The 230,686-nt window shown below is 42.7% G+C and carries 201 protein-coding genes and 2 tRNA genes (2 of these 203 only partly in view); 124 read left to right on the forward strand and 79 right to left on the reverse strand.

Translation table 11 applies throughout. The features are described from left to right. The 4 genes from F0249_RS03765 to F0249_RS03780 all read left to right on the forward strand — a co-directional run. On the forward strand, nucleotides 1-190 hold the final stretch of the coding sequence (locus F0249_RS03765; RefSeq protein ID WP_171755926.1) for an ammonium transporter. Its footprint begins 1,040 nt before the window's first position; 190 of the gene's 1,230 nt are visible here — the last part of the coding sequence; the start codon falls outside the window, past its left edge; its stop codon occupies nucleotides 188-190. Nucleotides 191-342: 152 nt separating this feature from the next. After that, nucleotides 343-1,356, forward strand: coding sequence for a Fe(3+) ABC transporter substrate-binding protein (locus tag F0249_RS03770; RefSeq protein ID WP_136995561.1), 1,014 nt, complete (start codon nucleotides 343-345; stop codon nucleotides 1,354-1,356). Between the two features lie 96 nt (nucleotides 1,357-1,452). Then, entirely contained in the window at nucleotides 1,453-3,078 is a 1,626-nt protein-coding gene (locus F0249_RS03775; RefSeq protein WP_017054139.1) for an iron ABC transporter permease, read from the forward strand. Beyond that, on the forward strand, nucleotides 3,078-4,106 hold the full coding sequence (locus F0249_RS03780) for an ABC transporter ATP-binding protein (RefSeq protein ID WP_113799227.1): 1,029 nt from the start codon (nucleotides 3,078-3,080) through the stop codon (nucleotides 4,104-4,106). The genes F0249_RS03775 and F0249_RS03780 overlap by 1 nt, the downstream gene beginning before the upstream one ends. A 207-nt stretch (nucleotides 4,107-4,313) precedes the next feature. Here the strand turns inward: F0249_RS03780 and F0249_RS03785 are convergent, their stop codons facing one another. From F0249_RS03785 to hemL, 14 genes are all read right to left on the reverse strand, one after another. Further along, a complete protein-coding gene (locus F0249_RS03785) occupies nucleotides 4,314-5,726 on the reverse strand; it encodes a phosphoglucomutase/phosphomannomutase family protein (RefSeq protein ID WP_171756015.1) in 1,413 nt (470 codons plus the stop codon). A 73-nt stretch (nucleotides 5,727-5,799) separates the two neighbouring features. After that, nucleotides 5,800-8,205 carry a N,N'-diacetylchitobiose phosphorylase gene (locus F0249_RS03790; protein WP_171755927.1) on the reverse strand — a complete coding sequence of 802 codons (2,406 nt, stop codon included), beginning with the start codon at nucleotides 8,203-8,205 and terminating at the stop codon, nucleotides 5,800-5,802. Between the two features lie 89 nt (nucleotides 8,206-8,294). Continuing rightward, on the reverse strand, nucleotides 8,295-10,232 hold the full coding sequence (locus F0249_RS03795; protein ID WP_171755928.1) for a beta-N-acetylhexosaminidase: 1,938 nt from the start codon (nucleotides 10,230-10,232) through the stop codon (nucleotides 8,295-8,297). Between the two features lie 26 nt (nucleotides 10,233-10,258). Continuing rightward, entirely contained in the window at nucleotides 10,259-11,134 is an 876-nt protein-coding gene (locus F0249_RS03800; RefSeq protein WP_017054134.1) for an N-acetylglucosamine kinase, read from the reverse strand. Next, on the reverse strand, nucleotides 11,134-12,864 hold the full coding sequence (locus tag F0249_RS03805) for a glycoside hydrolase family 9 protein (RefSeq protein ID WP_171755929.1): 1,731 nt from the start codon (nucleotides 12,862-12,864) through the stop codon (nucleotides 11,134-11,136). The genes F0249_RS03800 and F0249_RS03805 overlap by 1 nt, the downstream gene beginning before the upstream one ends. A 128-nt stretch (nucleotides 12,865-12,992) precedes the next feature. Then, a complete protein-coding gene (locus tag F0249_RS03810) occupies nucleotides 12,993-13,988 on the reverse strand; it encodes an ABC transporter ATP-binding protein (RefSeq protein WP_113799216.1) in 996 nt (331 codons plus the stop codon). A 64-nt stretch (nucleotides 13,989-14,052) separates the two neighbouring features. Then, complete coding sequence (locus F0249_RS03815; RefSeq protein WP_113799214.1) at nucleotides 14,053-15,036, reverse strand: ABC transporter ATP-binding protein; 984 nt, start codon at nucleotides 15,034-15,036, stop codon at nucleotides 14,053-14,055. Between the two features lie 2 nt (nucleotides 15,037-15,038). Continuing rightward, nucleotides 15,039-16,064 carry an ABC transporter permease gene (locus F0249_RS03820; RefSeq protein WP_113799212.1) on the reverse strand — a complete coding sequence of 342 codons (1,026 nt, stop codon included), beginning with the start codon at nucleotides 16,062-16,064 and terminating at the stop codon, nucleotides 15,039-15,041. A gap of 2 nt (nucleotides 16,065-16,066) precedes the next feature. Continuing rightward, complete coding sequence (locus tag F0249_RS03825; RefSeq protein WP_113799210.1) at nucleotides 16,067-17,053, reverse strand: ABC transporter permease; 987 nt, start codon at nucleotides 17,051-17,053, stop codon at nucleotides 16,067-16,069. A gap of 169 nt (nucleotides 17,054-17,222) precedes the next feature. Beyond that, nucleotides 17,223-18,905 (reverse strand): ABC transporter substrate-binding protein, encoded by a 1,683-nt coding sequence (locus F0249_RS03830; RefSeq protein WP_113799208.1) that lies wholly within the window; start codon nucleotides 18,903-18,905, stop codon nucleotides 17,223-17,225. Between the two features lie 661 nt (nucleotides 18,906-19,566). Beyond that, complete coding sequence (locus F0249_RS03835) at nucleotides 19,567-22,956, reverse strand: response regulator (protein ID WP_171755930.1); 3,390 nt, start codon at nucleotides 22,954-22,956, stop codon at nucleotides 19,567-19,569. Between the two features lie 219 nt (nucleotides 22,957-23,175). Next, nucleotides 23,176-24,198 carry a 16S rRNA (guanine(1207)-N(2))-methyltransferase RsmC gene (gene rsmC / locus F0249_RS03840; RefSeq protein ID WP_171755931.1) on the reverse strand — a complete coding sequence of 341 codons (1,023 nt, stop codon included), beginning with the start codon at nucleotides 24,196-24,198 and terminating at the stop codon, nucleotides 23,176-23,178. Nucleotides 24,199-24,317: 119 nt separating this feature from the next. Continuing rightward, complete coding sequence (locus F0249_RS03845) at nucleotides 24,318-25,403, reverse strand: AI-2E family transporter (protein ID WP_017054125.1); 1,086 nt, start codon at nucleotides 25,401-25,403, stop codon at nucleotides 24,318-24,320. Between the two features lie 252 nt (nucleotides 25,404-25,655). Then, nucleotides 25,656-26,969, reverse strand: coding sequence for a glutamate-1-semialdehyde 2,1-aminomutase (gene hemL / locus F0249_RS03850; protein ID WP_017054123.1), 1,314 nt, complete (start codon nucleotides 26,967-26,969; stop codon nucleotides 25,656-25,658). Between the two features lie 284 nt (nucleotides 26,970-27,253). On the opposite strand from hemL, the gene erpA reads away from it, so the two are divergent. The 3 genes from erpA (at nucleotide 27,254) to F0249_RS03865 (ending at nucleotide 32,043) form a co-directional block, all read left to right on the forward strand. Beyond that, nucleotides 27,254-27,595 carry an iron-sulfur cluster insertion protein ErpA gene (gene erpA, locus F0249_RS03855; RefSeq protein WP_017054122.1) on the forward strand — a complete coding sequence of 114 codons (342 nt, stop codon included), beginning with the start codon at nucleotides 27,254-27,256 and terminating at the stop codon, nucleotides 27,593-27,595. A 213-nt stretch (nucleotides 27,596-27,808) separates the two neighbouring features. Next, complete coding sequence (locus F0249_RS03860; protein WP_171755932.1) at nucleotides 27,809-28,900, forward strand: efflux RND transporter periplasmic adaptor subunit; 1,092 nt, start codon at nucleotides 27,809-27,811, stop codon at nucleotides 28,898-28,900. An 8-nt stretch (nucleotides 28,901-28,908) separates the two neighbouring features. Further along, nucleotides 28,909-32,043 carry an efflux RND transporter permease subunit gene (locus tag F0249_RS03865; RefSeq protein WP_171755933.1) on the forward strand — a complete coding sequence of 1,045 codons (3,135 nt, stop codon included), beginning with the start codon at nucleotides 28,909-28,911 and terminating at the stop codon, nucleotides 32,041-32,043. Nucleotides 32,044-32,212: 169 nt separating this feature from the next. On the opposite strand, the gene F0249_RS03870 is transcribed toward F0249_RS03865, so the two are convergent. After that, the gene (locus F0249_RS03870; RefSeq protein ID WP_171755934.1) at nucleotides 32,213-33,502 is read right to left on the reverse strand and encodes a peptidoglycan DD-metalloendopeptidase family protein; all 1,290 of its coding nucleotides are present in this window, start codon (nucleotides 33,500-33,502) and stop codon (nucleotides 32,213-32,215) included. Between the two features lie 127 nt (nucleotides 33,503-33,629). Between F0249_RS03870 and tyrS the strand changes: the two genes are divergently transcribed. Beyond that, the gene (tyrS, locus tag F0249_RS03875; protein ID WP_017054118.1) at nucleotides 33,630-34,817 is read left to right on the forward strand and encodes a tyrosine--tRNA ligase; all 1,188 of its coding nucleotides are present in this window, start codon (nucleotides 33,630-33,632) and stop codon (nucleotides 34,815-34,817) included. Nucleotides 34,818-34,943: 126 nt separating this feature from the next. On the opposite strand, the gene F0249_RS03880 is transcribed toward tyrS, so the two are convergent. Beyond that, nucleotides 34,944-35,108 (reverse strand): hypothetical protein, encoded by a 165-nt coding sequence (locus F0249_RS03880; RefSeq protein ID WP_216599518.1) that lies wholly within the window; start codon nucleotides 35,106-35,108, stop codon nucleotides 34,944-34,946. A 152-nt stretch (nucleotides 35,109-35,260) separates the two neighbouring features. Between F0249_RS03880 and F0249_RS03885 the strand changes: the two genes are divergently transcribed. Further along, nucleotides 35,261-36,106: a magnesium transporter gene (locus F0249_RS03885; protein ID WP_017054116.1), complete on the forward strand. Its 846-nt coding sequence runs from the start codon at nucleotides 35,261-35,263 to the stop codon at nucleotides 36,104-36,106. Here the strand turns inward: F0249_RS03885 and dacB are convergent. Both dacB and F0249_RS03895 read right to left on the reverse strand, forming a co-directional pair. Then, entirely contained in the window at nucleotides 36,085-37,500 is a 1,416-nt protein-coding gene (gene dacB, locus F0249_RS03890) for a serine-type D-Ala-D-Ala carboxypeptidase (protein WP_113799196.1), read from the reverse strand. The two genes, F0249_RS03885 and dacB, sit on opposite strands and share 22 nt — an antisense overlap. A 117-nt stretch (nucleotides 37,501-37,617) precedes the next feature. Continuing rightward, entirely contained in the window at nucleotides 37,618-38,643 is a 1,026-nt protein-coding gene (locus tag F0249_RS03895; protein WP_136995550.1) for a porin, read from the reverse strand. A gap of 508 nt (nucleotides 38,644-39,151) precedes the next feature. Here F0249_RS03895 and greA point away from each other — a divergent pair. Next, nucleotides 39,152-39,625, forward strand: coding sequence for a transcription elongation factor GreA (gene greA / locus F0249_RS03900; protein WP_113799192.1), 474 nt, complete (start codon nucleotides 39,152-39,154; stop codon nucleotides 39,623-39,625). 85 nt (nucleotides 39,626-39,710) lie between these two features. Here the strand turns inward: greA and yhbY are convergent, their stop codons facing one another. Continuing rightward, nucleotides 39,711-40,007, reverse strand: a complete 297-nt coding sequence (gene yhbY / locus F0249_RS03905) for a ribosome assembly RNA-binding protein YhbY (protein WP_017054112.1) — start codon at nucleotides 40,005-40,007, stop codon at nucleotides 39,711-39,713. Nucleotides 40,008-40,120: 113 nt separating this feature from the next. On the opposite strand from yhbY, the gene rlmE reads away from it, so the two are divergent. The 17 genes from rlmE (at nucleotide 40,121) to F0249_RS03990 (ending at nucleotide 58,326) form a co-directional block, all read left to right on the forward strand. Continuing rightward, entirely contained in the window at nucleotides 40,121-40,750 is a 630-nt protein-coding gene (gene rlmE, locus F0249_RS03910) for a 23S rRNA (uridine(2552)-2'-O)-methyltransferase RlmE (RefSeq protein ID WP_171755935.1), read from the forward strand. 107 nt (nucleotides 40,751-40,857) lie between these two features. Continuing rightward, on the forward strand, nucleotides 40,858-42,804 hold the full coding sequence (gene ftsH, locus F0249_RS03915) for an ATP-dependent zinc metalloprotease FtsH (RefSeq protein ID WP_171755936.1): 1,947 nt from the start codon (nucleotides 40,858-40,860) through the stop codon (nucleotides 42,802-42,804). 117 nt (nucleotides 42,805-42,921) lie between these two features. Beyond that, entirely contained in the window at nucleotides 42,922-43,752 is an 831-nt protein-coding gene (folP, locus tag F0249_RS03920; protein ID WP_171755937.1) for a dihydropteroate synthase, read from the forward strand. Between the two features lie 30 nt (nucleotides 43,753-43,782). Then, nucleotides 43,783-45,120, forward strand: a complete 1,338-nt coding sequence (gene glmM, locus F0249_RS03925) for a phosphoglucosamine mutase (protein ID WP_171755938.1) — start codon at nucleotides 43,783-43,785, stop codon at nucleotides 45,118-45,120. A gap of 236 nt (nucleotides 45,121-45,356) precedes the next feature. Next, nucleotides 45,357-45,692: a preprotein translocase subunit SecG gene (gene secG, locus F0249_RS03930; RefSeq protein WP_171755939.1), complete on the forward strand. Its 336-nt coding sequence runs from the start codon at nucleotides 45,357-45,359 to the stop codon at nucleotides 45,690-45,692. A gap of 25 nt (nucleotides 45,693-45,717) precedes the next feature. Next, nucleotides 45,718-45,802, forward strand: a tRNA-Leu gene (locus F0249_RS03935). Between the two features lie 55 nt (nucleotides 45,803-45,857). After that, a tRNA-Met gene (locus F0249_RS03940) sits at nucleotides 45,858-45,934 on the forward strand. A 239-nt stretch (nucleotides 45,935-46,173) separates the two neighbouring features. After that, nucleotides 46,174-46,629 (forward strand): ribosome maturation factor RimP, encoded by a 456-nt coding sequence (gene rimP / locus F0249_RS03945; RefSeq protein WP_017054106.1) that lies wholly within the window; start codon nucleotides 46,174-46,176, stop codon nucleotides 46,627-46,629. Nucleotides 46,630-46,664: 35 nt separating this feature from the next. Beyond that, entirely contained in the window at nucleotides 46,665-48,152 is a 1,488-nt protein-coding gene (gene nusA, locus F0249_RS03950) for a transcription termination factor NusA (protein WP_113799188.1), read from the forward strand. A 20-nt stretch (nucleotides 48,153-48,172) separates the two neighbouring features. Further along, entirely contained in the window at nucleotides 48,173-50,863 is a 2,691-nt protein-coding gene (gene infB / locus F0249_RS03955; protein ID WP_136995548.1) for a translation initiation factor IF-2, read from the forward strand. A gap of 100 nt (nucleotides 50,864-50,963) precedes the next feature. After that, entirely contained in the window at nucleotides 50,964-51,395 is a 432-nt protein-coding gene (gene rbfA, locus F0249_RS03960) for a 30S ribosome-binding factor RbfA (RefSeq protein ID WP_017054103.1), read from the forward strand. Next, complete coding sequence (gene truB / locus F0249_RS03965; protein WP_171755940.1) at nucleotides 51,395-52,348, forward strand: tRNA pseudouridine(55) synthase TruB; 954 nt, start codon at nucleotides 51,395-51,397, stop codon at nucleotides 52,346-52,348. The genes rbfA and truB overlap by 1 nt, the downstream gene beginning before the upstream one ends. 230 nt (nucleotides 52,349-52,578) lie before the next feature. After that, nucleotides 52,579-52,848: a 30S ribosomal protein S15 gene (gene rpsO / locus F0249_RS03970; RefSeq protein WP_017054101.1), complete on the forward strand. Its 270-nt coding sequence runs from the start codon at nucleotides 52,579-52,581 to the stop codon at nucleotides 52,846-52,848. A 320-nt stretch (nucleotides 52,849-53,168) separates the two neighbouring features. Beyond that, complete coding sequence (gene pnp, locus F0249_RS03975; RefSeq protein ID WP_113799182.1) at nucleotides 53,169-55,292, forward strand: polyribonucleotide nucleotidyltransferase; 2,124 nt, start codon at nucleotides 53,169-53,171, stop codon at nucleotides 55,290-55,292. A gap of 112 nt (nucleotides 55,293-55,404) precedes the next feature. Beyond that, on the forward strand, nucleotides 55,405-56,343 hold the full coding sequence (gene nlpI / locus F0249_RS03980) for a lipoprotein NlpI (protein ID WP_171755941.1): 939 nt from the start codon (nucleotides 55,405-55,407) through the stop codon (nucleotides 56,341-56,343). 104 nt (nucleotides 56,344-56,447) lie between these two features. Further along, nucleotides 56,448-56,858 carry a MarR family winged helix-turn-helix transcriptional regulator gene (locus tag F0249_RS03985; protein ID WP_017054098.1) on the forward strand — a complete coding sequence of 137 codons (411 nt, stop codon included), beginning with the start codon at nucleotides 56,448-56,450 and terminating at the stop codon, nucleotides 56,856-56,858. A gap of 115 nt (nucleotides 56,859-56,973) precedes the next feature. Further along, nucleotides 56,974-58,326 (forward strand): MATE family efflux transporter, encoded by a 1,353-nt coding sequence (locus F0249_RS03990; protein WP_171755942.1) that lies wholly within the window; start codon nucleotides 56,974-56,976, stop codon nucleotides 58,324-58,326. 72 nt (nucleotides 58,327-58,398) lie between these two features. Here the strand turns inward: F0249_RS03990 and F0249_RS03995 are convergent, their stop codons facing one another. The 3 genes from F0249_RS03995 to F0249_RS04005 form a co-directional block, all read right to left on the reverse strand. Further along, nucleotides 58,399-59,280, reverse strand: a complete 882-nt coding sequence (locus F0249_RS03995; protein ID WP_029203528.1) for a U32 family peptidase — start codon at nucleotides 59,278-59,280, stop codon at nucleotides 58,399-58,401. 22 nt (nucleotides 59,281-59,302) lie between these two features. Beyond that, the gene (locus tag F0249_RS04000) at nucleotides 59,303-60,316 is read right to left on the reverse strand and encodes a peptidase U32 family protein (protein ID WP_113799176.1); all 1,014 of its coding nucleotides are present in this window, start codon (nucleotides 60,314-60,316) and stop codon (nucleotides 59,303-59,305) included. 126 nt (nucleotides 60,317-60,442) lie between these two features. Then, nucleotides 60,443-62,482 (reverse strand): bifunctional diguanylate cyclase/phosphodiesterase, encoded by a 2,040-nt coding sequence (locus F0249_RS04005; protein WP_017054094.1) that lies wholly within the window; start codon nucleotides 62,480-62,482, stop codon nucleotides 60,443-60,445. A 192-nt stretch (nucleotides 62,483-62,674) separates the two neighbouring features. On the opposite strand from F0249_RS04005, the gene F0249_RS04010 reads away from it, so the two are divergent. The 4 genes from F0249_RS04010 (at nucleotide 62,675) to rimI (ending at nucleotide 64,789) form a co-directional block, all read left to right on the forward strand. Next, on the forward strand, nucleotides 62,675-63,202 hold the full coding sequence (locus tag F0249_RS04010) for an SCP2 domain-containing protein (protein ID WP_017054093.1): 528 nt from the start codon (nucleotides 62,675-62,677) through the stop codon (nucleotides 63,200-63,202). Beyond that, the gene (locus F0249_RS04015; protein WP_113799174.1) at nucleotides 63,186-63,689 is read left to right on the forward strand and encodes a GNAT family N-acetyltransferase; all 504 of its coding nucleotides are present in this window, start codon (nucleotides 63,186-63,188) and stop codon (nucleotides 63,687-63,689) included. The genes F0249_RS04010 and F0249_RS04015 overlap by 17 nt, the downstream gene beginning before the upstream one ends. Nucleotides 63,690-63,924: 235 nt before the next feature. After that, a complete protein-coding gene (locus tag F0249_RS04020; protein ID WP_136995595.1) occupies nucleotides 63,925-64,344 on the forward strand; it encodes a DNA polymerase III subunit psi in 420 nt (139 codons plus the stop codon). After that, nucleotides 64,337-64,789, forward strand: a complete 453-nt coding sequence (gene rimI / locus F0249_RS04025; protein WP_017054090.1) for a ribosomal protein S18-alanine N-acetyltransferase — start codon at nucleotides 64,337-64,339, stop codon at nucleotides 64,787-64,789. Before F0249_RS04020 ends, rimI begins: the two co-directional genes overlap by 8 nt. Before the next feature lie 126 nt (nucleotides 64,790-64,915). On the opposite strand, the gene F0249_RS04030 is transcribed toward rimI, so the two are convergent. Continuing rightward, nucleotides 64,916-66,970, reverse strand: a complete 2,055-nt coding sequence (locus F0249_RS04030; RefSeq protein ID WP_017054089.1) for a bifunctional diguanylate cyclase/phosphodiesterase — start codon at nucleotides 66,968-66,970, stop codon at nucleotides 64,916-64,918. Nucleotides 66,971-67,227: 257 nt separating this feature from the next. Between F0249_RS04030 and prfC the strand changes: the two genes are divergently transcribed. The 8 genes from prfC (at nucleotide 67,228) to deoD (ending at nucleotide 76,267) form a co-directional block, all read left to right on the forward strand. Further along, on the forward strand, nucleotides 67,228-68,817 hold the full coding sequence (prfC, locus tag F0249_RS04035) for a peptide chain release factor 3 (protein WP_017054088.1): 1,590 nt from the start codon (nucleotides 67,228-67,230) through the stop codon (nucleotides 68,815-68,817). Nucleotides 68,818-69,048: 231 nt separating this feature from the next. Then, complete coding sequence (locus tag F0249_RS04040) at nucleotides 69,049-69,207, forward strand: hypothetical protein (RefSeq protein WP_171755943.1); 159 nt, start codon at nucleotides 69,049-69,051, stop codon at nucleotides 69,205-69,207. Beyond that, the gene (locus F0249_RS04045; RefSeq protein ID WP_171755944.1) at nucleotides 69,200-69,985 is read left to right on the forward strand and encodes a TatD family hydrolase; all 786 of its coding nucleotides are present in this window, start codon (nucleotides 69,200-69,202) and stop codon (nucleotides 69,983-69,985) included. The genes F0249_RS04040 and F0249_RS04045 overlap by 8 nt, the downstream gene beginning before the upstream one ends. Before the next feature lie 204 nt (nucleotides 69,986-70,189). Next, a complete protein-coding gene (locus tag F0249_RS04050) occupies nucleotides 70,190-71,461 on the forward strand; it encodes a NupC/NupG family nucleoside CNT transporter (protein WP_113799168.1) in 1,272 nt (423 codons plus the stop codon). A gap of 531 nt (nucleotides 71,462-71,992) precedes the next feature. After that, complete coding sequence (gene deoC, locus F0249_RS04055) at nucleotides 71,993-72,769, forward strand: deoxyribose-phosphate aldolase (protein ID WP_017054084.1); 777 nt, start codon at nucleotides 71,993-71,995, stop codon at nucleotides 72,767-72,769. Nucleotides 72,770-72,873: 104 nt separating this feature from the next. After that, a complete protein-coding gene (deoA, locus tag F0249_RS04060) occupies nucleotides 72,874-74,202 on the forward strand; it encodes a thymidine phosphorylase (protein ID WP_113799166.1) in 1,329 nt (442 codons plus the stop codon). A gap of 18 nt (nucleotides 74,203-74,220) precedes the next feature. Further along, on the forward strand, nucleotides 74,221-75,441 hold the full coding sequence (locus F0249_RS04065) for a phosphopentomutase (protein ID WP_113799164.1): 1,221 nt from the start codon (nucleotides 74,221-74,223) through the stop codon (nucleotides 75,439-75,441). Nucleotides 75,442-75,547: 106 nt separating this feature from the next. Beyond that, the gene (gene deoD, locus F0249_RS04070) at nucleotides 75,548-76,267 is read left to right on the forward strand and encodes a purine-nucleoside phosphorylase (protein WP_017054081.1); all 720 of its coding nucleotides are present in this window, start codon (nucleotides 75,548-75,550) and stop codon (nucleotides 76,265-76,267) included. Between the two features lie 91 nt (nucleotides 76,268-76,358). Here the strand turns inward: deoD and F0249_RS04075 are convergent, their stop codons facing one another. After that, entirely contained in the window at nucleotides 76,359-76,964 is a 606-nt protein-coding gene (locus tag F0249_RS04075) for an AhpA/YtjB family protein (RefSeq protein ID WP_171756016.1), read from the reverse strand. A gap of 117 nt (nucleotides 76,965-77,081) precedes the next feature. Between F0249_RS04075 and serB the strand changes: the two genes are divergently transcribed. Further along, on the forward strand, nucleotides 77,082-78,062 hold the full coding sequence (gene serB / locus F0249_RS04080) for a phosphoserine phosphatase (RefSeq protein WP_171755945.1): 981 nt from the start codon (nucleotides 77,082-77,084) through the stop codon (nucleotides 78,060-78,062). 98 nt (nucleotides 78,063-78,160) lie between these two features. Here serB and F0249_RS04085 read toward each other — a convergent pair whose 3' ends face one another. Further along, complete coding sequence (locus tag F0249_RS04085; protein ID WP_136995539.1) at nucleotides 78,161-80,506, reverse strand: PilZ domain-containing protein; 2,346 nt, start codon at nucleotides 80,504-80,506, stop codon at nucleotides 78,161-78,163. A gap of 143 nt (nucleotides 80,507-80,649) precedes the next feature. On the opposite strand from F0249_RS04085, the gene radA reads away from it, so the two are divergent. Beyond that, nucleotides 80,650-82,029, forward strand: coding sequence for a DNA repair protein RadA (gene radA, locus F0249_RS04090; RefSeq protein WP_113799160.1), 1,380 nt, complete (start codon nucleotides 80,650-80,652; stop codon nucleotides 82,027-82,029). A 219-nt stretch (nucleotides 82,030-82,248) separates the two neighbouring features. Then, nucleotides 82,249-84,333 carry an elongation factor G gene (gene fusA, locus F0249_RS04095; RefSeq protein WP_113799158.1) on the forward strand — a complete coding sequence of 695 codons (2,085 nt, stop codon included), beginning with the start codon at nucleotides 82,249-82,251 and terminating at the stop codon, nucleotides 84,331-84,333. A 177-nt stretch (nucleotides 84,334-84,510) separates the two neighbouring features. Here the strand turns inward: fusA and F0249_RS04100 are convergent, their stop codons facing one another. The 3 genes from F0249_RS04100 to F0249_RS04110 all read right to left on the reverse strand — a co-directional run bounded on the left by F0249_RS04100 (nucleotide 84,511) and on the right by F0249_RS04110 (nucleotide 87,367). After that, complete coding sequence (locus F0249_RS04100) at nucleotides 84,511-84,723, reverse strand: VF530 family DNA-binding protein (RefSeq protein WP_017054075.1); 213 nt, start codon at nucleotides 84,721-84,723, stop codon at nucleotides 84,511-84,513. Nucleotides 84,724-84,781: 58 nt separating this feature from the next. Continuing rightward, nucleotides 84,782-86,467 carry an AMP-binding protein gene (locus F0249_RS04105; protein ID WP_171755946.1) on the reverse strand — a complete coding sequence of 562 codons (1,686 nt, stop codon included), beginning with the start codon at nucleotides 86,465-86,467 and terminating at the stop codon, nucleotides 84,782-84,784. A 153-nt stretch (nucleotides 86,468-86,620) separates the two neighbouring features. Beyond that, nucleotides 86,621-87,367: an AraC family transcriptional regulator gene (locus F0249_RS04110; RefSeq protein ID WP_171755947.1), complete on the reverse strand. Its 747-nt coding sequence runs from the start codon at nucleotides 87,365-87,367 to the stop codon at nucleotides 86,621-86,623. 173 nt (nucleotides 87,368-87,540) lie between these two features. Here F0249_RS04110 and F0249_RS04115 point away from each other — a divergent pair, with 173 nt between their 5' ends. The 15 genes from F0249_RS04115 (at nucleotide 87,541) to F0249_RS04185 (ending at nucleotide 100,249) form a co-directional block, all read left to right on the forward strand. Continuing rightward, the gene (locus tag F0249_RS04115) at nucleotides 87,541-87,705 is read left to right on the forward strand and encodes a Flp family type IVb pilin (protein WP_017054072.1); all 165 of its coding nucleotides are present in this window, start codon (nucleotides 87,541-87,543) and stop codon (nucleotides 87,703-87,705) included. Nucleotides 87,706-87,817: 112 nt separating this feature from the next. Beyond that, nucleotides 87,818-87,976 carry a hypothetical protein gene (locus tag F0249_RS04120; RefSeq protein WP_017054071.1) on the forward strand — a complete coding sequence of 53 codons (159 nt, stop codon included), beginning with the start codon at nucleotides 87,818-87,820 and terminating at the stop codon, nucleotides 87,974-87,976. Between the two features lie 24 nt (nucleotides 87,977-88,000). Continuing rightward, entirely contained in the window at nucleotides 88,001-88,510 is a 510-nt protein-coding gene (locus F0249_RS04125; protein WP_171755948.1) for a prepilin peptidase, read from the forward strand. A gap of 17 nt (nucleotides 88,511-88,527) precedes the next feature. Beyond that, the gene (locus tag F0249_RS04130) at nucleotides 88,528-89,877 is read left to right on the forward strand and encodes an AAA family ATPase (protein WP_171755949.1); all 1,350 of its coding nucleotides are present in this window, start codon (nucleotides 88,528-88,530) and stop codon (nucleotides 89,875-89,877) included. Beyond that, complete coding sequence (cpaB, locus tag F0249_RS04135; RefSeq protein ID WP_113799148.1) at nucleotides 89,874-90,620, forward strand: Flp pilus assembly protein CpaB; 747 nt, start codon at nucleotides 89,874-89,876, stop codon at nucleotides 90,618-90,620. The genes F0249_RS04130 and cpaB overlap by 4 nt, the downstream gene beginning before the upstream one ends. 8 nt (nucleotides 90,621-90,628) lie before the next feature. Next, nucleotides 90,629-92,095 (forward strand): type II and III secretion system protein family protein, encoded by a 1,467-nt coding sequence (locus F0249_RS04140; protein WP_171755950.1) that lies wholly within the window; start codon nucleotides 90,629-90,631, stop codon nucleotides 92,093-92,095. 9 nt (nucleotides 92,096-92,104) lie between these two features. Continuing rightward, on the forward strand, nucleotides 92,105-92,368 hold the full coding sequence (locus tag F0249_RS04145; protein WP_171755951.1) for a hypothetical protein: 264 nt from the start codon (nucleotides 92,105-92,107) through the stop codon (nucleotides 92,366-92,368). A gap of 32 nt (nucleotides 92,369-92,400) precedes the next feature. Next, nucleotides 92,401-93,633, forward strand: a complete 1,233-nt coding sequence (locus F0249_RS04150; RefSeq protein WP_171755952.1) for a TadE/TadG family type IV pilus assembly protein — start codon at nucleotides 92,401-92,403, stop codon at nucleotides 93,631-93,633. A 1-nt stretch (nucleotide 93,634) separates the two neighbouring features. Continuing rightward, complete coding sequence (locus F0249_RS04155) at nucleotides 93,635-94,069, forward strand: TadE/TadG family type IV pilus assembly protein (RefSeq protein ID WP_113799140.1); 435 nt, start codon at nucleotides 93,635-93,637, stop codon at nucleotides 94,067-94,069. After that, a complete protein-coding gene (locus F0249_RS04160) occupies nucleotides 94,066-94,566 on the forward strand; it encodes a TadE/TadG family type IV pilus assembly protein (protein WP_113799138.1) in 501 nt (166 codons plus the stop codon). Before F0249_RS04155 ends, F0249_RS04160 begins: the two co-directional genes overlap by 4 nt. 15 nt (nucleotides 94,567-94,581) lie before the next feature. Then, complete coding sequence (locus F0249_RS04165) at nucleotides 94,582-95,796, forward strand: AAA family ATPase (RefSeq protein ID WP_113799136.1); 1,215 nt, start codon at nucleotides 94,582-94,584, stop codon at nucleotides 95,794-95,796. A 31-nt stretch (nucleotides 95,797-95,827) separates the two neighbouring features. Further along, complete coding sequence (locus tag F0249_RS04170) at nucleotides 95,828-97,279, forward strand: CpaF family protein (protein WP_171755953.1); 1,452 nt, start codon at nucleotides 95,828-95,830, stop codon at nucleotides 97,277-97,279. Between the two features lie 14 nt (nucleotides 97,280-97,293). Next, nucleotides 97,294-98,262 carry a type II secretion system F family protein gene (locus F0249_RS04175; protein WP_017054060.1) on the forward strand — a complete coding sequence of 323 codons (969 nt, stop codon included), beginning with the start codon at nucleotides 97,294-97,296 and terminating at the stop codon, nucleotides 98,260-98,262. A 1-nt stretch (nucleotide 98,263) separates the two neighbouring features. Then, nucleotides 98,264-99,208 carry a type II secretion system F family protein gene (locus F0249_RS04180; RefSeq protein ID WP_171755954.1) on the forward strand — a complete coding sequence of 315 codons (945 nt, stop codon included), beginning with the start codon at nucleotides 98,264-98,266 and terminating at the stop codon, nucleotides 99,206-99,208. Nucleotides 99,209-99,217: 9 nt separating this feature from the next. Next, nucleotides 99,218-100,249 carry a lipopolysaccharide assembly protein LapB gene (locus tag F0249_RS04185; protein ID WP_171755955.1) on the forward strand — a complete coding sequence of 344 codons (1,032 nt, stop codon included), beginning with the start codon at nucleotides 99,218-99,220 and terminating at the stop codon, nucleotides 100,247-100,249. Between the two features lie 162 nt (nucleotides 100,250-100,411). Here F0249_RS04185 and chrA read toward each other — a convergent pair whose 3' ends face one another. Continuing rightward, a complete protein-coding gene (gene chrA, locus F0249_RS04190) occupies nucleotides 100,412-101,554 on the reverse strand; it encodes a chromate efflux transporter (RefSeq protein WP_171755956.1) in 1,143 nt (380 codons plus the stop codon). Between the two features lie 92 nt (nucleotides 101,555-101,646). Between chrA and F0249_RS04195 the strand changes: the two genes are divergently transcribed. Next, nucleotides 101,647-102,576, forward strand: a complete 930-nt coding sequence (locus F0249_RS04195) for a LysR family transcriptional regulator (protein ID WP_171756017.1) — start codon at nucleotides 101,647-101,649, stop codon at nucleotides 102,574-102,576. On the opposite strand, the gene F0249_RS04200 is transcribed toward F0249_RS04195, so the two are convergent. Then, nucleotides 102,565-103,959, reverse strand: a complete 1,395-nt coding sequence (locus F0249_RS04200; protein WP_171755957.1) for an O-antigen ligase — start codon at nucleotides 103,957-103,959, stop codon at nucleotides 102,565-102,567. The genes F0249_RS04195 and F0249_RS04200 overlap by 12 nt on opposite strands. A 506-nt stretch (nucleotides 103,960-104,465) precedes the next feature. On the opposite strand from F0249_RS04200, the gene F0249_RS04205 reads away from it, so the two are divergent. Next, the gene (locus tag F0249_RS04205) at nucleotides 104,466-105,650 is read left to right on the forward strand and encodes an NnrS family protein (RefSeq protein ID WP_171755958.1); all 1,185 of its coding nucleotides are present in this window, start codon (nucleotides 104,466-104,468) and stop codon (nucleotides 105,648-105,650) included. A gap of 111 nt (nucleotides 105,651-105,761) precedes the next feature. Here the strand turns inward: F0249_RS04205 and dapD are convergent, their stop codons facing one another. The 4 genes from dapD to F0249_RS04225 all read right to left on the reverse strand — a co-directional run bounded on the left by dapD (nucleotide 105,762) and on the right by F0249_RS04225 (nucleotide 109,124). Then, nucleotides 105,762-106,793: a 2,3,4,5-tetrahydropyridine-2,6-dicarboxylate N-succinyltransferase gene (gene dapD / locus F0249_RS04210; protein WP_171755959.1), complete on the reverse strand. Its 1,032-nt coding sequence runs from the start codon at nucleotides 106,791-106,793 to the stop codon at nucleotides 105,762-105,764. Between the two features lie 226 nt (nucleotides 106,794-107,019). Next, a complete protein-coding gene (locus tag F0249_RS04215; RefSeq protein ID WP_017054051.1) occupies nucleotides 107,020-107,661 on the reverse strand; it encodes a MarC family protein in 642 nt (213 codons plus the stop codon). A gap of 125 nt (nucleotides 107,662-107,786) precedes the next feature. Continuing rightward, nucleotides 107,787-108,083 (reverse strand): YebG family protein, encoded by a 297-nt coding sequence (locus F0249_RS04220; RefSeq protein ID WP_017054050.1) that lies wholly within the window; start codon nucleotides 108,081-108,083, stop codon nucleotides 107,787-107,789. A gap of 132 nt (nucleotides 108,084-108,215) precedes the next feature. Continuing rightward, nucleotides 108,216-109,124 carry a LysR substrate-binding domain-containing protein gene (locus F0249_RS04225; RefSeq protein ID WP_171755960.1) on the reverse strand — a complete coding sequence of 303 codons (909 nt, stop codon included), beginning with the start codon at nucleotides 109,122-109,124 and terminating at the stop codon, nucleotides 108,216-108,218. A gap of 245 nt (nucleotides 109,125-109,369) precedes the next feature. Here F0249_RS04225 and F0249_RS04230 point away from each other — a divergent pair, with 245 nt between their 5' ends. After that, the gene (locus F0249_RS04230; RefSeq protein WP_171755961.1) at nucleotides 109,370-110,341 is read left to right on the forward strand and encodes a TDT family transporter; all 972 of its coding nucleotides are present in this window, start codon (nucleotides 109,370-109,372) and stop codon (nucleotides 110,339-110,341) included. Between the two features lie 184 nt (nucleotides 110,342-110,525). On the opposite strand, the gene F0249_RS04235 is transcribed toward F0249_RS04230, so the two are convergent. Then, on the reverse strand, nucleotides 110,526-112,343 hold the full coding sequence (locus F0249_RS04235) for a DUF3413 domain-containing protein (protein ID WP_171755962.1): 1,818 nt from the start codon (nucleotides 112,341-112,343) through the stop codon (nucleotides 110,526-110,528). Between the two features lie 282 nt (nucleotides 112,344-112,625). On the opposite strand from F0249_RS04235, the gene recC reads away from it, so the two are divergent. From recC to recD, 3 genes are all read left to right on the forward strand, one after another. Beyond that, nucleotides 112,626-116,159: an exodeoxyribonuclease V subunit gamma gene (recC, locus tag F0249_RS04240; RefSeq protein ID WP_171755963.1), complete on the forward strand. Its 3,534-nt coding sequence runs from the start codon at nucleotides 112,626-112,628 to the stop codon at nucleotides 116,157-116,159. A 377-nt stretch (nucleotides 116,160-116,536) separates the two neighbouring features. Beyond that, nucleotides 116,537-120,202 carry an exodeoxyribonuclease V subunit beta gene (gene recB / locus F0249_RS04245; RefSeq protein ID WP_171755964.1) on the forward strand — a complete coding sequence of 1,222 codons (3,666 nt, stop codon included), beginning with the start codon at nucleotides 116,537-116,539 and terminating at the stop codon, nucleotides 120,200-120,202. After that, complete coding sequence (gene recD / locus F0249_RS04250; protein WP_171755965.1) at nucleotides 120,202-122,400, forward strand: exodeoxyribonuclease V subunit alpha; 2,199 nt, start codon at nucleotides 120,202-120,204, stop codon at nucleotides 122,398-122,400. The genes recB and recD overlap by 1 nt, the downstream gene beginning before the upstream one ends. Nucleotides 122,401-122,484: 84 nt before the next feature. On the opposite strand, the gene F0249_RS04255 is transcribed toward recD, so the two are convergent. Together F0249_RS04255 and argA are read right to left on the reverse strand one after the other, a co-directional pair. Further along, a complete protein-coding gene (locus F0249_RS04255) occupies nucleotides 122,485-122,676 on the reverse strand; it encodes a hypothetical protein (RefSeq protein WP_084654878.1) in 192 nt (63 codons plus the stop codon). Nucleotides 122,677-122,933: 257 nt separating this feature from the next. Further along, nucleotides 122,934-124,271 (reverse strand): amino-acid N-acetyltransferase, encoded by a 1,338-nt coding sequence (argA, locus tag F0249_RS04260; RefSeq protein ID WP_171755966.1) that lies wholly within the window; start codon nucleotides 124,269-124,271, stop codon nucleotides 122,934-122,936. A 162-nt stretch (nucleotides 124,272-124,433) separates the two neighbouring features. Here argA and F0249_RS04265 point away from each other — a divergent pair, with 162 nt between their 5' ends. The 5 genes from F0249_RS04265 (at nucleotide 124,434) to F0249_RS04285 (ending at nucleotide 127,948) form a co-directional block, all read left to right on the forward strand. After that, nucleotides 124,434-124,925: a DUF2850 domain-containing protein gene (locus tag F0249_RS04265; RefSeq protein ID WP_113799104.1), complete on the forward strand. Its 492-nt coding sequence runs from the start codon at nucleotides 124,434-124,436 to the stop codon at nucleotides 124,923-124,925. Between the two features lie 61 nt (nucleotides 124,926-124,986). Then, on the forward strand, nucleotides 124,987-126,099 hold the full coding sequence (gene mltA / locus F0249_RS04270) for a murein transglycosylase A (protein WP_171755967.1): 1,113 nt from the start codon (nucleotides 124,987-124,989) through the stop codon (nucleotides 126,097-126,099). Between the two features lie 126 nt (nucleotides 126,100-126,225). After that, nucleotides 126,226-127,035, forward strand: a complete 810-nt coding sequence (tcdA, locus tag F0249_RS04275; protein WP_136995512.1) for a tRNA cyclic N6-threonylcarbamoyladenosine(37) synthase TcdA — start codon at nucleotides 126,226-126,228, stop codon at nucleotides 127,033-127,035. Between the two features lie 13 nt (nucleotides 127,036-127,048). After that, entirely contained in the window at nucleotides 127,049-127,477 is a 429-nt protein-coding gene (gene csdE / locus F0249_RS04280; RefSeq protein WP_171755968.1) for a cysteine desulfurase sulfur acceptor subunit CsdE, read from the forward strand. Nucleotides 127,478-127,657: 180 nt separating this feature from the next. Next, a complete protein-coding gene (locus tag F0249_RS04285) occupies nucleotides 127,658-127,948 on the forward strand; it encodes a DUF3622 domain-containing protein (protein WP_171755969.1) in 291 nt (96 codons plus the stop codon). Between the two features lie 274 nt (nucleotides 127,949-128,222). Here the strand turns inward: F0249_RS04285 and F0249_RS04290 are convergent, their stop codons facing one another. Continuing rightward, on the reverse strand, nucleotides 128,223-129,287 hold the full coding sequence (locus F0249_RS04290) for a succinylglutamate desuccinylase/aspartoacylase family protein (RefSeq protein ID WP_113799098.1): 1,065 nt from the start codon (nucleotides 129,285-129,287) through the stop codon (nucleotides 128,223-128,225). 129 nt (nucleotides 129,288-129,416) lie between these two features. Then, nucleotides 129,417-129,848: a type IV pilin protein gene (locus F0249_RS04295; RefSeq protein ID WP_171755970.1), complete on the reverse strand. Its 432-nt coding sequence runs from the start codon at nucleotides 129,846-129,848 to the stop codon at nucleotides 129,417-129,419. Between the two features lie 102 nt (nucleotides 129,849-129,950). Between F0249_RS04295 and F0249_RS04300 the strand changes: the two genes are divergently transcribed. The 5 genes from F0249_RS04300 (at nucleotide 129,951) to F0249_RS04320 (ending at nucleotide 134,566) form a co-directional block, all read left to right on the forward strand. Then, nucleotides 129,951-130,451 carry a GspH/FimT family pseudopilin gene (locus tag F0249_RS04300; RefSeq protein ID WP_171755971.1) on the forward strand — a complete coding sequence of 167 codons (501 nt, stop codon included), beginning with the start codon at nucleotides 129,951-129,953 and terminating at the stop codon, nucleotides 130,449-130,451. Continuing rightward, nucleotides 130,429-131,031: a hypothetical protein gene (locus F0249_RS04305; RefSeq protein WP_017054034.1), complete on the forward strand. Its 603-nt coding sequence runs from the start codon at nucleotides 130,429-130,431 to the stop codon at nucleotides 131,029-131,031. Before F0249_RS04300 ends, F0249_RS04305 begins: the two co-directional genes overlap by 23 nt. Further along, nucleotides 131,028-132,308 carry a hypothetical protein gene (locus F0249_RS04310; protein ID WP_171755972.1) on the forward strand — a complete coding sequence of 427 codons (1,281 nt, stop codon included), beginning with the start codon at nucleotides 131,028-131,030 and terminating at the stop codon, nucleotides 132,306-132,308. Before F0249_RS04305 ends, F0249_RS04310 begins: the two co-directional genes overlap by 4 nt. Beyond that, nucleotides 132,298-132,711: a prepilin-type N-terminal cleavage/methylation domain-containing protein gene (locus tag F0249_RS04315; RefSeq protein WP_113799090.1), complete on the forward strand. Its 414-nt coding sequence runs from the start codon at nucleotides 132,298-132,300 to the stop codon at nucleotides 132,709-132,711. The genes F0249_RS04310 and F0249_RS04315 overlap by 11 nt, the downstream gene beginning before the upstream one ends. Nucleotides 132,712-132,991: 280 nt before the next feature. Continuing rightward, nucleotides 132,992-134,566: an AbgT family transporter gene (locus F0249_RS04320; RefSeq protein WP_113799088.1), complete on the forward strand. Its 1,575-nt coding sequence runs from the start codon at nucleotides 132,992-132,994 to the stop codon at nucleotides 134,564-134,566. 88 nt (nucleotides 134,567-134,654) lie between these two features. Here F0249_RS04320 and fghA read toward each other — a convergent pair whose 3' ends face one another. Both fghA and F0249_RS04330 read right to left on the reverse strand, forming a co-directional pair. Then, nucleotides 134,655-135,500: an S-formylglutathione hydrolase gene (fghA, locus tag F0249_RS04325; RefSeq protein WP_171755973.1), complete on the reverse strand. Its 846-nt coding sequence runs from the start codon at nucleotides 135,498-135,500 to the stop codon at nucleotides 134,655-134,657. Nucleotides 135,501-135,652: 152 nt separating this feature from the next. After that, entirely contained in the window at nucleotides 135,653-136,801 is a 1,149-nt protein-coding gene (locus F0249_RS04330) for an S-(hydroxymethyl)glutathione dehydrogenase/class III alcohol dehydrogenase (RefSeq protein ID WP_171755974.1), read from the reverse strand. Between the two features lie 171 nt (nucleotides 136,802-136,972). On the opposite strand from F0249_RS04330, the gene F0249_RS04335 reads away from it, so the two are divergent. Continuing rightward, the gene (locus F0249_RS04335; RefSeq protein ID WP_017054028.1) at nucleotides 136,973-137,839 is read left to right on the forward strand and encodes a LysR family transcriptional regulator; all 867 of its coding nucleotides are present in this window, start codon (nucleotides 136,973-136,975) and stop codon (nucleotides 137,837-137,839) included. 29 nt (nucleotides 137,840-137,868) lie between these two features. After that, nucleotides 137,869-138,420 carry a tRNA adenosine(34) deaminase TadA gene (tadA, locus tag F0249_RS04340; protein WP_136995503.1) on the forward strand — a complete coding sequence of 184 codons (552 nt, stop codon included), beginning with the start codon at nucleotides 137,869-137,871 and terminating at the stop codon, nucleotides 138,418-138,420. 115 nt (nucleotides 138,421-138,535) lie between these two features. Here tadA and F0249_RS20345 read toward each other — a convergent pair whose 3' ends face one another. Next, nucleotides 138,536-138,670: a hypothetical protein gene (locus tag F0249_RS20345; RefSeq protein ID WP_017054026.1), complete on the reverse strand. Its 135-nt coding sequence runs from the start codon at nucleotides 138,668-138,670 to the stop codon at nucleotides 138,536-138,538. A 253-nt stretch (nucleotides 138,671-138,923) separates the two neighbouring features. Beyond that, entirely contained in the window at nucleotides 138,924-140,513 is a 1,590-nt protein-coding gene (mltF, locus tag F0249_RS04345; protein WP_171755975.1) for a membrane-bound lytic murein transglycosylase MltF, read from the reverse strand. 341 nt (nucleotides 140,514-140,854) lie between these two features. Between mltF and purL the strand changes: the two genes are divergently transcribed. Beyond that, nucleotides 140,855-144,829, forward strand: a complete 3,975-nt coding sequence (gene purL / locus F0249_RS04350; RefSeq protein WP_171755976.1) for a phosphoribosylformylglycinamidine synthase — start codon at nucleotides 140,855-140,857, stop codon at nucleotides 144,827-144,829. Nucleotides 144,830-144,916: 87 nt separating this feature from the next. On the opposite strand, the gene csdA is transcribed toward purL, so the two are convergent. From csdA to F0249_RS04385, 7 genes are all read right to left on the reverse strand, one after another. Beyond that, nucleotides 144,917-146,128 (reverse strand): cysteine desulfurase CsdA, encoded by a 1,212-nt coding sequence (gene csdA, locus F0249_RS04355; protein ID WP_171756018.1) that lies wholly within the window; start codon nucleotides 146,126-146,128, stop codon nucleotides 144,917-144,919. A 122-nt stretch (nucleotides 146,129-146,250) separates the two neighbouring features. Then, nucleotides 146,251-147,132 (reverse strand): 2-dehydropantoate 2-reductase, encoded by an 882-nt coding sequence (gene panE, locus F0249_RS04360; protein WP_171755977.1) that lies wholly within the window; start codon nucleotides 147,130-147,132, stop codon nucleotides 146,251-146,253. A gap of 108 nt (nucleotides 147,133-147,240) precedes the next feature. Next, nucleotides 147,241-148,035, reverse strand: a complete 795-nt coding sequence (locus tag F0249_RS04365) for an outer membrane protein OmpK (RefSeq protein ID WP_171755978.1) — start codon at nucleotides 148,033-148,035, stop codon at nucleotides 147,241-147,243. Nucleotides 148,036-148,424: 389 nt separating this feature from the next. Continuing rightward, on the reverse strand, nucleotides 148,425-149,798 hold the full coding sequence (locus F0249_RS04370) for an MFS transporter (RefSeq protein WP_171755979.1): 1,374 nt from the start codon (nucleotides 149,796-149,798) through the stop codon (nucleotides 148,425-148,427). Between the two features lie 95 nt (nucleotides 149,799-149,893). After that, nucleotides 149,894-150,442 (reverse strand): peptidylprolyl isomerase, encoded by a 549-nt coding sequence (locus F0249_RS04375; RefSeq protein WP_017054019.1) that lies wholly within the window; start codon nucleotides 150,440-150,442, stop codon nucleotides 149,894-149,896. After that, entirely contained in the window at nucleotides 150,442-151,011 is a 570-nt protein-coding gene (locus F0249_RS04380) for a YajG family lipoprotein (RefSeq protein ID WP_017054018.1), read from the reverse strand. The genes F0249_RS04375 and F0249_RS04380 overlap by 1 nt, the downstream gene beginning before the upstream one ends. 65 nt (nucleotides 151,012-151,076) lie before the next feature. Then, nucleotides 151,077-152,228 carry a methyltransferase gene (locus F0249_RS04385; protein ID WP_171755980.1) on the reverse strand — a complete coding sequence of 384 codons (1,152 nt, stop codon included), beginning with the start codon at nucleotides 152,226-152,228 and terminating at the stop codon, nucleotides 151,077-151,079. A gap of 198 nt (nucleotides 152,229-152,426) precedes the next feature. Between F0249_RS04385 and bolA the strand changes: the two genes are divergently transcribed. From bolA to nqrM, 9 genes are all read left to right on the forward strand, one after another. Continuing rightward, nucleotides 152,427-152,735, forward strand: a complete 309-nt coding sequence (gene bolA, locus F0249_RS04390) for a transcriptional regulator BolA (RefSeq protein ID WP_017054016.1) — start codon at nucleotides 152,427-152,429, stop codon at nucleotides 152,733-152,735. Nucleotides 152,736-153,165: 430 nt separating this feature from the next. After that, on the forward strand, nucleotides 153,166-154,506 hold the full coding sequence (locus F0249_RS04395) for a Na(+)-translocating NADH-quinone reductase subunit A (RefSeq protein WP_113799068.1): 1,341 nt from the start codon (nucleotides 153,166-153,168) through the stop codon (nucleotides 154,504-154,506). A gap of 4 nt (nucleotides 154,507-154,510) precedes the next feature. Further along, nucleotides 154,511-155,752 carry an NADH:ubiquinone reductase (Na(+)-transporting) subunit B gene (locus F0249_RS04400; RefSeq protein WP_017054014.1) on the forward strand — a complete coding sequence of 414 codons (1,242 nt, stop codon included), beginning with the start codon at nucleotides 154,511-154,513 and terminating at the stop codon, nucleotides 155,750-155,752. Further along, complete coding sequence (locus F0249_RS04405; RefSeq protein ID WP_171755981.1) at nucleotides 155,742-156,512, forward strand: Na(+)-translocating NADH-quinone reductase subunit C; 771 nt, start codon at nucleotides 155,742-155,744, stop codon at nucleotides 156,510-156,512. Before F0249_RS04400 ends, F0249_RS04405 begins: the two co-directional genes overlap by 11 nt. Next, nucleotides 156,512-157,144 (forward strand): NADH:ubiquinone reductase (Na(+)-transporting) subunit D, encoded by a 633-nt coding sequence (locus tag F0249_RS04410; protein ID WP_017054012.1) that lies wholly within the window; start codon nucleotides 156,512-156,514, stop codon nucleotides 157,142-157,144. The genes F0249_RS04405 and F0249_RS04410 overlap by 1 nt, the downstream gene beginning before the upstream one ends. A 7-nt stretch (nucleotides 157,145-157,151) precedes the next feature. Then, the gene (nqrE, locus tag F0249_RS04415) at nucleotides 157,152-157,748 is read left to right on the forward strand and encodes an NADH:ubiquinone reductase (Na(+)-transporting) subunit E (protein ID WP_017054011.1); all 597 of its coding nucleotides are present in this window, start codon (nucleotides 157,152-157,154) and stop codon (nucleotides 157,746-157,748) included. 35 nt (nucleotides 157,749-157,783) lie between these two features. Beyond that, the gene (gene nqrF / locus F0249_RS04420) at nucleotides 157,784-159,007 is read left to right on the forward strand and encodes an NADH:ubiquinone reductase (Na(+)-transporting) subunit F (protein WP_017054010.1); all 1,224 of its coding nucleotides are present in this window, start codon (nucleotides 157,784-157,786) and stop codon (nucleotides 159,005-159,007) included. A gap of 178 nt (nucleotides 159,008-159,185) precedes the next feature. Continuing rightward, a complete protein-coding gene (locus tag F0249_RS04425) occupies nucleotides 159,186-160,196 on the forward strand; it encodes an FAD:protein FMN transferase (protein WP_113799291.1) in 1,011 nt (336 codons plus the stop codon). A gap of 14 nt (nucleotides 160,197-160,210) precedes the next feature. After that, the gene (gene nqrM / locus F0249_RS04430; protein WP_017054008.1) at nucleotides 160,211-160,465 is read left to right on the forward strand and encodes a (Na+)-NQR maturation NqrM; all 255 of its coding nucleotides are present in this window, start codon (nucleotides 160,211-160,213) and stop codon (nucleotides 160,463-160,465) included. An 83-nt stretch (nucleotides 160,466-160,548) separates the two neighbouring features. Here nqrM and F0249_RS04435 read toward each other — a convergent pair whose 3' ends face one another. Continuing rightward, nucleotides 160,549-161,763 carry a diguanylate cyclase gene (locus F0249_RS04435; RefSeq protein WP_171755982.1) on the reverse strand — a complete coding sequence of 405 codons (1,215 nt, stop codon included), beginning with the start codon at nucleotides 161,761-161,763 and terminating at the stop codon, nucleotides 160,549-160,551. 205 nt (nucleotides 161,764-161,968) lie between these two features. Here F0249_RS04435 and dinB point away from each other — a divergent pair, with 205 nt between their 5' ends. After that, a complete protein-coding gene (dinB, locus tag F0249_RS04440) occupies nucleotides 161,969-163,039 on the forward strand; it encodes a DNA polymerase IV (RefSeq protein WP_171755983.1) in 1,071 nt (356 codons plus the stop codon). 103 nt (nucleotides 163,040-163,142) lie between these two features. On the opposite strand, the gene F0249_RS04445 is transcribed toward dinB, so the two are convergent. After that, nucleotides 163,143-165,062: an ATP-dependent DNA helicase RecQ gene (locus F0249_RS04445; protein ID WP_171755984.1), complete on the reverse strand. Its 1,920-nt coding sequence runs from the start codon at nucleotides 165,060-165,062 to the stop codon at nucleotides 163,143-163,145. A gap of 80 nt (nucleotides 165,063-165,142) precedes the next feature. On the opposite strand from F0249_RS04445, the gene F0249_RS04450 reads away from it, so the two are divergent. The 3 genes from F0249_RS04450 (at nucleotide 165,143) to F0249_RS04460 (ending at nucleotide 168,050) form a co-directional block, all read left to right on the forward strand. Continuing rightward, nucleotides 165,143-165,625, forward strand: coding sequence for a GreA/GreB family elongation factor (locus F0249_RS04450; RefSeq protein ID WP_136995493.1), 483 nt, complete (start codon nucleotides 165,143-165,145; stop codon nucleotides 165,623-165,625). Nucleotides 165,626-165,696: 71 nt separating this feature from the next. Continuing rightward, nucleotides 165,697-166,440: a YggN family protein gene (locus tag F0249_RS04455; protein WP_171755985.1), complete on the forward strand. Its 744-nt coding sequence runs from the start codon at nucleotides 165,697-165,699 to the stop codon at nucleotides 166,438-166,440. A gap of 248 nt (nucleotides 166,441-166,688) precedes the next feature. Continuing rightward, on the forward strand, nucleotides 166,689-168,050 hold the full coding sequence (locus F0249_RS04460) for a sodium-dependent transporter (protein WP_171756019.1): 1,362 nt from the start codon (nucleotides 166,689-166,691) through the stop codon (nucleotides 168,048-168,050). Between the two features lie 7 nt (nucleotides 168,051-168,057). Here the strand turns inward: F0249_RS04460 and F0249_RS04465 are convergent, their stop codons facing one another. The 8 genes from F0249_RS04465 to F0249_RS04500 form a co-directional block, all read right to left on the reverse strand. After that, nucleotides 168,058-169,845 (reverse strand): diguanylate cyclase, encoded by a 1,788-nt coding sequence (locus F0249_RS04465; RefSeq protein ID WP_171755986.1) that lies wholly within the window; start codon nucleotides 169,843-169,845, stop codon nucleotides 168,058-168,060. A gap of 245 nt (nucleotides 169,846-170,090) precedes the next feature. Continuing rightward, entirely contained in the window at nucleotides 170,091-170,282 is a 192-nt protein-coding gene (locus F0249_RS04470) for a DUF4250 domain-containing protein (RefSeq protein WP_113799055.1), read from the reverse strand. Nucleotide 170,283: 1 nt separating this feature from the next. Continuing rightward, entirely contained in the window at nucleotides 170,284-170,487 is a 204-nt protein-coding gene (locus tag F0249_RS04475) for a YaeP family protein (RefSeq protein WP_017053999.1), read from the reverse strand. Between the two features lie 234 nt (nucleotides 170,488-170,721). Beyond that, a complete protein-coding gene (locus F0249_RS04480) occupies nucleotides 170,722-171,450 on the reverse strand; it encodes a tellurite resistance TerB family protein (protein WP_171755987.1) in 729 nt (242 codons plus the stop codon). 192 nt (nucleotides 171,451-171,642) lie between these two features. After that, nucleotides 171,643-173,358, reverse strand: coding sequence for a proline--tRNA ligase (locus tag F0249_RS04485; protein WP_171755988.1), 1,716 nt, complete (start codon nucleotides 173,356-173,358; stop codon nucleotides 171,643-171,645). Between the two features lie 99 nt (nucleotides 173,359-173,457). After that, nucleotides 173,458-174,153, reverse strand: coding sequence for a tRNA (N6-threonylcarbamoyladenosine(37)-N6)-methyltransferase TrmO (gene tsaA / locus F0249_RS04490; RefSeq protein WP_171755989.1), 696 nt, complete (start codon nucleotides 174,151-174,153; stop codon nucleotides 173,458-173,460). 38 nt (nucleotides 174,154-174,191) lie between these two features. Further along, complete coding sequence (locus tag F0249_RS04495) at nucleotides 174,192-174,635, reverse strand: YaiI/YqxD family protein (protein WP_113799051.1); 444 nt, start codon at nucleotides 174,633-174,635, stop codon at nucleotides 174,192-174,194. A 12-nt stretch (nucleotides 174,636-174,647) separates the two neighbouring features. After that, on the reverse strand, nucleotides 174,648-174,932 hold the full coding sequence (locus F0249_RS04500) for a hypothetical protein (RefSeq protein WP_171755990.1): 285 nt from the start codon (nucleotides 174,930-174,932) through the stop codon (nucleotides 174,648-174,650). 788 nt (nucleotides 174,933-175,720) lie between these two features. Between F0249_RS04500 and F0249_RS04505 the strand changes: the two genes are divergently transcribed. Beyond that, the gene (locus tag F0249_RS04505; RefSeq protein WP_017053993.1) at nucleotides 175,721-176,224 is read left to right on the forward strand and encodes a GNAT family N-acetyltransferase; all 504 of its coding nucleotides are present in this window, start codon (nucleotides 175,721-175,723) and stop codon (nucleotides 176,222-176,224) included. On the opposite strand, the gene F0249_RS04510 is transcribed toward F0249_RS04505, so the two are convergent. Together F0249_RS04510 and F0249_RS04515 are read right to left on the reverse strand one after the other, a co-directional pair. Continuing rightward, complete coding sequence (locus tag F0249_RS04510; protein WP_113799049.1) at nucleotides 176,190-176,489, reverse strand: DUF3301 domain-containing protein; 300 nt, start codon at nucleotides 176,487-176,489, stop codon at nucleotides 176,190-176,192. The two genes, F0249_RS04505 and F0249_RS04510, sit on opposite strands and share 35 nt — an antisense overlap. A 10-nt stretch (nucleotides 176,490-176,499) precedes the next feature. Continuing rightward, the gene (locus tag F0249_RS04515) at nucleotides 176,500-177,537 is read right to left on the reverse strand and encodes a DUF3549 family protein (RefSeq protein WP_171755991.1); all 1,038 of its coding nucleotides are present in this window, start codon (nucleotides 177,535-177,537) and stop codon (nucleotides 176,500-176,502) included. An 88-nt stretch (nucleotides 177,538-177,625) separates the two neighbouring features. On the opposite strand from F0249_RS04515, the gene F0249_RS04520 reads away from it, so the two are divergent. Next, on the forward strand, nucleotides 177,626-177,940 hold the full coding sequence (locus F0249_RS04520; protein ID WP_017053990.1) for a YqcC family protein: 315 nt from the start codon (nucleotides 177,626-177,628) through the stop codon (nucleotides 177,938-177,940). Next, nucleotides 177,940-178,683, forward strand: a complete 744-nt coding sequence (gene truC / locus F0249_RS04525) for a tRNA pseudouridine(65) synthase TruC (protein WP_171755992.1) — start codon at nucleotides 177,940-177,942, stop codon at nucleotides 178,681-178,683. The genes F0249_RS04520 and truC overlap by 1 nt, the downstream gene beginning before the upstream one ends. A gap of 85 nt (nucleotides 178,684-178,768) precedes the next feature. Here the strand turns inward: truC and F0249_RS04530 are convergent, their stop codons facing one another. From F0249_RS04530 to map, 3 genes are all read right to left on the reverse strand, one after another. Then, a complete protein-coding gene (locus F0249_RS04530; protein ID WP_171755993.1) occupies nucleotides 178,769-179,152 on the reverse strand; it encodes a DUF3461 family protein in 384 nt (127 codons plus the stop codon). 161 nt (nucleotides 179,153-179,313) lie between these two features. Continuing rightward, nucleotides 179,314-181,935, reverse strand: coding sequence for a bifunctional uridylyltransferase/uridylyl-removing protein GlnD (glnD, locus tag F0249_RS04535; protein WP_171755994.1), 2,622 nt, complete (start codon nucleotides 181,933-181,935; stop codon nucleotides 179,314-179,316). A gap of 125 nt (nucleotides 181,936-182,060) precedes the next feature. Beyond that, the gene (map, locus tag F0249_RS04540) at nucleotides 182,061-182,933 is read right to left on the reverse strand and encodes a type I methionyl aminopeptidase (protein WP_017053986.1); all 873 of its coding nucleotides are present in this window, start codon (nucleotides 182,931-182,933) and stop codon (nucleotides 182,061-182,063) included. A gap of 358 nt (nucleotides 182,934-183,291) precedes the next feature. Here map and rpsB point away from each other — a divergent pair, with 358 nt between their 5' ends. From rpsB to F0249_RS04645, 21 genes are all read left to right on the forward strand, one after another. After that, nucleotides 183,292-184,026 carry a 30S ribosomal protein S2 gene (gene rpsB / locus F0249_RS04545; RefSeq protein WP_017053985.1) on the forward strand — a complete coding sequence of 245 codons (735 nt, stop codon included), beginning with the start codon at nucleotides 183,292-183,294 and terminating at the stop codon, nucleotides 184,024-184,026. Nucleotides 184,027-184,172: 146 nt separating this feature from the next. Beyond that, nucleotides 184,173-185,018, forward strand: coding sequence for a translation elongation factor Ts (gene tsf / locus F0249_RS04550; protein WP_113799041.1), 846 nt, complete (start codon nucleotides 184,173-184,175; stop codon nucleotides 185,016-185,018). 179 nt (nucleotides 185,019-185,197) lie between these two features. After that, nucleotides 185,198-185,929, forward strand: a complete 732-nt coding sequence (gene pyrH / locus F0249_RS04555; protein ID WP_017053983.1) for a UMP kinase — start codon at nucleotides 185,198-185,200, stop codon at nucleotides 185,927-185,929. Nucleotides 185,930-186,039: 110 nt separating this feature from the next. After that, nucleotides 186,040-186,597 carry a ribosome recycling factor gene (gene frr / locus F0249_RS04560; protein ID WP_017053982.1) on the forward strand — a complete coding sequence of 186 codons (558 nt, stop codon included), beginning with the start codon at nucleotides 186,040-186,042 and terminating at the stop codon, nucleotides 186,595-186,597. Nucleotides 186,598-186,703: 106 nt separating this feature from the next. After that, nucleotides 186,704-187,459: an isoprenyl transferase gene (locus F0249_RS04565; protein WP_017053981.1), complete on the forward strand. Its 756-nt coding sequence runs from the start codon at nucleotides 186,704-186,706 to the stop codon at nucleotides 187,457-187,459. Between the two features lie 12 nt (nucleotides 187,460-187,471). Continuing rightward, nucleotides 187,472-188,314: a phosphatidate cytidylyltransferase gene (locus tag F0249_RS04570; RefSeq protein WP_171755995.1), complete on the forward strand. Its 843-nt coding sequence runs from the start codon at nucleotides 187,472-187,474 to the stop codon at nucleotides 188,312-188,314. A 70-nt stretch (nucleotides 188,315-188,384) separates the two neighbouring features. Then, entirely contained in the window at nucleotides 188,385-189,593 is a 1,209-nt protein-coding gene (gene ispC, locus F0249_RS04575) for a 1-deoxy-D-xylulose-5-phosphate reductoisomerase (RefSeq protein WP_113799039.1), read from the forward strand. Continuing rightward, a complete protein-coding gene (gene rseP, locus F0249_RS04580; protein ID WP_171755996.1) occupies nucleotides 189,590-190,948 on the forward strand; it encodes a sigma E protease regulator RseP in 1,359 nt (452 codons plus the stop codon). The genes ispC and rseP overlap by 4 nt, the downstream gene beginning before the upstream one ends. A gap of 48 nt (nucleotides 190,949-190,996) precedes the next feature. Further along, the gene (gene bamA / locus F0249_RS04585; RefSeq protein ID WP_136995478.1) at nucleotides 190,997-193,411 is read left to right on the forward strand and encodes an outer membrane protein assembly factor BamA; all 2,415 of its coding nucleotides are present in this window, start codon (nucleotides 190,997-190,999) and stop codon (nucleotides 193,409-193,411) included. Between the two features lie 26 nt (nucleotides 193,412-193,437). Continuing rightward, nucleotides 193,438-193,938 carry an OmpH family outer membrane protein gene (locus F0249_RS04590; RefSeq protein ID WP_171756020.1) on the forward strand — a complete coding sequence of 167 codons (501 nt, stop codon included), beginning with the start codon at nucleotides 193,438-193,440 and terminating at the stop codon, nucleotides 193,936-193,938. A 7-nt stretch (nucleotides 193,939-193,945) separates the two neighbouring features. After that, nucleotides 193,946-194,977 (forward strand): UDP-3-O-(3-hydroxymyristoyl)glucosamine N-acyltransferase, encoded by a 1,032-nt coding sequence (lpxD, locus tag F0249_RS04595; protein ID WP_113799037.1) that lies wholly within the window; start codon nucleotides 193,946-193,948, stop codon nucleotides 194,975-194,977. Nucleotides 194,978-195,069: 92 nt separating this feature from the next. Then, complete coding sequence (fabZ, locus tag F0249_RS04600) at nucleotides 195,070-195,522, forward strand: 3-hydroxyacyl-ACP dehydratase FabZ (RefSeq protein ID WP_029203513.1); 453 nt, start codon at nucleotides 195,070-195,072, stop codon at nucleotides 195,520-195,522. Between the two features lies 1 nt (nucleotide 195,523). Beyond that, nucleotides 195,524-196,312 carry an acyl-ACP--UDP-N-acetylglucosamine O-acyltransferase gene (gene lpxA / locus F0249_RS04605; RefSeq protein ID WP_253825277.1) on the forward strand — a complete coding sequence of 263 codons (789 nt, stop codon included), beginning with the start codon at nucleotides 195,524-195,526 and terminating at the stop codon, nucleotides 196,310-196,312. A 154-nt stretch (nucleotides 196,313-196,466) separates the two neighbouring features. Next, nucleotides 196,467-197,624, forward strand: a complete 1,158-nt coding sequence (gene lpxB / locus F0249_RS04610) for a lipid-A-disaccharide synthase (protein WP_171755998.1) — start codon at nucleotides 196,467-196,469, stop codon at nucleotides 197,622-197,624. A 1-nt stretch (nucleotide 197,625) separates the two neighbouring features. Beyond that, nucleotides 197,626-198,270, forward strand: coding sequence for a ribonuclease HII (gene rnhB / locus F0249_RS04615; protein ID WP_171755999.1), 645 nt, complete (start codon nucleotides 197,626-197,628; stop codon nucleotides 198,268-198,270). A 131-nt stretch (nucleotides 198,271-198,401) separates the two neighbouring features. Then, nucleotides 198,402-201,881: a DNA polymerase III subunit alpha gene (dnaE, locus tag F0249_RS04620; protein ID WP_171756000.1), complete on the forward strand. Its 3,480-nt coding sequence runs from the start codon at nucleotides 198,402-198,404 to the stop codon at nucleotides 201,879-201,881. 46 nt (nucleotides 201,882-201,927) lie between these two features. Beyond that, on the forward strand, nucleotides 201,928-202,887 hold the full coding sequence (gene accA, locus F0249_RS04625) for an acetyl-CoA carboxylase carboxyl transferase subunit alpha (RefSeq protein WP_113799033.1): 960 nt from the start codon (nucleotides 201,928-201,930) through the stop codon (nucleotides 202,885-202,887). Nucleotides 202,888-203,096: 209 nt separating this feature from the next. After that, complete coding sequence (tilS, locus tag F0249_RS04630; protein ID WP_253825278.1) at nucleotides 203,097-204,485, forward strand: tRNA lysidine(34) synthetase TilS; 1,389 nt, start codon at nucleotides 203,097-203,099, stop codon at nucleotides 204,483-204,485. Between the two features lie 62 nt (nucleotides 204,486-204,547). Beyond that, nucleotides 204,548-204,859 carry a c-type cytochrome gene (locus tag F0249_RS04635; protein ID WP_017053967.1) on the forward strand — a complete coding sequence of 104 codons (312 nt, stop codon included), beginning with the start codon at nucleotides 204,548-204,550 and terminating at the stop codon, nucleotides 204,857-204,859. 125 nt (nucleotides 204,860-204,984) lie between these two features. Then, a complete protein-coding gene (glnB, locus tag F0249_RS04640) occupies nucleotides 204,985-205,323 on the forward strand; it encodes a nitrogen regulatory protein P-II (protein WP_171756001.1) in 339 nt (112 codons plus the stop codon). Nucleotides 205,324-205,487: 164 nt separating this feature from the next. Beyond that, complete coding sequence (locus tag F0249_RS04645; RefSeq protein ID WP_171756002.1) at nucleotides 205,488-206,336, forward strand: endonuclease/exonuclease/phosphatase family protein; 849 nt, start codon at nucleotides 205,488-205,490, stop codon at nucleotides 206,334-206,336. On the opposite strand, the gene F0249_RS04650 is transcribed toward F0249_RS04645, so the two are convergent. From F0249_RS04650 to gloB, 3 genes are all read right to left on the reverse strand, one after another. After that, nucleotides 206,333-207,031 carry a YIP1 family protein gene (locus tag F0249_RS04650; protein ID WP_017053964.1) on the reverse strand — a complete coding sequence of 233 codons (699 nt, stop codon included), beginning with the start codon at nucleotides 207,029-207,031 and terminating at the stop codon, nucleotides 206,333-206,335. The two genes, F0249_RS04645 and F0249_RS04650, sit on opposite strands and share 4 nt — an antisense overlap. Continuing rightward, nucleotides 207,028-208,626, reverse strand: a complete 1,599-nt coding sequence (locus F0249_RS04655; protein ID WP_171756003.1) for a LysM peptidoglycan-binding domain-containing protein — start codon at nucleotides 208,624-208,626, stop codon at nucleotides 207,028-207,030. The genes F0249_RS04650 and F0249_RS04655 overlap by 4 nt, the downstream gene beginning before the upstream one ends. Nucleotides 208,627-208,697: 71 nt before the next feature. Then, nucleotides 208,698-209,456 (reverse strand): hydroxyacylglutathione hydrolase, encoded by a 759-nt coding sequence (gloB, locus tag F0249_RS04660; protein WP_171756004.1) that lies wholly within the window; start codon nucleotides 209,454-209,456, stop codon nucleotides 208,698-208,700. Between the two features lie 39 nt (nucleotides 209,457-209,495). Between gloB and F0249_RS04665 the strand changes: the two genes are divergently transcribed. Further along, nucleotides 209,496-210,230, forward strand: coding sequence for a class I SAM-dependent methyltransferase (locus tag F0249_RS04665; protein WP_017053961.1), 735 nt, complete (start codon nucleotides 209,496-209,498; stop codon nucleotides 210,228-210,230). Nucleotides 210,231-210,232: 2 nt separating this feature from the next. Here F0249_RS04665 and rnhA read toward each other — a convergent pair whose 3' ends face one another. Next, on the reverse strand, nucleotides 210,233-210,700 hold the full coding sequence (gene rnhA, locus F0249_RS04670) for a ribonuclease HI (RefSeq protein ID WP_113799027.1): 468 nt from the start codon (nucleotides 210,698-210,700) through the stop codon (nucleotides 210,233-210,235). A 56-nt stretch (nucleotides 210,701-210,756) separates the two neighbouring features. Between rnhA and dnaQ the strand changes: the two genes are divergently transcribed. Both dnaQ and F0249_RS04680 read left to right on the forward strand, forming a co-directional pair. Next, nucleotides 210,757-211,488, forward strand: a complete 732-nt coding sequence (dnaQ, locus tag F0249_RS04675; RefSeq protein WP_017054254.1) for a DNA polymerase III subunit epsilon — start codon at nucleotides 210,757-210,759, stop codon at nucleotides 211,486-211,488. 8 nt (nucleotides 211,489-211,496) lie between these two features. Beyond that, the gene (locus F0249_RS04680; RefSeq protein ID WP_017054253.1) at nucleotides 211,497-212,747 is read left to right on the forward strand and encodes a TIGR03503 family protein; all 1,251 of its coding nucleotides are present in this window, start codon (nucleotides 211,497-211,499) and stop codon (nucleotides 212,745-212,747) included. A 114-nt stretch (nucleotides 212,748-212,861) separates the two neighbouring features. Here F0249_RS04680 and fadE read toward each other — a convergent pair whose 3' ends face one another. Next, nucleotides 212,862-215,306 carry an acyl-CoA dehydrogenase FadE gene (gene fadE / locus F0249_RS04685; protein WP_113799025.1) on the reverse strand — a complete coding sequence of 815 codons (2,445 nt, stop codon included), beginning with the start codon at nucleotides 215,304-215,306 and terminating at the stop codon, nucleotides 212,862-212,864. A 398-nt stretch (nucleotides 215,307-215,704) separates the two neighbouring features. On the opposite strand from fadE, the gene lpcA reads away from it, so the two are divergent. Both lpcA and F0249_RS04695 read left to right on the forward strand, forming a co-directional pair. Further along, nucleotides 215,705-216,280, forward strand: coding sequence for a D-sedoheptulose 7-phosphate isomerase (lpcA, locus tag F0249_RS04690; RefSeq protein WP_113799024.1), 576 nt, complete (start codon nucleotides 215,705-215,707; stop codon nucleotides 216,278-216,280). Between the two features lie 77 nt (nucleotides 216,281-216,357). Further along, nucleotides 216,358-217,203, forward strand: coding sequence for a class II glutamine amidotransferase (locus F0249_RS04695; protein ID WP_136995468.1), 846 nt, complete (start codon nucleotides 216,358-216,360; stop codon nucleotides 217,201-217,203). A gap of 110 nt (nucleotides 217,204-217,313) precedes the next feature. Here the strand turns inward: F0249_RS04695 and purN are convergent, their stop codons facing one another. Beyond that, nucleotides 217,314-217,952 carry a phosphoribosylglycinamide formyltransferase gene (purN, locus tag F0249_RS04700; protein WP_171756005.1) on the reverse strand — a complete coding sequence of 213 codons (639 nt, stop codon included), beginning with the start codon at nucleotides 217,950-217,952 and terminating at the stop codon, nucleotides 217,314-217,316. Between the two features lie 130 nt (nucleotides 217,953-218,082). After that, nucleotides 218,083-219,123 (reverse strand): phosphoribosylformylglycinamidine cyclo-ligase, encoded by a 1,041-nt coding sequence (gene purM, locus F0249_RS04705; RefSeq protein ID WP_171756006.1) that lies wholly within the window; start codon nucleotides 219,121-219,123, stop codon nucleotides 218,083-218,085. A 312-nt stretch (nucleotides 219,124-219,435) separates the two neighbouring features. On the opposite strand from purM, the gene upp reads away from it, so the two are divergent. Continuing rightward, nucleotides 219,436-220,062, forward strand: coding sequence for a uracil phosphoribosyltransferase (gene upp / locus F0249_RS04710; RefSeq protein ID WP_017054245.1), 627 nt, complete (start codon nucleotides 219,436-219,438; stop codon nucleotides 220,060-220,062). A gap of 106 nt (nucleotides 220,063-220,168) precedes the next feature. Here the strand turns inward: upp and F0249_RS04715 are convergent, their stop codons facing one another. Next, nucleotides 220,169-221,419 carry a uracil-xanthine permease family protein gene (locus F0249_RS04715; RefSeq protein ID WP_113799021.1) on the reverse strand — a complete coding sequence of 417 codons (1,251 nt, stop codon included), beginning with the start codon at nucleotides 221,417-221,419 and terminating at the stop codon, nucleotides 220,169-220,171. A 232-nt stretch (nucleotides 221,420-221,651) separates the two neighbouring features. Here F0249_RS04715 and F0249_RS04720 point away from each other — a divergent pair, with 232 nt between their 5' ends. Further along, a complete protein-coding gene (locus F0249_RS04720) occupies nucleotides 221,652-222,860 on the forward strand; it encodes a DUF2066 domain-containing protein (protein ID WP_171756007.1) in 1,209 nt (402 codons plus the stop codon). 147 nt (nucleotides 222,861-223,007) lie between these two features. Here the strand turns inward: F0249_RS04720 and F0249_RS04725 are convergent, their stop codons facing one another. The 4 genes from F0249_RS04725 to F0249_RS04740 all read right to left on the reverse strand — a co-directional run bounded on the left by F0249_RS04725 (nucleotide 223,008) and on the right by F0249_RS04740 (nucleotide 225,937). After that, nucleotides 223,008-223,433 carry a DUF2069 domain-containing protein gene (locus F0249_RS04725; RefSeq protein ID WP_017054242.1) on the reverse strand — a complete coding sequence of 142 codons (426 nt, stop codon included), beginning with the start codon at nucleotides 223,431-223,433 and terminating at the stop codon, nucleotides 223,008-223,010. Continuing rightward, nucleotides 223,433-224,005, reverse strand: a complete 573-nt coding sequence (gene wrbA, locus F0249_RS04730) for an NAD(P)H:quinone oxidoreductase (protein ID WP_171756008.1) — start codon at nucleotides 224,003-224,005, stop codon at nucleotides 223,433-223,435. Before wrbA ends, F0249_RS04725 begins: the two co-directional genes overlap by 1 nt. A gap of 12 nt (nucleotides 224,006-224,017) precedes the next feature. After that, entirely contained in the window at nucleotides 224,018-224,368 is a 351-nt protein-coding gene (arsC, locus tag F0249_RS04735; RefSeq protein WP_017054240.1) for an arsenate reductase (glutaredoxin), read from the reverse strand. A gap of 102 nt (nucleotides 224,369-224,470) precedes the next feature. Then, a complete protein-coding gene (locus F0249_RS04740; protein ID WP_171756022.1) occupies nucleotides 224,471-225,937 on the reverse strand; it encodes a M48 family metallopeptidase in 1,467 nt (488 codons plus the stop codon). Nucleotides 225,938-226,134: 197 nt separating this feature from the next. On the opposite strand from F0249_RS04740, the gene F0249_RS04745 reads away from it, so the two are divergent. Beyond that, nucleotides 226,135-226,359: a sulfurtransferase TusA family protein gene (locus F0249_RS04745; RefSeq protein ID WP_017054238.1), complete on the forward strand. Its 225-nt coding sequence runs from the start codon at nucleotides 226,135-226,137 to the stop codon at nucleotides 226,357-226,359. A gap of 7 nt (nucleotides 226,360-226,366) precedes the next feature. Then, complete coding sequence (locus tag F0249_RS04750; RefSeq protein WP_017054237.1) at nucleotides 226,367-227,440, forward strand: AI-2E family transporter; 1,074 nt, start codon at nucleotides 226,367-226,369, stop codon at nucleotides 227,438-227,440. A gap of 122 nt (nucleotides 227,441-227,562) precedes the next feature. Here F0249_RS04750 and bcp read toward each other — a convergent pair whose 3' ends face one another. Both bcp and F0249_RS04760 read right to left on the reverse strand, forming a co-directional pair. Next, nucleotides 227,563-228,030, reverse strand: a complete 468-nt coding sequence (gene bcp / locus F0249_RS04755; RefSeq protein ID WP_017054236.1) for a thioredoxin-dependent thiol peroxidase — start codon at nucleotides 228,028-228,030, stop codon at nucleotides 227,563-227,565. 12 nt (nucleotides 228,031-228,042) lie between these two features. Beyond that, nucleotides 228,043-228,585, reverse strand: coding sequence for a glycine cleavage system protein R (locus F0249_RS04760; RefSeq protein ID WP_017054235.1), 543 nt, complete (start codon nucleotides 228,583-228,585; stop codon nucleotides 228,043-228,045). A 304-nt stretch (nucleotides 228,586-228,889) separates the two neighbouring features. Between F0249_RS04760 and dapA the strand changes: the two genes are divergently transcribed. Together dapA and bamC are read left to right on the forward strand one after the other, a co-directional pair. Then, nucleotides 228,890-229,768 carry a 4-hydroxy-tetrahydrodipicolinate synthase gene (gene dapA, locus F0249_RS04765; RefSeq protein WP_017054234.1) on the forward strand — a complete coding sequence of 293 codons (879 nt, stop codon included), beginning with the start codon at nucleotides 228,890-228,892 and terminating at the stop codon, nucleotides 229,766-229,768. A gap of 49 nt (nucleotides 229,769-229,817) precedes the next feature. Next, nucleotides 229,818-230,686: the 5' portion of an outer membrane protein assembly factor BamC gene (gene bamC / locus F0249_RS04770; protein ID WP_017054233.1), read on the forward strand. 151 nt of this gene lie beyond the right edge of the window; 869 of the gene's 1,020 nt are visible here — the first part of the coding sequence; its start codon is at nucleotides 229,818-229,820; its stop codon lies beyond the right edge, outside the window.

A 230,686-nucleotide genomic window follows, 5' to 3' on the forward strand; every position in this document is an offset into this window, starting at 1 on the left:
TGCGTCATTCGGTACTCAGTTGTTAGGTGCTGCAGTTATCTTTGCATGGGTATTTGGTGCGAGTTTAGCAGTATGGGCCGTGTTGAAAGCCACAATGGGAATTCGTGTGACAGAAGACGAAGAGCAAGAAGGAATGGATATGCACGATTGTGGAGTAGGGGCTTATCCTGAGTTTGTGACTGTGAAATAGAGATCACAATTTCAGCTATTGTTTCGTAGTTAATAACAAACCTGTCATTAGTTGGCAGGTTTTTTTGTCACAGATCATTGTATTCTAAATAAAGATGAATATAATAACGCGACTGATAAACGTTATCATTACGAAACTCAAGGAACTCGATGATGAAAAAACTGCTAACTCTTTCAGCGCTCGCTTGTAGCGTATTAACATCAACTGCAATGGCTGCTGAAGAAGTAAACGTCTACTCTTACCGTCAACCTTTCTTAGTTGAGCCTATGTTTAAAGAATTCACTAAAGAAACGGGCATCAAGGTAAATGTGAAGTTTGCTAAAAAGGGCCTAGCAGAAAAGTTAGCTCAAGAAGGTGAATACAGCCCAGCGGACGTTGTATTAACTACGGATATCAGCCGTCTTGCTGAATTGACGAACAAGAACCTTGTTCAAGCAGTAGAAAGCAAAATTATCGAAGCGAACGTTCCTGCGCAATATCAAGATAAAGAAAATGAATGGTTTGCTCTGACACTGCGTACACGTAATGTTTACTCATCACGTGACCGTGTTGGTAAATTAGGTCAAGAATTTAACTACTCAGATCTAGTTAATCCTGAATTCAAAGGCAAGATTTGTACACGTAGTGGTAAGCACCCATACAATGTCTCTTTAGTTTCATCAATGATTGCTCATAAAGGTGAAGCTGAAACAAAAGCATGGCTTGAGGGTGTGAAAGCAAACTTAGCTCGTAAGCCTCAAGGAAACGACCGCGCACAAGTAAAAGCGATTAAAGAAGGTCTATGTGACGTTTCTTTAGGTAATAGCTACTACCTAGGTAAGATGGTTAACGATAAAGATCAAAAAGCATGGGCAGACTCAGTTTATATTAACTTCCCAGGTCAAGCTGCTCAAGGCACACACGTTAATATCAGCGGTATGGCTCTTGCTAAATTTGCACCAAACAAAGACAACGCAGTTAAGCTAATGGAATTCCTAACGGGTGATGTAGCTCAGCAGATGTATGCAGAAGTGAACTATGAGTACCCTGTAAAAGTGGGCGTTAAGCGTTCTGAACTTGTAGCTTCATGGGGTGATTTCAATGCCGATAAGCTATCTTTAGATGATATCGCATCACACCATGCAGACGCGATTAAACTTCTAGATGAAGTGAAATTTGACCTTTAATTGAAACTAAGGGTATAACAGTACCCTTATTTTTAAAGGAGTATGAGATGTATTTGCCATGGTAAATATGTCTCATAGCCTTGATGTAATTAGGCAATGAAAGAAAAAAACTCTTTATGGAAAACCAGTAGTGGGAGCCTTGCTCTATTACTGGTTTTGCCGATCTTAGCGATCTTCTATACCGCTGTTGGTGAAACTGACGATGTGTTTTCTCATCTGATGTCCACAGTGATGCCCACCTATACTTATAATACCGTCATGCTCGTTGTGGGGGTGATGTTCCTTTCTCTCATTTTTGGTATTCCAAGTGCTTGGATCATGGCGATGTGCCGTATCCCAAGCGAAAAATGGTTGCAGTGGGCACTTGTACTGCCGCTGGCGATGCCGGGTTATATTATTGGCTATATCTTTACGGATTGGTTTGATTTTGCCGGTCCAATACAAGTCTGGTTGCGGGACATTACAGGTTGGGGTCCCGGAGAGTACTGGTTCCCTGATATTCGAACATTGGCTGGGGCAACAGTTGTCCTTTCGTTAGTGTTATATCCTTACGTCTACCTACTATGCCGTGCCGCTTTTATGGAGCAAAGCATCTCTTTGTTGCAGTCAGCAAGGTTGCTTAAATGCTCTCCTTGGGAAAGCTTTCGTCGAATTTCATTACCTCTCGTTCGCCCATCTATAGCTGTTGCCCTTTCGTTAGTCGCAATGGAAACCTTAGGGGATTTTGGTACGGTGAGTTATTTTGCGGTCAGCACGCTCACGACAGCGGTATATGATACTTGGCTTGGGTATTCAAATTTAACTGCTGCGGCTAAAATTTCTGCCTTAATGCTAGTGATCGTCATCATTCTATTAAGTGCTGAGCGGTATAGCCGTCGTAAGCAAAAACTGTTTCAGAATCAATTTAGCAGCCATGATGACTTTCGTTATGAATTACAAGGTTGGAAGAAGTGGCTAGCCCTAGTATGGTGCTGGGGATTAGTTGGCGTTGCTTTCATTTTTCCACTGATGCAACTGATCATTTATGCGTACAAATATTTTGCTCAAAGCTGGACGCCGGAGTTTCGTGAATACGCGATAAACAGTTTGCAAGTTTCTCTTTCAGCTGCGTTTTTTGGTGTGTTAGTCGCATTGGTTGTGAATTTTTACCATCGCCTAAGTCCAAACCGTATTAGTCTCGGATTTATGCGTTTCTCTTCTCTGGGCTATGCTGTCCCTGGAACAGTGCTGGCGATAGGGGTTATGGTAACCGTGTTGGTGATGGATCACTCAATCAATGATTTCGCTAAATACATGGAGTGGGGACGACCTGGGCTTATTTTTTCTGGTTCAATGTTCGCTTTGATTTTTGCTCTTGTTGTGCGCTTTTCAGCGGTGGCAATCGGCAGTATTGAAAGTAGCCTAAATAAAGTATCCCCCTCACTTGATATGGCATCAAGAACAATGGGATGTAACGCCAACCAAATGTTACGTCGGGTGCATTTCCCACTGATCAAGCGTGGAGCATTGATTGCGGGTTTATTAGTGTTTATTGAATCAATGAAAGAGCTTAATGCTGCTCTGTTATTGCGTCCTTTTAACTTTGAAACGTTGGCCACCTATGTGTACAACTACGCATCAGACGAGCACTTAGAGCTTGCTGCTTTGCCTGCGGTATTATTGGTCTTAGTGGGGTTAATTCCTCTTGTTATTGTTAACCGTTCTTTGGAGAAAACTCACTAATGAGCTGTGCATTATCGATTCAAAACTTAACCTGTAAATATGACTCTCAAACAATATTAGAGTCGTTATCTTTGGATGTTGAGCATGGTGAAATTGTTTGTCTTTTAGGGGCGAGTGGCTGTGGCAAAACGACCTTACTAAAAGCGATTGCAGGCTTGCTTCCACTAAGTAGTGGCGTGATGAGTTTAAACTGTTTGACGATTGATGACGGTGAAAACTGGCTGCCTCCGGAGCAGCGTAATATCGGTATGATCTTTCAAGACTATGCGCTTTTCCCTCATTTGACGGTGGCTGATAATATTGCGTTTGGCTTGCGAGATCTCTCATCTGAGTCTCGACGCGAAAAGATCGAAGAGATGTTGAGTTTAGTTCACCTCGACGGTTACGGTGATCGATACCCACATCAGTTGTCTGGTGGACAGCAACAGCGTGTGGCGATTGCTCGTTCGTTAGCTTACAAACCCGATCTATTGTTGCTTGATGAACCGTTTTCCAATATTGATACTCAAGTCCGTCATGAGCTAATTAGTCAGATCCGTAAGATTTTTAAAAAGCAGGGTGTCACCGCAATTTTTGTGACTCACTCTAGAGAGGAAGCGTTCGCTTTTGCTGATAAAATGGCGGTGATGAATCATGGTGTCATTGAACAGTACGGCACGGCTTCGGAGTTGTACTATCAACCTTCAAGTAAGTTTGTGGCAGATTTTCTTGGTGGCGGAAGCTATGTGTCTGCAACACGAATCTCTTTGACCGAGTTTCAAACGGCACTGGGTGTCGTCGAAGCTCAAATCAAAACAGAGGTCGCAATTAATGCTGAATGTGAGTTGTTACTTCGCCCGCAACATATCCAAATTACAGCGACGGAAGAGAGTTCTGTCTTTGTGTTAGAACAGCACTTCATGGGGGATCATTGCCGTTATGTTATTGAAGCAAATGGTAATCGGTTACTCGCAAGTTCAACTGAGGCATTAGTGATAGGGCAAGCGGTCTCTGTGCATGTGGATATGAATGGCGTGTTAGCTTTTTAGCTAAAAGGCTAGTTCTTCAAATGCGATTGCTTTAAATATAATGAGTTTGAATATAATGGCTCCAACATGATTAGTTCAAACGTGATTAGCCAAATACTATTAGCCGAAATGTTATTGCCTAGATAGAAAAAGGCCCAGCGCATTCACGCTGGGCAAGTGCTCTTCACCTATAGGGAGCTCATTGAGCAGGTGTACAAGTGAGAACTCCTACAAAGCGAGGAAGTCTTTTACTTGTTGAAGAACACGTTCTGCAGTGTCTTTATCTGCCATTTCAGAAAAAATTCTTAGCAGTGGTTCTGTTCCAGAGAAGCGAGCAATGACCCAACCTCCGTTTTTAAAGTAAACTTTTGCGCCATCTTCATAGCTCACTTTTTCTATTTCGAACTCAAAATCTGGCAGCTTTTTCTCAATATAAATCTTGTCATACAGCACCTCTTTTTGAGCGGGTTTGAACGTACAGTCGCCCTCGGCGGTGTAGGCGTAACCGTACTTGCTGTAGATCTCATCAAGCAGTTCCGATAATTTTTTCCCGGTAGAGCTGATCATTTCGACAAGCAAGCTTGATGCAAAGACGCCATCTTTGCCTTTAATGTGACCTCGAATCGTTAAACCACCAGAACTCTCGCCACCAAGAAGTGAGTCATCGGCTTCCATTTGTGAACTGATGTGCTTAAAGCCCACTGGAACCTCAAAGCATTTTTCATCATGATCTGCGGCAATTTTATCAAGTAAGTGAGTTGTGGCGATATTTCTGACCACAGACCCTTTCCATCCTTTGTACTCAAGCAAGTAGTAATACAGCAGCATCAGGACTTCATTAGGATGAATAAAGTTACCTTTTTCATCAATGATACCTAAACGGTCTGCATCACCATCGGTACCGATTCCAATGTCGTAACCTTCCGCTGCCACTAGGTGCTTTAAACGATAAAGGGTTGAGGCATTAGGAGAAGGCATCAAGCCTCCAAAGTCAGGGTTTTTGCCATCGTTAATCACATCGACATCACAGCGGCCATTGATCAGAACGGTTTGTAATGCATTTTTCGCAACTCCAAACATTGGGTCAATCAATACTCTAAGGTTCGCTTTTTTGATTGATTCGATATCGATAAAGTCGATGATTGAGTCAACAAATTCATTCATCGGGTTGATGATTTCAATGGATTTATCGTTGATAGCTTGTTCAAAATCGACGGATTTTACATCACTCAATTCTAAATTAGCTATCTGGTCTTCAATTTTTTGAGTAATAATTTCGTCAGCATCGCGCCCACCTTCAATGAAGATTTTTATACCGTTGTAATCGGCAGGATTATGTGAAGCCGTAATACAAGCTGAGTAGGCACAGCCCATCTCTTTCGCTTTAAACATTACGATTGGCGTTGGGACAAATCGATTAATGAAGCTGACTTTAATGCCATTTGCGGCGAGTACCTCAGCAAACCAACTTGCGGCTTTATCCGATAAAAATCGACGGTCATAGCCGATAATAAACCCTTTATCTGCCACTTGTTCATTTAACATGATATTGGCAACAGATTGAGCAACAAGACGAACATTGTCTTTCGTAAACTCTTCACCAATAAAGGCGCGCCAGCCACCTGTACCAAACTTGATCATAGTAGACATCCTATCTCTCTCACGCTCTAACGAGCAAAAATTAAAAGTAGGGGGATGATTCTCCCCCTAAAAATTAGCCTAGTATTACGACAACGTGGTTAACGCTCCCTTGTGGCTGTGCTGGAATTGCACCTTCGACCACCTCGCCATTTAGCGTGATGGTTTTTACGCCTTTGCTCACTGAGTCTGGATTTTGTACTTCGATGTTATAAACCGCATCGCGCCATTCACGGCGAACTTCAAAACCAGGCCATGCATTTGGCACACACGGGTCAATCACAAGGCCATCAAAACCAAGGCGAACACCAAGCATAAAGTTGGTCACGGCGAAGTAAGCCCAACCTGAAGTTCCGGTTAGCCATGGGTGGTTTGCTCGCCCATGGTCTTGGTGATCACGTCCCATGATGAACTGTACGTATGAGTATGGTTCAGCGTAGCGAGTTTCAATCATGTCGTTTTGATTGTATGGGTTTAGAGCGTCATAGAACTTCATCGCTTGATCTCCGCGACCAAGCTTGGCTTCAGCAACCCATGCCCACGGGTTAGGGTGGGAGAAAATCGCGCCGTTCTCTTTTACACCTTGATAAACACGGGTAACAAAACCAATATCATCGTTGGGGGTGGAGAATGAAGGTGAGTTAAGGTGCAGGCCATATTCTGAGTAGAGGTGTTCATCGACAGAGTTCATTGCGATTTCACCGCGCTCTTGTGATACGGCACCAGACAGTACTGCCAGAGTGTTCGACTCTAGATGGATACGGCCTTCGGTCTGCTGTGCGGTACCAATTTTGTCGCCATCTTTGGTTAGACCGCGTATATACCAACCCCCTTCATCATCCCATAAGTGGGTTTCACAAGCTTGGCGTACGCCCTCTGCCATTGTGGTGTATGCATCTACATCGTCATTACGGCCAAGATATTTTGCTAGGTCGATAAATTCTTGTAGTGCCCAGTAGTGAAGGAAAGAGACCATCGATGACTCACCGCCACCTAGGTTCAGACAGTCATTCCAGTCGGCACGCAAACCTTTACAGATACCTGTATTACCGACGTATTGTGCCGAGAAGTCTAGCGCCGCTTTCATATGATCATAGACTGTTGCGATGCCACTATCAGCGTATGGGATCTCTTCATCAAAGAAATTCTCTTCGCCTGTTTCCATCACGTATTTACAGATAGTTGGAACGATCCATAGGTGATCATCAGAACAGGTATCGTCAATACCATGGATCTTATCTTCATCACTTGGCGTTGGGACAACTGTTGGTGATTTCGATGGCTCCACGTCAGCTTTCTCAGGATCAAACCAATCAGGATCAAATAGGTGTAAACCGTAACCCGCTTTTACTTGGCCTCTTAATAGATCAACTAAACGCTTACGTGTCATGCTTGGGTTTGAGTGGGGAACAGAGATTGCGTCTTGAGCCGTGTCACGATAACCAAGGCCAGTACGTCCTCCAACCTCGATAAAAGAGGCAAAGCGCGACCAAACAACACAGGTTTCCGCTTGATAAAGCGTCCATGTGTTGATCATGGTATCCAAGCCTTCATTTGGTGATTTCACTTGGAATTTATTACAACGTTGCTCCCAGTGATCTTTAATGCCAGCAAATGCCGCATCGATATTGGTTGGATCTTGATACTTTTTACGAAGTTTTGCGCCATTCCCTTTGCCTAAACCTAGAATGTAAGCAAAGCGAACCTCTTCTCCGGGTTGAATTACGAACTGTTTATGCAGTGAACCACAGTGGTTGTAACAAGTTTGTGCGCTGTTTGAGCACTTACCTTGTTCAACTGCAATGGGGTTCGCTTCATCACGGTAAGCTCCTAAGAAGTTATCACGCTGGCCATCGTAGCTATCTGGAGAGAATGTAGAGGCTAAATAGTAGAAGCCTTCAAAATCATTGGTGTTGTAGTAAAGATCGTATTCAATCACTCCATCTTTATATTCAGTACCAGCCGAGTAAAGTGACATCTGGTGATTTTGATTGTCTGATTGAATGTGGCTAAATGAGAACTCCACAAATGAAAATGCACTGATGGTACGCGGCTTATCGCTGGTATTTTTTAAGACCACATCCCAAACTTCCGCATCTTCACCTTTTGGTACAAATAGTGTTTTAGTTGCTTGAATACCGTTGTAATCACATTTGAACTTTGAATATGACAAACCATGACGAACTTCATAACTTGCTTCATCTAAGCTTTTTGCAACGGGTTGCCATGAAATTGACCAGTAATCGCCAGTTTCATCATCGCGGAGGTAAACATAGTGTCCTGGACGATCAAATGATGCGTTTGGACGAAACTTAGTGACGCGATTGTGTTCAGGGGAGTTATAGAACGAATACCCCCCAGCATTGTGTGAAATAACGGTACAAAATTTCTCGGTCCCTAAATAATTTGTCCAAGGTGCAGGTACGTCAGGTCGTGTAATGACGTATTCACGATTTTCATTATCGAAATAGCCGTATTTCATGGTCTTTTCCTTTTTAACAAGCTGCAATGGATAATGGGCAGCTAAAAATTCACAATTAGTATCGTTCTAGAATCTTTTTCTAGACGTCGTTAGTTTTTCCAAGGGGAGCGGAAGTTCACACCTTGCTTTGAGAGCAAAGGCAAATGTCCTTTTAATCGAGAGAGATAACAGTGCCAATCTCGGTTTGGTTTTTCTGTCCAGCACGCTTCTGCCATTGCCGTTAAACGGGGGAAAACCATGTAGTCCATGCGAGACTGATTATTGATGATTTCAGACCATAAAGCGCATTGGATACCTAAAATCCGTTTCCTTATCGGGTCCGACTCTGGAATCTCAGCGAGAGGCTCATAGTGGTAAGCTTGAAGGAGTGGGATCACGCAGGCCCAATCCACACCTGGTTCTTCTGGCGCATAGTCTTGTGTCATGTCGAGATAGGTGTATTGCGCGGGTTGCAATACGACATCAAAGCCTTGTCTCGCGCAATTTACTGCCGCTTCTTCACTCAACCATGAGTAGATAACCGTGTCTTTACTGACTTTGTTGCCATGCTGAGCTTCTTCCCATCCGACCATGCGTTTGCCTAAAGCTTTGAGTTTTTTCTCGGCATAGCGGAAGAGATGCCCTTGTAACTCTTTGGTATCTTGATAGCCATGCTCTTGCATTAAGTCTTGGCATTTTTGACTCTGAGTCCAAACGCCATTAGGTACTTCATCGGCTCCCATATGAATGAAAGTCGCTGGGAATAATTGCGCTACTTCTTCAATAACGGCATCTAAAAATTGATATGTACCTTCAAGTGCAGGGTTAAGCACATTGTCTGAATAGTGCTGAATGCTGCGATAAGCGGTGGTGTCGTCTGTATCGACTAATAATTCAGGTAATGATTTAATCGCCGCGCGACAGTGACCGGGAATATCAATTTCTGGAATGACAGTGATTCCGCGCATCTCAGCATAGGCGATGACATCTTTGATCTCTTGTTGCGTGTAGAACCCACCATACCGAGTTGCTAGGTTTGTATATTGCGGTTCGATTCTTTCATTTACTCCGCGCCATGCTCCAATCTCAGTTAATTGTGGGAATGCTTTAATTTCGATTCGCCATCCTTCGTCATCCGTTAGGTGCCAATGGAAGGTGTTGAATTTGTAATGAGCAAGGTGGTTGATTAAGCGTTTTACTTGATCAACTGGATGAAAATGTCGCGCGCAGTCGAGCATCATGCCACGGTAACGAAAGCGTGGTGAGTCAGATATTTTGCAGTAAGGTACAGAGAGCCCTTGGCCGTCGCTATCACGAGTTATGAGTTGTAATAGTGTTGCGCAAGCATGTGTGAATCCAAGCGGAGTGCCTGACTCTAATCGAATGCCTTGACGATCAACATTCAGTACGTACTGACCTTCGTCTAAAGTCGGATTACTTCTAAATAAAACATCGCCTTTACCAATCGCTTTGAAGTGATACTCGAACAAGTGCTCTAGCTCTTCTTGTAACCAAGTTGCAGCATGATCGGCATGCGATGCTTTTAGGGTTATCTGGCTATCACTTGAGAGTCGGTAATATCCATCAAAAAAGTTGGATTTATTGGGCTGTGGGATCAGCGCGACTTTGTTGGCTTCTACTTCAGGAATATCTTCCCGTTCCCGATAAGGTGAAGCGAGAACGATAGGGGTGATCACTACAGGAAGCAGCTCTTTATTCTCAGTGTTGTGGCTATTTGAACGATTGATTTGAATAAAAGCGTCATTGAACCCATCAGTCAGAAAGCGGAATGGGGCGGTTTGTACACTAAATTCACAATAGAAATGATGGTTAGCTTTGAGAGTCGCGACATCGGGCGTGACTGAACAGTAACAACCGATTTGCTCTAGTACACCTTGCGACAAACTATCAACTTGAATAAATCGGTCAAAAGCAAAATGCAGAGACCAATCTGTTAGATCTTGATCGCTTAAATTGTGTAGTGTTAATCCAAATCGGCAGTTCTGTTTCTGTTCTGAAAGAACCGCTAAATCAATACGATAATCCATACTTACTCCTAAGATCTCATCGCTTATCAATACAAGTTATGTTCGGGTTTTCCCGCGAACATAATTGCACCTTCAATCGCATCGAATTGAGGCTCAACGATCCATTGCTGAACCGGAGGAGAAAGCCATTTCACAATCCGTTCAGCAATACTTCCCATTAAACAGATACGCGTAGCACCGCGTCTATTTAATGCCATTAAAAACATCTCTATGTCTGTTGCCGTTTGTTGCAACATCTCTAGTGCGAGTGGATCTGCTTGAAGGGCAAATTCAAAAATCGCAGGAGAAAACTGTCCATAATCTCGAGGAATCGCTTGTTTTGACCAAGCTACAATGTCATCAATACTATTATTGAAGTGCGCCATCACATGTTCTGATAGTGGTGTCTTTTCACGAATGCCATCTTCAGCGAGTAACACCTGTTGGATAAGGTGGAGGCCCATGACCGCGCCACCTCCTTGATCTGAAATTGGGAATTCGCGCCCGCCAACAACATGCTGCTGTCCATCTTGTAGATAGATGCCACATGAACCAGTCCCTGCAATCATGATGGCGCCGTTGTCACCGTTATGCGCACCAATACAAGCACCATAAGCGTCAGTATTGAGTGTGACGCTGGCAAAAGGGTGGTGCTGTTCCATGAACGCTTTCCATGCTGATTTTTGTTCGGCACCCGCAAGGGCAAGCCCAACATGCATTTGTGAAAAGTTGGATTCGGATAACCCACCTTGCAGGGCTGCTTCTTTGATTGCTTGAAGAATCGAAGCCATGGCCACATCAACGCCGAGTAAAATATTGGCACTGCCACTTTTAGCTTCGCCAATTAAACTCCCCACAGAGTTACGGATTCGCGCGCGACATGAAGTACCACCGCCATCAATACCAACATAGTAAAAGCTCATTATGAGAGTTCCTCTGATTGTGAATATGAGGTGTGATTAAATTGCGTCATAATTGCCAGCAGGTACCAAGCGCCATGAGGGATCCATTGTTCGCCCCAGCGCCAGTTCTGTAGCATGTCGTCTTTTTGACCGAGAGGATTAAAAGCAATGTCTTCTTCGTTATCAAAACCAGCAGTTATGCCGTTACAAATACCACCCTTAGCATTAAAGAAGCCCAATTGAGGGAGGTAGTCAGGGTTATTTTTTCCATGACCATCCAGCATCGACATATCGTAAGGGTTAAGGCCGACAATCCAGTTCAATGCGTTTTGAGCAAATTGCGTTAATTGTGTTTTTAGATCATGGCAATCCAAATGCTCTTGAGCGAGGTAAGCCATAGATGCAAGTGAACCTAAGCGAGCATTCTCACCTTGCCACCAGTAACCAGACTCATTGTCGTGAGCCACAAAAAAAGCATCTCGTTTGGCACTGTTTACTGATTTAACATATTGGCGAGGGTAACCAAAAGGATTGGTCACTTTGTTCGTGATGTTTATTTCAAAATGACAAGCGTTTTGAATCACTTTTTTGATTGGTTGGCTGAACATCACTTGAGTTTCGATTGTTAAGTATTCGCATAGGGCGATAACCGGTAAACCAGCCTCTGCGGCATGAAAATAAGGTCGAGAACCATCATTGTTGGCAGACCAGAAGTGTTGATTATTTTCATCTGACTGTTGACGTTGGCTTAACCGCTGAGCCCAATCTCTGGATTCGACAAGGTATTTACTATCATTAGTTGCTCGGAAAAGCTCGACACTAGCGAGCAGGGCACAGTACTCATCAATAATGTTTTCGACGCCATCGTCTATGTAGCGAGTGTTGAACTCTTTTAGGTGCCAGTAGCCTTTTTCGGCGGTTTCTTGGTAAGTTTGTTGAGTATATTCACCATGAATATCTAAAGAAGACGCAGCGGCGAGAGCTGCAATGGAGACTCCGCCACCTTGTCTAAAACCTGCTTGGTAGGCACTGTTTTTATGACCGGCTTGAGTGGTGTATGAACAGATTTCTCGTTGGGAAATGTCTTTGCTCCACTTATCAAAAACAGTAGTGAAAAAGAAACCATCAGAGTGCTGCATACGAACAAGAAAATCAGCACCAAACAGAGCCTCTTCCTTAAGGCGGGTGCGCGAAAATGCAGCAAACTCTGAGTGTTTCGATAAAAGTGTATTTCCCTTTAGCATGTTCCAAACCACCATTGGAATTTGCTGCGGGTTTAAGTAGTTCGCGTATGACAGATGGCTTAAATACTTACTCACATCGCCGGAAGCGTCGTACCAACCACCGTGCACATCAACGGTTTCATTCGAGTTATAAAGTGGGGCATTATGATCTTGTTGATCAAAGGTGCCACCACAGCGTTGAGACTTAAAGTAGTGTAATAAATCAGAAAAAGTACGCTGCATAAGAACGCTAGTCCCAATTTCAAATACTTCAGAACGGATGTGATCAAATTTTAAATAGTAACGACCAGGGCGAGTATGAATTGAGAAATCTAAGTGATAGAACTGACCTTGGTGCCATTCTGCGACTTGGCCATGTTGAATTAAATGGTAACTCGCTACCGTTGTATGATTATCAGCACAAACCAATAAAGCGATATCATTAGATAAGCGCTCCTTTTTAGTAAGCAAAATAGCCTGTTTAGGGCCATTTGCTTCATAGCCAATATGGTTAGTCAGTAGCAGCATGAAAAACTCCGTACATTATTATTTTTGTTATTGTTTGTGTATGACATTCATTTTATTTTTGGTGGAGCAACTCCTGAGGCAGTTCAAGAGCCGCTCCTGATTGATCATCTGTGAATCAACGTTTGCGATTAACTTTCGTGTAAGTAACAGCGAGTAAAGTGATTCGGACCTAATTGAGTAACACTCGGTAACTGCTCTCTACACTTATCCATTGCATGAGCACAGCGCCCAGCAAAAGGACAACCGATGGAGTTTGGTGTCCATAGTGGGATTTCGCCTTTGTTTCCTTTTAACTTGGTATGGATCGATTTTTTAGGATCCGGTACCGCAGAAACAAGCAGTTGGGTATAGGGATGTTGAGGGTTAGCAATGACTTCATCAGTATCACCCCATTCAACCATATGGCCGACATACATGACCGAAAGGTCTTCCGCTATATAACGAGCCGTGGCGATATCGTGAGTGATATAAAGTAGAGACATCTGTTTCTCGAACTTCATCTCTTCCATTAAGTTCAACACACCCGCACGAATCGAAACATCAAGCATTGAGGTTGGTTCATCAGCGAGTACCACTTCCGCCCCGACGGCAATATTTCGGGCTAAATTGACACGCTGACGTTGGCCTCCTGAAAGTTGGTGCGGGTATTTTTCCGCCGTCTCTTTCGGTGGGATCAAGCCAACTTGCTCTAGAAGGTCATATACACGCTCTTCTAGCTCTTTTTTGTTACCTGGGTTGATCTTTTTATGGATCAACAGTGGTCGCGCAATGTGGTGAAAAATATTGTGCGTAGGGTTCAATGAGCCAAATGGGTCTTGCCATACCATTTGAACCCCTTCGCGGTAGTGCATTAAATCTTTTCGGCTAGTGATCTCTTGAATGTCACGGCCTTTATATTCTATGTTGCCGCCAGATGGTGCGTACATTTTCGCAATCATTTTTGCTGTGGTCGATTTACCTGAACCAGATTCTCCCACAACGGCCAAACCACGGCTTTTATACATCTTGAACGATACGTCGTTGATCGCTCGCATCATTGGTTGTTGAAGGGCATTACTACTAATTGGGAAGTCTTTAATGACGTTTTTGCCTTCCACGAGCAGTTGACCAAAATCGTTACTCATAATTGTCTCCAGAAATTCTTTTATTACTGCCAATCGCTATTTTGCTACTGCAAGAGGATTGGATTTAAACTTTTGTCTGAGCAATTGAGTCACCGTAAAGGTGGCAGTTGGATAAACGGCCATGCTCAATTTGACGTAATGTTGTCGGCACTTTTGTGCACGCTTCATGAACGCGATTACAGCGAGATTGAAAACGACAACCCTGTGGGATCTCTAGTAAGTTAAGTGGATTACCAGGAATGCCGGCTAGTTTAGTTTTAGGTCCAGTAAGTGGAGGGAAAGAACTCCCCAGCCCTTTGGTGTAAGGGTGGTAAGGGCTTTCTAGAATCTCTTTTGAAGGGGCAACTTCAATGAGTTCTCCTGAGTACATAATGCCAATTCGATCTGAGAACTCGACCATCAAAGAGAGGTCATGAGTAATAAATAGAATTGAGAATCCGAACTCTTCTTTTAGCGCATAAATTTTTTGTAGAATTTCACGTTGAACAACCACATCAAGAGCGGTTGTTGGCTCATCCATGATGATCATTTTTGGGTTAAGTGCGAGAGCGATAGCAATCACTAAGCGCTGACGCATACCACCTGAGAATTGGTGAGGATAATCCGTGAGACGGCTAGGGTGAATATCAACAATTTCAAGTAGTCCTTGAGCGCGTTTAACCGCTTGTTCACGAGTCATATTGGTATGACGCATGATCACATCGCAAAATTGCTCTTCCATTGGTAGTACAGGGTTCAAAGCATTCATTGCGCTTTGGAACACCATTGACATCTCACTCCAACGGAATGATTGCATGCGTTCGTCACTGTACTCTAGGATGTTTTCGCCATTGAATATCACTTCCCCACCAGTAATGAATGCAGGCGGCTTATGTAAGCGCATTAGCGAAAACGCGACAGTGGATTTACCACAGCCAGACTCACCAGCAAGACCAAATACTTCACCTGGAGCAAGGTCAAAACTCACGTTGTTACATGCGCGGACATCGCCCGCGTCTGTGATGTAATCGACGCATAAATTGCGGATTGAAATTAGTGGTTCAGACATGATTATTTATCTCCGCTCCAAAGTGCATTTTGTGGTGGTAAAACAGGTGCTCGTTCAGATTTGTCTTGTTTAGCAAGCTTTTTCCAACGCTTCATACCTTTGTGTGAACGCAGTTGTGGGTTTGCGATTTCATCAACAGCAAAGTTAAGTAGAGCTAAGCCTGTGACCAGTAAAGTAATCGCAACACATGGAGCAATGAGTTCCCACCAAGCGCCGATAAGCATTGATGATGAAGTTTGTACGTTGTAAAGCATGATGCCCCAGCTAATAGTGTTTGGATCACCCAGACCAAGGAATGATATGGTCGCTTCCATCATGATGGCGTACATCACGGAGCCGATGAAGCTCGCACCAACAATTGAAATTAGGTTTGGCAAAATCTCAACAAAGATGATGCGGAAAGAGGATTCACCTAATACTTCGGCCGCTTTAACAAACTCTTTTTCACGTAAAGCTAAAGTTTGCGAGCGAACCACACGTGCGCCCCATGCCCAGGAGGTACAACCGATAATCAATGCTATGGTTAATGGCCCTGCCTCCCCAATGAATGCTGCAACCACAAAGAGAAGTGGATATTGAGGGATAACCAGCATGATGTTCATTGCCGCGGTTAATACATCATCGACTTTGCCTCCGAAGTAACCCGCTGATACACCGATAATGGTTGCTAGGAAACACACGGTTAAACCAGCACCAAAACCAACAGCAAGAGAGACGCGTGCTCCGTATACCACTTGAGACCAAATATCACGACCCATTCGAGAGGTTCCCATGACATGATCCGCTTTCTTAGACATGATCAGTGTGCGGCGATCGTCGGCTAAGTTTTCAGCAACCCATCCATCAGGGTTAGATTGAGCAGACTTTACGACAAAGCTTGGGTACTCATGAGGGTTACCTGTTCGCTTGTCTGGTGCGTGTTTAGTGATCAACGGTGCTGCCAGTGCGATGAATAGGAATACACTTAAAATGGATACTCCAATGAGGGCCATAGGGTTGCCCCCAATTAATTTAATAATGCCTTTCATGATTATTTACCTCCCTTACGTAGACGAGGGTCTAAGACAACGTAAAGCATGTCTGCGAGTAGGTTAAAGAACAGCATAAACAACGTCATAATAAGTAATTGACCTTGTAGTACTTGGTAATCACGAGCGGTGATGGCATTGAAAAGTACGCTGCCTAATCCTGGGTAGTTAAAGATGATTTCAATGATTAACTGCCCACCGATGGCCATACCTAGAGACATAGAGAGAGCGGTAACACTTGGAAGCATTGCGTTACGAGCTGCGTAGTTAAATACCACGCGGTTCTCACTAAGACCTTTACCTTTTGCCATGGTGATATAGTCTTCAGCAAGTAGGTTAATCATGTTGTTACGCATGTTGACGAGAAAGCCACCCACTTGAACGATAGAGGCACAAACTAGAGGTAGAAATGCATGGTAAGCAACGTCTTTAATGAATGCCCAGCTTGTCCAATCAGGAATGGTTCCTGCTGTGTAGGCGTAGCCTGTAGGGAACCACTTTAAACCGATGGCAAAAGTGAACATGGCTAGCATGGCTATAACTACTTGTGGAACGGCTTGAACAATGAGCGTACCTGGCGTGATAAATGTGTCGTACCGGCTACCACGACGCCATGCAGCAAAAATACCCAGTACAGAACCTAAAGAGAACGATAAGATTACAGCTGTACCCGCTAGGAATAGAGACCAGCCAAATGCACCACCTAATAAGGTATTTACTGACAGCGGATAGAATTGGATTGAAGTACCAAGCTCCCAGCTGAGAATGTTTTTCATATAGGCAAAGTATTGCATCCAAATAGGACCATCAACGAAGCCTAATAGTTGTTTCATTGCTTCAATACGTTCAGGTGTTACTTGAACAGAAGCGTTCGCAAACATCATGGTAACTGGGTCACCAGGCATTGCTCGTGGAATAATAAAATTCAAAGTAGCTGCGACTAACAGCGCGATAAAATAAAATGACAAACGTCTTAAAAAATAACCCATAACTTACACCTTACTCACCCAAGTATTTTATCCCTGCTCTTGGTTTCAGGTCGTCCCTAGCGAAATTTGGAACGAAAAATCCCCTGACGACGAGCGTCATACTTTCAATTGAGAGTGTGGGGATTTATAAGCGGTGTACGGAAGCACACCGCAAGGATTGAACGATTACTTATTTCACTGGTTTTAGGTCCAGTACGTGAAGTAGACGCTCTGGGATACCAGCCCAAATGTTTGGACGGCCCTTAGGATTTTCTTCATTCCACCAACCAGTAAAGCGAGTTGTGTTGTATTGGTACATGTAAGCACCAGACATCACAGGAATCGTTACTTGGTCAGAAGCGATGATTTTCTGAATGCCATGAGCAATATCTAGCTGCTCATTTTTATCCGCTGTTTTGTAGAAGCTGTTTAACAGGCCATCTAGCTTGCTGTTTGTGTAGTAGTGCATCGCGAAACGAGGCATACCATCACCAGACTGAAGTGCTGAGTTGTATGCACTGTTCCAGTAAGTGTAAGGATCCGCACCGTGGAAGTAGTTTGTGTATGCTACGTCGTACGTACCTTCAAGCATCGCTTGGTTGTATACTGAGAAATCAGGCGTACGAGCTTTCGCTTTGATGCCGATTTCATTCAGTTGCTCTACTGCTAGTTGAACGGTGTTGTTAAAATCAGTCCAGCCATTTGGCGACTGAATCATCAGCTCGAAAGATTTACCTGTTGGAGTATCAACAAAACCATCTTTGTTTACATCTTTGAAGCCAGCTTTAGCAAGAAGTTGCTTAGCGCCTTCAGCGTTGTATGTGTTAAAGCCTTTGTATTTGTTGTGAGTCTTTTCATCAGACCATGCTTCGAATGCGTAGCCTAGGCCAGATGCGAAGTCATTTACGGTACCGCCACCGTAGAATGCGATGTCGATGATAGTTTGACGATCAAGTGCCATAGAGAATGCACGACGGAAATCAACGTTGTTCAGTGCTTCATTTTTCGCTGCATCTGGGTTTTTGAAGTTAACCACAAATGCTTGAGTGCCTGAAGGCGGGTACCAGTAGTGGTGCTTAGGACTTGCTGCTGCGTAAGTACGGTCAATGTCTGGAACGAACGATGAAGTCCAGTCCATTTCAGAGTTGACTACTTTTCCTAAGAATTGGTCGTTATTGGCAATTTGTGGAACACGTAGACAATCAACATCTAGGTTGTCTGCATCCCAGTAGTTCGGGTTAGCACACTGGATGTATAGTTGAGCTGTGAAAGTGTCAATTTCTGTAAATGGACCTGAACCAACAGGGTTTTCATTGGTGAAACTTGCTGGATCTTTGATGTCTTTCCATACGTGTTTAGGAACTACTGGTACTTTAGCAATTTCGTAAGGAACGTTTGAGTTCGCTTCTTTTAGGCGGAAACGAACTTGGTAGTCATTGAGTTTTTCTACACTAGAAACCCAAGAGTTGATGCCGCTTTGGTCTAGCTCTGGTTTCTCTTTTACTAAGTTGAAAGAGAAGATAACATCGTTTGCAGTAAATGCTTCACCGTCAGACCATTTTACGCCTTTACGGATATCAAAAACGACGCTCATTAGGTCGTCAGACATTTTGAAGTTTTCTGCCAAACGGAATACCGGAGTATTACCGTGCATTTCGTTAAACACAACAAGAGGCTCATATAAGAAGTCTGTTGTTGTATGAAGGTTAGTTGCACCTAGGTACGGGTTAAAGTTACGTACGAAAGTCGTAAATTCCTTCGGGTGGATAGTCAGTTCACTGCGTTCAGCGGCTGTCGCTACTGAGGCGAAACCTGTAGTAGCTGTCGCAATAATGGCTGTTGCAAGTGCTGTTTTTTTAATATTGGCAAGCATAGCTGTTCCTTACTATTTGCTTTCATTTCACTAATGGATTGGAATGTCATCAATTGATTAACACTCTCCAAGACCTACCTCTTTTTTACCTCCTGTTATAAAGGAGCATGTTTGAAAAAGATTGGCCTGTAGGTCTAAGACGTAACTAGAAGACACTTTATCGAGTGAATAATCAAATACCATTCCCGTTAAAAACGTCAAATCAGCAATCAACTCCGTCATAAACGTTAAAAATTCATTGTTTGTTTAATAATGAAGCGATTTTTCGCGGTTGATCTGACTCGCAAATCCATTTTTGAACACTTATAAAGTTAGTGGTTACTTACCTTTTAGGGTTTTAAATGTAATGTTTTAACCTTTGGGTTAATTAACGTAGATCTCGGTCACGCAGTGGTTCTACGTTAATTTATCGCGTGAATTTAAATCTGCCGTTCTGTTGTGATTAAGTTCGCAAAGTGAGATAACTGATGATGTTCTATGGAAACTATCGGTGATTTTTGTATCAATTTGGTCGGAATTATTGTGGCTTATGGTTCTTTTTTTATGAAGAGAAACAACCAACTTTCATAAGAGTAAAAATGGGAGGGTAGGTCATTGTCGAGTGTTAAAGATAAAAAAAACCTGCATGTTTAATGCAGGCTTTATTCCTAAATAGAGCGAGTTAACTCGTTAACAGCTTTTGTAGTTTATCGCGTAGCACTTCAATATGAGCTCGTTCTGGGCTCTGCTCTTTGCAATGTTCTAATATAAACTCAATTGAGCTTAATACCGTTCGCCAGCGAGGCGTTTTCGGCAGGGTTTCGACTCGTAGGTATTTGTCCAAGGTGCGGGTTTGTAGAGTGCTTCTGTCTAAATAGACGCGCCATAGACCACTCTGTTCGGCGAATGCAAATTTAGACTGATCGGTGACTCTCTCCCAGTAGTCGAGTGCGTTGGTCATTGCATCCACTAAGATTTCACGCATTAAATCTTGCTTGTTCATTCCTTCACCCACAGCTTTATCCGCAAGGCGAGTAAATTCACCGCCAAGCTCTTTAAGTTGCTGAAGTTTATTTTTATCGCCTTCAAAAGCGTAACTTGATAGTGCTTCTACTGCTGTCTCTAGGTTATTGATACGTGCCGCATTAACACCGCCCCCAATGTTAAATATATACATGGCATGCAAACCGGAGCCTTTTGCTAATTTAAGAATATCAGTAGAGATATGCTGTCGAATGTCTTCAACGTAGATATCGACGTCTCCACAATAATGCTCTTGCGTCACATTAAGGTATTTTGGAGCAATGATTTCATCGGCCATTGAGCGTTTAAGTTGTTCTTGAGAGCGTCTAAATAGCTTCGATGCCGCGTCATTGGCAAAGCGAATACGCATGTCATCTCGAATGCAGATAATAGCTTCTGGAGCTGATTCTAGTTGTTCAAGCAAGCGGCCTTGAGTTTCTAGTAAGTTCGCTTCGACCATTGCGCGGTGTTTTAACTCTAACTGTAATTGATCATTTTCAATTCGGCGGAGCTCGGCTTTGCTGGCCGTTAAATGGGCAATAATTCGAGCAGCAAGCTCCTGTTTGTTGAAAGGTTTAGACAAATAATCATTAGCACCAGCTTGGAAGCCTCGAATGCGGTCCTCCGTTTGGTTTAGGGCGGTTAACATTAAAATAGGAAGCTCGGCATGATCGTACTCTTCTCTTAATTTTTCGCACACCTGGTAGCCACTCATTCCTGGCATCATGACATCTAATAGTAATAACTCAGGCTTCTCCTGTTTAATCAGTTCAATAGTTTCTGGCCCATTATTAGCGGTGCGAACACGATAGCCTTCAAGGCGTAAGAAACTATCGAGGACATGTAAGTTAACAGGCTCATCGTCGGCGACAATAAGCAGAGGTCCATCGCTATTTTCAGGCAGTGCGGTACTTTCACCCTCTATGACATCAAAGGCATCGGGAGCCTTAAAGTGGTTGAGCGATGTTATGTTATAAGATGAGGCAATCTCTTCTTCATTCGCGATGGGCAGAGTGAAACTAAATGTGGTTCCTACCATAGGTTGGCTACTCACATACAGAGCACCACCCATTAACTCAATGAGTTGACGAGTGATGGATAGCCCTAAACCGGCACCTTGACGATAGCGTCCTGCATCTTGCCCTGCTTGAATTAAGGGTTCAAAAATATGCTCTAAATATTCTGCAGGAATGCCTTGGCCAGTATCGACCACTTGCACTCGAACTGAGTCATCGACAATGTTGGCAGAGATAACAATCTTGCCTTCAGAGGTATATTTAATGGCATTACCAATTAAGTTATATAGGATTTGTTCCAATCGCTGAGGGTCCGCAGAAACGAAAGCAACGTTGGTGGTGATTTGGTTAATGATGCGAATGGGTTTATTGCCGAGTAAGTGATTGGACAGTTCCAACACCAAACGGGTCGCACTAGAAATATCAACGGCTGACTTTTGAATGTCCAAGCTGCCGTAGCGCATTTTATGGTAGTCCAGTAGGTCGTCGACTAATGTCGCAAGTCGCTGACCACTGTTAATGATAATGTCGAGCTGATATTTCTGATGGGCAGGGATCGGTCCATTCGCACCTGAAATGAGAGCTTCGGCAATGCCCACCATTCCGTGCAGTGGTGTTCGTAATTCATGTGAAGTGGTTGCTAAGAATTCATCTTTGAGTTTATTCGCCAGTTGTAGATCGTCATTTTGTTTTTGGATCAACTTCAGGTTTTGCTCAAGTTCCTTGTTTTGACTTTCAATGAGTTGAATTTTTTCTCGAATGGAACGTTGCATACGGGAGAAGCTGATGGCTAAACGTCCAATTTCATCTTTACGGTCGGTATTGATGACATTCTCATCGAGATCTCCCGCGGACACTTTTTCTGCTGCCCAAGTGAGCTTTAAAAGTGGGGAAGTGATGAAGTTGGATAAATAGTGAGAGGCGATAAAAACTAAAATAATCGCGGTCAGCATGACAAGCACGAAGAGTTTTTCGAGCTGCTGAATTCGGGCGTAAGCTTCATTTTCAGGCAGTTCAACCACCAGTGCCCAAGTACTACTTTTCAGTGCGATAGGAGCATAAGCGGCAATGGTGCTTTCGCCCTTAGCATTGATATAGCTACCGACCCCCGTGATTCCGCTTAACGCCTTATCAACAACTTTTAAACTGGTGTTGATGTCGTCTTGGCTATGCGCGAGGGTTCTGGGTAGGTGATCACTGCCAACCAATAGGGTTTGCATTGAGGAGGTTTTATTAATATCCGTGATTAACTTTGTAATGCCATTGCTTGGTAGGCGCAACATTGCGTAGCTGTGTAGGTACCCTTGCTGAACAATTGGCGCACCTAACCACGCTACCTGTTTTCCGTTCTCAATTAAAAAGTCCGACATAATCACAGGGGTGTAATCTTCATTGCTCTTGCGTTTAGATTGCACTTCATCAGCCAGTTTTTTAAAGGTAATGCCAAGGTTTGAGTCTTTATAGTGACCTGTCAGTAAATTGGTGCCGTAGTTATCATGTTTATAGGTGGAATAGGCGACATTACCTTCAAGATCTACTAATAGAATGTCATCAAAATCCGCACGTTTAAGCAATTCTAGATAAGCAGAGTGATAGCGTTTATGAAGTAGGCGATAACGTTCGCTTCCAACATAACTGCTGGATTCTGGAAGGATTGACGTTTTTATTTGGTTGCCTGAACCTTTGATATATCGTTGCTGAGCATGGGCTCTCGCTTGATCGATATCCATCCCTAAGCGTTGAAAAGCGTTCACTAAGCCATAAAAACGCCCACCACTGGCATAAGCGAGTTCTGAACGAACAAAGCCCATCACTTCTGATTCTTGAGCTTGTAGATAATCAATGACTTGCTGTTGTTTTGTATCTCGAACCGATAAGAGGTGTGAGGTGTTTTGCTCTTGAAGATCGGTGCTGTGAGATTGGAGAAAAAAGACCGCAATCACAGTTAAAGGTGTGATACTTAAAACAAGAAAAGCCATCATTAAAGTATTCTGAAGGCGCTTGAATTTTTGCTTTCGATAGAACCTAAACATAAATAAGGCGTTAATTTCCGTGGCGGTTTTGACAACATTGACGAGGTAATCAAAACAGAGTGAAGGATTAAAGGGTTTCTAATCTAACGAAATTAACGAGTTTTTTTACTTTGACAAGTAAGTGTGATGCAAAGCGTGTTCAAAGACGCATTTTTTGCTTAATGAAACGGAAAATAGAGAAAATAGAGCACAGATTTTATTCTGTACTCTATCAATTAGCTATTTGGACGCGTGGTAAATCGCAAATTTGGTGGTCTTATTTATCGTCGCGCAATTACTAAAAGCTTGCTCGATAATCGGGATGTATTTGAGGAAACTATTCGCCACAATAAACAGCTGACCTTTACGTGTCATGCGGGTTGGAGCTTTCGCTAGCAGTGTTTCCGTTGCGCTGTAGCTGGTATCTAAACCTGAATGAAAAGGGGGATTACTGATGATAAATTGGTAGTCATCGCTACAATCTGAATAGACATCAGAAGCAAAAACACGACCTTGTAATCCGTTAGCTTCCAGAGTCGCTTGGCTTGAGGCAACGGCTAATGCGCTAATGTCACAGAGTTCTAATTCAATATCTGGATTTTGGCTTGCCATCACTGCACTGAGAACCCCTGCGCCGCAACCAAAATCTAGAACTTTACCAGAAAGTGTTGGTAGGCTATCAAGCAGTAATTTACTGCCAATATCAAATTCACCATGACTAAATACACCAGGTAAACTTTTTACGGTTAACGTCTGTTCTGCGTATTGGACGGTGTAGGTTTTGAACCAATCTTGTAGTGCAAAAGTGGCTACTTGTTCGGTGCATTGTCCCCAATAGAACGAACAACGGCGAGCTGAATCGTATTTTTTCACAGGCCCATAAGCTTGGAACATTTTTTCGATACTTTTTACGCCAGAGCGGTTTTCGCCAACAACGACGATCTCGGTATCTGTACCTAGCTTCGCCAATAACATGGCAAGAAGGTATTCCGCTTCCGCTTTGGCTTTTGGCCAATACAATAAAATCATATCGGCTGGAGTTTCTGCCGTAAATTCAGCACCAAAATATCGAGAGATAGATGAGTGAGCTTCTAACTGGCGGTAATAGCCATAATGAGTTGTGAATACACTCACCGATGCACAGTGCTTTTCTAACTCGATAGGAAACAGATCTTCGACTTCGCCAGCAACAAGTACATGCTTTCCTTCAAAGTAGGCAAGCTGACGTTGGGCGATTTGACTCGGTGTTGTATAAACAGACATGATGAACTCAATTAATGGCAAGCGAAAATACGAAAGGGCAGATTCTCGCATAATCTGCCCTTTGCTTGAAGATATTTTAATGCTCTTCAGCACTCTCTCGTGGATAGAGAGAGTGTGAATTAATTATTGTCTTGTTTATCTAAGAAGTCTTTAAATTCTTCTTCATAGATATTAAACAGCACCATAGTGATAGCGAAAATAATAGGGCCATAGATAAGACCAATTAAGCCAAATAGTTGGATCCCGCCCAGTAATGAGAAGAAAATCATCAGGGTATTCATCCCCGCGCTGCCTTGCATTAAGAATGGTCTCAATAGATTGTCAATAGAACCGACAATCGCAACGCTCCATACCGTTAAGAAGATCGCCCAAGTGGTATCTCCGGTTAAAAATAGGTAAATTGCCGCAGGGATCCAAATTAAGGCCGTTCCTACGACAGGAATGAAAGAGGCAAATCCCATCATGGTTCCCCAGAAAAGTCCTGGGAACCCTGCAATCCACATACCTATCCCGCCAGCAAAGCCTTGTGCAATGGCAGTAAGAAAAGATCCCATCACTGCGGATTTTGAGACTTGTTCGATTTCCGAGAGTAGTTTGTCCTCTTGGCTGCGAGATAAAGGCAATATATGGCGGATCGCACTGATGATCTTGTCGTGATCGCGAAGCAAAAAGAACAGCACAAATAGCATCAAGAAGAAATCCATTAGGAAGTTGGTGGCATCCCCAAGAATTCTCGCACTAATGGCAACCAAATTTGAACCAAATGATGTGGCGAATTCCCCAACTTTTTGGGCAATAGATTGTGGTTCAATAGTGTCAAAAGGAAGATACTCATTGATAAAAGCAAGAGCCTTGACCACTAATGGGTGAGCAAAGAGCTCTTGAATACCACCATGAGATACCCACTGATAAGTATTGTGTGAGAAGGATGAGCCCTGCTGAACAATAGCTGCAAAAACCGCCAGTAATGGAATAACGATTATAAAGGTGAGGATGACACAGGATAATAGGGAAACAATATTGGCTTTATTAGGCAGTTTTTTCTCTAGCCAATTATGAATAGGGAACATCAACAGTGAAATGATAAAGGCCATGACAATCGAATTGACATAAGGCTCTATCAATAAATAACAGGCATAAGCCGCTGCGAGGAGCGCCACAACAATAACCCAATGGCTAGATGTAATTTTGATTTTATCCTGCAAAATTAAGTCTCTAAAGTAGTCTTGATTAAGTTTATAATGACGTTAAAGCAGAAAGTGATCAATCAGGAGTTTTATTTATGGGCTGTTGTGGGAAAGATAGTGGTTGTAGCAAGAAAGCGCCTAAACGTAAAGTTCCATGGTTTTCGTTGCTTCTTGTGGGGTTATTGATACTTGTTGCTGTAAATTGGCAATAAAGAAAGTTGGTAATAAGTAGAAAGGCTGAGTTCAGCCTTTCTACTGCTCAATATTAAGTTATTCTGCTTCTTTTGCGATATTTGCTTCTTTTGCGATAATAGCAAAACAGCGGTCTGCCGCTTCTAGTGTGGCTTCAATTTCTTTAGAGCCATGAGCTAGCGAAGTAAAGCTTGCTTCAAAAGCTGATGGTGCAAGGTAAACACCGTGCTCTAACATCAGGTGGAAGAAGCGTTTAAAGCGTTCAACATCGCATTTTGTCACGTCATCAAAACAAGTCACACTCTGTTGATCCGTGAAGAAGAAACCAAACATACCGCCTACATAGTTTACGAGTAGAGGGATACCATGCTCGTCTGCTCGTTGTTTTAACCCCAAAGCGATTTGCTCTGTTTTAGAAGCAAGGCGTTGTGCATGACCGTCTTCTTTTAGAATAGTTAAACATGCGAAACCAGCGGCCATTGCAACAGGGTTGCCTGACAATGTACCCGCTTGGTATACAGGACCTGTCGGTGCGATATATTGCATTACTTCTTTACGACCACCGAAAGCACCCACTGGCATGCCGCCACCAATGACTTTACCAAGAGTCGTTAAATCAGGTTTGATGTTGTAATGCGCTTGAGCACAGCCTTGAGCCACGCGGAAGCCTGTCATTACTTCATCAAAAATCAGTAACGCACCTTCTTGATCACAAATTTCACGCAGACCTTCATGGAAGCCTTCAACTGGCGGGATGCAGTTCATGTTACCGGCAACAGGTTCAACAATGATGCACGAGATTTCACCTTTATTCGCAGCAAACAGTTCGCGAACCGATTCAAGGTCATTAAACGTAGCGGTTAATGTGTATTTTGCAAAATCAGCAGGTACGCCTGGTGAGCTTGGTTGGCCAAGTGTTAATGCGCCAGAGCCCGCTTTTACTAGTAGGCTGTCTGCATGGCCGTGGTAACAACCTTCAAACTTAAGAATTTTATCTCGGCCTGTAAAGCCACGAGCCAAACGGATAGCACTCATTGTTGCTTCAGTACCTGAGCTCACCATGCGCACTTGTTCCATTGACGGAACCATTTCAGAAACCAATTCAGCCATGTTGATTTCCATTTCGGTTGGAGCTCCGAAACTTAAACCACGTTGAGCCGCACTAATCACAGCTTCACGAATAACAGCATGGTTGTGGCCAAGAATCATTGGACCCCAAGACCCAACATAGTCAATATATGCTTTACCATCAGCATCAAAAATTAACGGACCGTCAGCACGTTCTACGAAAATTGGCGAGCCACCAACACCGTTAAATGCACGAACTGGTGAATTTACACCACCTGGAATGGTGTGTTGTGCTTTTTGATACAGCTCTGATGATTTGGTCATGATATATCCTCTTTTGATTGTTCGGACCAATTGTCACGCATTGTACCTATCACACTCCGAACTAGAAATGTTTTGGCCAAATTTCTGACATTTTTCACGCTTAATCAAAATATTTGAGGGGTAGATAGGAAATGAAAGGGCTAGAAATGCGGAATAGTATCGGTGAATACTTGAACGAAACAGTCAGGTATTAGATAATCGCGGTATTATTAAAAAAGATACACCTGTTAACATGAGTTTTTACGATACTCAATTTAACGGGTCATTACACGAGAGAGGTTGTCGTGAGCGAAGTAAATGTACCACTGTCTTTTTCAGACGCAGCAGCAACACGCGTAAACACTTTAATTGCGGAAGAAGAGAACCCAGCATTAAAATTACGCGTTTATATTACTGGTGGTGGTTGTAGCGGCTTCCAATACGGTTTCACTTTTGATGAAAACGTAAATGAAGGTGACACGACCATTGTAAATAGCGGCGTTACTTTAGTTGTCGATCCTATGAGCCTTCAATATTTAATTGGTGGCGTTGTGGATTACACTGAAGGCCTTGAAGGGGCTCGCTTTTTTGTGAATAACCCTAATGCAACAACCACTTGTGGCTGTGGTGCATCATTTAGTGTCTAGTGAGTTTTGTTATACCCGTATTGACGATATCTATCGTGGGTAAAGTGAAACGCTTCACAGCAAATGAAGCCTTCAGCAGTTACTTTATAGAATAACTGTATAAATTTTACGTTAAGGATGTTGCGTGAAATTTTGAGCGGTAATACTGATACCAGAAATGTAGATAGCTGGTGTTGGTATTGACGCTTTAGACCTTATTAAAAAGGACTTCATATGCTGAATTTCCGTGCTGGTGGCTTTTTTACCCAGCGACCTTGGCTCATCTCATTTCTACTCCTTCTTTTTCTCTCCATTTGGCTTGGCCTTGGTGCATTGCGTGCTCAAGAAGCGCCGAGCAATAATAAATCTCAAACCATCCCATTGGCGAAAGTGGTCTATCAAACTTTCAACGCGCAAGCTACCGATAAAAAGATCGATCTGTACGGTCGTACGGCTCCAGATCGACAAGCGACTTTAGGTGCTGAAATTGCAGGGAAGGTGACGCAGGTTAAAATCAAAAAAGGTGACGCCGTTAAAAAAGGCCAAGCCATTGTTCAAATCGATAAAGGCGATCTAGCCATTCAGCTTGAACGAGCGAATGCGGTGTTACGCTTAAAGCAGAAAGAATTTAAAGCAGCAGATTCACTTAAAAGTCGTGGTTTACAAGGTGAAGTCGCCTATACCTCTGCACAAGCTTCTTTAACGGAAGCTAAAGCGGCAGTGAGTAATGCGAAACTCGCCTTAAGTAACACATTAATTCGAGCCCCTTTTAGTGGTGTGGTTGAAGCATTGAATATCGAAGTCGGAGATTTTGTTGGTGTAGGCGATCCTGTTGCAACATTGATCGATTTAGATCCACTGGTGATAAAAGCCGATGTCAGTGAACGACATATCCAAAGTCTTCAAGCTCAGCAAGACGCAAGGATAAAGCTACTCGATGGTTCGACTGTCGCTGGCAAGCTTCGCTATATTTCTCGTATGTCTTCAGAATCAACGAATACTTTTCCTATCGAAATAGCCATCGCCAATACGGATAAGAAAATCCCAGCAGGGATAAGTGCAGAGGTGACCTTGAGCCTAGAATCTCAACTTGCCATTAAAATTACGCCTGCAATGCTCGCCTTGGATGATGTAGGCAACTTAGGCGTTAAAACTCTGCAACAAGATATGGTTCACTTTGTGCCAATCCAATTGGTTAAAGCTGAACAAGATGGCGTGTGGTTGACGGGGCTTGGAGAGAAGGTTGATATCATTACGATAGGACAAGGCTTTGTGCGTGATGGTGATTCTGTGATTGCGATTGAATTCTCAGAACAACAACATTAGGAGGCACTATGTATTCCATTATTGATGCCGCCTTATCTCGCGCAAGAACCATGCTAACGCTGTTGGTGCTGATTTTGATTGCTGGAATTGGTACTTATATTGCCATTCCTAAAGAGTCTAGTCCTGATATAACCATACCTATTATTTACGTGTCGGTAGGACACCAAGGCATTTCGCCAGATGATGCCGAACGTCTTTTAGTTCGCCCCATTGAACAAGAGTTACGCTCTATTGAAGGTGTTAAAGAGATGACCGCCACCGCTTCAGAAGGGCATGCTTCGGTCGTTCTTGAATTTAACGTTGGTGTCGACCTAAGTAAAGCGATGGCCGATGTTCGAGATGCGGTCGATCTTGCGAAACCTAAACTTCCCGCAGACAGTGATGAACCTACTGTAAATGAAGTGACATTAGCGTCAGAGCAGCCCATCTTATCGGTTGTCCTTTATGGAACGGTACCAGAAAGAACCATTGTCCAGTTAGCAAGGCAGTTAAGCGATAAACTGGAGAGTTACCGCCAAATACTAGAAGTCGATATAGCTGGGGATCGTGACGATATCGTTGAGATTATTGTTGATCCTCTATTGATGGAGAGCTACGGGCTTGACCAAGGAGACATTTACAACCTTATCGCGTTGAATAACCGAGTCGTTGCGGCTGGATTTGTTGATACGGGTTATGGTCGTTTCTCGGTAAAAGTCCCTTCAGTTTTCGATTCTTTAAAAGATGTACTAGAGCTGCCAATCAAGGTTGACGGTAAACAAGTGATCACTTTTAGTGATGTGGCGACCGTGAGGCGTGCTTTTCGCGATCCAGAAAGTTTTGCTCGACTGGATGGTAAATCAGCGGTGGTGCTTGATATTAAAAAGCGCGCTGGCGAAAATATCATAGAGACGGTCGAGTTAGTCAAAGCGGTGATGGTTGAAGCGCAGAAGCTTGACCAATGGCCTAGTAACCTTCTGGTTAAATACACCTGGGATGAATCTAAAGATGTCGAGATCATGCTCAATGATCTGCAAAATAATATTCTATCTGCCATCATCTTAGTGGTTATCGTCATCATTGCGATTTTAGGTGTTCGAACCGCGCTGCTTGTTGGTATCTCTATCCCTGGCTCATTCCTAACTGGCTTGCTAGTGCTGTCTGTTTTTGGGTTAACCGTTAATATCGTGGTGCTTTTCTCTTTGATCATGGCCGTTGGAATGCTGGTGGATGGCGCCATTGTGGTGACCGAATTTGCAGACAGAAGAATGCAAGAAGGCACGCCAAAGAGGGAAGCATACCAAGATGCGGCGAAACGAATGGCTTGGCCAATTACTGCATCAACGGCAACAACACTTGCTGCATTTGCACCACTGCTTTTTTGGCCTGATATTACGGGTGAGTTCATGAAGTTCTTGCCATTGACATTAATTGCCACCTTATCGGCATCTCTTGTGATGGCGCTGCTATTTATTCCGGTGTTAGGCAGTTTGATTGGGAAGCCACAGCATGTCTCGACAAAAAATAAAGAGAAAATGTTAGCTTTACATAATGGTGATTTTTCGAAAGCTACGGGTCTGACCAAGCTCTATTACCACACGTTATCAATTGCTATTAAGCACCCTCTGAAAATCTTACTGTGTTCAATATTGCTTGCGGTGAGTGTCGGGTTTACCTATTCAAAAGCAGGTTTAGGCGCGGAGTTTTTCCCTGAAGTGGATCCTCCTTTCTTTACGGTGAAAGTGCGATCTTATGGTGATCTCTCTATTGATGAGAAAGATGTGATCATGAGTCGAATTGAACAGGTGATGTTAGATCATGAGGAGTTTGAGAGCGTTTATACCCGAACGGGAGGTGATGATGAAATTGGACAAATTCAGATCACCCCTGTGGACTGGCAATATCGACGCCGTGTGAAGGACATTATTGATGAGTTAAAACAGACAACTAATCAATTCGCGGGCGTTGAAATAGAGTATAAATTCCCTGATGCTGGCCCTCCGGTAGAAAATGACTTAGTGATAGAGATGTTTGCTCGAATTCCTGATTCATTAGATGGTGCGGCTAAGTTAGTTCGTCATTGGGCTGATAATAACCCGGCCCTTACAAACATTAGTGATACCTCAAGTAAAGAGGGAATAGATTGGAAAATTGATATTCGTAGAGGGGATGCCGCTCGTTTCTCTGCTGATGCGACATTAGTGGGAAATACCGTTCAGTTCGTCACTAATGGGCTCAAGATTGGAGATTATCTTCCTGATGATGCAACAGAAGAAGTCGATATCTTAGTGCGCTTCCCTGAAGATAAGCGGGATATAGGACGCTTTGACCAATTAAGAATAAAGACGCCTGCCGGTCTTGTTCCTATTACCAATTTCGCTCAAATCGTGCCAGATCATAAGCAGGACACCATCAATAGAACCGATGGCCAGCGAGTGATCAGTATTATGGCGGATATGGAAGAAGGTTATAACCTTGCCCTTGAACTACCCAAAATTCAGCAAGCGCTCACCGAGTTGAATTTGCCTAGCGGTGTTGAATTTAAAATTCGTGGCCAGAATGAAGAACAAGAACATTCATCTGAATTTTTACAGAGCGCCTTCATGGTTGCATTGGCGGTGATGGGGTTGATTCTAATTACCCAGTTCAACAGTTTCTATCAGGCGTTACTGATCTTGAGTGCGGTGTTGTTCTCTACTGTCGGTGTGTTTATAGGGTTGCTGATCTTCCAACGTCCGTTTGGCATTGTGATGTCAGGTATTGGCGTGATTGCGCTTGCTGGGATTGTGGTTAACAACAATATTGTATTGATTGATACCTTTAACCAATTGATCAAGCGTGGGCTAAGCAAACAAGATGCCATTTTACGTACTGGTGTTCAGCGTTTAAGGCCCGTGATGCTGACGACCGTTACGACCATATTGGGATTAATGCCAATGGTACTGGAGATGAATATTGATCTGATTAATCAAAAGATCGAATTTGGTGCTCCGAGTACGCAGTGGTGGTCACAGTTGGCGACGTCTATTGCCGGTGGATTAGCGTTTGCTACCGTTTTGACTCTCGTGTTAACCCCATGCTTATTGATGCTAGGGCGAGATAAATCCAAGGCGGCAGTAACTGAGCCTAAACAACTGGCAGAACTGAAGCCTGACGATGCTTAAAGAGTTAGAGCTTAAAGAGAGAAAGTTGAATCTGAGAGCACCAAGAAAGAGCATTAATGAGCTCTCTTAAAGAGGTAGAGGGAAAGAGGTAAAGAGATAGAGAGTGGCGAGGTGTTTATTCACCACTCTCTATTGATTTCGACTTCATAACAATTATTGTTTATGCCTATTACTGTTTAGCGAGTAATTGGCCGTATCGTTCAAGTTTATTCAATCGAATATCCGCGTTGGCAATAAAGGTTGCTTTTGCTTTGCCTGTTAGCGATTTTGATTGCGGTAGTTTAACCGTGCGTGCGTTCTTATGTACGCCATTTACTAGGAATTCATAATGTAGGTGCGGGCCTGTCACTCGTCCGGTTCCACCTAGTGTCCCTACCGTTTGTCCCTGTTTCACTCGTTGGCCTGTTTTCACCATGCGACGTTTCATGTGCAGGTATTTGGTGATGTAGGTATTGCTATGGCGAATGAAAACGTAATTACCGTTATATTTGTTGTAGCTAGATTTTTGCACGATACCATCACCAGCAGCCCAAATAGGCGTTCCTACTGGAGCTGCATAATCCGTACCTCTGTGAGCACGAACTTTTCCTGTCACTGGGTGTTTACGACGAGGGTTAAAGTTTGAGGTAACACGACGGAAATCAATAGGAGAGCGTAGAAATGCTTTTTTCATAGCACGCCCTTTCTCGTCGTAATAGTTGCCCGTTTTATCATCAAGGATGGCGGTAAAGGTATCCCCTTGGTTGGTAAATACCGCGGCCATTATTTTACCTCTGCCAATCACTTCACCTTCCACCACTTTCTCTTGATAGAGCATTTTAAAGCTATCGTTCTCTCGGATGTCTAAGGCGAAGTCAATATCCCAGCCAAATATGCCAGCCAATTCCATGATTTGGTTCGCGGTTAATCCTGATGAAATGCCAGCATTCCAGAAGTTGGATGTGATTTCTGCTTCCGCATAATTGTACTGGTAATTGATCTCTTTCTTATAGAATTCAGATTGAAACCCAAAGTCAGTCCGAGTGACTTTGAATGTTTCAAATGCGCTGATATTGCGTTTGAGCTGTACCATCTCATTGTTTTCATCAAAACCGAAAATGAGCTTGTCGCCTGGTTTCAATTTGGTGAGTTGAGTTTTGATATCTTTATTGGTTGATACGAGGTTATAGAGTAAACGTGCGGATAAACCAATGCGTTTGAAAAGAACAGAAGCACTCTCACCGGATTGAACTTTGTGCGTTTCCCATTTTAGTACTGTCGTAGGCAATATGTCCTGACCAGGGGAAAGCGCCTCTGCATTAATCGCCAAAGGATAATGTCGCCCTAGTTCTAGGCGGCTTTCATCTGTTCTTAGATCGCTAGCATCGGGTAATAAAAACAGCGCAACAAAAATAATGGCGCTAAAAAAGACAATTAATGTCTTATGAATCCAAGGTAGGCGGGTAAAAATCGACAACATGTTCAGGTTCGTTCTGTATTTTTTGTGAAAATAGACAACGGAATAGTTTAACTGGTTTCAAAAAACATCTCTATTCAGTAATATGTCTGGATAACATATTTTGCCAAATCTGTGGGAGCAACCAACAATGGCGAGTTTTGAAGCAGCACTTGCTGAAATTAAACGCGGTGTAGAAGAGCTAATACCGGAAGAAGAACTAATTGCAAAGCTGAAAGAGGATCGTCCTCTTCGTATTAAGCTAGGTGCCGATCCAACTGCACCCGATATCCACCTTGGTCACACAGTTATTTTTAATAAACTGCGTCACTTTCAAGATCTCGGCCATGAAGTTACTTTCCTTATTGGTGATTTCACAGCAATGGTTGGAGACCCGTCAGGTAAAAATACGACGCGTCCACCACTTAGCCGTGAAGATGTATTGAGAAATGCTGAAACGTATAAAGAGCAAGTATTTAAAATTCTCGATCCGGCACGTACTAAAATTCAGTTCAACTCTGAATGGTTATCTGAATTAGGTGCTGAAGGTATGATCCGTTTAGCATCGAACCAAACCGTTGCTCGTATGCTTGAACGTGATGACTTTAAAAAGCGTTATGCTGGTGGTCAGCCAATCGCTATTCATGAATTTATGTATCCTTTACTGCAAGGTTACGATTCTGTTGCGATGGAAACGGACGTCGAGCTTGGTGGTACCGATCAGAAATTCAATCTACTGATGGGTCGTGAACTACAAAAAGCACACGGACAAAAGCCTCAAGCTGTATTGATGATGCCGCTATTGGTAGGTTTAGATGGCGTTAAGAAGATGTCTAAATCGGCACATAACTACATCGGCATTAGCGAAGCGCCAAGCGAAATGTTTGGTAAAATCATGTCTATTTCAGATGACTTGATGTGGAGCTACTACGAACTCCTTTCTTTCCGCCCACTTGAAGAAGTTGCGGAATTGAAAGCAGGCGTTGATGCAGGTAAGAACCCACGTGATGTGAAAGTTCTATTGGCTAAAGAGATCATCGCTCGTTTCCACTCAGAAGCCGATGCTGATGCAGCAGAGCAAGAGTTTGTGAACCGTTTCGCGAAGAATCAAATACCTGAAGATATGCCTGAGTTTGAATTTGAAGCAGGTATGCCAATTGCTAACGTATTAAAAGAGTCGGCTTTAGTGAACTCGACTTCAGATGCGATGCGTATGATCAAGCAAGGCGCAGCTAAGATTGATGGCGCTAAAATTGAAGATAATAAACTAGTTCCTGAAGTTGGAACGGCGGTTTACCAAGTTGGTAAGCGTAAATTTGCTCGTATTACGATCAAATAATAGTGGTTATCAATAGTAGAACGTAATTCAAAAAGGCATCGTGATGATGCCTTTTTTTATACTTAAAAAACGAAGTAAATGTGATGCTTTACTCATCTAATTCATGGGCTTGGTTTGTTTTTTTTGTTAGAATACCGCCGCTGCCAGTAAGGCAGTATCTTTGGAGATTTTTATGAACCATACCGACCATCCTCCCAGTTGCTGGGTAAAAAGCGCTAAGGGAGCAAAATAACCCGTTTCGGTATCGGTGATCTTCACTCCTACCCAACGGTAGGGGACTATTCCTGTCAAACTGAATGAGCATGACTCTATTGCTTATTTTTAATGATGCTGTATCCAGTTTTCCCAATCTATTTTCTCTTATATGTACTTTTGTATAGGTATCTTGCCGTGCGCTTGAGCTATACAGATGGTCGTTACCAATGCCAATCGGGAGATTCGCCATGACGGTAATGAACAACATTTTTCAACACCACAATACTCATTTTTCGAATGCGGAGATCAGCGCTGCGACGAATGCGTTTTTACAATATGAACAGTCACACCAGATCCACTTATTGACGGTGATGTCGATTGAAGAAGCCGTGGGGGTTTTGAATCACTGCACGGTTGGGTATGTGCAGGAGTTACTCTCACTGTTAGAGCTGGAAGGTTATGACAAACGAGCGCGTCATTATGCTCACCAATTGGGTTTCATTCGTTCAGAAGCGGAGACCACTCAGGGGTATTTGGCGACGAGTGTGCTGGAGCACGTTAAACAGCGAGTCGGTTGGATCGTTATTCTGGCTTTGTTCGGTATCATCTCTGGGCTGATTATCGCTCAGTATGAAAATACATTAAGCCAATTGATGTTGCTCGCGATTTATATGCCAGTTATCGCTGCCGCCGGTGGTAATACTGGCACGCAAGCGGCGACATTGGTGATACGGGCGTTAGCGACTGGAGATCTTAAGAAAAGGCAGTGGATATCTGTTCTTTGGAAAGAGAGCCGGGTGGCGATATGCCTAGCGATTGCGATTTCAGCTGTAATGATGGGGCGCATACTATTATTTGGCGATGCTCAATCAACAGGGGGATTTGATATCCATTTGATTGCTTTTGCTATTGCAGTCGCTCTGTTTATCCAAGTGACGATATCAACGACCTTAGGAGGGCTATTGCCAATATTAGCCAGAGTCATCAAGCTTGATCCTGCGGTTCTAGTTAGTCCTGTACTTGCCTCGATCGTTGATATTTCAGGTATGTGGATCTACTTTACCGTGGTGAATTACTTTTTAGGTTTAGCCTGACTTGCTTTTAAAACATCACGATAAAATTCTTGTTCGAATAATGTGATAGGAGCGGTGACTGGTTTGCCATCGCCGCTCTTACTTGGGAAGTAGTCACTCACAAATTGAATAAACATCGTTTCAGGTTGACCATTTTTATTTAAACCGTATCCCGCCATATTGTAAGTACCGTATAAAGAACCACTTTTAGCGATAAGTTGATCTGAAATTGGGTTTTTTCTCATGCTAGAGCGATATTTCAAGGTTCCATTCTTTCCAGCGACAGGCATCAGTTTTATCAAGTCAAGTTGCTGATCATTTTCCCAGATATAGTGCAGAACATGAGACATGTCCGATGCGGTTATGCGGTTATTTCTTGATAACCCAGAACCATCAACCAGTTGTGCATCTGTTAAGTCTATACCCGCTTTTGCAAACAGTATTTGCTTGATCGCTTGTGTGCCATTACCAAAACTGCCCGGTTGGACAAAAAAGTGCGCACCTAGCGTTTTTGTTAAATTGTCTGCGATTAAGTTATTCGATTTTTTTAGCATGATATCGAGTAACTGTGGGAGCTTTTCTGAACGGTGCTCAGCGATGAATTCACTCGAACCTTTGTTCGCAGGAGCGCCAATGAAAATATCTCCGCTGATTGTCATGTTTAATTCATGCAAAATCTGAGTGATTAAAGCTTGTGTATAGAGTTCGGGTTGCTGAAGAGCAAATTTCAAAGGCAGAGGCTTTGTACGCGATACTAAGCAGCCGGAAAGTGCATAGCGATTATTGTCGAAGGTTTGCAGTTCCAAATCACACTGCGTCGCATTTTGTCCTGCTTTAGATACCGTAGTGGCATTTGAAGAAACGGTGATCGGTTGATGTTGTGGGACGTGAACGCGCGTTGAGCCATTAGTTTGAGTATAGATTGATGCCTGAATACAGTTGCCATCGAGAGTAATTGCGGTAGATGGTGCACTGTAGCAGACCCCTAAAATATCCCAAGGCCAGCCTACCGCACGCGGGTATCCAGTAAATGCTGAATTATCTAACCAGAGGTTACCGTCTATCGAATGAGTCCCCATCTGCTTTAGCCGGATGAACAACTGCTTTAGATGAGCTCTTGTGAGTGTTGGATCACCAGAGAAGCGAATAATCAGATCTCGGCCGCTTCTTTCAAGAGTGGTCGGAAAGTAGAAATCATCACCTAGCTCTAACTTGGTCGCGAGAGCCGTTAATAGTTTTAAAGTGCTGGCTGGAGGATAGAGTGAAGATGAGTCTTGCTTTATGACAGCGTTATCTGAAGACAATGATTGAATGATTAAACTGCTACGGCTGCCATTTGGCAAATGAGAAGTAGGTGAATATGCGAGAGAGAATTGAGAAAACAGTAAACAACAAACAAGCAATAGCGAACGCATAATAAAAACTTCTAGAAAAGGAGTAGTTATGAGTATACATACATAAAAAAACGCCTGCTAGAGAGCAGGCGTTTAAATTCATTTTGTATCTGAGACTAATTTAGAATCAGGTTAGACTTAGAAGTCGTAACGTAGACCTAAAGCTAGTTCATCTTCAGCATCCATAGATGTTGCAGAACCGTTACCAGCACCAACTTCACCTAGCTTGTCGCCTTTAGAGATTAGGTTGAAGTTGTAAGATACGTAGCCACGGAAGTTAGGCTTGAAGAAGTAAGTTGCATCTACAGCAATGTTATCTGCTGATGTTTCGCCATCAGTTTCTGCATTGTTGTAAGTAGAAGAGAATACAGTTTGACCCATAGTGTAAGCTGCTGCTAGCTCGTAACCTGTGTAGTCTGCATCTTTCTTGTCTTTTTCACCGTCAGTGAATACACCAGCGAAGTATAGATCACCCATTGTGTAAGATGCTGCTAGCATGTATTCGTTTTGGTCTGCTTGGTCCGCGTAACCACCACCAAGTGCTAGGCCAGTTTCGCCGATAGTGTAGATACCAGATAGAGAGTAACCATCTTCACCGTTGTCGCCGTATTCGCCAGGGTTAGTTGTTGTGCCTTCAACACGGTCAGCAAAACGGTAGCTTGCTTTAACATCTAGAGCGTTGAAAGAACCTTTGTACGAGATCATGTTGTCTGTACGGTCAGCAGCCGCAAGTTTGTCTGCTGCAGAGTTACCGTGGTAAGCCATGATATCAGTGAAATCTGTGATTACACCAAGAGCACCGTCGTTTTTACCGTAAGTTACTTCACCAAATTCACCACCGATACCAGCGTAAGCGTAACGGTTATCTAGGCTATCAACAGAAACGTCATTACCATTAGTGTCTGTTACTGTTGCTGGGTCAGTTACGAATTCACCTTCGTAGAAACCAACGCCGTATAGGCCATCTTGGATTTCAACTTTACCTAGGAAGTTAAGACGAACACGTGATTTGTCTTCAACTTTGCCATCTTTCATAGATAGACGAGCTTCAGCACGGCCACCCATTTCTAGAGAAGTACCATCTTGATTGTAGAGTTCAGATGCGTTTGCGCCAGTAGCGATTGCAGCAGCAGCTACAGAAAGTGCAATTAATGTCTTTTTCATTGTTATAAGTCCTAAATTTACTGTCCATAAATTATGCGAGAGGAAGTTCCCGCTCGAGTACTCTCTATTTGCTTAAATCTGATTCGCTATATCTGCGATGTACGAAGCAAGCTCAAGTAATCTGTGGTTACTTTTTACCCCTAAAGTTCATCAGCTCGTTAGTAAAATGATATAAATGAAAGTTATGAACACTGTTTTATTGCTTTTCTATATTCGTAAGCTGTTGTTTTATATTGTTTATGTCGAATGTTATTTTGGCGGGGATTTGCGTTTTTTTTAGCTTTTTTTATATTGGTATGCCCAATTTCTATCGATTTAGCTATTTTTGATAGCCACGAAAAATTAATTCCTGTGAGTCGAATGGTAGTTTCATGCTTGGAAAAATTAATTAAGATGATTTAGCTCTTGAGTTTGTTTAAACTAATAGCATGTTAGTTAATCCCTACTTTAGCTGTTGTGCTAAGAGGGTTTTTTTGTCCAAAGAAAACTTTGGCATAGAGGTTACGTAATGGAAAAGGTTCCAATGACCCTTCGTGGTGAAAGTAAACTGCGAGAAGAATTAGAAAGATTGTTGAAGCTGCGTCCTATTATTTCAGCTGCAATTGGCGAAGCTCGTGAGCTTGGCGATTTAAAGGAGAATGCTGAATATCATGCTGCTCGTGAAGAGCAAGGTATCTGTGAAGCTCAAATTCGTGATATTGAATATAAGCTATCTGTTGCTCAGATCATTGATGTGACTAAAATGGAAAATACCGGAAAAATTATTTTTGGTACTACCGTTACTTTGATCGATGTTGATACCGACGCAGAAGTGAAATATCAAATTGTTTCTGAAGATGAAGCGGATATTAAATCTGGCAGAATTTCTGTTAAATCACCAATTGCACGCGGATTAGTGGGCAAAATGGAGGGGGATGAAGTGATTATCTCGACTCCTGGTGGCGATAAAGACTTTGAAATTGATAAAGTAGAATATATTTAATTTTCAATTTTAGCGTTGAAAACTAAAAAGGCCGCAATGCGGCCTTTTTCTATTTCGTAACAAAGTTTGCAATTAATGCGAACTGTTATTTACGAGGGATCTCGATTTTACGCTCAGGTGTCTGGCGGAATAGTACTAATGTTTTACCAATAGTTTGTACTTTTTCTGCGCTTGTTTCACGAACAATAGCGTCAATAATCAATTGCTTAGTTTCGCGATCTTCTGATGCGACTTTGATTTTGATCAGTTCATGGTGATTCAGAGCAAGATCGATTTCCGCTAGAACAGCCTCAGTTAGTCCATTTGCGCCCATTAGCACAACAGGTTTTAAACTGTGAGCTAGGCCTTTTAGGTGCTGCTTTTGTTTGGTGCTTAGGTTCATTATGCGGCCAATTTTCTTTATTATAAGGGTTGAAAAAACCTATTTTAGCGCCATCTAATCCCGAAGACTATAATTTATTAGGCATTGATGTCGACCAACGAGTTAGGAATCTAATGAGTAAACAGAAACACTCGGCCAGTTCAGGCCGCTGGTTGAAAGAACATTTTGATGATAAGTATGTGAATGAAGCCAAAAAAAGAGGCTATCGTTCACGTGCAATTTTCAAAATTGAAGAGATTCAGAATAAAGATAAATTGCTGAAACCAGGTATGACAGTGGTGGATTTAGGTGCTGCACCTGGAGGTTGGTCACAATATGCAACAGAAATTGTTGGCGAGGAAGGACAAGTCATTGCTTGTGATATTCTCCCAATGGATTCTATTGCGGGAGTGGCTTTTCTGCAAGGTGATTTCCGTGAAGATGCGGTATTAGAGGCCTTGCTAGAAAGAATTCAGCCTGACATGGTAGATGTTGTGATGTCTGATATGGCTCCGAACATGGCTGGAAATCTTTCGGTAGATCAGCCAAGAGGTATGTATTTGGTTGAATTAGCGTTGGATATGTGTCGACAAGTTCTAGCCCCAAATGGTAGCTTTGTAGTTAAAGTATTCCAAGGTGAAGGATTTGATCTGTACACCAAGGAAATACGCAATATGTTCAAAGCAGTTAAAATAAGAAAACCAGATTCTTCGAGAGCTCGCTCCCGTGAAGTCTATATCGTAGCCACTGGTTACAAAGGTTAACGATTTGCTTGCAAAAGCAAAACTTAACACTATAGCTACAGGTTACAAACTGTAGTACCCTACCTTTAATTACAATTAGTTATCGCGAGGCTTACACCTTGAGTGACATGGCAAAAAATTTAATCCTGTGGCTAGTAATCGCAGTCGTCTTAATGTCGGTATTTCAGAGCTTTGGCCCTGGTGAAAGTAACGGTAGAGCGGTTGATTACACCACATTTGTACAAGAAGTTGGCCAAGGCCAAGTACAAGAAGCACAATTTAATGACAGTCAAATAACCTATGTTCGTCGTAGTGGTGGTGCTAAGTTTGTTACTTACATGCCCGTTTATGACAGCAAGCTTCTTGACGACTTAATTAATCAGAAAGTGAAAGTACAAGGTACTCCGCCAGAAGAGCAGAGCTTACTAAGTACTATCTTTATCTCTTGGTTCCCAATGATCTTGCTTATCGGTGTATGGATATTCTTCATGCGTCAAATGCAAGGCGGCGGTGGCGGCAAAGGCGCGATGTCTTTCGGTAAGAGTAAAGCTCGCATGATGAGCGAAGAGCAGATCAAAACATTGTTCTCTGACGTTGCTGGCTGTGATGAAGCAAAAGAAGATGTAAAAGAGCTAGTTGATTACCTTCGTGACCCAAGCCGTTTCCAAAAGCTAGGTGGTAAGATCCCTACCGGTATCTTGTTAGTTGGTCCTCCTGGTACGGGTAAAACGCTACTTGCTAAAGCGATTGCTGGTGAAGCAAAAGTACCGTTCTTTACTATTTCAGGTTCTGACTTTGTTGAAATGTTTGTTGGTGTTGGTGCATCTCGTGTGCGTGACATGTTTGAACAAGCGAAGAAAGCAGCACCTTGTATTATCTTTATTGATGAGATCGATGCTGTAGGTCGTCAACGTGGCGCAGGTGTTGGTGGTGGACACGATGAACGTGAACAAACACTAAACCAAATGCTTGTTGAAATGGATGGATTTGAAGGTAACGAAGGTATTATCGTTATCGCTGCAACCAACCGTCCTGATGTACTAGACCCTGCATTGCTTCGTCCTGGTCGTTTTGACCGTCAAGTGGTTGTTGGACTTCCTGATGTTCGAGGTCGTGAGCAAATCTTGAAAGTACACATGCGTAAAGTTCCACTAGCGGGCGATGTTGAGCCATCACTAATTGCACGTGGTACTCCAGGTTTCTCTGGTGCCGACCTTGCAAACTTAGTCAATGAAGCTGCTCTATTTGCTGCTCGTGGTAATAAACGTAACGTTTCTATGGTTGAGTTCGAACTTGCCAAAGATAAAATCATGATGGGTGCTGAGCGCCGTTCAATGGTGTTGTCTGAAGAAACGAAAGAATCGACGGCTTACCATGAAGCTGGGCACGCAATTGTTGGTCGTTTAGTTCCTGAACACGATCCAGTGTATAAGGTATCTATTATTCCTCGTGGTCGAGCGTTAGGTGTGACGATGTACCTACCTGAGCAAGATCGTGTGAGTATGAATCGCCAACATCTAGAATCAATGATTTCTAGTTTGTACGGTGGTCGTCTAGCTGAAGAGTTGATTTACGGTAAAGACAAAGTCTCTACTGGCGCATCAAATGATATCGAACGTGCAACTGATATTGCTCGTAAGATGGTGACTCAGTGGGGCTTCTCTGAAAAACTTGGTCCTCTGCTTTATGCAGAAGATGAAGGTGAGGTGTTCTTAGGCCGTAGCGTAACTCAAACGAAACATGTTTCGAATGACACGGCTAAACTGATTGATGACGAAGTTCGAATTATCATTGATCGTAACTACGACCGAGCTAGAAAAATTCTTGAGAAAAATATGGATATCATGCATTCAATGAAAGATGCATTGGTGAAATATGAGACGATTGATGCTGGCCAAATTGATGACTTAATGGAACGCAAAGACGATATTCGCGAACCAGCAGGTTGGGCTGATCAAGTTAACGGTAGTGAATCTGCTAAGAGCGAAGCAAAAGCTGAAGTAAAATCAGCGGCTGAAACTCAAGACACAGAACCGAAACCGGACGTTGAAACGAAAGATAAAGATTCAGAATAATTGAATTATGATATTAAGCCCTGAGGAAACTCAGGGCTTTTCTGTTTCTATCGTTTAGCGATAATGAGCATGAGTATATCGAAGAGCGATATGTGTTTTCTTGGGGTATAACCAACGATGATTTTAAAAGCAAATAATAAACAGCTTCACCTCGATCGCCCACATGTGATGGGGATTCTCAATGTTACCCCTGACTCTTTCTCTGATGGTGGAAAGTATCATTTGTTAGATAAAGCGCTGATTCAAGCTCAGCGCATGATTGATGCTGGCGTAAGCATCATTGATATCGGTGGGGAATCAACAAGGCCTGGAGCCCCGGATGTTACGTTGGAAGATGAGTTGAACCGAGTCATTCCTGCCATTAAAGCGATCCGAGAAATATCCGATGTTTGGATCTCTATCGATACCAGTAAAGCTGAGGTGATGCAGCAAGCGATTGCCGCTGGGGCAGATCTAATTAATGACGTTCGGGCACTTCAAGAGCCGGGAGCGTTAGAAGTGGCAGCAAAGGCGCAAGTTCCTGTTTGTCTTATGCATATGCAAGGGCAGCCGCGCACCATGCAAATCACACCGTCGTACCAAGACTTGTTGGTTGATGTAACGTCATTCTTACAAGAGAGAATCGCGGCGTGTGAAGCGGTAGGAATTCAGAAAGAACAGCTGATTTTAGATCCTGGATTTGGCTTTGGGAAAACAATCGATCATAATTACCAACTTCTTGCGCATTTAGATCAATTTCATGCTCTTGGTTTGCCGATTCTTGCGGGGATGTCACGTAAATCAATGGTATTTAAGTTACTCGATAAAGCGCCTGCGGAATGCATGGTCGCAAGCGTAACATGTGCAACGATTGCTGCTTTAAAAGGAGCTCAAATTATTCGAGTCCACGATGTTGAAGAGACAATAGAAGCGATGAAAATTGTCAACGCAACTACTCGAAATTTATAATTGAGCCAAATAATAATTTAAGGAATAAACATGTCAAACAGACGTTACTTCGGCACTGATGGTGTTCGTGGGAAAGTTGGTCAATATCCAATAACCCCTGATTTTGTATTAAAGCTTGGTTGGGCGGCAGGGCGAGTGTTAGCAAAACAGGGCACTAAAAAAGTCATCATTGGTAAAGATACGCGTATTTCTGGTTACATGCTTGAATCTGCATTGGAAGCCGGTTTAGCAGCCGCCGGTTTGCAAGCGACGTTTACTGGACCAATGCCAACACCGGCTGTTGCGTATTTAACTCAAACTTTCCGAGCAGAGGCGGGAATTGTTATTTCTGCATCACATAACCCTTTTTACGATAACGGTATTAAATTCTTCTCTTCAGAAGGAACAAAGTTATCGGATGAGATAGAGTTAGCGATCGAAGCTGAGTTAGATAAAGATATTGAGTGTGTAGAATCTGCAGAGCTAGGTAAAGCAGTACGCCTTAATGATGCCGCAGGTCGTTACATCGAATTTTGTAAAAGTACATTCCCAAGTCACTTAAGCCTTGCGGGTATGAAAATCGTAATCGACTGTGCACATGGGGCGACATACTACATTGCGCCAAGCGTATTCAAAGAGCTTGGTGCTGATGTAATCGCTATGGGTGTTGAGCCTACAGGTACTAACATTAACCATGAAGTCGGAGCCACCGATGTTCGTGCACTGCAAAAACGTGTAGTCGAAGAGAAAGCGGCTCTTGGGCTTGCATTTGATGGTGATGGTGACCGTATCATCATGGTGGATGAATTAGGTAATAAAGTCGATGGCGACCAAATTGCTTATATCATTGCTCGTGATGCACTACGTCGCGGTGAACTAAAAGGTGGTGTTGTCGGTACGCTGATGACAAATCTTGGCATGGAGAATGGACTTAAACAGCTTGGTATTCCATTTGTACGAGCGGCGGTAGGCGACCGTTACGTCATGGAACAATTGCTGCTTAAAGGCTGGAAAATCGGTGCTGAGAACTCAGGTCACGTTATCTTGCTCGATAAAGTGACAACAGGCGATGCTATTGTTGCTGCTCTACAAGTGTTAGCTTCTGTTATCGACAGTGAAATGACATTAAATGAGTTGGCTCAAGGCATGACACTGTATCCACAAGTTCTAATCAATGTTCGCTTTAGTGGTGATTCTAATCCGTTAGATGCGGAAGCAGTAAAACAGTCTGTTTTAGATGTTGAAGCCGAACTTGGTGAAAAAGGACGCGTACTGTTACGTAAATCTGGAACAGAGCCATTATTGCGTGTAATGGTTGAAGGTGAAGATGCTGATTTAGTGCAGAGATCTGCAGATAACATTGCAGAGGCAGTCAAAGCAAGCTGTTAGGCTCAAATGACGAAAGTGCAGGTTCCTTGTCGTGGTTGGATAGGGAACTTGGCATTGTTTGTCCTTTTTTTGACCGTTTAAACTTGAAGTTGACGCTTTTTAGCAATTTCTTCTTGTCAGTTAAGCATCCTTTCGCTAGTATTGCTCGGCCTTCAGTTAGGAGGTCGTTAGCTTTGTTTTAAAATTTAATGATTTAAAGCAGTGCTGGCTCAACTATTCGGAACATAGGTGGAAAAATGTTTTCAGTTCTACTTGTGATTTACCTGTTGGCAGCGGTTGGTGTAATTGGCCTCGTGTTGATTCAACAAGGTAAAGGCGCAGATATGGGAGCCTCATTCGGTGCTGGCGCTTCAAACACAGTGTTTGGTGCTGGTGGCTCAGGTAATTTTTTAACCCGAATGACAGCAATTTTTGCAACAGTATTTTTTGTTCTTAGCTTAGTGCTTGGTAATATGTCTACACATAAAACTGAGTCTCAGTGGGTTGATCCTGCTCAAGGTCAAGTTATCCAACAAGCTGATGACACAATGAGCGAAGTTCCAGCTAAATCTAGTGACGAAATTCCTCAATAACTTTTTTTCGAAAAAGTTCTTTGATGCCGAGATGGTGAAATTGGTAGACACGCTAGCATGAGGTGCTAGTGCCTTAGGGTGTGAGGGTTCGAGTCCCTCTCTCGGCACCATATTTACAAACTTGTAAAAACCTTAATTGAGAGTGTATAATCTCATTAAGTCGGACGCGGGATGGAGCAGTTTGGTAGCTCGTCGGGCTCATAACCCGAAGGTCGTCGGTTCAAATCCGGCTCCCGCAACCATTTTTGATTATTCTTTAATGATTGATTTGGTCGCAAGTTTGCGCAGTGTGAACCTCACTGCGAGTTAAGTGTAAAAGTCCTCTGAGACTATATACTTAACACATCAGGGTCCAGCAACATAAACCTCGATTTTCGGGGTTTTTTGTTATCTGTACTTTTCGATTTTCGAAATTGTATGGGTAGTTTGCTTGGGATTTAAATTGGGCTCTGAGCCCTTTTTTTGTTTCTGGAGTGGTTAAATGACTGGTTTAGAAAGACAACTTACTGAAATGCTAGATGCGCCAGTGGCTGCATTAGGCTATGAGTTAGTTGGATTGGAATTTATTCGTGCTGGTGAGCACTCAACACTACGTATCTACATTGACCATGAAAATGGAATTTTTGTAGAAGATTGTGCTGAAGTTAGCCGTCAAGTAAGTGCAGTGTTAGATGTTGAAGATCCTATTTCTGTGGCGTATAACCTAGAAGTATCTTCACCAGGTTTAGAAAGACCACTATTCAATGCAAATCATTACCAACAATTTATTGGTCATGAGGCAAGCATCGTATTAAAAATGGCCGTTGCTAACCGCCGCAAGTGGAAAGGTACGATCAATGCAGTTGAAGGTGAGACCATCACTGTAACTGTTGACGGGCAAGAAGAACATTTTGCATTGAGCAATATTTCTAAAGCTAACCTAATCCCTAAATTTTAGTTCTCCTAGAGAGAAGAGCTTAAGAGGCTAGATTAATGAACAAAGAAATTTTAGCGGTAGTTGAGGCTGTTTCTAATGAGAAAGCACTTCCTCGTGAGCGTATCTTTGAAGCACTAGAGATCGCATTGGCTACAGCCACTAAGAAAAAACACGCTTTAGAAATTGAAGCTCGTGTTGTTATTGACCGTAAGAGCGGTAATTTTGAAACTTTCCGTCGCTGGGAAGTGGTAGCAGAAGTTGAATTCCCTACAAAAGAGATTTCAATTGAAGCTGCACAGTATGAAGATGAAACCCTAGAGCTTGGCGGTTTTGTTGAAGACGAAATTGAGTCAGTGACGTTTGACCGTATTACTACTCAAACAGCAAAACAAGTTATCGTACAAAAAGTACGTGAAGCTGAACGTGCTCAAATCGTTGAACAGTTTATTGATAACGAAGGTGACTTAGTTACTGGTGTTGTGAAAAAAGTTAACCGCGATACAGTTGTTCTGGATCTTGGTAACCAAGCAGAAGCGGTAATTTTACGAGATGACCAACTTCCTCGTGAAAACTTCCGTCCAGGTGACCGTGTTCGTGGTTTACTATATGCAGTTAAGCCAGATGCTCGTGGTTTCCAACTGTTCGTAACTCGTTCAAAACCTGAAATGCTAGTTGAATTATTCCGCGTAGAAGTGCCTGAAATTGGTGAAGAGCTAATTGAACTGAAAGGTGCTGCTCGTGATCCTGGTTCACGCGCGAAAATTGCAGTGAAAACTAACGATAAACGTATTGATCCAATCGGTGCGTGTGTTGGTATGCGTGGCGCTCGTGTTCAAGCTGTTTCTGGCGACTTAGGTGGCGAACGTATTGATATCGTTATGTGGGATGATAATCCTGCGCAATTCGTTATCAACGCAATGGCTCCAGCTGACGTAGCATCAATCATTGTTGATGAAGATTCTCACTCAATGGATATTGCTGTTGAAGCCGATAACCTAGCTCAAGCCATTGGCCGTAGTGGTCAAAACGTACGTCTAGCTTCACAACTTACTGGTTGGGAACTTAACGTAATGACAGTTGCTGATCTAGAGAAGAAGCACCAAGAAGAATCAGTAGCTGCTATTGAAAGCTTCATGAAGCACCTTGATATCGAACAAGATTTTGCAGAAATGCTTGTTGAAGAAGGTTTCTCAACACTTGAAGAAGTGGCTTACGTACCAGTACATGAACTATTAGAAGTTGATGGTCTGGACGAAGGTATTGTTGAAGAGCTACGTGGCCGAGCAAAAGATGCTCTAACTACATTAGCCCTTGCTCAAGAAGAGACATTCGATGGTGTTGAGCCAGCAGAAGATCTATTAGGTCTTGAAGGTCTTGAGCGCGAGATGGCATTCAAATTGGCAGCAAAAGGTGTAGTAACACTTGAAGATCTTGCTGACCAAGGTGTAGACGAACTTGAAGGTATCGAAGATCTAACAGAAGAACGCGCAGGTGAGCTAATCATGGCTGCACGTAACATTTGTTGGTTCGGCGACGAAGCATAATTCAGCAAGGAGAGAGCGGTATGACAGATTTAACAGTTAAAGCACTGAGTGAAGAAATTGGTACTCCAGTTGACCGCTTATTAGAACAACTTGCTGATGCTGGAATGAAAAAAGCAGGTAATGACCAAGTTTCTGATACAGAGAAGCAACAACTTCTTATGCATCTTAAGAAAGAACATGGTGATACTTCTGGTGAAACAGAACCGACTCGCTTAACACTCCAGCGTAAAACTCGTAGTACACTAAGTGTTGCTGCTAGTGGCGGCAAGAGCAAGGATGTTCAAGTAGAAGTACGTAAGAAGCGTACTTACGTAAAACGCAGCGCTATCGAAGACGATGCAAAACGTGAAGCTGAGGATGCGGCTAATCGTGAAGCTGAAGAGCTAGCAAAACGCGAAGCTGAAGAGCTAGCACAACGTGAAGCTGCAAACAAAGCACAACGCGACGCTGAAAATAAAGCAAAACGTGAAGCGGAAGCAAAACGTGAAGCGGAAGAAAAAGCGAAACGCGTACAAGCTGAAAAGGCTAAAAAAGACATGAACGCAAAGAATTCTGATGTAAACACGCAAGCAAAAAAAGAAGCTGATGAACTAAAACGTCGTCAGGAAGAAGAAGCACAGCGTAAAGCTGAGCAAGAAGCAGCGAAGCTAGTTGAAGAAGCTCGCAAGCTTGCGGAAGAGAACCAAGAACGCTGGTCTGAAGAAGAGAAGAAGAAGAAAGAACTTGAGAAATCTGCGGATTATCATATTACGACTTCGACTTATGCTCGTGAAGCAGAAGATGCTGCCGACCAAAAAGAAGAAAAAGCACCTCGCCGTCGTAAGAAGAAAGCGCCAGCGGATGCGAACAAACGCGGTGGTCGTAATAACCAACGTGGCGGTCGTAACAACCGCAGAGATCAAATGGCTAAGCCTACATCAATGCAACATGGCTTTGATAAGAGCGCAGCTGTTGCTAAGCAAGATGTTGTTATTGGCGAAACTGTTGTTGTTTCTGAACTGGCAAACAAAATGTCAGTAAAAGCAACTGAAGTTATTAAGGTAATGATGAAGATGGGCGCTATGGCGACTATCAACCAAGTTATCGACCAAGAAACGGCTTCTCTTGTTGCCGAAGAAATGGGCCACAAAGTTATTCTTCGTAAAGAGAATGAACTAGAAGAAGCAGTACTGTCTGATCGTGATAACGATGCTGCTCTAGAAGGTCGTGCTCCTGTTGTTACTATCATGGGTCACGTTGACCACGGTAAAACATCTACACTGGATTACATCCGTCGTGCACACGTTGCTGACGCGGAAGCTGGCGGTATTACACAGCACATTGGTGCATACCACGTTGAAACTGACAACGGTATGATCACTTTCCTTGATACTCCTGGACACGCGGCGTTTACTGCTATGCGTGCTCGTGGTGCTCAAGCGACAGATATCGTAGTACTTGTAGTTGCTGCCGATGATGGTGTTATGCCACAAACAATCGAAGCTATCCAACACGCAAAAGCGGCTGGTGTACCTCTGATTGTTGCGGTAAACAAAATCGATAAAGAAGGCGCTAACCCTGATAACGTTAAAAATGAGCTTGCTCAATACGACGTTATTCCTGAGGAGTGGGGCGGCGAGAACATCTTTGTACATATCTCTGCTAAGCAAGGTACAAACATCGATGGTCTTCTAGAGTCTATTCTTCTTCAATCTGAAGTACTTGAATTAACTGCGGTTAAAGAAGGTATGGCATCAGGTGTTGTTGTTGAATCTCGTCTAGATAAAGGCCGTGGCCCAGTTGCTACTGTTCTTGTTCAATCAGGTACTCTAAACAAAGGCGATATCGTTCTTTGTGGTCAAGAGTACGGCCGTGTTCGTGCAATGCGCGATGAAAATGGTCAAGAGATCTCAGAAGCTGGTCCATCTATCCCAGTAGAAATTCTAGGTCTTTCTGGTGTTCCTGCATCTGGTGATGAAGCGACAGTTGTACGTGATGAGCGTAAAGCTCGTGAAGTTGCAAACTACCGTCAAGGTAAATTCCGTGATGTTAAACTTGCACGTCAACAGAAAGCGAAACTAGAAAACATGTTTGCGAACATGGAAGCTGGTGAAGTTGCTGAATGTAACGTTGTACTGAAAGCGGATGTTCAAGGTTCTGTTGAAGCAATTGCTGATTCACTACGTAAACTATCAACTGACGAAGTTAAAGTTAACATCGTAGGTTCTGGTGTTGGTGGTATTACTGAAACTGATGCAACGCTAGCAGCGGCTTCAAATGCAATCATCTTAGGCTTCAACGTACGTGCTGATGCAACGGCTCGTCGTACTGTTGAAAATGAAAACCTAGACTTGCGTTACTACTCAATCATTTACCAACTGATTGACGAAGTGAAACAAGCAATGGGCGGCATGCTTGCACCTGAGTTCAAACAAGAAATCATCGGTCTTGCACAAGTACGTGACGTATTTAAATCGCCTAAACTTGGTGCGATTGCTGGTTGTATGGTTACTGAAGGTACAATTAAGCGTAGCAACCCAATTCGTGTACTACGTGAAAACGTTGTTATCTACGAAGGTGAGCTAGAGTCACTACGTCGCTTTAAAGACGATGTTCAAGAAGTTAAGAATGGCTACGAATGTGGTATCGGCGTTAAGAACTACAATGATGTTCGCGTTGGTGACCAAATCGAAGTATTCGAAATCGTTGAAATTCAACGTACTCTCGACTAATTGACAAAGTTATTAACTTGCCAAAAAGGTAAGTGATACGGTTGTTGAATACACCATGGGGGGCTGATAGCCCCCCATTCTTTCTATAGTGAGAAAAGAAATGTCAAAAGAATTTAGCCGCACACAACGTGTGTCGCAACAACTACAAAAAGAGCTCGCTCTTATCCTTCAACGTGAAGTGCGTGATTCTCGCATTGGTATGGTTACCATTTCAGATGTTGAAGTATCACGTGATCTTGCTTACGCAAAAGTATTCGTTACTTTCTTATGTGTGGGTGAGCAAACACCAGAATCAAGCTTAGCAGCACTTAAAGAGCATGAAGTTCCTGTTCGAATGATGCTAGGTAAGCGTATTCGCCATCGTTTAACACCTGAAGTTCGCTTTACTTACGACAACACGCTTGTTGAAGGTATGCGTATGTCTAACTTAGTAAGCGAAGTTCTAAGTGAAGATAAGCGCAAGCAAGTTGAATCAGGTCGTGAAGACGAAGCTGAACAGAAAGATGAATCTGAGCAGAAAGGTGAAGAGTAATGGCTCGTCGTCGTAAAGGTCGTCCAATTAATGGTGTGATCCTTTTGGATAAACCAACTGGAATTTCATCTAATGATGCGCTGCAGAAAGTAAAGCGTATTTATTTTGCTGAGAAAGCGGGCCATACCGGCGCACTTGATCCTCTTGCGACGGGTATGTTGCCTATCTGTCTTGGTGAGGCGACGAAGTTTTCTCAGTTTCTTTTAGATTCTGATAAGCGCTACGTGGTGATTGCTAAGCTTGGTGAGCGTACCAATACCTCTGATTCTGATGGTGAAGTGGTAGAAACTCGTGATGTAAACGTGACTCAAGAGCAACTTGAGATCTGTATCGAAACCTTCAAAGGTGAAACCGATCAGATTCCATCAATGTTCTCTGCATTGAAATATCAAGGTAAGCCTTTATATGAATATGCGCGTGCAGGTATCGAGGTTCCGCGTGAATCTCGTAAGATCACTGTCTACTCCATTGAGTTGCTTCGTTTTGAAGGTGATGAAGTTGAGATGGAAGTGCATTGCTCGAAAGGGACATATATCCGTACGATTACGGATGACCTTGGGGAGATGCTAGGTTGTGGTGCCCACGTTAAGTATTTGCGTCGTACTGGTGTTGCAAAATATCCTTACGAGAAAATGGTGACTCTTGAGCAGTTAAATGAACTGTTAGAGCAAGCGAAAGAGCAAGACATCGCACCGAAAGAGCTACTTGATCCACTGCTAATGCCAATGGATACTGCGGTTGAAGACTTACCAGAAGTGAACATGAATGCAGAGCTGACAGATCTCGTTCAGCACGGTATGCAAGTTCAAGTTTCAGGCGCGCCTTCGGAAGGTGTTGTTCGAATGACGAGCGGTGAAGAGAAACTCTTTATTGGGGTTGCTGAAATTGATGATGATGGCCGTGTCGCACCTAAGCGCTTGGTTGTTTTCAGAGAAGAAGAGCCGCAAGCATAGACTGCGCTTAAATTGATATTTTAAAACCGAGGTCATTTGGCTTCGGTTTTTTTATATGCTGCTTTTGCTTAGATTGATTTGAGGGGGAAGAGAATCGTAAATTGCGCGTTATTTGCTTCCAAATATCTTGTGTTTAAACTTTAGCCCCCGTATAATCCGCCCCTCGCGTAGCAGCTGAATCAGAGATTGGCTGTTACAAATTATAAACTTACTCTTATCAGGAGAGAATTATGTCTCTGAATGCAGAAACTAAAGCAGCAATCGTTGCAGAATACGCACAATGTGAAAACGATACTGGTTCACCAGAAGTACAAGTAGCACTACTTACTGCTTCTATCAACCACCTTCAAGGTCACTTCAAAACGCACATCCACGACCACCACAGCCGTCGCGGTCTGCTACGTATGGTTTCTAGCCGTCGTAAACTTCTTGACTACTTGAAAGGCAAAAACCTTACTCGTTACCAAGATCTTATCAAGCGTCTAGGTCTACGTCGCTAATAGCGATGTCTACAAAGACAGTTTGAAGAAAGGGGAGCGTTTATCGCTCCTTTTTTTGTGCCTGAAACCCCAGTATTTTTTACCGCTTGAAATACCTCTCTAATTAAAAATAGTTTATACTATGCCTCGTTGAAATAACGTTATGTTGTTTCACATATTAATCTAACTCATCGCTTTACAGTCACCGAAGTCGACCAATTGGTCGCGACTATTACAAATTATCTTTTTCGAAGTCAATTTGTACTAGTCGCGATTAGTATTGCTTTGAGTATTCATTTAATCATTCTAAATCTCATATGAGTTTAGAGTAAGGAAATCAAATGTTCGCGAATCCAGTCGTAAAATCATTTCAGTACGGTAACCACACCGTAACTCTAGAAACAGGCGTAATGGCACGCCAAGCTACAGCTGCTGTAATGGCAACAATGGACGATACGTCAGTATTCGTTTCTGTAGTAGCAAAAAAAGAAGCGGTAGCAGGTCAAGATTTCTTCCCGCTAACAGTTAACTACCAAGAGCGTACTTACGCTGCTGGTAAAATTCCTGGTGGTTTCTTCAAGCGTGAAGGTCGTCCTTCTGAAGCTGAAACACTAACAGCTCGCCTTATTGACCGTCCAATTCGTCCACTTTTCCCAAGTGCGTTTAAAAACGAAGTTCAAGTTATCGCTACGGTTGTGTCTATCAACCCTGACGTAAACCCAGACATGATCACTATGATCGCAACGTCTGCTGCACTTTCTATCGCTGGTGTTCCATTCAATGGTCCTATCGGTGCTGCACGTGTTGGTCACATCGACGGTCAACTAGTACTTAACCCTTCAAACACAGAGCTTGAAAACTCTAAACTGGACCTAGTTGTGTCTGGTACTGAAGGCGCAGTTCTTATGGTTGAATCTGAAGCGGATAACCTATCTGAAGAAGAAATGCTTTCTGCTGTTGTTTACGGTCACGACCAACAACAAGTTGTTATTAAAGCAATCAACGAGTTCGCTGCTGAAGTTGCGACGCCATCTTGGGATTGGACTGCTCCAGAAGTAAACGCAGAGCTTAAAGCTAAAGTTGCTGAACTTGCAGAAACTCGTCTTTCTGAAGCGTACCAAATCACTGAAAAAATGGCACGTTACGAGCAAGTTGGCGCAATCAAAACTGAAGCAGTTGAAGCGCTTCTAGCTCAAGACGAAGAACTAAATGAACGTGAAATTCGCGGCATGCTTGGTTCTCTAGAGAAAAACGTAGTACGTAGCCGCATCATTGCTGGTAACCCACGTATTGATGGTCGTGAAAAAGACATGGTTCGTGCGTTAGACGTACGTACTGGTGTTCTTCCACGTACTCACGGTTCTTCTCTATTTACTCGTGGTGAAACTCAAGCACTTGTTACTGCAACGCTTGGTACACAACGTGATGCTCAAATCATCGATAGCCTAATGGGTGAGAAGAAAGATCACTTCCTTCTACACTACAACTTCCCTCCATACTGTGTAGGCGAAACTGGTTTTGTTGGTTCTCCTAAGCGTCGTGAAATTGGTCACGGTAAGCTAGCGAAACGTGGTATCCAAGCAGTTATGCCTTCAATTGAAGAATTCCCATACACAGTACGTGTTGTATCGGAAATCACTGAATCTAACGGTTCATCTTCAATGGCTTCTGTATGTGGTACTTCTCTAGCGCTTATGGATGCTGGTGTTCCAATCAAAGCATCTGTTGCTGGTATCGCGATGGGTCTTGTTAAAGAAGGCGATGATTTCGTTGTTCTTTCTGACATCCTTGGCGACGAAGATCACCTAGGTGACATGGACTTTAAAGTTGCGGGTACTAACGACGGTATTACTGCTCTTCAAATGGATATCAAAATTGAAGGTATCACTAAAGAGATCATGCAGATCGCTCTAAACCAAGCACAAGGTGCGCGTAAGCACATCCTTACTGTTATGGACGAAGCAATCTCTGGCGCTCGTGAAGATATCTCTGAGTTTGCTCCACGTATCCACACAATGAAAATCAACACTGATAAGATCCGTGATGTTATCGGTAAAGGCGGTGCGGTTATTCGCGCTCTTTGTGAAGAAACAGGCACAACTATCGAAATCGAAGATGACGGTACAGTTAAAATTGCTGCAACTTCTGGCGAACAAGCTGAAGACGCAATCAACCGTATCAAGTCACTAACTGCAGAAGTTGAAGTGGGTACTATCTACACGGGTAAAGTTGCTCGTCTAGCTGATTTCGGTGCATTCGTAACGATTCTTCCTGGTAAAGATGGTCTAGTACACATCTCTCAAATCGCTGACAAGCGTATCGAGAAAGTGTCTGACTACCTAACTGAAGGTCAAGAAGTTCAAGTTAAAGTTCTTGAAATCGACCGTCAAGGCCGTGTACGTCTAAGCATGAAAGAAGCAGTAGAACAGCCTGCAGCTGAAGAAAACGCTGCACCTGAAGCTTAATTGCTTAAGGTGATGAGCTTAGGGTTTATTAGCCTATAAGTCTCAAAGCATGTTATAAAGGGGAGCGATATCGCTCCCCTTTTTCATGCGGGTTTAACAGGAGTATCTATTTGTGAAATGGTTTCAAACCGCTAGTCTATGCATAATGCTGGTATTGACTGGATGTTCATCAACAACAAAGCAGTCAAGTCAGTGGATCTATCCACCGATGGCAGTGCCTCTTCAATCGACAATTAAGCAAGAAGTACAAATTGCTCGCTTGACTCAATTGTTGCAGCGTTCTGATCTTAAAGATGAAGTTCGCGCCAAGATGTTTTATGAACGGGGGAATTACTACGATAGCGTTGGGTTGCGAGATCTTGCTCGTTTAGACTTTAATCAATCTCTAGCATTAGAGCCTGCTCAGCCTGACATCTTCAACCTATTGGGAGTGTACTTTACTCAAGTTGGTGAGTTTGATGCCGCATATGAAGCTTTTGATTCAACGTTAGAGCTTGATCCCTCTAACTCTTATGCTGAAAGAAACCGAGCGATTGCACTCTATTATGGTGATCGTATTGATTTAGCATTTGAAGATATGACCAAGCATTATCAGGATGATCCCAGCGATCCATTTCGTGCCTTGTGGTTGTATATAATTCAATACGAACTTGACCCTATTGAAGCGCAACAAGCGCTATTAGCACGCTATGAATCGAAAGATGAAAGCTGGGGCTGGGTGTTAGTGGCATTGACTCTGGATAAAATTACGGAAGAGCAAGCATTCAAAGCCGTGCTAACAAGTAGCCGTGACAACACACTGCTGGCGCAACGACTCACCGAAGTCTATTTTTATTTGGGTAAGCGTTATCAGTTGGTCGGTGACTATGCTAATGCCGTCTCTCTCTATAAGTTAGCCCTGTCATTTAATGTGTTTGAGTATGTGGAACATCGTTACTCATTTTTAGAGCTTGGACGGATTTTTGAAGAGGTGAAAGCTCAGCGTTTAGCCGAAACCAACGCTAAAAAAATGAGTGAAAGTTCAGAGAAAAGCGAAGTAGTAACGCAATAGCCGCATAATAATTGAAAGAAAACCGTCCACGTGGCGGTTTTTTTTTGCTTTTAAAACACTCAAATAGTAAACTAGTTAGCCTTGCTAACTAAAATGAGCGATACATGAGTTTAAATCACCACCTAGAAGAGCTAGAGCGATTTTCAGCGAAAATTTGGAGAGTGCACAGTAAGGAAGATCCGATTGCTCAGCTCAGTTTCAATGAGTATGACTACCTCAAAGTCATTCAAGCTGCCCCTGAACTGATTCGCTTGACCGATTTAGCAGCCGAGATGCAAGTCACGAAACCATCGGCAACGAATATGGTGAAACGATTAGAGCGTAAAGGGCTAGTGGAGCGGAAACCATGCCCCGAAGATGCCCGCTCTAAACGGGTTGGCCTAACGCCTTTAGCTACTGACAACCTTTCGTTGGAAAGTAAAGTCTATGAATTAATGTCGGATCGTTTGATGAAGGGTCTGACGGAAATTGAAGCTCAGCAGTTAAATGAGCTTCTGAAAAAAGCGTTGAAATAAGATTGAATTTACCCATTTAGTTAGCCTTGATAACTAAATTTATGGATTAACTAAGTTTATAGATGACTAAGTTTATAGATAACTAAATGCACAAATAGCTAATGAAAAAGAGATTATGAAAAATTCTATTTATCGCCAGTTTTGGCGTTATACCATTCCTACCGTTGCCGCAATGCTCGTCAATGGGTTGTACCAAGTTGTTGATGGTATTTTTATTGGTCGCTACATGGGCGCTGAAGGGCTTGCTGGTATTAATGTCGCTTGGCCTGTTATTGGGTGCATTCTTGGTCTCGGAATGATGATTGGGGTCGGGACTGGTGCGTTATCATCGATCAAACAAGGTGAACAAGACAGCGAAAGCGCAAAGCAAGTACTGGCGACTGGCTTGATTTTATTGGCAGGTTTAGCACCAGTGGTATCCATCTTATTGTGGTACTTTTCAGATGCTTTCCTATTAGTGCAAGGAGCGGAAGGGCGCGTATTAGAGCTTGGTTTGCAGTATTTGCATGTTTTGATTTTTGCGAGTGTCTTCTCGCTAGGTTCTATTGCACTGCCATTTTTATTGCGTAATGACGATAGCCCTAACCTTGCTACGGTATTGATGATCATTGGTGCTGTCATCAATATCGCTCTTGATTACGTTTTTATTGTGTGGCTCAAATGGGAGTTAACTGGAGCGGCGTTGGCGACAGGCATTGCTCAAATGATCGTAACAGTATTAGGAGTAGGATACTTTTTCTCTTCTCGAGCAAAACTGCGGCTCACTAGGCGCTGTTTAGTATTACGTTTGAACTATGTACCTCAACTGTTTGCTATCGGTGTTTCAAGCTTTTTTATGTACGCATACGGGTCTATGATGGTGGCGTTACATAATGCACTATTTACTCAGTACGGTAATACGTTGATCATTGGATCATATGCGATTTTGGGATATATCGTAACGGTTTACTACTTAACAGTAGAGGGGATTGCTAATGGGATGCAACCGCTGGTTAGCTATAATCACGGTGCTAAAAATAACCATAATATTAAGCAGTTACTTAACGTTGCGATGATAACGTCTATTGTGGGCGGAGTGCTGTTTATTATTCTATTAAATATCTTCCCTTATGAAGCGATATCGGTTTTTAACTCACAAGATTCGGAGTTGATTGACAATGCCGTTCTTGGGATCCGTTTACATTTATTCGCTCTATTCTTAGATGGTTTTCTTGTGGTTGCAGGTGCTTATTACCAAGCGATAAACCGTGGGGGGAAAGCAATGTTTGTGACTGTAGGTAACATGCTAATTCAACTGCCATTTTTGTATTTATTGCCAAAAATGATTGGACTGACGGGGGTGTGGATTGCTTACCCTCTATCCAATATAGCATTGAGTATTGTGGTTATTATCATGATGGTTAAAGATATTAAAAGGCTATCTAGTCAACAAGATATAGAGCCCAACCATCAAGTACTGACGAATTGATGCAATAATGTATGCGGCTGGTTGATTGCTGGATATAAAAAGAGCGACATTCTAGTCGCTCTTTTTATCGTTTTAGTCTATCTGTTTGACTTCTAAACCCGCAAGTTGATGCCAGTAACCATTACACTGATGGCTCTGAATTATCTTGGGTTGCGTACCAGATTCATTCGCTCTGAAGCGATCGACTTCTGAGAACGTATCAAGACCGAGAGGGCTCAGGCGAACCACATCGACTAGCCCTTGCATACTAGGTAAATCATTAATCAAGTTATAACAGTAACCAGATTGAGTTTGAATGCCATTCAAGTTAAATACTGACTGCCCCTCTTGGCTATCAACTTGAAGCCCCGTCGGATATTTTATGCAGCATGTCTCGCAATCATCTTTGGCTTTGTTCTCGGCTCTAGCGGTAAAGCAGCGAGCAGAATAAGCCAGAGGTAGATAGCCATGGCTAAAGACTTCGACTTCAAACTTATTACGAATATTCAAAGACTCACACTGAGTCATTACATTGCTTAACCATTCACGAGATAGTTCAACAGGCATGCACCAACGAGTCATCCCCTGTTTAAGAAAAAGGTTCAGTGTTTGAGCATTGTAAGCATTAACCGCAGGGCCAACAACGAAAGGCACTTTGTGTTCGTAAGCCAGTTGAATGGCTGAAACATCATTGGCTTCAATTGCAAAGTCACCATTATCGATGTATTTCTTTAAAATGCTGACTTCGCTCGGCGCTTCAAGAAGTGCCATGGTAGAGAGCACAACTTGCTTGCCAGATGCCGACAGTTCTTTTGCAATCTCAAACCAGTTTTTTAGCTTCATTTCACGGCGTTTTGAGCACACCGATTCCCCTAAATAGATGATATCGGCTGAGCTGGATTGTGCCTGCGCGTAAAAATCTTCTACATTCTGTTTTGGCCAAAAATAAAGTAATGGACCAAGGGCGTATTTCATCGTGTTATCCATTGTTTATTCTCTACTGCCATTTACGGTGGTAAGCACCAAGTGTGGTCTGGGTGCCTTCAGAAACGTTCGCTAATGTCGCATTCCACGCTTGCTCAACTTGGTAACCTTCTGGGTCTGCAAGGTAGCGATCAATGGCAGCGCGCCAAGTTCGTGTGACTTGTTCAACATAAGCGGGGCTACGTTGGCGTCCTTCAATTTTCACTGAAGCCACATTTGCGGCAAATAGCTCTGGAAGCATTGAGAGGGTATTCAAACTGGTTGGTTCTTCAAGAGCGTGATAACGTTTTCTTTCACCGTCAATATCCGCTTCAAAACGGCCTTTGCATAATGTTGGGTAACCTGCGTTTTCACCGGCTGAATATTTGTCTATTAAGATCTCATTAAGGCGAGACTCAAGACCGCCATCGGTTTCTTGCCAGCGAACATATTTAGCGGGAGAACAGGCTCCAACGGTGTTTGGAGATTCGCCTGTCATGTATGAAGAGAGGTAACAACGGCCTTCAGACATAATGCACAAACTACCGAATGCAAATACTTCTAACTCGACATCACTGGTGATATTTCGAGATAACTGTTTGACTTGATGAATCGATAGCACGCGAGGTAATACAACGCGCTTTACATTGAAATTTTGATGGTAAAAATCGACAGCAGCAACGTTGGTGGCTGATGCTTGTACGGATAGATGCAGTTCTAAATCAGGGTATTTATTTGCTGCATAATCGAGTACGGCTATATCAGCAACGATCAGTGCATCGACACCTAAGTCTGCGGCGTTATCGACGGCGTTGGTCCAACGTTCAAAACCATTTGGATGGGCAAACGTATTAAGCGCCACATGGATTTTTTTATTGTGATCGTGAACATATTGCACGGCGCGATCGAGCTTCTTGCCCGTAAAATTTAAACCAGCAAAATGACGAGCATTGGTGTCATCTTTAAAACCAATGTATACGGCATCAGCACCGCAATCGATGGCTGTTTTTAAAGCAGGAAGGTTACCTGCCGGACATAGGAGTTCCATTTGCTCACTACCAGATATCTAAATAAGAGTACCCGCATTTTATGAAGAAATATGAATGGCAAATTTGATGTGAGGCAGGTTTACGTGAATAAAGTCGTATTTACCCCATAAGGATTACTTACAGGGTTAATTTTTGTGTCGGCGATTTTGGGCAAACAGCTCTTCGACTTCTTGTTTCGGTTGAGGTCGATGAAAGTGGAAGCCTTGAATTGAGTTGCAATTAAGATTTGAGAGTAGCGTTGCTTGCTGATGAGTTTCAACACCTTCTGCTACCACGGTTAAATTGAGTGACTTACCCAAATTAATGATATTTTCAATTACCGTGATCTGCTTGGGTAGCGTATCAATATCAGTGATGAAAGCACGATCAATTTTGAGCTCATCAAGAGGGAATCTAGCCAAATAGGAGAGTGATGAGTAGCCAGTACCAAAGTCATCAATTGATAAGGCGAAGCCCAGTTTTTTGATCGCATTTAGCATTTGAAGAGTGTGGTCGCTATCACTCATTACGGCGCTTTCTGTTAGCTCAAATGTAATGCAACTTGGATCTAACTCTGTGGTTCTGAGTAACTTCTCCATGTAATCGATCAATTTCGGATTACCAAATTGCTCTGGAGATAGGTTAATCGCCACTCTGCCAGGTAGAATACCTTGAAGCTTCCAGCGTTTTACTGTGGTAAATACATCGCGCATCACAACTCGGCCAAGGTGCTCAATTAAACCTGCTCGTTCTGCTACAGGGATAAAGGCGGCCGGGCTGATGTAGCCTTCAACAGGGTGTTTCCAGCGAACTAGAGCTTCAGCGCCATTGATGCTGAAATCGCGTGCATTCACTTTAGGTTGGTACCAAACTTCTAATCCGTTTTGTTGCAGTGCTTTTTGCAGTTCAATCTCTAGCCAAAGCCTCATTCGAGCTTCTTTGTTCATCTGGTCATTAAACTTAATGAGTCGATTACGGCCGCGATCTTTTGCCTCATACATTGCTGTATCGGCATTTTGCAATAAGATCCGAGCATCGTTGCCATCTTGTGGAGAGGCAACGCTGCCAATAGAACAGGCTAAACGCTTGCTGAAGTGGTGCAGATCGAAGGGCTGATTAATAATGGATATAATGCGTTCAGAAAGTGATTCAGCCATACGATTATTTTCAGGTTCAGGCAGAATAATCCCAAACTCATCACCACCTAAATGCCCCAGAACCGCTTGTTTAGGCAGTAATCGTTTTAACCTTGAAGAGACCTCTTTGATGACTTTATCACCAATGTGGTGACCTAGAGAGTCATTGATGTTTTTAAAGTTATCAATATCAAGATACAGCATCACAAGTGGTGTTTTGGTGTGGATGAACTGCTCTAAACGCTTGGTAAAGCCAAAACGGTTATAAAGATTGGTCAGTGAATCGATATGAGCATCTTCATTGACGGTGCTAGACAGTGGTTTTGGTGCGTCTTCGGCATCTTGAATTAATACGATTTGTGAAGCGCTACCTAAAATGAGAGTCGAGTCTGCATTGAGTTGGAGTTTTCTCTCAAACCCGCAACGAGATCCTGTTAAGCAGACAAACGGTTTCTCTGAAAGCAGTGAGCCTAATTTCGTATTAAAGACGGTTTTTGTATTAACATCGATAAATAGGCGCCCGAGCTCTTCACCTAATAACTCGTTCGCTGAATTGAAACCGAGCAATCGTGCTGCGGCTGGGTTCGCGGACAAAATGCAGTCATCTTCAACTAACAAAAGCCCATCGGGGAGTAGCTGAGTTAACTTAGAAAATTTATTTTCGGACTCTTCGAGGGAGCGAATGAGGATCTGTTTTTCAGACGTATCAGTAGCATGAAAGATTACATGGTCGATTTTCTTGTCATTATGAACGGGAGACAATGAAAAATGCAGACTGGTCTCTAAATCCGTCTCATTGAGAGTAATTTCGGCTTCAATGACTTCTCCAGCAAATGCTCTTTCATAGTAAGGCTGTAAGTGCTGGTAAAACTGCTCTCCGAGGATCTGTGAATCACTCATACCAACCAGTTCGGTTTGGCTAAGTCCTGAAATATCGCAATAGCGATCATTGACCATGCAGTAGTTGTGCTGATCATCCAATATGGCAAAAAAGAACGGACTGTTTGACGTTAGTTTTGCGAACCAATGTTGTAACTGCTGGGATGACATCAATTTACTACCGATTCTCCACTGGGCTTATTTTTTACACAATGAGTGAAATATTCGTAATACACTAACTATAACTGTGATTCTATCGATGTGAAACATGTCAACGCGATGTTTCTTGACTCATAACAGGAATCCATTCAATCTCATCCATTATGATGAGATATTCTTCTTACAAAGTAACGGATAAATAGCGTGATTAACAAGATTCGCACCCAACTAGTTCAAAACGCAGCATCAATTTTGCGATCTCCAGTCCACTTATTGCCTCAAACTGTACAAAAAAAAGCCTTGCTAGAAGGGTTGAAAACGGTTTTTCACGAAGCGCTTGAAGACGGTGATTTTGAGTTCCTTGAAGATAAATGGTTAAAAGTATCAATTAAGGATATGAACCTTAGTTGGCATATCAGTTACCAAGATGAAAAACTTGTAGTATCAGAGACTTCAGAGCAAGAAGATGTCAGTTTTAGTGGCAACTTGAATGATCTTATTCTAATTGTAGGACGAAAAGAGGATCCCGATACGCTCTTTTTCCAACGTCGATTAAGCATTGAAGGGGATACAGAATTAGGCCTAGAAGTTAAGAATTTAATGGATAGCGTGGATCTGGAGTTGTTACCTAAACCGCTGCAATTATTTGTAAATCAATTAGCTGATTTTGTGCATAAGGGCGTACAATCACCGTCTACACAAAATGAGGTTATAAATGCTTATTCGAACTGAAGCTCCAGCAGATATATTAACGATTGATCGTTTAGTTAAATCTGCATTTGAGACTGAAGCTGAAGCCAACTTGGTGATGAAGCTTCGTGAAAATAGCCGTTTGACGTTATCTTTAGTGGCGTGTTCTGATGATGGAGAGATTATCGGCCATGTCATGTTCAGCCCGGTTCAGGTTGATGGTGAAGATCACAACTGGCAAGGGCTTGCTCCTTTGTGTGTTAAAAGTGAATATCAAAATCAAGGAATTGCTACCTCTTTGATTAAGGAAGCATTTGTATCTCTAGTTGATTTTGGTTATCCAGGATGCGTTGTTTTGGGAGACCCAGCTTTTTATCAAAAGTTTGGTTTTAAAAATGCCGATATATTCAACTTTAACTGCATTTGGGATGTGCCTGAGGGCGCATTTCAGGCCATTGAACTCGTGGATGGTTGTTTTCAAAATCATTCAGGTTTAATTGAATATAGCCCTGAATTTTCTGAGTTGTAGGGCTCAACGCAGTCGTTCAGTTAGATTAAGAAACAAAGGAGCGATATCGTTCCTTTGTTTTTTATGCCATCAGCGTTATGCTTGTTGAGAACGCCTTATCCTGATTATCATGTTGTGCTTATTATAAGTACTTAACGCCTCTGAATTGATAGATATTTTTAGCCATGGGCCTAATTAAATCGCTATGTCTCAACTGATTACGCAATCCCAATTATTTATGCAATCACAGCAACTCATGCAATCCCAACAACAAAGCCAATTTCGACAAGCTTGCTACTTACAAGAAATGGGCATCAGCCAGTGGGTTTTGGCTGACCCTAAAATGTTTGAAGGCTATCAGCCTGTAGATTTAGAACTTCCTGACTCATGCAAGTTATTACTTATCTCACCGATGCCACCAAGTGGAGAGATCGTTACGATGTTTGAGCGCGTTTTAAAAAGTATTCATTTACGGCTTGATCAGGCGTTGTTCATTCAACCGTCACAACTCTCTCAACTAGGTGAAAATCAACTTGAATGGGTATGGTTTGCTGGCTGCGAGACTTCTGACGGAGTTCAGGTTAAAAAAGTACTTAACTCACCTTTGTTATCTGAAATAGACGGCAATGTTCAACACCGACGAGATTTATGGCAGCAGATCTGTTCTTATGACTAATCAATTAATCAAACTTCGACCTGAACATCTCAATGATGTTTGGAATATCGAACAAAGTGCACATTCTCACCCTTGGGCGCAATCTAATATTAATGATCTCGACAGCCGAGGTGGAAATCATCATGGTTTGTGGGTGAATGAAGAGTTGGTGGGGTACTTTTACTCGCAAAATATTGTGGGTGAAGTGACATTACTGAATATCGCGATAGCACCTGATAAGCAGGGTAAAGGTTACGGGCGTATCTTGATGGAGGCATTCATTAAGGCGTGCGAAGAATCTAACGCTGAAAGCATCTGGCTTGAAGTTCGAGAAAGTAACCTCAAAGCGTTTCAGTTATACGAGTCGCTCGGTTTTAATGAGGTCGATAGGCGCTATAACTACTACCCAAGCGCTAATGGAAAAGAAGACGCGATTATCATGAGTTATTTATTCTTCTCTTTTTAGCGAGCTCTAGGCTCTTCATTGAGAAAACCGCTAATACTAAACATCGTCTTAGTTCGACGATAACTTCATTTAATGGGCTTACTGCTTATTATGTCGAGTAATAAGCAGCAAGTCTTCAAGATATCGTTAACTTGTTTTAACTAAAGCGGCTTGGTTAACCACGGTTTCAATATTATAAGGGCTGTTTTTTAGCTTGATGGCGATCTCTTTTGCTGGCAGTGGTTTATCAAATAAGTAACCTTGGAACTGTGTACAGCCCAGATCTTTAAGCGAATTGAGCTCAAGGACTTCTTCAACACCTTCAGCAATGACTTCTAGATTCAACCGTCTTGCGGTCATAATGATGGTATCAACAAGGGCTTGATCGCTTTCATCTAAATGCAGTTGAGTCACAAAAGAACGGTCTATTTTTAAAACATCGACCGCTAAATGTTTAAGATAGCGCAATGAAGAGTAACCCGTCCCAAAGTCATCTATCGATATTTGTATATCTCGCTCTTTCAGTTCTGCCATTTTCTTGATGGCACCTTCAATGTTCTCTAGCAGCAAACTCTCTGTTATCTCTAATTCGATATGTTGACCACTAATCCCTGCTTGCGCTAGAGCATCGAAGATATGATCGACAAATGATTCTTGTGAGAATTGGAGCGGACTGATGTTGATGGCTAGGCGCTTAAATGTTGGAGGAAGAACCCCTTCTTTTTTCCATGCGGCATATTGGTAACAAGCCTGCTCAATGATCCAGTCGCCAATTTGTAAAATTTGCCCTGTCTCTTCGGCAATCGGCATGAATATCCCGGGAGGGAGTACCCCTTTTTCTGGGTGATTCCAACGAATGAGTGCTTCTACGCCAATGATCTGCTGATGTTGATTGACTTGCGGTTGGTAGTAAAGCTCCAGTTGATGCTTGTTTAGCGCCTCATGTAGCCCTTTCTCAATCTCCAAAAAGGATTCTACCTGCGCCTGCATCTCTGGCTCATAGAACATGTAATTGTTTCTACCCGCGACTTTCGCTCGGTATAGCGCAGTGTCGGCTTGCCTTAACACATCAATACTGGTGCTATCGACGGAAGGGAAAACCGATATTCCGATACTCACGGTACAATAGAGTTGATGATCGTCGATTGAGTACGGGTTGGAGATCAGAGAAAGTAACTGTTTGGCGACATTGGTTGCTTCTTTTGAAGTGAGGTCAGGGACTAAGATGGCAAATTCATCACCACCAATTCTCGCCGCAACGTAGCCGGGCTTTAGCCAAGCATCAATACGAAGTGCAATGGCTTTGATTAAATGATCCCCAATCGTATGACCTAATGAGTCATTGATGGTTTTGAAGCGGTCTAAATCAAGATAAAACAGTACGCCGCTGGTACGCGTTTTTGCGGAATCGGTAATGGTTGAGCTTAGAGTTTGAAGTAACAAGCTACGATTCGCTAATCCTGTTAATGAATCATAGTATGCGAGTTGATTGAGCTTGCCTTCTGCTTTTTCTCTGTCTTGCCATAAATCATGGAATGACGTCGCGAGGCGGCTCAGCTCATCATTTCTGTCTTTTGTTGGCAGCGGTTGAGCCTTGTTTTTATCCTGCAGAGATTGAACCCATTCAATGAGAGTTACGATAGGTTTCGACAATTTATAGTAGAAAAAAATCAGTAGGATAATGGTTAGAAGCACGTTTCGGATTAAATCGAAAAGTAAGATTCGTGAGGATTTTGCGATGAAGTCTTGTGCGATGCTCGTGCCATTAATTGAGAAACTAAGTGAGCCGACGATAACCTCAGAGTTTGGCTGATGTAATGCCGTTATGTAATGGGTTGAGGTCGGGGTTAAATAATCAGACAAGAGTTCCGAAAGGCTACCCTGGCTGACGACTTGTTTATCTTTGATTGTGAGAATATCGCCAAAATCGTCAATAATTTTTACATTAAAAATGGCAGGATCCATCATAAGGCTGGATGCCACTTGTTCAGCTAAGAGATGATTTAAGTGGTAGGCGGCTTGGCTCGCGTTAGAGTAGTTCTGGAGCAATTTGAATTGGTAGTGCTCTTCGATGCGTTGTTGCTCTTGGTGCAAATCGACTAAAATGTAATAGAAACTAAAAAACAGCCCCAAAACGACTGAGACTAAAAAGACGGTTTTTGCTTGTTTAAATGCCAGAGAATGTACTTTTTTTGCTTTCAAGGTATACCCAACTCAATCTCATCACTTATTAAGTTATAGCTCAATTTCATCTATATTTTTATAGGTTATTTGTTTTCTTGAAGATTTTGTTATCTAGGGCATGATACCACGTGGTTTACCGCTTTTTATTGTGAATGCAGACAAATTTGCCCCGAACGCAAATATAGGGGAAAATACGCGAAAAATTGATTCATATCGCTAATCCAGAGTGCAATCTGCCCTGATGGATACATGTTAGCCCAAAGAAGATTACATTAATGTCAAATACTCCGTTTATCGGTGAAGTGTCTAAACGTAGAACCTTCGCTATTATCTCGCACCCGGATGCGGGTAAAACCACTATTACTGAAAAAGTACTCTTATTCGGAAACGCTATTCAAAAAGCGGGTACGGTAAAAGGTCGTGGCTCTAACCAACACGCTAAATCCGACTGGATGGAGATGGAAAAAGAGCGTGGTATTTCGGTTACTACCTCTGTGATGCAGTTTCCTTACAACGACTGCCTCGTTAACCTACTTGATACTCCTGGACACGAAGATTTCTCGGAAGATACTTACCGTACATTGACTGCCGTTGATTCGTGCTTGATGGTTATTGATGCCGCTAAAGGTGTCGAAGATCGTACGCGTAAATTAATGGAAGTTACTCGCCTACGTGATACGCCTATCGTGACGTTCATGAACAAATTGGACCGCGATGTTCGTGATCCAATGGAAGTGTTAGATGAAGTCGAAAGCGAATTAGGCATGGCCTGTGCACCTATCTCATGGCCTATCGGTTGTGGTAAAGAGTTTAAAGGTGTGTATCACATTCATCGCGATGAGACGATCTTATATGAATCAGGCCACGGTCATGAGATCCAAGACGTTCGTATCATTAAAGGTCTAGATAACCCTGAGCTTGATATTGCTGTCGGTGAAGATCTTGCTGCAAGTGTACGTGATGAACTAGAACTTGTTATTGGTGCATGTCCTGAGTTTGATCACGAGCTTTTCCTTGCTGGTGAGTTAACGCCTGTTTACTTCGGTACTGCATTAGGTAACTTTGGTGTTGACCATATGTTGGATGGCCTAACGGAATGGGCACCTGCCCCACAAACTCGCAAAGCAAATGAGCGTGATGTTGTGGCAACCGAGGAAAAATTCTCTGGTTTTGTATTTAAAATTCAAGCGAATATGGATCCAAAACACCGTGACCGTATTGCTTTCATGCGTATCGTATCGGGAACTTACAACCAAGGTATGAAGATGAACCATGTTCGTACCGGTAAAAATGTCAGTATTTCAGATGCGGTAACCTTCATGGCGGGCGATCGTACTCGTGCTGAAACTGCGTATGCGGGTGATATCATTGGTTTACACAACCACGGCACGATTCAAATCGGTGATACTTTCACGCAAGGCGAAAACTTGAAGTTTGCAGGTATTCCGAATTTCGCACCTGAATTGTTCCGTCGTATTCGCTTAAGAGATCCTCTAAAGCAGAAACAGCTATTGAAAGGTTTAGTTCAACTTTCGGAAGAGGGCGCGGTACAGGTATTCCGTCCACTGCAAAATAACGATCTTATTGTGGGCGCGGTTGGTGTTCTTCAGTTTGATGTTGTTGTGGCTCGTTTGAAAGCGGAATATAACGTTGAAGCTATCTACGAAGGTGTCAACGTTGCAACAGCGCGTTGGATTGAGTGTAGTGATGCTAAGATGCTTGAAGAGTTTAAGCGTAAGAACCAAAGTAATTTAGCATTGGATGGTGGCGATAACCTATCTTATGTTGCTCCAACGATGGTGAACCTTAACCTTGCGTCAGAACGTTTCCCTGACGTTCAGTTTAGAGCGACTCGTGAACACTAATCTGATTTGATCGATAGTTAGCGATAATTATTGGTTCGAACATGTAAAACGCCTATTGTTAAATCAATAGGCGTTTTTTATGCGTTCAATCTAATCTTTTGTACTTTGGCATTTATTTCTATTCATACGCTCTGATTACTGAGTTCTTATGACTGAGCCTTTATAGCTGAGCCTTTATAACTGAGCCTGTATAACTGAGTGCCAAATAACCATGCTACACGGAGGAGTAATATGATCAAATGGCTACGAGGGTGGGTGGCTCGTTATGATCTTTGGTGTCAATCTATGGGATTAACTCCAGAGCAAAGGCGCAGTTGTGTTCCATATAAAGAAGAGCCAAAACGTGAAAATAATGAAGAATCAATGAAAAGAGAGTCAACGAATGAATGATTCGATTCGGCTATTTGACACTCACTGCCACTTTGATTTTGAACCCTTCCGACAGCATTTTAGTGATGAACTTGAAGCGGCTAAAAACCAAGGCGTAGAGAAAATTCTCATTCCGTCGATTGGAATGAAGAATTGGGCAGAGATTCAGCGCTTATCTATACAACATGATGAGATCAGCTATGCCTTAGGTTTTCATCCTTACTTTTTGAATGACTATTTAATAGAAGATATAGATGAGTTAGAGAGAGAGTTACAGGTGTCACCGATAAAATGCGTGGCGATAGGAGAGTGCGGTTTAGATTTCGCCATTGATATTGGTCATCAACAGCAAGAAGCGTTCTTTATCCGTCAAATTCAGCTGGCGAACTTAATGAAATTACCACTTATTCTCCATTGTCGAAAAGCTCACAATAGAATGATTCAGCTACTGAAGATCCATAGACCAGGGAAAGGAGGGGTACTGCACGGCTTTTCTGGAAGCTATCAGCAAGCGATGGATTTTGTCGCGTTAGGATTCTATATCGGCGTTGGCGGTGTCATCACATACCCACGAGCGAATAAAACTAGGCAAGCGATTGCATGCTTACCATTAACCTCACTGGTACTAGAAACGGATGCTCCAGATATGCCAATAAATGGGTGCCAAGGCCGTGCAAACCACCCTAAAAACGTGATTAACATTTTTGATGAGTTGGTTTTGATTAGAAAAGAGACAGAGCAAACGGTTGCTTCTCAAGTGTGGGAAAATAGCCATTCTCTCTTTGCTATGTGTGAATAAAATCGAAACAAAATGTTCCCTTGATGAGAAAGTTATCACTTATTGGTGATCTTTGTCACATATGCGGGTGAATGACTTATGAATCTTATAAGAAAGTGTGAGGTCGGCATTACTTTATTTCTGAGGGCGTGAGTATAATTGCCCCCGCTTTTTAGTTCCATTTTGTTACACGCCAATACACAACTTATAAGGAAGTCATAAACTATGAGCCTGTTTATGAGCCTAGTCGGCATGGTAGTTTTAATTGCAATTGCAGTCCTACTATCAGATAACCGCAAAGCTATCAATATCAGAACAGTGGGTGGTGCTTTTGCTATCCAATTTATTATCGGTGCATTCGTTCTTTATGTACCTTGGGGTCGCGATCTTCTAGCAGGTTTCTCTGCTGGTGTTGCAAACGTGATCGATTACGGTAAAGACGGTACAGGTTTCCTATTTGGTAGCCTAGTTAACTTCTCAGTTGACGGTATCGGATTCATCTTCGCGTTCCAAGTTCTACCAACGCTGATTTTCTTCTCTGCACTTATCTCTGTACTTTACTACATTGGTGCGATGCAAATAGTAATCAAAGTTCTTGGTGGCGGTCTGCAAAAAGCATTAGGTACGTCTCGTGCGGAATCTATGTCTGCTGCGGCTAACATCTTCGTTGGTCAAACTGAGGCACCTCTTGTTGTGCGTCCGTTTGTTCCAAAAATGACACAGTCTGAACTATTCGCAGTAATGTGTGGTGGTCTAGCTTCTGTTGCTGGTGGTGTACTTGCTGGTTACGCTTCAATGGGTGTTCCACTAGAGTACCTTGTAGCGGCATCATTCATGGCTGCACCTGGTGGTCTACTGTTTGCTAAAATCATCAAGCCTGAAACTGACACTCCAGATGAGAACCTAGGTACTGACATCGACGGTGGCGACGACAAGCCTGCTAACGTTATCGATGCAGCTGCTGGCGGTGCTTCTGTTGGTCTTCAACTTGCTCTTAACGTTGGTGCAATGCTACTAGCATTCATCGGTCTAATCGCGCTAATCAACGGTATGTTGGGCGGCATCGGTGGTTGGATTGGTATGCCTGAGCTAACTCTAGAACTTATTCTAGGTTGGATCTTCGCACCTCTAGCATTCGTTATCGGTGTTCCATGGGAAGAAGCGACAATCGCTGGTACTTTCATTGGTCAGAAAACGGTAGTTAACGAATTCGTTGCATACCTAAACTTTGTTCCTTACGTTGGCGATAACGCTCAACTAGTAGCAGAGACTGGTAAAGTAATGTCTGAGAAAACTCAAGCAATTATCTCGTTCGCTCTATGTGGTTTCGCAAACCTTTCTTCTATTGCGATTCTACTAGGTGGTCTAGGTGGTATTGCTCCTAACCGTCGTCACGACATCGCTAAGATGGGTGTGAAAGCGGTAGCAGCAGGTACTCTATCTAACCTAATGGCTGCAACAATTGCTGGTTTCTTCATTACACTTATGGCTTTTTAAGTCCATATAGTTTAGTTAATAAATAACTATATAGACGCCATTTAAATAGAGCCCCGTAGCAAGAAATTGCTGCGGGGCTTTTTTTTTGTAAAAACGGAAGAAGAGAGCCACACCTATTTGACAGAATTAGGAAGCGTTTGTTTTCTACAGATTTGGTTAAATAGGGGGCTTTTCTAAAGTATTTTGAGATACAAACCGTTTGCGTTCTAAGGAGCACTACATTTTTTTATAGAAATCTATAATGTATAAACCATAGAGATAGGATTCTCTTGTTGGCTTAAGCGCTTTAATTAGCCTAGGAATATAGCTAAACTTATACATGTTAGACACAACATGACTGAATTGTTGTGCCATAGACCAAACTGGTACTGTGCGGTGACAAGGATAGCAATTGATAATACGGGGTGTGTTATCAAGTCTTCAGGGAACCAAGTCCGTTCATTTGTGACTACTGAGCAAAATTATTATTCCTATCTATACTAGGTAGGGGCAAGGTAGTTGACTATTTGAATATATTGATCGGAGATAGAAATGAGCGATTTAAAAGCAGCAGCTCTACGTGCACTAAAACTTATGGACCTAACTACGTTGAATGACGACGACACTGATGCAAAAGTGATTTCGTTATGTCATGACGCGAAAACTGCAGTGGGTAATACCGCAGCAATCTGTATCTACCCTCGTTTTATTCCTATTGCTAAGAAAACGCTACGCGAGCAAGGTACACCAGAAGTACGTATTGCAACGGTAACAAACTTCCCACACGGTAACGATGATATCGCTATCGCGGTTGCGGAAACAAAAGCTGCTGTTGCTTACGGTGCAGACGAAGTTGACGTAGTATTCCCATACCGTGCCCTAATGGCTGGTAACGAAGAAGTCGGCTTTGAGCTTGTTAAGCAATGTAAAGAAGCATGTGGTGATATCACGCTTAAAGTGATCATCGAAACAGGTGAACTAAAAGAAGAAGCATTAATCAAGAAAGCATCTAAAATCTGTATCGAAGCAGGTGCTAACTTCATTAAAACTTCAACAGGTAAAGTGCCTGAAAATGCAACACCAGAATACGCACGTATGATGCTAGAAGTTATTCGTGACATGGGCGTAGCAAAAACAGTTGGTTTCAAACCTGCTGGTGGTGTTCGTACTGCTGAAGATGCTGCGCTATACCTAGGTATGGCTGATGAGCTTCTTGGTGGTGAGTGGGCTGATAACATGCACTACCGTTTTGGTGCTTCAAGCCTACTAACAAACCTACTGAATACATTAGAAGTGACGGACGAAACTGCAGATCCTGCAGCTTACTAATCCTTAATTCTAACTAAGATGGAGTGAGTGATGAATCATTGTCACTCCATCTTGTCTCTTATCCTACAAACCCAAAACTCTAGCAAAGAGTCGGGGAGGCACTAATGTATTTACCACAAGAAATCATCCGTAAAAAACGCGACAACGAAGTTCTTACTACTGAAGAAATCAACTTCTTCATTCAAGGTGTTGCAAAGAATACTGTATCTGAAGGCCAAATCGCTGCATTCGCAATGGCGATCTTTTTCAATGAAATGACGATGCCAGAACGTATCGCACTTACCTGTGCAATGCGTGATTCAGGCATGGTTATCGATTGGTCTCACATGAATTTTGGTGGTCCAATTGTCGATAAACACTCTACTGGTGGTGTTGGTGACGTAACTTCTCTAATGCTTGGCCCTATGGTGGCAGCATGTGGTGGTTTTGTACCAATGATCTCTGGCCGAGGCCTTGGTCACACTGGTGGTACTCTTGATAAACTAGAATCAATTCCTGGTTACAATATCACACCAACTAACGACGTATTTGGACAAGTAACCAAAGACGCGGGTGTGGCTATTATTGGTCAAACTGGTGATCTAGCCCCGGCTGATAAACGTGTTTACGCGACTCGTGATATTACTGCGACGGTTGATAACATCTCACTTATCACAGCTTCAATTCTTTCTAAGAAATTGGCTGCAGGTCTTGATTCGCTAGTAATGGATGTAAAAGTAGGTTCAGGCGCATTCATGCCAACTTATGAAGCATCTGAAGATCTCGCTCGTTCTATTGTTGCTGTTGCAAATGGTGCAGGCACCAAAACAACGGCGATTCTAACGGATATGAACCAAGTATTAGCGTCTTCTGCAGGTAATGCTGTTGAAGTTCGTGAAGCGGTTCAATTCTTGACTGGCGAATACCGTAACTCTCGTCTTCTGAACATCACTTTAGCATCATGTGCTGAAATGTTAGTGCTGGGCAATCTTGCGAAAGATTCAGATGAAGCTCGCGCTAAATTGATGGAAGTTCTGGATAACGGAAAAGCGGCAGAGTGCTTTGGTAAAATGGTTGCAGGCCTTGGTGGCCCAGCAGACTTCGTAGAAAACTACGATAATTACCTAGAGAAAGCAGAAATTATTAAACCAGTGTACGCACTTGAAAGTGGCATTGTTTCAGCAATGGATACGCGTGCAATTGGTATGGCTGTTGTAGGAATGGGCGGCGGTCGTCGCGTGGCTACAGACAGCATCGATTATGCAGTAGGCTTTGATGGGTTCATTCGTTTAGGCGAAACAGCAAGCAGTGATAAGCCACTAGCAATTATTCATGCCCGCACAGAAGAGCAATGGCAAGAAGCGGCGAAAGCGCTGCAAAGTGCTATTGTTGTGGGTGGCACTTACGAAGCAACTCCAGATGTGTACCGTCAGATTCGTTCTGAAGACGTATAACATTTGGTGGAGAGAGCAATGAAAAGAGCATTTATTTTAGTTTTAGATTCATTCGGTATTGGCGAAGCACCTGATGCAGAAAAGTTCGGTGATGTAGGTTCTGATACTCTTGGCCACATCGCAGCTCACTGCGCACAAGGCAAAGCTGATAATGCAGATCGTAAAGGTCCATTAACGCTACCTAACCTATCTAAACTAGGTTTAGCGATGGCACATAAAGAAGCAACGGGCGAATTTGCTCCAGGTCTTGATGCGAATGCTGAGATCATTGGTGCTTACGGCCATGCCGCTGAACTTTCTTCTGGTAAAGATACGCCTTCAGGTCACTGGGAAATCGCAGGTGTTCCAGTACTGTTTGATTGGGGCTACTTTACAGATAAAGAAAACAGCTTCCCGAAAGAGCTGACAGATCGCATTCTTAAGCGTGCAAACCTGCCTGGCTTCCTAGGTAATTGTCACTCATCGGGTACAGAAATCCTAGATAACCTAGGTGAAGAACACATGAAGACTGGCTTACCAATCTTCTACACTTCAGCAGACTCTGTTTTCCAGATCGCTTGTCATGAAGAGACATTCGGGCTGCAAAACCTATTAGACCTTTGTCAGATTGCTCGTGAAGAACTAGCAGACTACAACATCGGTCGTGTTATCGCTCGTCCGTTTATTGGTGCTGGTAAAGGTCAATTCGAACGTACGGGTAACCGTCGTGATCTTTCTGTTGAGCCACCTGCAGCAACGGTTTTACAAAAACTCGTTGATGAGAAAGGCGGACAAGTACACTCAATTGGTAAGATCTCTGATATCTACGCAGGTTGCGGTATTTCTAAGAAAACGAAAGCGACAGGTATCCCTGCTCTATTCGAAGCAACGAAAGAAGCGATTACAGCAGCAGAAGACAACACAATCGTATTCACTAACTTTGTTGATTTCGATTCAGCTTATGGTCACCGTCGTGATGTTGCGGGTTATGCTGCAGCTCTAGAGTATTTCGATAACCGTTTACCTGAAATCTTAGAGATGATGGGTGAAGATGATATCGTGATTCTAACAGCAGACCACGGTTGTGATCCTACTTGGCCTGGTACTGACCATACTCGTGAGTTTATTCCAGTATTAGCTTACGGACCAAAACTACCAGCAGGTTCATTAGGTCACCGTAGTACTTTCGCTGATATCGGCCAAAGCCTAGCAGAGTACTTTGGTACTTCTGATATGGATTACGGAAAAAGCTTTCTATAAGCAATAATGAAATAGGGGCGCAATAGCGTCCCTTTTTATATACGAATAGGCATATTTGGTGCTTATTCGTATATTCAATTGAAACTTGAAACAGAGGATAACGTTAATGGCTACTCCACATATTAATGCTGAAATGGGCGACTTTGCTGATGTTGTATTGATGCCTGGTGACCCTATCCGTGCTAAATACATTGCAGATACATTCCTAGATGATGTTGTTCAAGTATGTGATGTTCGTAACATGTTTGGCTACACTGGCACATACAAAGGTCGTAAGATTTCTGTAATGGGGCACGGAATGGGTATCCCATCTTGCTCTATCTACGCCACTGAATTGATCAAAGATTTTGGTGTGAAGAAAATTATTCGTGTGGGTAGCTGTGGCGCGGTTAGCGAAGATATTAAAGTTCGTGATGTTGTGATTGGCATGGGTGCATGTACAGACTCTAAAGTGAACCGTATTCGCTTTAAAGGCCATGATTTCGCTGCAATTGCGGATTATAAAATGGTTCGTAATGCTGAAGATGCAGCTAAAGCTCGTGGTATCGATGTGAAAGTTGGCAACCTATTCTCGGCTGAACTTTTTTATACTCCAGATCCAGAAATGTTTGATGTGATGGACAAATACGGAATCGTAGGCGTAGAGATGGAAGCGGCTGGTATCTACGGCGTTGCTGCTGAATATGGCGCAAAAGCTCTGACTATCTGTACGGTTTCAGATCATATTAAAACAGGCGAACAGACGACTTCAGACGAACGTGCAACAACGTTTAATGACATGATGGAAGTTGCATTAGATTCAGTATTGCTAGGCGATAAAGATTAATCTAACGTTCTATTATGAATAAAAAACCTCGCACCAACGTAAGTGCGAGGTTTTTTTATTTGCGGCGTAAAAGCGGAGTATACTTTTTCGGTTAGCCTACATTTTTTAGTAGTAAGTTTTCCCCTTTATCCCTTGGCTTTCTTCGTAAGATAGCCACAATGAGCATGCCACTGAGGAAGCTCATTATCAGCATTAGATACATGTAACGATCACTTTTTCGATAATGGTGATCAGAAATAGCCGTTACTTTACCCGTTTCGAATGTGATCCTCACAAAACCAATGATATTACCATCGTTAAACACCGGTTCTAACAACTGCTGCCTGCCAATACTTGCGGTTGAAAGAGGCGTATCAAGCCCTAAAACCTCACGAGCCGTCAGCGCTTTATCACTTGAAGCGAGCCGAACCCCCTCCGCGTCATAAATCGTGGCATCAAACACTAAGCGATCTTGAGAAAGTTGGTTGGTTAATTTTAGTAGTCGTTCCTGATCTTGCTGTGTGATCATCTCGCTAGCCGAAAGTGCGGCTTGGGAGATCAGGACTTTAGTTAATGTCTCAAGCTGTCGAGACTGAATTTTTTCATTACCTTTACTGATCACAACACTATTTTTGATTGTTGTAATAAACATGACGACCAAAAGCGCCAAAATGAGAATACGAAATGCATTTCTCAGAGAAAATAACGAACCGTCAATTTTTGATACGTCCATTTGGGTCCCATGGAAACAAATTTACATTTCATCCATATTGAGACTTGCGTTTTTAAATTGCAATAGGTTAACGTCTTAGGAGGCCAATTAGGAATCATATACATGGAAGCGTTAAAGATTTTACCAATAAAGAGGCACACCTCGTTACTGACTCGTTTACCTGAGACAATAAAAACATCACAACTTGCCCGAGCAAAGGCGACATGGATCGTTTTCGGAGAATTTTTATCTCCTGAATGTTTTGATGAGATAGATGAGCATACAGGGATCGAGCATATTATCTTAGATACATGGAAGGTCGGCCATTATGAGGTTGCCTTGATGTCAGGAGCGTTAACCGAGCAGCACAAACAAGTGCTTCATGCTTTAGAGCTCGATTATGCCAACTTAAGTGAAGTTCCAGATCTATCAAAACCTGGATTGATCGTCATGGATATGGACTCAACCGCAATACAGATTGAGTGCATTGATGAGATCGCCAAACTGGCGGGTGTGGGAGAGCTTGTTTCTGAAGTGACAGAGCGAGCCATGCAAGGTGAACTCGACTTTGAACAGAGTTTACGCCAAAGAGTGGCAGCGTTGAAAGGTGCAGATGAATCCATTCTAGAACAGGTGAGATCAACTCTCCCATTGATGCCTGATCTTGAAGAGCTGGTTAATACACTCAGTGCCTTAGGTTGGAAAACCGCTATTGCATCAGGGGGCTTTACCTATTTTTCCGATTATTTGAAAGATAGCCTAGATTTGGATCACGCTCAGTCTAATACATTGGAAATCATCGATGGAAAATTAACCGGACAAGTGCTGGGGGATGTTGTATCGGCAACAACGAAAGCGGATATCTTGTTGGAACTTGCTGATAAATATAATGTAGAAGTACACAACACCGTTGCTGTTGGTGACGGTGCAAATGACTTAGTGATGATGGATATCGCAGGCTTAGGGGTCGCTTATCATGCAAAACCTAAAGTGGAAGAACGAGCGAAAACCGCAGTTCGCTTTTCTGGTTTAGGTGGTGTGCTATGTATTTTATCGGCAAAATTAGCGGTACAGAAAAAAATCAGTTGGAAGAGTAAACCCTAGCGGATTTTGATTTTTCTAAAAGTTTAAAAGTTAAAAGTTTAAAAGTTTAAAAACGGAAGAACAAAGAGTGGCATTGCAGCCACTCTTTTTCGTTCTGTTTAAGTGAGTTCTAGGCGTATCATTACTTCCTCGGTGATATCAACAATTTCACCATAGCCAATGATCGAACGGATCTCTTTATCCAGTTTTCCTGCGTCATGGATACTCACTTGGGTTAGCTCATCAATGTCATATTGAAGCAGTGAAGTAGTTGAGTTAAACACCGGTGCGCCTGAGATCCGAAGCACATAAACTTCTCCCATCTCTTTGGCTTTTTTGATGAAATCGATTCGTTCTCTAGCGTGCTTAAAATCATCAGATAATTTGGTATGAATCGATTGAAGCTTTCCACCAAATTTAATCGCTGCAATATACACTTCATGATACTGCAGCTCTGCGCCTTCAATTCTCTTGAGGGGAGTTGCCAGTAGGGAATTACTGCGCCCTTTAAATATAGGCTCTAGTGATAAGCACTCCTCATGGCCCAATTTTGCAAGTAGTACTAAATGGTTCGGGAGTGGGTAATTCACCCCTATAACCTTAGTTCTTAAATTCGAATCATGCTTATCGATAAAAATAGGAGAGCTGACTATTTTATTGAGTAATGAGTTATGTAGGCTTTCAAGTAAACTGTTGCTAGCCAATAGCTCGTGTACCTCTTTTAATTTGTCTTTATTGTGCTCAATAATACTATTGAAAAAGGCAATGGTTTTAGTCGTTCGACTCGTATTTTCAATAGCCAGTTGTACACACCTTGCATTTGGGCTGATACGAATCACTTGATACGGAACCTCTCCCAGCGGAAGCGATTTATCGTACAACTGTAGCTCTTTAAGATTGACAGAAAGAGAGTCACCAGCCTTAAGTGGAGCAGCGGTATCTAGAATTAGGCTGATACCATGTTTTGAAATATCAATGGAGTGGCCTGTGAATGGTAAGGCGTCTGATGTGGTGATCTCCACAGGTGACTTAAACTGATAACGAGGCTCTTTTCGTCGCCCTTGAGCATCAAAAAAGATAGCTTTTGGTTGACCAAGGATCTGTCTTGAATGACGGAATTGGTTGAGTTCATTACTGGCCAGGCGAGGGCGTTCCGTTAGTAGATAATCTGAACTAGACTGCTCGTTGCCTATCTCTTGTAAGATGCCGCAGTGAGTGAGCCCTTGTGAACTATCGTTCAGTTCAGTTGAGTGCTGCGCTAACGATTGACTCTCTTCTTCTGAAAGCTCAAATATTGAAAGTCGAAAGGCTTTCCAGCTCGGTCTTTTCGCTCCGATGTGCCAGAAGAGTTGCCTTTGTTCTCTGCTCGCTTCTGGGAGCATCATTGAGTAAAAAAGCGTCTTATTTTGGTGAGTATGGGTAAAAGAGTAGATGACGTTACTTGATCCCTTTAACCCCGGTCTCGTCAATAGATCCATTCGTTCAGAATTAAATAATGTTCCGAATGCTTGTTGGTTTCGCTCATCATGCCAATACTGCCATAGTGGTTGATTGTTATCGGTGAGCAGCGCCAGTTTGAGTTCACTGCCGCTGAAAAATAGCGGTAGATTCCCAGTGTGTTTCAAATAGGCGTGTTCATAACCACGGGTTCTTGCTTGGATGATTTTATCTTGATTATCATGACGAGTTTTTTTGCTATTGCTTGTTAACGATTCAGTGATCACTTGATTAACGATATCTGTTTCAGTTAAACGCATTGTGCGTAAGAACTTTATCGCGTCATTTTCGTGTGAATCATCAATGCCTAAAATTCGGTATACGATAGGTTTATCTATTCCAACCACTTCGGACTGTTTCATTAGTTCCGTGAAAGTCACCGCAATTTCTTGTCCCAAGTTATAGTCAAATGCGCTAGGCACTTTAAAGCGAGCGCCGGAGCCCGATAAATCAACACTCAAACCGTGTATAACTTGGGATTTTGGTAGCTCAATTTTAACTTGAGAGAAGACTTTTAATCGGTTTTCTTGGCGCTTGAGGCTGTAACCTAAGTGAATAGGTTCTGCTTCATATGGACTATCAGGGTTAGTAATACTCTTTGATTGTTTAGCGTTGGGCTGTTGATTCAATACCCTAAAATTATTTTTCGTATTATTTAACGCCTCCCAAACCCCTTCGGTGTAACTTCCGAAGCGTCTGGTGTTTTTATGGTAAGCATTAAAGGCAACATCATCGAGCCAATGCTGTATTCCATCTAACTCATATTCTCTACATTCGCCCTGTACTTTGCCGCGAAGATCAATTTTCTTCGAGCAAGGGGCCATAATTCGGTTCAACTCCATCTTAACTAAGAGTTTTACTGATGGAGGCTCTCCATTTGTGACTTGAGATAAGACATAGTCAAAATCATCAGCGTGATAAGTGGAGATTAGCCGTTCTGTTAGTGAGAGAATTTCAGATTGCTGCATACTTTTCTGTTAGAGTGAGTTTGTCATATAGAACATCGGCTGATTGCCTTAGAACTTTAGCGATGAGTTACACCTGCTCAACTAAATATTAACCTATATTGACCTATTTTGTTTATATAGTTGGAAGAGAAATTAGAGGAAACATGGCAAAAGCAAAACGAGCGTATGTATGTAATGATTGTGGTGCGGACTTTCCGCGTTGGCAAGGTCAATGCAATGCATGTGGTTCATGGAATACAATAACTGAAGTTCGATTGGCGGCTTCTCCTCAAGTCGCGAGAAATGAGCGATTGTCGGGCTATGCGGGTGCGGTGACTGAAGCTCAAGTTCAGACATTATCTGAAATAAATCTTCAAGAGGTTCCTCGTTTTTCAAGCAGTTTTAAAGAATTTGATCGAGTGCTAGGAGGAGGGGTTGTTCCTGGTGCTGCTATCCTTATTGGTGGTAACCCTGGCGCAGGTAAATCAACATTATTGTTACAAACAATGTGTCGGCTTGCTGCTGAAATGCCGACGTTATATGTGACGGGGGAAGAATCTCTTCAGCAAGTGGCTATGCGAGCCTCTCGATTGGGACTGCCGAAAGAGCATTTAAAGATGCTTTCGGAAACCAACGTAGACAAAATTTGTCAGATCGCCGAAAAAGAGCAACCCAAAATAATGGTTATCGACTCGATTCAAGTGATGCATGTGGCCGATGTTCAATCGTCACCAGGCAGTGTTGCTCAAGTTAGAGAGTCTGCAACAGCGTTAACTCGTTACGCTAAGCAAAATAATGTGGCCGTTTTTCTTGTTGGACACGTAACTAAAGACGGAACACTGGCTGGACCGAAGGTGCTAGAACACATTATTGACTGTTCTGTATTACTTGATGGTAGCGCTGACAGTCGGTTTAGAACGTTACGCAGCCATAAAAACCGCTTTGGTGCGGTGAATGAGCTAGGCGTGTTTGCAATGACAGGTCAAGGCTTAAAAGAGGTAACGAATCCTTCTGCTATATTTCTATCAAGAGGCGAAGAGCAGACTTCAGGTAGCTCAGTGATGGTTGTCTGGGAAGGAACTCGCCCCTTACTTGTTGAAATTCAAGCGTTAGTGGATTATTCACAGCTCTCTAACCCGAGGCGAATTGCTGTGGGGTTAGATCAAAACCGATTGTCACTCCTTTTGGCTGTGTTGCATAAACATGGTGGACTTCAAATGGCTGACCAAGATGTCTTTGTCAACGTGGTCGGGGGTGTTAAAGTAACAGAAACAAGTGCTGATTTAGCGTTAGTCATAGCATTACTGTCTAGCTTTAAAGACAGAGCGCTACCTAAAGATGTGGTTGTTTTTGGTGAAGTCGGTTTAGCGGGGGAGATTCGCCCTGTGCCTAGTGGACAAGAACGTTTAATGGAAGCGGCAAAACACGGTTTCACTAAAGCAATCGTTCCTTTTGCTAATATGCCAAAAGGTGGCGTTGAAGGTATGCAGATCCATGGTGTTAAAAAATTATCGGATGCAATTAACGCTTTCGATGAATTGTAACTTATGTAAATATGCAGCAATGATTCAAGTAAATTAATGACTTTTATATAAATAACAATTCCATAAAAATCAATTGCTTATTTTTTTTAAGTCGATGGCTCTTTTGCTTTATACAGTAAAGTGAAAGTTTTTTAATCTCAAATGCACGCAAAGCTATCAGTCTTCACAGATTGTGATATACTCTGCGCGCATTTTATATCCTATTAACAGAGTAAAACGATGACTGATTTATCAAAATACAGAAACATTGGTATTTTCGCGCACGTTGATGCGGGTAAAACCACTACAACTGAGCGTATCCTTAAACTTACTGGCCAGATCCACAAAACTGGTGAAGTTCATGATGGTGAATCGACTACCGATTTCATGGAACAGGAAGCTGAGCGCGGAATTACTATCCAATCAGCAGCAGTAAGCTGTTTCTGGAATGATCACCGTTTAAACGTTATCGATACTCCTGGACACGTTGACTTCACAGTTGAAGTATACCGTTCACTTAAAGTACTTGATGGCGGCATCGGTGTATTCTGTGGTTCTGGTGGTGTTGAACCTCAATCAGAAACTAACTGGCGTTACGCTAACGAATCAGAAGTATCTCGTCTGATCTTCGTTAACAAACTAGACCGTATGGGTGCAGATTTCTACAGCGTTGTTGACCAAGTTAAAAACGTTCTAGGTGCAAACCCACTAGTTATGGTTCTACCAATTGGCCGCGAAGATGACTTCGTTGGTGTTGTAGACCTTCTAAGCCGTAAAGCATACGTTTGGGATGACACTGGTCTTCCTGAAAACTACGAAATTCTTGACGTTCCAGCTGATATGGTTGATGACGTTGAAGCTTACCGTGAAGAGCTAATCGAAACTGCTGTTGAGCAAGACGATGACCTTATGGAAGCTTACATGGAAGGTGTTGAGCCTTCTATCGAAGACATCAAGCGTTGTATCCGTAAAGGTACTCGTGAGCTTGCATTCTTCCCAACATTCTGTGGTTCTGCATTTAAGAACAAAGGTGTTCAAATCGTTCTTGACGCAGTAGTAGATTACCTACCTGCTCCAACTGAAGTTGATCCACAACCTCTAATGGACGAAGAAGGCGAAGAGACTGGCGAACACGCTATCGTTTCTGCTGATGAAACCTTCAAAGCGCTAGCATTCAAAATCATGGATGACCGTTTTGGTGCACTAACATTCGTACGTATTTACTCTGGTAAATTGAATAAGGGTGACACCATCCTTAACTCTTTCACAGGTAAAACTGAGCGTGTTGGCCGTATGGTTGAGATGCAAGCTGATGACCGTAACGAACTTACTAGCGCACAAGCTGGTGATATCATCGCTATCGTTGGTATGAAAAACGTTCAAACTGGTCACACTCTATGTGATCCTAAGCATCAAGTAACACTTGAGCCAATGGTTTTCCCAACGCCAGTAATCTCTATCGCAGTATCTCCAAAAGATAAAGGCGGTTCTGAGAAAATGGGTATCGCGATCGGTAAAATGGTTGCAGAAGATCCATCTTTCCAAGTTGAAACTGACGAAGAAACTGGCGAAACTATCCTGAAAGGTATGGGTGAGCTTCACCTAGACATTAAAGTTGATATCCTTAAGCGTACTTACGGTGTTGACCTTACAGTTGGTGCTCCTCAAGTTGCTTACCGTGAAACTATCACTCAACCAATTGAAGATAGCTACACGCATAAGAAACAATCTGGTGGTTCTGGTCAATTCGGTAAGATCGATTACCGTATCAAACCAGGTGAGCCAAACTCAGGCTTCACATTCAAGTCTTCTGTAGTGGGCGGTAACGTTCCTAAAGAATTCTGGCCTGCAGTAGAGAAAGGCTTCGCTGGCATGATGGAGAACGGTGTTCTTGCTGGTTTCCCAACGCTAGACGTTGAAGTTGAACTATTCGATGGTGGTTTCCACGCAGTCGATTCATCTGCTATCGCATTTGAAATCGCAGCGAAAGGTGCATTCCGTCAGTCTATGCCTAAAGCTGGTGCTCAACTTCTTGAGCCTATCATGGCAGTTGACGTGTTCACTCCAGACGATCACGTTGGTGATGTTATCGGTGACCTTAACCGTCGTCGTGGCATGATCAAAGACCAAATGGCTGGTCTAACTGGTGTTCGTATTAAAGCTGACGTACCTCTTTCAGAAATGTTTGGTTACATCGGTCACCTACGTACAATGACTTCTGGTCGTGGTCAATTCTCTATGGAATTCGCACACTACTCAGCATGTCCAATGAACGTTGCTGAAGAAGTTATCGCTAAAGTTAAAGCAGAGAAAGAAGCTAAGTAATTAGTCTTTTTCTTTAAAATAACTTAAAAAAGCCCCGCTAGTCTGACTAGCGGGGCTTTTTGTTATTAGCTTATTGGCATTGAAACGTTAAGTTGAAAGGTGAGCGGGTGATAACTCTATACCAATTCGTTTCTAAAGAGATTTACTGTATCGGCATAAATAATCCTGCTTTAACTTCTAACGCTTTAGGTCAATATACAATTTCTCAACTTTAGCGCGTGCCCAATCAGTTTTTCTCAAGAACTTTAAGCTCGATTTAATGCTTGGGTTACTCTTAAAGCAATTCACATTCACGATATGGCTCAACTCTTCCCAACCGTAATGATCAACGAGTTCCGTTAATAGTTTTTCTAAAGTAATGCCATGCAATGGGTTGTTCGCTTGTGTCATGCTGTTATCTCTTGATAAATATTGCGTCTAGTATAACAGCATCTTGACGGCCGCTACTTTATTCTTCCCATACAACAAGCTTATCCTTTGGCCAGTTATGACCAATTTCATGGTATTTCTGCTCCAAAACATGACGCTTAATTTTTAATGTCGGGGTGAGAACGCCATTTTCGATACTCCAAGGTTCCTTGATCATCAATACGCCTTTAATTTTTTCATGCGAAGCGAGCTTGGTATTCATTTTTTCGATAACTCGTCGAGAGGTTTTTTCATAACGAGCTCGATCAAAATTTGGGAAATCATGAGGAACGACAAGTAAAATCGGGCCAGGTAGACCAAGACCAATTAAGCACATCATCTCTACACGGCTGTATTCAAAGAGCTTATTCTCAATAGGAACAGGTGCTACAAACTTCCCTTTCGCTGTTTTGAAGGTGTCTTTTTTACGACCTCTGATCGTTAGATAGCCCTCGTTATCAATGGACCCGATATCACCGGTATGCAACCAACCCTCATTATCAAATGACTCTTTAGTCGCGATGTCATTTTTGTAGTAGCCAGAGAATAGTCCATTGCCTCGAACCATAATTTCATCATCACCAGCAATTTTTAATTCGATTCCAAGGCCAGCGCTTCCAACGGTACCAATCTTTTCTGCTCGGTATGGGAAGTTAAGCGTGCTATAGGCAAACGACTCGGTCATTCCCCAGGCTTCTGAGATATGTAAACCGATGCTTTCATACCACTCTAGTAGCGCGGGAGATACTGGTGCTGAGCCACACCCAAGTACTCGAGCTTGATCAAGCCCTAATCCATCAGCCAGTTTTTTCTTGATGATAGAATTAATGAAAGGGATCTTCATCAGAATATTCAGCTTACGTTGAGGCAGTTTATCTTGGATACGCTGTTGGAACAGAGTCCATAAACGAGGTACTGAGATAAACAGTGTAGGGCGTTGCATTTTTACATCTTCAATAAAGGTATCAAGAGACTCAGGGAATGCGGTTTGAACGCCTCCCATGATTGATGACCCAAAGATATAGACTCGTTCAGTAATATGAGCGAGAGGTAAATATGAGAACAAACGGTCATTAGGCTGAATGCCGATATGGTTAATGAGTTGCTGAACGGACCATGCAAAGGCTCCATAAGTAAGCATTGCTCCTTTAGGGACGCCTGAGGTGCCAGACGTATAAACCAGCGACATGAGTTTGTCATCATGATGCTGCGGGCGAAACTCACTTGGAACGTTTTGCTTCATTAGCTCACTAAATTGGTATTGGCAGTTTGGAGCACTATCATATGGCAGAGCAATACTGATCAAATCAGGCAGGTTCGCAAGAACTTGTTGGGTGGCCTTTGCATCATCGAGTTTTCCTGTAAGCAGAATTTTACTTTCACTATGGGTTAAGCAGTACTCAACAGTATCTGCTCCGGCTGTGGGGAAAATAGGGACGCTGACATAGTCACCAAGCATCATAGCGAGATCGCAAATAAACCACTCAGCACAGTTCTTTGATATGAGGGCTATCTTATCGCCGGGTTTAGCACCTAAATCTTGCAAAGCAGAGACTAATTTAAGTGCCTGTTCTGCGACGTCTGAATAGGTAAACTCGACGAATTGGCGGTTGATAATCTGCTTTAGATAGACCTCATCAGGGCGTTCCTGTGCCCATTTCAAGATCATTTCATTCGGTAGCGGGAGAGCGCAAGTTGTTGTGCTTAACTTGTTAGGCTGATTCATTGTCTAACTCCATGTTATTGGCAACGATTATATTGTTATTATGTTAATTTCTTGTTAATTCTAGCATGTAACCATCACAAGGGAAAAGCGGATCTACTGTTTAATGTCTAGAAATCATAGCTATAGCGATGAACGCTGTTAGAAATAAATTCATTAGTGATTCGTCCTAAAAGTACCCGGACTCATACCTGTTTTCTTTTTAAAAATGCGAGAAAAATAGGAGACATCCTTGTAACCACATTGATATGCAATAAAGGATATTTTGATTTTTCGATCTGAAATGAGCATTTTTTTTGCGTTGTTGATTCTTTTATTACAGACATAATCACGAAAGCTAATACCTACAACCTTATGAAATAGCTTAGAAAAATAAGTAACGGAATAATGACACTGTTTGGCAATATCATCTTCTTTGATCACTTTATCTAGATTGTCTTCCACGTAACGTAGAATACTAATAATCTCTTTACCGACATTATTTTTTATGATTAAAGGCTCATCTTTTACCTGTTCTAGTACTTCTCGATGTGAATCAAAACTTAAATGTACCTTCAGGGTAAAATCTTGGAGCCATGAATTAAAATTGTCACTATCGACAGATATCTGGCTATAGATAACACTATGGTTAAATAGCTCTTTATTTACTCTTCCTTGATACAACACAATTAGATTTTTACCTAAGTTTTGGGCGATTTTTTGTGCTACCAATAAAAGCGGGTAATTTGACGCTTCATCCAAAAAAAAGAAAGAAAACTGAACATTGGGTTCGCTGAGTATTGATACGTCATCATTATGTTCTTTTAAATCAAAATAAAATTTCAATTCATTAAAAACATCATGTGGTAATTGAGACAAAGGTTTTCCTAACCAATGGCCAGTTCGTTGCACATCCATATGCATAAAGTATCCAATTATTTTCTTAAACCAAAAGCATTAATTTCGTTCTTATAGTTAGAATAGAAGTTGTGCGGAAAAGTACAAGAACATAACAAAAAAGTCCTAACCGTTATTGATAATAATATCTAAATTTAAAAAGCAATCGGAATGAAGTTGCATTGGAAGGAGACCAAATAATGAATAAATTTATTACGAACTGCAAAGCATTTATGCAAGATGAAGAAGGGTTAACCGTTGTCGAGTATGTTGTAGGCGCTGGTTTGTTAGTTGCTGCATTATCTGCAATATTTACAGGGCTTGGAACTGATATGAAAAACAAGCTTGATAACTTAATAACTTAATAACTTAATAACTTAATAGGTTGATTTGATTGTTAATTTAGCCAAAAAGCACTGAGATTATATCTACCTAAATATAATCTCTTGTGCTTAGGCTAGTGAAAGGAATTTAGTGATGGCTTGGAGAAAAATAAAGCAATTCCTTGATGACGAAACAGGGTTGACGGTTGTTGAATACGTTGTGGCAGCAGGGCTACTTGTGGGTGCTCTAACGACTCTTTTTGTTGGTTATGGTGATATTTTAAGTCAGTCGTTGAGTAAAGTTATAGGTTGATAAATATGTTAGAAAAGAGCGTGTATGAATATAATTTTCTGGGGATGTTTGTTTTTAATTGCCGTGCATGACGCTAGAGATAATAGAATTCCAAACTATTTACTATTGTTAATATTATTTTTGTCTATTATTCAAATAGCTAACCAAGGAGCAACTCTAGAGGAGTTTGGATATTTAATGGCCTCTGGATTGATTCTTTTCTCTGTAGGGTTAACCTTTTACTTTTTAGGAGCAATGGCTCCTGGTGATGTGAAATTGCTAGGTATCATTGGAATTATCGTGGGCTGGGATTCGTTATTGTTAGCATCTTACTGGATATTGATTTCTGGTGGACTAGTTGGGGGCTTTTACATGCTTGAACGAATGTCAACTGAGGCTTCAGGTTCTAAAATACTATTAAACAAATCATCTTTATTCATGTTGTATGGACGCTCAACAAGTAAAATAATTAGTTTGTCTAGCCATTCTAAAAAATTAAGAATGCCATTTGCGCCCGTTGTTGTTATTGGGTTAGCACTACATAGCTATTTCTAATTAGAGAAGGGGTCTCTATGGAAATGAATATTAAATCAGGACATAAGGACGATCTGACACCGCAAGCTGCTGCGCCTAAAGTGCCAACCTCTTTTGATGCTCTCAATATTCCTCAAGTCGTGATCGAGAATCTCCTCATTAAGCAATTAGCTGCTTATCCTAAGTCTGATATTTTAGCTCTAACTCGCCTAATGGGTATAAATAGCCACATGATTGAAACCTTGATCGCTGTGTTAAGGAAAAAATCGTTTGTCGAAGTGTTTCAGGCGGCCAGTGAAACTTTTGCCTCTCAAAGTAACTCTGGTCATGTGCGATATGCTTTATCAGAGCAAGGAATGCAAGAAGCGGACACTGCTTTTAAGAAAGATGCCTACTTAGGCCCAACGCCAGTCTCTCTTGGTGATTATGATCGAATGGTGAAGGAACAAGACGTTCGAGCTCATTTAGTCACAAGAGGTGATGTGACTAGTGCATTAAGTGATGTTTATGGTGCTGAACGCATGGTCTCTGTTCTTGGTCCTGCGATCAATTCAGGTCGGGCACTGCTTCTCTACGGGGATGCGGGAACAGGGAAAACGTATGTTGCAACTCGTTTACTTAACTCTCTGAACACCTCTGTTTATATTCCTTATGCCGTATACGCGGCAGGAAACATCATTAAAGTTTTTTCTCCGCAACATCATAAAAGAGTGGATAGCAACCATATCAATGACTCTATCTCTTTTAAATCTCAATATGATAAGCGTTGGGTGTTGAGTGAGCGTCCCAGTATTCAAGTGGGAGGTGAGCTCACTATGGATATGCTGGAAGTTAATCATACCGAACACAACCGAGTTTGGATGGCTCCGCTTCAAATGATGGCGAATAACGGCATATTCATTATTGATGATTTAGGTCGTCAACCGATGCCAGTTGATACGCTACTGAATCGCTGGATTGTTCCTATGGAGTATTTCTTCGATTACTTGTCGCTTCCTAATGGGCAACAAATATCCATCCCATTCATTCTCACTTTAGCTTTTTCAACAAATTTAAAGCCAGAGACGATCGCCGACCCTGCATTTTTGCGTCGTCTAGGTTACAAGATTCAGTTTAATCCACTAAAAGAGGATGAATACCAAGCCTTATGGGAGCTAATGGCACAAGGTAAGTCATTAACTCTAGAACATGATTTATTTAAACCATTACTACAACTGCATCGTCAACATAATGTGGGTTATTACCCATGCCTACCTAAGGATATTGTAGGTATCAGCAAGGATATTATTGCATTCGAAGAGACAGACCCTGTGATCACTCCAACGATATTAGAGCGTGCTTGGGAAGTCTACTTTACTGCCGATGGCAAAGGAGGAGGTGCAAGATGAACAGAAATCAGGTCATTTTATTGTTTTTATTGTCGATTATCTTTGGCTTGGCTGCGGTGTTTTTTGCTAAGCAATGGATGGATAGGCAGTCACAGCCACAAACCGAAGTGGAAGTCGTATTACGTGAGCCTGTGATCATCGCAGCACAAGAGATCCCGGCGGGAACGGTGATTGAAGATCAGCACCTTACCACTAAGTTGCTAGAGGAAGATTGGCGCAGCGAATATCAATATACTGAAGCTACTGAGTTACTAGGACAAGTTGCCGCCACCTCAATCTATTCTGGGGAAATCGTGAATACTCAAAGGATGTCGGTCGGTGCTGAAGGTTCCGCTCTTGCCTCATTAATTCCTGAAACGAAACGAGCGGTGACTATTCGTGTAAATGACGTGATTGGTGTAGCGGGTTTCTTATTACCGGGTAATAAAGTGGATATTCTTAATACGATTTCGTACGGCAAAGGATCAGCGAATACCGTGACGGTTTTAAAAGATATCAAAGTATTAGCGGTCGATCAGACAGCAAGAAGTAAAGAAAATAAGCCGATTATCGTTCGAGCGGTGACATTGGAAGTTTCACCGAAAGAGGCGGAAAAATTATTAACAGCGAAGAGTAAAGGAGAGATCCAACTCACGTTGCGTAACCCACATGAGCCGAAAGAAAAAGTGGTGCGTCGCTATGTATCTCCTAGTGTCACCATCATCAAAGGGACACAGTCTTCCAATGTTCGAGTCAGGGATTGAGGTGATACATGAAGAAAATAATCATAATTGTATTCGTGTGGTTGATAAGCAGTTTTGGCGTTATGGCATCTACACAGACAGGGAAAGTAGTCAAAGTCCCTCATCATAAATCAACACATGTTGAATTATCAGGAAAAGCAAAACGAGTCTCGTTAGGAGATCCTGAAGTACTCGATATCGTCATGCTTAAGTCTGATGAATTGTTTCTAATCGGTAAGAAGCTAGGTTCCACCAATTTAATGGCTTGGGATAGCCGTGGACAACTGATTGAGTCAATAAATATTGAAGTGACTCATGACCTTAATAGTTTAAAAGCAAAGCTTTACGAATTCCTACCAGATGAAACCGTCGAAGTTCATAGTGCTCAAAATAGGTTGATTTTAAGTGGACAGGTGAGCTCTCAAGAGAAGATGAATGTTGCTTTGCGGGTTGCTGAAACTTATGCATCAGGCCAAGAAGCGGATGCGGCGAAAAGTTCTCTTAGCGTACAGACGCAACAGACAGGAATCATCAACTTGATGTCTATCGGTGGTGCGCAGCAGGTCATGCTAGAAGTGACGGTAGCAGAAGTTCAACGTAGCCTTGTTCGTCGTTTTGATGCCAGTTTTCACTTCTTTGAACAGAACGGGAATTTCTCATGGGGCGGAACGTCTGGTGGTGGGATCCTCGATGATATTGGCGGCTCTGTAGGGCCTATTTTTAACAATCCAACCGTGACTAAAACGGGAATCTTAGGGGCATTTGTTGATGGCGATACGCTGTTCACGTTTGCTCTTGATATGGCTAAGCAGAGTGGTGTGGCAAAAGTGTTAGCGGAACCGAACTTAACGGCATTAAGCGGTTCTAAAGCTGAGTTTTTAGCTGGGGGCGAGTTCCCAATCCCTGTACCTGATGATGATGGCATTACCATTGAATACAAAGAATATGGGGTCGGCCTTAAGTTTATTCCTACCGTTCTTAGTGATAAAAAAATCAACTTAAATTTAGCGGTAGATGTCAGTGAGATTGCTAGCGCAAATAGCCTAACGTTGTCACCAAATGGCACCAATGGGACTTATTATATTCCTCCGATTACCCGTCGTAGTGCGTCATCAACGTTAGAGCTAGCCGATGGGCAAACTATTGGTATTGCTGGTCTACTCAGTGAAAATGTTCGTGATGCTTCGAATAAAATGCCAGGCTTTGGGGATATTCCAGTATTGGGCCAATTGTTCAATAGCCAAGAGTACATTTCTGGCGAAACGGAACTGGTTATTCTAGTCACACCTCGATTAGCGGCTCCAATTGATCGAAATAAAATCACCTTACCCACCGACGCATTTGTTAATCCTACCGACCTGAAATACTACTTGCTGGGAATGGGCGCATACATTGATTCATCGGTTAAACCTTCAGTAAATCAAGCGCCTTCAGATCCTGAGTTCTTGGATAATAGTCAAGGTGGCTCAGAAGGTTCATTTGGACACAGTTTATAGGAGAGGATGATGAAAAATATAATGTTAGTGACCACTTCTCTGCTTTGTTTAACCAGCTTGATTGGTTGTGCAAATGACGCACCTTTAGGTAGCCATGTGGCCCAGTTAAAGCAAGAGCAAATTTATAACAAACAAGCGACAGAGGAAAACATGGGGGTTATCCCTACAGGTAGTGGTGAAAGAATGGAAGGCGCATATCACGTCTATACTGGTAAGAAGGGTGACAGTTTAGCGGGTTCTGATAGCCAGTTTATCGAAGGGTTTAGCCAATAGGTTTTCTGGTCTACGATCTCTAAGGATTTATCATGAGAACGATAACGAGCAGTAACAAGAAAGTGCAAAAGCAGAAAGGCTTAGTTTTAGTCATGGTGACGATGGCTATGTTGGTCTTTGTCGCGATTGCTGCACTTTCGATTGATATCAACCATCTCATGGTAAATAAGACACGACTCCAAAATGCAGTGGACTCAGCGGCTCTTTCCGCAGCGGTTTTAATTGATAGTGACAGCAGTATCGCCGATGCAACGGCAGCGGCAAACACCACATTTACCAATATGGCAGGCGCGGTGGGGAATAGTGAGATGGATATGTCGACAGCCAATGTATCGGTGACTTATTCAAATGACCCGCAGACTTTTCCTGATTCTAGCTTTGATAGTTCGTTAGATGTGTATGTGCGAGTCGAAGTAACGAGCTTGGATATGGACGAGTTTTTTATTCAAGCATTCGGGCTTCAAAAAACGGTATCCGCGAGTGCTGTTGCAGGGCCAAGCTCTGCATCGATAAAAGCGTGTAATATCGTTCCTATGTCAGTGTGCTCTGGTGGCGGAACTTCTACCGATGGTTATGAGCGAGGTGAGCTATATATGCTTAAACTTGCGAGTACAAGTCAAGGAACGATGGGACCCGGAAACTATCAACTCCTCGATTTTGGTTCTGGTGCTAGTACCATTCGATCTGCATTGGCTGGTGGGTATGACGGGTGCATTACGATTGGTGAAAATATAGATACAAAACCTGGAGGCAATGTAGGGCCTGTTGGTCAAGGGATCAATTCTCGATTTGGTGTTTATAGTGGCGGTGGATTGTCTTCATCGGATTACCCTACAGATATTTATGTCAAAGAGCCATCAACGTTAGCGACAGCCGACAACAGCGGCAATATTACCTATAACGATACAAGTGGTGCCGGTGGCGACCCTTGGGGCTACAGTGATTACATGGCATCGACCCCTGATTGTTCTGGTGAGAGTGACTGTCGCATTGGATCGGGAGGTGTTGCAGATAGACGAATCTTACCAGTCCCAGTTGTTGATTGTTCTACGGCCTCTGGGGGGACTTCAAACGTTAAAGTGACTGCAATAGGTTGCTTCTTCTTATTACAACAAGCCCCAACCAATAATGGAAGTCATGAGGGGGTTTTTGGTGAGTTTATTGAAGACTGCACGGTAGATCATAGTAATTCAGGTCCCACCCCTGAAGATGAAGGACCTTATAGAATACAGCTCTATAAAGATCCATTAAGTACGGAGTCTTGATATGAAAACGATACTTAGACATAAACAAAATGGATTAGCGGCTGTTGAATTTATTATCGTTTTTCCCGTGCTGTTACTACTATTAGTAGGAGTCATTGAAATCGGTAACATAATGTTGGAGCAAAATAGCTTAAATAAAGGGGTGCAAAACGGAGCTCGATATGCGGTAACGGAAGTGTATGGGACCTCCTCTTATGATCAAATTGCCGATGAAGATGAGATCAAAAATATCGTGCTTTACGGACAATCTAGTACTGGCAGCCACCGAATTTTAGACGCTTTAGCGGTGAGTGATATCTCGGTTTCTCATGTCAATGGTTATGTCACGGTTTCGGCAAGTTATGACTATTTACCAAGCTTTTTAGTCTTACCAATATCCAATACCTCTTTAGCTGTCACATTGAACGCATCGTCAGTCATGAGGACAGGGCCATGAACAGTCAGCGAGAAAATCAAAAAGGGCTAGCGATTATTGAGTTTACTGTGGTGTCGAGTGCGTTGTTACTGATGTTATTTGGCATCATTTCGTTCGGTTATTACATGTTTTCTTTACAAATGGTGAACGAAATTACACGAAAAGCAGCGCGTTTAGCCAGTGTATGTTATGTCACGGATTCAGCGGATATTAACACTTTGGTTATTGACAGTAATGCACCTTCAGATTTCACCACAAGCCATTTAGTTATTGAGTACCTAGATGAATCTGGTGGTGTCGTTACTGGTGATTTAGAAGATGAAGATACATTTACATCAATAAGGTTTGTTAGAGCAAAAGTAGATAACTATGACTATCAGTTTATTTCCCTTTTCAACTATTTGGGAAACAACGGACTAGTATCGGTACCTAGTTTTGAAACCACACTACCAGCAGAAAGTCTTGGGGTAGTTAGGCCAAATAAAAATAACACAAATGGAACCAAGACCGATTGCTAAGGAAGGGGATCGACTATGGGAGAAGCGGTGAAACTAACGATGCAAGATGATAACCAATTAAGGTTAAAAACGAATCTGTGCATATGGGTTTTGTATTCAAATGATCGTTTTAAACTTCACATGGGGCAAGAGCTTGAGAAGTGTCGAAATCTGACGTTCGAAATGATCTCCATGTATAGCTTAGATGTGGGGAGCTTAAAACAACTCACCCCTCCAGATTTAATTTTCGTGGAAACAGGGCCTAATTGGGCGCAGAAGATTGTGGTCTTACAAGAGTATGAGCCTCCAACATCGGAGTATGAAGCTTCTCTTGTGGTATTTGGTGATGAAAGCGATAACGGTGCATTAAAAATCGCCTTACGAATTGGAGCCGCCGATTTTGTTTCTGATCGAGTAGTACTCAGCGAACTCTTTCCATTGCTAAAAAACGTCGCGGAAGAAAAAATCGCGAGTCGTAATATGGGGGAGTTGTTCATTTTTATGAATACCAAAGGGGGCTCAGGGGCTTCAACCCTTGCATTAAATACGGCGATGGAGATAGCTAGTTATCATAAAGATGAGGTGCTACTTCTCGATTTAGATATGCAATTTGGCGTGATATCGGATTACCTAAATGTGGCTCCCTCTTATAGTATTTCAGATGCAATCACCAATGTCGCTGATTTAGATGAAAGCTCATTGAGCAGTATGGTTACAAAGCACCCATCGGGGTTACATATGCTGAGTTTTGGTCTTGAAAACAGTAATGAAGATTTCGATCAAGCTAAAAATATTGGAAAGCTATTACCTACACTAAGGGAATTTTATCCTTATCTCATCGTGGACTTATCAAGAGGCATCGATAAGTTATTTTCCTCTGTGATCTCGTCAGCCAGTAAAGTATTCCTCATTACTCAGCAAAATCTAGTAGCTGTAAAAAATACGACTCGAATTAGTCGTGCACTAACGTTTGAATACGGCATAACACGAGAACAAATTGAGTTGATTGTTAATCGATATGAAAAACGCCAATCAATAAAAATCAAAGATATTGAGCAGACGATCAATGGGGTAAAAGTACATATGATTCCCAATGATTTTAAAGTTGCAATTGAAAGTGCAAACCTAGGCAAGCCGTTTATAGAGTCAAGGAAAAGCAGTCCAATTACTAAATCGGTCGTGGAGTTTTCACACTTAATATCACCGCCAGAAGAGTCCAAAAAAGGATGGCTGAAACGATTGTTTTCATAGAATTAGTTTCAGAACAGAATAAGGGATTGCTATGTTCTTTAAACGAAAAAATATAAATCCAGACTTTCAAGAGAAAGCGTTGTCAGTTGATGATTCTACGGTACAAGATGACAGCCCCGTTGATTTTTCTAATGAGCATCCGGAAAATAAAGTCGAAAGAAAACTGCGAGAAGCTGAAGCAAAAAATAAAGCGGTCGATGAGGAAAAAAAGATCCTCGAACATGAGTTGGAGATGAAGCACTACTATCATCAGCGCTTACTCGAAACCCTTGATTTGGGGCTGTTATCTAGCCTAGAAAAGGAGCGAGCACGCAAGGATCTTCATGACGCTATTGTTCAGTTAATGGCTGATGATAAAACCCATCCAATGAGTGCCGAAGGGCGTAAACGAGTTATTCAACAGATTGAAGATGAAGTGTTTGGGTTAGGACCATTAGAGCCTCTTCTTAATGACCCAACAGTATCAGACATCTTAGTGAATGGACCGAAGAACGTATTTGTAGAGCGCTTTGGTAAATTAGAGAAAACCCCATATACCTTTTTAGATGATCGTCATTTAAGAAACATCATCGATAGAATTGTAAGCCAAGTTGGACGACGAATTGATGAAGCATCACCGATGGTTGATGCGCGTCTACTCGATGGTTCTCGTGTTAACGCCATTATCCCTCCCTTAGCTCTCGATGGCCCTTCTGTTTCTATTCGTCGTTTTGCAGTCGATAAGCTAACGATGGACAATTTATTAAATTTCAATTCACTCTCTAAACCTATGGCTCGATTTGTCGAAGCGGCGGTAAAAGGAGAGCTTAATATTTTGATCTCTGGCGGTACGGGGTCGGGAAAAACGACCACATTGAATATTTTTTCAGGATTCATTCCTAGCGATGATCGTATTGTCACAATAGAAGATTCAGCGGAACTACAACTGCAACAACCTCATGTGGTTCGTTTGGAAACGCGCCCAGCAAATCTGGAAGGAAAGGGTGAAATAGGGCAGCGTGAGCTGGTCAAAAACTCACTTCGTATGAGGCCTGATAGAGTGGTTCTTGGTGAGGTTAGGGGAAGTGAAGCCGTTGATATGCTGGCGGCAATGAATACCGGGCATGACGGTTCGTTGGCGACGATACATGCTAACACCCCACGAGATGCACTAAGTCGGGTTGAAAACATGTTCTCAATGGCAGGGTGGAATATCTCAGCGAAGAATCTACGTTCCCAAATCGCTTCCGCGATCCACTTGGTTGTGCAGATGGAGCGTCAAGAAGATGGTAAACGGCGCATGGTGAGCATCCAAGAGATTAATGGAATGGAAGGCGAAATTATCACCATGTCTGAGATATTTAAATTTCACAGACAAGGGGTTGATGAAGACGGCAATATCATCGGTTATTACACCGCGACAGGTGTCGTCCCCTCTTGTCATGAACAGCTGACTAAGCGTGGTCTTGAGCTTCCATTTGAGCTGTTTAATGAAACCTATTAATAAGGAGTAGCGTTATGGAAAACGACATTACTTTCTTCCTCGTTCTGCTCTTTTTTGCTGTTGTGTTTATTTCTCAAGCGTTGATCTTGCCTGCGGCTGGGAGTAAAGCAAAGCACCAAGAGCTAGCCAAACGCTTGAAAGAGACACAATCCAATTTGGATGAAGAGAGTCGTTCACTATTGCAAGAGCACTACCTTCGAAGCTTAACTCCACTTGATCGTAAACTCGTGAAGTATTCGATATTTTCATCGTTAAAAAAATCATTAGAGCTTTCAGGTTATGACTGGTCATTGAGTCAAACCTTGGCCGTTACTGGGCTTCTGAGTTTATCATCACTCGTTTTTCTACTACTGATTGGTCAATTCTGGTATGTCGCGGTCTCTGCGGCTTTAGGTGTGTGGTTTATCATGCATTTTATCTTACAGAAAAAGATTTCCGATCGACTGGCTAAGTTTGAAGAACAACTCCCAGATGCGCTCGATATCATCAAACGAATGTTGCAAGCGGGACAACCAGTGACACAAGCATTTAATGAAGTTGGGAATGAAATGCCAGCCCCAATTGGTGTCGAATTCAAGAATACCTTTAACCTTCTAAATTACGGTTATGACATGCGTCTGGCGATTATGCAGATGGCAGACAGAACCCCCACCGTCTCTATGCTCGCCTTTTCCAGTGCCGTGTTATTACAGAAAGAGACAGGGGGGAATTTATCAGAAAATCTAGAAAAGGTGTCTCAGGTGTTAAGGGCGCGGTTTAAGCTGACTCGAAAAATTAAATCCATCTCAGCAGAGAGTCGAATGTCTGCTTGGATTCTGGTTCTGTCGCCTTTCATCTTATTTCTTGGAATGTCTTTTATTAATCCGGTTTATTTGGAGCCTCTTTATCAAGACCCTCGGGGGATTAAATTAATTAGTATTGGGGTGGTGAGCCTGTTTTTTGGTGCGCTTTGGATCCGTCAAATAATCAACTTTGAGGTGTGATATGGATACGATTTTAGATCTCATCGTAAATTTTGAAATCAATGAGGAGACGCTTTTTCTCGGTATGATTTTGTTGTCTACATCTCTTCTTATAGTGAGTATAAGTTTCATCGTGATGGGGACCCGCTCGCCAATCAAGCGAAAATTAGAAATCATGCAACAAGAAGGGGGGGGAGCTAAACCTAAAAGAAATCAAACATTTGATAATACGTTGGAGTCTTTAGCGCCCATTATTTCCTCTCGAGATGTGAAAGAGAAAGAGAGTCTTCGACACAAATTAATGCATGCTGGTTTTCATGACAGTAATGCACTGACTATATTTTATGCCATTAAAGTTTTTTCGATGATTCTTGGTCTTGGGACAGCTGCAGCTTTCTATTTTTTTCTACCTGATTTAGGAAGTCTCAACTTAGTCATGATAGTTAGCGTAGCCGCGGGTCTTTACCTGCCTAATGTTGCGCTTAGCCATTTTGTCAAAAAGCGCCAGCGCCGAGTTCGTGGTGGCGTTCCTGACGCATTAGATCTGCTGGTGGTTTGTACCGAATCAGGGCTTGGCTTCAATGCTGCTTTAAGGAGGGTGGCTGATGAGTTAATGATCTCCCATCCTGATTTTGCTGATGAATTGGATACCGTTTGCGCCAAAATTAAAGCAGGGGTCGAAATGTCTGATGCTTTCGAGGATTTAATTGAGAGAACGGGATTAAGTGAGATTACTGGCCTGGTGAATATGCTTTCGCATGCCTCAAGGATTGGGGGGAGTCTATCTCAAACATTGCGAGATTATACTGAAGATTTTAGAGATAAGAGAAACCAAGAAGTAGAAGAAATTGCAGCAAAAATACCGACTAAGATGATATTTCCGCTGCTGATATTTATATGGCCATGTTTCTTCATTGTTGCAATAGGGCCAGCGTTGATTTCACTGTCTGATGCATTTGGTAGCTAGGGAGTTTTAATGAATAATTTATGGAAGACGTTCTTTTTAGTATCAAGTCTGTTCGTGCTATCAGGGTGTGCGAGTAGTGAGCCAGAAAAACCAAGTTTTGATAGTTCTCTTTATGAAGGACGCCCAATAGACACCTTAACATCGGATGCGGCGCCGCTGAGTGAAATGGAGGCGATTCAACGAGGTGATATTGCACTAAGTAATAATAATATTGATCTCGCCTTGTATGAATATATACGTGCCCTTTCATTTCCAGACGCTCAACACCAAGATAAAACCTTATATACCATAGGCCGAATCCACCAATCTAGGGATAATACGGTTTATGCAGAAAAAGCATTTCTCGCGTCTGTTGAGTACAATCCGAATAATGTTCAGGTACTGGAACAATTAGGATCAATTTACATGAAGCAGGGAAGTGTTCAGCAAGGAAAAAGTTATTTTTATCGGGCGCTTAATGCCGATCAGGTGAGGTTGAAAAATCCGAATACATTAAGTGATACCGTTGAGCTGGTAGAGATTAGGCAATTGCAAGTGGATAAAGATTCGCCAGCCTTAGCTTATATGGGGTTGGGAATTGTGGCTGATATTGAGGCTCAACATGAGTTTGCAAAAGTTTTCTATCATAAAGCGATAGAGGTAAAACCTAACTCAGTCAAAGCACTTTTGAATCTCGGTTACTCTTATTATATGAGTGGAAATTACACTTCGGCTAAACGCTATACCATGTCAGCACTGGAAAAAGATCCAAACAATGAAAAAGCACAAAATAATTTAGCGCTTATTTACTTAGGTAAAGGTGAAATTAAGCGGGCGATAAACGTTTTCATGCGCCATATGGATGCAGCAGAAGCGCTCAACAATGTAGGGTATTTTCTTATTCTTCAAGGCAAACCAGACAAAGCGGTGCCTTACTTGCAGCAGGCTATCGATAAGAAACCTTCTTATTATCCCGTCGCAAATGAAAACTTAGAGAGGGCGCTTGCCGAAGTTAGGGCGATTACTCCAGATGCGGCAGAAACATCCAATGCCCTTCAGTAGATAGGAGTAATAGAGCCATTCAGTAAATAGAAGCAGTAGAGTCTGCGGGTTGGAATACTCTCGCCAATAGAAGTGGTGATCCATTGTAGGATCACCATTTTTTTGTGAATTAATTTGAATGATTTGATAAGAGGGGGCAATTTCATCATTAATAGTTCATCGCTATAGGTGGCTTATTCCCATCCCAGATACAGCGAAAAGTAGCACTAAATAGACGATGGGTATTTTCCACTGTTTCAGTAAGTAGAAGCCTAAGATCACTGCGGCTATGTCTAAACCTGAAGCGACAGCACTGACAAAAACGGGTTGGTAGAGTGCTGATAGAAGTAAGCCTACAACGGAGGCGTTAATTCCATTGAGCGCTCCCGAAACTAAAGCGTTACTTGCTAGGGTTTGCCAGTTTTTTAATACACTAAGAAGCAGTAAAAAGCCCGGAAGGAATACCGCAAGTGTCGCCAGCAATGCCCCGAAAATAGGCGTGTTAGGCAGTAATTGATAACCGATATAGGTAGCAAAAGTAAACATTGGTCCTGGAACCGCTTGAGCTGTGGCATAGCCCGTCAAAAAGGCTTCCTGAGTTAATTGGTCACCAACAATGTTTTGCAGTAGTGGAAGAACGACATGGCCCCCACCAAAGACCAAGCTCCCAGCTTGAAAGAAGTCTGAAAATAGCCCAATTTCAGGTGCAGCCTTACTTATGAGCGGTAACCCGAAGAGCAAAAGAGCAAACAGTAAAAGAGGAATCAGTGATATTTTATGTGGGCTTGGGGGCTGGGTTTGTCTGTCTTGTAGCTTGACCGCTCCAACCATGCCACATAGCAATAAAAGAGATACCTGAGTGCCGATGCTAGGAATAAGTAGTAGACCTAAAGCAGTGATGACGCATAGAGTGACAGACAGGCGTGATTGGCAAAAATTTTTGTACATTCCCCATGTCGCATCGGCAACGACCACGACGGCGAGAAGTTTTAATCCATGTACTACATTTTGAAATAGAGGGGATTCCGTTAACTGACTGCTTAGAACCGCAAGTAATAACATGATTAAGATAGATGGAAGTGTAAACCCAAGAAAAGCCATGCATGCTCCACTTAATCCTCCCTTTTTATAGCCTATAGCAAAACCCACTTGGCTTGATCCCGGGCCGGGAAGAAACTGGCTCAGAGCGACTATCTGGGCATAATCTTTATCACTTAGCCAATTTAATTTTTCAACGAATGTTTGTCTGAAGTATCCAATGTGGGCAGCCGGACCTCCAAAACTGATCCAACCTAATCCAAAGAAAACTTTGAAGATAGAAAACATAGTGTGTACTCATAAAATTAATCATCGTGTGTAGAGTACGATTTGAATTATAATGATTCAAATTGATAGTGTTTCTAGTATCTATGAATGAAATGGGATTTGATGTGGTTGACTTGAATTGGAAAAATGTGGATTTAAACTTACTGGTTGCTTTTTCTCAGCTATATCAGAGTCGGAGTGTGAGCGCAGCCGCTGAAAAAAGTTACGTTAGCCAATCAGCGATGAGCCACAGTTTATCTCGATTGCGTTTACTGTTTAGTGACCCACTTTTTGAACGTAAAGGCCACAGCATGGCACCGACAGATCGTGCTCACGAAATCGCTCCGATCATAGAAACGATCCTCACTCAAGTTCAAACCGATCTATTATTGACTAACCATTTTTCGCCAAGTGAGTACTCTGGAGTATGTCGAATTGGTTTAACTGACTACGCTGAATTGATCTTTGCGCCAGCGATTTATGATGCGATTCGCCAATCAGCTCCTGATGCTCAAGTCAGCTTTATTAATGTCTCTCGTCACAACTATATTGAGGCTTTTGATAAGGATCGGCTGGATCTTATGGTTGGGAGTATTACGCGATTAGACGATCAATTTGAAGCTCAAAAATTATACACAGAAAAGCATGTATGCTTGTACGATCCCGCCCAGTATCATTTTGGTTCAGAACTCACACTACAAGAGTTTATTGATGCCGAGCATGCGTTAATTAGTCCTGATGGCATACTTGAAACACAAAGTGATCAAAGATTAAAAGCATTAGGTGTATCGCGGTTCATACCCGTTGCCTCACGCAGCTTCTTGACCGTAAGACGCTTAATTCAGAATCGAAAACTGATTGCGACCGTTCCAAGATTGATGGCTCAGGCTGATATGCTCAATGATAAGTTGACCACGGCTTTACCTCCAATCTCGATAGATGACTTTGACATATCAATGATTTGGAATAAAGCCAGAGCGTGTGATGAGAAACAGATTTGGCTTCAATCTTTAGTGTCGGGTGTTTTTGATTCATTTGAATAATATTGGCTCTGAGCAATTATAACCAAGCCAAAATTGAGGCTTAAGCTGGACTGAAAACTCTTGGTCTGGGTAGTTGCTCATTCGAAGATACAATTTATTCGCTGTTAACAGGGAGCTTAACAGTAACACTCCAACGATCCCGTATTGGAAATATCGATGTTTTATTTTTGATGGATGAGAAGCACAAACTGGGTGATGTTTTTTACATGCGGACCAAAAAATAGCGAGTGAGATTACTGCCAGTAACTGGCTAAGCGGAGAGTCGAGAACTCCGGAAACGAGGCTATAAGCAAACCCAGCTAAAACACTTAATCCTGTCACTCGAACCCAGCGATGGTAGGTCGTAATGACGGTTTTCAGTGTGAATAAAAGTAAGAAACCGTAGCAAAGTAGAGGAATGAGCCCCCAATTTACCAAGACTAAAAGTGCAGAGTTATGTGGGCGACCAAATAATTTGGATGAACATACAAAACCATCACCACCTAGCCCTAACAGTGAAGACAGGGTTATGGCTTCGGCCCACAGCGCCATGCGCCCGGGAGAGTCGGTTCGAACTTTTGGCCATGTCCACAATCCATCATTAAATAGATAGGCAGGTAATGGGGCAAGAAAAACAATACGAAGTAAACAGCCAAAAATAATACTGAATAGCAGTAGTTTAAGTATTTGCGATCTTAAGGGCTTATCAATTTTAGCCCAGATAAGAATGGCTGTAATGATGGCAATGGAAATCCCACGAGCATCCAAAGCAAAAATAATAGCTACATGAGTACAAAGTAGAAAACGTAATGCGTTATAAAGCCATCGCTTTCTTCTAAAACAGAGAGTGAAGTAGAGTGTCGGAATGATCAGCCACACCTGAACTTGATTCAAAAATCGGGCGTTTGCAAATCCAAAAATGGTATGAATATTCGTTTCAAGTTGATAGTAAACTCGAAGCCAAAACCCGACACTGACCGAGAGAAACAGTAAAAGCGTTATCCAGCAGAAATAGCTATAAAGTCGCACTTTTTGGGATTCAAACCCAATAGATAGAAAGGCGGTCAGTAGCGCTAATCCTAAGAAATAGAAGTAATCCGTTTGAGCTCGCCAAAAATCAATACCTTGAAAATTGGCGATAGCTGCAAAAATACCGAAAATAACAAGAACCCACCCAACGCTAAGGCTAAGCTCCGTAAATTGTTGTGTTATACGATCCCGCCAGTGGCGGTCGCTTAAAATAATCAGGTTAGAGATAAGAAGAACGGAGCAGATGAAAACGCGTTTAGCGTCGTACAGTAAGAAGACACTATTTCGAGGTATAAAGGTGTTGAAACATAACACCATGATCCCCAAAAAAGTAAACCCCATCAATAGAGTAAATTTCCACTTGGATTGCACCATACAACGGCCTTCTCTTATCTTTTTAATAGCTTAGACCAAAGTGGAATCAGGTGTTGTTTTGATACCGGTTAAATCTAAACGGTGTGATCTGCAATATCAGAAAATGGGTCTGGGGGCGTATGTTGCTATTTGACAGTTACACTTCAATATAAAAATGGCACATATCATTCACCAATTTCGTGAAGCTACCAAACATCCATAGTCGCTACTGAATAATGCGTTGTTTTTCTAACTATGAATGCTCTATCGTCACCAAAATTACTTGCCTTTGCTGTTTGTTCATAATCATTATTAATGCTCTACACACCAATAGGTCTAAATTATTCCATCGTGTCATTTAGACTTCTTTTGATTTTGTCTTTTTGACAACAAAAATGTATTTTCATTGTCTTAACCCTTTAATTATAAAGCATTAAATTCTTGGCCTGAATAATGCAATATGAAATGAGAATTCTTGCTAAACTATTATTAGTGCTTTATCGGGAAGTACCAATAAAGGAGCCACCTTGCTAAATATTACAGACAAAAGTGTTGAAGAGCGTATTCCTGCCTATCTTCGCCTTGGTTTTCGTCCTTTCTTTTTCTTAGGCAGCATTTACGCTGTTATCGCGATTATTGCTTGGGTCATTATGTTCCAAAATGGCCAACCAGAAATATTGCAAGTCCCTGCTTTGTGGTGGCATGTGCATGAGATGTTGTTTGGATTTTCGATGGCGATTGTGGTGGGTTTTGTATTAACCGCAGTGCAGACATGGACTGGGGTCAATGGAACCAAACACCATCGTTTGGCTTTCCTTGTCATGCTTTGGATAATACCTCGCATTTTATTTTGGACACCAGCACCGTTATGGCTTATTTCGTCAATTGAAGCGTTATTCTTAGCGCTGTCGGCTTATGAGATCGGTTTTAGAGTGGTACGCTCTAAAGGATGGAAAAATCTGTTTTTCATTCCGCTCTTTGTGCTTGCCATTGTGGCTAACTTTGCTAGCTATGCCACGATAAAAGGAATGCCTCCATTTAGCTCTGCGGCTGTGTGGCAGGCGATGTTGTGGTGGTTTACATTATTATTGTCCGTTATGGGTGGGCGTGTGATCCCATTCTTTACGGCCAAACGCTTTAATTTCGAGAAAGCTCAACCATTGGTGTGGTTAGAGTGGGTGGCAAATTTGCCGTTAGTGAGCTTGTTCGTATTGAGCTTCTTCCCATTAACTTTTTCTCAAATTGGGCAAGAAGTGATGTTATTTGCTGGCATCGCGCAGTTTGTCCGTTTCGCTCGCTGGAAACCGTGGACAACTTTAAGTGAGCCGCTTGTCTGGAGCCTGCATAGTGCTTACCTGTGTATTCCATTAAGCTTGGTGTTGCGTGGCGTGATTGATAACCCATTTGTCAGCCATAACATGTTGCACTTATTTGCGATTGGCGGACTGGGTGGTGTGATTTTAGCGATGATAGCTCGAGTCACAATGGGCCATACGGGTCGTGCTATTTATAAAGGCCCAAGTATGTGGTTGGCCTTTTCTGCTGTTTTACTTGCGGCTTTAGTTCGTAGCTTAGGCGTCGCCTTTATGCCAGAGCAAATGATGCTGATGATCAATATTAGTGCTGTGTTATGGGCGCTGTCATTTGGTATGTTTGTGTGGAAGTTTGGAATGATGTTATTAACGCCAAGAGTTGATGGTCATCCTGGATAATTCACGTGATTAAATGAAACATAAAAAAACCGAGCTCAAATAGAGCTCGGTTTTTTATTATCTGTAGCGAGAAACTCAAAGCTTGGAATTGGAACCGTCAGCCTGAATTAATTAGTTATTACTGTGAAGTTCGCTGTTTAGCTCAACCGCAGATTTATTGGTTAAGCACTCAATTTGACCAGTAATTGAGTTACGACGGAAAAGAAGATCAGTCTTACCAGCAAGGTCACGTGCCTTAGCAATTTCTACTTCTTGGCCTTGGTTATCTAGCATGCGAACTTTTGTTCCTGCAGTAACGTATAGACCTGACTCTACCGTACAACGATCGCCCATAGGGAAACCAAGGCCAGCATTTGCCCCTAACAGACAGTTCTCGCCGATAGAGATCACCATAGTACCGCCACCAGACAGTGTACCCATGATTGATGCACCGCCACCGATATCAGAACCATTTCCAACCACAACACCTGCAGAAATTCGACCTTCAACCATGCTCACACCTGTAGTACCAGCATTGAAGTTGATGAAGCCTTCATGCATTACAGTTGTGCCTTCACCCACATGTGCGCCAAGGCGAACACGGGAAGTATCAGCGATACGAATTCCTGTTGGAACAACGTAATCGACCATTTTAGGGAATTTATCAACGCAATCGACCGTTAACGCTTCACCTGCAAGACGAGCATCAATTTGACGTTCTGCAAGCTCAGGTAAATCGATAGGGCCTTGGTTTGTCCATGCAATGTTATGTAGCAAACCAAAAATGCCATCTAATACTGTGCCATGTGGTTTCACTAGACGGTTTGAGATAAGTTGTAGTTTAAGGAAACCTTCCGCGACCGATTGAGGCTTCTCATCTGTTGCGAGAATAACGGCAACTAATGGCTGGTTTGATTGCGCCGCTTTTTGAGCGAAAGAAGCATTTGCAGTGTCATTGTTTGCTGTGAATACAGCAACAAGCGCTTCGCTTTGAGCCGCTGAAATTTCAAGGGCTTGGTTGCCTTCAGTGTAACCAACCACTTCAGCGACAGCAGAAACGAGCGCATCGCTTGGGTTTAAGAGTGGGCTAGGAAAAAATGCTTCAATGATCTTTCCATCACGGTTTTTAGTTGCTGTGCCGAAGGCAAGAGAAAAAGTCGCCATTATTTAATAATCTCCATATTTGAATTTGTTTCAGTGGGCCAAGCTTTATTGTCTTTCTATGCTGAGCAGGCTTGGACCGTTAAAATCATTTGTTGATAAACATCATAGAGAGAGCGCCCTTCAGATGAAAGAGGGCGCGGGTAGAAAGTCTGTAAATAGATATGTGTTGTCTTTATAGCGATAGCTGTCGTCTATAAGAAATTAGCGTGATAGACGTAAAATCAGTTTAAATTGCGAGTGCTTTATAGGCTTGTTCAATCCCTTCGATTAGCATCTGCATTCCAATAACAGCCAAAATAAGCCCCATCATTCTAGTGACTACATTCAATGCGCTTGGTCCAATTGCTTTGACAAATTTTTCTCCAAAAACAAAGAGCACATAGGTTAAGGCACACAGTAACCCGAATGAGATGATGGTAATCACCATTTCGTAAATGCCGCCAGTTGTTGCGAAGTTCATCGCGGTTGCGATGGTTCCTGGTCCGGCGAGAATGGGCATAGCTAATGGGGACACGGCAATACTGAGCGCAGAATCATTTTGCGCATCTGATTGAACCTTTTCTTTTGCTTTGCCGTGAGTGGAATCACCTTGCAGCATGTGAAAACCGATCAAAAACACTAATATTCCGCCAGTAATACGCAGTGCATATAGCGTAATGCCAAAGAGATCGAAAATAAGACGGCCTGAAATAGTAAATACAGAAATGATAATGAAGGCGATCAACACTGAACGAAAAGCGATAGATTTAACGGTTTGACGATTCTCACCATTGGTTAAACCAAGAAAAATCGGAGTATTGGCGATGGGGTTCATTATGGCAAAAAAGCCCATGAAAACCGTAATGGTGTGGATAATTAGCTCTTTCATCTCTTTCCTATTAGCAAGTATTCGTGGTATGTATCAGCATCATAGAAGATATTGAGAATAAAAAATAGCCAGCAAATTGCTGGCTATTGAAAATTGATATTGAATCGAAAGTAGACGCTAAATACTTATGCTGCGTCGTCTTCTGCTTCATCCGCCACGGCTTCAACCGCTTTTGGTTTTTTAGGCGTTGGCTTGCGTTTTGCGCCTAAAGCATAAAGCACTTCTTCTTTATTTTTCGCAAGGTACATCGCAAGCTCTTCTTGCTTACCTTCATCTTCGATGAGCTCACTACCATTAATTAATGTAAAAAGCTCATCTGCCATATCTAACATTTTGTCGTAAGCGTCAGCTTCAGCTTTAGAGGTAAAAGTCATCTTTTCTTCTCCGTTGCGCTCGACCACGTACTTGACGATTACAGCCATGGTTATTCCTCAATAATTGATAACTATTTCTACTGGCTTTTTATACAGTTTCAAGTTTTAAATGTCCAGTTGAAGGCAGAGTTTTGAGAGTTGAACGGTTAGAGAACCGACATCACCTCCTGATTTATAGCATTACTTTTGTATTGATTGGCAGTAATGCATGAAGGCTTTTAGCAGCGGGCTCTGATATTTCTCCTTATGGACTAACAACCAAAAGCGTCTTTTCATATCGAGAGGCGTTTCAATGAGGGCAACACGTCCGTCGTTGATGGCGGTATTGACGGCCAAGCGAGATAAGCAAGCCAACCCAAGCCCTGCTGAAACGGAGTTAATAATTGCTTCAGTGGTATTGAGTTCAAAAGCTTCATGCCAACTCTCTAAGCGAGGAGCAACGGTACGTAGGAAAAACTCACGAGTGCCCGATCCCGGTTCTCGTAGTATCCAATGACTTTGCTCTAATTGATGCAGTGCTATCGGCTGGCTACTTGAGGCTAATGGGTGATGAGTTAATGGGTGATTAGGTGTGGCAACAATGCACATTTCATCCTGACTAAATTGGCGTGATATCAATTCAGGGTTCAATGTTTTCCCTTCAATTAGCGCAATATCGAGTTCGTAGTCGATCAGCTTTTGGCAGATCAACGCTGAGTTTGAAATGAACAAGCTTTGAGATAGATGTTGGTACTGTTGACGAAATCCACTGAGAAGAAAAGGGGCAACTTGATTACCAATGGTGTCGCTGGCGCCAATTTTAAGACTGCCACTGAGTGGTTGATTGTCTTCAAAAAGGTCATCGATTCCTTTTGCCCGATGTAGTAGCTCATCGGCAAGCGGCAAGAGTTTTTGACCTTCTTGATTCAGAATTAAACGGTTATTAACGCGGTCAAACAGTGAATGTCCCAGCTGTTTCTCTAACTCGGATAGTGCCATGCTAACGGCTGCTTTGGAGAGAAATAACGCTTCGGAAGCGGAGGTTAAAGTACAGTGCTGAGTAACGGTGACAAAAACTTTTAGTTGCTTGAGTGACACATTATGAGCCATTTACTCTCTCCATCTAATTACTTGCGCCAACTTATTACTTACGCCAACTTATTACTTACGCCAACTTATTGCTTACGTGAACTAAGCAAACATTGATCGTTGTTAGGATAATGCGAGTTCGTTAAGTATATCTTAACGCCTGTTTAATATGATTAGATATATCAGAACGTATTGCAAGCGTATGATGACGTCATCGGAGTTTACTGCTGTTGCAGATTGTCCAATAGCTCCAAAGTGAGGCGGAAATGATAAATAGAATGAAACTTAAAGTGATGGGAGCGCCAACTCCTATGGCTGGGCTCGCACTGGCTATTGCAAGTTTAGGGTGGAGTTGGGAAAACATGGTTGATTGCGGAGGCTACGCACAATGGACGAGTGCGGTGATAGCGTCGATTTTATTGGCCATTCTTGCGGTTAAGTTTTTAGTGCATCGCCATTTACTTCGTCAAGACTTAGCGCATCCGGTTGTTGGAAGTGTTGTCCCGACATTTGCGATGGGCACTATGATTGTTTCAAGCTCTGTCGGCCACTTTTATCCAATTGCTGGTGATGTCATTTGGTTGGCTGCGGTACTATTGCATGTCATCTTTTTGGCTAGTTTTATGTATCACAGAGCAAAAAATTTCGAGTTACATCATATGGTGCCAAGCTGGTTTGTACCACCTGTCGGCATTATTGTTGCCGATGTGGCTTTTTCGGGCACGCCAGCACTACAACCTATTGCTGATATAACACTACTGTTTGGCATGGTAGCTTACGCCGTGATGCTGCCAATTATGATCTATCGCTTAATGTTTACGCATGAAATTCCGGATGCAGCAAAACCGACGATTGCTATTCTCGCGGCGCCAGCCAGCTTATCTTTGGCAGGTTATCTCAGTGTCACTTCAAGCCCGTCACCGGTTGTGATCGCGACTCTATTTGGTATCGCGATTTTAATGACAACAATCATCTATCTCGCGTTCTTTAAATTGTTGAGATTACCGTTTAGCCCTGGGTATGCGGCATTCACATTCCCGATGGTAATAGGAGCAACGGCACTGTTTAAAACTGCGAACTGGATGCAAAGTGTTGGTGTTGATGAAGAGTACGTGGCTCAGGTGTGGTGGTTAGCAGGAGTTGAATTGTGTGTTGCCACGGCTGTGGTAGGGTATGTTGCGATTCGTTACTTTGCTTATTATCAGCCATATAAAATGAGACCGGTAGCGCTCTCATAACAGCGTTAGGCTATCTATTTGATGAAAGAATAAGCTTGTTAAGATGATAAAACCTAACAAGCTTATTTTTTTGTTTCTGTTTGGCTACATAGCGTTTTCTACTGTAAACCTAAAGGTGCCGATCTCTTTTAAAAGCCACGACTTATTAAGAAACATTACTTATTAGAAGCAACGCTCTATAACACTATTTTCTATAAAAGCGAGACATGTCTTCTAGTGACTTTTGTATCGCATCAATAGGAATCTTTTTATCAGATTCTGGCTGCAACTGATTATCAAGTTGGCTTGAATTGCCTGCTGGGTTGACGACAAGCATCGTCTCTTTGCCAACAAGCGCATAATTGTAGTAACTGCCTGAGATAAACCAATCGCGCGGTGTTGAACCATCAAACAAGTTTGCCCCTACACTATAATCAGACACATCTGATTGAGTAGTAAAAAGGGTACCCATTAACGTCGGAACCACATCAAAGTGAGTGGTGCGATAATCGATCTCTTTTACGACTTTATTTGGTTGATAGACGTATAACGGCACATGAATTTGAGCCTGACTATAGTTGCCAGTATGCCCCCAGTAGTTCAGTTTATTATCGTTAAACTCTTCGCCATGATCAGAGGTGATCACTACGATGGTATTGTCTAGATCAACCTTTTCGAGAACTTTCCCAATTAACCCATCAATATAGAAAAGAGAGTTTTTATAGCGGTTATGGTAAGGCTCAGGATCAAAGTCATTATCAAGAAGAATATGATCCACTCGAGAAAGATAAGGCTTGAATTTAGCCCCTTCAGGCTCTGGAAATTCAGTGCCATGCGCTGAGTCGTAGAACAAAAATCCAAAGTAAGGTTGCTCACTCTCCTGCTGTTGGAAAGCTATAAAGTCTTCGGTGATCCTCGCATCGCGTTCTACTTGAGTGGTTCCCGGTGTGCGCAATCGTAAATTGTCTACCTGTTTAAAGACAGTGCGCGATAGTGGCGGACTGGTTAAAGCCGCCGAGCCGAAAATCCCCATGCGGTAATTTGATTCTTGTAATTTATCCATAAAGAGTGGCGACACTTGATTGGCGTAAAAGGTGTTCCAATAGGTCGCAGGTAAACTATAAAACAGGCTAAATATACCAGCTTGCGTAGAATTCCCACCGCTCATGTGTTGATTAAATTGACTGCTCTTGATTTTGAACTTGCTCACGTTCGGCATGATCTCAGCGTTACTGTCATCAAAGCGCCATGCATCAACCAAGATAAATAGTACGTTTGGTTGTTTCTCTTTCTGCTGAATCTCAACTGGCATTGATGGATATTGTAATTCCGTTTTTTCACAAGATTTAAACTCCACCCGCTTTTGTTGAGCAAACTCTTCGCTGACAAGCTCGTGCTCATAAATAAATGAGCGGGCAGTGAGTGGGTAGTAAAGAGGCCAATTACTGGTGAATTGACTTACTTCATTATCGTACGTTGCGTTTTTCCATGCATGAATCGCTTGGCTGCTGAGTAGTAGGGCGAACCACACTGAAATCATCACGTACTTCACTTTACTGCGAGCTAATTTATTACTTAGCCATAAGGTAACGCCGAACCCAATAGTAAGAGCGAATAATTCGGCTATGAATATCAACGCGCTCAGCCATGAAACATTGAAGACTTCATTTCCAGAATCCAGAAACATTTTGATCAGCAATGCATTGATATGAAATTTATAGTGTTGAAAAACCGTAATATCGATTTTTAGTGCGATTAGAATGATGATCGCTATGGTGGCACAGATAAATTTGAAACTCTTTGTGGGTAAAAAACTCGCGACGATTGTAGTTAACAATAGAGGAAAGCAGATAAGCCCTAACCATCCGATTTGGGTTGCTGCGAGATAAAATACCTGTAAGAAACTATATTCCTGAGAATTGACGGTGAGTAAATACGGGTAACAGGCGATAGAAAGATAAAGACTGAAACAAGAGAAAAACGCGATGAGCCAAGCGTTATTATAAGAGAGTCTTTTCAGCATAAATATGAATCCAAATCAAATTAGGGCGGCAGTGTAAAAAAGCGACGGAGTATAAAACAGTGTTTTTTATCATGCAATCAGAGATTTGTATGTCTCAGTATGTCAGTGTTTGTCACTCTGGTGATGCGTACCAGCGTCATCTTTGGCTATCTCACTGAATGGCTTGTAATCTTTCTGGTGACATCTCTTTTTTTACCGTTGGGTAGGCTGATATTTCTCTAGAATCGAGGTGCGATATGATAATCTCTTAAAACGTCGTCATCGGAAAAGTGTGAGTGCATTTTGTTTTCTGTTTATCATTCCAACAAAGTAGATAGCCTAAAAATCCTGTTAGTCCATTTAGCGAAAAGTGAACCGCTAGATAACCCATTTGAACAAGAGCAAATCTTGGTGCAAAGCCCGGGAATGTCGCAGTGGTTGAAAATGGAACTCGCCAAGGAGTTTGGTGTGGCGGCGAATATCAACTTTCCTCTTCCTGCTACTTTTATTTGGGATATGTTCACCCAAGTGCTTCCTGATGTACCAAAGCGAAGTGCTTTTAACAAAGAAGCCATGACATGGAAAATCATGCATATCCTTCCTTCAATGTTGGACGAAGAGGCTTTTGCTCCCTTAAAGCTGTATCTAGAGCAAGATGACGACAAATCTAAGCTTTATCAATTATCTGAAAAAATCGCCGATATTTTCGATGGCTATTTAGTTTATCGACCGGAATGGATCGCCAGTTGGGAAAATGGCCTCGTAGTCGATGAACTCGAAGGCACTCATCCTTGGCAGCCGATGTTGTGGAAAGCGTTATACGATTACACTCTTGAGCAAGGCCAATCTAAATATCACCGTGGTAATTTGTACCAAGATTTTATTGATGCGTTGGCTCGCTCTAAAAATAACCTTAGTCATCTGCCGAAGCGCCTTTTTGTGTTTGGTATTTCATCTTTGCCTCCACGCTATATGGATGCGTTGAAAGCGCTGGGCGAACATATTGATGTTCATCTCATGTTTACCAACCCTTGTCAGCATTATTGGGGCGATATTCGAGACCGAAAAACATTAGCTCGAATTGAATCGAGAAGTTGGAATCGTCTCTCACTGCAAGATGATCTTTTAGAACGCCAATCCACCTCGTCATTATTAAAAGGTTCCATTGAAGATAACCTTGAAGATGATCTGCATACCAATAGCGCCGTCGGAAATGAGTTACTGGCATCGATGGGAAAACTTGGTCGTGACAACCTTTATCTGCTTTCTCAGCTTGAGTGTGATGAGAATGATTTTTTCATGCGTGTCGAACGCGATAATTTACTGCACCAACTGCAAGCGGACATCCTCAATTTAGAACAGCATCAAAACGATGAAATTTTAGATTCAAGCTTCCATAAGCAGCAAGTAGATATCAATGATACCTCGCTGACGGTTCATGCATGCCATAGTCCAATGCGAGAGGTTGAGGTATTACACGATCAGTTGTTGGCGATGTTTGATGCAGATACCAACTTAAAACCGCGCGATATTATTGTGATGGTGGCGGATATCAACGCGTATAGCCCCGCGATTCAAGCGGTATTTGGTAATGCTCCTGGTGAACGTTATATACCTTATTCGATTTCAGACAGAAGTGCTGATCAAGAGAGCCCGATCCTTTCAGCATTCATGCAGTTGGTAAATTTACCCAATACGCGCTGTTTGGCTTCAGAGCTGCTGGAGCTGTTAGAAACGCCTGCGATGATGCTGAAGTTTGGCCTTAATGAACAGCAGTTTGAGCAAGCCAAGCAGTGGGTTGAAGAGTCAGGGGTTCGTTGGGGGGCTGATGCCAATACTGCCACAGAATTTGAACTTCCAGCGACAGAGCAAAATACTTGGTTGTTTGGTATTCAACGGATGCTATTGGGTTATGCGATGCCAGAATCTGCTGGGTTATTTGCCGCGCCTAATAGCAACATTTCAGCCTATAACGAAGTGCAAGGTATGGGCGCTGAACTGGCGGGGAAATTAGCTCATTTCATCGAACTTATTACTCACTACCGCCAAGTATTAAACCAAACTCAATCGATTGATGAGTGGCGAGAAATTCTTAATGGTGTGCTGAACGACTTTTTTGCGGTTGAACTAGAAGGCGAAGTGGTATTGAAGTCCATTCGTGACTCTTTAATTCAGCTAAAAGAACAGCTTAGTGATGCCGATTATAAGGACGACATTGCCCCGAGTATCTTAAGCCAGTATTTGCAAAATAGACTTTCAGGAACGCGAGTAAGCCAGCGTTTCTTAGCCGGCCAAGTTAACTTCTGTACCTTGATGCCAATGCGTTCTATCCCATTCAAAGTGGTCTGCTTATTAGGCATGAATGACGGTGTATATCCGCGTTCAATGCCACCAGAAGGTTTTGATCTCATGAATGGGCCAGCAAAAGCGAGAGCAGGGGACCGTTCACGTCGAGACGATGACCGTTACCTTTTCCTTGAAGCCATGTTGTCAGCGCAGCAAGGCTTATATGTCAGTTACGTTGGACGTTCGATTCAAGATAATACAGAGCGCGTGCCTTCGGTGCTGGTGTCTGAATTGCTTGAGTATTGTCAGCAGAATTATTGTTTACAAGGTAGCGAAAGTTTAGCTAGTGATGAATCAGGTCAGCAGCTGCTTAATGCATTGGTTGAGCATCACGCGATGGTGCCATTTAGCCCGAATGCCTTCATGTCGGCAGACGTGCAAGCATCCTCAGCGGTTGAGCATTCATCTTCTATTCGTTCGCAACAGAGCAGTTACGCCAAAGAGTGGTTACCTGCGGTTAATCGCCTTGGCCAGTCAAGTGATGACTTTAAGCGCAAGCTCGGGGACTACTTATTGGATGTGGTTTATCCCCTTGAATTGGATTTGGTTGAGCTGCAAAAATTCTGGCGCTTGCCTGTGCAATATTTTTTCAACCGCCGATTAAAAGTGGTATTTGAAGCGCCTTTGCCTGTCATGGAAGATGATGAACCCTTTGTGTTGAATGGATTAGACAGCTTTCAACTTCGTGACCAGTTGTTGGATGTGTTATTGACAGCGAAACTGCACACTCATCAAGATCCGAAAGAGGCACTGAACGGCTTTATTGAGCAGCAAAGAGCGCAAGGGAAACTTCCTGTTGGTGCGTTTGGTGATATTGAGTTTGAAACCAATCGTGTTCAGGCCGAACAGTTAGTCGAAGAGTTAGCCTTTATTTGCGGCAAACCTATTGATGATATTGAAATTGATCTCACCCTCGATGCTCTTTCAAATAAAGAGACAGGTGAAGAGAATGCGGTTCATCTAACGGGTTGGTTGACCAAACATTATCAATCGGGATTAGTCCGCTATAGAAGTGGTCGAGTTCGTCCTCAAGATTACCTCTCTGCATGGATTGATCATCTGAGTTGCACGGCAATGGGGCACTCAAAAACAACGCACCTCATTGGCTATGATCGCAAAGAAGGTGTAGTGCATATGATGTACCCTCCGATGAACGATCGTAGTGAGGCTCTCGATATTTTAAATGAGTTGGTGCGTCTGTTTTATCAAGGAATGACCGAACCTTTACCTTATTTTCCTAAAACGGCTTTGGCTGGCGTTGAAGCTGGATTCAGTCGAGGAAACTGGGTGGATGATGAAGAAAAGTCACTGAAAAAAATGGCTGATACGTTTAATGATGGCTACGCCTTTACTGGTGAAGGGCGAGATAGCTACATTGCGAGAATTTGGCCAAAATGGGATGACGAACTCGCGTTACAAGCTCGCTTGTACTCAAGTCTAGTGATGCAAGGGCCGAGGCTTTGGGCAAAAGACGCCAGCGATATTGAGTAAAGTCAGGACGCATGCTTAATTTACGGATGACATCGTAAAATAGAGTGGCCGCCAGTCAATCATTATAGTGTAGGGCGTCTTCTGTGCGGCCACATGGTCAGAGGGACCATTGTTTGTTATTCGAGTTGCTTTTATTAGCAGAGTGATGACGAATCAAGACTCTTCTAACGGGTAATGCGACAAATTAGGTGCGGATACTAACTATGCTATTGCGTAGATACCGTGAGTGAGATCCCACGGCTTTTTATTCAGTAGTAGAAATTTAAAACAAAATGAACTTCTAAGGGATGACTCACAGTGAATTCATGTTGTGTGTTGATGAATTTGATTTTCAGTATCAAATATATTGTTAAAAACAGATCGAAAAGGCAGTTGAAATGACAACAGTAGTCGCCAATAACCTAGATACAATGACTTTTCCCTTACACGGTGCACGATTGATTGAAGCTTCTGCGGGTACAGGAAAGACCTTTACAATTGCAGGGTTATACCTTCGTTTGCTACTTGGACATGGTGAGTTAGTCGATGGGGAAGAGACAAGCCACTCTGAGCGACTGACGGTTGATCAAATTCTCGTGGTGACCTTTACAGAGGCGGCGACTGCTGAACTTCGTGATCGTATCAGAGCGAGAATTCACGATGCTCGTATTGCCTTTTCACGCAGTCAAAGTGATGATCCGGTGATCAAACCGTTATTGGCTGCGATAAGCGATCACCCTAAAGCGGCCAAAATACTGCTCCAAGCTGAAAGGCAGATGGATGAAGCGGCCGTGTTTACTATTCACGGTTTTTGCCAACGAATGCTGACTCAAAACGCATTCGAATCGGGCAGTCGATTTAACAATGAATTTGTGACTGATGAAAGCCAGTTGAAAGCACAAGTCGTTGCCGATTATTGGCGTCGTCAGTTCTATCCTCTATCTCTGAATCTTGCCAGCGAAGTGCGCAATATTTGGGGCTCACCATCGGCACTGCTTGGTGATGTGAGTAACTACTTAACGGGCGTACCATTAGAGTTGTCGGTTAGTGCGATGTCGGGAGACCTTGCGGATTTACATCAACAAAATCTAGAAGAAATCGATCAACTTAAAGCCTTATGGCGAGAGTCAGAAGGGGATTTTCTTGCTCTAATTTCAGGTTCAGACATTAATAAACGCAGTTACACTAAAAAATCACTCCCGACTTGGTTAGAAGCCATTTCGGTATGGGCGAACAGTGAAACGAATGACTACTCCATTCCAGATAAGCTTGAGAAGTTTGCTCAAAATACGTTAATCGAGAAAACCCCTAAAGGTAATGCCCCTGAACATGCGGTATTTGCTGCTATTGAACACTTTTTGGCGAACCCTGCTGATTTGAAAGCGCCTCTATTAGCTCATGCGATTTTGCACTGTCGAGATATGTTGGCAGCGGCTAAACAGAAGCAGCAACTGCTCTCATTTGATGATTTGTTGACTCAGTTGTCTGCCGCGATTGATAGCGACGAGCAACAGTTGCTGGTGGAGCGTATCCGCAGCTTATATCCCGTTGCGATGATCGATGAATTCCAAGATACCGACCCTCTGCAATACAGTATTTTTAGCCGCATCTACCTAGATAACCCTGAATGTGGTCTGTTTATGATCGGCGATCCTAAGCAAGCGATATACGGTTTCCGTGGTGCTGATATATTTACCTATATCAAAGCGAGAAATCAGGTAAAACAGCATTACACGCTGGGCACAAACTGGCGATCCAGTGCCGACATGGTCAGTGCTGTTAATCAGGTATTTCAAGCCTCCGACAGCCCGTTTATGTACGATCAAGATATTCCGTTCTTACCTGTGAATGCAAGTCCCGGAGCCGATCAAAGAGCGTGGTATTTAAACGGCGAAAAGCAGCAGGCGATGAGTTACTGGATCCAAGAAGCTGAAGACAAGCCCTTGCCAAAAGGTGAATACCACCAAGCGATGAGTGAATCGACGGCAAGCCAGATCCAAACAATTCTAACCGCAGCGCAGCATGAGAAAGCTTACCTTGTGACGTCGAAAGGTCAAAAACCAGTACAAGCTGGCAATATTGCGGTGCTTGTAAGAACGGGAACGGAAGGGCGCTTGATCCGAGATGCCTTAGCCAAACAAGGCATTGCGAGTGTTTACCTTTCTAACCGTGATAGCGTTTTTGTCAGTGGTATCGCGCAAGATGTACAGCGTTTACTGCAAGCGGTACTTACCCCCGAAAATGACAGAGCACTACGAGCGAGTTTAGCGTCTGAGCTCTTTGCTTTAGATGCCGCGAAGTTAGACGAACTCAATAACGATGAAGTCGTGTGGGAAAACGCGATTAATGAATTCCGAGAATACCGTCAGCTATGGATTCAACGTGGCGTGCTGCCTATGCTCCGTAGTGTGATGAGTAAGCGTCATATCGCTGAGCGCCTACTAGAAGAAGAAAATGGTGAGCGAACTCTGACCGACTTAATGCATATGGGTGAGCTATTGCAACAAGCTAGCCAAGAGATGGATAGTGATTATGGTTTGCTTCGCTGGCTTGCCGAGTCTGTATCTGATGCGGTTAATGGGTTGAGTAGTGGTAGTGATGATGATATTCAGCGTTTAGAATCCGAACGTAATTTAGTGCAAATCGTGACGATCCATAAATCAAAAGGGCTGGAGTATGATTTAGTCTTTTTACCTTTCGTAAGTAGTTATCGCGAAGCAAGCGAAGGTAAATATTATGATCAGCAAGCAGATAAAACGATTTTAGATATAACAGGTAATAAAGCGGCTCTGGCTCAAGCAGACAAAGAGCGTTTAGCTGAAGATCTACGCTTGATCTACGTTGCGTTAACTCGTGCCGTTTATGCCTGTTTTATTGGAATGGCACCCTTGAGAAAAGGTCGCTCGACGAAAGAGCCTACCGGTGTCCATTTGAGTGCCATGGGCTACTTGATTCAAAATGGTGAAGAGCTTGGCATTTCAGATCTAACCAAGAGAGTTGAAACCCTAACTCATGCAAATTCAGCCATTGGCTTAAAAGCTTTGCCACAAGCTCATGATTCACTTTATGTGACGCAAGAAGTTGATGCCGTAGATCTCATCGCTAGTGAACTTAATAACCCTATTGATCGAGGGTGGAGAATCACCAGCTATTCCGGTTTGGTGAAACAAAGCAGTCATGCATCTCATGGCTCTTTTGGTGATACTCAAGACGTGAATTTACATGATACCGCGCTTGAGTCTGCGGGGTTTGATATTGACTCGGCCGATGAACAGGACGAGTTGGAAGTGCTTGAGCCACAGCGTTCAATTTTCACTTTTCCGCGAGGTGCGAGGCCTGGTACTTTTCTGCATACCTTATTTGAAGAGGTTGAATTTACTCAACCCGCAACGTCAGATGCTAATACACAAGTCATCCTACAGCTCTTAGAAAGTGAGCAGTATGAGTTGGAGTGGCTTCCTGTGTTGCAAACGCTGGTGGACACTGTGCTTAACGCTCCGCTAGACGGCAAGCAGATGAAATTAAATGAGAAAACCCCAGCTCAACGTTTGGTTGAAATGGAGTTCCTATTACCTATTGAAGTGTTAACGTCTTCTGGATTGAATCGAGTCATACAGCGTCATGATCCGCTTTCTGCTAAAGCGGGAGATCTGGGTTTTCAAACCGTAAGAGGTATGTTGAAAGGCTTTATTGATTTAGTGTTTGAACACCAAGGTAAATATTACGTATTGGACTGGAAATCCAACCATCTTGGCGATGATGTTGGGGCGTATCATGGTGAAAACTTGAAAGTGGCAATGGCGGATCACCGCTACGATCTTCAGTATCAAATTTATGCCCTTGCTCTACATCGTTTTTTACGCAGTCGCATTGCCGATTATCGCTATGACACACATTTTGGTGGCGTGTATTACCTGTTTTTGCGAGGCATTGATGGAGATTCAGATAATGGTATTTTTTCAGCGAAGCCAAGTGTCGAGTTGTTGGATGAAATGGATAAATTAATTGATGGTCAGGCAATTGAAAGCCGGACGACGAACCAAGGTCAAATGGAGTTACTGTAATGATTGTAGAGACCAACTCTATTGAACCAAGTGAAAGTCACCTGCCACTCTTCAGTGAGGTTAGTTCGCTGTTGGATGTGCTCAAAGCTTTGAGTGTTAAGGGAACCTTGCGCCAAATCGATTATCAGTTTGCGCGTTTTATCGCTTCTCAAGTGGAAATCAATGCGGATGAAATAGGCTTTATTGCAGGGATCGTTAGCCATGAGCTAGGTAAAGGGCATATCTGTATTCAGCTCAATTCTGAGCAAGGGGGTATGAATGATTTTGCCTCAATGCTTGGCTTATATGGCGATGCGGCAAGGGCTCTTAACCAAACCCTGCTCAGTGTTAATTGGAATGCTCTACTAGAACAATCTGCCGTGGTTGGTAAGGAAGGGCAAGCCGTTCCATTAATGTTGGATGATGGACGCTTATACCTGCATCGTTACTGGAATTATGAATCCTTTTTGGCAGAAACCTTATCGAAACTGAGTAAGCCTGTCGATTTGAGTGGTGTGCAATTGGGTCAACTGACGAAAACGCTTAGCCATCTTTTCGCTCGTAGCTATCATTTTTTATATAAGGATCTGGTGAAAGCGAGCAACGACGGTAAGAGCACTCAAGTATTAAGACAGCAATTAGTGTGCGATCATCTGGATGTCGTCTCGAGTGAAAATTTGGATTGGCCTGCTATAGACCAAATACTCTTATCGGCCCAAAAAACTCAACATCTTAATGAATTAGAACGCCTTGTTCCCGAAGCGTTTTGTCTCAACTGGCAGAAAGTTGCAGCAGCAGTCGCGTTAACAAGGCGCTTTGCTGTGATCTCTGGTGGCCCCGGTACAGGCAAAACCACAACGGTAACGAAACTATTAGCGGCACTGGTTGAGCAAGCTCAGGCTCAGTTGGAAGACGATGGTTTAATGCCCACCATTAAGTTGGTTGCACCGACGGGCAAAGCAGCGGCTCGACTCACTGAATCTATCGGCAAAGCGGTGGCTGAGCTACCACTCGACCCATTAGTTAAAAAACACATCCCAACAGAATCGAGCACGTTGCATCGATTACTCGGGGCGATCCCAAATCGTGCGGAGTTTCGTCATCACCGTCATAATCACCTACACGTCGATATCTTGGTGGTCGATGAAGCTTCTATGGTCGATTTGCCTATGATGTTCAAATTGCTCGATGCGCTTCCTTCACATGCTCGTTTGATTCTACTTGGAGATAAAGATCAACTCTCATCGGTGGAAGCGGGGGCGGTATTAGGTGATATTTGCTCATTTAATGATTATGGTTTTAGCCAAGCTCAAAGCAAATCTCTGGCTCAGTTAACGGGGTATCAAACATTAGCCAGCAGTAGAGTCGAAAATAGCATTGATGCGCCTATTTGCGACAGCCTATGCATGTTACAGAAAAGCTATCGTTTCGATGCTCGTTCAGGTATTGGTCAATTAGCGAAAGCGATTAATACCGGAAAAGCACAGCAAGTAGAATCGGTATTGACCAAAGGTTTCAATGATATTCAGCACTATCCCTTATCGGCTGACAACTACAATCAAATGATTACCACGTTAGTCGCGAACTATCGTCATTATCTTGATCGAATTAGTCATAATAAGGTGGATGAGGTAACCGATAAACGAGAGACTCAGGAGCAGAAAGCTCTAGCTGTATTGGCACTATTTAGCCAATGCCGCCTGTTGTGTGCTATCCGAGAGGGGGATTTTGGTGTTACAGGCTTGAACCAAAGGATTGAAACAAGATTAGCGGCAAGGCGATTGATTCAGACCACCGATGAGCTTTGGTATGTGGGTAGACCCGTCATGGTGACGCGTAATGATCACGGCCTTGGGTTATATAACGGTGATATTGGTATTTGCATGCTGGATGACAGTGAATCAGAACCTCGATTAAAAGTGTATTTTGAGCTTCCAGATGGCAGTGTGAAATCGGTATTACCAAGCCGAGTACCAGAACACGAAACCGCTTATGCGATGACCATCCATAAATCTCAAGGCAGTGAATTTGAACTTACCGTGATGATTCTGCCACCGGATTTTAGCCCTATTCTTACACGAGAATTGATCTATACCGGAGTGACGCGAGCAAAAAAAGAGCTCATGCTATTTGCAGATTTATCGGTGTTGAAGCGTGGAATAAAAATAAAAACAGAGCGAGTGAGTGGTTTAGTTCAGCGGCTGAAAGTTAAAGGCTAGTGTTCTGGCCGATGATAGGGGAAGGTCAGTCGGTGTTAATAACCATCCATGGCTATAGATATTAAATTGAAATTGATAATGGACTTATAAATCGACGGTATGAAATACACGAGTGAAGGAGACACTCTTAATGTTGTATTGCTTTTGATAGTTCATTATCAAAGATTTAAGGTTGTCATTGGTAGGGAATACACAATGAACGTCTAAGTCTTCAAGAAAGTGGTTTTCGGCCATATCCCAAAAACTTTGGATAGAATTACAAATAATAGTTCTCATAGATGTCAGCTCTTTTTATGTCGACGTTGTGGTGATTTTTATTAGATATATCACCGTACTATGAGCAATCCATGCAGAACCCAAGTTAATGGGTGGGCTAATCCAACCAAAAAGTGTGAAGTATGTCTCACAAACTTTGAGTGAATTCTATACAACTTTTACTATGAATGATAGTGCGTAATGAATAAAAGCATGAAAAATCATGCTTTGTCATTAACGTCCACTTTTTGATGGTTTTTGTTTTTTATTTAATATTTTCAAATTCTTAGTGATAATATTTTGGATTTTCGTTGATAGTTATAAAGGTCTTGTTTTTCCATAGGTAAAGCATCAACACCTATTTCGTAGAACCCTTGCTCCCTGAACCAGTGCAAACTATGGGTGGTGAGTACAAAAATGTGATGAATATTTTTCGCTTTAGATTGCTGTTTCATGAAATCAAGCAGCATCAGCCCTTTTTTACCGTCTCGATAATCTGGGTGAATCGCAACGCAAGCCATTTCAGCCATATGTTCATGGGGATAAGCATAAAGTGCAGCACAGCCAATAATTAAGCCATCTTTTTCGATGATCGTGAAACGGTGGATCTCTTGTTCTAATTGCTCTCTTGAGCGACGGACGAGAATACCTTGCTCCTCTAGAGGACGTATCAACCCTAAGATACCGCCAATATCATCAATATTCGCCTGACGAACTTGTTCCGCGCTTGCCATTACAACTTGAGTTCCAATGCCATCAAGAGAGAAAAGTTCTTGAATCAGAGCACCATCATCTTTATAGCTAATTAAGTGGCAACGAGAAACGCCCGCTCGACAGGCCGATACTGATCCTTTAAGAAATCGCAATGTTCCAGAGCTGTTATCTTGAGATTGGTCAACACTGTCATTAATCGAATGCAGTATGTTCTCAGCATCACTTGGAAAGATTTCGGCAACGGCTTCACCATTTTTATCGATGACGCCTTGGTTGGAGCAAAAGCCGATAAGTTTGTCTGCTTTTAGTCGAATGGCCACTTGAGTTGCTAACTCTTCAGAAGACAAATTGAATGACTCTCCAGTGACGGAACTCGCGATAGGGCCGAGCAGTACGATTGAACCTTGATCCAGCATGCGATTGATCCCTTGCGAATCAATACGACGTATGCGTCCGCTATGGCAAAAATCAACACCATCATCGATACCAAGAGGTTGAGCGGTGACAAAGTTACCACTGACCACATTGAGTTGAGTTCCTGCCATTGGTGTATTGTTTAAACTCATGGAGAGACGAGCTGTAATCGTCAGTTGCAGTTGTCCGGCTGCTTGCATAACTAAACCAAGCGCATGTTCGTCAGTGACGCGGACATTATTATGGTATGGCGTTGTATAGTTTTGAGCTTCCAGAACCTGATTGATTTGTGGCCTTGCTCCATGGACTAAGACAATTTTCACACCTAAGCTATGAAGTAGGGCAATATCATTGATTATATTGCCGAAGTTTTTATCAGCGACAGCTTCACCGCCTAACATAATGACCATCGTTTTATTTCGATGAGCGTTTACATAAGGTGTGGATTGGCGGAACCCTTTCACTAAAGCGGTGCTTCTAATTTTCACGCATATTACCAGTGTGGTTATTTATGCTGAAATAATGGCTTTTTATTCAAGTGTGAGCAAGTGTTTTTTTGGAATGAAAAGCAAAGAAATAAACAGAATGACTGCATATAAAATTGGTTTGTATTAAATTAGTATAAGTTAAGGTTTATAGTGAAAACAAAAATGGCTAAAACGATCCGAAAAAGCAAAGTAGATAAAATTATCGACAATTTATATCCAGATACAGGGTCAGCTGAATTTCACGCAAAAAGAAGGCGTAAAATAGCAGAGCGTACTCTGATGTTGTTGGCGATTATTGGCACCATTTCAGTCATGAGTTTATATAGCGACCTTATTGAACGTTTGATTATCCCTGAAGTGGATAAAAGCTTAGTCTACGGAATGTGGACTGAGAAAGATGTCGCCAGTTACGCTCAAGATAAGTTTATCGTTGGGAGTGGTGGCATTTCCGTAAATGGCGCTATTGTCGCGACAGATTTTGATTTCGATGGTCGCTACTTAGAGTATGTGAGAGGTGGGAAATCATTAAAATATAAATTTTCAGGTCAAGATTATTCGGAGATGAAGTTGGTCTCTCCTGCCCATTATAGCCCTACTTTTACTCGACGAACGATGGGTTCTAAAGCCTCAAATGGTATACGCCCCTCTTATTAAGTAAAACTCTGATTGAGATTTTGAAAAGAGTTTGTCATTCTCTGGGCATCAAACCTTTTGGATGACTAATGTGATAAAAAAAATCATTCCTGCAGCGGCGTTATTATTTCTCTTTGGCTGCGCACAACCGACTGATCGGGCTCAACAATATTTAGATAGCGAATTTGAAGCCGATCTTAATAAAGTTGAAGTCATAGAGTCTAATCAACCTCGTGATTTTACGGCTTTTTCAAAGCAAGCTGAGCAAGTGGTGACCCTTTCACCTTCTATGGCTAAAATTTACCAACCTCTATACGAGCAACTTGAGGCGTGGGCTCTCCAAAGTGGCGATCCAAGCGAGTTGGCTAATTTTGGTATTCAAACGGCTCAACTCGGCGGTGGTGATAGCCAAGGCAATGTGTTGTTTACAGGGTATTTTTCTCCAGTTATTGAATTACGCCATGAGGCTAATGAAGAGTATCAGTATCCGGTATATGGACAACCAGAATGTACGGATACTTGCCCTACACGTGCTCAAATTTATGCTGGAGCGCTAAATGGGCAAGGTTTGGAGTTAGGTTATGCCTCAAACCTTATCGACCCATTTATTATGGAAGTTCAAGGAAGTGGTTTTGTTCATTTTGGTGATGACGATACGTTAGAATATTTTGCTTATGCAGGTAAAAATAATCGCGCGTACGTAAGTATTGGACGAGTGTTGATTGAGCGTGAGCAGGTTGCCCGTGAAAATATGTCTCTTAAAGCCATTAAAGAGTGGGTACTGGCAAATGAACCTGACGTTGTGCGTGAACTCCTTGAACAAAATCCTTCGTATGTATTCTTTTCCCCTAAAGCGGCAGCCCCAGTAACGGGAAGTGCCGGTATTCCATTACTCCCAATGGCGTCAGTTGCTGGTGATCGTTCTATTTTCCCAATGGGAACGCCTATTTTAGCGGAAGTTCCACTATTAAATGCGGATGGAACTTGGAGTGGTGCTCACCAGCTACGCTTACTCCTAGTATTAGATACAGGAGGCGCGGTGAAGCAAAATCACTTAGATTTATATCATGGCATGGGACCAAGAGCGGGGACGGATGCTGGGCATTACAAACATTTTGGTCGAGTTTGGAAGCTCGGCCTAGAGGGAAGTGCAACGCAAGCGCCTTGGGCACTTCCGCCAGAAAAAATAGAATAATTGTACTCTAGAGAGCTTATTTATCGCGGTGGAATATTTGCGGTTTGCTAAGCCTAGACATTTCCAGAAAGAGTGCGTATAAAACGCACTCTTCTTTTTTCTATCGATTAAAATTAGGGTGCATTCATGCGCGAATTAACCGAACCAGCTTCTGAAAATTATGATCAACGCTTTGGCGGTACACGTCGACTATATGGTAATAGCGAAGTCGAAATTTTACGTGCAGCACATGTGTGTGTTATTGGTATCGGCGGCGTCGGTTCGTGGGCGGTAGAAGCATTGGCTCGTACGGGCGTGGGTGAATTGACTCTGATTGATATGGACGATGTTTGTGTTACGAATATCAACCGTCAAATTCATGCAATGTCAGGCACGGTAGGGCAGAGTAAAATTGAAGTCATGGCGGAACGTGTAAAGCTGATCAATCCTGAATGTAAGATCAACTTGATCGATGACTTTATTGGCCCAGATAACCAAGCCGAGTATCTCAGTAAGGATTTTGATTACGTACTTGATGCGATTGATAGCGTCAAAGCAAAAGCCTCTTTATTAGCTTATTGTAAGAGTAATAAAATCAAAGTGATTACGATTGGTGGCGCTGGCGGCCAAACGGATCCGACTCAAATTAAAGTGGCAGACCTTACCAAAACGATTCAAGATCCTTTAGCGAAAAAAATTAAAGATACGCTGCGTCGTCATCATAATTTCACTAAAAATCCAGCGCGTAAATTTGGTATTGATTGCGTCTTTTCAACTGAGCAACTGAAATACCCTCAAGCAGATGGTTCTGTGTGTGGTGTTAAGGCTACAGCGGAAGGGCCGAAACGTATGGATTGTGCGAGTGGGTTTGGCGCTGCAACGGTCGTCACTGCGTCATTTGGTTTTGTTGCAGTCTCTCGAATTGTTGAGAAACTGATTCAGAAACACCGGAAATAATTAGGAATTCGTAATGTCACCATTTCAAGCTTCGCCATTTGGTACTGAAATTAGCGCCGAGATGATCGTCGAAACGATGCAAAAATTTCACGGCTGGGAAGATCGCTACCGTCAAGTTATTCAATGGGGCAAATTGCTACCGAAAATATCTGAAGAGCTTAAAAGCGATAAAGTCACCGTTTCTGGGTGTGAAAGTACAGTTTGGTTGGTCAGTCAGCAAGTTGATGGCTACTGGTTTTTCTGTGCAGATTCCGATGCTCGAATTGTCCGAGGGCTTATTGCGTTAGTGATGGCGGCATTTGATGGAAAAACGGCTCAGCAAATACAAGCGTTTGATGTCGATGATTATTTCAGCAAAATCGGTTTAATTGCTCATTTAAGCCCTTCCAGAGGGAATGGTTTGAAGGCGATAGTTGAGCAAATAAAACAGCTTGCAAGTTAAGGGATGACTTATTGAGTTTTGCACAGAGACTCTGCTATTTTCAGCGAATTATTTGCAGCAATTTGAACTCAAATGTGCTCTAATACCGCGCTTACCAAGGGATGGTGTTAAAAATACTCAGCTTAGATGGAGTTATCAAAGTTGACGAATCCCTTAATTATCCCTAGGAATAAAAAGAACATGTCTAAGAATAAAAAATACGATATCCGTACTACTGAAAAACGTACAGGTTGGACTGCTGAAATCACTCGCCAAGTGACTTCTCGCCGTGTAACTGTATCAAAACGTGAAATGGGTTTTGAAACTGAAGCGCTAGCGATTGAGTGGGCAGAGAAAGAGCTTGAAGGCTTTGTAAAAAACCAAGCAGAACGTAATGAACGTAAAGGCGAGCAGCGTAAAGCAGCAGAAGAACGTGCTGAAAAACGTAAAGCGGCCGATCTCCTTGCTAAGCAACGTAAAGAAGCGGAATAAGAGCAAGAAGACTAATTTTTAATAAGACAAAATCCCAACTAAGATTTTGTCTTTAAGAAAACTAAGTATGTTTAAGAAAACTAAGCATGTAGCTTTAGTGACTGTTTAACCTCAAGGTTTTTCAGTTTTAGAGACTTATTACTTTCAGGTATTCCTTACTTCCAGAAATAGCTTACTTTCAGAAACGGCTTAGTTTTCTTGAACAAAAGGCATCGATAATATATCGGTGCCTTTTTCGTTTTGGATCATCATCTTTTGTGACTATTTAATGGGGCTAACTGTTTGAAATTATCTGGCCTGTGGTGAGCGGTTCATAATCAAGATCAATCACCTCCTCAAGGTAGTTCTCGACCGCTTGTTCTATCTCTTCATCATCTTGTTTAAAATAGGCCAAATGAAAAACCGCATCACCTTCATTCACGAGAGGAAGTGTCTGTTGTCCAATTACCACTCCGCCTTTATGAGCTTTAATTTCACACTCACTATGGCCTAGAGGCGAGCTAATATAAGCCAGAATTTGACCTTTTTCGACTTTTTCTCCTAATGTTACCACTGTTCTCAAAATACCATCGCTACCTGCGCGAACCCAACTGGTTGATTTTGCAATGATGGCAGTCGGAAGTTTTTTACGACTTGAACGTAGCATTCCAATGGATTGCATCACTTGCTGAATACCGATAAAACCAGCACTGATTGCAATTGGCTCAAAGCGTAAAGCTTCACCTGCCTCATAGGTGAGCACGGGAATACCGCATTTTTCGGCTTCACTTCTTAATGAACCATCACGTAGGGCTGAATCGATAATCACAGGAGTAGCAAAAGCTTGCGCAATACGCAGAGTTTCAGGGTTACTTAAGTTCGCGCGAATTTGCGGCAGGTTTGTTCTGTGTATTGCCCCGGTATGTAAATCAAGAATGTAGTCACATTTTTTAGCAACTTGATCAAAAAACGTGAAAGCCATGCGTGATGCAAGAGACCCATGCTCACTACCTGGAAAACAGCGATTTAAGTCGCGGCGATCTGGCAGGTAACGCGACTTATGGATGAAGCCAAATACGTTCACGATAGGCACGGTAATTAAGGTGCCTCGGAGTTTATTGGGGTCGATGGTATTAATTAGCTGTCTTACAATTTCGACGCCGTTAAGCTCATCACCATGTATCGCGGCATTGACCATTAAAGTAGGCCCTGCAAAGCGTCCGTTAATCACCTCAATTGGAATTGAGAGCGGTGAGTGGGTATAGAGCTTTGCAGCTTCTAGTTCGATCACTCGGCGTTGCCCTGGAGGAATCGTCTCATTTAATAAGTTAAAGGGTGTGTTTTTTTTCACTGCAACCATGCTATATGACTCATAAATTAACCAATGAACCAAATGTATCAACGGCCTCTTTATTGCACCAATGAATGATTTTTCTAGTGACGACAAAATAATTTAGTGAGTCGCAGAGTCATTTATCACATCACGGGGCTACTTCCAGCAGTTTGTCGGTAAACTTTCTCCTGTCGCTTTTAAGATCATTTTTTTATTGTTAGGTAAGCATGTATCTTGGTCTTGGCCTTTTGTCGATTGTGCCGTTGCAACGATGGAATAGGCCACGCTGGCTGAACTGACTACGTTAAAACTATATCTATCCGAATCGGATTCGCATAATAAACAGTGTCCCCCAGAGATAATAGTGCTCCAATCATAACTACCAGAATAGTGCTGCTCTAAAGAGAGTTGAATACGTGCCATGTCTGAAAGTGCTTGGCTACGGTGTGATTTTATGACGTGATTGGTATAGCTCGGGTAAGCGATCGCACTTAATACACCTATGATGGCAATGACAACTAATAATTCGATCAATGTCATCCCATTACCTGTTTTTTTGTAGTTATTACATGGATTTATTGGAATCATTTCTAAGCCTCTCTGGTTTTATTTTTCGCTATTTTTCGTTGGTGATAGCATCTCTGCAAGTCTTAATTACAGTGTATTGTTCATTACATAGGAATTTGGGAAATGCCTCGCGGGTTTACGTTATTAGAGCTGCTTATCTCTGTATCGGTGATGTCGATATTGTTGATGAGTGCGGCTCCAAGTTTTAGTTCTGTCACTCAAACCGTGAAAATGCAAAGGCTCGCCAGTGAGTTAAATGGTTTTATGCTGCAAGCAAAATCAGAAGCGGTGATGCGAAATAAGGATTTATGGGCACACTTCATTATGTCTGGCACAACCAACAGCACGGGAGATTGGAAGATTAAGCTATCAGAAAACGTGGCTCCCAATGTAGGCCCTGCGATTCTAATGTTGTCTGGAGAAGCTTATCGTAATGTGGTTTTTTCGGTGAGCTATGGATCTAAACAGGTTAAGTTTAGTGGTATTCATGGGAAAGCGAAGAACGGCAATGTCACTCTATCTATAGGAACAAAAACGCTCAAACTAACCACTTACCAAGTATCTGGAAGAATGAGAATATGCGGAGTCGGAGGTGAGTATTATGGCTATCAAGCATGCAGTTAATTCATCTCAATTAGGTGCGACGTTGATTGAATTTATGATCGCTTCTCTTCTGGGAGTAATAGCCATTTCCATCATTGGGTCGGTATTTCTATCTGGGCAGAGAGTGGCGACTGAGAGGAGTAAAGAGTTACTCCTGTTGCAGCAAGTTTCTGGCGCATTACAGTACTTCAAGCAAGATATTCAGAGGGCGGGTTATGACGGTGGAGGTGGGCACTCATTAATGCTATCAGGTGCTGCCAATATACTGCACATATCGCCTGACTTTAAAACCGCCGCTTATGCTTATCAACATCAGACAAAAATTCGCAATGTGGCGTTTGTTTTTCAGTCCGGAATGATCAAAGTGTGCGATAGCCCATCGACGATTGTGAAAACCGTATCATCGGCAGTAACAGGCTGCTCTTCAATTTTTGAGCCAAATCAGATTAAAGTCACTGACTTCAGTGTGAAGAGTGATGTCATTGCGGGGCAAAAGAGTGCCTCGGGGCTTACCTCGATCGCTATGTCTGCAGAATTAGTGGGAGATCCACTGGTCAGCTATTCATCCAGCGTTGAAGTTCAGCAGAGGAATTGGCAATGAAGAAACATCAACATGGTGCAATCACGCTGCTAATTACCAGTGTATTGCTGCTTTGCGCATTGATACTCACACTAGGCAGTTACCGCTCTATTTTTTATCAGATAAAGCGGGCACAAAATGAAGTAGTTGCAAGGCAGCAGCATTGGCAAGCTGAAGGTGGGTTAGAGTGCGCTTTTACTAAGGTATATCAAGATAAAGATATGACACAGTTAACAGCTGCGGCCTCTGTAGGTTACTTCTCTACCCAATGCTCGTCACCTTTAAGCTTACATCAAATCATATCTACACCGGTTATTGTCGGTAAAAGTTACCAGCTGTCCGCAAAGGTATTGAGTACCAATGATTCGCACATTACCAAAACGTTGCGCTTTAAAAGTGATAAAGGTAAAGGTGCGATTCAAACCGAATCAAGCATTAAAATTATCGCTGATGCTAGTGTTGAGATTGCACCTGAAGTTAATGATGAAGTATTGAACAATGGGAAGTTTGACTGCACAGCGATGAGGTTTAAAGATACGGTTGAATTTATTGCCAACGGAAACACGTTACAAACAACGCTTCCGATTGATACTCCAGCAGATTTTACTGAGTGTAATGACTATACCTCTCTTTCTAGTAACGCCTTAATCACTCAAGCAGGCTCATTGCCAATTGGGGCCTTTATGTCTGATTTCAAACATGATGCCGATATTGATACCTTCTATAACTACTTTGGCATGAAAAAAACGCCAGCGAATTTAGTATCTGTAAAAGCGGACTATTTCCATATTGATCTCACCTCTGGTGGAAATTGTGCCACTTTAGTGAAGAGTGCATTTGATAGTGGAAAAGAGAAAGTATGGGTCTATGGAGACTGCGTTATTTCGCCTAATTTATCAGTGATGGATGGGGCTGGCGTGATTACACCTCGCTCATTGGTGGTTGAAAATGGTGTCTTTGTTACTTACGGAGCGAATGTTTTCGATGGCTCGTTTTACCATCTAGTTGATATGTCTATGTTTGATGATCCAACCGCATCTGGTACCGATCTCGATCTTTTACCAGCTTACTGGGCTTCACTTACATTACCTCTTGGTTTTGATAAGTCATTGATTGAAGCTAATTCTATCTATATTGATACGGGTTCATTCTTCCCAAAAGGTGGGGTTTTCCTCGATACTCCAAATGGGCTATCGACCATCAAAGGGTCATTAAATTTAGACTTTACCAATAGCTATAACCCTTTCGATGAGCCATCAACTGTGGTTTGGCAAAAAGGATCTTGGCATGATTTCTAAACAGCAAGGTTTCAGTCTTATAGAAGTGTTAATTTCATTCTCATTGATTGGGATTGGTGCTTTGGGTTTGGTTAAACTCCAAGCTTATGTCGAACAGAAGGCCGATTTTGCAACTCACAGTGTTGAAGCGCTTTATTTAGCAGAAGAAAAACTAGAGTGGTTTCGAACTCGTGGGGCGTCAGATGCGTTGTCTACCATTACACCTGCAAATTTTGATTCTGATTTGGTAACAGGGATGGATGCTTCACACCCTTTTTATACTCTCAGCTGGTCTGTGCCTGCAATTTCGCTGTCTGGAGCATTAAAAACGATAGAAATAGAAGCACAGTGGCAAAATCGGTTTGGTGATAGTGAGTCGGTTAAGCTAACCACCATGATATCCAAATATAGTGAATTTGATTAATAGATGTCGTGAATGGTATTCAAGAGCCCTTATTTTCGGTGATTGTTCATTAAATGTCAGGTTATTACATATCGGTTAATTTCATGTGTATGAGTGTTGGTGGGTATTGTGTTTATTATGTTGTGCTATGTTGCTATTTTTGCAAAATATGTCTCCAATTATGACAAACAACCAGGATCTTATGCTTTTCAAGTTGTGTTTATTTAGAATAAAAAATATCAACGACCGTGATTATTACAATATTAGGTCGAATATACACAACCGCATAAATGGAGTTACGATGAGTAACCAAGCCGCACAATCTTCAGCGCCACAGCCTTCAGCACCACAGAAAGCAAGTGGTATGGATCGTTTTTTAAATACGATCGAAAGGGTCGGGAATAAGATCCCAGATCCAGCACTGCTTTTCTTCTGGGGTCTACTTATTGTTTGGGGGCTTTCAGCACTATTATCACAAGTACAATTTGATTTGATTCATCCAGTAACGAAGGATGCGGTTCAAGTTAAAAATCTACTAACGGGTGATTCTCTCGCAAACTTTTTAGCCACCATGGTGAAAAATTTCACTGGCTTTGCACCACTCGGTATCGTATTGGTTGCGATGCTCGGTGTGGGTGTTGCTGACTCTTCAGGCTTTATTCAAACCGGCCTTAAGAAAATGCTGAACTTTACGCCCGCGAAATTACTGACTCCAATGCTGATTCTTGTTGCGATAGTTTCGCACACGGCGGCAGATGCGGGTTATGTTCTGGTTATCCCTTTAGGTGGTATTATTTTCCACGCTGCGGGTCGTCATCCACTCGCGGGTATTGCTGCTGCTTTTGCTGGTGTATCTGGCGGATTTTCTGCGAACTTTATTCCATCGGGTATCGATCCTCTGTTGGCTGGTTTTACTCAAACCGCTGCACAAGTTCTGGACACGTCATATATTGTTAACCCATTGGCAAACATTTACTTTACAGGTCTTTCATCAATTTTAATCGTGCTTATCGGTTGGTATGTGACAGAAAAAATCATTGAACCACGTTTAGCGAATACTCCAGTTGATGATGATGCAGAAGAAGCACCAGATCTAGGCTCATTTACTGCGATTGAATCGAAAGCATTTAAATTTGCAGGTTGGGCAATGGTTGCTGGTATTGCGTTACTCATTGCACTTATCTACCCAGAAGATTCAGCTCTGCGCTCTCCTGATGGCGAAATCACCTCGTTCTCTGCACCAATCATGAAATCGATTGTGCCACTGATTTTTATTCTGTTTATTATTCCAGGGATCGTTTACGGACGTGTTTCGGGCACTTTTAAGAACAGTAATGATGTGATTAAAGCGATGTCTGAAACGATGGGGACAATGGGGGCGTACATGGTTATGTCGTTCTTCTGTGCTCAATTCTTGGTTGCATTCAGTCAATCGAACATTGGTACCATCCTGGCGATGTACGGTGCTGACTTCCTTAAAGCATTAGATCTTCCGGGCCAAATGACGGTCATCGGTATGATTTTGCTGACTGCTTTTGTTAACTTGCTGATTGGTTCGGCATCCGCTAAGTGGGCTCTTATTGGTCCTGTCTTGGTGCCAATGCTGATGGGCGTAGGTATTTCTCCTGAGTTATCACAAGCGGCATATCGTGTAGGTGATTCAGTATCGAACATTATCTCACCTCTAATGGTATTCTTCCCGCTCGTGGTGGTTTACTGCCAACGCTATGTTAAGACAACGGGTATCGGTACATTAGCATCATTGATGATGCCATTCTCTATTGCAATGCTGATTGGCTGGACTATTTTCCTACTGGCTTACTGGGCGTTAGGCATTCCTCTAGGCATCCAAGCGCCATACACTTATACAATGTAAGTGAAGCTAATCAGTCAATTGATCTGAAAATAAAAAGCCCGCTGTCATAAAATAGCGGGCTTTTTTAATTCTTACTTGTCGAAAAGTTTTAAGCGTTTAAGTGAACGGCATGGAATCGCAGGTGATCATCAATGAAGCTAGAAATAAAGTAATAGCTGTGATCGTACCCTGGCTGCATTCTTAGCTCTAACTCAGAGCCATGCTTTTGCGCTGCTGCTGATAAACGCTCAGGCATTAGTTGCTCGATAAGAAATCCATCCGCTTCCCCTTGATCGACCAAGATAGGAACAGGAGAACGCTGGCTTTTAAGTAGCTCAACCGCATCATACTTTTTCCAAGTTGTCGCATCTGAGCCTAAATAGTGACTGAAGGCTTTTTGTCCCCAAGGCGCTTTTGTTGGGTTAGATATCGGGCTAAAAGCTGAAATAGAACGGTATGATTCTGGATTATTAAGCGCAATCGTCAGAGCGCCATGTCCACCCATACTATGGCCAGAGATGGATTTTACCGATGATACCGGGAAGTTCGCTTCAATTAATGCTGGCAACTCACTGTTTACATAATCATACATGTGATAATGCTCATCCCATGGTGCTTGAGTCGCATTAAGGTAAAAGCCTGCCCCTAAACCAAAATCGTAAGCGCCTTCAGGATCATCAGGAACGCTTTCTCCTCGTGGGCTTGTATCGGGTGCTACAATCGCAATACCAAGCTCTGCCGCTGCTTTAAATGCTCCTGCTTTTTGCATGAAATTCTCATCGGTACAAGTTAATCCAGATAGCCAATATAAAACAGGGACGGGGTTTTCTTTGCTTGCATTTGGTGGAAGAAAAATAGCAAAGCGCATTGTGCAGCTTAGAGCTTCAGATGTATGGGTATATTGTTTATGCCAACCACCAGCAACCTTGGCTTGGCTAATGTTTTCGATTGTCATCTATTGTGCTCCGTTAGGTTGATGGTTTTGGGGAATAACATGTCTATATCATCTAAGTTTCACCACCCTCCGGGCAGGAGGTGGTGAAGACAGTTTGTTGCTTTTCATTCATAGCTTTGGCCCCGGCACCTAAGTATCGAGGCCAAGGTGGATTACTTATCCATATGCAGAACAGTACGGATAGACTCACCTTTGTGCATTAGGTCGAACGCTTCATTTACGTCTTGCAGACCCATAGTGTGAGTGATGAACTCTTGAAGACCAAATTCACCCGCCATGTAACGGTTAACGATTTCTGGAAGTTCTGAGCGGCCTTTAACACCACCGAAAGCTGAACCACGCCATACACGACCAGTCACAAGTTGGAATGGACGAGTTGAGATCTCTTGACCAGCACCAGCAACACCAATGATGACCGATTCGCCCCAACCTTTGTGACAGCACTCAAGTGCTTGACGCATCACGTTTACGTTACCAATACACTCGAACGAGTACTCAACACCACCATCTGTCATGTCAACAATCACTTCTTGGATTGGCTTATCGAATTTAGTTGGGTTGATGCAGTCGGTCGCGCCAAGTTGTTTCGCGAGCTCGAATTTGCTCTCGTTGATATCAACACCGATGATGCGGTTAGCACCAGCCATGCGAGCACCAATGATTGCAGAAAGACCGATACCGCCTAGGCCGAATACGGCAACGTTGTCGCCTTTTTCAACTTTAGCTGTGTTCAATACAGCGCCCATACCCGTTGTTACACCACAACCTAGAAGACAAACTTCTTCAAGTGGTGCTTCTTTGCTTACTTTCGCTAGAGAGATTTCTGGAAGTACTGTGTACTCAGAGAAAGTAGAGCAACCCATGTAATGGAAAATTGTTTCGCCATTGATAGAGAAGCGGCTTGTACCGTCTGGCATTAGGCCTTTACCTTGCGTTTCACGAACAGCTTGGCATAGGTTAGTTTTACCAGATTTACAGAACTTACATTCGCCACATTCAGCAGTGTAAAGTGGGATAACGTGGTCGCCAATCTCAACACTTGTCACGCCTTCGCCGATCATCTCAACGATACCGCCACCTTCGTGACCAAGAATTGAAGGGAAGATACCTTCTGGATCGTCACCTGATAGTGTGAATGCATCAGTGTGACAAACACCAGTAGCAACGATACGAACTAAAACTTCACCAGCTTTAGGAAGTTGTACATCGACTTCTTCCATTTTTAGTGGTTCGCCAGCAGCCCAAGCGACCATAGCTTTAGATTTAATTGATGTTTGACCTGGTTTGATTTCAAGCGCCATTGGATGTTCCTTTTATCTAGTTATGTTGCGGTCGACTAAAGCGTAGTAAAGCTTTGAATGTTCCGCTTCTCGTTTTGTTGTGGCCAGTATATATATTTCTCATATGATGATAATCCAGTTAGAATGAAAATGATTTTTACGTATTTGTAATAATGTTTGTGAAGGGGGAGCATGGCGAATTGGGAAGGGGTGAGTGAATTTGTCGCCGTTGCGGAAGTTGAAAGCTTTACTGGCGCAGCAAAAAAATTGTCTACATCGGTTGCCCAGATCAGCCGAAGAGTTTCAGCTTTAGAAGAGAGGATAGCGGTAAAGTTACTTAATCGAACCACTCGACGTGTCTCCTTAACCGAAGCGGGGCAGCTTTATTATCAGCAATGTAAACAACTTGTCGAAGGGTTGGAGCTTGCTGAACTAGCGGTAACCCAGATGCAATCAACACCGAAAGGCTTGATTAAGGTGACTGCCCCTGTGACTTATGGCGAGAGGCAATTAGCTCCGTTGCTCCATCAGTTTTTAGCTCAACACCCTCAGCTAGAGTTAGATCTCATCTTAACGAACCAGAAACTCGATTTGATCGAGCAAGGGGTTGATGTAGCGATTCGTTTAGGACGTTTGGAAGATTCGAGCTTGATAGCAAAACGCTTATCTGATCGTCAGCTTTATGTGTGCGCTACGCCAAGTTATCTTGCTCAATTTGGAGAACCTCATACTCTTTCAGAATTGTCTCGGCATCAATGTTTAGTGGGTTCATTTCCGCATTGGCGCTTTAAAGAGAAAAACCAGTCGAGAGCCATTCGAGTGCATAGCCGACTAAAATGTAATAGTGGGATTGCGCTGCTTGATGCGGCACTACAGCATTTAGGTATGATTCAACTGCCCGATTATTATGTACAAGAATATATGGATAGCGGTGAGCTTGTAGAGGTACTCTCCGACTATCGAGATGATAGAGAAGGGATTTGGGCTCTTTATCCGCAAAATAAAAACCTATCATCGAAAGTGCGATTACTCGTCGATTTTTTAGCAGATGCTTTATAATAACCAAAAATATGAATTGAGACTCTATAGTGGCGACTTTGAACCAAGACCATCCCTCCCAACCTGAATCACCGAATCATTTTACTGATCAAGATGAGAAGTTTATGCGTCGGGCCATTGAGCTCGCCTCAGTAGCCGAGGGGGAAGGGGAAGTACCTGTTGGGGCTGTGTTAGTGAAAGATGGCGTTATTATATCTGAAGGATGGAATCGTTCGATTGGTTGCCATGATGCGACCGCGCATGCTGAAGTTCAGACATTACGCCAAGCGGGAAAGAAGTTAGAAAACTATCGTCTACTCGATACGACGTTGTACGTCACATTAGAACCTTGTCCAATGTGTGCTGGAGCGTTATTGCATAGCCGAGTTAAGCGGGTTGTATTTGGTGCGCCCGATCTTAAATCAGGTGCGGCAGGAACCGTATTAAATTTATTCGAAAGTCAGGCGTCGTATCATTACGCGGAAATAGAGTCGGGGCTATTAGAAGATCAGTGCCGTGAGCAATTACAAGCTTTCTTTAAAAGACGCAGAAAAGAGATTAAAGCGCAAAGGAAGGCAAAAAAAGCATTAGATGGTCAATGATGACTTGATGGATATTTGCAAACATCTCCCTGAGTCGATGTTTGCGATAGATATGATTCTTTGTTGATAGTTGTTTGAGGATGAATAGTTGATTGAATTTTTTATTAATTAAATATTATTCTACGAGCAGTTGTACAAATGCTCGGTTTCGCCAGATGATTTTCTTTTTATTATTCGACATCATGCGTTTACGGCGATTCGCTGATACGGTTTTATTAAGGCGCTGAGATAGCTTTCTTTTTGCTAGCATTGACGGCCTCCTACCTAATGATGGGCTTAAAAATTTAAGCCTGACGTTAATATATCCCTAATGTTTTGGTTTAGGGGACTTTGATATCTCAATATATCGTTTTGCCACTATGTTATAGAAGCAAATTGTTACCGTTATATGAAGCTTGCCTAGTGATATGACTCACATTTCTATGTATGAGTTGCAAAAGGGGAGTTTCAGCGTGCAATAAACATCCAGTTTTTGCACGCTGAAGTGATGTTGCTTAGCTTGCCTATTTCTCTGTGGTAGCGGTTTCTGGTGACTCTTCATCTGCTGAGTCGAGCGTCGAAATAGCCGCTGAACTCTCCGCGTCAAGCTTATCTGTTTCCTGTACTACAGGGCCGGGAATGACGACAAGATCATCGATGTTATTTTCTTGATCGATGATCTGTTGTTTGTCGATGTGACCAATAATACTTTGGTAATAGCGGCGAATATTTTCGACATAGTTTCTCGCTTCATCACCACGCGCATATCCGTAGCGAGTTGTGCTGAAGTATTTTTGCTGCCTTAATAGCGGCAAACTATCTTTTACATCCGCCCAAGCATTAGGGTCGCCACCTTGTCTTTTCGTTAGCCTTCGAGCATCCATCATATGACCATAACCTACGTTATAAGAGGCAAGAGCGAACCAAATTTTCTCATGATCGGCGATAGAGTCGGGTACTCGATCTACAATTCTACGGAGGTATTCAACGCCACCACGTACCGATTCTTCAGGATCAAGTCGATTGGTCACGCCAACACTTTTCGCTGTTGGCAGGGTTAGCATCATCATGCCGCGTACGCCTGTTGGAGATTTCGCTTTTGGGTTCCAGTGAGATTCTTGATACGAGAGTGCCGCAATTAATCGCCAATCAAATTCAAGTGAATATTGCTGAAACAGAGGCGACCATTTTGGAAGTTTGGCATCTAAGGCACGAATAAAGGCGCGAGTGTCTACGTAGTCAAATGAACCTATATGGCCAAGGTATTTCTCTTCCAAACTCGCCAGTTCACCAGACTGTTTTAAATTGCCGAAAAACTCGATTAAAAGAGCATAAAGGCTTTCATCATCTGAGCGGCGCATATACCAAGAGATCGGTTGGTCTTCAGTTAACTCAAAGGCAAGTGCAAGATCGGGATACAATCGTTGTGATAGTGAAAGCTCAACTGAGTCTGCCATAGTGAATGGAATGCTACCTTCAGACACTTGTTTAAGTAGATCATTTACATCGGCATTGGTGTCAACGGTATACTCAAGATCTGGTTGTTTAGCTTTAATGTCAGCTAAGGTTTGTACAAAGTGTGAATCTTTAACAATCACTAATGAAGGCGTTGATTCAGGAGACGTAGTGTCGCCATCTTCTAGTATTTGTTGTTTAAGTTTTACCTGTTTATTGACTAACTGTTTGAGATTTCTTGGTCGCCATTGACCTTTTTTGTATACCATCTGTTGGCTAACATAATAGTATGCAGGGCCTGCTCTAAATTGACTTAAACGCTCAGGTGATTGACTTAAACCTGCGGCAATCATATCTATCTCACCACTTTTTAATGCAGGGAATAGGTTTGAAATTCGGTAAGCCGGCTTCATCTCTAGCTGTACACCTAATTGATCGGCAAATACGCGAGCAAGTTCGTAATCAAGTCCGGTAGGGCCATCGGGGCCAATGTAGTAAGACAATTGATTGTTGAGAGTTCCAACGCGTAAAACCCCACGCTCGCGAATCTTTTCTAATTCACTTTTAGGGTCTGAGTCTATTTGGCAGCCTGCAATTCCGACAGTGATCAGTATTAGAGAGAGCAAGCGCATTGGTAAGCTAATCATTAACTTTGGCATTAAATTTTCGTTCTCGTACTTTAACTTATGCCTTTATATCAAAGGGGCGCGATTAGGGATAGTTTGATTCATGCTGGATTAAGTAATAAGTGTCAAACTGAGGAATAAAGCATCAATATGAGATAAAAAAGGCGATGATGGAAAAAATAACGCAAACGGTTGCTTTTTGTGTTACTTCACAAAAAGAAATGCTTTATAATGCGCTCGCATTGAAGAGGTGGAATCGGCATAGGTTTGGCAACCTTCGGGAATAGCTTCGAAGAAAACAGTTAGGTTGTTCCTATAACCCACTGAATTTATTCCAATACTACCTTAATCAACTGCATAAGAGACCTAAGCACATGAGAATTTTGCGTGGCTCCCCAGCTCTATCTGAGTTTCGTGTTAACAAGCTTTTAGAGCTTTGTCGTGAATTAAGCTTACCTGTAACAGGTATTTACGCTGAGTTTGCCCACTTTGCTGATCTAACGGCAGACCTAGATGAGTCTGAAGTTGAGAAGCTAGAAAAGCTACTGACTTACGGCCCTGCGCTTTCTTGTAAAGGCAATGGCGAAGAGCATCAACCTGAAGGTTTACTGCTGCTTGCCACGCCACGCCCTGGCACTATCTCGCCTTGGTCTTCAAAATCAACTGACATTGCTCACAACTGTGGTCTTGATAAAGTTTCTCGCCTAGAGCGCGGTACGGCCTTCTACATTGAGACATCAACAGTACTTTCTGAACTACAACTTGTAGAACTTAAAGCTATTTTGCACGATCGCATGATGGAAGTGGTTTTCACTGACTTCGAATCTGCGGCGGCACTATTCACAGTTGCTGAGCCTGCTCCTTATGCGGAAGTTGACCTATTAACTGGTGGACGTAAAGCGCTTGAAAAAGCAAACGTTACCCTAGGCCTTGCTCTTGCAGAAGATGAAATTGATTACCTGCTTGAAAGCTTCACTGAGAAGCTAGGTCGTAACCCGACTGACATCGAGCTAATGATGTTTGCACAAGCGAACTCAGAGCACTGTCGTCACAAGATCTTTAACGCTGATTGGACTATCGATGGCGTTAAGCAAGAAAAATCATTGTTCAAGATGATTAAGAACACCTTTGAAACGACACCAGAACACGTTCTGTCTGCTTATAAAGATAACGCAGCGGTAATGACAGGTTCTGAAGTCGGTCGTTTCTTCCCAGACCCAGAAACTCGTCAGTACAACTATCACCAAGAGAAAACACACATCTTGATGAAAGTTGAAACGCACAACCACCCAACGGCAATCTCTCCGTGGCCGGGCGCATCTACTGGTTCAGGCGGTGAAATCCGTGATGAAGGCGCGACTGGTATTGGCGGTAAGCCAAAAGCGGGTCTGGTTGCTTTCTCTGTATCTAACCTGAAGATCCCGAACTTCGTTCAACCTTGGGAAACAGACTTTGGTAAGCCAAGCCGTATCGTTACTGCTTTGGATATCATGCTTGAAGGTCCTCTTGGTGGCGCAGCATTCAACAACGAATTTGGTCGTCCAAACCTATTAGGTTACTTCCGTACTTACGAAGAGAAAGTAAACTCTCACGCAGGTGAAGAAGTACGTGGTTACCACAAACCAATCATGCTGGCTGGTGGTTTAGGTAACATTCGTGATGATCATGTACAGAAGAAAGAGATCCCAGTAGGTGCAAGCCTCATCGTTCTTGGTGGTCCAGCGATGAACATCGGTCTTGGTGGCGGTGCGGCATCTTCAATGGATTCGGGTTCTTCTTCTGAAGACTTAGATTTTGCTTCTGTACAACGTGAAAACCCAGAAATGGAACGTCGTTGTCAGGAAGTTATTGACCGTTGTTGGCAGCTTGGTGATGCGAACCCAATAGCATTTATCCATGATGTGGGCGCGGGCGGTATCTCGAATGCACTTCCTGAGCTAGTCGACGATGGCGAGCGTGGCGGTATCTTCAACCTACGTGACGTACCAAACGATGAGCCGGGTATGAGCCCACTTGAGATCTGGTGTAACGAATCTCAAGAGCGTTACGTTATGGCGGTTGCTGATAAAGACATGGCAACGTTCGACGCGATTTGTAAGCGTGAACGCGCACCATATGCAGTGGTGGGTAAAGCAACAGAAGAACGTGATCTTAAATTAGAAGATTCACATTTCGACAACACGCCAATCGATATGCCTATGGACATCCTATTAGGTAAAACACCTAAGATGCACCGTGATGCGAAGACGCTAAAAGCAAACAATCCTGCGATTGACCGTTCTGGTATTGAACTAAACGAAGCGGTTGACCGTGTTCTTCGCTTGCCAACAGTCGCTGAGAAAACATTCCTTATCACTATCGGTGACCGCTCGGTAACAGGCCTTGTAGCTCGTGACCAAATGGTTGGCCCATGGCAGGTTCCAGTTGCTAACTGCGCAGTAACTGCAGCAAGCTACGACTCTTACCACGGTGAGGCGATGTCTCTTGGTGAACGTACGCCAGTAGCACTACTAGATTTCGGCGCGTCAGCTCGTCTAGCGGTTGGTGAAGCAATCACTAACATCGCAGCGACAAACATCGGCGATATCAAGCACATTAAATTGTCAGCTAACTGGATGTCTCCAGCAGGTCACCCGGGTGAAGATGCTGGTCTTTACGAAGCGGTTAAAGCCGTCGGTGAAGAGCTATGTCCGGCACTGGGTCTAACTATCCCAGTGGGTAAAGACTCAATGTCGATGAAGACCAAGTGGGAAGAGAACGGCGAGCAGAAAGAAGTCACTTCTCCGCTGTCTCTTGTTATCACTGCATTTGCACGTGTTGAAGATGTTCGTAAGACAATTACGCCTCAACTTCGCACCCCTGATAACCTTGAAGGACTAGGCAACACGTCACTAGTTCTTATCGACCTAGGTAACGGCAAAAACCGTCTGGGTGCTACAGCACTAGCGCAAGTTTACAAGCAGCTTGGTGATAAGCCAGCAGACGTAGACAACGCGGCTCAACTAAAAGGTTTCTACGAAGGCGTTCAAGCGCTTGTAGCGAACGACCAAGTTGTGTCTTACCACGATAAAGGCGATGGCGGTCTATTCGTAACGCTAGCTGAAATGGCGTTCGCAGGTCACTGTGGTGTTAACGCAAACATTGAAGCGCTTTTAGCTGCATCAGAGAACAGCGAAGACACACTAGCAGCACTCTTCAACGAAGAGCTAGGTGCGGTAATCCAAGTTCGTAACGACGACCTAGACGCAGTCCTTTCTACGCTTGCAGCCAATGGCCTAGAAGCGTGTTCACACGTAATTGGTAGCGTTGTTGGGGAAGGGGAAGCATCAGACGAAGTAGTGATTAAGTCAGGCGCAGACGTTGTAATCCAACGTAACCGTACTGAATTACGTACTATCTGGGCTGAAACTACGCATAAGATGCAAGGTCTACGTGATAACCCAATCTGTGCAGACCAAGAGCACGAAGCGAAGAAAGACAACTCAGACCCAGGTCTGAACGTGAAACTAAGCTTTGATGTAAACGAAGACATTGCTGCTCCATTCATCAACGCTCCTATGATAAATACAGGCGCTAAGCCTAAGATGGCGATTTTACGTGAGCAGGGTGTTAACTCTCACGTTGAAATGGCAGCAGCATTCGACCGTGCAGGTTTTGAAGCGACTGATATTCACATGAGCGACATCCTAACGGGTCAAGCGGTACTAGAAGAGTACAACGGCCTTGTGGCTTGTGGTGGCTTCTCTTACGGTGATGTACTGGGAGCTGGTGAAGGTTGGGCTAAATCGGTTCTGTTCAACGAGTCTACACGTGACCAATTTGAAAACTTCTTCAAGCGTGAAGATACTTTCTCTCTAGGTGTGTGTAACGGTTGTCAGATGTTGTCTAACCTGCGTGAACTTATCCCTGGAGCTGAGTATTGGCCACGTTTCGTTCGTAACGAATCTGAGCGTTTTGAAGCTCGTTTCAGCCTAGTTGAAGTTCAGAAGTCTGATTCTGTATTCTTCAACGGCATGGAAGGTTCTCGTATGCCAATCGCTGTGTCTCACGGTGAAGGCCGCGTAGAAGTGCGTGATAACGACCACCTAAACGCGATTGAAAACTCAGGTACGGTTGCACTACGTTACGTTGATAACAACGGTAACCAAACGCAGCAATACCCGAACAACCCGAATGGTTCGCCAAACGCTATCACAGGTCTAACAACGACGGATGGCCGCGTGACTATCATGATGCCTCACCCAGAGCGTGTATTCCGTACGGTTGCAAACTCTTGGTCTCCAGAAGGTTGGGGCGAGAATGGCGCGTGGATGCGTATGTTCCAAAACGCACGTAAGAACGTGGGTTAATAAAATAACAGGTGAATAAATAAAAGCCGCTGAACATTGTTGTCAGCGGCTTTTTTATTTATTCGATATAATGCTTTGATTTCGATTCTAGAGCAGATCTACGGCTTTTTTGATAGCAGAGATCAACCGTTCTACGTCATCAAGCGTATTGTAAATAGCAAATGATATTCTGACGGTTCCTTTCACTCCAAGCGCATCCATTAGAGGGTGAGCGCAATGATGTCCTGCCCTAACGGCAATGGCTTGCTGATCAAGCAGTGTTGCGATGTCTTGGTGGTGGACACCGTCCATGATAAAAGTGATCACACTAGCATGCTCTTGAAAACCGATAACCGTGATGTCCTCAATTTTCGAAAGCGCTTGGTAGGTTAATTGTTGGAGCTGAGTGATGTGTTCTTCAATGTCAGAGATTTTAAATTGTCGAAACCAATCAATTGCTACTGACAGTGCAATCGCGCCTGCAACGTTTGGTGTCCCCGCTTCAAATTTCCCCGGCAGTTCAGAGTATGTGGTTCCCGAAAAAGAGACCTTCTCTACCATTTTTCCACCACCATGCCATGGAGGCATACTTTCAAGTAAACTCTGTTTTCCATAGAGCACACCAATGCCTGCGGGCGCATACAATTTATGACCAGAGAAGACGTAGAAATCCGCATCGAGATCGGTCACATTTACTGATTCATGAACGATACCTTGTGCGCCATCAACCACAACGACTGCATTAAATTGGTGCGCTTTTTTGATAACGGATTCTATTGGTTGACGAGTTCCGGTGACATTAGTGGTTTGTGCAAGCGCCACTATTTTCGTTTTTGGTGTGATTAACGTTTCAAAAGCGGAGTAATCGAATTGGCATTGGCTGGTCATTGGAACTTTTACGATTTTAGCACCCGTTTGCTGTGCGACGATCTGCCACGGAACTATGTTTGCGTGGTGCTCCATTTCGCTGATCAATATTTCATCGTCTACTTTCAGCGTGTTTCGAGCGTAAGTTTGAGCGATCAAATTCAGTGCTTCAGTCGCACCGCGAGTCCAAATGATTTCTTTAGCTGAAGAGGCGCCAATAAAGTCGCAAACCGTTTGGCGAGCGGCTTCAAATTGGCTCGTTGCTTCGGCGGTTAAGCTATGGCTCCCACGATGAACATTGGCATTTTGACTACTGTAGTATCGGCTAATCGCATCAATGACAACTTGAGGTTTTTGAGCGGTGGCAGCACTGTCTAAGTAGACGAGTGATTGGTCATTGATCGTTTGTGCTAGTGCCGGAAATTGATTGCGAATACTTTGTATATCAAACATGAGATAACTTAATGTTGTGGTCGTGAGTGCTGAAAGAGCGATCATAGGCGTAGTCACTCGCTATCACAACTCTTTCTAACTCTTTCTTATATTAGCGAGTCGTTATTTTCGGCTTTACTGGATCACCAACACTGCTCGATTTGTTTGATTGATTCATACAAAGCGCGGTTCTTAGGTAGCTCTATATGGTGTTTAGCGGCTGCTTTGATTAAAAATCCGGTGATGAAGTCAATTTCACTATTGCGCTTATGATGAATATCTTGATGCATGGAAGAGTAATTTTCAGCGGTGGCATTGATTACGTTATATATTGTATTGAGTAATGATTTTTCATCCGCTTGGATATGGTTTGCTTTCATTACTTGGACCAGCTCAGTGACTATCTCTTGTATCTCGATTTGAAATTGAGGCTGTGCAAGTGCGCCATTTTTACATCGATGAAGAGCGGTTAAAGGGTTAATCGCACAGTTGATGGCAAGTTTATTCCAAAGAGCTGTGTTGATATCTGAGTTCCAAACCACACTTGGTAGAGCATGGTTGAATACATCCGCGAGAAAAGAGCACTGTTGTCCTAGATCGTTATAAGCTCCAATTTGAGTTTGTCCGTTCCCAGTATGCAACACACATTGGGCAGAAGGTTTTAGTGCGCCGTGAGTGGTGGTGGCAAGTACGATCGGAAAGTGGCTTATTTGAGAATTTAAGTCATCAACCGCCCCCATACCATTGTGCATAAAAAGCAGTATCGTTTTGGGGTCGATCTTGTCTAATAAAGGGAGTAGGGCACTTTCAACTTGCCAAGATTTTACCGTAATGAGTAATACATCTGTCTGTTGAAGGCGTTGAACATCGTTATTGTGGAATGATATCTCAGGGAGGTTATCAAGCTTAATTGAGAGGCGCTTGTTCGTACTGCGACTATAAAGCGAAACATTATGGCCAGCTTGATGGAGTTTACATGCCCAAAGGGAACCAATGGCACCGGGGCCTACAATAGTGATATTCAAGGGAGTGTCCTAGTTGAATGGTATAGGACGATGATAAGTGGGCTACTTTAGAAAGCAATAAAAAATGGCGCTCAAGAGCGCCATTTTGGAAAATTACTTCAAGTTGAATTAGAACTTGTAAGTTACTGCTAGGTAGTGACCGAAGCCAGTAGTTTTACCAGCTAGACCATCGTCTTTAAGACCGTAAACGTCTTTGTAGCCTTTAAGACCGTAACCTACTGAGTAGCGATCTGAGTGCCAGTAGATACCGTTAAACATAGCACCACCATTTGAGGTGTTTAGCGCTGCAAAGTCATCTTCCATACCAAATTGGTAATCGATGTAACCTTGGTAAGAAATGAATGAACCGTTCTCGAAGAAGTAGAAAGGTTTGAACCAGTTAGTTGATACTTGGAAACCGTTCCAGTCTTTCTTATTTGAATCGTAAGTACCGTAGAAGTTTAGGCCAATTTTACCAAGCCAAGGAACCATTACATCAGAACCAAGACCAACTTTTTGAGTGTTAACACCAGAGTTGCCACCCCATTCCATAAGAGTAGAAACGTATAACTCTTGTACTGGACCGAAAGAAAGATCTTTACCCGTTACTGCGTCAAGAGACATACGAGGTGCGAACTTCATGAAGATTTTCTCAGCACCATCTTTGTCACTGCCTGGATCTGAAGTTAGATTGAACACGTCAACGTAACCGTAAAGATCGAAAGCTCCAGAGCGACCGCCAAATTCCATCTCTAGGTAATCGTGAGAAGATTCACCAGGAAGTTCATCGATAGCAGCCATTAAGTTGAACTGCACCCATTTATAATCATTTTTATGGATATCGCCGTCAGAGTAATCTGCAGCCATAACAGGAGCAGTTGTTGCTGCTGCCATTAAACCAAGAGCTAGAAGTGATTTGCGCATAAGGGGACTCTCTATGTTTGCATTTAATTGATGGATACGATCTAAGCCGTATTCCTGATGGCGAGAATAATAGCGGCAAAATTTTTAATTGGTAGTGACGAAAGGCGGAAAAACAAACAAATATGGTGATCATGATCACGCTGTAAAACTCTTTTGCGGAACTAAATTTAAATTACATTTTGTTGCATTATTTGTGTGATTTAAGTCGTTACATTTTGCGTGGGAAAGTGAGCTTACATATTCTGTTTCTTTATTTGTGTGAGATATGTCGCAATCGAAAAAACAACAAAAACAGTGAATGTCTGAAAAAATGTGAGGTTATGAAAAACACAAAAGAGGCATATAAGCCTCCTTTGTCGGTGAACTAAATAATTGTGCTCAGCTTCACTTTACTTATCAGAGCTCTCATTTAGGTTTCGCTGTTGGGCTTGATGAAGTAGATCCGTGAAGTAATGGCGCAGTCTGTAAAGCATGAATAAGCTTGGAAGAACCATCAGTGCCGTGATTATAAAGAAAGTTGACCAGTCATTAAGGTAATCGACCAATTCACCACTGAATGACGCCAGAGAGGTTCTGCCAAAATTGCCTAGAGAGGCGAGCAGAGCATATTGAGTCGCCGAAAAAGCTTGTCCTGTTAATACCGTTAAGAAGGAGACAAAGGCAATCGTTGAGAAGGCGGTGGTAAAGTTATCTACGATGATTGTCGCTAAGAACAGGTTCTCACTTGGCCCTACATTTGCTATCCAAGCAAACATCAAATTACTCGCTGCCATAGCAATGCCGCCGATCATCAAACCACGAACGATACCAAACCTGACATTAAATAAGCTGCCAATAAAGGTAAATAGTAGAGTCACGCCCCAACCGATAAGTTTAGAGTAGTAACCGATTTGCTCATTACTAAAGCCCACCTCTTTATAGAAAGTGATCGACATGCGCCCAAGGAAAGCTTCTCCGATTTTAAAAAGGAAAACAAACAGCAATAGCGTGATCGCAACTTGCACGCCATTACGCTTAAAGAAATCATAAAATGGTTCGATTACGGTAACGCTGATCCAAGCGATCAATTTAGAACCGACCACTTTATTGTGGCGAGCTTCTGCTTGGTGCTGTAGTTGTTCACGTTTGGTGTTCGGCTCATCAGCTAAAAGAGTGAAGACCATTAGCACGACCACTATAATAGCCATACCGTAATAAACGCCATTCCAGCCAATTGAGTCAGCATTGATAAAGGCTAAATAACCTGGAAGCGAGTAACCTGTTGACCAACCCATTACCGCCATAGCAGAGGCTTGAGGAAGTTTAGTTGATTCGGATTTAGGGAAAGTATCAATACGAAAGGCATCAATCGCAATATCTTGAGTCGATGAGGCGATAGCAATGCCAAGAGCCAGCATTGAGGTGAACATTAAATCATTAGCGGGATTGACTCCTGCTATAAATAGAGTGCAAATGAGAATGGCTGATTGGCAAAGGAAGATCCAGCTACGGCGTTGACCTAAAACAGAATGCAGAATAGGTAGCTTTACTCGATCGACTAGAGGAGCCCATAGAAAGTTAATCGCATAAACGGCAAAGACAGAACCAAAGTACCCAATAGCTGCACGGGTTAAGCCTGCATCTTTTAACCAACCGGACATATTTGAGCCGATCAATACCCAAGGAAAGCCGCTTGAACAACCAAGCATGAATACCCAAAGTAAGCGTTTGTCTAAAAAGCTGCGGAAGGTGTCCATCCAAGAAGGGGAGGAAGTTGAAGGCATAAAACCAATCCTTGTTGATTCTTCTAAGCTGAATGAATAATGCCTAGAATGAGATTCTAGGCATTAGATGATCAAACACGAGACATGAAGAAGTATTAATCGTTAATAAGTGTCGCTTTAGTGATAATGATGGGTTCTACAGGAACATCTTTCATACCACGTAAACTGTGAGTGGGTTTATTTGCCATACCCTGTATAACATCAAAACCTTTCGTTACTTTACCAAATACAGCATAACCTGGTGGACGTTGGCCATAATCTAGAAAATTATTGTTACCAAAATTGATGAAAAATTGGCGAGTGGCAGAGTTAGGATCGTTTGTTCTTGCCATTGCGATGGTCGCTTGGTTGTTTTGTAAACCATTAGAAGCTTCATTACTTATTGGAGAATAAGTTGGAAGACGTTTCATATCTTTATCAAAGCCGCCACCTTGAGCCATGAAACCAGGGATAACACGGTGGAACTGGCTGCCAACATAGCTACCGTCATTTACGTATTTAATGAAATTTCCGACACTGATGGGTGCTTTTTCTTCATTTAAAGAGACAGTAAAAGAGCCCAATGTAGTTTCAAATACCACTTGAGGGCTTGCCCAAGAGACGCCACTAACCAGTAGCAAAGCGGATAAAAGTAGGCGATTCATTAGAAGCGTTCCTTCATGTAGGTTTGTAGCTCTTGGTCGTTGGCGATTTCAGCTAATACCAAATTGATCACATCGTTTAAAACCATCTCGACGTCTTCATTTGACGCGCTTAACGTTCCAGTGCGTTGTGCTGTACCATTGTAAGTTCTCACTAGTTTTCCTTTCGGAGTTTCAGCGGTAACTTCTAATGTAACTTTACCTTCCATTTCGTTTTCCATTACTGAGTGTTGTACAGTAATCAGAGCTTCTTGGATCTCTAAGGTAATCGAGTTCTCGCTTGCGACAGTGACATTGAAACCTTGAGATGAGAATTGATCAGCAAGAACGTTCTCTAAAGATATTCTCATATTCTGCTTCGCATGAATTGGCAGAATGTTCGAGCGGCCATTATTGAGTAGAGCAACGTACTGAGCGGCGCGAACATCTTTACTGGTTAGTGTTAATGTTTTGCCTTTAACAATGTCATTTTGGCTCAAGGTAGCTTTGGGAGCCAGATTAATCTGTTCTTGCTGTGGTGCTGCACAGGCTGTCAATAGAGCCATTGAAGCGACTAAAATCAATTTTTTCATTACTATTTCCTTGTCAAATACATCATCGGTGGCGCGAGAGTTACCGATATATACTATAAATTCAGTTATTTGTTAAAGTTAGCAGGCTCTCTAGTGGCTTGTAAAACTTCAAACTTATTATTGAGTTCAAGAGTTTCAACATTCGCCTCACCAAATAATCTAGCCAGCTTTACATCGTATCCGAGGTGACGGTTTCCAATAACAATTAATTTGCCTCCATTGCTAAGAACATGCTTCGCATCACAGAACATCTGCCACGCGATATGATCGGTGATGGCTTGCTGCTGATGGAATGGAGGATTACACAATACGAGATAGGTGCTGTTTTTCTTGAATCCATCTAAACAGTTATTGGCGATGAACTGAACTTGGCGATCTGGACCTAAATTGTCTAAAAGGTTTTGTTTTGCTGAATCTATCGCCATAAAGCTTTCATCAATACAAGTAATTCGAGCTTCTGGGTTAAGTTGACCAGCTTTAACAGAAAGCACGCCATTACCACAGCCTAAATCAATAATATGACGTAACTCAGGATCTTGAGGAATGTGATCGAGTAAACATCGAGCGCCAAGGTCTAGACCTTCACCTGAATAAACATTTGGTAAATTCTTCAAGTGGATATCTTCATCATCCACGTCCCACTCAGTGATCGGGTTGACGTCTAAAACGGGTTCGCAGTCAGGCGTCGAAAATACAAGGCGATGCTTCTTTTTTGCCAAAGAGGTGGTGGTAGTTCCTAAGTATTTTTCAAACAGATCTAACGTTGAAGTATGGATCTCTTTTACTTTATTGACACCAATGACAGGGCAGCCCTTAGGAAGTGCTTTTCTTAGCTGGTTAAGTTGCCATACAAGATGACGATTACTTTTTGGTAATTGAAACAAAACCAAATCGATAAACTCAGGGATCTCGTCCATACAGTTCAAAAAAGTGATTCGTCCACATTGATTGCGCTGTAAATTTTTTAATGTGCCTGAATGAGATACGTAAGAGTCGCTCATCATTGTGACTTGATGTTTCTCTGAGAACCAACAAGATAACGCGCCAAAATTATCATTGAGTATCAAGATATGCTTACCAGGTTCCAGCTTCATATCTTCAACATGATTGATGAGATACTCATCTCCGGCATCCCACGCCTGTAATGTTTCATTTGATCGCTTTGGAAAACGATTCAGGTTTAGAGTGCGGTCATGAAGGGTCAGTTCAGTTTTCATAGTTTATTGGCGCTTACATTGGAGGATTAACGGAACTATTGTCGCAAAACCTTGTTAAACAAGATACAAAAACATCGAATCTCATGGCATGAAGTTAGAAAATAACTCGGCCATGAAAACCCTACAGACATAATTTGAGCCAAAGTTTATACTTAAAACATGAATGAATAAATTCTGTTGGAATACTAAGGAAGAGCAATGATCCAAGAAGTGATAGAGTCGAAACTACATAATACTTTTAAGCCTGAGTATTTGAATGTGATAAACGAAAGCTACATGCATAACGTTCCCCCTGGTTCTGAGAGTCACTTTAAAGTGATTGTTGTCAGTAACGAGTTCGAAGGCAAGAGACTCATTGCTCGACATAGGCTTATTAATGTTGCATTAGCTGACGAATTGAAAAATAACATTCATGCGCTTTCAATCCACACATACACGGAATCAGAATGGAGAATCGAAAGAGATGGAGTGCCTGATAGCCCGATGTGTATGGGGGGAGATAAATAATCGGTTTTTATAAATAGGTTTTGCTCTTTATATATGCTGTGTTGATAAGAAGAAAATTAACAGTGTTTCAACATGTGAGAAATGTAATGGATTTAAAGTAAAATATTTCCATTTATGAATATTGGTATACCTCTAAAGTATAATGCGGTGAGTAATTGTGCGACACATCAAAGTTATCAATATTCGCAAGCCTATATACAGCAATTCCTCGTAAATAAAATGTCTATTCAAGCGGTTGGTCATGGCATCCCATTCTAAAAAGATGCTAAACTACTGCACCTAATAAATAGCAATTACTGATTGTAATTGTTTTTTTAAGAGAATGTTGCGATCTTGGTGCGTCATTATGCCAAGGCCGGACACTTAAATGTCGTGTCTAAATGTTACGCAATTAAAGAATCTTTTTCCCGATAAAGTAGTGCAAGCGCGTATGATTACAATAAAGAAGGGCTTGGATCTTCCTATTGCAGGAACTCCATCCCAGGTGATTAATGATGGTAAGTCCATCAATAAAGTCGCCTTGCTTGGCGAAGAGTACGTTGGTATGCGTCCTACGATGCATGCTCGCGTTGGTGATGAAGTAAAAAAAGGTCAAATTCTTTTTGAAGATAAGAAGAATTTGGGCGTTAAATTTACTTCTCCAGCAAGCGGTAAAGTTATCGAAATTAATCGTGGTGCTAAACGTGTACTTCAATCTGTTGTTATTGAAGTTGCAGGTAATGAGCAAATTACGTTTGATAGCTTTGAAGCTAGCCAATTAGCTAAACTTGACCGTCAAGCGGTTAAAGCTCAGTTAATTGAGTCTGGTTCATGGACCGCTCTGCGAACTCGTCCGTTCAGCAAGGTTCCAGCCATTGAGTCTACAACTCAGGCCATTTTCGTTACTGCTATGGATACCAATCCACTCGCAGCAGAGCCTGAATTGATTATTAATGAACAGTCGGATGCATTTATTGCCGGCCTGGACATTCTATCGACTCTAACTGATGGCAAGGTGTACGTTTGTAAAAAAGGTACAAGCCTTCCTCGTTCGGCTCAACCAAACATCGAAGAACACGTTTTTGATGGCCCTCACCCAGCAGGTCTTGCTGGTACGCACATGCATTACCTATATCCGGTAAATGCTGAAAATGTTGCGTGGAGCATTAACTATCAGGACGTTATCGCTTTCGGTAAGCTTTTCCTTACCGGTGAAATCTACACAGATCGTGTTGTTTCTCTTGCGGGTCCAGTGGTAAATAACCCTCGTCTTGTTCGTACTCAGCTTGGTGCTAGCCTTGATGAGTTAACAGATAATGAGTTAATTCCTGGCGAAGTTCGTGTTATTTCAGGCTCAGTTCTGAATGGTGTTCATGCTACCGGCCCTCATGCTTTCCTTGGCCGTTACCATCAGCAAGTGTCTGTTCTTCGTGAAGGTCGCGAGAAAGAGCTATTCGGTTGGGCTATGCCTGGTAAGAATAAGTTCTCTGTTACTCGCTCATTCCTTGGTCACTTATTCAATGGTCAGTTGTTTAATATGACAACGACAACGAATGGTAGTGATCGTGCAATGGTTCCAATTGGTAATTACGAAAAAGTAATGCCACTTGATATGGAACCAACATTGCTTCTTCGTGATCTATGTGCTGGCGATATCGATAGCGCACAGAGCCTTGGTGCTCTTGAATTAGATGAAGATGATTTGGCATTGTGCACCTTTGTATGTCCAGGTAAGTACGAATATGGTCAATTACTTCGTGAATGCCTAGACAAGATTGAGAAGGAAGGATAATTCCATGCTTAAGAAGTTTCTTGAAGACATCGAGCATCATTTTGAACCTGGTGGCAAACATGAAAAATGGTTTGCACTGTATGAAGCAACGGCAACGTTGTTCTACACGCCTGGTACAGTAACAAAACGTAGCTCGCATGTTCGTGATAGCGTTGATTTAAAACGTATCATGATTATGGTTTGGTTAGCCGTATTCCCAGCAATGTTCTGGGGTATGTATAACGCTGGTGGTCAAGCGATCGCTGCGCTAACACATATGTACTCTGGTGCTGAATTAGTATCAGTAGTTGCAGGTAACTGGCATTACTGGTTAACAGAAATGCTTGGCGGTTCCATCTCTGCGGATGCAGGTTGGGGCAGTAAAATGCTACTGGGTTCGACTTACTTCCTACCAATTTACGCTACTGTCTTTTTAGTGGGCGGATTTTGGGAAGTGTTGTTCTGTATGGTGCGTAAACATGAAGTTAACGAAGGTTTCTTTGTTACCTCTATTTTATTCGCACTGATTGTTCCACCGACGCTTCCTCTATGGCAAGCAGCACTAGGTATTACCTTTGGTGTTGTCGTAGCTAAAGAGATCTTTGGTGGTACAGGTCGTAACTTCCTAAACCCTGCACTTGCTGGCCGTGCGTTCCTTTTCTTTGCATACCCTGCACAGATTTCTGGTGACGTAGTATGGACTGCAGCTGATGGTTTCTCTGGCGCAACTGCTCTTAGCCAATGGGCTCAAGGTGGTAGCGGTGAACTAATGAATATCGTGACAGGTGAAGCAATCACTTGGATGGATGCATTCGTTGGTAACATTCCAGGCTCTATTGGTGAAGTGTCTACACTAGCTCTTATGCTTGGTGCTGCAATGATTGTTTACATGGGCATTGCTTCATGGCGCATCATTGTCGGCGTAATGCTAGGTATGATCGCGGTTTCAACACTATTTAACCTAGTAGGTTCAGATACTAACGCAATGTTTAGCATGCCTTGGCACTGGCACCTAGTACTTGGTGGTTTTGCATTCGGTATGTTCTTCATGGCAACCGACCCTGTATCTGCATCATTTACTGATAAAGGTAAGTTAGCTTACGGTATCCTTATCGGCGCAATGTGTGTGATGATTCGTGTTGTTAACCCAGCATACCCAGAAGGTATGATGCTGGCGATTCTATTCGCTAACCTATTTGCTCCTCTGTTCGACCACATTGTGATCGAGAAGAATATCAAACGGAGACTAGCTCGCTATGGCAAGTAATAACGATAGCATTAAAAAGACGCTGTTTGTTGTTATCGCATTGAGCCTAGTGTGCTCAATCATCGTATCAACAGCAGCTGTTAGCCTGCGTGATAAGCAGAAAGCAAATGCAGTGCTAGATAAGCAAAGTAAGATTGTTGAAGTTGCAGGTATTGATACTGAAGGTAAGAAGATCCCTGATCTTTTCGCTCAGTACATCGAACCTCGTCTGGTTGACTTTTCTACTGGTGAGTTTGTTGACGGCGATGCTACAACTTACGACCAGCGTAAAGCGGCAAAAGATAAGAACTTATCGATCAAACTGACTGCTGAACAAGATAAAGCGAAAATCATCCGCCGCGCTAACGAAGGTCTTGTATACCTAGTTAAAGATGGCAGTGCTGTATCAAAAGTTATCATTCCGGTTCACGGTAGTGGTCTTTGGTCGATGATGTACGCATTTGTTGCAGTAGAAACCGATGGTAACACTGTTGCGGGTATTACTTACTACGAACAGGGTGAAACTCCTGGACTTGGTGGTGAAGTAGAAAACCCAAGATGGCGTGCTCAATTCGTGGGTAAGAAACTGTTTGATGAGAACCATAAACCAGCGATTAAAGTGGTTAAAGGTGGCGCTCCTCAAGGTTCTGAACACGGCGTTGATGGCCTATCTGGCGCAACCTTAACGGGTAACGGTGTTCAAGGTACTTTTGACTTCTGGTTAGGTGATGAAGGCTTTGGTCCTTTCCTAGCTAAAGTGCGTGATGGAGGTTTGAACTAATGGCTAGTGCAAACGATATTAAAAAGAGCATTTTAGCGCCAGTGTTGGATAACAACCCTATCGCGTTACAAGTTCTTGGTGTGTGTTCTGCTCTTGCGGTAACCACTAAATTAGAAACTGCCTTTGTAATGACGCTTGCTGTAACTTTTGTAACAGCACTGTCTAACTTCTTTGTTTCTTCAATTCGCAACCATATTCCTGGTAGTGTGCGTATTATCGTTCAAATGGCGATCATTGCATCTCTAGTAATCGTGGTAGACCAAGTACTTAAAGCTTACTTATACGATATTTCTAAGCAGCTTTCTGTATTCGTTGGTTTGATCATTACGAACTGTATCGTAATGGGTCGTGCGGAAGCATTTGCAATGAAATCAGCGCCAATTCCTTCTCTTATTGATGGTATTGGTAATGGCTTAGGCTACGGTTTCGTTCTGATTACTGTTGGATTCTTCCGCGAACTATTCGGTTCAGGTAAGTTGTTCGGCATGGAGGTTCTACCTCTAATCAGTGAAGGTGGCTGGTATCAACCAAACGGTATGATGCTACTCGCACCATCGGCGTTCTTCTTAATCGGTTTCATGATCTGGGCTATCCGTATCATTCGACCTGAACAAGTAGAAGCGAAGGAGTAAGGTAAAAATGGAACATTATATTAGTTTACTCGTTAAATCGATCTTCATTGAAAATATGGCGCTCTCTTTCTTCCTAGGTATGTGTACATTCCTAGCGGTTTCAAAGAAAGTGAAAACCTCTTTTGGTCTTGGTATTGCCGTTGTTGTTGTATTGACGATTGCTGTTCCTGTAAACAACTTGGTTTACACATTTGTACTAAAAGAGAATGCGCTGCTTGATGGCGTGGATTTAAGCTTCCTTAACTTCATTACCTTCATTGGTGTAATTGCAGCTCTAGTACAAATCCTTGAGATGGTACTGGATCGCTTTTTCCCACCTTTGTACAACGCACTTGGTATCTTCCTTCCGCTGATCACAGTTAACTGTGCGATCTTTGGTGGTGTATCTTTCATGGTTCAACGTGATTATAACTTCGTTGAGTCTGTGGTATACGGCTTTGGTTCTGGTGTGGGTTGGATGTTAGCTATCGTGGCACTTGCTGGTATTCGTGAGAAGATGAAATATTCAGATGTACCTCCAGGCCTTCGTGGTCTAGGCATCACTTTCATCACAGTAGGTTTGATGGCGTTAGGCTTCATGTCTTTCTCTGGTGTTCAACTGTAAGTCGGGTAAACCGCACAATATTTAAGGAATAGTTGATGGATATTATTCTTGGAGTAGTGATGTTTACTCTGATTGTACTTGTTCTAGTATTAGTGATTTTATTTGCTAAATCTAAGCTTGTACCGTCAGGTGACGTGACTATCTCAGTAAACGGTGACCCAGAGAAAGCATTTAAAACTTCTCCAGGTGACAAACTACTTAACGCAATGGCGGGTAGTGGTATTTTCGTTTCTTCTGCTTGTGGTGGCGGTGGCTCTTGTGGTCAGTGTCGTGTAAAAGTTAAATCTGGCGGTGGCGATATTCTACCAACAGAACTTAGCCACATCAGCAAAGGTGAAGCTCGTGAAGGCGAACGTCTAGCGTGTCAGGTAGCCGTTAAAACTGACATGGAAATCGAACTTCCAGAAGAGATCTTTGGTGTTAAAAAATGGGAATGTACTGTTATCTCTAATGATAACGAAGCAACCTTCATCAAAGAACTTGCTCTTGCGATCCCTGAAGGTGAAGAAGTTCCGTTTAAAGCTGGTGGTTACATCCAGATTGAAGCTGAACCGCATCACATCAAATACGCTGATTTCGATATTCCAGAAGAGTATCGTGGTGACTGGGATAAGTTTAACTTGTTCCGTTATGAGTCAATCGTTACTGAACCTTCGATTCGTGCTTACTCTATGGCGTCATACCCAGAAGAGAAAGGCATTATCAAGCTTAACGTACGTATTGCGACTCCGCCGCCAAACAACCCAGACGTGCCACCAGGCGTGATGTCATCTTACATCTGGTCACTGAAAGAAGGTGATAAGTGTACAATTTCTGGTCCATTTGGTGAGTTCTTCGCAAAAGAAACTGACAATGAGATGGTCTTCATTGGTGGTGGTGCTGGTATGGCTCCAATGCGTTCTCATATCTTCGACCAACTTAAGCGTCTTAACTCTACTCGTAAGATGTCTTACTGGTACGGTGCGCGTTCTAAACGTGAAATGTTCTACATTGAAGATTTTGACGGCCTAGCGGCTGCGAATGAAAACTTCGTATGGCATTGTGCACTTTCAGACCCTCAGCCAGAAGATAACTGGGATGGTTACACAGGCTTTATTCACAACGTACTTTATGAAAACTACTTGAAAGATCATGAAGCACCAGAAGATTGTGAATACTACATGTGTGGTCCACCAATGATGAATGCCGCTGTTATCGGCATGCTGAAAGATCTTGGTGTTGAAGATGAAAACATCTTGCTTGATGACTTTGGTGGTTAATCTACCTAAGTGATTGAATTTATGGCTGACTCTTTGGAGTCAGCCATTTGTTTTTTAGAATTAGATTATTCATTTATAGCTATTCATTGATTCCCTTTTTAGGGGAGTGTCTATAAATTAGTTATTTATACTCAAGGAGTTGCTAGTGAAATTCAGCATTATTCACCTAGCTAAAAATATTAAATTTTGGTTTGTGACACTTATCTCGATTACAACTATTGTTGCTTGTACGCAACCTCGTGAACAGGTGCATTTAAGTGGTCCTACGATGGGGACAAGCTACAATGTTAAGTACATAACACTTGAGAACACACCTAAAGCTGAAGCGCTTCAAGTTGAAATTGATCGCTTACTCGAAGAAGTTAATGATCAGATGTCGACGTATCGAAAAGACTCTGAGCTAAGCCGTTTTAACCAGTATCAAGGTTTAGATGCATTCGAAGTATCAAAGCAAACGGCATTGGTTGTGAAAGAAGCGATACGTTTGAACGGTCTTACATTAGGTGCATTAGATGTAACCGTTGGGCCTTTAGTGAATTTATGGGGCTTTGGTCCAGAGGCAAGACCGGAAGTTGTACCTACTGATGAAGAGCTTAAAGCCCGTCAGGCGAATGTTGGTATTGAACACCTGACAGCGACGAGTTCGTCGTTAACTAAGGATATCCCTAACCTGTATGTTGATTTATCAACGATTGCAAAAGGGTGGGGGGTTGATGTTGTTGCTGATTACCTTGAGTCTCAAGGAATTCTTGATTACATGGTTGAGGTCGGTGGTGAAATTCGTCTGAAAGGGAAAAACCGAGAAGACATCGGCTGGCGTATCGCGATTGAAAAACCAAGTGTTGATGAACGTACCATTCAAGAAATTATTGAACCGGGTGACATGGCGGTTGCGACATCTGGTGATTACAGAATTTATTTTGAGAGAGACGGAATTCGTTACTCCCATATTATTAACCCAGAAACGGGCAAGCCAATTCGTCATAAAGTTGTCTCCGTGACAGTATTGGATCCTTCGTCTATGACCGCAGATGGCTTGGCGACAGGCTTAATGGTATTGGGTGAAGAGAAAGGCATGGAAGTCGCAAATCAGAAAAACATACCTGTATTTATGGTTGTGAAAACAGAAGGCGGATTTGAAGAGATCGCTTCTGAAGCATTCAAACCATTTATGAAGAAATATAAATAAGAGCGAGCGATAAAATGAATACATTTTTGATTACATTCGGAGCATTTTTAGCTTTTGTTGTGGCGATGTCGGTTGGTTACATCGTACAGAAAAAGGTAGTGAAAGGAAGCTGTGGCGGTCTTGGTGCTGTAGGTATCGATAAGGTATGTAATTGTCCTGAACCTTGTGATGCTCGTAAGAAGCGCGAAGCGAGAGAAGCAATGCGAGAAGAGAAACTTGCTGCTCGAAATGAGCAACTTGCCGCATGGGAAAAAGATCGAATCGCTTAAGCAAACCGCTTAGAACAATATGATATTTCTCAAAACCCAAAACAGTTTGTTTTGGGTTTTATTTTATCTGATGAGTACCACTATCATTCATACACAATCCTATTTCTTCCCTCATTTTTGGCTTGATACAGTCGATCATCGGCTTGAGTTATCTGCTCATCTAAGCTTGCTGGGGTGTTAGATGTGCCGACACTGATGGTAATGGATATTGGTTCGCCATTATGACTGATCTCGGTCTTCTCTATTCGTTTTCTCATTCTTTCCAATTGTTGGATGAATTCGTTAAACGGTGAACATGATTGAATACAAAACTCTTCACCACCAAAGCGGGCTACCACGTCATCTTTAAAGTAAATGTTTAATATATGGCTTAGAGTGACTAAAACGCTGTCACCACCATCATGACCATAGGTGTCGTTTACCTTTTTGAAATGGTCAATATCAATCATCGCAATATTGCGCTTATTACAACCATCACAAACTTGATTAAACAGGTAGCGTCGATTCCATAAGCCAGTAAGCGCGTCTTGATTAGCCATTATATACAATTTGTCAGTGGCTTCTTTCATGTCTAAAATCTGATGGACACGACAGAAGAACTCTTCTTGATTAAATGGTTTGTATAAAAAATCGTTCGCTCCCGCCTTAAGAAAACGCGCGGTCATTGCTCTGTCATCACTACCTGATAACCCTAAAATGGCAAGTTGATTTCTATCATAGGTCATACGGATGTCACGAGTCATTTGAATGCCATCTTTTTTAGGCATATCGTGATCCGTAATAATTAAGGTGGTATCAGGGTGCTTCTGGAGAAGAGAGATCGCCTGATTACCATTTTCGGCTTCAATGGTCTGAATGTATTGATGCTCTAAAAGCTGTACTACATGGCGTCGGACCGTCGAAGAATCATCAACAACGAGGGCTTTATGGTTTCGGTTATTAATCAGTCGCTGAACTAAAATGAGTAAGTAGGCAATGGAAGCTTGGCTATCTTTATAAATATAGTCGAGCACACCTTTAGACAGTATTTGCTCACGGGCATTTTCTTGAACCATAGCCGTGAGGACAATAACTCTGTGATTAAAGCTTAAAACTAGGTCAATAATTTCACCGTCTTGACCATCTGGTAAGCAGTAATCGAGCACGGTACATAAAAAATCAGACTCTGAATTTAAAATTATTCTCGCTTGTTCGACAGACTCCGCCAGTACCACCTCGCAACCTATTTGAGTGAGTTGCTGATGTAAATAGCTACGAAACGCTCGACTGTCTTCAACGACTAGTATTTTATTACTCAATCAAATGTCCCTATCGATCAGTATTGATTCAAATTGTACAGACTCACGTCTATCATAAAAAATGATATTTTTATAAATCATTGGTGAATTTATGTTTAATTACTACTTTATCATTAATATTGAGGGGGAAACGCCATAATTACCAATTTACCAATGAATAATTATACTGGTATTATATACAGTTCGATAGTTGGGGGATGTAGTGATGACCGCAATAGATAAAATTAGGAAAATAATCCACGTTGATATGGATTGTTTTTTTGCTGCTGTGGAGGTTCGAGATAACCCCGAATATAGAAATCGACCTTTAGCGGTTGGAGGGCATGAAAAACAGCGTGGCGTGCTGAGTACCTGCAATTACGAAGCTCGAAAATTTGGAATTCGTTCCGCAATGCCCACGGGCCAAGCATTAAAACTATGTCCGCACCTACTTGTTGTACCTGGAAGAATGCAGGTTTATAAAGAGGTCTCCACGCATATTCGAGAGATTTTTTCCCGTTATACCAATTTAATTGAGCCTTTATCGCTGGATGAAGCATATCTTGATGTGACGGAGTCAACCTTATGCCAAGGCTCTGCGACCTTGATTGCACAATCGATTCGCAACGATATTTGGCAAGAGCTTAATTTAACGGCTTCTGCTGGTGCCGCTCCAATTAAGTTTCTCGCGAAAGTCGCTTCGGATATGAATAAGCCTAACGGGCAGTTTGTTATTCCTCCAGATCAAGTGCAAGCCGTTGTCGATAAGTTGCCATTGGAAAAAATCCCAGGAGTGGGAAAAGTTAGCTTAGAGAAACTAAATCAGGCAGGCTTCTATACTTGTGAAGATATTAAGAATAGTGATTACCGTGAATTACTGCTTAAGTTTGGGCGTCAAGGTGCTTCTCTTTGGAAGCGTAGCCATGGTATTGATGACAGAGAAATCGTGGTTGAGCGAGAACGAAAATCCGTCGGCGTTGAAAGGACGTTCAGCCAAAATATCTCTAGTTACGAGCAATGTTGGCAAGTGATTGAAGGGCAGCTTTTTCCGGAATTAGACCGAAGATTAGGCAAGGCAACGGCTGATAAAGCGATCATCAAACAAGGAATTAAGCTGAAGTTTGCTGATTTTCAACAGACTACGATTGAGCATATACATCATCAACTAGAGCTGGATGACTTCAAAGGCTTGCTACGAGATATATTACAGCGTCAAAAAGGACGAGAGATCCGTTTACTTGGCTTAAACGTCATGCTTAAACCTGAAGCCCAAATGAAACAACTCAGCTTTTTTTAACTAGCATTTAAATCGCATTTGGGCATAGATTGCTATGCCAGAGCCAGAGCCAGAGCCAGAGCCAGAGCCAGAGCCAGAGCATAAGACTAAGAAGAACTTGATACTAAGAAGAGCTTTGATGCTTGATCACCAACTGTCTAACCTCATCAAAAGGCATTAGCTCAAGTTTACCGAAACCTTCCATTTTGCCTGCTTTTAATTTTGTGGAAAGTGGCGTAGTGATCCCACACAGAAAACGCGTAATGGCCTCATTGGTCAGCGGGTCGGAGCTTGCGGCTAAAAGGGTGGTTATCCAAGAACCAAGCTGGCTGACATTCGCTTCTCCGAGATACGTGCTTGGCAGTTTTGCTTGATTGCCTCGACAAACAGAGCAATGCCCACATTGGGCTGGTGCATGATGATCCGCAAAGTAGTTCGCCAACTTGTGACTTAAGCATTCAGATTCTTCAAAAAAGTTAACCATCGCTTTAATTCGTTTTATCTCATTATGCTCTTTTTGATGAAAAAGCTGATAAAGGTGTTCAGTTAACTCATCGATTGGTGTTTGAGTGTTGGTGATTTGGAATACATCAGTGATTTGCTTGCTTTCAAGCTCAATCCATCCTTGCTCATTGAAGTAATCAATCGCGGCTATCACACGCTGCCTATCTGCCTGATAATTCATCCATAATGCTTCAAAGTCTAAAGTGCACCATGTTTTGGCCTTTGGTGCGCACTGGAAAATTGCATGCACAAAATGTTGCCGCTCGCCCTGAAAGTGGGAGATGATTTGTTGTTGGGTTTGGATAAACTTAAATTTATACTCTGCAAAGTAGCTGTATTTAGGTTCGATAATCCCTGCGAGTTCTAAGTAGACTAATAGCGTTTTGAGTGGTAATTGGCGAATGTTGGAATCTCGAGATAATCGATTGAGCATGATTTCCCAAGGTTTTTGCTGTGCGTAGATCTGCTCCACCACATGCCGAATCGACGCTTTATCTGGAGTGTCTCCATAGACAAAATTCTCAAGCACATTCAGGCCATTTGCGTTCGCCAACAAAGTACAAACCGAATCTTGTCCATCTCGGCCAGCTCGTCCAATTTCCTGAGAGTAGTTCTCAATTGATTTAGGTAAATCAAAATGAATGACGCGGCGAATATTGGCTTTATCTACTCCCATCCCAAACGCTATGGTTGCCACAATACAGTTTATTTTACCTTGCATGAATTGTTGCTGAATGAATTCTCGCTGTTCAGTTTTAAGGCCAGCATGATAAGCGTGGGCTGATATCCCAGCGTGTTGTAATACTTTGGCGACCTGTTCTGCTGAGTGCTGCAACGTGACATATACGATGGTAGGTTCATCTGGTGTAGGAGCGATGATATCAATCAAACTGTCGGTTTTATGCTCTTCAACACACGGTGAAATAGCCAGGTCGAGATTAGAGCGATAAAAACCCGTGATTGTAATGTGCTCTTTTTGAATGGCAAACTTACTCTGCATATCTTCAATAACATTAGGTGTCGCCGTCGCTGTTAAAAGCAAAACTTGCGGGATTTTTAATGCCTGTTGATATTGCGGAAGCTTTAAATAATCGGGTCTGAAATTGTGGCCCCACTCAGAGATACAGTGTGCTTCATCCACCACTAGCAGAGACATTGGTATTTGAGAGATAAAATGTCTGAATCGTTCGTTTTTCAACCTTTCGACTGAAATCATTAAGATCTTAATTTCGCCATTGCGTACCGCTTGCATCACTTGCTGAGTCTGTTCTCTCTCTTGGCTCGAATCAATAGAAGCGGCAGCGATGCCTTTAGAGTGTAGAAATTGTAATTGATCTTTCATTAGGGCCAACAGAGGAGAGATCACCAAAGTTAAGTGCGGGAGCTCGATTGCTGGAAGTTGATAGCAAAGAGACTTCCCTGATCCAGTAGGAAAGATAGCCGCGGCAGAGTGTCCTTCAAGAACATGATGAATAACATCCGATTGTCCCTTTCTTAGGCTATCAAATCCAAAATACTGTTTTAGCGTCTGTTCAACCATCAATCGGTCTCCTTTTTTGCTGGCGCTCTATGGTACTTAATTCTATCCTTGAACGTCTAATGAAAAGAGTTGTAAATAGAATGAATAAATACGATCTACAGCAAATCATTTTGCAACGTTTAGAAATGAACCATCAAGTTGCCGTTGATGCTACTCAACGTGCGATTGATGCAGCGACAGATGAAGAGACAGTGCCTGAGCATAAATACGACACTTTAGCATTGGAGGCGTCTTATTTGGCTCATGGGCAAGCTTTGCGAGTACAAGAGTGTGAAGATGATATTCGGACTTTTCGAGAACTGGTATTACGAGAGTTTGATGACAAGAGTGCGATTGGTATGAGCGCTTTAGTTCAGCTAATTGATGAAGACGATCAGGCCCGTTGGTTTTTCATTGGGCCAACGTCTGGAGGGTTGATAGTTGAGTGCCAAGGCAATCGGGTGGCGGTATTGACGCCTCATGCCCCATTAGGTGCGCTGCTTAATAAGAAGCAAGTAGGGGATGAAATAGAGCTGACGATAGGCTCAAAAAGTGTCAGTTACGAAATCGCACAGGTTTCTTGACCCAATTTTTACTTACTATTTGTTAATGTCTGATACCGTTAATGAATAGGTTTAATGTTTATGAGGTGCGTATGAAATCAGTAATTGGCGTAATGGCCTTAACTCTCAGTTCAAGTGTTTATGCGGTGCAGTGTAATGTTGATATTGAGAATGAGGTGCACCTCAATGGCTCAGATTTAGAGATATATAAAGATGGTACTCCGAAAGTTCTGATCAATGATGATAATCACCTTTATATCCACGGAGAAAAAATTCAGCTTGATGATAAGCAACAGCAAGCGATTGAAGAGTACCGTGAGAAAATGAATGCTTATCTACCTCGTGCAAAAGATATTGCCAATGATGGACTGAACCTAGCGAATGACATTATTGATGATGTTTCAGTGAGCTTTGATAACTCGGAGTCGTTCAATAAAGTTAAGACGGCTTTAGAGGCATTTTTTGCTGACGTAGAAGCTCGCTATTACCAAGGTGATGAGTTCGTTTTACAGAAAGATGCGTTTGACTCCTTTATTCAAAATTGGCAAAAAGATTTTGATAAAGCTCAAGAGGTATTTAATAGCGAATTCTTTACCAGTGCCTTTGATGCGATGTCTGAGAAAATGAAACAAGATGGTGGTATTAATTTTACTGAACTTGCCAATAAGATGGCCGAATTAAAAGAGAAATTAGCGACTAAAGTGACAGAGCAGTCGAAAGTTATAGAGAAAGAAGCGCAGATTTATTGTGAGTCTCTTGATGAAGTAGCAGAACAAGAGCAAGAGTTGCATGAGAAGATTCCTGAATTGAAGAACTATCAAGTGTTTACTATTTAACACTATATTTCTTGTTAATAAAAAGCACCCCATGGTGCTTTTTTTGTATGAGCTAATTGCCTGCCTTCCAAGTCTATTTTAGCTTTCATGCTCTTTAAGTACTCCCAACTGTAAAAATACTTTTACATACCGATATAATATTAAATCCCAAACTTGTTTAAATTATGAACGTTCCTATTTGAGCAAAGTGTTTGTTTGCAATAATGTACTAGCACACTAGTTTGTAGGTACTTTAGGTAGGAAGCATGATAGAAAACACATCCTCATCACAACCCCGTGAGCACTTTGGCTCTCGCCTTGGATTTATTCTGGCCGCCGCTGGTGCTGCTGTTGGTTTAGGCAATATTTGGGGATTTCCTACTCAAGCGGCAAGTAATGGTGGCGGTGCATTTTTGCTTGTCTATTTAGTCATGATCTTAGTTGTTGCCCTCCCTATGCTAATCGTTGAAATGGCAATTGGTCGTCACGGTCAAGCTAATCCTGTTGATAGTATGCGCTCACTAACTTCTAACCCGATGGGTAAGAATGTAGGTGGGCTAATCGGTTGGATAGGCTTAAGTGTTCCTAGTGCAGTTTTAGCTTTTTACAGTATTGTCGGTGGTTGGTTGATTTGCTTCTTGTTGGGAGCGTTAACTGAATTGGCTGGGCTTGATGCTGCAACGGCATGGTTTAAAGGTTTTAGTGTTGAGCGAAACCTGTTCGGTACGATTGTCTTTTATGTTCTTACTATCTTGATCGTACAGGGTGGCGTTAAACAAGGGATCGAAAAGTGGTCGACACGATTAATGCCCGCTCTGTTTATCTTGTTTGGCGTCCTATTTATTTACATCATGATGCAAGATGGAGCGATGCAGGGTTTAGAGCATTACCTGATTCCCGATTTCGATAAGATTTGGGACAAGAAGCTCATATTGGCAGCCATGGGACAAGGATTCTTCTCGCTGACGATCGGTGGCTGTTCGATGCTGATTTATGGTTCTTACCTGAGTAAGAAAGAGAACCTACCAAAAATGGCGATGAACGTGACTCTAGTCGATACTGCTGTCGCTTTCATTGCGGGTCTGGTTGTTATGCCTGCAATGTTTGTGGCAATGCAAAAAGGCGTTCAAATCTACGCTGAAGATGGCTCTTTGCTTAGTTCAGATACACTAGTCTTCACTGTTTTACCTCTTATGTTTGATAGTTTAGGCATTTTAGGTCAACTGTTCGCGGTTGTCTTTTTCCTTCTGCTGACTATTGCGGCATTAACATCATCTATCTCAATGCTAGAGTGCCCAGTAGCGCTAGTGAGTGAACGTTTCAACACTCGTCGTACACCGACGAGCTGGATCCTTGGCGGGTTGATTGCTCTGTTTAGTGTGGTCATCGTTTATAATTTTGGTGCGCTATTTGGTTTAGTCGCAACTGTGGCGACGCAATACTTACAACCCAGTGCCGCATTACTCTTCTGCCTCTTTGGTGGTTGGGTATGGAGCCGACAATCTAAGATTAAAGAGCTAGAGCAAGGTTGCCCTGATTTTCAGCTAGGCTTATTCGGTAAAATTTGGCCAATGTATGTGAAGTTTGTGTGCCCCATTTTAGTTGCAACCGTTATTTGGGCCTCTTTTTAAGCGACTTTTAGCGATATAAAACAGAGCCAGTGGATGATGTATTCTTTACTGGCTTCTGTTTATACATCTCTTCATCGGCATAGTTGACTAAGTCTTGGCTATTGTTTGCGTGATCAGGGTAGATCGCATAACCCATACTTGCTTCGATAGTACAGCTTCCGGTTTTATACGCTATTGGCTGGGAAATGCTCTCTTTGAGCGCATCAATGAGGTTAATGACGGGGTCAGTATCTTCGATGTCATTGAGTATCACAATAAATTCATCGCCACCTAATCGCGCCACAATATCGGACTTTCGTAAGTTCCTTTGAATCCGAGAAGCCACCGATTGTAATACGATATCCCCGACATAATGGCCGAGTTGATCGTTAACCTGTTTAAATTTATCTAAATCAATGAATATTACAGCGATCTTTTGATGATGCCTCTGAGCTAAAGCAATGGACTGTTTTAGGTAGTCTTCCATTAAATAGCGATTTGGAAGACCTGTGAGCTTATCGTGCCCAGCATGGTACTCCGCTTTGGCGATAGCATTGTAAGCGTCGCCTAATTTATTGCCCATTTCAACGACATGGTTTGCTAGGTTATCAAGCTCAGCAAACTTCATCCTTGGTTTCTGCTGCTGATAATTTCCTTGGCCAATACTCTGAACGAGTTTAAGAATGCTGTTTAGTTCAGATACGGACGATTCGCCGATACGAGCGGAGCGGTAAGTGATATAGAAGAAGAAAATAAGATAGAAGAAAAATAGCCCCGCCACCATTAGCCAACCAATGTTTGCCAAATTTTGTTTGATGTCGAAATAGCGACGTTCAATCTGTTTGGATGGCGCAAGAAACACTAACTTCCAATCCGTTCCTGGTACTTGAGCCCAACTCATTATCATTGGGTTGTTTAAAGTGATTAAGGTGGATCCTTGAGGAGTCGAAAGTAATGTAGAGATATACTCTTGGGTTTTTGGGTGTGTTTTTAAATTAAAGCGACTGGGTTTGAATTGGTCCTGATCGATGTGCTGAGTATATTGGTGAGAAGTGAGTTCTTTCAGTGCAAAATCTTTTTCAGCTCTTTCTGGCATTGCGATTATCGATCCATTTTGATCAATAATCATTGCGTAGCCTAACCAACCAATTTGGATATTTAGCATTTCTTTTATTATCGACCTCAAGGTGATATCAACCCCGACAACCGCTTCTAATTTGTCTGGTTCTGCTGTGGAGTAAACAGGGGCTATGGAGGAAATCATCCACCCAGAGCCTGCGGGATCTAAGTAAGCATCTGTCCAAACCGCTTCTCTTTTGGGGTTATGTTTTAAATCTGCCAGGTAGTAAAAGTTAAAATCAATCAAGTCGATTTCGCTTGAGAATGTCGTCAAGGTGTTTATATATGGATAAAGCCGATTGTATGAGTCATAAGTATTGATATACACCTGCTGGATTAGGTCGTTCGAGCCATGAATGGACTTCATTAGTGGGTCGAGGGTGGCGGTCACAGCGACTTTGTCTTTCTGCTCTTTATCTATGGTATTAATCGCGCTGTAGTAAACGGAAGAACCGCCATTATTGTGCGTCGTGTGGTACACACCATCAGGTGATAACGCTAAATTGTCGGCGTATATCTTTGTTGCATCATCACTATTGAGAACCCAACTTGTTTGAGAGGCAAAGATTTTTGTGGCAGCTTGAATGGACGTTAACTGGTGGTCGATTCTTTTCGCCGCTTTTAACGTATGGATTTGAATACTATCGTAAGCGGCATCGACTGCGAGTTGAATAGATTGATCATTACTAATGGTCACGCTAAGCCAGTAAATACAGAGAAAGGTCACTTCAACAAATAGAAAGGGGATTATCGCCGCACGTATGAAGGAACGCCGGACTGTTTTTGGTATTGTTGTGAGCTTTTCTTTTCCAGACATATATGCCTTTAGCTTCGTAATTAGAACTTACATATAAGCGTAGACATATATCCTGTTATTTATATAGATATAGTTAAAAGTTTATGATTATTTTAATGATTTTAATCAAATTATTAACTTTTAGATTATCTGAACTGCCCCGTTTCACTCATAAATTCAAACCCGGCAGAAGCCAGTTTTGATACTAAAGTTAATTTATCAATTTCGAAGTATGCAGTGAGTTTATTTAAGTCCCCAGAGAAGTCATCACGAAGCTTCATGTTGATAATGCTCATGAGCATAATTGGGTCCATTTTTTCAAAATTAGACAGGTTCATATTAATCCTCGAAATCAGAAATTAATAGATTGGCAGCCGCAAAAGCCGCTCGCTCACGAGTTCCTTTCGGTAGTGATTCATCTGCTGCAATGTCGTTTAGTGTTTTCAATACGCAAGTGATTGCTTGCGGAATGTAGCCCTGATCGCCACTGCCAATTTGTGCGTATAGTTCTCTTACTAGATCACAACAATCGTATATTTTCATGGTTTAACCTTCACTAAATGATAACTGGTCTCAATATACACAGTGAGCACTCGAAAAACAAAATCAGATTGTTGTGAGAGTTGTTCTATCTCAAATAGCGGTATGAGTTGGTGGTATTTCCATCAAATTAGGTGTCATATTCGATCAAAGCAATTCAACTGATCCACCATTTATTCACTCATTAACCTGCGACTTATCAACATTCTATTTATCAACCAGCTATTATTAACTTAGCTATTCACTGATTTGCGCGCTCAGTTGAGCAACAAGGTCGGGAGCCAAGTTAAGTTGCTTAGCCAATTCTTGAAGATAAGCATTTTCCATGAAGTTTTGTTCATCAGCCACAAGTAATGACGCTAAGTACACCTCTGCGGCTTCTTCTGGGGAAGAGACAAGGGTTGCAATTTCAGCAGGATCAAGAGGCTTACTAAGTTCCTGCTGTACAAACAAGTTCACACTAGGATCGGCTCCTAACGCCTCCACTGCTTGTTGAATTTGGTGCTGTTCTTGTTCATCAACATGTCCATCCGCTTTAGCTGCGGCGATCATCGCTTGCAGAATCAAGGTATTTTGCTTCTCTTCATTCGTTAGTGAGGTGGAGTGATTTGATGCATCTAAAGAGGTTGATGATGTCTCTAAGGCGCTAGGTGCAGCCTCGGATGCAGATGCTGGCTGGTTAGACTGCCAATCTTTATACACTTTAAATGCAAGCGCTCCTAATGCCGCCGCACTCGTCACACCAATGGCTTTTTTGCCCATTTTTCGAGTTTTTTTGGAGCCCATAAGTAGCCCTAAAATCCCACCTCCGACAGCGCCAGCCCCAAGCGTCGCAAGTTGGCTCTTATCTTTAGTTAATGAATTGAGCGTATTATTACTTGAGCTTGATGCTTGGGATAACTGCTCTTTTCCCTGCTTTACGATGTCAGAATTAAGTGCTTGGTTAAGTAAACTGGTTAGATTCATAAAGTTCCTCCGAATAGTGATACCGTCAGACTAAATGAATGAAGATGAATAGGGGATTAACAGGTGAGAAAGAAAAGCGATCATGGAACTCGACGAGAATAACACTCAATAAAAATAACGCTCAATAAAAAGGGCTGCCATTGTGACAACCCTTTAGAGAAATATAACTCAGATTACTTAAATATGATGGTCTTATTTAAGCTGAGATAATAGATGATCAACAACAGTGTCCATTGCAACTGCGTCTTTATCACCTGTACGACGGTTTTTGTATTCGAAGTTACCTTCGTCCATGCTGCGGTCACCAATAACGATAGTGTGAGGGATACCCACAAGTTCGATATCTTTGAACATAACACCTGGGCGCTCTTTACGGTCATCAAATAATACTTCGATACCTTTGGCCGTTAGATCTGCGTATAGCTTTTCAGCCGCTTGTTTAACGCGCTCAGACTTGTGCATGTTCATTGGAACGATAGCTACTTGGAACGGCGCTAGTGCGTCTGGCCAAGTGATACCGAATTTATCGTGGTTTTGCTCGATAGCAGATGCAACAACACGTGAAACACCGATACCGTAACAACCCATTTCTAGGATTACGCTCTTACCATCAGGACCAAGCACGTTACAGTTCATTGCTTTAGAGTAAGTATTACCTAGTTGGAAGATGTGACCCACTTCGATACCGCGCTTAAGCTGGATAGTACCTTGACCACATGGGCTTGGATCGCCTTCAACAACGTTACGTAGGTCTTCAACTTGAGCAAGCTCAACGTCACGACCCCAGTTGATGCCGAAGTAGTGCTTACCGTCTACGTTTGCGCCAGCGCCGAAGTCGCTCATTACAGCAACAGAGCGGTCAACGATGAATGGTAGCTCTAGGCCAACAGGACCAAGTGAACCAGGACCTGCACCAACAAGTGCACGGATTGCAGCTTCATCAGCCATTTCTAGTGGAGAAGCAACCTGTGGAAGGTTTTCTGCTTTCACTTCGTTAAGCTCATGGTCGCCACGGATAATCAGTGCGATGATATCAGCGTCTACTTCATCAGACGCTTTAACGAATAGAGTCTTAACCGTCTTCTCGATTGCTAGACCGTGTTGTTCTACAAGCTCAGCGATTGTTTTTGCGTTTGGCGTATCAACCAGTTCCATCTCTTGAGTTGGCTCTGCAAGTTCAGCTGTTGGAGCCAGTGCTTCTGCTTTCTCAATGTTCGCTGCGTAATCAGATTCAGAAGAGAATGCGATTAGATCTTCGCCGCTTTCAGCAAGAACGTGGAACTCTTGAGAGCCGCTGCCGCCGATTGCGCCAGAGTCTGCCAATACTGGACGGTACTCAAGGCCCATGCGGTCGAATGCTTTACAGTAAGCATCGTGCATCGCTTGGTAAGACTTTTCTAAGCCTTCTTTGTCGATATCAAAGCTGTATGCATCCATCATAGAGAATTCACGAGCACGCATTACGCCAAAACGAGGGCGGCGTTCATCACGGAATTTAGTCTGGATTTGGTACAGGTTTAGAGGTAGCTGTTTGTAAGAGCTGATCTCGTTACGTACTAGGCTCGTTACCACTTCTTCTGCTGTTGGGCTAAGAACGAATGGACGAGAGTGACGGTCTGTGAAACGAAGTAGCTCAGGCCCCATCTTTTCAGAACGACCAGTCTCTTCCCAAAGCTCAAACGGTTGAACTACGGGCATCAAGATTTCCACGGCACCCGCATTATCGATCTCTTGGCGAACGATATTTTCGACTTTACGCAGTACACGTAGACCAGTAGGTAGCCAAGTATATAAACCTGAAGCTAGCTTACGGATCATACCTGCACGTAGCATCAGCTGGTGACTGATAACTTCTGCGTCGTTTGGAGTCTCTTTCAGAGTAGAAAGAAGGTAGTTACTGGTACGCATTCTATGGTATCCGTTTCATCATTGATAAAAGAAAATTTATTGTGCCTTTGCAGCAATAAATTGAATTGAGCTGAACATGATATCAGCCTAACAGCGATCTCAAAAGTGCTCAATGTGAGTTACTGTTATGAAAAGAGGGCCAACGGTGAATTTTACGTTCAAATCGAACAAATTTACCGCATATTCCTTTTCATCTAGCTTGTTTTTCTTGTAGGCAGGTCGTGGATCTTGCCCAAGCACCTCTTTGATGACTTGGATGATATGCTTCGCCTCGGGATGCTGGTTAAGCTTAGAGATCGCTTGTTCTGAAAAGTTGACTTCTAATATTTCAGGTTCTTCAGCCGCAAAGCCGCCTTCTGCATCTGGTATAGAATCGGAGTAGGGGATGTAGGGCTTAATATCAACAATCGGGGTGCCATTTACGAGATCAACACTGCCGAGATCTAACCAAGTTTGGTTGCCTTGTTGGGTCACGCCCTTTAATTCTACCGCAGACATTCCAATTCCATTGGGGCGAAATGTAGCTCGTGAGGCAAACACGCCAATTCGCTCATTTCCCCCTAAACGTGGTGGCCGAACGGTTGGTTTCCATCCTGCCGCTAAGTTTTTATCGAATAGAAACAGTAGCCAGATATGGCTAAATTGCTCGATACCACGAACCGATTCGGGCGAATTGGCCTCTCCCATCAGTTTGATTCTTGCGGTCGCACTTGGAGTCAGACGCGGTTGGCGTGGTACGGCAAATTTTTCTTGGTAAGGGCTTTGAATGACGCCTATTGGTTCAATTGGATACATGGCTTTTTACTGTTTTAAGTATTCGAATAGTAATTATGTTATCGCTTGGCAAGGATTCGGTCTAAATGGTTGGCAAACTCGCGGCGATCGGTTTGAGATAAAGTGCTTGGTCCACCGGTTTGAATACCGCTTGAACGCATGGTATCCATAAAATCTCGAATATTAAGTCGGGCTTTAATGGTCTCTTTTGTATATAGCTCACCACGGGAACTGAGTGCTTGGCCACCCTTGGTAATGATTTCATCTGCGAGTGGAATATCAGAGGTGATCACTAAGTCACCAACTTCTGTACGCCTCACAATTTCATTATCAGCTATATCAAAACCACTTGGGACTTGGAGCGAATGAATATTGGCGCGTTTTGGTACAGGGACGACATGGTTGGCAACAAAGGTGCACTCTACGCCAGTTCTTTCCGCTGCTCGAACGATAGTTTCTCTAATTACTTTTGGACACGCGTCGGCATCAACCCAAATCTTCATTGGTCAGTATTCCTATTTATTTTCTTGGTTTTCTAATGCTTCGATACGAGCTGTTAGTGCCTTTACTTGAGCCTCTAACTGCGCGATCTTATCTTGTGTGGAATCTGCTGTTTGAGCTATTTCCACTTTAGGTACTCGATGATTATTTTTCCAACTTTTGATAGTCGTAATTAATGCTGGCATCGGAACCGGAGAACTTAAACGAGCCTTGACGATGGCAACAGTTGGTTCTTTTCCTTGTTCTTTCAATGTTTGCAGCACGTTTTCAAGCTCTGCCGATATATCTTTAGTTAACATTTGAACCCTCATCGTTGGTTTGAGTGCATGCTACTATTTTTGCTTGGATTAGGCGAATCCGTTCATTATTGGGTTGTGATTGTAGCGGTACTTTTGATAAATGGGAAAATAAGAGATTGCTTGTAAGAGATCGCTTACAAAGGTGTAAGTAAAAGTGATTTTACCCATGCGATATGGTTAATGATTTTACCATAACCTGTTGATTAATATGAATTATGTATTTTTTGAATGATTTGAGATAATTTAATATTGCTCAAGGTCCATTGAGATGGTGCTAAAAAAGCGTAAATTAGACCTTGTCGAAAGGGAAGCGGCACGGAACAGGAAACAACCACGGATTTGGTTATCTTCTAGGATGAAGATTTGATTATTCAGGACGAGTAATCAGCATGGAGCGAAGGACATTGTACGGACGCAACAGTCGATAGGATATTGGCTGCAAAGGAATGACAATGGACACCTTTAGGATAAAGGTTAGGACCAACATCAGGATGATGTAAGGGATACCGCTCAAGGAACAAGTGACGTGAGTTAGCTAGGATTTGCTAACTGTCAGGATGACTAGGACACCGCTAGGATGGCGAAGTAAAGGAAAGAGCTGAAAGAATCAGCCACTATTACGGACGATGCATGGAGCATAAACAAGTAGCCGGATCGCTGCGGGTAAGACTACAGCCCTGATACCTCGGTATCAGGGCTTTCTTATATTCCAACGTTTTTTGTTCCGTGGTCAATGTTTTATCCCGAATGGTATGAGAAAATTTCGGAACTGATACAAGGAATGTAAAATGACGATTGCGACCACCAGAACTCTGCTCACCCCATACACAGAGACCCTAGAAGCTGACTTTGTAATTTTGAATTGCAATGCGATTAATCGCGCTCAAATGAATGGAGCACACTCCGTTTCGTCAGCAAAAAAACTATTTCAAACCGTGCTTAATGACCCATCATTATACGCAATGGCGGTACTGGATAATAAAAACCGAGACTATTTAGGGCATGTGTTTTTACAGCATTCTGATGATGGTCTTGCGGAGTTGGGGTTTATTTTTGATCGTTCTCACTGGGGGAAAGGCATTGGATTTGAAGCGCTTAAAGCTTTTCTATCGAAAGCGTGTTGGGAGCTTTCATTAATGGAAGTGTATGCAACGGTTAATGTTGGACATCAACCGTCGATACGTATACTTGAAAAATTAGGGTTTAAACAAGGCGCAGTGAAATCTGATATTCATGGACCATATTATGAGTACCGATTTACATCCGATGCGGTGGTAAGTGAAACTGCATAGGACGAAAGCCGACCATGGTTAATTGACCTTGGTAGCAATCATCTCCAAGCGCTGAAAACTCAAAATTGTAGACAGTATGCCAGCGCCAATTGCCTTGAGGTGTTTTTAGCTTATGGCCACCAAACGCAACACTAACCATTTGAAGTTCTAACTGCTCACACTTCCTTGTTACGGCTGCTTTTGCGAGTTCTGATTGCCTTCTCTGTTGCCAGAAAAGAAAGCACCCAAAACTGAGCAGTAGTATCGACAGTAGATCTCCGATCATGAAATTCCCTCTATGATTTTGTCGCTTTTTGCAGATTCATTAACGCAGAGCCTAGTTCTTGAGATGGATTGGAATGAAGAAGCGGTAACATGACCATTCTTAATTCTGGCAACATCACTAGATCTGCAAATAATTGATTAAATAGAGCCTGATTGCCACTTTGAGCTAATCTTAGTAAATATTTTTCTGCGGTTTTGCTTTCTGACAAAGCCTGCCATGTTCTACCTGCTATTGCGATTAACACTTCAGGATGACTCAACCTTGGGCTTGCTAAGATACCGTCAATGATTGGCTGGTATATATTTTTGCTAGTACCCGATAATGCTCGAGCATAAGCCGAGAGTAGAAATAGATCAGGATCTTGAGAATCAATTTGTTGCTGTGCTAACTCTTGGATTTTTAGCGCTAACTTTTCAGGTAGTGTCGAGTGCTCTAAAGCTCCCAGTACACCATATAGTGGTTCATTTGCGATATGTGCCAGTGCTTTTCGTATCATTAAACCGTTCTGATCACGATCTAATCGGGCACAAATATCAGTAATGCCTTGAAGTCCAACGGTTTGCCAATTTGTCCAGCCTAAACCACCTGAGAAGTAATGTTGGGCGTGTTCATAATATTGGCTCGTCGCAAGGTTTAAGTGAGCTCTGACTTGGCTGTGAAAAACGGCCATCTTGTCATCGGCGGGTTTAAACGTATAAGGGTTATTCGCTAGCTTATCTTGCTGCTCTTCTGTCATATTGCTATTGATACGACTTCCCATCGCTTCGATAACATATTTCAGGAAATTACCTACTTCAGCTTGCTCTAGAAGGCCTCGCTCGTCTAAAGAGAACTTCAGAAACCAAATCCATGGCTGATTATTGTCATTCCAGTAAGCGATTCCGATGTGCGCATGTCTTTGACTTGGAAATGGGTACGGCTGTTTGCCCGCCTCAACATTTTCGAATTGTTGGCTGTCGATGGTTTGAATTCGGCGACCTAAATCAAAAATCTTATACTGACATTGGCTATCTTGTAACAATTGACTAAGGGTGTGAATGGTTTCCATGGGCAATAAGGTCCTAACTTTCTTTACTCAATAGATGGTACTCTATGGCACAATTTCAAGGTTAGTAAACAAAATAACTTGGTGAACAATGACCACAGCGGCAAAGATAACGATTATTTTAAATGAATTGGAACATCAGATGCACAAGTTGGGTGTCTGGCAGGCGACAAAACCAACCGATGACGATTTAGCCAGTCGGGAACCTTTTTCTATTGATACATTACAACCTGAGCAATGGTTACAGTGGATTTTTATTGCCAAAATTCGTCAACTCATTGAGTTAAATCAGCCGTTACCGAAAGGCTTTGAAATGTCGCCTTATTTCTCGGAAGTGTGGAAAGAGCGCCAAGAAATGCAGCCTCTTCTATTATTAATTGAATCGATAGAAAAGGCTTGTCAGTAATGCTCGATATTATTTTTCAAGATGAATACTTTGTTGCGGTCAATAAGCCAGCGGGTATGTTAGTGCACCGTTCATGGCTTGATAAGCATGAAACTCAATTTGTCATGCAAACGCTGCGTGATCAAATCGGGCAACATGTTTTTCCTCTGCACCGATTGGATAGACCGACATCTGGCGTGTTGGTTTTTGCACTTTCTAGTGAGGTCGCCTCACAAGTGATGCCAATGTTTGCCAATCATGAAATGCAGAAGACCTACCACGCTATTGTTCGAGGCTGGATCGAAGAGGGAGACACTCTCGATTACCCTTTGAAAGTGGAACTGGATAAAATTGCAGATAAGTTTGCGAAAGAGGATAAAGAGCCTCAAGAAGCCGTTACTGCCTATGAGCCGTTAGCTAAAGTTGAAATTCCGTATTCAACGGGGCGCTTTCCTACGAGTCGCTACGGGCTAGTTGAAATGGCTCCAAAGACAGGGAGAAAGCATCAACTTCGTAGGCATATGGCCCATTTAAGGCACCCTATTGTCGGTGATACGTCTCATGGTGATGGGAAGCATAATAAACTTTTTCGAGAGAATTTAGAGTCGCACCGTTTATTACTTCACGCTTCAGAGCTGCGTTTTATTCACCCATTCACTCACCAAGAGTTGGTATTAAAGGCGAAGTTCGATGAAACATGGTTGGCGTTGTTTGAACGATTTGAGTGGCAAGATATTCTTGAGAAGCTAGAAGCTAGAAGCTAGAAGCTAGAAGCTAGAAGCTAAAGATTAAAGTATAAAAGGGCGAGGCACCGTGGTGTGACTCGCCCTTTTTCAGTTTCAAATAAGGTTATTTTAATTTTTCTAAGTCAGCTTCAATCTCAGAGATTTTACTCGATACGACTTTTTCAAGGTGACGTAAGTCGGTGAGGATCTTCTGTTTTACGTCGAGCTCTGGCGCTTTAATTGGTTTGGTGATTTTGTTCAATTCATCAATCACCAAGGTTAGATTTCTATTAATCTCCGTGACTTCTTTGTATTGATGGCTTCCGCTGTCGACCAGTACATTCTTAATTTGACGCGGATATTTGAATTTTACACTTTTAGCAAAAAGCTCACCTTTCTGTTTATGAAAATAGATCTTCAAAACATCTTTGTGAGCTTCTTGACGAAGGGAATAACGCTCAATTTGTTTAGGGTCTTGAATGCCTAAACCAGTGAGGTTTGGATACATAAGTTACCTCTATAATTAACATCAGTGATATAAACCAATGTAGCAGCCTAACTGTGTGGTAGATAGATGATCTTTAGGCTTGAGTGATAAGTTGTGGGCAAGATCGCGATTAATTTTTCATCTTAATCTCGCTCACAACGTACGCATAAAAATATTAGGGACTAACTGGGGGCAAGTTGTGAAACATTGAGAATCAGTTTCTCTCTTAATACCTCTTTTTGCTGGTCACTCAATCGACCACCATCACTGGTTAAGATAAAGAGATCTTCTGCTCGCTCCCCAATTGTGGTGATTTTTGCGCCATGTAAGCTGATATTAAGTTCAGAAAAAGTGGCACCAACCTTGGCGAGTAGCCCAGGAGTATCAAGCGCAACAAATTCCATCAAGGTGCGTTTTTTACTTTTAGTTGGTAGAAAATCAACTCTGGTTTTTACTTTGAAATGTTGAAGGTTTCTTGGGGCGCGGCGTACTTTTATTTTTGTAGGGCGGCCATCTTCAAGTACATGAACTAAGTGTTTCACCACGGCTTTGTGGCGAGATTCATCAATGGCTTGTCCATGTTGATCGAGAACCATGAATGTATCGATGACATAGCCATCTTTACTGGTCATCACTTGTGCGTCATGCACGTTAAAATTACGCCTATCTAATTCCGCTACAACCGTGGCAAACAGTGCTGGTTGATCTTTACAGTAAACGAAAACTTCTGTTCCGCCCCTTGTTGGCTTTTTGCTGATAAGGATCAGAGGTTCATCTGGGTTCTCTTGTCTGAGTAAATTCTCACAATGCCATGCGATTTGCTTATGGGTGTGGCGTAGAAAATAATCCGCTTTAAACCGCTGCCATAGAACTTCTATTTGCCTTGGGCTAAAGTTCTCTTTACGTAGAAGGGCAGATGCGAGTTGCTGGTTGTGGCGGATTCTATCTCTAATATCGACAGGGTTCTCTAATCCGCGTCTTAATGCGCGTTGAGTTGAGTGGAACAGCTCAGCAAGAAGCGTGCGTTTCCAACTGTTCCAAAGTTCAGGGTTGGTAGCACAAATATCGGCTACGGTTAAACAGACTAAGAACTCTAAGGACTCTTCATCGCGTACTTTTTTGGCAAACTCAGTGATCACTTCGGGATCGTATATATCACGTCTTTGCGCGGTAACCGACATGAGAAGGTGATTTTGAACTAACCAAGAGACTAACTTCGCTTCGGGCTTCGATAGACCGTGCTCGATGCAAAAATTATAAGCTTCAACCGCGCCAATTTCAGAATGATCCCCTCCGCGGCCTTTACCAATATCATGGAAAATGGCCGCAAGAATTAGCAACTCTTTCTTCTGGATTCGAGGATACACCTCACAGCAGATCGGGTGCTTATCTCTATTTTTCGCGTAACTGAACTGATTAATATGTTTGAGCAATCGCATGCTGTGCTCATCTACCGTGTAGACATGAAAAAGATCAAATTGCATTTGACCGACAATCTGACTCCATTGCGGTAGGTAGGCAGAAAGAACCCCTAAACGGTGCATTAAACGAAAGGCTTTATGTAATGCGTTAGGGTGACGAACAAGATCCATGAACTTTTCGCGTGCTGCGGGAATGGTATGCAAAAATTTATTTAAGCGACGTCGAGCGGTTCGTAACTGACGAAGAGTTGGGGGGCTGACTCCATCAATGGTTGAATCATTCGCAATATGAATAAACATATCTAAGATGGTTTCAGGTCTGGCTTGGAACAGTGCTGGCTTTCTTGCTTCAATGAGTGAGCCTCGGCGCTGGAAGTCATTGTCTAATATTTCAGGCTCAGACGTTTCCCCTCCATTTAAAATGACCTGATCAAACAGTTTGAGCAGCATTTTATTGAGCTCAGAAACCCGTCTTAACGTTCGATAAAACTCTTTCATCATCTTTTCGACGGCGACATTGCCTTCACCGACAAAGCCTAAATTTTCTGCGACGTGAGCCTGATGGGCAAATGTGAGTCGGTTGTCGTAACGTTTTAATTCGCTGTGCAGTGCGAAGCGAACACGCCATAAGAAATCTTGGCACTCAACCAACTCGCGATATTCTGCATCGGTCAGAAATCCAAAACGGCTCATTTCCAGTAGTGATGTTGCGCCAAAGTGCCGGCGAGCAACCCAACTGAGAGTATGGATATCTCTTAAGCCACCTGGTGTCGATTTGATGTCGGGCTCTAAGTTATAAGTGGTATCGTGAAAACGAGCATGACGTTGCCTTTGCTCTTGGATTTTTGCTTTGTAAAAGACTTCGCTCGGCCAGAATGATTCAGAATGTACTCGTAATTTTAATGCTTGAAACGTCTCTTCGCTGCCACACAGAAGTCGAGACTCTTGTAAGTTTGTTGCGACAGTTAAATCCTCACGGCCAATGTCATTACACTCATCAACCGTCCGAACGGCATGGCCAACTTCGAGCTTTAAATCCCATAACAGAGTAATGAACTCACTGATTTGAACGCCAAGCGCATCGGGTAGTTTATGCTTGGAGACAATGAGGATATCAATATCAGAAAGAGGGTGAAGCTCACCTCTACCATAACCACCTACGGCAACTAAACTTAAATTTGGTCGTTCATAGAAGCCAAAATGACGCCATAATCGTGTCAGCAACAGATCCATATATTCTGCACGAGCGAGGACTAAATCGTTTATTGGGTGCTGGTTGAGAAACTCTTGCTTTTGGTAGCAAGTGAAAATATCGAGCTGCTCTTTTAGTTCAAAGACTTGAAGCTGCTCATCGCTAAAAGTGAGTGGTGATTGATAAGGCATTGTCTGCAATCCATGCAAGAAAAGTAGAATAAAACTAATCTACCAGAATATAGGGCTAGATAAAAAAATATCCCCGATTGACGGAGATATTTCAAAAAAACAGATTCGATGTCGTTAGCTAATAATTAGTTAACTAGCAGTCGTGGAATGGTGTCTTCGCTACGAAGTGTCAGTACTTCACAACCCGTTTCGGTTACGAGAAGAGTATGTTCCCATTGCGCTGAGTTTTTGTTATCAGCGGTGTAAACTGTCCAACCATCTTCATCATCAAGACGGCAACCAAATTTACCTGCATTGATCATTGGTTCAATAGTAAAAATCATTCCAGCTTTTAAAACTGTGCGATCACTGTTTTTGTAGTGAACCACTTGCGGATCTTCATGGAACTCAGCACCAATACCATGTCCACAATAGTCTTTTACGATCGAGAATTTAGCGCGAGGGTTATTTTTATTGTTGGTCTTGATGTATTTTTCAATCGCAGTACCAATTTTACCTAACTGAACACCAGGTTTCACTTGGCGCATACCTTCATACAATGCTTCTTGAGCAACCATACATAGGCGCTTGTTAACGGCTGATACATCACCCACAAGGAACATCTTAGAAGTATCACCATGGTAACCAGTAGGACGTACGCTTAGGTCCGCATTTTCGTCATCAGGGATGATTACGGTAATGTCAACGTTGAGAATATCACCATCTTTTAATACTGCAGGTTTGATTTGACCATTAACGACAACATCTTCTTCTGCAGGGATGCCGTGACACACAATGTGGTTGATTGACGTACAGATAGATTTAGGAAAACCGTGATAATTAAGAGGGGCAGAGTAGGCACCTTTCGCAAGCGCGTATTCATGACAGATGGTGTTTAACTCTTCTGTCGTCGTACCCACTTGAATATGAGGTTCAATCATTTCTAAAATTTCTGCTGCAAGTTTGCCCGCAACGCGCATTTTTTCTATTTCTTCAGCTGTTTTGATTTTTACAGACATTGGCTTTCTCTATTATCTATTTTCAGATGCCTTAAGATGGCTATAGCCGCTATTCTATCAGTGAGACACGGAAGCGCAATTGAAATCCGTTTTCATTTAGATTTTGTTCGCCCAATTTGACTAAGGAAATTGGCTTTTTACTGGAAATTTATAATCAAACTATGGTATAAAGCGCGCCGGGAACAAAGACTGTTATCTCCTGTTTGGCGAAGCAGCTTTGACCTATACTTAATTATCTTTAAATCACACACATTTCGACACATGTTCCGGGGTGCTTCAACTTCATTAACTCAGGTTAATAGGTTAGGGGTCGGATGCATGGGGAATGTGGAGGCCTAACCCCATAGAGGATTTTAAAATGGCAACTGTATCAATGCGCGATATGCTTAAAGCTGGTGTTCACTTCGGTCACCAAACTCGTTACTGGAACCCAAAAATGAAGCCATTCATCTTTGGTGCTCGTAACAACGTTCATATCATCAACTTAGAAAAAACTGTACCAATGTTCAACGAAGCTCTTACTGAGCTTGCTAAAGTTGGCGAGAAAAAAGGTAAAGTTCTTTTCGTTGGTACTAAGCGCGCTGCATCTGAAGCTGTTAAAGAAGCTGCTATCAACAGCAACCAGTTTTACGTTAACAACCGCTGGTTAGGCGGTATGCTAACAAACTACAAAACTGTTCGTCAGTCTATCAAGCGTCTGAAAGAACTTGAAGCGCAAGCTCAAGACGGTACTTTCGACAAGCTTACTAAGAAAGAAGCTCTAATGCGTACTCGCGAAATGGAGAAGCTAGAGAAATCTCTTGGTGGTATCAAAAACATGGGCGGCCTACCTGACGCTCTATTCGTAATTGATGCAGATCACGAACACATCGCAGTTAAAGAAGCAAACAACCTAGGTATCCCAGTTTACGCTGTTGTTGATACTAACTCTAACCCAGACGGCGTTGACTTCATCATTCCTGGTAATGACGATGCAATCCGTGCGGTACAGCTTTACCTAAACGCTGCTGCTGATTCGGTTAAAGAAGGTCGTAACAAAGATGTTGCTGCTATCACTGCTGAAAAAGATGGTTTTGTAGAAGCTGCTGAATAATAGCGACTCCAACCATTACTTAGTTTTGGAAGACAGAGTTTTAGTGAACCCTCGTTTTAATAGAAACTAAGTTATAGTTAGCATCAGGGGCCCTCTATTTGGCCCCTGATTTTTACCTTATTTTAGAATCAACCGAGGAATCGAGAATGGCAACTGTAACTGCTGCTCTAGTAAAAGAACTTCGTGAACGCACAGCTGCGGGCATGATGGAATGTAAAAAAGCACTTGTTGCTGCTGAAGGCGACATTGAGCTAGCGATTGAAAACATGCGCAAATCTGGCGCAGCTAAAGCAGCTAAAAAAGCGGGTAACGTTGCTGCTGAAGGTACAATCCTAATTAAAGAAGAAGCAGGTGTTGCTGCTATTCTTGAAGTTAACTGCCAAACTGACTTCGTAGCAAAAGATGCAGGTTTCCTTGCATTTGCTAATGAAGTAGCAGAAGTAGCATTAGCTGAGCGCCTAGATATCGCAGCTCTTCAAGCTAAATTTGAAGAAGCACGTATCGCGCTAGTAACTAAAATCGGTGAGAACATCAGCATTCGTCGTGTTGAATTCATCGAAGGCGCTAAAGTTGGTTCTTACCGCCACGGCGACCGTATCGGTGTTGTTGTAGCTGGTGAAGCTGACGAAGAAACTATCAAGCACGTTGCTATGCACGTTGCTGCGTCTAAGCCTGAGTTCCTAACTCCTGCTGACGTACCTGCTGATGTAGTTGCTAAAGAGAAAGCGGTTCAAGTTGAAATCGCAATGAACGAAGGCAAACCACAAGAAATCGCAGAAAAAATGGTTATCGGCCGCATGAAGAAGTTTACTGGTGAAGTATCACTAACTGGTCAAGCTTTCATCATGGAACCTAAGCAAACTGTTGGCGATATTCTTAAAGCTAAAGGTGCTACAGTAACTGACTTCATTCGTTTAGAAGTTGGTGAAGGCATCGAGAAAGCTGCAGAAATGAGCTTTGCTGATGAAGTTGCAGCGGTACAAAAAGGTTAATCCTTAGTGTATTGCTAATGAAAAGACCGTGGCCATTGCTGCGGTCTTTTTATGACTGCTGTACCCATTTTATTAATTGTCATGATTTGGTATTTCGTTTCATTTTTAGAGATGATGAAAGTGTTCAGAGTATTAAATCATGACTGTTAATTAACTACTCTCTTTGGAAGGTATACTTCATGACTACGAACCCTAAACCAGCATATCAACGTATTCTGCTTAAACTTAGCGGCGAAGCCCTTCAAGGCGAAGAAGGATTTGGTATCGATGCAACGATACTTGATCGTATGGCTCAAGAGATAAAAGAGCTTGTGGAGCTAGGTGTTCAAGTTGGTGTGGTTATCGGTGGCGGTAACCTTTTCCGTGGTGCTGGTCTGGCTGAAGCGGGTATGAACCGCGTTGTTGGTGATCACATGGGTATGCTTGCAACCGTAATGAACGGCTTAGCAATGCGTGATGCTTTACACCGTGCATATGTGAACGCACGTGTAATGTCTGCAATCCCACTGAAAGGTGTATGTGACGATTACAACTGGGCAGATGCAATTAGCCAACTTCGTCAAGGTCGCGTTGTGATCTTCTCGGCAGGAACGGGTAACCCATTCTTCACTACAGATTCTGCTGCATGTTTACGCGGTATTGAAATTGAAGCGGATATCGTTCTAAAAGCGACAAAAGTTGATGGCGTATTTACAGCAGACCCTGTAGCCAACCCTGAAGCAGAGTTGTATCATACGCTTTCTTACAACAGCATTCTTGAGAAAGAGCTGAAGGTTATGGACTTAGCGGCATTTACACTAGCACGTGACCATAAAATGCCTATTCGTGTATTTAATATGAACAAACCAGGCGCATTACGTCGCGTGGTAATGGGTGAAGCAGAAGGCACGCTAATTAGCGATGCTGAGTAATTATAAAATTACAAATCAAATGGTTTGTATTTTATAGTCATCCTATTCATTCTTTTTAGTACGTATTCATCAAAGCGTATTCTTTAAGAAAAATTATTTAAGGTGAAATTGTGATTAACGAAATCAAAAAAGACGCGCAAGAGCGCATGGAAAAAAGTGTAGAATCACTACGTAACAGCCTACTTAAGATCCGTACAGGCCGTGCGCATCCAAGCCTTCTGTCTGGCATCTCTGTAGAGTACTACGGTGCAATGTCGCCACTAAACCAAGTGGCTAACGTCATCGCTGAAGACGCGCGTACGCTGTCTATTACTGTATTTGATAAAGAGCTTACTCCTCTTATCGAAAAAGCAATCATGAAATCTGATCTAGGTTTAAACCCTATGTCAGCGGGTACCGTTATCCGTGTACCACTTCCACCACTAACAGAAGAACGCCGTAAAGATTTAGTAAAAATCGTTCGTGGCGAAGCTGAAGGTGGTCGTGTTGCTATTCGTAACATCCGTCGTGACGCAAACGGTGATCTTAAAGCGCTTCTTAAAGACAAAGAAATTTCAGAAGATGAAGACCGTCGTGCACAAGACGAAATTCAAAAGCTAACAGATGCTGCTGTTAAGAGTGTTGATGACGTTCTAGCAGTTAAAGAAAAAGAGTTGATGGAAGTATAACCAATACTTACAACTTTATGATTGGTAAGGCGCTGAGCTCGCAGCACAGCGCCTTTTTTTATGCTAGTCTGTCCAATCTTGACGATGGTACGTAAATTAACTTCATATGCAAAATTCTCAGAACTTCACAGACTCCCTTCCAAAACATATCGCTATCATTATGGATGGTAATGGCCGCTGGGCTAAATCTCATGGAAAGCCTCGTGTTTTTGGCCATAAAAAAGGGGTGAGTGCCGTAAGAAAAACGATATCAGCAGCAAGTAAGCTGAAAATTGAAGCGGTGACTTTATTTGCATTTAGTAGTGAGAATTGGCGTCGACCTGAAGAAGAGGTTGGCTTGCTTATGGAATTGTTTATTACTGTATTATCGAGTGAAATAAAGAAACTCCATAAAAACAATTTAAAGCTGCGCATTATTGGTGATAAAAGCCGATTTAGTGCTCGTTTGCAAAAGAAAATCATTGAAGCTGAAGAGTTAACCGCAAACAATACAGGTATGGTGGTTAATGTCGCGGCCAATTATGGCGGTAAGTGGGACATCACAGAAGCCATGAAGTCTATTGCCACTCAAGTCGCTGAAGGGAAATGTAGCGTAAGTGATATTGATGAGGATATGATCTCTCAACATCTCACTATGGCCGATATTCCAGAAGTAGACTTATTGATTAGGACAAGTGGCGAATGTCGCATAAGTAATTTTATGCTTTGGCAACTCGCTTATGCAGAGATGTTTTTTACCGAAGAATTTTGGCCAGACTTTGATGAAGATAGTTTGGTTGAAGCTGTAACTTGGTTTGTCAATCGAGTTCGACGTTTTGGTTGTACTGATGACCAGGTTAAAGCATTGATGGAAGAAAAATAAGGATTATAAAGTTTGAAACAACGAATCATTACCGCGTTGATTTTAGCTCCTCTAGTTATTTTAGGAATTTTTGAATTATCGCTCCCGCTATTTATGTTAGCACTAGCTGTGATCACACTACTAGGATTTTGGGAGTGGACGCAATTTGTAGAACATAAATCTCGTTATATGGCATTAATCCCATCCGTTATTATTGGTGCCGCAAGTTATGCCTTACTGCCTACCGATGCTGATAGCTTGAACTCCCTCTCTAGTTTGCACTTTTCAATTTTAGCTGTTGGCTCTATCTGGTGGATTATCGCGAGCGGTTTAGCGATAACCTACCCTAAATCGGCAGCTGGTTGGCAAGGCTCTAATGTCTTACGTCATGTGTTTGGGTTACTGACATTACTTCCTTTTTTTTGGAGTGTCGTGATTCTACGTGCCGAAGATATCTCTACTGATCCATACCACGGCGCTAAGCTTGTTATGTTTGTTTGCTTTTTAGTATGGGCGGCTGATAGTGGCGCTTATTTCTCAGGCAAAACATTTGGCAAAAGAAAGATGGCTCCCGCAGTAAGCCCTAATAAAACGATTGAAGGTTTATTGGGAGGCATTATTGCAGCGCTACTGGTTGGCTGGGGCTTCTCAATTTGGTTTGATATCCAATTTGCAACGCCTTTACACATGATTGTGATCACGCTTATTACGGTTGTCATTTCAGTACTAGGTGATTTAGTAGAAAGTATGTTTAAACGTGTATCAGGAGTTAAAGATAGCAGTAATATCATTCCTGGGCATGGTGGCATCCTTGATCGCATTGATAGCTTAACCGCTGCCTTCCCTGTATTTGCTCTTCTGTACTATATATTTTAATAACGTTTTATTTTAGTGATTAAGGCAAGGTCATTCTTGCCTTTTTCTCGCAACTAACGGTCTATACGCAATGCGAAATTTAACTATTCTCGGCGCAACGGGTTCAATTGGCACTAGTACCCTCAAGGTTGTAGAGCAAAACCCTGAACATTTTTCAGTTGTTGCTCTGGCTGCCGGAACCAATGTAGAGAAAATGCGTCAGCTGTGTGAAAAGTGGCGACCAAAATATGCAGTGATGGCGAGTGATGATGCTGCCAAGTTATTAAAAGAACAGCTATTAACATTAAAAATCTCAACTCAAGTACTGTCAGGCTTGGAAGGGATGAATCATATTGCTTCATTTGATGAAGTGGATACGGTGATGGCGGCTATCGTTGGCGCTGCTGGACTTATCCCTACTATGGCGGCGGTACAAGCGGGTAAGCGAGTGTTGTTAGCGAATAAAGAAGCTCTGGTGATGTCAGGTCAACTCTTTATTGATGCGGTAGACAAATTTGGCGCAGAATTATTGCCAGTTGATAGTGAACATAATGCTATCTTCCAATGCTTACCTAGTGAGATCCAAACTAACTTAGGTCGATGTAACCTCGAACAGAGTGGAGTTGATAACATACTACTGACCGGATCCGGTGGTCCATTTCGTTACACTGATGTTAGTGAATTAAGTGCAGTTTCTCCAGCGCAGGCTATTGCTCATCCTAACTGGGCGATGGGGCCGAAAATCTCGGTTGATTCTGCGACAATGATGAACAAAGGTCTTGAGTATATTGAAGCTAAATGGCTGTTTAATGCCTCCAAAGAGCAGCTGAAAGTAATTATTCATCCTCAATCTGTCATTCACTCAATGGTTCAATATAAAGATGGCTCGGTGTTAGCTCAGATGGGTGAACCGGACATGTCGACACCTATTGCTCTGACAATGTCCTACCCTCAGCGTGTGGATGCTGGTGTCAAAGCGCTCGATTTTACTAAAGTGGGGCAGTTGACCTTTCTTGAACCAGATTTCGATCGTTACCCTTGTTTAAAACTTGCGATTGATGCGTGTTATGAAGGGCAATATGCCACCACCTCATTAAACGCAGCCAATGAAGTCGCCGTTGACGCATTTTTGAATAACACACTTAAATTTACGGACATTGCAGCCGTTAATGAAGCTGTATTGTCTAAGGTCTGCGCGACTAACACATCTCATTCCATAGATAGCTTGGAAAGCCTACTTGAGCTAGATAGAATGGCTCGAATATTTGCTTTAGAAGCCACTCGTGAGCGTAAATTATGATTGATATATTATGGAACTTCGGTTCATTTATCATTGCTTTAGGCATCTTGGTGGCTGTGCACGAGTATGGGCACTTCTGGGTAGCCCGCCGCTGCGGCGTAAAAGTGGAAAAATTTTCAATTGGTTTTGGTAAATCAATCTGGAGAAAAATGGGTAAAGATGGGACCGAATATAGCCTTTCAATGATCCCATTAGGCGGGTACGTAAAAATGCTCGACTCTCGTGTTGATGAAGTGCCTGAAGACCAAAAACAGTACGCGTTCGATCAAAAAGCATTATGGAAGAGGAGCGCGATTGTTGGCGCTGGTCCTGCTTTTAATTTTGTGTTCGCGATTTTTGCTTACTGGTTGGTGTTTTTAATTGGTATTCCAGCGGTTAAGCCCGTAGTCGGTGAAGTTATTCCAAATTCAATTGCGGCGCAGTCAGGCATTGAACGTGGAATGCAATTTCAGTCGATCGACGGTGTTAGAACTCTTGACTGGGAATCAGTGAATATGGGATTAATTTCTCATATCGGTGATGATGTGATGACAGTCACGCTTACGCCAGTTGATGGTGTTGGTTACGAAGAAGTGAAGACTCTCGACATTCGAGAATGGAACTTTAACCCAGAAACTGAGTCTGCTATGAGGGCACTTGGTTTTTCTCCGTTTACGCCTGAGATAACGCCTGTACTGGTTAACGTATCAGAAGACGGGGCAGGTGCTCGAGCTGGGCTGATCGCAGGTGATAAGTTTGTGCGAGTCAATGATGTCATCGTTGAGGACTGGCAGCAGATTGTAGAGGCGATACGCCAAAGTCCGAATAAAGTGGTGGCTTTAGAGATCGAACGAAATGGTGTGGTTCTTCCTATTGTGTTAGAACCAGATAGCAAAAAGATTTCCAAGGATAAAGTGATTGGTTTTGCGGGTATTGCACCGAAAGTCGCAGAATGGCCGCAAAGTTATCGATTTGAGCTGAAATATGGTGTATTTGAATCGATAGAAAAGGCGTTTGATAAAACAGGGCAAATTATAAGCTTGACGATCAGCATGCTTAAGAAGCTGGTTGTTGGTGATGTAGGCCTCGATAATTTAAGTGGGCCGATATCGATAGCAAAAGGAGCAGGAGCAACCGCTGATTATGGCATTGTTTACTTCCTTGGGTTTTTAGCATTAATCAGTGTGAATTTAGGGATCATTAATTTGGTTCCATTGCCTATGTTAGATGGTGGGCATTTGCTGTTTTTCGCAATTGAAGCCGTAACCCGACGCCCGGTGCCAGAAAAGGTACAAGAGATGGGGTATAGAGTCGGAGGAGCTATCATCTTCTCATTGATGGCGTTAGCAATATTTAATGATTTTACTCGTTTATGATTTTTAAATCGTAATCAAAAGCAGTAGCAAGGAATAGTTAGAATAAATATGGCGATTAAGCAGATTCTATTCGCAACGTTGTTGGCAACTAGCGTGTCAGCGAATGGCGCAGAAAATTTTGTCGTTCAAGACATAAAAATCGAAGGATTACAGCGTGTGGCTCTCGGTGCCGCATTATTGAAGATGCCTGTTCGTATTGGCGACTCTGTTGACTCACAAGACGTATCGGAAATTATTCGAGCGCTTTATGCTTCAGGTAACTTTGAAGATGTAAAAGTATTACGTGATAACGATGCTTTAGTCATCCAAGTCAAAGAGCGCCCGACCATTGCCAGCATCTCATTTTCTGGTAATAAAGCGATTAAAGAAGAGCAGCTTCAGCAGAACTTGGATGCATCTGAGGTTCGTGTGGGTGAAGCTTTAGATCGCACTACGCTAAGCAATATTGAGAAAGGTTTAGAAGATTTTTACTACAGTGTTGGTAAATATAATGCGACGGTAAAAGCGGTTGTAACCCCACTTCCTCGCAATCGTTCTGACCTTAAATTTGTTTTCACCGAAGGTGTTTCCGCTAAAATTCAACAGATAAACTTTATTGGTAATGAAGTTTATAATGATGAAGAGTTACTTTCTCGATTTAATCTGAACGTAGATATTGAGTGGTGGAACTTCCTATCTGATGATAAGTACCAGAAGCAGATTCTTGCTGGTGATTTAGAAGCATTGAAGTCTTACTACCTTGACCGAGGGTATTTGAAGTTTAAGCTTGATTCGACACAGGTTGCCATCTCCCCAGATAAGAAAGGTGTCTATATTACGCTTGGCTTAGAAGAGGGCGAAGCCTATACCGTTAAGGATATAAATTTCCGTGGTGACCTTGTAGGTAAAGAGGCTGAGTTTACCGCTTTAAATCCTTTTGAAGCTGGCGAAGTGTATAACGGTTCTCGAGTGACGGAATTAGAGGAAGGGGTTAAACGTATTTTAGGGGAGGCGGGTTACGCTTATCCTCAAGTTCGTACTATTCCTGAATTTGATGATGAAACCAATGAAGTGTCACTTATTATCAATGTTGATGCGGGTAGTCGAATTTATGTTCGAGACATCCGATTCACGGGAAATAACGCCACAAAAGACGAAGTTTTACGTCGTGAAATGCGCCAAATGGAAGGCAGTTGGTTAAACTCAAAATCGATTGATACGGGTAAAGCACGTTTGAACCGTCTTGGTTACTTCGAAACGGTTGATGTTCAAACGGTTCGTGTTCCAGGAAGCGAAGATCAAGTCGATTTAGTGTACAACGTTAAAGAAGCCAACTCGGGTAGTGTTAACTTCGGTGTAGGCTACGGTACTGAGTCTGGTATAAGTTTCCAAGTCGGTCTACAGCAGGATAACTTTGCCGGTAGTGGTAATCGAGTCGGCATCAGTGCCATGATGAATGACTATCAGAAAAATATCAGCTTAGAGTACCGTGACCCATACTGGAACCTTGATGGTGTGAGTCTAGGTGGTAAAGTTTTCTACAATGAATTTGAAGCTTCTGAAGCGGGTATTGTTGACTATACCAATGAAAGTTACGGTACGAGCTTAACGTGGGGTTTCCCGTTTGATGAGCTCAACCGTGTCGAATTTGGTATTGGTTATACGCATAATAAGATTTCAAACTTAGATGCCTATGTACAAATTGAGCAGTTTTTACAAGCGCAAGCCGATAACATGAACTCTGACGGTAGCTTGGTGACCAATGATTTTGATCTCAATATTTCATGGACACGCAACAATTTAAACCGAGGGTATTTCCCGACGGAAGGTAACCATCAACGAGCATTTTTCAAGGCAACGGTACCGGGCTCTGATGTTCAGTATTTTAAAGCTCAGTATGATGTGAAACAGTACATACCTTTAACCAAAAAGCATGAATTTACGCTCTTGATGCGTGGTCGTTTAGGTTACGGTAATGGTTATGGTCAAACGAATGGTAATGATAACTTATTCCCATTCTATGAGAACTACTACGCGGGCGGCTTTACCACTTTACGTGGTTTTGGTTCGAACTCCGCCGGGCCTAAAGCTGTTTATAATGAAGGTGTAGGTAATAACCCTAATTATAAAGCGACAGATGACTCTGTCGGTGGTAACGCGGTGGCATTGGCAAGTATTGAGCTGATCGTACCAACACCATTTGCATCGGATGAAGTACGAAATCAAATCCGTACTAGCGTATTCTTCGATATGGCAAGTGTATGGGATACCGAATTTGATTACCGTAAAGCGAGTGCTGACATGCCTGGTGGCGCTTACTACTACGACTATTCAGACCCAACAAATTATCGTTCGTCGTATGGCGCTGCGTTGCAGTGGATGTCTCCTATGGGGCCATTAGTATTCTCAGTCGCGAAGCCGGCTAAATCTTTTGAAGGTGATGATGAAGAGTTCTTCACTTTCACTATTGGTAGAACATTCTAAATTTTAAGGAATATATTTTGAAAAACATGATGAAAGCAGCGGGTCTTGGCCTTATCGTATTAAGCTCTTCTTTATTTGCTCAAGCTGCGGAAGCTGCTCAGAAAGTTGGTTATGTTAATACTGCTCAAGTATTCCAAGAGCTACCTCAACGTGAAATCGTACTGCAAAAATTGCAAGAAGAGTTCAAAGATAAAGCGGCTGAACTACAAGCGATTCAAGCTGAAGCAGCAACAAAAATTGAAAAACTTAAGCGTGATGGTGAGCTACTAGGTCCAGACGAAGTTGAAAAACTACGTATTGAAATTGGTCAACTTCAGAGCAATTACAAAATCAAAGGACAAGCTTTAGAGAAGGCGACTCAACGTCGCGAAGCTCAAGAGAAGCAAAAACTATTTAAGCAAATTCAAGCAGCAGTAAAAGCGGTTGCTGAAAAAGAAGGTTACGATCTGATCGTTGATATTCAAGCTATGCAATATGGTAAGCCTGAATTTAATGTGTCAGAACTGGTTATTAAGCAATTAAAATAAGAACGTTATGCCACAACTCACTTTAGCCGAATTGGCCGTAATTACCGGGGGAGAGCTCTACGGTGAAGGTGATCAAATCATCTCATCGGTTGCTCCTATGGATAAAGCAAAACAAGGAGAAATCACTTTTCTTTCGAATGCAAAATACAGCAAGCATTTAGCTGATTGCTGTGCATCTGCCATTATGGTTAAGGCGGCGGAAAGAGAACTTTGTCAGACAAATGTTATTGTTGTGGATGACCCCTATGTTGCTTTTGCTAAAGTCGCTCAAGCTTTAGATTTAACACCTGCAGCGGCTGAAGGTATTGCACCTTCTGCCGTTGTTGCTAGCGATGCCATTATTGGTGAAAACGTCTCTATTGGTGCAAATGCAGTGATTGAATCTGGAGCTGAACTCGGCGATGGTGCTGTTATCGGTGCAGGTTGCTTTATTGGTCAAAAAGCCAAAATCGGTGCTAACACTCAGTTATGGTCGAATGTAAGTATCTATCATGATGTTGAGCTTGGAAACGATTGTTTAGTTCAAGCAAACACAGTGATTGGCTCTGATGGTTTTGGTTATGCGAATGAGAAAGGCGAGTGGATAAAAATTCCCCAAGTCGGCTCTGTTCGTATTGGTAACCGTGTTGAAATCGGCTCTTGTACGACGATCGATCGCGGTGCATTAGATGATACCATTGTGGACGATAACGTGATTTTGGATAACCAACTCCAAATTGCTCATAATGTTCACATCGGATATGGTTCTGCGATTGCAGGTGGTACTATTATCGCTGGCAGCACTAATATCGGTAAATACTGTATTATTGGTGGTGGTTGTGTGATTAATGGTCACATTGAAATCGTCGATGGAGTAACGATCACCGGTATGGGTATGGTCATGCGCTCAATCAAAGAGAAAGGCATGTACTCTTCTGGTATCCCATTGCAAACCAATAAAGAGTGGCGTAAAACAGCGACTCGCGTACATCGAATTGACGATATGAATAAGCGATTAAAAGCTGTCGAGAAGTTAATCGATAGAAATGTGGAATCGTAATACCATATTTATTGAAGAAGGCTCGCGATGTGCGGGTCTTTTTCGTCTATAATCGCAAATAATTAATTAAGTATTAGAATAGGAATATGACTTTGACTACTGAAAAGAAAACGATGAATATCACTGAAATTCAGGAGCTTTTGCCTCATCGCTACCCATTTTTGTTGATCGATCGTGTTGTTGACTTTGAAGAAGCGAAGCACCTAACGGCAATTAAAAATGTTTCCGTTAACGAACCACAGTTTACTGGTCATTTTCCTCAGCTTCCGGTTTTTCCTGGTGTTTTGATTCTTGAAGCTATGGCTCAAGCGACAGGTTTACTTGCTTTCAAATCGTTTGGTGCGCCATCTGAGAATGAGCTTTATTACTTTGCAAGTGTAGATAAAGCGAAGTTCCGTAAACCGGTTGTCCCAGGTGATCAAATGATCATTGAAGTAGAATTCATTAAAGAACGTCGTGGTATTGCTCAATTTAATGGTGTCGCTCGTGTAGATGGCGACGTTGTTTGTTCCGCTGAACTTAAGTGTGCACGTAGAGAGTTTTAATATGATTCATGAAACCGCTCAAATCCACCCTTCTGCTGTCGTTGAAGAGGGTGCCAAAATCGGCGCTAATGTTACGGTAGGGCCTTTCACCTATATTACAGGCAACGTAGAAATTGGCGATGGGACAGAAGTTATGTCTCACGTAGTGATCAAGGGACCTACAGTTATTGGTAAAGATAACCGTATTTTCCCATTCGCGGTTGTTGGTGAAGAGTGTCAAGATAAAAAGTATCAAGGCGAAGATACACGTCTAGTTGTAGGCGATAGAAATATCATTCGTGAAAGTGTACAGATGCATCGTGGTACTGTTCAAGATAAAGGTGTGACTACCGTTGGTAGTGATAACTTATTTTGTGTCAATGTCCATATCGCGCATGACTGTGTTGTCGGCGATAACATCATCATGGGTAACAATGCAACTCTTGCGGGACATGTAACTGTGGATGATTACGCGATAGTTTCTGCCTTATCTCCAGTACACCAATTCTGTACCGTTGGCGCTCATAGCTTTATTGGTGGTGCGTCGGTTGTGGTTCAAGATGTGCCGCCATATGTAATGGCTCAAGGTAACCATGCAAAACCATTTGGTATCAATATCGAAGGGTTAAAGCGTCGCGGATTTGAAAAGAAAGAGATCCATGCTATTCGCCGTGCTTATAAAGCGCTTTACCGCAATGGCAATACTTTAGAAGAAGCAAAAGTCGAGATTAACAGCGAACTTGCAGAGTTCCCTGTACTACAAGGATTCCTTGATATCTTTGAGAAATCGACGCGTGGCATTATTCGCTAAGTATTATTCTTTTCTTTCCTCTGTACCATTATTTACCAAGTACTGTGATTGAGTATTCAGTTGCTATTGCTGTCAATAAAGATCGCTGTTTTCAGCGGTCTTTTTGTGTTTTTAGATTGGTATGATTTATGCCACCGTTATTGGGATAAGTGACATGTTAAACGCAAAAAAACCACTACGCATTGGAATCGTCGCTGGAGAACTTTCTGGTGATACTTTAGGTGAAGGTTTTATTCAATCGATTAAACAGCAATATCCGGATGCTGAATTCGTGGGCATTGGTGGCCCTAAGATGATCGCTTCAGGCTGCGAATCTCTGTTTGATATGGAAGAATTGGCAGTCATGGGACTTGTTGAAGTCCTAGGTCGATTACCAAGGTTATTGAAAGTAAAGCATCAGCTAGTTGAGTATTTTACGCAAAATCCACCAGATGTTTTTATCGGTATTGATGCACCTGATTTTAATCTTCGATTAGAAAAAACGCTCAAAGATGCAGGAATAAAAACCGTGCATTATGTCAGCCCTTCTGTGTGGGCATGGCGACCAAAGCGCATATTTAAAATTGATGCCGCGACGGATTTAGTGTTGGCATTTCTGCCTTTCGAGAAAGCTTTCTATGATAAATATAATGTAGCTTGTGAGTTTATCGGCCACACTCTTGCTGATGCGATCCCATTAGTAAGTGATCAACGCGCGGCTCGTGAACTGCTGAATTTAGATCAAGATCGTCAATGGCTTGCAGTGCTACCAGGGAGTCGTGGAGGAGAGGTAGCATTGATTGCTAAACCTTTCATCGAGACTTGCCAGCGTATTCATGCTAAGCACCCTGAGATGGGGTTTGTTGTTGCTGCTGTGAACAAAAAACGCCGAGAGCAATTTGAATCAATATGGAAAGAGGCGGCACCTGAGCTGGATTTCGTTATCATTGAAGATACCGCAAGAAATGTTATGACTGCTTCAGATGCGGTTTTACTTGCATCTGGTACCGTTGCGCTTGAATGTATGTTGGTGAAGCGACCAATGGTTGTTGGTTATCAAGTCAATAAACTCACTGGCTGGATTGCACAAAAGCTATCGATTACTGAATTTGTATCATTGCCAAATGTGCTTGCGGGTAAAGAGTTGGTTAAAGAGTTCATTCAAGAAGAGTGCCATCCTGATTTCCTTTATCCCGCAATGGAAGAAGTACTGGCTAATGATAACGTTGAATTGATTCAATCATTTACTGAAATGCATCAGTGGATACGTAAGGATGCGGATACACAAGCCGCAAATGCAGTGCTCAATTTGATTGGTTTACAAACAGATTAATATGACAGATAAAAAATCGATGAAAAAAACCGTAAAAGAGAAACAAGAACTGCCTGAATTTGAATATCCTACGGGGTATTCCCTTGTTGCGGGTATTGATGAAGTAGGCCGCGGTCCACTGGTTGGCGATGTGGTGACAGCGGCTGTGATTCTCGATCCGAATAATCCAATTGAAGGGCTAACGGACTCAAAGAAACTATCAGAAAAAAAACGCCTCGCACTTTACCCTGAGATTAAAGAAAAAGCCCTAGCATGGGCGGTGGGGCGCTGCTCTCCAGAAGAGATCGATCAATTTAATATTCTGCAAGCGACGATGGTTGCGATGCAGCGTGCAATAGAAGGGTTAGCTATTCAGCCAGAGCTTGCTCTCATTGATGGAAACCGAGTGCCGACGTTATCAATGGACGCCATTGCTGTAGTGAAAGGCGACCTTCGAGTTCAAGAGATCAGTGCGGCCTCTATCATCGCTAAAGTGGTTCGTGATCAAGAGATGGAAGATCTGGATAAACTTCATCCTGAATTTGGTTTTGCGCAGCACAAAGGGTATCCAACCAAAGCCCATTTTGCTGCTATCGAACAACATGGTGTCATCGACCAGCACCGTAAGAGTTTCAAACCAGTTAAAAGAGCTCTGGGTATCGAATAAAAGCTGCTATACAATGCTTCTCTACGTAAATAAGTCAATTCAGTGCTTATTTACGGCCATATTCTGGTTAATTCAGGTTCCATATCCACTGAATTAACAATTGATTAGATTATTTAGAACTCAAATTATTTATGTCAGACCCTAAGTTTATACATTTACGTGTTCACAGTGATTTCTCGATGATCGACGGCCTGTCGAAAGTGCCGCCGTTGGTCAAAAAGGTCGCGGAAATGGGCATGCCAGCGCTTGCATTAACCGATTTTACTAACCTATGTGGTTTGGTGAAATTTTATGGGACAGCACACAATTGTGGTATCAAGCCGATCATTGGTGCTGATTTCATGATGCAGTCGCCGGAGTTTGGTGATGAGCTGACAAAGTTGACTATTCTTGCTTCCGATAATGTTGGATATAACAACTTAACACTATTGATTTCAGAAGCTTATCAACGTGGGCATGTTCAGCATATCCCCGTGATTGATAAAGAGTGGCTCGTTAATCACAAGCAAGGTCTGATTATCCTATCTGGCGCGAAAAGTGGTGAGATTGGAAAAGCATTGTTGAAGGGGAATGCCGAAATTGTCGGACAGTGTGTCGAATTCTACAAAACGCACTTTCCAGACCGCTTTTATTTGGAGCTGATTCGAACAGGCAGACCAGATGAAGAAGCCTATCTGCATTTCGCTTTAGAGCTCTCAGAGCAAACCGATTTGCCTGTCGTAGCAACCAATGAAGTTGTCTTCCTGACTGAAGACCTGTTTGACGCCCATGAAATTCGCGTGGCGATCCATGATGGCTTTACAATGGTCGATCCTCGTCGCCCTAAGAACTACAGCGCACAGCAATACTTACGTACTGAAGAAGAGATGTGCGAGTTGTTCTCGGACATTCCTGAAGCACTAGCCAACTCGGTGGAAATTGCTAAACGCTGTAATGTAACAGTGCGTCTTGGGGAGTACTTCTTACCTAACTTCCCAACCGAAGGTCTTAAAATTGAAGACTATCTGATTAAGAAGTCAGAAGAAGGGTTAGAAAGACGATTGGCATTCTTGTTCCCGGACGAAAAAGTTCGTGAAGAGAGAAGACCAGAGTACGATGAGCGTTTGAAGATCGAACTTGAAGTTGTCAATGACATGGGGTTCCCAGGTTACTTCTTGATCGTAATGGAGTTCATCCAGTGGTCGAAAGATAATGATGTTCCAGTAGGCCCTGGTCGTGGTTCTGGTGCAGGTTCACTTGTCGCTTATGCTCTTGATATTACTGACTTAGACCCCTTGGAGTACGATCTTCTATTTGAACGTTTCCTGAACCCTGAACGTGTCTCCATGCCCGATTTCGATATCGACTTTTGTATGGATAAACGTGACCAAGTGATTGATCACGTAGCGGAAATGTATGGTCGAGATGCGGTATCTCAGATTATCACCTTTGGAACCATGGCAGCAAAAGCGGTTATTCGTGATGTTGGACGTGTTCTCGGTCACCCGTTTGGCTTTGTCGATCGTATCTCAAAAATGATCCCGCCAGATCCGGGAATGACGCTAGAAAAAGCGTTCAAAGCGGAACCTTCGCTGCCTGAATTGTATGATGCCGATGAAGAAGTTCGAGAACTTATTGATAAGTGCCGAATTCTAGAAGGTTGTACCCGAAATGCGGGTAAACACGCGGGTGGGGTTGTAATCTCGCCAACGACGATTACCGATTTTGCTCCTATTTATTGTGATGCCGACGGTAACTTCCCTGTTACACAGTTTGATAAAAATGACGTTGAAACCGCCGGTCTGGTTAAGTTCGACTTCTTAGGTTTAAGAACATTAACCATCATCGATTGGGCGTTGGGGTTAGTGAACCCTCGCTTAGAAAAAGAGGGTAAAGCCCCGGTTCGTATCGATTCTATTCCGTTGGATGATCCTGCTTCATTCAGGTTGCTGCAAAACTCAGAAACCACGGCGGTATTCCAATTAGAATCTCGCGGAATGAAAGATCTGATCAAGCGTCTGCAACCTGACTGTTTTGAAGATATTATCGCATTGGTTGCACTATTCCGTCCGGGGCCGTTGCAATCGGGCATGGTAGATAACTTTATCGACCGTAAACATGGTCGTGAAGCGGTATCTTATCCTGATGAAAAATGGCAACACGACTCACTGAAAGAGACGCTTGAGCCTACTTATGGCATTATCTTGTATCAAGAACAAGTTATGCAAATCGCCCAGATTCTTGCTGGTTATACCTTAGGCGGAGCAGATATGCTGCGTCGTGCGATGGGTAAGAAAAAACCAGAAGAGATGGCGAAACAACGTGGTACTTTTGAAGAAGGTGCGATAGCCAACGGTGTCGACGGCGAGCTGTCGATGAAAATCTTCGACTTGGTTGAAAAGTTCGCAGGTTATGGCTTCAACAAATCTCACTCAGCCGCATACGCGCTGGTTTCGTACCAAACTTTATGGCTGAAAACTCATTACCCTGCTGAATTTATGGCGGCGGTGATGACAGCAGATATGGATAACACAGAAAAAGTCATTGGCTTAGTCGATGAATGTCTGCGTATGAAATTGACGTTACTACCACCGGATATCAACTCCGGTCTTTATCGGTTTAATGTCGATGAAAATGGTGCCATCGTTTATGGTATTGGCGCGATAAAAGGGGTGGGTGAAGGCCCTATTGAAGTGATTATCGCGGCACGAGAAAAGGGCGGTCACTTTAAAGATCTCTTTGATTTTTGTGCGCGAATTGATTTGAAAAAAGTCAATAAACGAGTGATCGAGAAGCTGATTTATTCTGGCGCTCTCGATCGCCTTGGGCCACACCGAGCTGCTATGATGGCGTCATTAAATGATGCAGTAAAAGCGGCGAGCCAACACCATCAAGCAGAAGCGTTTGGTCAGGCGGATATGTTCGGCGTATTAACGGATGCCCCTGAAGAAGTTGAGCAAAAATATACTCAAGTTCCGAAATGGCCTGAAAAAGTATGGCTGGAAGGTGAGCGCGAAACTTTAGGGCTTTATTTGACCGGGCACCCAATTAATGCATATATAAAGGAACTTGCTAAGTACACTAGTTGTCGACTAACTGATGCGACCCCGACAAGACGGGATCAATCGGTGACCATTGCGGGTTTGGTGATCGCCGCACGAGTGATGACGACCAAACGAGGTACGCGAATAGGATTGATGACCATTGATGACCGATCAGGTCGAATGGAAGTGATGTTATTCTCAGATGCCTTAGAAAGGTATGCTGAATTGCTAGAAAAAGACAAAATATTAGTCATTTCTGGACAGGTCAGCTTTGATGACTTCAATGGTGGGCTTAAAATGTCCGCGCGCGAAGTTATGGATCTTGGAGAAGCACGAGAAAAATACGCTCGTGGTTTGTCTATTTCTATTGAACAATCACAAGTCGATGAGAAATTTTTTGAGCGCTTTAGTCAAATCTTAGAGCCTCACCGAGCGGGAACTGTTCCCGTCAATGTATACTACCAACGTTCCGACGCAAGAGCGCGGTTGTCTCTTGGTACAGAGTGGAGAGTGACTCCTTCTGATACATTACTAGATGAATTAAAACTGCTACTTGGAAATGGCCAAGTGGAACTCGAATTTAACTAAAATTTAGCTCCAACTTTCGGAGAGCTGAGTAAAAAAGGATTCATAGATGAGCCTAAACTTTCTAGAATTTGAAAAGCCTATCGCTGAACTAGAAGCAAAAATTGAAGCTTTACGTGATGTATCTCGCCATGGTGGCGACGCAGCGGTCGATCTAGACAAAGAAATTGAACAACTAGAGAAAAAAAGCTTAGAGCTTAAAAAGAAAATCTTTAGTGATCTTGGTGCGTGGCAAGTGGCGCAACTTGCACGCCACCCGCAACGTCCGTATACCAAAGATTACCTAGAGCATGCCTTCACCGAGTTTGAAGAACTGGCTGGTGATCGTGCGTTTGCTGATGATAAAGCAATTGTTGGCGGTATGGCTCGTTTAGATGGTCGTCCAGTGATGGTTATTGGTCATCAAAAAGGTCGTGAAACAAAAGAAAAAGTGATTCGCAACTTTGGTATGCCAAAACCTGAAGGCTACCGTAAAGCATTACGCTTAATGGAAATGGCTGAGCGTTTTAACATGCCAATTATCACTTTCATTGATACCGCTGGAGCCTATCCAGGCGTTGGTGCTGAAGAGCGTGGTCAATCAGAAGCTATTGCTAAAAACTTAAAAGTAATGGCAGGTTTAACTGTGCCTGTTATTTGTAACGTTGTTGGCGAAGGTGGTTCTGGTGGTGCATTGGCGATCGGTGTCGGCGATTACGTTAACATGCTGCAATACTCGACGTATTCCGTGATCTCTCCTGAAGGTTGTGCTTCAATTCTATGGCGCGATTCAGATAAAGCGCCACAAGCTGCTGAAGCGATGGGGCTTGTTGCTCCTCGCCTTAAAGAGCTTGAGTTGATTGATGATATTATCGATGAACCACTAGGTGGCGCACATCGTGACCCAATCCAAATGGCTGCGAATATGAAAGCAACATTGGTTAAACAACTGGCTGAATTAGAGCAATTTGATCAAGATACGCTGCTTGAACGTCGCTACCAACGATTAATGAGCTACGGTTACTGTTAATCGCTCGTAAGACATATTGATATTGGAAAGGCTAGATGGTTATCTAGCCTTTTTTTGTGGATGCAGTTTCACCATCTATCTTATATTGATTATCCACTTGTCGCAGGCTAGGATACTTTCGTCTATTTGATACGGATTGTTGTTAGTCATCCAGATTCTGTTCAATAGCACGGATTATCCATACTCTTGGCTCTCTATTTAGGCTCTCTATGCGTTCATCTATGTTCGACACTTTTACTCAATCAATTAATCAATATCGTCAACCGGAATCCAAAATTATTCTAGGGTTAAGCGGCGGAATGGACTCTAGGGTTATGCTGGATTTATTGGCTCAATTTCAACGAGACAATCGAGATGTTGAGTGCTTGGCAGTCCATGTTCATCATGGTTTGAGTGAACATGCTGATGAGTGGGCAAAAAAGTGTGTAACGTGGTGTGGTGATAACAATATTCCAGTTGTGGTCGAAAAAGTGCAGCTTGATCTGAATGATGGCGACAGTATTGAGAAGCAAGCGAGGGATGCTCGTTATGCGGTACTGAGTACGCATATGTCAAAGCATGACCTTCTGCTCACCGGTCAGCATGCCGATGATCAACTTGAAACCTTTCTGCTAGCTTTAAAGCGAGGAAGTGGGCCGAGAGGACTGTCCTGTATGGCTGAGTCGATGCCATTTAGCCAAGGACAATTATTACGCCCTCTGTTACAAGTTCCACGTTCGGTGATTGAATCGTACATTCGAACCAAGGAGCTTGATTGGGTAGAAGATGAAAGCAATCAAGACACTCGTTATGATCGCAATTTCATTCGCCATCAAATTGCTCCGAGTTTACTCCAGCGTTGGCCTGAATTAAGGGCGACGGTTCATCGTAGTGCTCAACTGTGTGCGGAACAAGAGTCATTATTGGATGAATTACTGGCAGATCGATACTCAAGTCTTGTCGATGAGTTCATGGGTTTAGATATCAAGCAGCTTGGTAAACAGAGTGATCGTGTTCGTTCCCGATTGATTCGCATGTGGTTTGAAAATATGCAGCAGGTGATGCCTAGTCGTCACCACCTTGAACTGATTTGGAAACAAGTCGCCAATGCCCAGCAAGATGCTAACCCTATACTAAACTTACCTCACGGGCAGGTTCGTCGTTATCAGAATAAGCTTTTCTTTGTTGAGCATGTTCAAGATGTGAGTGATTGGCAGCATGCTCTTGAACTCGATAAGTCGTTGTTTTTGCCAGATGGGTTAGGAGAAGTATCCTTAATTGCATCCAGTTCGACTCAGTTGAAGGCTCGTGAAAGTTTAACTGAGCCACCGAATTTATCGTTTGAGAAAACGGCAGGCATTACAATGCAATTAACCCTACCAAAAGGGCAGGAATCTAGCTGTTATGTGCACTTCGCTCCGGAAGGATTGGTTGCTCACCCTGAGGGAAGAGGGCATAGCCGGAAATTGAAAAAATTGTTTCAAGAATATGGTGTGCCGAGTTGGCAGCGTAGGCGGATCCCTATTTTGATGTTGGATGATCAGGTTGTCGCCGTACTCGGCCTATTTGTGGATAAACACTTTTCTGGTCAAGATTGTGAACTCGTCTGGGACAAGTAGGTTAATTTCATGCCACAATTGTATATATATTCATATAAATAATAACAAAGATAGGTAAAGCAATGAAAAAAGTCGTGATTGGATTGATGTTAGGTCTTGGCCTTTTAAGTAGCAATGTTATGGCTGGTGATATCGCCGCAGGTAAGACAAAAGCCGCTATTTGCGCAGCTTGTCACGGCCCAGATGGCGTTGCTATGATCCCTGGTTACCCGAATCTTAAAGGTCAGAATGAGCAGTATATTGTATCGTCACTAAATGCATATAAAGCAAAACAGCGTAATGGTGGCCTTGCGGTTGTCATGCAGGCTCAAGCAGCAATGCTGAATGATGCTGATATTGCTAACTTAGCGGCGTACTACGCAAGTCTTAAGTAATTCAATTACCAAGGTTTTCATGAATAAGAATCTAAGCCAGAGCTTGTTAGCTCTGGCTTTTTTTAGATTGAATGTTTTGTATAGCTATCCGATAATAGCGAAATTAATAAAGTTAAGGGATGAACATGAAAAAGATTGAAGCCATCATTAAGCCGTTTAAATTGGACGATGTACGTGAAGCTCTAGCGGATGTAGGGATCACGGGAATGACAGTATCTGAAGTGAAGGGTTTTGGCCGTCAGAAAGGGCATACAGAACTTTATCGTGGTGCTGAATACATGGTTGATTTTTTACCTAAGGTAAAACTGGAAATTGTGGTCATTGACGATGTCGCTGATCAATGTGTTGATACCATTATTGAAACGGCACAAACGGGTAAAATAGGTGATGGTAAAATATTCATCACTGAAGTTGAACGCGTGGTTCGAATTCGAACTGGTGAAGAAGACGAAGAAGCCGTATAAGAATATCAAAGGAGCCGTAAGGCTCCTTTTTTGATTGCACAAATTTCCCGTATAACGGTGTTAGCGTCTCTGTTTTAAAGTGGTAGAAGTACGCTCTCAGCCTTATTTGATGAGACCTCGAAGCGAACCGTGTTGAGTCGATATTATTTTTAATAGGATAGGTAATGAAAAAAGTACTGGTAAGTGTTTTGTCTATCGTAGCTTTGGTTTTGCTTGGGTTTTCTTTGCTTTTTTCCGTACCGCCGACACCTGAAGTGATCTCCTCTGCTGCTGGTTCAAATCAAAAGTCATTACAGTGTTTTGATAACCCATCGCCAGAAGCCATTGACCAAAATGGCGAGCTAAATGTGTTAGTTTGGAATATCTATAAGCAGCAGCGTTCCAATTGGCGCGAAGAGTTGGAATCGCTAAGTGAGTATCGCCAACTGATGTTGTTGCAAGAAGCGAGCATGACAGATGAGTTAAAAGGTTGGATTGCGGAACAGTCTTGGGGAAGTAATCAAGTCAATGCATTTGAAGTTTTTAATGTGGGTGCTGGAGTATTAAACCTAGCGACAAACCTACCAATTCAGGCGTGTGCTTATACGGACCTTGAGCCTTGGTTGCGATTACCTAAATCGGCATTGAGAGCTTATTATCAACTCTCTGATGGTAGTACTTTAGGTGTGATTAACGTACATGCAGTGAATTTTACTTTTGGAACACAAGAGTACCAGCAGCAGTTGAACAAACTCGAAAAATCCATTCGAGATCATAAAGGACCATTGATTGTCGCTGGAGATTTCAATAGTTGGAGTGATGCTCGCGTTCAAGCCATGAAGAATTCATTGAGAGAGCTCGGGGTACAGGAAGTGCATTTTAATCCGGATAATCGAACTCAGTTTGTAACGGGGCTCACTTTGGATCATATCTTTTATCGAGGGTTAGAGCTAAAAAACGCAAAAGCGCCCATGACGGACGCTTCGGATCATAACCCCTTGCAGGTTAGCTTTAAGTTAGTGGAAACAGACTAACCAAGCAGAGACATGACGAGAATGTAGAATGCCCAGATCACGTAGTAACCAACCCAAGGAAGGGCTGAAATAACGAGAGCTTGCCCACGCTCAAATTCAGTCCAAGTCAATACAGCGGCGTAACCAAGGACAATATACCAAGGCATAAGCAGTGGCAGTGAGCTCGCAAATTGTGACCATTCATGTGTCAATGGCAGTTTAAGCAATCCATTCAGGCTATTTAAATCCGCTGCATAGATCATGACTTGCCCATGCTTCAGTAGCAAACTCACGTAGCTCGCAAAATCACCAATGACCGCCGGGAACATGATCACAGATGCTGCTGCAAACCAACGCCAAAAGCTGTGCTTATGCTGGCTAGGCTTAGTGGCTAAATTAAACCAGAAAGCGAGCATGAGAATAGACATCGTACGTCCTGCGACATCACTGATGATCTCACTTGCGAGTAGTGTATTACTGTCTAATAGTTTTAACTGTTCAGGGTTAACAATCGCCAGTTGAGTTGAAAGTGCCGCACTTAGCCATTCAAAATTGACGTTCGCAAAGTAAGCGCCCCAAAATAAAAACGGGCTCAGAATCAGGATAATATAAGGTTGCCAGCCCCAAGCGCCTCGTTGATACAAAGCGAGGAAGCAAGACGTTGGCGATCGAAAAATATCGACCAACATAATTAAAGGGTTACTTGAAGGGGTCATACACTTACCTTGGTTACATCAACATATAATTTGAGTTTTTGGCCTGGTTGTAGATATTTTTTGCCAACCAGTCCATTCCATTTCGCAATATCGTTACTTTTTACTTTGAATTTACTCGCGATGCCACTCAACGTATCGCCAGAACGCACGCTATAAAAAACGGTGCGAATAATGGCACCCTCGCTGCCGTTTTTCCAGATGACAAGCTCTTGGCCAATACGAAGCGTATCTCTAGGGCCCATGCCATTCCACTTTGCTAGCGATTGGTGTGACACTTTATTTGCACGTGCAATTGTCCATAAACTGTCACCCGATTTAACTTTGTGGGTAAGCTTGTACTTACCGCGAGACGTTGCCTGAGTTTTCGCTAAGCGGTTAGAAGCACTAAGCGCATAGGCTTTATCGTCTTTGGTTGAGGTAGGGATCATCAGAAACTTACCAACACGAATGCTATTGTTGCTCATGCCGTTGGCTGAACGAATAACCTTGGTGGTGGTATTGTATTTTTTTGCTAGAACACTGAGGCTATCGCCTGATTTGATTTTATACCTAACTAATTTCATTCCCTTACCGCGATTCGCAGCAACGTGTTGATTGAAATTGGCAACATTCTCTATGGGTAGCAAAAACTGATATGGTCCATCTGGCGCAGTTGCCCACTGGTTATAGGCTGGGTTATAGCTTTGTAACTCTTTTACACTCATGCCTGCGTATTTAGCGGCAATGGCCAGGTCAAGCTGTTCATTTGGATCTACGAGCTGTAGCACTGGCGTGTTAGATATTGCAGGAAGTTTCAAACCGTATTTATCTTTGTTTGCGATAACATCTGCCAGCGCAAGCAATTTAGGTACATATCCACTGGTCTCTTTAGGAAGATCTAAAGAGAAGAAATCAATCGGTTTTCCCGCTTTTCTATTTTTTCGAATGGCACTTGATACTCGACCCCCGCCACTGTTATAAGCGGCAATCGCATGGTTCCAATTACCATCAAAGCGGTTATTTAAATAGGTTAGATAATCAAGAGCGGCATCGGTAGCGGCATCGACATCGCGGCGGCCATCATACCAAAAGTTCTGTTTTAAGCCGTACATCTTCCCAGTGCCGGGAACAAATTGCCACAATCCGGCAGCACTGCCGTGAGAATAGGCAAAAGCATCAAATGAACTCTCAACAACAGGAAGCAGGGCTAACTCAAGGGGGAGTCCTCTTGCTTCGATTTTTTCAGTGATGAGATATAGAAAAGGAGTCGCACGTTGAGAAACGGTTTTCAAATGATTTGGGTGTTTTAAGTACCAAGTTCGGTAGTAGTCGACACTTTTATGATTTGGAACATCAAGCTCAAGCTGCATCGCGATACGTTGCCAAACATCGTCTTGGCTTTGTGGTGTCGCTTTTACAGGAGTGGAGGTTAATTCTGTAGTTAGCGTTGGCTGTTGCGTCGCTGAGCTATCAGTATCCATGGCAGATGCACTTTGTTGTGTTTGAGTTGCCTCATCAACGACATTTGATTCATCTTGAGATGTATTGTTATTCGACTGAGTTAATTGGCAACCCGATAGTAGTAATGCCAAAACCCAGCTGTACTTAGCTCGCATTGATACAGCCTTTTTAATTTACGGCTGCTGATAATACTTGCCACTTCATACCAGTGACAAGTATCAAATCGTTAAAATTCGTTTTTCCACTCACGTAATGCAGTAAAAATTGACAGAGGATCGGTTTGTTGAGTTCTGCTTGATACTGATTTCATAATGCTTGGCTGTGTGTAGCGCAAGAATGGATTGATCCACTTTTCTTGGCGTAACGTCGTAGGAATGGTGGAGAGGTTTTGTGCTCTTAAGCGGTTGACCTGCTCTCTATATTGATGAAGTAGATCGTTGTCTGGTTCTACCGCTAATGCAAATGCGAGGTTACTGGCGGTATATTCATGCGCACAGTAAATTTCAGTCTCTTGCGGAAGTGAGAGAATTTTATTGAGTGAATCAAACATCTGTTGTGGTGTGCCTTCAAATATACGACCACAACCTGCCGAGAACAGAACATCCCCACAGAAGAGTTTTCCATCACCCACATAGCCAATGTGACCTTTAGTATGCCCTGGTAGGCCAAGCACTAAGAATACTTCGCCAAATAGCTCCAACTGATCGCCATCTTCCATTGGGTGGGTAAGGGTAGGAATGGGTTCATGTTTAGGCCCAACAACATCAATGGTTGGGTACTGTCTAACGAGCTCAGGCACTCCTCCAATATGATCATTGTGATGGTGAGTGATAATAATGGCATCGAGAGTGAGATCGTGCTCTTTTATGTAGGCTAAAACCGGTTTTGAGTCACCAGGATCGACAACAGCGCAACGTCGATCGCTATTTTGAATTAGCCAGATGTAATTGTCATTAAATGCGGGTATGCTTTTGATATGTAACATTGTCGATTCTCCAGCCTCTAAATGTGAGACAGGTTATTAATGAAGCCAGCACGTAGCCCGAAAAAGCTTGAAAAGCCCTATTCATGGTCGGAAATAAAAAACGGCCAGTGGGTATGTGAATCTATCCAAACTCGGCTTGATGAGTGGTGCCCTAAACTATTTGGCTATCATATGCTAAAACTTGGCGGGCTGAGTTGTGAGCTTGCCAGTTGCACCTGTAATATTCAACATCAAGTTAACTTAGATTTGAAAAATCCGCTGCACAATGTGATAGCGGATGCGAATCACCTTCCTTTTTTGGAAAAAAGCTTTGATACGGTCGTGCTCGCGCATCAGTTAGATTACGCCAACGATCCACATCGAATATTACGCGAAGTTGATCGGGTAATGATGGATGACGGGTATTTGATCATCACTGGCTATAACCCTTTTAGTTTTACCGGGCTGGCAAGCTTGTTTCCATGGCGGAAGAATAATTTTCCGTGGAGTGGTCGAATGTACACACCGAATCGAATCAAAGATTGGTTGGGTGTGCTTAATTATCAAGTGGTGCATTGTGATACCTATGCGCTGTTTCCGATGCAAAGATATCAAACGATGTGGACTTGGCTTGAGAATAGCTTGGGTGATTGGGCATCCCCGATGGGCAGCATGTACTTTATCGTCGCCAGAAAAAGAACCTACCCACTCAAACCGCTTAAACCTCATTGGAAGCTTAAGCGTCGTTTATCGCCATTAGGGGTAAATTATAGCGTGGGTAAAGATAAGCCATAGACTTAACTGGTCGGTTGGTAGCCGACATCCTCTTCCGTCGGCGCTTCGGCCGCGGCTCTGGCGATATCATCACAAATTTCGTTTTCACGATGGCCTGCATGGCCTTTTACCCATTTCCATTCAACTTGGTGCCTTGCTGTTTCTGTATCAAGTGCTTTCCAGAGATCTGAATTTTTTACAGGTTTTTTGTCTGATGTCATCCAGTTGCGTTTTTTCCAATTATGGATCCATTGAGTGATCCCTTGTCTTACATATTGGCTATCCGTAGTAAGCACAACTTGGCAGGGCTCTTTTAACGTTTGCAACGCCACCACCGCGGCAAGCATTTCCATGCGATTGTTGGTGGTTAAGGTATACCCTTTGGAGAGCGTTTTTTCGGTCTGTTTATAACGCAATACGATCCCATATCCACCGGGTCCAGGATTACCTAAACAGGAACCATCTGTGAAAATTTCAACTTGTTTAGCCATGATTTGATACTATTAGCAGAAGCACATAATTCACATAGTCTGACATACATATCATTATGAATACCAGTAACAATTCTGAACAGAAACGTATCATCGTATTAGATACGGAAACCACAGGTATGAATACCGAAGGTGGTCCACATTACCTTGGTCATCGCATTATCGAGATTGGCGCGGTGGAGATCATTAACCGTAAATTGACCGGTCGTCATTTTCATGTGTATGTGAAAGCTGATCGAGAGATCCAAGCGGAAGCGGTTGAAGTTCACGGTATAACCGATGAATTCTTGATCGATAAACCCTTCTATCAAGATGTGCATGAAGAGTTCCTTGAGTTTATTAAAGGTGCTGAGCTGGTGGCCCATAACGCTCCCTTCGATACGGGCTTTATGGATTACGAGTTTGAAAAACTTGATCCTGCAATAGGTAAGACGGCTGACTACTGCAAAGTGACAGATACGTTAGCCATGGCGAAGAAGATCTTCCCGGGCAAGCGTAATAACCTTGATATTCTTTGTGATCGATACGGCATAGATAACTCTCACCGAACCCTCCACGGCGCATTGCTCGATGCGGAGATATTGGCTGATGTTTACCTGTTGATGACGGGTGGTCAAACGACGTTACAGTTTAACGCAGGCCAGCAAGGTGGTGTCGACGTCATAAAACGAGCGGATTCTGGACGGAAAGCATTAAAGGTTTTACATGCAACGGCCGATGAACTAGATGCACATCAGTCCCGTTTAGATATCGTTGAAGAGAACGGAAGTTGCCTCTGGCGCATTTAGGAGAATATATGTTGAGGATTTTTGCTACTTTCAGTTTGTTATTGGTCACTTTGAGCGCATGGGCGACACCTGAATCCTCAATGTCGTTACTCGATAATCGATTTCGAGTGGATCCAACGATTGAGCAGATAACATTTGTCATTTATAGAGCTAAAGATTCTCAACCTGTTGTGTTAGTGCGCCCTGATGGTAAAAAATATTACTCATGGCGATCGCCTGATAGCGTCCGTTGGTATCAAGAATCATCGATGGATATTATCTCTATTGATAAACCTATGGCGGGCCCGTGGCAGGCGGTAGGGCAAGTGTCACCCAAGAATAATATTAAATTATTGTCACATCTCACTTTGGGGACAGACCGATTTCCAAATCGTCTGTATAAAACTGAATTCTTAAAGTTTACCGCTCAGCTCAAAACAGGTGATAAACCATTGGTGCTACGTGACTTCTTAGATCGCGTGAAACTAAAGGTGACGTTTACTAAGTTTGTTGAGAATGAAGATGAGTTGGTGAAAGAGGCTCGTCCAATCCCTATTGTGGTTGGTGAATTTCTTGATGACGGTAAACAGTTAGACGAAAAAGCGGGCGATGGTGTGTTTACGGTAGGCTTACCGATAGAAGTTGAGCCAGGTAAATACCGGGTTCGAGTCACGTCAGGTAACGGTGTATTTTTAAGAGCTCAAGAGAGTACGGTATTAGTGTACCCTTCACCGATTTCCACCACGTTTATTCAGTCTAGAAAAGAGGGTGTGGACCATAATATTGTGATCTCAGGAGAGCAAGGGATGATTGCTCCGGGAACGATCGCGGCTCATATTGAACAGCTGACACCGACTGATCTTATCAACTATGTTGAAGGCCAAGCGGAGAAAGAGGCGTTTAAAGTCTCATTGATGCTAGAGAACCACCTTGAACTAGGAAAGTACTCTTGGAATGGGCGCATATTCGCGACAGACGCCGCCACACAGCGCGGCTTGGTTTTTCCAATAAGTGAGCAGACTTATAGTGTCGTAAAAGATGTTGATATAGAAGAGTCGAGGCGTCTTCAAGAAGAGGCGCTTGCCGCGCAGAAAAAGATAGAAATGGAGCAGCAGATGCTTGCAGCCCGTGAAGCGGCAAGGCAGAAAAGTATGATGGTTATTGCGATAGGAAATGTCGTGGTGATCATTTTAGGACTATTAGTGTGGTTCGTGATTGGCAAGATCCGAGCGAAAAAGGCGGCATTACCAGAGATGCAACTTGCTGCTCCAAAGAAATAAGTAAATCGCGGAATTTAAGAAGGGACCTCTATTTAATAGAAGTCCCTTTTTGTTACTCACATCTTATATTTAAAGCGTTGTCCCAATTCCACGCATCAATATTCTACGCATCAATTAAGCGACATTATCCATGCTTGGGATTTGGGGCTTTGCCGCGAGCTCTTCCGGCTCAAACTCATCAACATTGATTGTGTACAAACGATGGATTTCAGCCTGTCTCAGAAGTGAGGCTTCCTGTTCGTTGATCAAACCTCGCTCTAAACCTATGTCGGCAATCAGATCAAGGCGTAAGAATGGTCGACGTTCGTTTATCGCTTTACATACTTTCGTAAACACCGGCTCTGCTTCTAAAATAATCTCAAGTGCCAGTTCAATTCTTCCTACAGGGTTATTCTCCGTTGGTTCCAAGTATTGTCCACGACCGATACGTGAGCGTGACGCTGACGGTGTTTGTAGGATCTGTGCAACTTGGCTATCCAACTTATCATTTGGTGCTGAACGAACACGTCCATAAGGAAGTAGAATAAAGCGTAAACAACCACCAATCACTCGGTTCGGGAAGTTAGCTAAGAAGTCATCAATGGCTTTTTCTGTTTGTTTTAAGCTGTCTTGTAGGCCCCAATGTACAAGTGGCAAATCTTCGACCTGACGTCCATCATCTTCAAAGCGCTTTAACGTTGCAGAGCTTAAATATAGCTGACTTAGAATATCGCCTAAACGAGCAGATAAACGCTCTTTACGCTTGAGCGAACCCCCAAGTACAACCATTGACACATCTGAAAGTAAAGCAAGATTTGCACTGTAACGATTCAGTTGTTGGTAGTATCGCTTAGTTGCATCAGAGGTTGGTGAGTGTGAGCCGATGCCGTCAGTCAAACCGAACCAGAAGCTACGGATCAAATTACTGATTGTGAAACAAGTGTGACCTGCAAGAGCAGCATCAAATTTTTCAACAGCATCAGAACTCTCTGAGTAAGCCGCATTCATTTCAGTGAGCACGTATGGATGGCAACGAATCGCTCCTTGACCGTAAATAATCATCGAACGGGTAAGAATGTTGGCACCTTCTACAGTGACAGCGATAGGAGCGCCTTGGTAGCTACGTGCAAGGAAGTTCGATGGGCCTAAACATATCCCTTTACCACCAGCGATATCCATTGCATCAATAACACTTCGTTGACCACGGTGAGTACAGTGATATTTTACTATCGCTGAAATTACCGATGGTTTTTCACCGAGGTCGATCCCGGCGACGGTTAAATTACTTGCCGCATCCATTACATAGGCGTTGCCTGCAATACGCGCTAGTGGCTCTTCGATGCCTTCCATTTTGCCTATAGGCTGTTTGAATTGACGACGAATTCTCGCGTAAGCGCCAGTGGCTAGTGCTGCTGTTTTTAAACCACCTGTTGCATTTGACGGTAGCGTAATGCCTCGACCGACAGATAAGCATTCCACCAGCATTTTCCAGCCTTGGCCTGCCATCTTAGAACCGCCAATAATGAAGCTCAAAGGTACAAAAATATCATTAGCGCGAGTTGGCCCGTTGTGGAATGGCACATTAAGTGGGAAGTGTCGTGTACCAATCTCAATCCCTTTAAGATGAGTCGGTATCAGTGCACAAGTGATGCCTAGATCTTCTTTATCGCCGAGTAACGCATCTGGGTCGCGAAGCTTAAATGCAAGCCCAAGAACAGTCGCTACAGGTGCTAAAGTGATGTAGCGTTTATTCCACGTCAGGCGCATACCAAGAACTTCTTCGCCTTCCCATTCCCCTTTACATACCACACCAAAATCAGGGATAGAACCAGCATCAGAACCCGCTTCTGGACTCGTCAATGCAAAACATGGGATCTCTTTACCTTCTGCAAGTCGAGGTAGGTAGTAATCACATTGATCTTTAGTTCCATAGTGTTGCAGTAATTCACCAGGGCCAAGAGAGTTTGGAACACCTACGGTAGAAGATAAAACACCAGAAACCCCGGTAAGTTTTTGTAGAACTAAGGACTGCGCATAGGCTGAAAATTCTAATCCGCCATACTTCTTCTTGATGATCATAGCGAAAAATTTGTGGTCTTTTAGATATTGCCAAACTTCTGGGGAGAGGTCTGCCGACTCGTGAGTGACTTGGTAATCATTGACCATGGCACATACTTCATTAACAGGACCATCTAAAAACGCCTGCTCCTCTTTTGAAAGCGTAGGTGGCGTTATATTGTGAAGTTTGTCCCACTGAGGTTTACCTTTAAATAGCTCTGCTTCCCACCAAACGGTACCTGCATCTAAGGCTTCTTTCTCCGTTTGTGACATGGCTGGAAGGACTGTTTTGAAGATTTTCAGAGCTTTTCGACTGATAAGGCTTTGACGAATACTAGGGACGGAGAAAACGGCGACAGATAAAGCATAAGTACACCAACCTATAAGCCCCGCATAACCAAAGGCGGTAAGTGCAAGCATGGTGGCGGTAAGTAATAACAGTGACCGAGTGAGTGATGTGCGGTGGTAGAAGCACAGTCCTAACACGACCGTAAATCCTAATATAGAGAGCAAGATATCCATAAATATGTCCTTATCAAACGCGTTTCTCGTGTGCACGTTTGTCTGTTTTAAAATCCCTGACCTAACAGGAGAGGTCTAACCAGTTACAAGTGTAAATGAAATATTAATAAAATGTAAAATATCTAACTGTATAAAAAGTGATCTAAGTAGAGTAAACGTTCTAAAATTGCGATCTTGGTGCTGATTAACTGAACAAATAGAGTGATGGAGTGGAATAAAACTTGGTTTCTTGAAGCTTAACTATCGACACTCTGAAATGTTTGTGGGTAAACTCAAAGTAATAAACGGCTCTCATTCCTAATTGAGTTAATTTGTTTGCAGTTGGTTTTTGTAAGGCGTTTTTACGCGACAATAATGCTGCATAACAATAATGTTGCAAAATCATAAAGAGACACGCTATGTATCAAGATCTAATTAAAAATGAGCTAACAGAAGCGGCTGACGTATTAAATGCATTTTTATCTGATGACCATAATATTGCCCAAATTGAAGCGGCAGCTAAAATGATTGCTGACTCGTTTAAACAGGGTGGCAAAGTGTTATCTTGTGGTAACGGTGGCTCACACTGTGATGCGATGCATTTTGCTGAAGAACTAACCGGGCGTTATCGTGAGGATCGTCCTGGCTATCCTGGTATTGCGATTTCAGACCCAAGCCACCTTTCATGTGTAAGTAATGACTTTGGTTATAACTTTGTGTTCTCGCGTTACTTAGAAGCTGTGGGCAGTAAAGGTGATGTATTGTTTGGACTTTCCACTTCTGGAAACTCAGCAAACATTCTTAATGCGATTGATGCCGCTAAAGCGAAAGGTATGAAGAGCATTGCTTTGACGGGCAAAGATGGAGGCAAAATGGCGGGTTGTGCTGATATTGAAATTCGCGTGCCGCATTTTGGATATGCTGATCGTATCCAAGAGATCCATATCAAAATTATTCATATCATTATCCAACTCATTGAAAAAGAGATGGAATAAGCAACATACCATTGATTCAACATTGGCGCGAAAGTGAGCGCCAATGATGGTTTATATATTAGGGAGTAAGTTAAGCCATGTGTGAATTGCTCGGAATGAGCGCTAATGTTCCAACCGATATCTGTTTTAGTTTTACCGGTTTGATGCAACGTGGTGGAAACACTGGACCTCATCGTGATGGCTGGGGGATTACTTTTTATGAAGGTAAAGGTTTTCGTACCTTTAAGGATCCTAACCCGAGCTGTGAGTCTAAAATTGCTGAATTAGTTCAGAATTATCCGATCAAAAGTCGAGCTGTCATTAGTCATATCAGGCAAGCGAACCGTGGTGGCGTTAATTTAGAGAATACTCATCCTTTCACCCGTGAGCTATGGGGACGTTACTGGACTTTTGCTCATAATGGGCAGTTGACTGAGTACCAAGAGCTCAATTCAGGGCGCTTCCGTCCCGTGGGCGAAACCGATAGTGAAATGGCTTTTTGCTGGCTAGTTAAACAGTTAGAAGAGCGATACCCTGAGCCTCCACAAGATATGGAAGGCATGTTTCGCTATGTTGCTCAGTGCTGTGAGAAGCTAAAAGAGAAAGGTGTATTTAATATGTTGCTCAGTGATGGTGAATACGTCATGACATATTGTACCAATCATCTTTACTGGATCACTCGCCGAGCGCCTTTTGGTAAAGCGAGCTTGATTGATGAAGACGTTGAAATTAACTTTCAAGAAGAGACGACACCCAATGATGTTGTATCCGTCATTGCGACTCAACCTTTAACGGATAATGAACAGTGGCACCGAATGAAGCCGAATGAATTCGCGTTATTTCACTTTGGTGAACTGATCGATGGGAATGCGGAAGCGTTAGTGGATGTGGCTTATGCGCCTGCTAAAGTTGCCAGCCAAGCTCCGACTCAGTCGTTAGAGTAATTTATTGTTCGTCACACAAACATTTGTCTAAGTTCGGCTTTTCGGTCATCAACTGTGATGGCGTCAATACCGAACTTAGAACATGTTTACGGGTTTATTTCTTAAATGGGTTACTCTTCTGCGTAGCCATGCTCACCAAGTATCTCGCCATCTAAATGCGCTTTTCCATCTATCATGGCTAATCGGCCTTCAATAAACCATTTAGTCACCAGAGGGTAAATTTGGTGCTCTTGAGTTAATACTCGCTCGGCAAGATCTTCAGCACTATCGTCAGGAAATACGGGGACTTTGGCTTGTAAAACAACAGGCCCACCATCTAACTCTTCTGTCACAAAGTGAACACTCGTTCCGTGTTCATTATCTTGTGCGTCAATGGCGCGTTGATGAGTATGTAAGCCTGGGTACTTAGGAAGCAGAGAAGGGTGAATATTCAGCATTTTTCCTACATAGTGCTGAACAAACTCGCGGCTCAGAATTCGCATATACCCCGCGAGAATGATCAAATCCGGTTGGTAAGCGTCAATTTGGCACATTAACTCATGATCAAACTCTTTTCTTGAATCATGGTTGAGAGGGTCAACGAAATGCGCACTTACGCCCGATTTTTTTGCTCGCTGTAAACCATAAGCATCTTGCTTGTTGGAAAATACCGCACACACTTTTGCATCGGTGATTGAAGATTCGCAAGCATCTAATATTGCTTGTAGATTACTACCACTACCAGAAATTAAAACGACAATATTTTTCATGCTGTTGGCTCAACGTTAGAATGTCAGATAGACAATGTACTTAGAAATTATAGGGTTTTCTATAGGCTAGATAGCAGAATGAGGACTCAAGAGCCCTCATTCATTAAACTAAGTTATGATTTGAAATGAATCAGTTTATCTCAACTTGTTCTTCATTTTCTGCGGCAATGGCAATCTCACCGATAACCCAAGCATTCTCACCTTCCGCTTTGAGAAGTTCCACAGCGGCATCGGCTTGATCTTTAGGTAGAGCAACCACAAGACCTACGCCACAGTTGAACGTGCGGTACATCTCAAATGTGTCCACATTGCCTTTCTCTTGTAGCCAGCTAAAAATTGCAGGCCATTTCCAGCTTTTACCATCGATGACAGCTTTCGTGCCTTCAGGTAGTACGCGAGGGATATTTTCCCAAAACCCGCCGCCAGTAATGTGTGAGATAGCGTGAATATCATGTTCAGCAATCATTTTTAGTGCTGACTTAATGTAAATCTTTGTTGGCTCAAGAAGGTGTTCGCCAATTGTGCGACCTTCTAGCTCTTCATTCTTATCAGCACCAGAGACTTCAAGCACTTTACGAATTAAAGAGTACCCATTGGAGTGAGGGCCGCTAGAGCCGACAGCGATAAGCGCATCACCAGCGGCAACCTTAGTGCCATCGATAATGTCTTCTTTTTCTACTACGCCAACGCAGAAGCCTGCAACGTCGTAGTCTTCGCCTTCATACATGCCTGGCATTTCAGCGGTTTCACCACCAATTAGAGCACAGCCAGCTTGGACACAACCTTCCGCGATACCAGACACAACATCAGCTGCCGTATCAACGTCCAGTTTTCCAGTTGCGTAGTAATCTAGGAAGAAAAGAGGCTCACCACCTTGAACGATAAGATCGTTCACACACATCGCCACTAGATCAATACCAATGGTGTCATGTTTTTTCATATCCAAAGCAAGGCGGAGTTTAGTTCCAACGCCATCGGTACCAGAAACTAGTACGGGTTCTTTGTATTTAGTTGGAAGTTGACAAAGGGCACCAAAGCCACCAATGCCACCCATCACTTCTGGGCGACGAGTGCGTTTTACGGCACCTTTAATACGGTCAACTAGTGCATTACCTGCATCGATATCTACGCCTGCGTCTTTGTAGCTTAAAGAAGAGTTATTACCGCTCACGGGACAGTCCTCGGTCTTAAGTTAGATGTGAAAACGGCGCTATTCTACCAGTGCTTAAACTCAAAGAGCAAACGTTTGCGCAAGTTTTTTTATTTGTCATTTCCGTTGAAACTGTTCACCTATTGATTTATCAAGGTATGAGCTCAAATGACCGAAGTATTTTCACTCTTTTATGAAACACAGAATAAGTTATTAGCCTTTTGTAAATTCATAATTGACACAGTTTTGCTGGGGATTTTCTCTGAAACTTTGCATGGAAAGATGTATAATCTGAAGGTTTATTTAAATATTGCCTAAAAACCGGAGATGGAAATGAAAGTTGTTGAAGTAAAACACCCGCTAGTTAAGCATAAAATTGGCCTAATGCGCGAAGGTGACATTAGTACTAAGCGTTTCCGCGAGCTAGCAACTGAAGTGGGTAGCCTACTGACTTACGAAGCAACCTCAGATTTTGAGACAGAGCGTGTGACAATTGAAGGTTGGAATGGTCCTGTTGAAGTGGATCAAATTAAAGGTAAAAAAGTGACGGTTGTTCCTATTCTTCGTGCTGGTCTTGGTATGATGGATGGTGTGTTAGAGCATATGCCAAGTGCTCGTATTAGTGTTGTTGGTATCTATCGTGATGAAGAAACACTAGAACCAGTACCGTACTTCAACAAGCTAGCATCAAACATTGATGAGCGCATTGCATTAGTTGTTGATCCAATGTTAGCGACTGGCGGTTCTATGATTGCAACCTTAGATCTACTGAAAGAACAAGGCTGTAAGGTATTTAAAGTGCTAGTACTTGTCGCGGCTCCTGAAGGCATTGAAGCGCTTAAAAAAGCACACCCAGATGTAGAGCTTTACACTGCTGCAATCGATGAAAAATTGAATGATAAAGGTTACATCGTTCCTGGTTTAGGTGATGCAGGCGATAAGATCTTCGGTACTAAATAATCTCTACCTTGGTAGGATTTAAAATCGATTAGAGAATAAAAAGCCATACCGATTAAGGTATGGCTTTTTTTGTGTGCTCGACTTTTTACTTGATTGTCAGCGAAAACTAACGCTCACTTTCTTCCATTTGAGCATTATCGACAATATGGTTTTCACCCATCTCATGGGGCAAAATTAAGTTAAGTAGGATTGCGACAATACCACATAAACTTACGCCTTGTAGGCTAAAGTCACCGACACCCAGAGCCATACCACCAATACCAAATACTAGCGTTACAGCAACGATGACTAAGTTGCGAGACTTGTGAAGATCCACATTGTTCTTGATTAGAGTATTAAGGCCAACCGTTGCAATTGAACCGAATAGCAGAATCATAATACCACCCATAACAGGCACAGGAATGGTCTGTAATAGCGCGCCAAGTTTGCCAACAAGTGCAAGAACAATCGCGGTAATCGCCGCCCAAGTCATAATGACAGGGTTAAATGCTTTGGTCAGCATTACTGCACCAGTGACTTCACTGTAAGTTGTATTCGGTGGCGCTCCAACCATAGAGGCTGCAATTGTCGCAATTCCGTCGCCAGCAATGGTTCTGTGCAGACCTGGCTTTTTAAGGTAATTCTTACCTGTTACGTTAGAGATTGCGAGCATATCACCTACGTGTTCAACTGCTGGTGCAATTGCGACAGGGATCATGAATAAAATCGCGTTGATGTTGAATTCAGGGAACGTAAAGTTTGGCATTGAAAGCCAAGATGCTTGTGCAACAGGAGTGAAATCAACCACGCCATAGAATAGGCTTAAGACATAACCCGCCAAGATACCGCCAGCAATTGGCAGCAATCGAAGAAAGCCTTTCCCAATAGTGCTGATTGCAATAGTCGTGAACAGCGACACACTCGAAATCCATAATGCCGCGCTACCATCGATAAGTTGAATTGCGCCATCGCCACTCTTACCTAGCGCCATGTTTACCGCTGTTGGTGCAAGACCTAAACCAATCACCATAATCACTGGGCCAACCACAACTGGTGGAAGAATCTTATGAATGATCTCTACGCCTTTCACCTTGATTAAAGCACCCATCAATACATACACAACCCCAGCGGCCATTAAGCCACCCATGGTTGCGCCAATTCCCCAAGTTTGAATGCCGAACATGATTGGTGCAATAAACGCAAAAGAAGAAGCTAAGAAAATTGGGACTGTACGTTTGGTGATAAATTGAAATAAAAGTGTACCAACGCCTGCGCCAAATAGAGCAACGCTTGGATCTAACCCTGTTAATAATGGAACAAGAACTAATGCGCCGAAGGCGACAAATAGCATTTGTGCACCTTGAATTGCATTTTTCATATTTGGTATCCCTGTAAGTCTGAAAATAAAATTTGCAGGATTCTATCACTCTGCAAACGATTGCTTTAGTGTTTTGATCAAAAAAAACTGGCAAATAGCAAAAAAAGTTAATGTTTGTTGAGATAATCGACAATAAAGGTGCAAATTTTCACCTAGCGCTGAAGTTGTTGTCTTGCTCCTGCATTCATAGTTGCTTATCATCAACGCTTAAGTACTAATTTTTAGGATTACTATGCGCAACTTCGCTCTACTGTTTATGGGATTACTATCCTTGCCAACTTATGCATTGACTCAAGTGGATCTGTATCGTTCTGAAATCGTTATTAATAATGAAGAGAAGGATGCGGAAACAGTGGCTCGTGTTCAAGGCTTGCAACAAGTTATTGTAAGAGCGACAGGTTCGACGGTGGCACTTGAAAATGAAGTGGTTCGTAAAGCCCTAAGGCAGAGTGCGCAATATTTAACTCAAATGGGGTATGGCGAACTTGATCAGCAACAAACGCTAAAAATGTCATTTAATGGTCCACAATTACGCGCATTATTAACTCAGGCTCAGTTGCCTTATTGGCCAGAGAGTCGTGCCAATATTTTGGTGTGGTTGGTAGAAGAGCAAAATTATGACCGAATCATTAGCTGGGAGCATTCACCTTCTGCATTGATTACGTCTATACGAGAACAAGCGGATGCTCGTGGCCTACCTATTACTGTTCCTGTTGGGGATTTTGATGATATTACTGGTATCGCGGTTTCTGACCTGTGGGGCGGTTTTGTTTCACCAATCAGTTTAGCCAGCCAACGTTATCCTGTTGATGCGGTCTTAGTACTGCGCGCTCAAGGGAATTCATTGCGCTGGACTCTGTATGACCAGCAACCTGAAGTGATCTCTTCTTCTCCTCGTTCACCTGTCTTTGGTCAGGAAAACGGTTCAGTATCTGAAATTAGTGCTCAGTTGATTGATCAGGTGAGTCAGTACTACGCGACAAAAAGTGCTGTGAATGTTGCAAGTGAATCTTCTGAATCTGTTTTAGCGCAATTCATCAATATTAAGAGTGCGGTCAGTTTCTTTCATCTAGAGAACCAATTGAAGTCTTTAAACTCAGTAGCTTCTATCGATATCCTTAAGATTCAAGGCGATGAAGTGACATTTCGTGTTCACCTATTAACATCGAAAAGTGAATTTGAGCAAGAGATGACTAACATTAAGCAAGTTGCGGCATTTACGTCAGAGTCTGACGTGGTGGAGACTGCGCCTGTTCTAACTCAGGAAACGACGGATCAAAGCACTAGCCTTGCGCAAGAAACGCTTCCTCAAACCGCGGTTGTTGAATCAGCAGTAGTAGCCACTAATGACAACGAAGCCTTTATAGCTGATCAAGTTAGCTTAACCGAAGATGTTCAGCCAAGTGAGCCTGTTATCGTATTCGAATGGATAGATAGATAGTGTTATCCCACTCTCTTCTGCTATGAATAAGAGATGGTCATGAAAAGAGCCCGCTAGCGATGTTAGCGGGCTCTTTTTCTATCGATGTCTCTATATTTGAGTCAATCTGCGAGTTTTTACTAGTCAGTGGGCTTTAACTTATGAGAGTTAGTCCTGGTTAAATTTCGCTTTTTCTTGCTTTTCTACTTCAGAAAGACGGTTTAGCTTTAAGCCCATCTCCTTGCCTCTTGCGCGAGCAAATAGAATATTCCCAGCAAAACATAGCATGGTGAGTACTAATTCGATCAGCGCTAGCCATCGCTCACCGCCATCAACATATAAGATGGTTAAAGCATGCAGGAAATACAGCATGAGAATGAAATTTGCCCATGCGTGGGTGTAAGCTTTGCCAGCCAGAATGCCTGGAAGAGGAAGTAGCAGCGGAATACTCCACGCAATGGCTAGAGTTGTGTTCGACAGACCTGGATGCGGGGAAATGAAGAGCTGCCATAATGCGACCCAAGCAAGTAGAAAGAGGTTACTAAATAGAGCTAAATACCGATATTGTCGTGTTCTGGATGACATCTCCGACATTATACAATCTCCTTTTGTTTGCAAGCGACGTTAGCTAGGCGTTTTCCAAGGTTTTGCGCGAGTTCTATCTCTTCTTTCGTTAATGACGAGTTACTGGAGACAGAACTAGCACCATAAGGGGTACCACCGCTTTGAGTCGTATGTAGAGATGGCTCAGAGTAGGGGATCCCCAAAATCAGCATACCATGATGCAGCAAAGGTAATAGCATGCTTTGCTGAGTCGTTTCTTGCCCACCATGCATTGAGGATGAGGACGTAAAAACACATGCTGGTTTATCGATGAGATCACCGCTGATCCATAGTGGTGTTGTGCTGTCCCAAAAGTGTTTCATTGAGCCCGCCATGTTTCCGAACCAAACTGGGCTGCCCAATGCTAAGCCATCGCATTGACGAAGTTCATCAAGAGAGGCTATCGGGTCATTGGCTTGTTGCACATCATCGCTAAGATCGGCCACTGTGCGTAGAACGGCTTCGCAATCGGGAACCGATTCAACGCCTCGTGCGATTTGTCTCGCGAGCGATAACGTGTTGCCGTGGCGGCTATAGTATAAAACGAGAATTTTAATATTCATTTTTAGTAAATCTTAAATAATCTCAAGGACTTGTTCTGGTGGGCGTCCGATTTTTGCTTGGTTATTCGCAACCACGACTGGACGTTCAAATAGCTTTGGATTTTTCACCATAGATTCAAACAGATCGTCATCGGATAGAGATTCATCACCTAGGTTTAACTCCTTATATAGCGCCTCTTTTGTACGCATCATTTCACGAACCGATGCAAAGCCGAGTTGTGAATAGAGTGTTTTTAAATCATCAATGGTAAATGACGTTTCTAAATATTTTACCACTTCAGGTTGAATGCCTTGCTCTTCTAATAGAGCGAGTGTTTGACGGCTTTTTGAGCATTTTGGGTTGTGGTAAATGACGACTGGCATGTTTTTCTCCTAGTTTTATTATTATCGTACTTATTCATCATGACTTATTCATAGCAGCTGAGTCATTGAATAAGTGCATGTTATTTGTATAAATTATTTATTTTACAATGCAATGAAGCGATCTCGCTGAATCATCAACTGATCAATTCGTGCATCGTATCTTGCTTGTTTTAAACTGCCTAATTCTGCCAGTTGACTCGCTTGGCTATAGTATTGAATCGCCTTATTCCAATTAGCTTTGAGTGCCAGTATTTCCGCGCGTGCCGCAAGATCTTCATCGCTACTGCCAATTCGAATATTCGCCTCTGAAAGTAAGCCCCATCCGTTGACGTCATCTGGGTTGTCATGGGTGTAGCGTTGTAAAATTCGGATGGCCTCTTGGTATTGCTCTTTCTTTAAAAGTGCATTCGCAAGATTAATTGTGAGCACTGGATTACTTGGTTTTGCTTTCAGTGACTTTTCTAATAAGGTGATTGCTTTTTCTGGTTGTTTTTGTGCGATGTAAAGATCGGACACGGCATCAAGATAGAAATTATTTTCTGGATCACTTTTGAGCAGCTTAAGTAAAATAGGCTCGGCTAAATCTAGCTTTTTGGTATCTAGGTAGACCAGCGCTTTGCCATATTCAAATGATGGGTTCAGTTCACTTGGTGCCTTTTTGGCTGTTCGTTCAAACCAGTCTAGAGCTGAGTCATTTTCAATACCCGCATATCTCGCCACAATACGAGCACGAGTTAAATGATAATCAAGAGAAGGGATCACGCGCATTGAAGGGTAGCTTTGCGCGCGCGCTCTGCTGTCTGTGATTCTATCTTCTGGTAATGGGTGAGTAAGCAACATTGGCGGCGGTTTACTTGCGTATCGGTATTCATCGGCTAATCGACCAAAGAATCGTGGCATTGCTTTGGCCTCGAAGCCTGCCTTTGCTAGGGTATTAATCCCAAAGCGATCGGCTTCTTTCTCATTGCTACGAGTATAATTAATGGTGCCTTGCATCGAACCTGCCGTTGTTGCCGTCAATGCGGCGATTCCAGCTTCTGGTGCTGCGATAGCTAATAAAAGCGAGCCTGCGAGCGCTGCAATAGTGGCTGGTGAACGTCGGGCTTGGTCTTCCATACTTCTGGCTAAATGACGTTGAGTTACGTGAGCAATTTCGTGTGCTACGACGGAAGCTAGCTCGCTTTCACTGCGAGCATGTAGAAATAGACCAGAGTGCAATGCAACGTGGCCACCAAAAAATGCGAAAGCGTTAATATTACGATCTCGAATCATGAAAAATTTAAATGGTGTTTTGACATCATTTGCGTTTGCGACAAGACGATGCCCTAAGCTATCTATGTACTCATTTAAAACGGGATCATTGATGATGGGTTGGCTGCTTCTTAGCATTCGCATGTAAGCATCCCCATAAATGATCTCTTGATCTATCGTTAACGTACCACTAGCGGCTGTCCCAATATCGGGCAAGTTAGCATTACTCGCTAAATTTGAATTAGCATAGCTAGGCAGTGGCGAACCTAAAGCGGTGGCCACACAGAGGCAAACAAGTGAGCGAGTGCGTGTAAACATATTAGTCAGTGGTACTCCGTAGTCATCTGACATTGAGACAATAAAGTCTTAATTTGGTTTCTTCAGTTTATTGCTGATATTGAATTTACTTGTTATTGATAGATTGTCTAGAGCAAATAACGTAAAGAATAGAAAAGCTGGTATGGGGCTAAAAAGCGATTACAATACGTACCTTATAATATGCATAGAGTCTGAGAATGGAACCTAATATTCTTGATTTACGTGAAGAACGTTGCCCAATGGCACTATTACTTGCTAAACGGCGTGCAATTTTGCTTCAAGAGGGCGAGTCGTTGTCCATTCAGATTTCAGATACTAGCTCTATGCAGGATATCGTGAGCTTTTTGCGCCTCAAACAATTTGATATTGAGAGTGTTGCTCATCGTAGTTTCTACACTATTACCGTTTTAAAACAGGGATAATTGTCACATGCTTGAAATGATCAGTCGTTGGTATAAACGACGTTTTTCAGATCCACATGCAGTAAGTTTGGTCGCCATTTTATTCTTTGGTTTCATTACCATTTATTTCTTCGGCCATTTGATTGCACCGCTGCTTGTGGCAATAGTATTGGCATATCTTCTTGAATGGCCCATTGCTCAATTGTGCCGTGTGGGGATACCAAGAACCCTGTCCGTTGTGCTTGTTATTATGGTTTTCTTCAGTTTAACGTTGTTGGCTCTGTTTGGTTTGGTTCCAACGATTTGGCATCAAGTGGGGAACCTCATCAATGATATTCCTAACATGTACAATGAACTGCAAAAATTCATTATTGCCATTCCAGAACGTTTCCCTGAGCTCGCCAACTTGCAGATTGTCGAGTCGATAGCCTCTAATGCAAAAAACAAAGTATTAGGCATGGGGGAGAGCGTTGTAAAAGGATCTCTGGCATCTCTTATCAGTATCGCAACGCTAGGGGTTTATCTCATCCTTGTGCCTCTGCTTATCTTCTTCTTATTAAAAGACAAAGAAGAGATGGTTAGAATGGCGAGTGGAGTACTGCCTAAGAATCGTCGTTTAGCGACGAAAGTATGGCGTGAAATGAATCAACAGATTTCTAACTATATCCGAGGTAAGGTGTTGGAAATTTTGATCGTTGGTGGCGTGAGCTATATTACTTTTGCCATTTTAGATTTGCGCTATTCAGTGCTACTGGCGGTTGCCGTTGGTTTGTCGGTTCTGATTCCATATATTGGTGCGGCTGCGGTCACGGTTCCTGTGGCCATTGTTGGCCTGTTTCAGTGGGGGTTAGACACTCCATTTTACTGGTTGATGATCGCGTACGGCATTATTCAAGCCTTGGACGGCAATGTGATTGTCCCGATTCTATTCTCTGAAGCTGTGAATTTGCATCCAGTGGCAATCATCGTTGCTGTACTGGTTTTTGGTGGGTTATGGGGATTCTGGGGCGTATTCTTTGCGATTCCTTTAGCCACATTAGTCAAAGCGGTATGGAACGCCCTGCCAAGCACTGAGATTGAATCTGACGTTGCGGAATCGTGATTATTGTTTGCCTAAGCATGATGGTGTAGTCATAAACCTTTTTGCTCAATAACGAAAAAGCCCTAAGTTCATACTCAGGGCTTTTTTTGTAGAAGGTGTTGCCTAGATGATGTGATCCAGTCTTATTTATCGTTTAAGTAATCAAGAACCACTTCATGATGAGTCTTCGTTTTGAACTTGTTGAAAACGTGCTCAATGATCCCCTCTTCATTAATTAAAAAGCTGATACGGTGCAAACCATCATAGGTACGGCCCATAAATTTCTTTTCTCCCCACACACCAAATTGCTCTGCGCATTGGTGATCTTCATCGGAAAGAAGTGAAAAATTTAAGTTGTCACGCTCAATAAATTTACCTAAGCGTTTAACAGGGTCAATACTGACACCAAGCACCACAACATTATGCTCATCCAGCTCTTTTTTCGTGTCTCTTAAGCCTTGAGCTTGAACTGTGCAACCTGGAGTCATTGCTTTCGGGTAAAAATAAAAAAGTACTTTCTTACCTGCAAAATCAGCAAGCGTTATTGTTTTTCCATCTTGATCGAGTAGAGAAAAGGCTGGAGCAGGAGTGCCAGCAGTCAGCGTATTCATCGATTTTCCTTTCTATTGACTGTTTTTTATAAAGTTGAGCGAGCCTTGAACCGAAAGCTCAGCACATAGCGCATCAAAATCTTCTTGTAGTTGCATCAGGTTGAAATCTGAACTGATAGAAGCGGTGATCGCAATATGGAACTGGTCACTATCAAGTTGCACTTTGGATTTATTGATGGTTTTTGCGCTGAGTGAGTCTAAACCAATGTTTTGATCGGCAAAGAATTGAGTAAATTTCTCTGTCAGTCCTAGTTTGTCATCTGACTCGACAAAGACTTCGACAGTATAGCTATTATCTAAATATTCGTGAGGAGAGGTGCGCTTCATTATGGTGATGAGATCATGATCTTGCCCTAGTAGAGGGAGCGTCGTTTCAACTCGTGTAATCGTATTGGTTGTGCCAGATAGCAGCATGATTAATGTGAATTCGTTCCCAAAGAGAGCGATTCGGCTATCAATAATATTACAGCCAGATTGAGTTACTAAATGTACGACTTGATTACACACCCCTGGGCGATCAGCGCCAACAGCTGTGATTACTAGATGTTGAGTCATAATATCACTTATTTTTTATTCCATTATTGGTTGCATGTTAGCACAGTTCTCGGGGCGGGATGAGAGATGAGGAGGCTTTTTAAAGGCACTAAATGAAATATCACCATTACATGACACCGAGTAAGTGTGTCACTTTATACTAAGTTTAAATTCATTGAATATACGAATCGGTTGTGTGGATTTGGATAAAACTCTAACAACTGATAATTATTCACTAACTTGTACTAAGTAAGCGGGTTATTCCCTTGTGTTTATCAATCGCATTACAGTACCATGCAAAAAGAATCAAATAAGGGAGATAGATATGTTTTCAGGAAGTATCGTTGCGTTAGTTACACCTTTTAACTCAGATGGCGAAGTCGATTTTGATAGCTTGAAGAAACTAGTAGAGCATCACATTGCTGCTGGTACCGATGGCATCGTCGCGGTAGGAACTACAGGTGAGTCTGCGACCTTAACAATAGAAGAGCATGTTAAGGTGGTAACTAAGGTGGTCGAGTTTGCTGAGGGACGTATCCCTGTGATTGCAGGCACGGGAGCAAACGCTACACATGAATCGGTGACTTTTAGTCGTCTATTAAATGGATCTGGAATTGTGGGATGCTTGAGTGTGACGCCGTACTACAATAAGCCGACTCAAGAAGGGTTATATCAACACTACAAAGCGATTGCTGAAGTAAGTGACGTGCCTCAAATTTTGTATAATGTACCAGGAAGAACAGCAGTCGATCTGTTACCTGAAACCGTTGCTCGTCTATCAAAAATTGATAATATTGTGGCGCTAAAAGATGCAACGGGTGATTTAGAAAGAATTTCAATTCACCGTGAACTTTGTGGCGAAGATTTTATCTTACTAAGTGGTGATGATTTAACGGGGCTAGAATTCGTTAAGCGTGGTGGGCAAGGTGTTATTTCGGTGTCCAATAATGTCGCGGCTGCGGATATGGCGAAGATGTTCCGTCTTGCAAAAGAGGGGAACTTCGAAGAAGCAGAAGCCATCAACGAACGTTTGATTCCTTTGCATAAAAACTTGTTTGTTGAATCTAATCCTATCCCAGTAAAATGGGCTGTACATAAATTGGGATTAATTGCCGAAGGTGGATTACGTCTACCTTTAACTGAATTATCAGAATCAGCTCGTCCACTTGTTGCTCAAGCAATGACAGAAGCTTGTATTTATTAAATTGAACACACAATGCCGAATGTAGTTTCTCGGCATTTTAGGAGCCTAAATGAAATTTTCTCATCAGCTAGTGGTTGGTTCACTGGCTGTTCTTGTTCTTAGCGCCTGCTCTGGAGGTGCTGATCGACGTCGTCAAGCGAAAGATGATTTTGAATATCTAAATACACCTGAACTGACCCAGCTGAATTTACCAGAAGATGCAACGCCTCAGTTCTACCCAAACTTTGATATCCCGATGGGTGATTTCGAAGGTGGAGTTGGACAAAACGTTGATATTCGTCCGCCACAGCAAGTTCTCGAGTTGATTCCAGGAGCAAGAGCAGAGCGCCAAAACGGTGAAGTCACCTTATGGCTGTTAACTGAAGGCGAAATGGATAAAGTTTGGCAAACTGCAATCGATATGCTGAATACTCGAAACATTGCGTTGCTTGAAAATAGCTCGGATCGTGTTGAAACCGATTGGGTTAGCTGGATTTCAGAAGATGAAGAGACTGAAATTGGCAGTCGTTACGAAATCACTCGTTTTAAAGCGAACAATCGTTTTGCGTTTAAAGTTAACTTGATTGATTGGCGAGAGGGTTCGACGGTAAAACCAGTGACCCAGACCAATAAAGAGCGTTATAACGCATTTATGACCAATCTAGTCACCGTTAAGTACGATCAAAACTTACGTGATGAAGCCGCAATTCGAGCACAAGAGTTAGTAAAACAAATTCCTATCAGTATGGGGGTTGACCGTAGTGGCTTCCCAGTGATTATTGCTCGTACGCCATATAATATTTTGTGGCAGCGCCTTCCAAGCTTACTGCCTGAGTTAGGGTTTAGCCTTGAAGGACGCAATCAATCTCAAGGTACAATGAAAGCGAAATATGCGGCTCCTGATGATGAATTCTGGGAGTCCATTGGAACTAAGCCGAT

This window comes from Vibrio sp. 03-59-1, from assembly GCF_013114135.1.
Taxonomy (GTDB): domain Bacteria; phylum Pseudomonadota; class Gammaproteobacteria; order Enterobacterales; family Vibrionaceae; genus Vibrio; species Vibrio cortegadensis.

What these genes read in the sequence shown, in the direction of transcription:
- F0249_RS03770 (WP_136995561.1), top strand. Translation starts at nt 343, where the DNA reads ATGAAAAAACTGCTAACTCTTTCAGCGCTCGCTTGTAGCGTATTAACA.
- F0249_RS03775 (WP_017054139.1), top strand. Translation starts at nt 1,453, where the DNA reads ATGAAAGAAAAAAACTCTTTATGGAAAACCAGTAGTGGGAGCCTTGCT.
- F0249_RS03780 (WP_113799227.1), top strand. Translation starts at nt 3,078, where the DNA reads ATGAGCTGTGCATTATCGATTCAAAACTTAACCTGTAAATATGACTCT.
- F0249_RS03785 (WP_171756015.1), bottom strand. Translation starts at nt 5,726, where the DNA reads ATGATCAAGTTTGGTACAGGTGGCTGGCGCGCCTTTATTGGTGAAGAG.
- F0249_RS03790 (WP_171755927.1), bottom strand. Translation starts at nt 8,205, where the DNA reads ATGAAATACGGCTATTTCGATAATGAAAATCGTGAATACGTCATTACA.
- F0249_RS03795 (WP_171755928.1), bottom strand. Translation starts at nt 10,232, where the DNA reads ATGGATTATCGTATTGATTTAGCGGTTCTTTCAGAACAGAAACAGAAC.
- F0249_RS03800 (WP_017054134.1), bottom strand. Translation starts at nt 11,134, where the DNA reads ATGAGCTTTTACTATGTTGGTATTGATGGCGGTGGTACTTCATGTCGC.
- F0249_RS03805 (WP_171755929.1), bottom strand. Translation starts at nt 12,864, where the DNA reads ATGCTGCTACTGACTAACCATATTGGCTATGAAGCAAATGGCCCTAAA.
- F0249_RS03810 (WP_113799216.1), bottom strand. Translation starts at nt 13,988, where the DNA reads ATGAGTAACGATTTTGGTCAACTGCTCGTGGAAGGCAAAAACGTCATT.
- F0249_RS03815 (WP_113799214.1), bottom strand. Translation starts at nt 15,036, where the DNA reads ATGTCTGAACCACTAATTTCAATCCGCAATTTATGCGTCGATTACATC.
- F0249_RS03820 (WP_113799212.1), bottom strand. Translation starts at nt 16,064, where the DNA reads ATGAAAGGCATTATTAAATTAATTGGGGGCAACCCTATGGCCCTCATT.
- F0249_RS03825 (WP_113799210.1), bottom strand. Translation starts at nt 17,053, where the DNA reads ATGGGTTATTTTTTAAGACGTTTGTCATTTTATTTTATCGCGCTGTTA.
- F0249_RS03830 (WP_113799208.1), bottom strand. Translation starts at nt 18,905, where the DNA reads ATGCTTGCCAATATTAAAAAAACAGCACTTGCAACAGCCATTATTGCG.
- F0249_RS03835 (WP_171755930.1), bottom strand. Translation starts at nt 22,956, where the DNA reads ATGTTTAGGTTCTATCGAAAGCAAAAATTCAAGCGCCTTCAGAATACT.
- rsmC (WP_171755931.1), bottom strand. Translation starts at nt 24,198, where the DNA reads ATGTCTGTTTATACAACACCGAGTCAAATCGCCCAACGTCAGCTTGCC.
- hemL (WP_017054123.1), bottom strand. Translation starts at nt 26,969, where the DNA reads ATGACCAAATCATCAGAGCTGTATCAAAAAGCACAACACACCATTCCA.
- F0249_RS03860 (WP_171755932.1), top strand. Translation starts at nt 27,809, where the DNA reads ATGCTGAATTTCCGTGCTGGTGGCTTTTTTACCCAGCGACCTTGGCTC.
- F0249_RS03865 (WP_171755933.1), top strand. Translation starts at nt 28,909, where the DNA reads ATGTATTCCATTATTGATGCCGCCTTATCTCGCGCAAGAACCATGCTA.
- F0249_RS03870 (WP_171755934.1), bottom strand. Translation starts at nt 33,502, where the DNA reads ATGTTGTCGATTTTTACCCGCCTACCTTGGATTCATAAGACATTAATT.
- tyrS (WP_017054118.1), top strand. Translation starts at nt 33,630, where the DNA reads ATGGCGAGTTTTGAAGCAGCACTTGCTGAAATTAAACGCGGTGTAGAA.
- F0249_RS03885 (WP_017054116.1), top strand. Translation starts at nt 35,261, where the DNA reads ATGACGGTAATGAACAACATTTTTCAACACCACAATACTCATTTTTCG.
- dacB (WP_113799196.1), bottom strand. Translation starts at nt 37,500, where the DNA reads ATGCGTTCGCTATTGCTTGTTTGTTGTTTACTGTTTTCTCAATTCTCT.
- F0249_RS03895 (WP_136995550.1), bottom strand. Translation starts at nt 38,643, where the DNA reads ATGAAAAAGACATTAATTGCACTTTCTGTAGCTGCTGCTGCAATCGCT.
- greA (WP_113799192.1), top strand. Translation starts at nt 39,152, where the DNA reads ATGGAAAAGGTTCCAATGACCCTTCGTGGTGAAAGTAAACTGCGAGAA.
- yhbY (WP_017054112.1), bottom strand. Translation starts at nt 40,007, where the DNA reads ATGAACCTAAGCACCAAACAAAAGCAGCACCTAAAAGGCCTAGCTCAC.
- rlmE (WP_171755935.1), top strand. Translation starts at nt 40,121, where the DNA reads ATGAGTAAACAGAAACACTCGGCCAGTTCAGGCCGCTGGTTGAAAGAA.
- ftsH (WP_171755936.1), top strand. Translation starts at nt 40,858, where the DNA reads ATGGCAAAAAATTTAATCCTGTGGCTAGTAATCGCAGTCGTCTTAATG.
- folP (WP_171755937.1), top strand. Translation starts at nt 42,922, where the DNA reads ATGATTTTAAAAGCAAATAATAAACAGCTTCACCTCGATCGCCCACAT.
- glmM (WP_171755938.1), top strand. Translation starts at nt 43,783, where the DNA reads ATGTCAAACAGACGTTACTTCGGCACTGATGGTGTTCGTGGGAAAGTT.
- secG (WP_171755939.1), top strand. Translation starts at nt 45,357, where the DNA reads ATGTTTTCAGTTCTACTTGTGATTTACCTGTTGGCAGCGGTTGGTGTA.
- rimP (WP_017054106.1), top strand. Translation starts at nt 46,174, where the DNA reads ATGACTGGTTTAGAAAGACAACTTACTGAAATGCTAGATGCGCCAGTG.
- nusA (WP_113799188.1), top strand. Translation starts at nt 46,665, where the DNA reads ATGAACAAAGAAATTTTAGCGGTAGTTGAGGCTGTTTCTAATGAGAAA.
- infB (WP_136995548.1), top strand. Translation starts at nt 48,173, where the DNA reads ATGACAGATTTAACAGTTAAAGCACTGAGTGAAGAAATTGGTACTCCA.
- rbfA (WP_017054103.1), top strand. Translation starts at nt 50,964, where the DNA reads ATGTCAAAAGAATTTAGCCGCACACAACGTGTGTCGCAACAACTACAA.
- truB (WP_171755940.1), top strand. Translation starts at nt 51,395, where the DNA reads ATGGCTCGTCGTCGTAAAGGTCGTCCAATTAATGGTGTGATCCTTTTG.
- rpsO (WP_017054101.1), top strand. Translation starts at nt 52,579, where the DNA reads ATGTCTCTGAATGCAGAAACTAAAGCAGCAATCGTTGCAGAATACGCA.
- pnp (WP_113799182.1), top strand. Translation starts at nt 53,169, where the DNA reads ATGTTCGCGAATCCAGTCGTAAAATCATTTCAGTACGGTAACCACACC.
- F0249_RS03985 (WP_017054098.1), top strand. Translation starts at nt 56,448, where the DNA reads ATGAGTTTAAATCACCACCTAGAAGAGCTAGAGCGATTTTCAGCGAAA.
- F0249_RS03990 (WP_171755942.1), top strand. Translation starts at nt 56,974, where the DNA reads ATGAAAAATTCTATTTATCGCCAGTTTTGGCGTTATACCATTCCTACC.
- F0249_RS03995 (WP_029203528.1), bottom strand. Translation starts at nt 59,280, where the DNA reads ATGAAATACGCCCTTGGTCCATTACTTTATTTTTGGCCAAAACAGAAT.
- F0249_RS04000 (WP_113799176.1), bottom strand. Translation starts at nt 60,316, where the DNA reads ATGGAACTCCTATGTCCGGCAGGTAACCTTCCTGCTTTAAAAACAGCC.
- F0249_RS04005 (WP_017054094.1), bottom strand. Translation starts at nt 62,482, where the DNA reads ATGTCATCCCAGCAGTTACAACATTGGTTCGCAAAACTAACGTCAAAC.
- F0249_RS04015 (WP_113799174.1), top strand. Translation starts at nt 63,186, where the DNA reads ATGCTTATTCGAACTGAAGCTCCAGCAGATATATTAACGATTGATCGT.
- F0249_RS04020 (WP_136995595.1), top strand. Translation starts at nt 63,925, where the DNA reads ATGCAATCCCAACAACAAAGCCAATTTCGACAAGCTTGCTACTTACAA.
- rimI (WP_017054090.1), top strand. Translation starts at nt 64,337, where the DNA reads ATGACTAATCAATTAATCAAACTTCGACCTGAACATCTCAATGATGTT.
- prfC (WP_017054088.1), top strand. Translation starts at nt 67,228, where the DNA reads ATGTCAAATACTCCGTTTATCGGTGAAGTGTCTAAACGTAGAACCTTC.
- F0249_RS04040 (WP_171755943.1), top strand. Translation starts at nt 69,049, where the DNA reads ATGATCAAATGGCTACGAGGGTGGGTGGCTCGTTATGATCTTTGGTGT.
- F0249_RS04045 (WP_171755944.1), top strand. Translation starts at nt 69,200, where the DNA reads ATGAATGATTCGATTCGGCTATTTGACACTCACTGCCACTTTGATTTT.
- F0249_RS04050 (WP_113799168.1), top strand. Translation starts at nt 70,190, where the DNA reads ATGAGCCTGTTTATGAGCCTAGTCGGCATGGTAGTTTTAATTGCAATT.
- deoC (WP_017054084.1), top strand. Translation starts at nt 71,993, where the DNA reads ATGAGCGATTTAAAAGCAGCAGCTCTACGTGCACTAAAACTTATGGAC.
- deoA (WP_113799166.1), top strand. Translation starts at nt 72,874, where the DNA reads ATGTATTTACCACAAGAAATCATCCGTAAAAAACGCGACAACGAAGTT.
- F0249_RS04065 (WP_113799164.1), top strand. Translation starts at nt 74,221, where the DNA reads ATGAAAAGAGCATTTATTTTAGTTTTAGATTCATTCGGTATTGGCGAA.
- deoD (WP_017054081.1), top strand. Translation starts at nt 75,548, where the DNA reads ATGGCTACTCCACATATTAATGCTGAAATGGGCGACTTTGCTGATGTT.
- serB (WP_171755945.1), top strand. Translation starts at nt 77,082, where the DNA reads ATGGAAGCGTTAAAGATTTTACCAATAAAGAGGCACACCTCGTTACTG.
- F0249_RS04085 (WP_136995539.1), bottom strand. Translation starts at nt 80,506, where the DNA reads ATGCAGCAATCTGAAATTCTCTCACTAACAGAACGGCTAATCTCCACT.
- radA (WP_113799160.1), top strand. Translation starts at nt 80,650, where the DNA reads ATGGCAAAAGCAAAACGAGCGTATGTATGTAATGATTGTGGTGCGGAC.
- fusA (WP_113799158.1), top strand. Translation starts at nt 82,249, where the DNA reads ATGACTGATTTATCAAAATACAGAAACATTGGTATTTTCGCGCACGTT.
- F0249_RS04100 (WP_017054075.1), bottom strand. Translation starts at nt 84,723, where the DNA reads ATGACACAAGCGAACAACCCATTGCATGGCATTACTTTAGAAAAACTA.
- F0249_RS04105 (WP_171755946.1), bottom strand. Translation starts at nt 86,467, where the DNA reads ATGAATCAGCCTAACAAGTTAAGCACAACAACTTGCGCTCTCCCGCTA.
- F0249_RS04110 (WP_171755947.1), bottom strand. Translation starts at nt 87,367, where the DNA reads ATGCATATGGATGTGCAACGAACTGGCCATTGGTTAGGAAAACCTTTG.
- F0249_RS04115 (WP_017054072.1), top strand. Translation starts at nt 87,541, where the DNA reads ATGAATAAATTTATTACGAACTGCAAAGCATTTATGCAAGATGAAGAA.
- F0249_RS04120 (WP_017054071.1), top strand. Translation starts at nt 87,818, where the DNA reads ATGGCTTGGAGAAAAATAAAGCAATTCCTTGATGACGAAACAGGGTTG.
- F0249_RS04125 (WP_171755948.1), top strand. Translation starts at nt 88,001, where the DNA reads ATGAATATAATTTTCTGGGGATGTTTGTTTTTAATTGCCGTGCATGAC.
- F0249_RS04130 (WP_171755949.1), top strand. Translation starts at nt 88,528, where the DNA reads ATGGAAATGAATATTAAATCAGGACATAAGGACGATCTGACACCGCAA.
- cpaB (WP_113799148.1), top strand. Translation starts at nt 89,874, where the DNA reads ATGAACAGAAATCAGGTCATTTTATTGTTTTTATTGTCGATTATCTTT.
- F0249_RS04140 (WP_171755950.1), top strand. Translation starts at nt 90,629, where the DNA reads ATGAAGAAAATAATCATAATTGTATTCGTGTGGTTGATAAGCAGTTTT.
- F0249_RS04145 (WP_171755951.1), top strand. Translation starts at nt 92,105, where the DNA reads ATGAAAAATATAATGTTAGTGACCACTTCTCTGCTTTGTTTAACCAGC.
- F0249_RS04150 (WP_171755952.1), top strand. Translation starts at nt 92,401, where the DNA reads ATGAGAACGATAACGAGCAGTAACAAGAAAGTGCAAAAGCAGAAAGGC.
- F0249_RS04155 (WP_113799140.1), top strand. Translation starts at nt 93,635, where the DNA reads ATGAAAACGATACTTAGACATAAACAAAATGGATTAGCGGCTGTTGAA.
- F0249_RS04160 (WP_113799138.1), top strand. Translation starts at nt 94,066, where the DNA reads ATGAACAGTCAGCGAGAAAATCAAAAAGGGCTAGCGATTATTGAGTTT.
- F0249_RS04165 (WP_113799136.1), top strand. Translation starts at nt 94,582, where the DNA reads ATGGGAGAAGCGGTGAAACTAACGATGCAAGATGATAACCAATTAAGG.
- F0249_RS04170 (WP_171755953.1), top strand. Translation starts at nt 95,828, where the DNA reads ATGTTCTTTAAACGAAAAAATATAAATCCAGACTTTCAAGAGAAAGCG.
- F0249_RS04175 (WP_017054060.1), top strand. Translation starts at nt 97,294, where the DNA reads ATGGAAAACGACATTACTTTCTTCCTCGTTCTGCTCTTTTTTGCTGTT.
- F0249_RS04180 (WP_171755954.1), top strand. Translation starts at nt 98,264, where the DNA reads ATGGATACGATTTTAGATCTCATCGTAAATTTTGAAATCAATGAGGAG.
- F0249_RS04185 (WP_171755955.1), top strand. Translation starts at nt 99,218, where the DNA reads ATGAATAATTTATGGAAGACGTTCTTTTTAGTATCAAGTCTGTTCGTG.
- chrA (WP_171755956.1), bottom strand. Translation starts at nt 101,554, where the DNA reads ATGTTTTCTATCTTCAAAGTTTTCTTTGGATTAGGTTGGATCAGTTTT.
- F0249_RS04195 (WP_171756017.1), top strand. Translation starts at nt 101,647, where the DNA reads ATGGGATTTGATGTGGTTGACTTGAATTGGAAAAATGTGGATTTAAAC.
- F0249_RS04200 (WP_171755957.1), bottom strand. Translation starts at nt 103,959, where the DNA reads ATGGTGCAATCCAAGTGGAAATTTACTCTATTGATGGGGTTTACTTTT.
- dapD (WP_171755959.1), bottom strand. Translation starts at nt 106,793, where the DNA reads ATGGCGACTTTTTCTCTTGCCTTCGGCACAGCAACTAAAAACCGTGAT.
- F0249_RS04215 (WP_017054051.1), bottom strand. Translation starts at nt 107,661, where the DNA reads ATGAAAGAGCTAATTATCCACACCATTACGGTTTTCATGGGCTTTTTT.
- F0249_RS04220 (WP_017054050.1), bottom strand. Translation starts at nt 108,083, where the DNA reads ATGGCTGTAATCGTCAAGTACGTGGTCGAGCGCAACGGAGAAGAAAAG.
- F0249_RS04225 (WP_171755960.1), bottom strand. Translation starts at nt 109,124, where the DNA reads ATGGCTCATAATGTGTCACTCAAGCAACTAAAAGTTTTTGTCACCGTT.
- F0249_RS04230 (WP_171755961.1), top strand. Translation starts at nt 109,370, where the DNA reads ATGATAAATAGAATGAAACTTAAAGTGATGGGAGCGCCAACTCCTATG.
- F0249_RS04235 (WP_171755962.1), bottom strand. Translation starts at nt 112,343, where the DNA reads ATGCTGAAAAGACTCTCTTATAATAACGCTTGGCTCATCGCGTTTTTC.
- recB (WP_171755964.1), top strand. Translation starts at nt 116,537, where the DNA reads ATGACAACAGTAGTCGCCAATAACCTAGATACAATGACTTTTCCCTTA.
- recD (WP_171755965.1), top strand. Translation starts at nt 120,202, where the DNA reads ATGATTGTAGAGACCAACTCTATTGAACCAAGTGAAAGTCACCTGCCA.
- F0249_RS04255 (WP_084654878.1), bottom strand. Translation starts at nt 122,676, where the DNA reads ATGAGAACTATTATTTGTAATTCTATCCAAAGTTTTTGGGATATGGCC.
- F0249_RS04265 (WP_113799104.1), top strand. Translation starts at nt 124,434, where the DNA reads ATGGCTAAAACGATCCGAAAAAGCAAAGTAGATAAAATTATCGACAAT.
- mltA (WP_171755967.1), top strand. Translation starts at nt 124,987, where the DNA reads ATGACTAATGTGATAAAAAAAATCATTCCTGCAGCGGCGTTATTATTT.
- tcdA (WP_136995512.1), top strand. Translation starts at nt 126,226, where the DNA reads ATGCGCGAATTAACCGAACCAGCTTCTGAAAATTATGATCAACGCTTT.
- csdE (WP_171755968.1), top strand. Translation starts at nt 127,049, where the DNA reads ATGTCACCATTTCAAGCTTCGCCATTTGGTACTGAAATTAGCGCCGAG.
- F0249_RS04285 (WP_171755969.1), top strand. Translation starts at nt 127,658, where the DNA reads ATGTCTAAGAATAAAAAATACGATATCCGTACTACTGAAAAACGTACA.
- F0249_RS04290 (WP_113799098.1), bottom strand. Translation starts at nt 129,287, where the DNA reads ATGGTTGCAGTGAAAAAAAACACACCCTTTAACTTATTAAATGAGACG.
- F0249_RS04295 (WP_171755970.1), bottom strand. Translation starts at nt 129,848, where the DNA reads ATGATTCCAATAAATCCATGTAATAACTACAAAAAAACAGGTAATGGG.
- F0249_RS04300 (WP_171755971.1), top strand. Translation starts at nt 129,951, where the DNA reads ATGCCTCGCGGGTTTACGTTATTAGAGCTGCTTATCTCTGTATCGGTG.
- F0249_RS04305 (WP_017054034.1), top strand. Translation starts at nt 130,429, where the DNA reads ATGGCTATCAAGCATGCAGTTAATTCATCTCAATTAGGTGCGACGTTG.
- F0249_RS04310 (WP_171755972.1), top strand. Translation starts at nt 131,028, where the DNA reads ATGAAGAAACATCAACATGGTGCAATCACGCTGCTAATTACCAGTGTA.
- F0249_RS04315 (WP_113799090.1), top strand. Translation starts at nt 132,298, where the DNA reads ATGATTTCTAAACAGCAAGGTTTCAGTCTTATAGAAGTGTTAATTTCA.
- F0249_RS04320 (WP_113799088.1), top strand. Translation starts at nt 132,992, where the DNA reads ATGAGTAACCAAGCCGCACAATCTTCAGCGCCACAGCCTTCAGCACCA.
- fghA (WP_171755973.1), bottom strand. Translation starts at nt 135,500, where the DNA reads ATGACAATCGAAAACATTAGCCAAGCCAAGGTTGCTGGTGGTTGGCAT.
- F0249_RS04330 (WP_171755974.1), bottom strand. Translation starts at nt 136,801, where the DNA reads ATGGCGCTTGAAATCAAACCAGGTCAAACATCAATTAAATCTAAAGCT.
- F0249_RS04335 (WP_017054028.1), top strand. Translation starts at nt 136,973, where the DNA reads ATGGCGAATTGGGAAGGGGTGAGTGAATTTGTCGCCGTTGCGGAAGTT.
- F0249_RS20345 (WP_017054026.1), bottom strand. Translation starts at nt 138,670, where the DNA reads ATGCTAGCAAAAAGAAAGCTATCTCAGCGCCTTAATAAAACCGTATCA.
- mltF (WP_171755975.1), bottom strand. Translation starts at nt 140,513, where the DNA reads ATGCCAAAGTTAATGATTAGCTTACCAATGCGCTTGCTCTCTCTAATA.
- purL (WP_171755976.1), top strand. Translation starts at nt 140,855, where the DNA reads ATGAGAATTTTGCGTGGCTCCCCAGCTCTATCTGAGTTTCGTGTTAAC.
- csdA (WP_171756018.1), bottom strand. Translation starts at nt 146,128, where the DNA reads ATGTTTGATATACAAAGTATTCGCAATCAATTTCCGGCACTAGCACAA.
- F0249_RS04365 (WP_171755978.1), bottom strand. Translation starts at nt 148,035, where the DNA reads ATGCGCAAATCACTTCTAGCTCTTGGTTTAATGGCAGCAGCAACAACT.
- F0249_RS04370 (WP_171755979.1), bottom strand. Translation starts at nt 149,798, where the DNA reads ATGCCTTCAACTTCCTCCCCTTCTTGGATGGACACCTTCCGCAGCTTT.
- F0249_RS04375 (WP_017054019.1), bottom strand. Translation starts at nt 150,442, where the DNA reads ATGAATCGCCTACTTTTATCCGCTTTGCTACTGGTTAGTGGCGTCTCT.
- F0249_RS04380 (WP_017054018.1), bottom strand. Translation starts at nt 151,011, where the DNA reads ATGAAAAAATTGATTTTAGTCGCTTCAATGGCTCTATTGACAGCCTGT.
- F0249_RS04385 (WP_171755980.1), bottom strand. Translation starts at nt 152,228, where the DNA reads ATGAAAACTGAACTGACCCTTCATGACCGCACTCTAAACCTGAATCGT.
- bolA (WP_017054016.1), top strand. Translation starts at nt 152,427, where the DNA reads ATGATCCAAGAAGTGATAGAGTCGAAACTACATAATACTTTTAAGCCT.
- F0249_RS04395 (WP_113799068.1), top strand. Translation starts at nt 153,166, where the DNA reads ATGATTACAATAAAGAAGGGCTTGGATCTTCCTATTGCAGGAACTCCA.
- F0249_RS04400 (WP_017054014.1), top strand. Translation starts at nt 154,511, where the DNA reads ATGCTTAAGAAGTTTCTTGAAGACATCGAGCATCATTTTGAACCTGGT.
- F0249_RS04405 (WP_171755981.1), top strand. Translation starts at nt 155,742, where the DNA reads ATGGCAAGTAATAACGATAGCATTAAAAAGACGCTGTTTGTTGTTATC.
- F0249_RS04410 (WP_017054012.1), top strand. Translation starts at nt 156,512, where the DNA reads ATGGCTAGTGCAAACGATATTAAAAAGAGCATTTTAGCGCCAGTGTTG.
- nqrE (WP_017054011.1), top strand. Translation starts at nt 157,152, where the DNA reads ATGGAACATTATATTAGTTTACTCGTTAAATCGATCTTCATTGAAAAT.
- nqrF (WP_017054010.1), top strand. Translation starts at nt 157,784, where the DNA reads ATGGATATTATTCTTGGAGTAGTGATGTTTACTCTGATTGTACTTGTT.
- nqrM (WP_017054008.1), top strand. Translation starts at nt 160,211, where the DNA reads ATGAATACATTTTTGATTACATTCGGAGCATTTTTAGCTTTTGTTGTG.
- dinB (WP_171755983.1), top strand. Translation starts at nt 161,969, where the DNA reads ATGACCGCAATAGATAAAATTAGGAAAATAATCCACGTTGATATGGAT.
- F0249_RS04445 (WP_171755984.1), bottom strand. Translation starts at nt 165,062, where the DNA reads ATGGTTGAACAGACGCTAAAACAGTATTTTGGATTTGATAGCCTAAGA.
- F0249_RS04450 (WP_136995493.1), top strand. Translation starts at nt 165,143, where the DNA reads ATGAATAAATACGATCTACAGCAAATCATTTTGCAACGTTTAGAAATG.
- F0249_RS04455 (WP_171755985.1), top strand. Translation starts at nt 165,697, where the DNA reads ATGAAATCAGTAATTGGCGTAATGGCCTTAACTCTCAGTTCAAGTGTT.
- F0249_RS04470 (WP_113799055.1), bottom strand. Translation starts at nt 170,282, where the DNA reads ATGAACCTGTCTAATTTTGAAAAAATGGACCCAATTATGCTCATGAGC.
- F0249_RS04475 (WP_017053999.1), bottom strand. Translation starts at nt 170,487, where the DNA reads ATGAAAATATACGATTGTTGTGATCTAGTAAGAGAACTATACGCACAA.
- F0249_RS04480 (WP_171755987.1), bottom strand. Translation starts at nt 171,450, where the DNA reads ATGAATCTAACCAGTTTACTTAACCAAGCACTTAATTCTGACATCGTA.
- F0249_RS04485 (WP_171755988.1), bottom strand. Translation starts at nt 173,358, where the DNA reads ATGCGTACCAGTAACTACCTTCTTTCTACTCTGAAAGAGACTCCAAAC.
- tsaA (WP_171755989.1), bottom strand. Translation starts at nt 174,153, where the DNA reads ATGTATCCAATTGAACCAATAGGCGTCATTCAAAGCCCTTACCAAGAA.
- F0249_RS04495 (WP_113799051.1), bottom strand. Translation starts at nt 174,635, where the DNA reads ATGAAGATTTGGGTTGATGCCGACGCGTGTCCAAAAGTAATTAGAGAA.
- F0249_RS04500 (WP_171755990.1), bottom strand. Translation starts at nt 174,932, where the DNA reads ATGTTAACTAAAGATATATCGGCAGAGCTTGAAAACGTGCTGCAAACA.
- F0249_RS04505 (WP_017053993.1), top strand. Translation starts at nt 175,721, where the DNA reads ATGACGATTGCGACCACCAGAACTCTGCTCACCCCATACACAGAGACC.
- F0249_RS04510 (WP_113799049.1), bottom strand. Translation starts at nt 176,489, where the DNA reads ATGATCGGAGATCTACTGTCGATACTACTGCTCAGTTTTGGGTGCTTT.
- F0249_RS04515 (WP_171755991.1), bottom strand. Translation starts at nt 177,537, where the DNA reads ATGGAAACCATTCACACCCTTAGTCAATTGTTACAAGATAGCCAATGT.
- F0249_RS04520 (WP_017053990.1), top strand. Translation starts at nt 177,626, where the DNA reads ATGACCACAGCGGCAAAGATAACGATTATTTTAAATGAATTGGAACAT.
- truC (WP_171755992.1), top strand. Translation starts at nt 177,940, where the DNA reads ATGCTCGATATTATTTTTCAAGATGAATACTTTGTTGCGGTCAATAAG.
- F0249_RS04530 (WP_171755993.1), bottom strand. Translation starts at nt 179,152, where the DNA reads ATGTATCCAAACCTCACTGGTTTAGGCATTCAAGACCCTAAACAAATT.
- glnD (WP_171755994.1), bottom strand. Translation starts at nt 181,935, where the DNA reads ATGCCTTATCAATCACCACTCACTTTTAGCGATGAGCAGCTTCAAGTC.
- map (WP_017053986.1), bottom strand. Translation starts at nt 182,933, where the DNA reads ATGTCTGTAAAAATCAAAACAGCTGAAGAAATAGAAAAAATGCGCGTT.
- rpsB (WP_017053985.1), top strand. Translation starts at nt 183,292, where the DNA reads ATGGCAACTGTATCAATGCGCGATATGCTTAAAGCTGGTGTTCACTTC.
- tsf (WP_113799041.1), top strand. Translation starts at nt 184,173, where the DNA reads ATGGCAACTGTAACTGCTGCTCTAGTAAAAGAACTTCGTGAACGCACA.
- pyrH (WP_017053983.1), top strand. Translation starts at nt 185,198, where the DNA reads ATGACTACGAACCCTAAACCAGCATATCAACGTATTCTGCTTAAACTT.
- F0249_RS04565 (WP_017053981.1), top strand. Translation starts at nt 186,704, where the DNA reads ATGCAAAATTCTCAGAACTTCACAGACTCCCTTCCAAAACATATCGCT.
- ispC (WP_113799039.1), top strand. Translation starts at nt 188,385, where the DNA reads ATGCGAAATTTAACTATTCTCGGCGCAACGGGTTCAATTGGCACTAGT.
- rseP (WP_171755996.1), top strand. Translation starts at nt 189,590, where the DNA reads ATGATTGATATATTATGGAACTTCGGTTCATTTATCATTGCTTTAGGC.
- bamA (WP_136995478.1), top strand. Translation starts at nt 190,997, where the DNA reads ATGGCGATTAAGCAGATTCTATTCGCAACGTTGTTGGCAACTAGCGTG.
- F0249_RS04590 (WP_171756020.1), top strand. Translation starts at nt 193,438, where the DNA reads ATGATGAAAGCAGCGGGTCTTGGCCTTATCGTATTAAGCTCTTCTTTA.
- lpxD (WP_113799037.1), top strand. Translation starts at nt 193,946, where the DNA reads ATGCCACAACTCACTTTAGCCGAATTGGCCGTAATTACCGGGGGAGAG.
- lpxA (WP_253825277.1), top strand. Translation starts at nt 195,524, where the DNA reads ATGATTCATGAAACCGCTCAAATCCACCCTTCTGCTGTCGTTGAAGAG.
- lpxB (WP_171755998.1), top strand. Translation starts at nt 196,467, where the DNA reads ATGTTAAACGCAAAAAAACCACTACGCATTGGAATCGTCGCTGGAGAA.
- rnhB (WP_171755999.1), top strand. Translation starts at nt 197,626, where the DNA reads ATGACAGATAAAAAATCGATGAAAAAAACCGTAAAAGAGAAACAAGAA.
- dnaE (WP_171756000.1), top strand. Translation starts at nt 198,402, where the DNA reads ATGTCAGACCCTAAGTTTATACATTTACGTGTTCACAGTGATTTCTCG.
- accA (WP_113799033.1), top strand. Translation starts at nt 201,928, where the DNA reads ATGAGCCTAAACTTTCTAGAATTTGAAAAGCCTATCGCTGAACTAGAA.
- tilS (WP_253825278.1), top strand. Translation starts at nt 203,097, where the DNA reads ATGCGTTCATCTATGTTCGACACTTTTACTCAATCAATTAATCAATAT.
- F0249_RS04635 (WP_017053967.1), top strand. Translation starts at nt 204,548, where the DNA reads ATGAAAAAAGTCGTGATTGGATTGATGTTAGGTCTTGGCCTTTTAAGT.
- glnB (WP_171756001.1), top strand. Translation starts at nt 204,985, where the DNA reads ATGAAAAAGATTGAAGCCATCATTAAGCCGTTTAAATTGGACGATGTA.
- F0249_RS04645 (WP_171756002.1), top strand. Translation starts at nt 205,488, where the DNA reads ATGAAAAAAGTACTGGTAAGTGTTTTGTCTATCGTAGCTTTGGTTTTG.
- F0249_RS04650 (WP_017053964.1), bottom strand. Translation starts at nt 207,031, where the DNA reads ATGACCCCTTCAAGTAACCCTTTAATTATGTTGGTCGATATTTTTCGA.
- F0249_RS04655 (WP_171756003.1), bottom strand. Translation starts at nt 208,626, where the DNA reads ATGCGAGCTAAGTACAGCTGGGTTTTGGCATTACTACTATCGGGTTGC.
- gloB (WP_171756004.1), bottom strand. Translation starts at nt 209,456, where the DNA reads ATGTTACATATCAAAAGCATACCCGCATTTAATGACAATTACATCTGG.
- F0249_RS04665 (WP_017053961.1), top strand. Translation starts at nt 209,496, where the DNA reads ATGAAGCCAGCACGTAGCCCGAAAAAGCTTGAAAAGCCCTATTCATGG.
- rnhA (WP_113799027.1), bottom strand. Translation starts at nt 210,700, where the DNA reads ATGGCTAAACAAGTTGAAATTTTCACAGATGGTTCCTGTTTAGGTAAT.
- dnaQ (WP_017054254.1), top strand. Translation starts at nt 210,757, where the DNA reads ATGAATACCAGTAACAATTCTGAACAGAAACGTATCATCGTATTAGAT.
- F0249_RS04680 (WP_017054253.1), top strand. Translation starts at nt 211,497, where the DNA reads ATGTTGAGGATTTTTGCTACTTTCAGTTTGTTATTGGTCACTTTGAGC.
- fadE (WP_113799025.1), bottom strand. Translation starts at nt 215,306, where the DNA reads ATGGATATCTTGCTCTCTATATTAGGATTTACGGTCGTGTTAGGACTG.
- lpcA (WP_113799024.1), top strand. Translation starts at nt 215,705, where the DNA reads ATGTATCAAGATCTAATTAAAAATGAGCTAACAGAAGCGGCTGACGTA.
- F0249_RS04695 (WP_136995468.1), top strand. Translation starts at nt 216,358, where the DNA reads ATGTGTGAATTGCTCGGAATGAGCGCTAATGTTCCAACCGATATCTGT.
- purN (WP_171756005.1), bottom strand. Translation starts at nt 217,952, where the DNA reads ATGAAAAATATTGTCGTTTTAATTTCTGGTAGTGGTAGTAATCTACAA.
- upp (WP_017054245.1), top strand. Translation starts at nt 219,436, where the DNA reads ATGAAAGTTGTTGAAGTAAAACACCCGCTAGTTAAGCATAAAATTGGC.
- F0249_RS04715 (WP_113799021.1), bottom strand. Translation starts at nt 221,419, where the DNA reads ATGAAAAATGCAATTCAAGGTGCACAAATGCTATTTGTCGCCTTCGGC.
- F0249_RS04720 (WP_171756007.1), top strand. Translation starts at nt 221,652, where the DNA reads ATGCGCAACTTCGCTCTACTGTTTATGGGATTACTATCCTTGCCAACT.
- F0249_RS04725 (WP_017054242.1), bottom strand. Translation starts at nt 223,433, where the DNA reads ATGTCGGAGATGTCATCCAGAACACGACAATATCGGTATTTAGCTCTA.
- wrbA (WP_171756008.1), bottom strand. Translation starts at nt 224,005, where the DNA reads ATGAATATTAAAATTCTCGTTTTATACTATAGCCGCCACGGCAACACG.
- arsC (WP_017054240.1), bottom strand. Translation starts at nt 224,368, where the DNA reads ATGCCAGTCGTCATTTACCACAACCCAAAATGCTCAAAAAGCCGTCAA.
- F0249_RS04740 (WP_171756022.1), bottom strand. Translation starts at nt 225,937, where the DNA reads ATGTTTACACGCACTCGCTCACTTGTTTGCCTCTGTGTGGCCACCGCT.
- F0249_RS04745 (WP_017054238.1), top strand. Translation starts at nt 226,135, where the DNA reads ATGGAACCTAATATTCTTGATTTACGTGAAGAACGTTGCCCAATGGCA.
- F0249_RS04750 (WP_017054237.1), top strand. Translation starts at nt 226,367, where the DNA reads ATGCTTGAAATGATCAGTCGTTGGTATAAACGACGTTTTTCAGATCCA.
- bcp (WP_017054236.1), bottom strand. Translation starts at nt 228,030, where the DNA reads ATGAATACGCTGACTGCTGGCACTCCTGCTCCAGCCTTTTCTCTACTC.
- F0249_RS04760 (WP_017054235.1), bottom strand. Translation starts at nt 228,585, where the DNA reads ATGACTCAACATCTAGTAATCACAGCTGTTGGCGCTGATCGCCCAGGG.
- dapA (WP_017054234.1), top strand. Translation starts at nt 228,890, where the DNA reads ATGTTTTCAGGAAGTATCGTTGCGTTAGTTACACCTTTTAACTCAGAT.